Genomic DNA, 230,686 nt, shown 5'->3' on the forward strand with positions numbered 1-230,686 from the left:
CATGAGGACGTAGGAGGTGTGCTGGACGGGGTAGCGGCGCTTCATCGCCGCGCCGAGGCTGGCCGCGCGGCTATCGCCGAAGCGCCGCCCGGTGAGGGCATACGGGATCGCCACGGGGTGCGCGGTGAACTCGTGCGTCATCGTGACGACGCGCGTGCGGGCGAGGAGGTCGGGTCGACTCCAGAGCGGGGACGTCGCGACGCTCCACCTCATCCCCCCGATGGACTGGGAGTTCGTTCCGTTCCCTGAGCCGCCGCAGCCGGAGATCGACGTCCCATTGAACGCGTTGAGCAGGTCACCAGAATACACCTCTTCGCGCGGCTCGACGTGGAACGTTTCCCAGGGAGAGAGCCCTCCGTAGAGGAAGATCTCGAGGATCTTCTTCGGGCCGCCCCACGTGGCCACGTTGGAGTAAGGGGCCCACTCCTCTCCTGAAGGGCCATCGGCCCAGGCAGGTTCACGCGGCAATGCCGCCGCGGCGGCGAGCGCTCCGGCGCCCGTCAACAACTTCCGTCGAGAGATCATTGGGTGCTCCTCCTGGTTCACGACAGGACGCGTGAATGGAAGCTCGGCGTTCGGCTTCCGGCGCGGCAGAGGTGTCTCGCCGCGAAGCTGCAGGCGCGCTTGCGAGCTCCGGCTCGCAAGTGCACCGGCGCATCAGTGCACCCGGTGTGCCATCCCCGAGGTGGCCGTCTCCCTTCCAGGGTCCTTGTGCAGGCTTCAACAAGGCGGCTGTCGCGCAGCGTGGGCGGCGCGCGCTCGGCGGTGCCGGGGGCGCGGTCGCAGCGCGGCTGGCGTGACATGTCACGATCGATTCGTGACATGTCACGGTCGATTCGTGACATGTCACGGTCGATCCGCGAGACGTCACGCCGCGTGCGGAGACAAGCGCTCACCCGGCGCGAGGACGGGCCGTGGACCGGCCCTCCGCGAGCGCCAGTCGACTTCGGGAGGAGCGTGCGGAGAGGGCTGCTGCGCGGCGGCTCACCGCCCGGGCGAGGCGCGCGCCGTCAGCGGAGGTCGAGGCGCGGCGCCACGGCGGGCGCCGCGCCCGACAAGGCTCCTGTCACGAGCGCCGCTCCCGCTCAGGGCTCGAACTTGACGGCGACCGGCGAAGGCTGGGTGCCGACCCCTTGGCCCACGCCGAGCTGCCCCTCGGCGTTCTCGCCCCAGCAGAGGATCTCGCCTGTCGTCTTCAGCGCGCACGTGTGCTGGTAGCCCCCGGCGAGCTGCGCCACGCCGTTGATGGGCACGTCGACCGGCTGCGTGGACAGCCCCTCGTCGCCGTTGCCCAGGAAGGCGACTCCCCACATCTTGAGCGCCCGCGCGTCGCCGGACACCGCGCCGCTCCGCTCGCGGCCCACGTCGATGCGCGTCGCGCGCGGCACGGCGACGAGCGTAGGCTCCGGCACGGGCCCGGAGCGATTGGCGCCCACCGCGCCGTTGTAGTCGTTGCCGAAACAGTAGACCTCGGCGCCCTTGCGCGCGCACGTATGCCGGTCGCCCGCGGCCACCTCGTCGACGCCTGCTGCGAGCGGCGCGAGGACGTTCACGGGAGAGGGCGAGCTCGTCTGTCCGCCGTTGCCGAGCTGTCCATCGAAGTTCCTGCCCCAGCAGAGCACGCCCCCGTCGGAGGCCTTGATGGCGCAGGTGTGATCCTGGCCTGCCGCGACCTGCCGGACATCGCTCCGGACGAGGAGCGGCGTCGCATAGCCCGACTGCTCCGCCGCGCCATTGCCGATCTGGCCTTCCTCGTCGGAGCCCCAGCAGTACAGCTCATCGCCCGTCTTCACGGCGCACGAGTGCGCCGCGCCCAGCGAGATCTGCACGACGTTGATGAGGCTCGCCACCCGCGTCGGTCCGGCGGAATCGAGGTACGAGCCGTTGCCGATCTGCCCGCGCCGGCCGTTTCCCCAGCAGACGACCGTCGTGTCCTCCATCACCGCGCAGGAGTGCCCAGGGGCGATGTTGTCCGTGCGCGAGAATCCGCCGCCCGCGGCCACGTGGATCGCCTTGCCGGGCAGCGACACCCGCGTGGGCCAGGGCAAGGCCGGTTGATCCACCGGCGCTCCGGCCTCCCCGAACGTGTTCCTCCCCCAGCACCAGACGCTGCCGTCCCCGCGCAGCACGCAGGTGTGGGCGAACCCCGCGGAGATCTCGACCGGGTCGTTGCAGAAGGCGCCCTCGGCCGCGTCCACGCACTCCATCGCGCAGCGGCGGCCGCAGGCGCCGCAGTGCTGGGCATCGCGCGCGCTCGTCTCGCAGCCCGGGGCCGCGGCGTCGCAGTCGAGGAAGCCCGCGTCGCACGCGAGGCCGCAGACGCCGTCCTCGCATGTCGGCTCCGCGTTCTCCCCGGCGGGGCATTCCTTCGGCGAGGTGCACGCGACGCCCTGGCCGCCGGCGCCGCCCTGGCCGCCGGCACTGCCCTGGCCGCTGGCCCCACCCTCGCCGCCGGCGCTGCCGTGGCCAGCGCCGCCGCCCTGACCGCCTCCGGCCGACGCGAAGTTCCGCTCGGAGGGCGAGCAGCCGGCGCAGAGCGCGGTTGTGGCGATTGTGAGGAATCCCAGCGCGGTCATCGGCAGGCGAAGCCTGTGCATGATCGAAGCTCCCGGATCGGCAGGTGTCCCGGAGCAGCAAGTTGCTCCTTGGTCAGCTTTTTACGCTGCCGCTCTCCGCGCGGAAAGCCGCACCCGTTGGCGGGCGCGGTGGTCCGGCCCTGCGGGCGTGGACGCGTGGCGCCGGCTCGATGCGCTCGCGGCGCGGGGGCGCGGCGCTCGCCGTGCGCTGCTGGGACCTGCTCCGGCGGCCGACATGAAGTAACCTTTCCCCCAGCGCGGAGCGACGCGGTGCGCCGCGCCCGCGCCACGCCGAGAGCCCCCTTCGAGATGAGATGCAGCGCATGAGCGCCGACGGCCGGGATCCCGGCGCCGCGGCCCCCTTCGACTGGAACCGCGCCGAGCCCGCGCCGGGGGAGCGGCTGCCGCGCCCCGGCGGGCAGCTGTCGCCCTCCGGCTCCGGCGGGCTGCGGCCGCCCCCCGGTGGCTTGCGGCCGCCCCCTGGTGGCCCGCAGCTGCCCCCTGGTGGCCTTCAGCCGCCTCCCGGCGTGCAGCCGCCCCCTGGCGGCCCGCAGCTGCCTCCCGGCGTGCAGCCGCCCCCTGGCGGCCTGGTGGTCGCCGGCGCGTGGGGCGCCACGCCCGCCGAGGGCGAGGTGTGGCTGCCCTTCGACCGGGGAGCCCGGCCCGTCGAGGTGCTCGACGAGACGCTGCGCGACGGCATCCAGGGCGTCTCCACGGTGAACCCGCCGCGCGCGCTCAAAATCGAACTCCTCCACGCGATGGTGAGCGTCGGCGTCGACGTCGTGAACCTCGGCATGCCGGCGACCGGGCCGCGGCAGTTCGACGACGCGTGCCTGCTCGCCCGGGAGATCGTCGCGTCCCGCCTGCCGCTCGGCCTGACCGCGGCCGCGCGCACCCTCGCCGCGGACGTCGAGGAGGTCGCCCGGGTGGCAGAGCGGGCCGGGGCGCCGATCATGGTCTACGCGTTCATCGGCAGCTCGCCGATCCGGCACTTCGTCGAGGGGTGGGGGCCTGACTTCCTGGCCCGCAGCGTCGACGAGGCCGGGCGGGCGGCTGCGGCGGCCGGCCTGCCCTTCTGCCTCGTCGCGGAGGACGCGACCCGCTCGCCGCCCGACATGCTCCGCACGCTCTTCCGCGCCGCCGGCGATGCCGGCGCGGCGCGCCTCTGCCTGTGCGACACGACCGGCCACGTCACCCCGCCGGGCGTCGAGGCGCTCGTCGCGTTCGCCCGGCGCGAGCTGGGCGCGCTCGGGGCGACCGGCATCGAGCTCGACTGGCACGGCCACAACGATCGCGGGCTCGGCCTCGCGGCCGCGCTCTGGGCGGTGGCGAGCGGCGTCGAGCGGGTCCACGCCACGGCGCTCGGCGTCGGGGAGCGGACGGGCAACACCTGCCTCGAGCTGCTCGTCGACAACCTCGGCCGCCTCGGCGCGCGCCCCCCGGTGCCGCGCGAGCGCCTGGCGGCGTACTGCGCGGCCGCGTCGCGCGCGCTCGCCTGGCCCGTCGCGCCGGACCATCCGATCGCGGGGGCGCTCAGCCGCCGGGGGTGAGGTTGCCCCCGCCGACGCGCGCCAGGGCGGCGCGGACGATGGGCGCAGCGGGCGCGAGCGCGTCCGCGAGCTCGCCGACGCGACCCGCCGCGCGCTCGGCGCGGGCCCACGCCGACGAGAAGCCGAGCGTGCCGGGCGGATGGGCCTCGGCGAGGGCGATCGCTTGCCGGAGGTCGTCGCCGACCGCCGCGATGGCGTGGAGATCTGCCACGCTCGCCCCGCGGGCGCGCGCCTCGGCGTAGAGCGCGCGCACGATGCCGAGCAGGTCGCGGGCGGCCTCCAGCGGGAAGGGGTCGTGGCGGATCGAGAGCACGCTGGCTGCAGATCACGGATGCCAGGCGGGGGCGTCAAGCCGCGGGACACGCGTGCGATGCGGTTTGAAAATTGCAGCGGAAGGCCGTCATGAACGACGACAAGGATGAGCTCGCGAAGACCGACATTCCCGGCGACGACGAGGATGCCCCGCTGCCGCCGAACCCGGGGGATCCGGGGCCGGAGCAGCCGGAGCCGCCGTCGCCCGATCCGACGGAGGACCCGCGCTTCCCGCCGCTGGGTGACTTTCCGCGCGGGGTTTGAGCTGAGCGGAGGGCTGCGCCTGGTCGGATGAGGAACGTGCCGTGAGAGGCCCGAGGTGAGGAGTGACGCGGGTCCTCTGCCCTCACCACCACCGGCTAGAATGCTGCCCTCCTGTTGGACAGGCCGTGGGACCCGAGAGAGGGGCTTCGTCGCGCGGGGTGGGGGATCACGACGACACGATCGGCCGGGCTTGCGCGGGCTTCGAGGGGGTCGACCTGGCGACCGCGGGCACTATCCGCGCGATCTCCGGTCGTCCGAACGACTCGGTGGTGCTTTCGGCGGCGCCCTCGGCGCTCAGCGCGTTGCACTCCCATCGCTCCACCCGCCCGGCTCATTCCGCCTTCGTTCGCTATCGCTTCCTCGTTCGCCGCGATGGCGACTGGTAACTCGTCTGCCGACTCGCCGCTCTGCCGCCACGTCCGAACATGCTCCGACGATTTGGCTTCTGTGACCCTCGTCCTTGTCATGGTTGGCATCGTGCGACCGACGAAGCGGCCCGGGAGCAACGGCGCTTCGTGCAGCGCTCGCCCAGGCCAGAGCCGCAAAACCCAGGCCCACGGCGACGGGCGGGCGGTTGCCGCCCGCCCATAAACAAGCCCCGGTTTGCTATCACTACGATGCACAGCGAGGAGTTACGGCGAGACGACCGGACGCGCGGGCCCGGTACCAACCTCGCCAGGCGACGGCGGAGCTTCTCCGACGTATCTGGTCGTGCGGCCACGGTCGGCAGGAGCGGGAATCAGCAGGGTCGACACCGTGGGCGCAAGGTTCCCGTGACGCCCTCTCCCATCACCCAAATTCGGATCCTGGAGCTACGATCTGTGAAGTTCGCAGGTAATTGAGGGGGGAGTGGTCAGCCCATGAAACATGCAGGGGAATCCAATTGAGTAGCGGGAACTGATTGCGTACGAAGGCCATGACGCCGATCCCCATGCTCAGACCACCAAGTATCGCCTGCCGCACGAACCGGCGCTCAAGCTGCCAACCATAGGGCGTCGAGATGTACTGTTTGCCAAACGGTACAAATGATCCCATCGTGCGCGGTGGCATCTTCGGCACGACGTCATGACCATAAACGTGATTGAATAAGTACGGCCCAAACGCCTTGTTGAACGTCTCGGCGAATACCCTCCCACCGACCATCGGAGCTCCGAATGTGTAAACGCCGCGCAGCACCTTCTTGATGGGGTCGAGTTCGCTGCTCGAGTGGATGATCGCCGCCGCAATGATGGCCATCGCTCCACCAAGGCTGTGTCCCGTGATGTAGAGTGCCTTCAGCTTCTTCAAATCCTTTGATTTGAGTGAGGCGGAATCGTCGCTGCACGCTGGTTTTGGTGCACTCAGATTGATGATTTGATCGTCCGTGATATCGGGGCCTCCTTGCTTCCTGTTGGATGTATCGCCCGAAGAGCCATCGGCCGGCGGCCTTGAATCGCCGCCCGGTGCGGATGGGTACATGTCATTCAATTTCTTCTCTATCGAACGACCGACTTTGTCTATGCCTGCAACTTTACTGGAAATATCATTTACCTTCGATTCGATGTTGGATATGGTTTTCTGATCTCTGTTAATGTTCGCGCAGGCTTTTTCTCCTTTTAATGCGGAGTCTAACATGTCAACAATCATTGGCCATAGCGCCCGCACTGATCGATAAAATCCTCCGTGAACAGGACCCATTTCGTTGAATGGATCTGGGTGGCTGTTTACGTTGGTCAGCCAGTTGACTACGTTCCGTGGCTCTGTGCCGCGGAAGCAAAGAATTCCAATCTGCCCGTCCTCGCTCTGGGCGAAGTACGCGGACGAGTCGATGAACAGTGCGTCGTTCTGAAAAGTTATCGAATTGCAGTAATTGTTATCGATTCCGCGCGCTGCTAGCATCCTTGAAAAATTATCGATATCGGAATATGCCCATGCAGAGGCAGAGGCGAGGATATATGCTATTCGGCTGTCGTACATGCCGGCTGGGAGTTCGGCCAATTTGTGTACAATGCTCGGCGCCTCCGCCTCGCCGCTTGTTGCGGTGCCAATTTTTATCTCCAAGGGTTTTGTCTCCAGGTGGATGGGTGATGCGAAGTGGGGCGCTGATAGTATGCGCCTGATAAATTCTGAGGACGAGAATTCTGAAAATACTTTTTCGGCCGATTCTGTATGTATTGTCGATCTCCTGGGGCGAGATCCGCGAGCGCTTTCGAATTTCATTTGTCTGTCTTTCTGTTGTTTGGTTATTTGCTATTGGTGTAGGTGCATGATCGATTTTTCTGATGTGTGAGATTGTCTCGAGCGTGGGTTGGTGACATGTGTCGTCACGTGCTGGGCTGCGTCCGGTAGGTATGTTGATTCTTCTGCGCGTATTGGTGAAGCGCAAGGGTGTCTTGGTCACTGGGCAGGTTGAGTCGAGTTCAAATTTAGTATTGTAAATCGATGAATTCCCTGGTAGTCCGCGCTGTCGTGGTGACCGGCTGTTGACGCTCACGCTGGCTGATGGTCCGTCGAGCAGGCCGCTTGATGGCCATCGCGGGCGTGCGTGGTTGCGGTCAAGGAGAGCGATGGACATCGCTCGGACGTGCGCGCCGCAGCGCGGCTCGCCATGGCCATCGTCGTTCGTGGCCGCTGGCGCTGGCGAAGTGTTCCTTCGCCAGCGCCGAGGGGGCGCTAGTCGTGTCGGTCAGCGTCAGCTGACGTCCGTACCCAGGTCGCCGACGATGCGTGCCATCACGTCACGCTCGACGAGCTTTTTCTTCTGTCGCGCCGCCGTAACCGCGGGGCTGCCCAGCCAGGCGCCTGGGATGCACACGTCGGTCCGGTTCTCGGCCGGGTTGTCGGTGACCACCGCGCCAACGAAGTTGAGCGCCTGCCGCTCTCGCCGCTCGACCCATGCGGCGAAGATGCGCCGAACGCCGAAGAACAGGGTGTCGATCCAGCGAGCAGCTTTGCTCGACCAGCTCGAGCGCGCGCGGCGACGGCGAGCTACGTCCGCACCTCGTTCAGCGGAGGATCTTCCGTAACTGCTTTCGCCCGCGGTGCAGCCGCTTGTTCGTCGTGCCTGGATGGGCACCAAGCTCTGCTGCGATCTCCTCAGCGGTATTGCCCTTGGCGGTGCCCGCGAGCACGGCACGGAGCTCGGGCTTGAGCCGCTCCAGGCAACGAAGCGCAATCCGGGCCTCCACCTGGCCGAAGGGCGACGGTGCATGCCTCGCTATCCCTGGAGCCGCGAATGCCGCAAGCTCCCTGTACCACCGGTACAGGCGCTCCCGGTAATCGAAGATGTGGTGCCAAGTAACAGCGAGGAGCCAGCTCTGAAGAGCCTTCCTTGGCGGCACCTCCGGACGCGGCCGAAATCCTCCGCCTTCCACGCTGCGCCAGGCGGACAGGAAGATCTCCTGCACCACATCCGGCTGGTCGCGAGCGGGTACGCCGAACTGGCGCAAGACGGCTTGGATCATCCTCGAGTGCCGCATGATGGCCTCGAAGGGAACGTGCACTGCCGGGGACGCACCCATCTCGACTCGACGTGACGTGCGCCTATGCTCTGCCACGGCTTCCTTGCGTGTCATGGAAGTGCTCCTTCTCCTGACCCAGTGCAGGGCAGATCTCGGCCTGGCGTCGTTCAAGCACGCCGCCGTCTCCACCACTGGCTATCTGTCGCTGGGGCCGCCCCCGATTCAGCGAAGTTGCAGCAGCAGCGCCTCGCGCTCCCGGGCCAGCTGACCCCGCGGGAATTCCATGGCGTGCATGTCGAGCAGGCGTCGCGCCTCGACGTCAGCCCTGGCGTTGTAGGCTTCGATGGCCTTGCGCGCCTGGAGGATCAGGTCCTTCTCGCGCTCGCTCCCGACCGTGCGTACGGCGCGGACGGGCGGCGAGGAACGCGCAGCTGTTGCGGCCGGTGAAGCAGGCTTGCCGTTCGTCGCGACCAGTGGATGCCCGCCGGGCGCTGCGATGCCCCGCACCACGAGCGAGGCCGTGGCGACCGCACGGCGTGCGTCTGGCTGGTCGAGGGGCGGCGCGGTGTTCTGCTGCCGGGGCGTGGCCGCACCGGCGTGCATCGCTGCCGGCCGTAGCCACGGGGTCGTACTGGCCGAGCTTGACGACCGTGGTGCCGTGGCGACGACAGCGCCTGTCAGCACGACGAGCGCCGCCTGCGCGAAGACCTTCGCTCCGACCTTCTGCAGGTGCAGCGCGGTCGTCCACCACGAGCGACGGAGCAGGCAGAACGCGGCCGGAACGCAGGGCACCTTGTCCCAGCCCCGGAATTCTTGCTGCGCCATCCAGCGCCGCTTCGCCTCGTCCAGCTGCTCGCGTGCCCTGCGGTGCTGGCTCCTCACGGTGTCCAGCTTGAGCCCCAGCTTGGCGGCGATCTCGGCGAGCGACTTCTCCTCGAGCTCGTGCTTGACCAAGAGGTCGCGGTACTTGGGGTCGACCTGCTCGATCAGGTCGCGCATGACGGCTTCCCGCTCCTGTCTCCGGAGCAAGGCTTCCGGGCTCGGTTGGTCCCCGCGGAAGTCGTGCTCGTCGAACGGGGTCAGGACCTCACCCCGACGGCTCGCGTCCCGTAGGTGGCTGCGGGCGAGGTTCAGGGCGATGGTGACGGAGTACGGCGCCGGATCCACGCCCGACTCGAGCCGCCCTCTCGCCTCCCAGTCCCGCAGGAGCGCTTCCTGCGCGAGGTCCTCGGCGTGTCGCGCAGGGACACTGACCCGCCTGACGAGGCGGCGGAAGCGCTCGAAGTGGGGGGGAGTTCGTGCTGGCTTGCCCACAGCTGGTAGCACCCCTGAGCTGGCCGGAAGGGTTCAAGAAAGAGAAGGGTCGGTCAACTTTGGTAGGATAATGTAGGCTTTGTGATGTGCGTACCTGGGCAGTTCCACTGCTCGGAAGGTCGACGAGCTCCTTTGCGTCGTCGGGCCGATCTTTGCCTGGAAAAAGGTCGGCTTCCTGCGAATTGGTCGAGGTTGACGCCGCGCGTCCGGCGCAAGTACGGTCCGCGCATGCGTGACGTTGCGCCTTCGCTGCTGTTCTGTCTGATGATTGGCGCCGCAACCAGCTACACGAGCTCGGCCAGCGCCGAGGACATCTACTCGACCCTGGAGCAAGGCGGCAACTCGACGGAAAAGGACCTTATTCACCGCGCACAGAGGGCCCGCGACGCAGGGCGGTGGACCGAGGCTCATGCCGCCTACAAGGCGGCCTTCGAGGCCGCAGACCCGCCGTCGAGCACGGAGAAGGAGCGCGCGGAGATCGCCGGAGAGCTTGGCCTGTGTGAGCTCGAGCTGCGCAAGTACCGTGACGCTGCCGAGCATCTCGCCTGGAGCCTGGATCAGCGCAACATCCTCCCCCTTCAACTACAGCTTCGGTTCGAGGCCGGGCAGCGTAAGGCAGCGCCGCACGTCGCGACCCTCTACCTGTCCGTCGACCCGCCCGATGCCGAGGTGCTCATCGACGGCAAGCCCATCAGCGCACCAGCGCGGACCTACAGGGTGTTCCTGGACCCCGGACAGCACATGGTGCGGGCCAGGTTGGCGGGCCATGAGGAGGCGTTCGCGTCGTTCGACGCGCAGGCCGGAAAGCCAACGACCCTCTCGCTGCAGGTGCCGCGCGCCGCCGTGTCGGGCGCTCCTGCGACGGAAACCTCGATGCGGAGCTCGGCGCCAGGGGCGCAGGCGTCGTCTTCCGTGGAGCCGTCCTCCACGGCGTCGAAGCTGCGCATCGCTGGCGCGGTCGTGGCAGGGGCAACCATGGCAGCCGGCGGTGGATTGCTGATCTGGAGTGCGTACACGGAGGATGAGCTCCACGACCGAGCTACCGCGCTGCGCGGCGCGGACCAGGATGCGAGCCGATGTGCCGGCCCCAGTGCACCGCGCGCGTGCTCGGAGCTGCGCGACCTGCAAGAGGAGCGGGATCTTATGAAGACAGCCGGATGGGTGACCCTGGCCTCGGGCGGCGCGATCGGTGCGCTGACGCTCTTGTCTCTGCTCGTGGACCGAACCTCACCGTCCAGCGATGGGGTGCGTGTGGTGCCCACGGTGAGCGGGCAGCGCCTGGGGCTTATGATGGCGGGTGTGTGGTGACGAACGTGGAGCTTCGGAGCATGGATATCTCATCGAAAGGTCGACGCGGGGCGGCTGTGGCCACCTTGGTGCCTATCACGCTCGGGTTCGGAATCGCTTTTGTCGTGTACGGGTGTTCCTCCGGTCACGAGGATCCCATCTGTGTCGACGACCCCACGGTGGCGCCTCCGCAAGATGGGTGCGGCCTGTTCGTCAGCGCAAGTCTCGGCGACGACGCGAATCCAGGAACGCGTGCGAAGCCGCTGAAGACACTGCGAAAGGCCCTCGAGCTCGTGGAGGCGGGCGGTCACCCCCACCATGTCTACGCTTGCGCTGAAACCTTCGACGAACGTATCTGGTTCTACGACACCAGCATCTGGGGCGGGTTCGACTGCACGAACGACTGGCAGCACCTCGGTGCCGATGCGAAGACCGTCATCGCCCCGAATCAGCCCGAGCGCGAAGTCGTGACGTTCGGAGGGCGGGAAGTCACGCTCGCGAACCTGCGGATCGTGGCGCCCGATGGTAACGAGATGGACCGAACAGAAGCGTGCTCGATCGGAATCGTCGCTGTGCGCGATGAGGCCGAGCTCAAGCTCGTTGCGAGCGAAGTCATCACAGGACGGGGCGCGATGCCGGGCGGTAATTCGATCGGGATCTACCTCTCCGCTGGCAGCGAGATCGAGGTGATCGACAGCCGCATCGTCGCAGGTGACGGAGCCGACGGTGAGCCCGGAGCTCCGGCGGAGGATGCAGCGGCGGCCGATGGCCGGCCTGGACATGCGGGAGCCGACGCGTGCACGGTCGATGACGTGCCTGCAACCCGAGAGGTCACGACGGAGTGTGACGACGAAACCTCGGTCAGCGGCCAGGGCGGCCCCGGTCTGCCCGATGAGGGCTTCAGCGGAGGTCATGGGGAGCCGCTGCCCGATCCGAACCCGACAGGCGCCGGTACCGGGGGCGTCGGTCAGCAGGGAAGCATGGCGTGCAGCGACGGCCAGCGCGGTCTCGACGGTGCGGCGGGTGTGCACGGTCAGGGGGCAAGGCTTCCTGGCGTTGTGGGATGGGTCCGCTCGCTGGGCAAGGGTCAGGGCGGGACCCTCGGACGCCCGGGTCAGGGAGGCGGAGGTGGCGGCGGTTCGCGCGGCGGTGCGACCGCGTGTGGTGCTGGGCCGGTGGGAGGGGCGTTCGGCGGCTCGGGCGGTTCCGGCGGTTGTGGCGGCAAGCAGGGAACAGCCGGTTTCGCCGGAGGGGTGAGCGCTGGCATCGTCACAAGAGGTTCGAAGGTCACCATCCGCGGATCGACCCTTCAGACCGGCCGCGGTGGTCGGGGCGGCGCGGGAGGGGCGGGACTGCCAGGAGGAAGCGGAGCTCCCGGCGGTGAGGGAGGCGGAGGCGTGCCCGGGGCGCTCGCGGGATGCCGCGGAGGCGATGGCGGCAACGGGGGGCCCGGCGGTGGCGCAGGCGGCGGGCTCGGCGGTCATTCGGTAGCCATCGCGTATCTGGAGACCGCGGAGGTCACGCGCGAGAACGTCCAGGCGACGTTTCTCCTTGGAACTGCTGGGGAGGGAGGGGACGGCGGCGATCCGAATGTCACGGAGAGCAAGGGCGACGATGGCGTGGCGGCCGAGTTCCTGCCGTTTGAGGCCATTGATCCGAACGACCCAGACTCTCATGAGCTGCAGTAGGGGGCGCCATGTGGGATGAGATGACGAGATGGGAATCGGGCTTCCGCGCGCTGGGTGCTCGGCCTTTGCTGTTCGCAGTCGCTTTGTTCAGCGGGAGCGCGGCGCTCGGATGCGGTAGCGAATCGGGTGTGTGGGAACGTTGCGAGGAGACCCTCACATGCGCGACGGTGGACTCCTGCAACGCGGATCCCGGCAACGCCGATCGTCCGGTCGACTGCGAGGGCGTGTATGTGGCAGACGAAGGCGATGATGCTTGGCCTGGCACGCCCAATTCGCCGGTAGAAACGTTTGCGCGGGCGTTCGAGCTTGCCCGCGATCGTGGCATGCGGGTGTATGCATGCGCCGATACGTTCCCTGTCGAAGTCCGTGTCCCGGCAGGAATGGAGGTGTGGGGAGGGCTCGACTGCACCGGACTGCCGAGTCATTGGCCGCTGCATCCATTCGGGGAGCTCACCACGGTTGCGCCAGGTCCGGACCTGATACCGCTCACCGTTGTGGACCAGGCGGCGGAGCCCTCACGGGAGGTCGACGTGACCACGACGCTGACGAGAATCCGTATGATCGCACAAGATGCCACCGTGCCGGGCGGCTCCTCCATCGCCATGCGCGCCCTGCCGGGAGTGACGGTACAGCTGCGCTTGAGCGAGATCGTAGCCGGGGACGGTGCAGATGGAGCTCCTGGCGCGGATGGAAGCGTCGATGCAGCACAAGAGGGGGCACCAGGGCACCCGGGAGCGATGGCGTGCTCTGCCGAAACGGTGGCGGGAGGGGCGCGAGTCACAACCTCGTGTGACGATGGCATCTCGTCGGGGGGGATCGGTGGTATCGGCACAAACGATGAGGGTGGCGACGGGGAAAGTGGTTCCCCTCTGCCGATCACGAATCCGATGAGCCACGGTCTGGGTGGAACTGGGCAAGCCATCCTGTCCTGCACAGAGGGGAGGGGCGGGCTGGCGGGGGATGACGGCGCGAACGGGAACGGCGCATCAGGGCCGGGTCGGGTCACGGACACGGGACTGGAAGGTGGCGCAGGCGAGGATGGTCAGGCAGGGAAGCACGGTTACGGGGGCGGCGGTGGAGGCGGCTCGCGTGGCGGTTCAGCGCACTGCGGCGCAGGAGCGGCACAGGGCGGCGCTTCCGGCGGTTCCGGCGGTGCTGGCGGCTGCGGCGGCAAGCCTGGGAGGGGCGGCGGCCCAGGCGGATCCAGCATCGGGATTCTCTCGTATCACGGCCGCGTCCGCGTAAGTAAAACCAGCATCATCACGGGTCGTGGTGGAAACGGTGGACGAGGCGGGGACGGCCAGTACGGCGGCGTGGGTGGGTACGGTGGCACTGGCGGAGGCAACAGGGCCGGATCGCAGCCAGGCTGCCGTGGCGGCGATGGCGGGAAGGGCGGCAACGGCGGTCGGGGGGGTGGAGGCCACGGAGGACATTCACTCGCCGTGGCACATACCGTCGACCAGGGCCCTGACGTCGAGCCCGACTCTCCGATCAAGTTCGGCCTCCCTGGTGACGGCGGAGGTGCCGGCGATCTGAACGCGAACTCGGGCAAGACGGGTTCCGCAGCCATCTCGATGGGTTTCCAGGACTAGACACGTGACGCTCCGAGGGCGCCGGCCCGACACCGGGCTCCGCCCCACCGCCCGTTCCCGGGGCAAACGCCTCGTCGCCAATGCCGTCCAGCCTGGCCTCGCGGCAGCGCGGCAAGGCGTCGTTGCGAGCCGGCGCGAGCTCGCCCCGCGGAGCGTGGGGACATCGCGGGCCGGTGACCTGGTGCCCAGAATGGCGCACAGGGAACGAGAACGCCATACGGGTGCCCGTCGCAGTCAGGAATCTTCTGACCATCTCCATGCGACGAGCACACGAGTGCGACGCTGGGCGTCCGTCATACCGAGCCGCGCCAGGCGCGCGCCCGCTCCGTCGGAGACGCGCGTAGCCAAGCAATCGACCAAGCGCCAGACCGCACAGTAAATTGATAATCGCAGCAAACGTCCTCGCTGTGACAATACCGATCAGCCGGCCCTGCTGTCCCCACTGTGACGGTCTTCCTGCTGAGATTGATGCTGTCTAAGGCGTCTCATCAGGTGTAACGTCGATGGTGGAGGCGAGCTGTCCACCACCACCGCCGCTCGCCGCCTGACCTTTGCCAGCAGCCAGCATCGGGGGAAATCGATGGAACCTCACGAGACGGTTCTCCAGCCGCACCATGGCGAGCTTGCCGCCCTGCGCGCTCGTGTGTCCAGGCTAGAGCAGATCGAGCGGGACCTGCGTGCCGAGCTCAGCCGTACCAACGCCGTGTTACAGGCAATTCCGTACCTGCTCTGCGTCCACGATCCGGTCGAGCAGCGCAAGCTCTACGAGAACCGCTCGCTGGCCGGCGAGCTCGGATATGCGGCGGACGAAGCGGGCCTCGCGGGCCTCGATGCGTTCGTGACGCTCGCGCACCCCGACGACCAGACCCGGGCTCGCGAGCAGCTCGATCACGCCGGAGAAGGCCAGGCGAGCGACTTGGAGGAGCTCGCGTATCGCCTGCGCAAGGCCGACGGGTCGTGGTGCTGGGTCACGAGGCGCGAGATCGTCCTCGCGCGGGATGGCGCCGGCAAGCCGCGCCAGGTCATGAGCGTAGTCCAGGACATCACAGGTCGAAGGGACATGGAGGTGGAGCAGCGCCGCCAGGCCGAAGAGCTCGGCGTGTCAAAGACATTGATTGACAATGCGCTAGATGGCATCACATTGACGTCCATGAGCGGGCAGGTCGTCTACGCCAACACCGCCTTCAAGGCGATGAGCGGCTTCGGCGACGGCGCGCTCGGCTGCGGGCTGACCGACTTCTACGCACCCGAGAGCTTCCGCCGGCTCTCCAGCGAGGTCTTGCCGACCCTGATGAAGGAAGGCGCGTGGCGCGGCGTCCTCAAGATCCGGCGCCCCGACGGGAGCGAGTGGATGGGGCAGACCAGCGCCTTCGTGGTCATGGGCCCGGCGGGGGAGCCGACGGGCATGGCGGCGTTCTTCAGGGACATCACGGAGCAGCTCCGGTACGAGGAAGAGACGCTCGCCCAGATGCGGGTGATCCAGGCGCAGCAGGCGGCGCTCCGGGAGCTCGGCACGCCGCTCATCCCGATCGCCGACGGCGTGATCGCGATGCCCCTCATCGGGACGATCGATCGGGAGCGCGCGCAGCAGATCCTGGAGACGCTCCTGAACGCCCTCGGCGAGAAGCAAGCCGCGGTGGCGATACTCGATATCACCGGCGTGAAGGCCGTGGACGGAGAGGTGGCGGCCGCGCTGGTCCGCGTCGCGCAGGCGGCGAGGCTGCTCGGCGCCGACGTCGTGCTGTCAGGCGTCCGCCCCGTCGTCGCACAGGCGCTCGTCGATCTTGGCACCGAGCTCAGAGGGCTCGTCACCTGCGGCACCCTGCAAAGTGGTATTGCCTACGCGCTGAAGCGCAAGGCACGCTCGATGACCGTCTGAGCTCCCACGCATCGTCCTCTGCAGTTCAACGGGGGGGTTCGATCATGCGCGCTCACGCGTCACAGGCATCTCTGTCCCACGCACCGGGGGAGCTCCCGCGCGAGCTCCCCGCGCTCGATCTCGCGACCGATCGCCCACGCCCGCCCGCGCCTTCGCCTTCTCGCGCGTCGGCGTCGCGAGAGCTGCCGCCTCGGCTCACCCTGGAGCTCGACCGCGTGCGACGGGGCTCGGGCGCGACGCTCTTCGTCACCCTGCTCTCCGCCTATGCGGCGCTGCTCTATCGCCATACCGTTCAGAGCGAGATCCTGATCGGGACACCCTGGCCTCGCCGCGGCGGCCCGTCGGGCTGGCGCGCGGCACCAGAGCCTCTCCATCCGCTCGTCCTTGGCGCCCGCATCGACGAGGAGCTCGGCTTTCGAGACCTCCTCGCGCAGATCGCCGCGCAGATCGCCTCGGCCGAGGCCCGCCGCCACGTGCCTCTGGACCAGCCGCTCGCAGGGCTCGGGGCGGCGGAGGACACAAGCGATCACCCGACGTTCCAGACCACCTTCGAGCTCGTGCGACCCGGGGATGTCCTGCGGCGCGCCGCGATCAGGGCGGCGACAGCGGCGAGGCGCCCGTGCGCCGGCCCGGCCGCGCCGGTCGATCTGTCGCTGTCCGTCACGGCGCTGGAGCGAGGGCTCGTCGCGACGATGACGTACAGCACCGACGTGTTCGATCCCGGGACGATCGAGCGGATGCTGGACCACCTCGGTCTCCTGCTCGCGGGCGTCGCGGAGGACGCCGAGCGGCCGATCGCCGAGATTCCCCTGCTCACGCCGGAGGAGCGGCGCCGGATGACCGTCGCCTGGAACGCGACGCAGACCGCCTATCCGCGCGACGCGTGTGTTCATGCGCTCTTCGAGGAGCACGTCGCGCGGACGCCCGACGCCATCGCCGTCATCGAGGGCGACAAGGCGCTCACCTACCGCGAGCTGAACCGCCGCGCCAACCGGCTCGCTCATCGGATCTCCGCGCGCCGCGCCGGCCCCGACCTGCGCGTGGCCGTCCTCGTCGAGCGATCGTCGAGCGCGCTCGCCGCCCTGCTCGGCGTCCTCAAGGCCGGCGGCGCCTACGTGCCCCTCGATCCCAGCACGCCGGACGAGCGGCTGCGCTTCATGCTGGAGGACGCGGCGGTGAGCCTCGTCGTCGGGCAACGAGCGCTGCTGACACGGCTCGACTTCCGCGGGGACGTCATGTGCCTCGACGAGGAGGACGGCGCGCCCGGCGACGACAGAAACCCCGCCATCCCTGCTGCCGCGACCGATCTCGCCTACGTGATGTTCACCTCGGGCTCGACCGGCCGGCCCAAGGGCGTGGCCGTCCCGCATCGAGGGGTCGTCCGCCTCGTACGGGACACCGGGTATGTCGCGTTCGGGCCGTCGGATCGCGTGGCGCACGCCTCCAGCCTCTCGTTCGACGCGTCGACGTTCGAGATCTGGGGCGCGCTGCTCAACGGCGCTTGCCTCGTCATCGTGTCTCACGAGACGCTGCTGTCGCCGGAAGCGATGCCCGCGCTCCTCCGGCGAGAAGGCATCTCCGTCCTGTTCCTGACCACGGCGCTCTTCCACCACCTCGCGCGTGTGAGCCCGGACGCCTTCCAGGGGCTCTCCTACCTCGTCGTCGGCGGCGACGTGCTCAATCCGAAGCTGTCCAGAGAGGTGCTCCAGAAAGGCGCCCCGAAGCACCTCGTGAACGGCTACGGTCCGACCGAGAACACGACGTTCTCCACGGCTCACCTCGTGCGCGCGGTCCCCGAGGGCGCTGCCCGCGTGCCGATCGGACGGCCCATCTCGAACACGCGCGCCTATGTCCTGGACCGCCGGCTCCAGCCGGTGCCGGTGGGCGTCCCCGGCGAGCTCTACGTCGCCGGCGACGGGCTGGCCCGAGGCTACCTGAACCGACCCGATCTGACGGCCGCGGCGTTCGTCCAGAACCCCTTGCCCGAGGAGCCGGGAGAGCGCCTGTACAAGACGGGCGATCAGGTCCGTTATCTGGCCGATGGGTCGCTCGATTTCCTTGGGCGGATCGACTGCCAGGTGAAGATCCGTGGCTTCCGCGTCGAGCTCGGCGAAATCGAGGCGGCGCTGTGCGCGTGCCCCTCCGTGCGCGAGGCCGTGGTGGTGCTCCACGAGCACGCGCCCGGCGACATGCGCCTCGTGGCGTACGTCGTCTCGGACTTCGGCCTGGGCGGCCCTCCGTCGCGCCCCGCGGGCTGGGATCGGTGGCAGGGAGCGGAGCCCGGCGTGGACAGCAGCGGCCCCGTGAGCAGCGGCCCTGCGTCCCGCGACCTGTCGAGGAGCCTGCGCCGGTCTCTGCAGGAGAAGCTGCCCGACTACATGATCCCGGCCGCGTTCGTCGTGGTGCCCTCGCTGCCGCTCACCGCGACAGGGAAGGTCGATCGCCGGGCGCTGCCGCCGCCCGACGCCGGCCGGCTGCACACCGGAGCGCCGGAGAGCACCCGCTCTCCGATCGAGCGCCGGGTGGCCGAGATCTGGGCGTCCGTCCTCCATACCGACCGCCCTGAGGTCGATGATGACTTCTTCGAGCTCGGCGGAAACTCCCTCCTTGCGGCGCAGGTGCTCCTCCAGGTGCGCACGGTCTTCCACGTCGACGTGCCCGCGCGCCGGCTGTTCGAGTCACCCACCCTGGCGGGGCTCGCCCGCGCCGTCGAGGAGGCGCGGCGCTGGAAGGCGCGCGGCGCCGCCGCGTCGATGGGCGCGATCGACCTCCGCGCCGAGGCCGTCCTCGCTCCCGACATCCACCCTTGCGGCTCGTTCGTCGACACGGGCGCTCCGCCTCGCCATGTCTTCCTCACCGGCGCCACGGGGTTCCTGGGCGCCTTTCTCGTGCGCGAGCTCCTCACGCAGACGCGCGCCACGATCCATTGCCTGGTCCGCGCTCCCGACGCCGCCGCGGGCCTGGCGAGGATCCGGCGGAGCCTTTCGGCCTATTCGCTCTGGGATCCCGCGGTGAGCGCGAGGATCGTCGCCGTGCCCGGCGACCTGAGGGAGCCGCTGCTCGGGCTCACCCCGGCTCGCTTCGAGGCGCTCGCGCAGCGCGTCGACGCGATCTACCACGCCGGCGCCGAGGTCAATTACATCAAGCCGTACGCGTCCCACAAGGCGGCGAACGTGCTTGGGACACAGGAGGTCCTGCGGCTCGCTTGCCTGGGCCGGACGAAGCCCGTACATCACGTCTCGACGATCGGGGTCATCGGCCAGATCGGCTATTTCACCGGCGCCCAGACCGTGCGGGAGAGCGACGATCTCGATCGCTGGGTGGACCACCTCCACACGGACATGGGGTATTCCCAGAGCAAGTGGGTCGCCGAGAAGCTCGTGTGGATCGCGCGCTCGCGCGGGGTGCCCGTCACCGTCTTCCGCCCCGGGTCCATCCTGGGCCATAGCCAGACGGGCGCCGCCAACGTGACCGACTTCGTGAGCAGGATGATCAAAGGCTGCGTCGAGATGCGCTGTGCCCCCGACCTCCCGGCGCAGAGCAAGGAGCTCGTGACGGTCGACTACGCCAGCCGGGCGATCGTACACCTGTCCTGCCTGCCAGGTTCGCTGGGGAAGGCGTTCCACCTGGTGCCCCCGCCGCCTCGGCGGCTCGATCTGAACGGCTTCTTCGATCTGCTCGTCTCCCGCGGCTATCCGCTCGCGCGGCTGCCTTACGCGCAATGGTGCGAGCAGCTGCTGGCGCTTGTACGGCGATCGGGCGACAGCCCGTTCCTTCCCCTCCTGCCGATGCTGACCGAGAAGGTCCACGGCGACCTGACCCGATGGGAGCTGTACGCGCGGATGCCTGCCTTGGACTGCCAGAACACGATCGACGGGCTGGCCGGCACGGCGATCGCGTGTCCCTCCATGAACGCCCGGCTGCTGGACACGCTCCTGGCGTATTACCTGCGCAGCGGGCACCTGAGCGCCCCGGCGCCGGTCGAGAGCGGCGTGCGCCAGGCCGTGCCGAGGGCCCGCGGCCCGCTGCGATGGCAAGACGTCGCGCGCCTGCCGCGGCGGGGCGCGACCGGCTGAGCGCGCCTCCCCCGCGCGCCACGCGCGCTACTCGCGGAGGCCGCGCGGACTACCCGCGATCCTCTTCCCGACGCACCTTCACCGCGCAGGCCTTGTACGACGGCTGCCGGGAGTACTGGTCGAAGGCCGGGAACGTCAGCTTGTTCGTGATCTCGTAGTGCATCGGCACGAAGATCTCCCCGGGCTTCACCGAGTTCGTGACGAACGCCCGCGCCTTGATCTCCGCGCGGCGGGACGCGATGACGACCCACTCGTTCATCTCGATACCGATCTTCTTCGCGTCGACAGGGCTCAGCTCGACGTAGATCTCCTTCGGATAGAGCCGCTGCAGCACCGCCGACTTCTTGGTCCGCGTCTGCGTGTGCCACTGGCTCGAGCTCCCTCGCCCCGTGAGCAGCGTGAACGGATACTGCTCGTCGGTCGGCTCCGGCAGCTGGCGGGGCGCCTGGAAGGCGAACTTCGCCTTCTGATCCGGGCGGTAGTACTGGCCGTCCTCGAACAGCCGCCGCTCGTTCGTCTCGAAGGTTGCCCCCTCGGGGTAGGGCCACTGGATGCCGCCGCGCTCGTCGAGCATCGTGTAGCCGTCGATGCCCGTGATGTCGCACGGCTGCCCCTTCGAGAGCCGCTTCATGATCTGGAAGACCGCCTCCGGGCTCTTCCACTCCTTGAACAGCTCGCCGCAGCCCCAGTACTGGGCGACCAGCTGGAAGATGTGAAAGTCCGCCAGCGCCTGGCCCGGGGCGCGCGCGACCTTCTTGACGAGCCCGATGCGCCGCTCCGAGTTGATGAACGTGCCCTCCTTCTCGGCCCAGGAGGCCGCCGGGAGGACGAGGTGGGCGCGCTCCGCCGTCTCCGTCGTCGTGTACATGTCCTGCACCACGAGGAACTCCAGGCGGCCGAGGAGCTCGTGCAGATCCTCCTGGTTGATCCAGGAGTGGGCCGGGTTCGTCGCGATGATCCAGAGGCCCTTGATCTTCCCCTTCAAGATGCCTTCGATGATCTGGTCGTAAGCCAGGCTGTTCCGGGTCGGGATGACCTCCTCCGGAACGCCGAGGATCCCCGCGATCTTCTTCCGGTGCTCCTCCTTCGTGAAGTCGTGGCCGGCGAACAGGCCCGTCGTGTTGCTGAACATCCGCGAGCCCATCGCGTTGCACTGGCCCGTGATGGAGTTCGCCCCGGTGCCGGGACGGCCGATGTTGCCCGTCATCAGCGCCAGGTTGATGAGCGACTGCGCGACCCGCACGCCCTCGTGGCTCTGGTTGACGCCCATGGTCCACCAGAACGACACCCGCTTCCCGTTGTGGATCTTCTCCGCGAACGACGCGAGCTGCGCCTCGCTGATCCCCGTCGCCTCGGAGACCCGCGCCGGCGTGAAATCCTCGACGTGCGCCTTGAACGCCTCGAAATCGACGGTGTGCGCCTCGATGTACGCCGGGTCGATCCACCCGCGCTGGATGAGGATGTGGGCGATTCCGTAGAACAGCGTCAGATCCGACTTCGGATTGAGCGCGTAGTGCGCCGTCGCCGCCATCGCCGTCTCGGTCTTGCGCGGATCCACGACGAGGATCTCGGGACGGTTCTTGTTCTTGCAGAGCCGCTCCCACATGATCGGGTGGGCGATGCAGAGGTTCGAGCCGACGAGCACCACGACGTCGGACTCCTCGAAATCGCGGTACGTGTAGGGCGGCGCGTCGAACCCGAACGCCTCCTTGTACGCGACGACCGACGTCGCCATGCATTGCCGGGTGTTGCCGTCCCCGTGCAGCATGCCCATCCCGAACTTCGCGAGCGCCCCGAGGAAGGCCATCTCCTCGGTGACGATCTGCCCGGTGCTGATGAAGGCGACCGACTCCTTGCCGTGCGCGTCCTGGATCGCCTTGAACCGATCGACGAACGTGCGGAGCGCGACGTCCCACTCCACGCGCTCCAGCTTGCCGCGCGCGTTCCTGAGGAGCGGCGTCGTCGCGCGATCGGTCGCGCGGAGCGGCGTGAGCGCCTCCCAGCCCTTCGGGCACGCCATCCCGAGGTTCACGGGATAGTCCGTGTTGGGCGAGAGGTTGATCGCCTCCCCGTCCTTGAGGTGCACGTTCAGCCCGCACCCGGTCGAGCAGAACCCGCACACGACCGTCGTCGTCTGGTCGGGCTTGAGCCGCGCAGGCACCCTCCCGAGGCCGAACTCGCCGGGCGTGAGCAGCAGCTCGCGCGTCAGCGGCCCGTTGCGCTGCAAGAGGAGGTTGTCCGCCTGCTTGGGCGCCGGAGACGGCTTCTTTGGATCGGTGGTCGTCATCAGGAGAGCCCTCCGGGCATCTTGGAGGCGGGCGCCGCTGCGAAGAAGAGATACCGCTCGAGGAACTCGCCCGCGAGGCAGAACAGGAACGCCACGACCGCCATCGCCATCAGAACTTCAGAGCTCACGCCGCTGTTCGGCGCCGAGAAGAGGCTGAGCGCCGGCAGGACGATGCCGCCGAGCGCCCCGCAGGCGAAGCGCCAGCCCGTCGCGCCCTTCAGCTCCCCCGTCATCAGGATCGCGCTCCGCTTGAGCGTCGAGTGGCTCCGCTTCCGGAGGTGCCGGAACATCGACAGCTCCACGAGCAGCTTGAGCGCCGTCACCACGCACAGGAACGCGCTCAGCGCGCGGAAGCCCCGGGTCAGGAGCAGCGCCGCGTGCTCGGCGCTCAGGAGCAGCCCGATCATCAGGACCGTCGAGCTCCCGAGGATGGCCGCCGTCGTCGCGAACTTGAAGCCCGTCAGCGCCCCGCGCCAGTGCTCCCGCTGCGTCGCGGCGTACACCATCACGGAGCAGAAGACCCCGAGGAGCCCGCTCAGCGCGACAGCATACGAGAGCGGCGCCTGCAGGTGCTCGATGGGGGGCAGCGCCGAGAGCACAGGGAGCGCGGAGATCGACGGGAGCGCAGGCAGCCAGAAGGACGCCGCGTACAGCGTCGCGGCCCCGGCGAAGAGCGAGAACCCCAGGATCTCCCGGCTGAGCCACGACGTCTTGAGCCCCAGGAAGGCCCGGAACGCGAACTGCGGCCGGCCCAGGTGAAAGAGGCTCGCCTTCAGCGCGGCGATCCCGAAGACGAGCGCGAACGTGGCGCTGTGGCCGCCGAAATCCCGCGTCGCCTGCGCGCCGAGCAGCTCGTTGAGGGCCAGGCTCACGCAGAACGCGCCCACCGAGAGCTGCGTCAGCACCAGCATCGCGACGAGCGGAGGGTGGGAGTGCTCCCGGCTCACCTGGTAGAAGTCCGCGGGGAGCATGTTGCGCGGCAGCGACTTCTGCGTCTTGTAGGTCGTCGTCGGGATCGTGATCTCCGGCGCCGCCGCCCCCGGCAAGAACAGGCTCGTCTGGCTCTCTTGCACGGCCTGCTGCTGGTCGACCATCGTGATCCGGATGGCGCCGTTCGGGCACGACTGCACGCACGCCGGGGCCTCGTCGTTGGCCAGCCGATCGCTGCACATGTCGCACTTGCGCACGATCCCCCGCTCCGGGTTGAACTTCGGAGCGTCGTAGGGACACATCAGGATGCAGTACTGGCAGCCGATGCACTGGTCATCGAGGTGCTTGACGATGCCGGTGATCGGGTCCTTCTCGTAGGCCTTGACCGGGCACCCCGTCATGCACGCCGGGTCCAGGCAATGGTGGCATGCCGTCGTCACGCTCTGCTGCGCCGGCGCCTGGGGCGTGCCGCCGTGGAGGAGCCCGACCGAGCGCCACACCTCGTTGTCGTCGAGGCCGTTCAGGCTGTGGCAGGCGGTGACGCACGCCTTGCAGGCCGTGCACGCGTCGAGGTCGACCTCGAAGCCGTACTGCTGCCCGGGCTTCGGCTTCTCGAGCGGGATCAGGTCACGGTAGTACTTGGACTGCGCCGGGAGCGCGTGCTCCTCGTGCATCCTGGAGAACTTCTCGACCGCCGTGAGCTTCTGCTGGTCGGCCAGGAGCGAGTCCAGCAGGCTCTTGTTGTTGTCGTGGATCTTCGGCGCCGAGTTGACGATGGGTAAGCGAAAGTGAGTGTCCGAGACCTTAGCAACGCTCATCGAAATTCCCTGTTTACCCGGCGCGGAAGCCCAGCCCCGAGAACTCCAAGAGAGACACCGCGAACGGCGGCGTGCCCGCTGCACGGAAGCGCCTGGCGCTGGCTCGCCAGGTCATCCCGTCAGCTCGCCGCCGCGAGCGGCTCCGCCGCGGCCTGGATCTCGACCCGCCCGTTCCGGACGCGGGTGGGATACACGGGGATGAGCACGTTCGGGTCGTCCAGGCACTGACCCGACCGCAGATCGAAGTTCTGCTTGTAGATCGGAGAGGCGATCTTGGGGACGCCCCCCTTGTCTCCGACGATGCCGCGGGAGAGGACGAACGCCTTGCTGAACGGGTCGAAGTTGCTGATGGCGTAGATCTCCTCGCCCTCGCCGACCCGGACCAGCGCGATCTGGCGCTTCCCGACGAGCGCGCAGACCCCGGTGTTCGGGATGATGTCCTCTACCCCGCAGACGTCGACCCAACCCTGGGCCGTTGTCTCGCTCCGAGGCGCCTTCGAAGTGTGCAGCTCGCTCATGACGGTTTCCCTCAGACAAGGCCACTCGGCCCTGCTGTCAGATCATCTCCTCGACGAGGTTCGACTTCTCCTGCCACGCCGCGGGGCGGTGCTGCGCGCGCTCGCTGACGAACACGATGCTCCGGTCGGGCTCGCCGACGTTCACGAACTGGCGGAACTGCTTGAGCTTCTCGGGGTCGTTGACGGCGGCCTTCCACTCGCACTCGTAGGTGGCGATGAGGTGGGCCATCTCCTTCTCCAGCTCGTCACAGATGCCGAGCGAGTCGTCGATGATGACCTGGCGGAGGTAATCCATGCCGCCCTCGAGGTTGTTGAACCACACCGACGTGCGCTGGAGCCGGTCCGCCGTGCGGATGTAGAACATCAGGAACCGATCGAGGTACTTGATGAGCGTCGCCTCGTCGAGATCCGAGGCGAAGAGCTGGGCGTGCTGGGGCTTCATCCCGCCGTTGCCGCAGAGGTAGAGGTTGTAGCCCTTCTCCGTCGCGATGATGCCGAAGTCCTTGCCCTGCGCCTCGGCGCACTCGCGCGCGCAGCCGGACACCGCGGACTTCAGCTTGTGGGGGCTGCGCAGCCCCTTGTAGCGGTTCTCGACCGCGACCGCGAAGCCCACCGAGTCCTGCACGCCGTAGCGGCACCAGGTGCTGCCGACGCACGACTTCACGGTGCGCAGCGACTTGCCATACGCGTGCCCCGACTCGAAGCCGGCGGCGATGAGCTCGCGCCAGATGTCGGGCAGCTGCTCCAGCCGCGCGCCGAACAGGTCCACGCGCTGGCCGCCGGTGATCTTCGAGTACAGGTTGTACTTCTTCGCGACCACCCCGAGGGCGATCAGCTGATCCGGCGTGATCTCGCCGCCCGCCACGCGCGGGACCACCGAGTAGGTGCCGTCCCGCTGGACGTTGGCCAGGTAGCGATCGTTCGTGTCCTGCAGGGGAAGGTGCTTCTTGCTCAGGATGTGCTCGTTCCACGTCGATGCGAGGATCGACGCCACCGCGGGCTTGCAGATCTCGCAGCCCTTGCCCTGGCCGTGGCGGGTGAGCAGGTCGTCGAACGTCTTGATCTGGTGGATCCGGACGAGGTGATAGAGCTCCTGACGCGAGTGGTTGAAGTGCTCGCAGATGTAGTTGTTGACCGCGACGCCGGCCTTCTTGAGCTCCTTCTTCAGGATGTCGGAGATCAGCGTCGTGCACGATCCGCAGCCCGTGCCGGCCTTGGTGTGCCCCTTGATGCCGGCGACCGTGACGTGTTTGTCGTCGCAGATGGCCGAGCAGATGGCCTTCTTCGTGACGTTCAGGCACGAGCAGATCATGGCGGTGTCGGGCAGCGCGTCGACGCCGAGGCCCGCCGGCTTCGCGCCGTCCCGCGCCGTGACGATGAGGTCCTCCGGGTGCGGCGGGAGGACGATCTTGTTCTGCACGAGCTGGAGCAGCTGGCCGTAGTTCGCGGCGTCGCCGACCAGGATGCCGCCGAGGAGGAGCTTGCCGTCCCCGCTGACGACGAGCTTCTTGTAGACGTTCGACGTCGCGTTCATGAAGCTGAGCACGCGGGCGCCCTGCTGGGTCGCGAACGCGTCGCCGAAGCTCGCGACGTCCACGCCCATCAGCTTGAGCTTCGTGCTCATGTCGAAGCCGCTGAAGGTCTCCTTCCCGCCGGTGATGGCGTCGACCGCGACCTTGGCCATGTGGTAGCCGGGCGCCACCAGGCCGTAGAGCTGGCTGTTGAAGCTGGCGCACTCGCCGATGGCGTAGATGTCCGGGTCCGACGTCTGACAGCGCTCGTTGATGGCGACGCCGCCGCGGTTCCCGAGCGCGAGATCACACGCCCTCGCGAGCTCGTCCCTCGGGCGGATACCGGCCGAGAAGACGATCATGTCGGTCGAGAGCTCGCTCTGGTCGGCGAAGACCATCCTCGCCACGCGGCCGTGCTCCGCGACGATCTCCGTCGTCGACTTGCTCGTGTGCACGTTCACGCCGAGCGACTCGATCTTCGCCCGGAGGATCGCGCCGCCGGCGTCGTCGACCTGGAGGGCCATCAGGCGCGGCGCGAACTCGACGACGTTGACCTGGAGGCCCATGTTCTTGAGCGCGTTGGCCGCCTCCAGCCCGAGCAGGCCGCCGCCGATGACCGTGCCGACCTTCGCGACCTTGGCGTAGGCGTCCATGGCCTCGAGGTCGTCGATGGTGCGGTAGACGAAGCAGCCCTTCGCGTCTTTGCCCTTGATCGGCGGGACGAACGGATACGAGCCGGTGGCGAGGATGAGCTTGTCGTAATAGACCGTCTTCCCCTTCGCCGACGTCACCGCCTTCTTCCGCCGATCGATGGAGACGGCCTTGTCGTTGAGGTGGACCTGAATGCCCGCCTCCTCGTAGAGGCCGGGCTTGACCATCGAGAGATCGTCGGCCGATTTGCCGTTGAAGAAGGCGGACAGGTTCACCCGGTCGTAGGCGAGCCGCGGCTCCTCGCAGAAGGTCGTGATGTTCCACTCGCGCAGGAAGCCACCGAGAACCATGTTCTCGATGAACTTGTGCCCGACCATGCCGTTGCCGATGACGAGGAGGTCCTTCTTCTTGCTCATGAAACCCACCTTTGGACCCGGTGAGTCCTTCTCACCGTCACTGCCGCGCTGCCGTCCGAACCAGGCGTCAGCCACAGTCCCGGACCAAAAACTGTGTACTGTGGGCTCTGTTTCGCAACTGTTTCGCAGGAATAAATTGTCGGCCCGACGGCGCGCTCGGCCTCTTACACAATGGCCTCTGCCACCTCATGCCACCTCTGTTTCATGCATGTTTCGCGGCTTTTGACGGGCACAACAAGGCCCCGAGCGCGTCAGCCCGCGTCAGCGCCGATGAAAGGAAATGGGCGCGGCGTTCAGAACTGGAAGAGCCTGTTTCAGCGATGTATCGCGCGCCTGGCGGGAGGCGCGGCTGCATTGCACTTCTGAAATGGAGCGCGGGCGAATCAGCCGCGCGGGGCGGCTTCGGCGAGCAGGGACAGGAGTTGCTCCGTCGCGACCGGCTTGGTGAGGTGCGCGTCGAAGCCGGCTTCGCGCGAGCGGCGGCGGTCCTGGTCTTGCCCGTAACCGGACAGGGCGGCGATGTAGGCGCGCGTGAGCTCGGGCTCGGCGCGCAGGCGCCGGACGACCTCGTAGCCGTCCATCCCGGGCAGGCCGATATCGAGCAGGACGAGATCGGGCTTCGACGCGCGCGCGGCCTCGAGCGCCGCCGGGCCGTCGTGGGCCATCGAGACGGCGTGGCCGTGGAGCTGGAGGACGCGCCGGAGGCCGTCGGCGGCGTCGACGTTGTCGTCGACGAGGAGGACGTGGAGGGGGCGCGTCCTGGGCCGCGGAGGGGCTGCGCCGGGCGCCGGCGGAGCGGGGGCTTCGGCGGGCGCGCTCGGCGCGCCGGCGAGCGGGAGCCAGACGCTGATGGCCGTCCCCTCGCCGGGGCCCCCGCTCAGCGCCTCGACGCGGCCGCCGTGCAGCTCGGCGAGCCGCTTGACCAGCGTGAGCCCGATCCCGAGGCCGCCCTGGGAGCGGTCCAGCGTGCGCCGGGCCTGCATGAACGGCTCGAAGACGCGCGGGAGCAGATCGGCGGAGATGCCGACGCCTGTGTCGGTCACCCGGATCCGCGCGTCGCCGTCGACCGCGGTGCAGGCGAGCGAGACGCGGCCGCCGGGGTTCGTGTACTTGATCGCGTTGTTGAGGAGGTTCACGACGACCTGCTCGAGCCGGACGCGGTCGCCGTGCACGAAGACGCCCGGATCCACCGACAGGACGAGATCGTGCCCGCGCTGGACGAGCAGCGGGCGGACCGACTCGACAGCTGTCTCGACGACCGAGGCGACGTCGAGCCGCTCCCGCTTCAGCTCGATCTTGCCCCGCGTGATCCTCGAGACGTCGAGGAGATCGTCGACGAGCCGGACGATCGTCTTCACCTGCCGCTCGAGGGTCGCCAGGATCTGCCCGTCGTCGCGATCCACGCGCTCGCCGGCGCTCATCTGCGCGCTCATTTGCAGGAGCTCGAGGCCGGTGGTGATGGGCGCCAGCGGGTTGCGGAGCTCGTGCGACAGCATCGCGATGAACTCGTCCTTGCGCCGGTCCGCCTCGTGGGCCTCGCGGTAGAGCCGGGCGTTCTCGAGGGCGACGCGCCGCTCGCGCTCGACGAAGGCGGCGCGCTCCTCGTGCAGGCGGGCGCGCTCCAGGGCCTGCGCGCACTGGCGCGACACCGCGACCAGGAACTCCCGCTCTTCCTGGTCGAACGGGCGCGGCTCCGCGAAGCTCAGCCCGAGCACGCCGATGGGCCGCTCCTGGACCACGAGCGGGACACAGCAGAGCGACACGGTCGCGCCGGACAGCACGGCGCTCGCGATGCGCGGGTAGCGGGCGGAGCACTCCTCGCGCGAGCGCAGCCAGACGGGCGCGCCGGTCCGCAGCGCGTCGGTGAGCGGGAGGGCGGCGTCGAGGGGCATCTGCCGGAAGCGCTCGACGGTCCCGCGCCCGTAGCCGACCTCCTTGAGGCACTGGAGCCCGTCGCCCGCCGTCACGACGATGGTCCCGGCGTACGCGCCCGCGGCGGCGACGCCGATGTCGACGACGACCTGCGCCACGGCCTCGCTGGTGAGCGCGTCGGCGAGCGCCGCGGTGATCCGCTGGAGGCCGGCCATGCGCTGCGCCGCGCGCTCGGCGGCCCGGCGCGCCTCCTGCTCGGCCAGGAAGCGCCGCCGCGCCTCGGACTCGGCGTCGCGGGCGATGTCGTAGAGGCGCACGCGCTGCAAGGCCACCTCGATGCGCTGCGAGAGCTCCTCGGCGAAGGCGAGATCGGCGGCGTCGCAGGCGCGATCCACCTCTGCGGACGCGAGCGTGAGCGCCGCGAGGACGCACCCGTCGCCGCGGATGGGCACGATCACCGCGGAGCGGCAGCCGAGCTCGCGCAGGGCGGCGAGGTGGTCCGCGCCGGCCAGCGCGGGGTCGGCGAGGTCGGGGAGGAGCCGGCCGTGGCCGCCGTGGAGCACCTCGTGCAACAGCGACGTCCGCGTCCCGGGCTCGGGCAGCGGGCCGCCGAGCCGGGCCAGCCGTGCTGCGAGCTCCGCCTTGGCCGGATCGGCGTGCGCGACGACCCGCGCGTGGACCGAGCCGTCCGGTTCGAGCGTGTGCACGGCGCACAGATCGGCCACCGAGGTGACGGCGAGGGCCGCGACGCGCCGGAAGCCCGCGTCGCGGCCCTGCGCCGGATCGAGCGCGGCCGACGCGTCGGCCAGGAAGCGCCGCGCGTCCTCGGCGCGCTTCTGCTCGCTGACGTCCGAGACGAGCACGAAGAAGCCGCGCACGTCGCCGCTCGCGCCGAGGTGGGGGATGTACTGGATGCGCACATGGCGCCGGCGGCCGTTCCGGTAGCTGAGCCGCGACTCGAAGTCTTGCGGCCGTCCGGCGAGCACCGCGGCGATGTGCGGCTTCACGGCGGCGTAGGCGGCGTCGCCGATCACCTCGCGCACCTGCCGGCCGACGACCGAGCCGCTGTCCTCGCCGAACCAGCGCTCGTAGGCCCGGTTGACGACGCCGTAGCGCTCGTCGCTGTCGATATACGAGATGAGCGCCGGCAGGGCGTCCAGCAAGCGCTGGAGCTGCTCGGCTTCCATCGTCACGCTCGGCTCGCCTGCGCTCATGAGGCCGCTCTCGTGCGCCGTGGCGGGGGCTTCCGGCCTACGCATGTGGGCGTAGGCATATCCGCAATCCTTGCTGGTCGCCACTCGCCGGTTCCCTGCGGTCCGGCTCGAGCGTGCTATGGTCGCCGCCGATGCGGATCCTCGTTGTCGGCGCGGGCGCGGTGGGCGGCTATTTCGGGGCGCGGCTCACGCTCGCCGGGGAAGACGTCACCTTCGTCGCGCGGGGCGCGCACGCCGAGGTCATGCGGTCCCGCGGGCTCATCGTCCGCACGCCGTCCGGCGAGCTGCGCACTCCCCCGCTCCGTGTCGCCCCGCTCGACGGGGCGCGCGGGCCGTTCGATCTCGCGCTCATCGCCGTGAAATCGCCGTCGCTCGCCGCGGTGAGCGCGAAGCTCGCCGGGCTGCTCGCCGCGGACGGCCTCGCCGCGCCCCTCCTGAACGGGCTCGACTCCGAGGACGTTGTCGCGCGCGACGTCGGCGCGCCGCGCGTGATCGCCGCGATCGCGTACATGTCCTCGGGCGTCTCCGGGCCTGGCGAGATCGAGACGCTCGCGCCGACGCGCGCCGGGCTCGCGCCCTACCGGCCCGGGCAGGAGGCGCGGGTCGAGGCCACCGCCGCGCTGCTCGAGCGCGCGGGCATCCCGGTCCGCCGCGGGGCGGACCACCGCGCCATGCTCTGGGAGAAGATGGTCTGGAACGCCCCCTTCAATGCGATCTGCGCGCTGACCGGCCAGCGCGCCGGCGTGGTCGCGGAGCGGATGGAGGACCTCACCCGGGCGGCGATGCTCGAGGTGATCGCGGTCGCGCGGGCGGAAGGGGCGGAGATCTCCGAGGCGACGGCGGACGCGATGCTCGCCCTCACGCGCTCCGAGTTCCCGCTCACCGAGCCCTCGATGCTGCAGGACGTGCGGGCCGGCCGCGCGACGGAGGTCGATATCCTCCAGGGCGCGGTGGTCGAGCGCGCGCGCCGGGCCGGGGTCGACACCCCGGTGCTGCGCACGCTCGCGACCCTCGTCCGCGGCCTGTCGCCGCGGGCGAGCGCGCCCTCCGCGGGCCGATAAACAGACGTCGCGCTCGCGACGGAGAGGGGATGGCGACGGCGGCGCGCGCCGCCCCCTGGGCGCGTGGGAGCCCTGGGAAACGCGTCGTCGCGACCGCCACCGCGGTGTCTCGGGTGCTTCGAGGAAGGAGGGTTGAGCGCGAGGCGCTCATCTCACCTCCTGGAGATCGAGGGGAGATGAGATGAGCGCCTGTCTTGAGACGCAGCGATCAGGCGCCGCCGCTGCCGCCCGCGCCGCCGCTGCCGCCCGCGCCGCCGCTGCCGCCTGCGCCGCCGGCGCCGCTGGTGCTGGCCGCGCTGCTGGTGCTGGCCGCGCTGCTGGTGCTGGCCGCGCTGCTGGTGCTGGCCGCGCTGCCGCTGCCGCCCGCGCCGCCGCTGCCGCCCGTGCCGTCGCTGCCGCCGGCGCCACCCGCGCCACCCGCGCCGCCGGCGCCACCCGCGCCGCCGGCGCCACCCGCGCCGCCGGCGCCGCCCGTGCCCTCGTTGCTCAGCGGGTACAGCGGGTCGAGGCAGAAGAAGCCATCAGGCGTCTCGGCGCACTCGTCCGGTGCCTTGCAATCGCCGTCGTCCTCGCACGGCGTTTTCGTGAAGATGCAGAAGCCGTTGTCCGGGAGGCGGAAGTCCTCGCAGCGGCCGTCCGGCAACAGGCAATCGTCGTGCGCCTTGCACGCCTTGGTGCAAGCGCCGAAGTCGCCGGCGCCGACGACCTCCGCGAACTGGTAGAGGCAGAGACCGTTCTCGAACCCGCCGCAGTCGGACTCGAACACATCGCCGCCGAAGCCGCAGAACTCGGTGCATGCGCCGACGTCGCCGGGGAAGCCCACGCAGTGTCCGGCGCACGGATCCTCGTCGGCGTCCTGGTCGCACGCGGCCCCCATCGGCAGACCCTCGTGGGGCGCGTCGACGCACGCGTTCTGCCTGGGATCGCAGCTGCGGCCGGAGTCGGAGCACTGGGAGTCGGAGCCGCAGTTCGGCATGCAGACCGACACGCCGTCATCCACCTCCTCACAGCGCAGCTCGTCGCGGCCGTGGCACTTGAGCGGGTCGAGCTCCTCGTCGAGGGCCGTTATCACGGGCTCTCCGAGGACGCAGCCCAGGTAACAGATGCCATTGAGGCAGGCGCTGCCCTCGCCTTCACAGTCGCCGTCGTCGGCGCACTCCATCGTGCAGTACCCGCCCGCAGGACCGGCGTCCCCGTCCGACTCGAGGGCGCACACGCCGTCCGGCCCGCAGTCGGCGTCGGCCGTGCAGCGGGTGCCGAGGAACTCGGCCCTGCTCCCGCCCCCGCTGGTGCTCACGGGGCCTCCCGATGATGAGCTCGTGGTCGACGAGGAAGAGCCGCCGCCTGCGCCCCCGTCCGAACCGTCGTCGCCGCAACCGATGAAGCCTGCAGAGAAGGCGACCGAGGTGAGCAGGATCGCCGAAATGCGTTGCACTTTCATTACTATCTCCCGAGCCAGGAGGCCCTGCCCACATCGGGCGCGCCTTCATGTGATTTCGGGACGGTAACGGAATCGGTGCAGCTCCGCCATACCGGACGGGCGGGGGCGCGGTCGATGTCGCGCTCCGCGGAAAGCCCCCGTGGGAGCGGATGGCGCTCCAGGTGAGCCGGGATCAGGACGTCAGTGCGACGACTGATGGTCTATTTTTCAGGTGATACCCGACTGGACCGCTACGCGGATTTTGTGATTTTTTGACACGCACCGCGCGGCCCTCGGGTCGGCGCCGGTGAGCGGCCAGCGATACCGGAGGTCGATCGCGGGCCCTTGTGCCAATCGCCGTCCGCAGGAATGCGGCGCGCTTCCGGAGCGGCTCGACGAGGGTCACCTCCAGGTCCGGCGGCGCCGCCCGGGGGTCATGCCCGCAGGGGAGCGCTGGAGCCGGGCCGGGGGATCCGGCGGCGCGGGGCGGCCCGCCTGCGGCCCGCGGCCACCTGGCCGGCCGGGATCACCGCGCGCGGCGCGGGCGCGGGTGCTCGCGCTGCGCGCCGGCGCCGCCGAGCGGCAGCGCGCGCTGCGCGCCGACGTCGTAGATCAGGTGGCCGGCGCCGTCGGGGCGGGCGGCGGGGTTCAGCGCGTGCGGGGCCTGCGCGCCGGGGCCGAGCAGGTGGACGACCGCGAGCCCGCGCGCGACGAGGGCGTCGGCGATGAGGCGGCGGTGACACCGCCACCAGAGCGTCTCGGCGCACAGGAGGGCCATTCGCCGTCCAGCGCGCGCTTCCGCCTCGAGCTCGGAGAGCGCGCCCTGGAACGCGGCGGTCTCCATGTGATCGGCGTAGGCCCGGAAGCTCGCGTTCTCCCAGGCGACGTGCGGCGAGTCGGCCCGCCCGGTCCGCCGTCCGCCGAGGGCGTCGCCGCGGAAGACGTAGGTCACCCCGAGCCGGGGCAGCGCCTCGGCGAGCGCGGCGCGGCCGAGGTGAGGGGAGCGGCTCGATCCCGGGAACCTCCGGACGTCGACCAGCGTGTCGGCCGGCCCCTCGCCGAGCAGCTCGACGAGCTCCTCCAGGCTGCGGGTGCCGTGGCCGACGGTGAAGACGGTGTCCACGGGGCAGAGCTTTGCGCCCCGGCGGCGCGCGGGCAACGCCGGGAGCGGGGCGCCGGCGCGCGCTACCCGATGGAGCGCAGCAGATGATCGAGCGCCCGGCGCTCCTCCGCGTCGGTGACCGACTTGAGCGCCCGGTTCACCTCGCCGACGGCGGCCGCCGCCAGCAGCGCGACGGCCGCCGGGTCGGGCGCCCCGCGCGCGCGCAGCCACGCGAGCGCTTCGTGCTCGGTGTTGACGACGATGTGGCTCCGGCTCGCGTCGTAACGGATCGGCCGCCCTGAGCGGCCCTCGACGACGGCGCGCACCGGGGACCCCTCGAGGTTCATCCGGACGATGGCCTCGTGGAGCGCGGCAGCGAGCGGGCTCGCGGCCGCCGCCTCCTGCCCCTCGGGCGTGGCGCCGGGCACCGGCGCCGCCTCGCCGCCGAGCAGGCCGAGCACGCTGCGCCACAGCGCGATCGCCCAGGCCCGCGCGCCGCTCGAGTCGGGCGGCGCCTCCGCGGCGGGCGCCTCCGCGCCGCCCGTGGCGGCGGGCGCCTCCGCGCGGCGGGCGCCCGCGGCGGGAGGGCCCGCGCGCGCGGCGGGAAGGCCCGTCCCGGAGGCGGGCCCGATCTCCGCCGCGATCGCCACGGCCGGGGCGGGCGTCGCCGCGAGGGCGCCGAGCTCGCGCAGCGCGCCGGGGGCGGCGCGGTGGCGCAGCACCTCGACAAGCGGCGAGCCGTCGTCGAGCAGCACGAACGGCGGCGAGCCGTCCGGGAAATCGCCGTCCGCGCTCCCCCGGCGATCGGTGATCCACAGGCAGCCGCTCGCCGCGAGCTCGGCGCGGACCGCCGCCGGGCCGACGCTCTCCCCGGCGGAGGTCCGCGCCGCGAGCTTGCCGCCGGAGAGGCGGCCGAGCAGGTGCAAGTTCCACAGGTACGGCGCCGCGGCCGCCTGATCCGAGAGCTCGGCCGCCATGGAGGCCGCGGCCTCCATGGCGAGCTCCGCGATCGCGTCCCAGCGCGCCTCGCGCGGCGGCCACACGAGGAGCCTCCCCTCGACCGGCGCGAGCGGAGCCACGCCGGTCGTCCCGGGGCCCACGCCCGCCCCGCAGCGCAGCGCGAGCGGGGTGAAGCCGTCGCCGTTCTCGCCGAGGATCGCCGCGGAGGGCGCGGCGACGAGCACCTCGGGCGCGCGCGGCCACCGCGCGGGCAGCCACAGCGCGCCGGTCACGAACAGCGGCCGGGGCCAGGTGGTGGCGACGTCGATCCACCGCGTCGCGAGCGCGTCGCCGGGCGGCGCGAGCCGGGCGCGCAGCCACCGCGCGGCGGCGTCGCGCACCGCCTGCCGGAGCCTCGACGCGTCCCCGCGGGCCTTGAGCCCGTCGAAGGCGCGGTTCGGCTCGAGCGCGTCGTCGTTGACGGCCGCGCACAGGGGCCACCCGTCGCCGGCGTCGAGCGCGCAGAGCGGGCGGCGCCCCACGTGCACAGCGATGCCCGCCGCCCCGGCGTGCTCCGGGGCGAGCAGGCCGATCTCGCCGTGCGCGGGCGGCGCGCCCTCCTGCGCGCCGGCCGGCCGCTCGAAGGGCACGATCGCGAAGCACGCCGCGCGCGCGGCCGCGTCGAGGCCGACGGCGGCGAGCGGCGGCGCCGTGAGGCGCTCCTCGGCCGCGCGATCGCGCGCGACAGCGTCGGTGATGTCCGTGACCATCACGGCGGTCGCGAGCTGCAGCCGCTCGGGCCTGCTCAGCGCGAGGACCGGCCGCTCGTAGCGCTGCTTCGGGTAGGGCGGCGGCGTCGAGGTGCTCAGCCACTCGGCGCGCGGGTCGCGCCGGAGGTCGTCGAGCGAGAAGAGGTTCCCCTCGATGTCGTGGAAGAGCGGCGCGCGCGCCGCCTCCGCGACGACGCGCTTGCCCTGGGCCAGCGTCTTCAGGACGGCGCGGCGCGCGTGGCCCCGCGCGAACGGCGGCAGCTCGTCGAAGCGCGGCGCCAGCGCGATCAGGTGGCGGCCGGCGGCCTTCGCGAGGCGCGTCAGGATCGCGCGCGAGGCGTCCCTCGACGGGTCCGCCGCGCCGGCGCGCAGGAGGAGGCGGAGCGGGATCGGCAGCTCCACCTCCACGCGCCGCTCCGCGCCGTCGGGGCCGACGAAGCGGGCGTCCGACACCGGCCCCTCGACGATCTCGATCTCGCCCTCGAGCCCCTGCACGCCGAGCGCGGCGGCGCTCACCCGCAGCAGCGGGTGCGAGGGCGCGCCTGGCAGCGCGAGCGGCGCGCGCGGCGGGCCGGCGGCTCCGCGCGGGCCCTGCTCCTGCTGCGCCTTGCCGGCGGACGCGCGGCGCTCCTGCTCGGCGGCGGCGCGCTGCCGCCGCGCCGGCACCCCGCTCTGCGCCAGGAGCGCGCGCCCGCCGGCCCACCGGATCAGGGCCGCGCGCTCTCGCGGGTCGCTGGCGACGAGGGGGTGCCAGGAGAGCGTCTCGAAGCCGGGTGCCGCGTCGAGCACCGGGATCGGCGCGGGCGCCGGGTGCGTCGCGTCGAGGGTCTCGAGCGAGCACGCGACCTCCTGGCCGCGCGCGTCGAGCATCCCGAGCAGCGGCACGCGCCGGATGCGGGCGGCGAGCTCGCTCGGGGCCGCCTCGAGGGGCGCGCTTCCGAGCGCCCGCGCGCGCGCCTGGAGCGCCTGCACGCTGTCGAGGAGGTAGGCGCTCACGCGGGCGTCGGGCCTGCCGCGCGGATCGCCCCGCAGGCCGAGCCGCGCGCGCGCCGCGGCGTCGCCCTCCAGCGCGGCCACGAGCGCCTCGAGGAGCGCGCGCTCGACCGCGTGGACGGCGGCGTTGTTGCGCGGCGACAGGAGGCCGTCCCAGCCGCTGTTCGGCGCCGCCGCGTCGTCGTCGATCGCGATGGCGGCGGGGCCGAACAGCGGCGCGGCCTCCAGGGTGGCGAGGGGCCGCGACGCGTGGTGCCACACCTCCACCGTCGCGTCGCTCGGCGTGGCGAGGGCGAGGAAGCCGGGGCCGCTGACCTCGAGGACCGGCGCGCCGGCGGGGATCGCCCCGAGCCTCTCCAGGGACGCTGCGAGCGCGCGCCGCCGCGCCGGCCCTCGCGCCGCGAGCTCGTCCTCGGTGAAGAGCCCCGGGCCGTAGGGGACGAGCTCGCGCTCCGGCAGCGCGGCGGCGAGCCAGTCGAGCTCGCGCTGCGAGACGGCGAGCACCCTCCTCCGGTCGGCCGCGCGCCCCCGCGCCCCGGGCGGCGCCGTGCAGAGGCCGCGCGCCGCCCGGGAGAGCGCGGAGAGATCGCTCACGCTCACGAACCACCCCGCCGTGAGCGTGGGCCAGATCCGCGCGTCCAGGAGGCCTCCGAAGCGCTCGGGGGCGAGGCCGTCGTCCGGGAGCGGCGCCGCGCCGCCTCCGTGCCCGGGGCCGCCGTCCCCTGCGCCGAGGCGCGGAGGGGCGCAGAACGCCGCGCCGATCGCGGCGCGCAGCGCGGGCCTCACGCGCGCGAGCTCGCTCTCGGGCGCAGGCGCGGGCGTCGTCGAGCGCGCCCCTTGCCGAGCGTCGCCCGGGCCGAAGAGCCGCTTCGCCTCGCGGTCGGCCGCGGCGATCGCGAGCTTCAGCGCGTGGCGGACGGCGCGCCAGAAGCGCGCGTCGCGCTCGACCCCGTCGTACGCGAACCGCGGCCGCACGCGCCCCTTCCAGGCGAGCGCGATCTCGACGGGCAAGGGGACGGCGGCGGGATCGAGCTCCACGGTCTCGAGGTGCCGCCCGTCGAAGAACACCCGGACCTCCGCGCCGCGCGGGGGCTCGCGGGCGTCGGCGAAGACCGCGAGCTCGCCGCGGAGGCCGGCGAGCGGCCCTTCGTCCACCTGGAAGGCGTCGCGGAACGCGTGCTCCGGGGAGGGCGGCACGACGGGATCGCCGACCGCGTGCAGGAGGAACGCCCTGCGGCGCTCGGCGCCGAGCTTCGCTTGCTCGATCATGGCCTCGGCGTCGGCGAGCTGGAGCCCGGCGAGCGCGCGCTCGACGAGACCCCCCGGGCTCCAGACCACGTCGCCGGCCCAGGGGGCGAGCTCCTTCGGGAGCCTCGCGTCGCCGCGCAGGAGGAAGAGCCGCGGCGCGTCGTGCGCGTCGAGCGCCGCGAGCGACGTCGGCCGCCCGCGCCCGTCGCGGAGCAGCGGGAGCTCGCGCACGGCCCGCGCCTCGGCGGGCAGCTCGGCGCCCGCCCGCGCTGCCCCCGTCGCGACGCAGGCGAAGGCCGCGAGCGCGTCCGCGAGCCGGTCGCGGTCCTCGTCGACGACGAGCGCGCCGTCGGGGACCGCGCCCTCGCCGCAGACGAGCGCGGCGAGGGCCTGGATGGCGTCGAGCAGCGCGCCGGCCGCCGCCTCGCGGAGCCGCGCGCGGAGGGGCGCGTCCTCGCGCACCGCCGAGCGCGACGCGTTGGTGGGCAGCGCGTCCGCGTCGACGACGACGCGGACCGGGAGCTCGACGCCCTGGTAGGGCTCCGAGGGGAACCGCGGGGCGAAGCTCCAGCGCTCGTGGACGAGCAGCACGCCGTGCTCGAGGTAGTCGACGGCGGGGAGGCCGGACGGGAAGGGAGCGGAGATGGGCGCGGCGAGCGGCCGCGAGCGGGGCGCCGAGCTGGCCGGACCTCCTTCGGGCTCGGGGGGCGCGACGATCTCCAGCGCGGCGCGGCGCGCGCCGCGCACGTGGAACGGCACGCGCACGAGCACCGCCAGATCGCCGCTCGGGAGAGCGCGGCGCAGCGGCTCGCCGGCGAGCGCGATCGGGATCGGGAAATCGCCCGTGGCCGCGGCGAGGTGCGCCAGCTCGGGCGGGCTATCGCCCGTGATGGCCCGGCGGAGCACCGACCAGCCGAGCCTCCGCCGCACCTCGATGCGCAGGCCGGCCGCGGGCATTCCGGGCGGCCTCGGGACCTCGTCGCAGGCGGGGCCGGCGGCCGGCGCGGGGGCCTCGGCGGGCGCCTCGATCAGGGCGGGCGTGAAGCGCACGCGCGTGCAGCTCGCGCCGCTGGCCTTGCGGGACGGCCCGGTCGTGAGCAGGTCGACGCGCGCCGGGCGCAGCCCGAGCGCCGCGTTCACGCCGAGCGCCAGCAGGCGGAGCCTCCGGGACGCGGCGTCGGGCGCGGCGTTGAGCACGTGGTCGAGGAGGCGCTCCAGGGCGGGCCCGTCGGGCGGTTCTCCGTCGAAGGTCACGACGACGTCGTCGGCGTCGTAGCGGAGATCGATCTGCGTCGCGCCCCCGGCCGCCGCGGCGCGGACGAGCTCGAGCAGGTAGAGGTCCAGGTCGACGAGCAGGTGCTCCCTGAGCTTCTGGACGGCGCGGCGGGCATCGACGCGGATCGCGCCGCGGGCGACGACCCGGCTCATCGCGGCGACCCCCTCGGCGCGGGGCGCGGGCCGCCTGCGGGCGCCCTCTCGCCGCGCGCCGCCCCCGCGCGCGGCGGCGGGCTTGCCGAGAGGTCGAGGAGCCGGTCGCTGTCCTCGGGATCGAGCGGCCCCTTGGCCTCGACGAGCAGCGCGCGGGCGAGCAGGTTGCCGGCGGTCACCGCGTCGACGGCGGCGCGCCTGCGCGCGAGGGCCACGGAGTCGCTCTCGATGTTGAGGTAGAGGGCGTGTCCTGGCGGGAAGCGCGCCGCGCGGCGCACGACCTCGCGCGCCGCGTGGCAGCTCTGCTCGGGCCCGGCGCGCTCCCCGCTCCCGGGCAGGAGGAACCCGCTGCGCTGGCGGAGGGCGCCCTCGACCTGGCAGAGGCTCACCCGCGCGACCCCGTGCCGGGCGCGCGCGAGCGCGTCGGCGATCACCTGGAGGAGCGCGGCGTCGGCCGCGCGGGCGCGTTTCGGCTCCTCGTGCACCTCGCGGACGAGCAGGTAGGCGGCGTGCGCCTTCTCGACGCGCGCCGCCGGGAAGCACCGCTTCAGCAGCGCCCTTGTCGCGGGGTGGTTGCACAGCACGACGGGCAGCCCGCTGCGGGCCATGGCCGCGGTCAGCGCGTCGGATCGCCTGGCCACGAGCAGCGGCTCGCGTCCCGGCGCGAGCGCCCGGAGCCCCGCGCGGCTCCGGTCGCCTGCGACGGGGCTCGCGAGCGGGAACGGGATCTCGTCCGGATCGAGCGCCGTCGGCGGCGACAGCGCCGCCTCCAGCATCGCCGCGTAGGCGGCGGCGCCCTCGGCCTCGCCGGCGGCTGCCGCGGCCGCGGCCTGCGGGAGGCGGGCGGCGAGCTCGCGCCGGAGCGGACCTTTGACGAGCTCCCGCACGCGCGCGATCGCCTCCCAGAAGGCGTCGTCGCGGCGCACGTTATCGCGGCTCAGGGTGTGCTGGAGGTGGGGGCTCATCACCTTGAACCGCACGCCCGAGAGCCCGCTGAAGAGCTCGTCCGCGGTCTCGAACAGGGTGAGCCCGCGGTTGTAGAAGCCGGCGAAGCTCTGGCCGTGCTCGACGGCGGGGTCCCCGCTCGTGGGCTGCGCGAGGTGCTGAGCGCCGGCGGAGGGGCCGACAACGACGGTGGTCTCTTCCTCGACGGCGGTCACGGAGACGGGCGCTGCGATGGAGAGTGGTGTGTCGATGCGCACGGCGCCCGTCCGGGAGCCCCCCTCGTGGTCTGCGATGCTGAGGGTGATCTCGCGGTCGGCGTGGCGGCACCACCGGCGGAGCGCGGCGTGCGCGCGGCGTGCGTGCTCCACGAACGCTTCCCGGTCGAGCCGCTGGATCAGGGTCACGCGCGTGCCGCTGCCCTGGCGTGGTCCGGCGTCCTCGAGCTCGTAGCTCGTGTCGCTGTGCAGCCGGAGGAGCCATGCCTTTCCGTCGCACCACGTCTCCACGTCGACCTGCTCCGGCTGGAGGGCGAACACCGAGACGAAGCCGACGCCGTATTTCCCGATCTTCGTCGTGTCGTCTTCCTTCGACGAGCTGAAGAGGGTGAGCAGCGGCCCCTCGATGTCCTCGCGGCTCATGCCGCACCCGTCGTCGGTGACCGAGGTAGCGCAGGCGCCGGGCAGCGCCTCGACGCGCACGTCGATCTTCCGCGCGCCGGCGTCCATGCTGTTCTGCACGAGCTCCCGCAGGAAGGCGTAGGGGTCGGCGAACTGCTGCACCATGTCGGCGACCGGGCCCGGGGGCGGCGGCGGGGGCGCGGCGCGGTCCTCGCGAGAGGAGCGGTAGGGTGCCATGCGTCCTGCGAGGTTATCACACGGCGGGAGCCGCGGTTGGAGGGGGGGCCTGCGGGGGCTGGAGGGGTGGAGTCTGTGCGAGCGGAGACCGGTCATATCGCAGGCGCAGGTGCGACAGGTGCAAAGCTTGACGTGGAGAGAGCGGTGGAGACTCTGAGTCAGGGCATGAGGCCGAGTACGAAGAGGGCGTCGGACCAGAGCGGCCAGAGCGTGCGGTAGAAATGGGTCGCGATCATCACGCCGCCGCTCGGGAGGCGGCGAATGGTGAACGGGGCGTGGTCGACGAGGAAGTAGACGTGCTCGCCCGTCAATTCCACCCAGCCGAGGGAGCCGTCGCCGCTGTCGGTGAACCGCTCGCTGCGTGAATGGGCCTGCACCGTCAGGTTGTGGATCTCCTCGGCGCGCGGCTCCGCGGCGCGCCACGCCTCGTCGGGCACATCCGCGGCGGCCACGAGCGCCTCGATCAGGGCGGAGCCCGGCAGGGCCAGCGCCTTGAGGACGGTCTCGCGGGAGAGCGGGATCGAGCGCCCGCTTTTGTCCGTCGGAACCACGCGTGCCCCGGCCGGCGCGGCGTCGACGCGCGCGTGCAGCGCCTCGAGCGACAGGCCCGCGATCCGCGAGACGCTTTCGCCGTCGTGGAGGCTGACCCACGACAGGGCGAGATCGCGCGCGATCTCGCGGGCGTTCGCGTGGTACGCGACGAGCGCCGACAGCGCCGCCGCGAGCGCGTCGACCCGCGACGCCTCATCGCACCAGGCGTAGCAGCGAGGGCCCGGAGTGCTCGTGGCCGGATCACCTTGATGGGCCTATTGAAGCCTTTCAGGGTCGCCTTCTTGCCTTTCTGCGTGTCGAAGAGGTAACCGTCCTGCGCGATGTACCGGGTGCCACCGAACTTTCCGCCCCGCTCCCTGCATGGATCGCGGCGATCACTTCCAGAACTCCCACCATCGCCTGGCGGCTGCCGCCATACGATCCGCCTCCGCGAAGATGACGGAGGGGACGGGCTCGACCTCCGGACCCTCCTCGAAGACCAGCATTTCGTCGTCCAAACGGTACAGCTGAAACACGTTGTACGACTCCCCCGACACGAGCTCGACCACGACCTGAACCGCGTCGACATCCTCCAGTGCGCCGCGAGGCCGCACGCGCACGTCCCGGTAGACGGCGGCCGCTCGGAGGTGCTCTGCCACAGCCTTTTGCCTCAGCCGCGTGATGAGGAGGTTCGATCCTTCGGTGCCGCCCTGCGCCGCGACCCCGATGTCGTACTTCCCGTTGGGCTGGACTGCTATGAATCCGGGTAGGAACGAGCCCTGTTGCAGGAGCGTCCGCCTTGCCAGGTCGAGTGACCGCTCGACGAGCCGCTGGATCTCGAACCGCTTGGCGTGAGGATCTTTGCTCATGGATCGCGTCTCCTATCTCCGATGATGGGTCCACCTGCCTGCGGATCCGATGGCGCCGCGAGTGAGACGGGCAGGTCGTTACATCATCCTGGGATACCCAGCAAGAAGAGGACGCCGGCTCGGCGCGGCGAGAGCACACGGTGCGTCTGGATTAGATTCCCGACCGTGTCTCCGCATGAGCCCCCCGGAAAAACATCGGCACAGGGAGAAAGATCGACGTGGCGGAGCAATGAGACCTAGCGCTGGCCGGGGGAGCTTCAGGGCTCCTCGCGGAGCGCTTCCTGGCGGGCCTTGACCTGAGCGACCAGCGCGCCGACCCTCGCCAGGGTCGCCTTGTACGACTCGGCGTTCTTCTGTGTATCGCGCACGTACGACAGGACCTTGTCGGTGTCCGCGAACCAAGCCTTCAGCCCGGCGGGGCTCTTGACAAGCTCTTCGACGGTCACGCCGCTCGGCCACTTGGCCCACATCGCGATGGGCAGCTCGCCGCCGGCCGCGGCCCGGTTCCAGGCATCGGCCGGGCTCCGGTCCGAGCTGACGCAGTGCTCCTCGCCATCGACCGGTACCGCGCAAAAGCTGCCGAGCGAGTCCGCGTGGGCCGGGGGCACAAAGCGCTCTGGAGCGAACGCGCCGAGCAGCCCTGCGATGACAGCGATTGGGAGGATTTTGATGGGTTTTGTCATGCGGCAGGTATTCTTGCCGAGCGCGTGGTCCGAACGGAAGCAAAAAACGAGCGCGCAGGATTGAGATTCCAGGGCAAGGAGGCCCTGGCACCGCTCACGACATCATGCCGAGCACGGAGAGCGCATCCGTCCAGAGCGGCCAGAGCGTGCGGAAGGGGTGGGTGGCCAGCAGCAGGCCACCGTTCGGCAGGCGCTGCACGTGGTACGGCGAGTGGCGCTCGATGAACCGGACGTGTCTCCACGTGTCGACCTGCACCTCTTAGGACGGCTCGCCCTCCCTGTGCTCGTCGATGATCTCCTGGGCGATCTCTCGCGCGCGAGGCTCGACGGAGCGCCGTGCTTCGTCCGGCACCGCCGAGGCTTCGAGCGCTCCGATCAGCGTGGCCGGCGGCATGGAGAGCGCCGCGAGCACTTGCTCGCGCGTGAGATCCTCGTTGCCTGCGAGGCGGGCACGTGGGACGCGCCGAATGGCGTCCGCGCGGGTCGGGCGCTCGGCCCGCGATCGCGACGCATCGCGGTCGAGGCCCCAGCGCTCGCCGACGCGCTCGACGGCGCTCGCGACCCCGACGCGCGCCGCTCTGGGTGAGGACGCCTGGCTCACTCCCAGCGCTCCGACCACCGCTCTTCACGCGCCGCGATGCGGCGCCCTGTCATGACGTGATACCGAGTAAGAAGAGGGCGTCCGACCAGAGCGGCCAGAGCGTGCGGTAGGGGTGGGTCGCGAGCGTCACACCGCCGCTCGCCAGGCGCCGCACGTGGTAGGGGGCGTGTTGCTCGAGAAACCGGACGTGTTTGCGCGTGGTGAGGTCCACGTCGTGCGCGGGCGCGCCCTCTGCGATTATCTTCATGATCTCGCGGGCATAGGGCTCCACGGCGCACCATTCTTCGTCCGGGAGCGCGGACGCCTCAAGCGCGTCGAGAAGCATTTCCGGTGCAGTGTCAACCGCCCGTAGAACCGCTTCCCGCGATACCTCAGCGCCGCCTTTGACCGCGATGCGCGCCCCGTGCGGAGCAGCGTCGACGCGCGCACGCAGCGCGTCCATCGACAACCCCGCGGCGCGTTCCACCTTGTCGCCGTCGTGCAGGTGCACCCACGAGAGAGCGAGATCACGCACGACCTCTGTGGCCGTCGCGTGGTAGGTCGCGCCGATTTCGATCGGGGCGCCCCAGTGCCCGAGCTTCGTACATCCTCCGGTCGTGACGCGCCTGCTCGCGCCCGGCGCGCATAGGCGGAGCAGAAGATCCTCCACGTCCTCTTGGACAACGAGTGACGCCATCGCCGCCTCAACCTCGACCGATCTCGCGCTAGCGAGCAAGCCGACGGGCAGGCGAAGCGGGAGCAGTTCCTCCTTGTCGAACGGCGACATGGCGAGAGGACCTGAGGCGCCGCGGCGGAGCTGCCCGTCGCCGCAGCAGTGGCCGCTGAAGCCTAGCCCACGTCCGGAGCTCAGCGTCACGCCGAAGGACGCCCAAGCGTAGGCGTCCGTGCCGAACTGGGCATGCAGCGTCGCAGCGACTTCGTCAATAGGAATCTCATTACGCCATGTCGAGAATATCGACAGGCTGCTACAGAACCGCCACGGGTGAACGAGAGCCGAGAGCGCCGCTGCAAATGCGTCGATTCTATCCGACTCGTCACACCACGCGAAGAACGAAGGGGTTGATTCCCTCAAAGCCCGCTGACCGCTTGACTCGCTCATATCTCGATGACCCTGACAAAATGCTTGAAACCCTCTCCGGAAATCTGAACGGTCTGACCTGTGGCCTTGTCGAATAAATAACCATTCTTGATGATCTTGTTGTGATCGTCGAGCGCCACGCCCTTCTTGATGATCATCTCGACTCTTGTGACGTCGCCGGCGAGCCCCTTCTTTTTCAGCGCCTCCAGAGCGTTCGTCAACTGTTTGATCGCTTCCTGGACGTGCGTCCCACTTTTCGCCTCGCTCACTGCCAGTTTGTTCCCTCGGGTCACCGTCACAAAATCGGGCGCCTTCGCGATGTCGCTGTAGGCAGGAGCCGTCCTCGGTATATCCAGCACTGTGCGCACGCCGTCGTCGCCAACGCCGATCAAGGCCCGCCCATCGTCCAGTAGGAACTTGGCCGCTCGGCGCTCGAACGCGTCGATAAACTTGGTGGTGACCGCCCCGCGCAGCGTCTTGTACGATGTGCGCCGGGGCGCGCGCAGCGCTGTCGCGAGGTCCTCGCCCATCTGCGCGATCTCCTCGGCAACCCGAATCGCATCCGGTGTTAGCCCGCCGGCGCGACTGACCGCGCGCCACATCGGCCCGACCGCCCCGAGCCCGAACCCCACCCCCGAGAAGATCCGCTCCTCGGTGCTGAGCTCCTCCCCCGACGGCAAGCACCACGCCTTGCCCGTCACGGCCTCACACAGGTCGAGCGCCGGCCCGACCACCGGCACGAACCCCACCCCGATGCGCGTCGTCGCGTGCACCAGCGTCTGCATCACCTCCGCGTACGCCTCGAAGCCCTCGCCTACGGTCGACATCGCCCCCGCGAACGCGCTGATCGTCTGGTAGAGCTGCGTCTGCTCCAGATCGAGCGCATCGCCGGTCCACTGGTTCAGGCTGTCCTTCATCTGGTCCGCGAGCGCGTCGAACCGCGGCTTCAGCACCGTGTCCACCTGCACCCGCAGGTCCGCCGGCACGGGCGAGTCCTCGAACCAGTCCGACGCATCCATGAACTGCCGCACGAACCCGGTGATCCGGTTCTGCGCCTTCAGGAACGCGTTGGTCTCCGCGAGCGACACGCCCATCCGGTCGCGCAGCGCGATCTCCAGCGCCGCGCTGTTGGCCCGCCACGCCCGCACGTTCGCCACGAAGTCCGCCCGGAAGACCACCACCCGGCCGCTCACGTCCGCCTCCAGCGCCGCGAGCACCGCGTCCGCGTACGCCGCGTAGGGATCCCGCCCCTCCTCGAACGCGCCGTCCACCTCCGCGATGTCCGGCACCTCGACCCACGGCACCTCGCTCTCCCCGAGCGCATACGCTTGCGGATCGTCCGGGTCCCACCCTTCGGCGCGCGCGTCTTCCGTCGCCAGGTCCGCCACCTCGTCGGCCTGCGCGCCGAACTCGTCCATCAGCCGCGCGAGTTCGTCCTCGAGATCGCTTACGCTCTGCTTCAGGTCGTCGACGAGCTGCTCCATTGCCGCGCGCGTCTCCGGCGCGACCGCGTCCTCGTACCGGTCCAGGATCGCCTCGAGGTCGGTCCGCGAGATCTCGTCCAGCGGCCGGCTGACAAGGTCCTTGAGCTCGGTGTCGAGCTGCTGGAGCAGGTCCATCTTCTCGGCCAGCAGGCCCACCGCCCGTGCGTTCGCCACGAGCACCTCGCGCTCCTTGGCGATCTCGGCGAGCAGGATCTCGATGTCGCGCGCGAGCGCCGGGTTGATCTCCGCGAGGCTCAGGTCGACCGTCGTGTCGCCGGAGAACGCCGTTCCGCTTCGCCGCACATCGAAGAGCGGCTTGTTCAACCCGAGCGGCTCCGAGACGAGGTGCACCACCTCGTGCGACTCGGTGCACCAGTCCTCGCCGGCGGAGTTCTTGACATGGAAGCGGAAGTCGTTCGCTCCCATCTGGAGCAGCACCGAGTCGAACTCCGTCTCCGCCCTGTTCGTCTGCGTTCCGTCGGGGAGGGCCACCAGCGCGCCGGGGACCTCGTACGTGGTCAGCGGCGTGTCGTTCACGCTGAAGAAGTTGTGTCCGACGAGGAACGCCCCTTCGCACGAGGAGCTGAGCTCCGTGCGCTCCCAGTCCAGCCTGTACGGCGTACCGGCCCACGCGAACGAGGGCGCCACCAACACCACCGCAGTGATCAGCGCGACGAGCTTCTGCAGCGCCGCGGCGCTCCGACCGCGCCGCGCAACGTCCTTGGAGCCTCTCATGTCCCCTCCGCGCCGCGCACGGCGGCGTCATACGCGATCGCGGCGCCCTTCACGTCCCCCGCGTCGAGCCTCGCCTGAGCCGCGTCGAGCTCCGCCGCGGCCATGCCCTTCTCCCGCAGCGCCGCGAGACCCGCCGCGATCTTCTGCGGCACCCCGGTCCTGAGCTCGCCCTCCGCGGCATCGAACCTTCCTCGAAGCTCCGCGCACCCGGCCTCGCGCCAGGACGACCCCGCCGCCTCGCAGAGCGGTCGCAGCTGCGCCAGCGCCAGGAGCTCCCCGCACCGCTCGGCCAAGAGCGGCAGCCCGAGCTTCTCGCTCACCGGCGGCGCCGCCGACAGCGCCGCGACCTGCGCGCGCGCACGCTGCTCGAAGGCGTCCGACGCCTTGCGCGTCCGCGCCCCGGCGACGGCCTCGCGCGACCCCTCGTCCATCTGCAGCACGCGGAGCGCCTCCCGGCGCAGCGCGATGCCGCCGAGCAGCGCCGACGCGGTCGCGTCGCTCCGGGCGACGCGACCCTTCACGTAACCCAGCATCGCGTTCAGCGAGCGCAGCGCGCCCGACGTCATGTCCGGCAGCACGGCGCCGTGCGTGGCGAGCAGCTCCCTGTGCGGCGCCATCGCCTCATCGAAGGAGGCCGCGAAGACCTGGAGCGTCGCCGACCACCCCAGGATATCCGCGGTGAGCTCGCCGGGCGCGCGGCTCGCCTCGCGCGCCGCCGCGAGCACGGCCTGCTCCACGCCGTCGAGGCCGTCGATGTCCGACCGCGACGCCTGCGCCGAGAGCTCCGCGTATGCCGCCGTCTCCGCCGCCTCGGTCGCGCGGTACGCGGCGAAGCGCGCCGCGACGCCCGCGTATTTCGCTCGCAGCGGGGCGGCCTCGCCCCGGGCCTGGTCGAAGATCGCCTGCACGGCCGCCATGGCCTGCCTGTCGGCCGCGAGCGTGGCGGCGAGCGGCTCCCGCTCGGCGCTGGCCTTGTCGATCATTGCCGCCTTGAAGTTGCCGGCCGCGTCGACCGGCGCCTCCGCGAGCAGCACCCTCTGGCGGTCCCTCGCCTCGTCGAGTAGCCGTGCGAGCTTGCCCGCGAGCGTCGCCCGCAGCGACTCGGCGTTCCTCGCGTCGTCGCGCACGTACGCGATCGCCTCGTCGATGTGGCCGAACCAGACGTCGAGCGAGGTTTCGCTCGCGACGATCTCCTCCGGCGTCTTGTTGTTCGGCCATGTGGCCCACACCTCGATGGGCAGCGCGCCGTCCTTCTCGGCCTGGGCCCACGCGGCGCCCGGCCCCTGATTCTCGCCCACGCAGTGCTCCTCGCCGCCCACCGCCGCCGCGCAGAAGCTCCCGAACGTGTCGTCCCCGAACTTCCACAAGCACCCGGCCGCCGTCGCGCCGAACGCCATGGCGGCCACAGCGACCGCAAGGATCGCCCTCCGTCGCGCCGGTCTGCATATCTCGATCATGCTCATTGACTCCACCCCGCGATTTTTCTCGCTCGCGCACGCTCGTTCGTGCGTTCGCCCGCTGCAAGCGTCCCCACCAGAGCGGTAGGACATTGCTCGGCCCCCGATCGCGCTCCGAGCGCCATTACTTCCGTCCTTGACGCACGCATCGTCGCTCGGGCCTTTCCCGCAGACGCCGGCGCTCATGAGAGCCAGCGCTGCGCGCCGGGAGGCCAGGCTCCTCACCTGCGCGACACCACGGCAGCGCTCGATGAAAGATGAAGGGTAGCGATGAACGGCTGACGCTCGAATCTTGGTCTGCCGGGCCGAAGCAGCGAGCAGCAAAAAAAACGACGCGCGGAGGACGGCGAGAGCTCGACAGTCCTCTTCCAATCTCGGGAGCTCCCATCGTAACTTCGGTTTTCATTGCCGCCGTCCGGCTTTGCCGGCCGGCAGGGAGGAATCCGCATGGAGTATTCGAATGAAGTCCTCGAGGCCACGCCGGAGCGCGTCACCAAGTTCTTGACGGGGATGGGCGCTGTCGCCGCGATTCGCACGTTGATGGCCGAGGCGGGGATGACGGATGAGGATATCGTGGAGGGCCGCGCGCTCCTCCTCGACGTCCTCGCCGCTCCCCGGAAGAGCAGCGCAGCGCCCGATACCGCAGATGCCAGGGCGCAGCGCGCCGCGACCGCGGAGCTCGACCAGTGGGATGAGCCCAACTTCGCTCGTTATGGCGCCGCGCTCCGCCGGCGTTTCCCCGACGTGCACGCTGTTGTCTTCAAGGAACTCGCGCCCTCGACCGGCACCGCCGCCGTCCGGGGAGTGACCACCTTCCTCGCGCGCCTCGACGCCCTCGAGAGCGGCGCTGACCCGGATCGCGCCGGGACGAAGCAGAGCGACAAAAAGGCCGTCGCGTTCCTCGCGACCCGCGGACTCGACAAGGCCGAGCGCAAGCGCCTGCGGGGTCTCGTCGATGTGGCGCTCGGCCCGACCTCTCCGCTGCCCGAGACGACCGAGCTCCCGGAGACCGCGCGCCGGCGAGAGGCGCTCTCCAGGCTGCGCGCGTGGTTCGACGAGTGATCGACCACGGCGCGCGCGGTCGTCAAGAAGCGGGGCTACCTCATCCGCCTTGGCCTCGCGAACCGCAAGGCGCCCCAGCGGAAGCCCGCTGCCGCGCCATCCAAGCCGGGCGAGCCGCTCGACGAGACCGACGCGACCGATCTGGAGTAGTCCAGAACACCAACCAGGGCTCCCGGAGCGCGTCCGAGACCTTCCGGCGCGCTCCGGAAGCTTCCGTCGCGAAAACGAAGCCTTCCGGCGCGGTCCTGAGCACGACATTTCGCGGACTTGCAGCTCCCGTCCTGCTCCCGGCGCCCCTCGGGGCCCGCCGGAGAACGAAATTTCCCGGCAAATTCAGCATCGCGCCCCGCGCCGGAAGCTCCTGGCGCGCGCCCGAAGCCTTCGCGCCGGTGACGGAAGCCTTCGTGCCGGCGACGGAGCCCCTCGTGCGCGCCAGGTAAGCCCTCCAGCACGCCTCCGATGCCTTCATCGGCCCGATCCAGCCTCCGGCGGCGCCCCGCGCCCGCCTGCTCCGGCGTCGTTGTCCTACCCGGCGCTTCCGGATGGAATAGCCCCCGACCACGCCTCGGTATCGACGCGAACCCGCTGCCTTCGTTACGCTTCCTGATCCAGCCCATGACTCGTCCCGAAGATGCTGCCCGGAAGAACATCGACGACGCGCTGACGACTGCCGGCTGGGCCGTGCAGGACAGGCACGCGATGAACCTCGATGCGGCGCATGGCGTCGCTGTCCGGGAGTTCCCGTTGAAGCGCGGTCACGGCTTCGCCGACTACCTGCTCTATGTCGATGGGGAGGCGGTCGGCGTGATCGAGGCGAAGGAGGTCGGCACCACGCTCACCGGTGTGGAGGGGCAGACCGAGAAGTACTCCGCCGGGCTCCCGGACCTCCTCCCAGCGCCGGTGCGGCCGCTGCCGTTTCTTTACCAGTCCACCGGCGTCGAGACGGCCTTCACCAACCGGCTCGACCCCGACCCGCGCAGCCGCTCCGTGTTCCACTTCCACAAGCCCGAGACCCTGAGCCGCTGGATCACCTCGGAGCCTGTCTACCTGCCCCGCGTCGATGGGCTTCCCGATCCGCTCAGCCAGCGTCCCGCGTCCTTCCGTACGCGGCTGCTCACGTTCCCGGACGTGCCCGAAGCGGGCCTGCGGGTCGCGCAGGTGCGCGCGGTGCGCAACCTCGAGGTGTCCCTGCGCGACAACCGGCCGCGGGCGCTCCTCCAGATGGCCACCGGCGCGGGGAAGACCGTGGCGGCGATCACGTCGATCTACCGGCTGATCAAGTTCGGCGACGCGAGCCGGGTGCTGTTCCTCGTCGACCGCGACAACCTCGGTCGCCAGGCGCTCAAGGAGTTCCAGCAGTACGTGGCGCCGGACGACGGCCGCAAGTTCACCGAGCTGTACAACGTGCAGCGGCTGACCTCGAACAAGCTCGATCCGGTCGCGCGCGTCGTGATCACCACCATCCAGCGCTTGTACTGGATGCTGAAGGGCGAGGGGGACCTCCCGCCCGAAGCGGAGGAGCTCGGCCTGGCCAGCCTGAGCGAAATGCTGAGGGAGCCTGTGCCGGTCGCCTACAACCCGGCGCTGCCGATCGAGGCGTTCGACGCGATCTTCGTCGACGAGTGCCACCGCAGCATCTATTCGCTCTGGCGGCAGGTGCTCGAGTACTTCGACACCTTCCTTGTCGGCCTCACGGCGACGCCTGCGAAGCAGACCTTCGCCTTCTTCCGCCAGAACCTCGTCATGGATTATGACCACGAGCGGGCCGTGGCCGACGGGGTGAACGTCGACTACGACGTGTACAAGATCCGCACGCGCATCACGGAGAAGGGCGCCACGGTGGAGGCCGGTCCGGAAGAGATCGTCGGCAGGCGCGACCGCGAGACACGCAGGGTCCGCTGGGAGCTGCTCGACGACGACCTCACGTACGACGCGGCCGCGCTCGATCGCCAGGTGGTCGCGGTCGACCAGATCCGCACGGTGGTCCGCGCGTTCCGCGACCGGCTCTTCACCGAGATCTTCCCGGGCCGGAGCGTCGTGCCGAAGACGCTCATCTTCGCCAAGGACGACAGCCACGCCGACGACATCGTGCAGATCGTCCGGGAGGAGTTCGGCAAGGGCAACGAGTTCTGCGAGAAGATCACCTACAAGACGGGCACCGCGCGGATCGTCGAGAAGCGGCTCGGGCCTGATGGCAAGGAGATCGAGGAGATCACGTACAAATCGAACGGGCTGAAGGCGGAGAACTTGCTCTCGTCCTTCCGCAACAGGCATGACCCGCGCGTCGTCGTCACGGTCGATATGATCGCCACGGGCACGGACGTGAAGCCGCTCGAGATCGTGATGTTCATGCGTGCGGTGAAGAGCCGGAACTTCTTCGAGCAGATGAAGGGGCGCGGCGTGCGCGTCATCAACCCCACGGATCTCCAGGCGGTCACGCCGGACGCGCTCGCGAAAGACCGCTTCGTGCTGGTCGACTGCGTCGGCGTCTGCGAGACGGATCTCATCGACGCGCTCCCGCTCGAGAAGAATCGCACGGTGGGCTTCGAGAAGCTGCTCGAGGCCGTGGCGCAGGGGAGCACGAAGGTCGACGTCCTCTCGTCGCTCGCGGGGAGGCTGGCGCGCCTCGACCGGCGGATCGGCGCGGAGGAGCGGGCCATGCTGGCGAAGCTGGCCGGGGGCCAGAGCCTGGCGGAGCTCAGCGCGAAGCTCGTCGAGGCGATCGATCCCGACGCACAGGCCGAGCGTGCTCGCGTGGTCGCGGGGCTGCCCGCGGGGGCGGCGCCGCCTGCGAGCGTCCTGGAGAAGGTGCGCAAGGAGATGCTGCGCGACGCGGTGCAGCCGCTCCGGGCGAGCCCGGAGCTGCGCAAGGCGCTCACCGACGTCAAGAAGAGTCTGGAGCAGACGATCGACGCGGTCACGAAGGACGAGGTGACCGCGGCGGGCTTCTCGGACGAGGCGAAGGAGCGAGCGAAGGCGCTGACGAGCACGTTCGAGGCGTTCTGCCAGAAGCACCGGGACCAGATCACGGCGCTGCAGATCCTGTATAGCCGGCCGCACAGGCAGCGGCTCAAGCCGGAGGACGTGAAGGCGCTCGCCGATGCCATCAAGGCGCCGCCGCGGCAGTGGACGCCGGAGGTGCTGTGGCGGGCGTACGAGACGCTGGAGCGGGACAAGGTCCGCGGGGCGGGGGCGGGAAGATTGCTGACGGATGTCGTGTCGCTCGTGCGGTTCGCGCTGCACCAGGAGGAAGAGCTCGTGCCCTTCCGCGAGCGGGTTCAGGAGCGGTTCGAGCGGTGGATGACCCAGCAGGCGAACCAGGGGCGGAGGTTCTCGGCGGAGCAGCGGGCGTGGCTGGAGGCGATACGGGATCACATGGCGGCGAACCTGGAGATCTCGGTCGATGATTTTGAGTATGCGCCGTTCGCCGGGATGGGCGGGGTGGGGAAGGCGGCGAGGGTGTTCGGGGCGGAGCTGGAGAAGGTGATGGAAGAGCTGAACGAGGTGCTGGCGGCGTGAGTGAAGATAGAGCGCTTCCGTCTGGATGGGTATTGGCTCCACTTGGAGTCATCACGCAGATTCAAGGTGGTATCCAGAAACAGCCATCCCGCGTTCCCAAGAACCATGCGTTTCCATTTCTTCGAGTTGCAAATGTGCTGCGTGGTCGCCTCGATCTGTCAGATATCCATCGAATAGAGGTGTTTCCTGGCGAGTTGGAGCGGTTCCGGCTTGCTGTTGGGGATCTGCTGGTGGTTGAGGGGAACGGGAGCAAATCAGAGATCGGTCGCACTGCGATCTGGGCCGGCGCGATCGAGTGCTGTGTTCATCAGAATCATATCATACGCGTTCGTCCACCGGCCGGGCTCAGGTCACGGTTTCTCGCTTCTTACCTGAATTCGCCAGATGGTATTTCTCAGCTAATCGACAGGGCGAGTTCCACGAGTGGACTTCACACACTGAGTGTCTCGAAGCTAGCGTCGATCGCTGTTCCCGTTGCCCCCATTGCCGAGCAAGGCCGTATCGTCGCTGCCATCGAGCAGCATCTGTCGGGCATCGACGCCGGGGTGGCCTCCCTTGAACGCGTGCTCGCAAACCTGAAGCGCTACCGCGCCGCCGTCCTCAAGGCTGCATGTGAGGGACGGCTCGTGCCCACCGAGGCCGAGCTCGCGACAAAGGAGGGACGTGAGTACGAACCTGGCGACGTGCTGCTCCGGCGCATCCTCGACGAGCGCCGTGCCCGGTGGGAGGCGGACCAACTCGCGAAGATGAAGGCCAAGGGGCAGGTGCCCCGCGACGATAAGTGGAAGGCGAAGTACGAAGAACCGAAGGGCCCGGAGACGAACATCCTGCCGGAGATACCAAATGGATGGGTGTGGTGCACGGTGGATTCACTCTTGGCCGGAATCGAGGCAGGCTCAAGCTTCAAGTGCGATGAAAGGCCGCCACAAAGTGGAGACATCGGAGTCGCCAAGGTTAGCGCTGTCACTTGGGGCACGTACGATGAGTGCGAGACAAAAACGTGTACAGACCCGGATCGGGTCGATCCGGGTCTGTTCGTTGCTCCAGGAGATTTTCTTTTTAGTCGCGCAAATACGATAGAGCTCGTGGGCGCTTGCGTGATCGCTGAACGGGTGACGAAGAAAATAATGTTGAGCGACAAGATTCTGCGCCTTCGGATCGTGGACGCGGAACCGCGCTGGTTGCTTTATTCGTTGCGGTCACAACACGGGAGGCGCGAGATCGAGCGCCTTGCCACGGGCAACCAGGAGTCGATGCGCAACATAGGACAAGACCGAATCCGACAAATACGAATACCGTTGCCGCCCCATCAGGAGCAGCAACGCATCATCGCTGAGATCGAACGCCTCCTCTCCGTCGCTGACGAGACCGAGCAAACCGTCCGCGCCCAGCTCGCCCGCGCCCAGCGCCTCCGCCAATCCGTCCTCAAGCGCGCCTTCGAAGGCAAGCTCGTCCCGCAGGACCCGAACGACGAGCCGGCGAGCACCTTGCTCGACCGGATCCGCGCTGTACGCGCGGCGGCGCCCGCAACTAACGGCTTTGGCAGGACCTCCCGCAGGGGCCGCGCTAAGGTGGTCCAGGCCGACGAGGGAGGGCTCGACGATGGGTGAACGATCCAGGACCACGAAGCGCGCCGCGTCCGGCAGGCAGCTCGACGGCGCCCGGCACGTGATCCGTTTCACGGGCGAGGAGGTCGCGACGCAGCGTGGCCCTTTCCTGCGCGACTTGCTCGACATCCTCGTCGACGGCGCCCAGCAGGCGACGCGCCTGCGGATCGACGGCCGCAGCACCGCGCCGGGCACGCCTCCGGCCTGGCTGGAGGACGCGGCGGCGTTCGACGTCGAGCAGATCCAGGAGCGAGAGATCATCCTGCGCGCTCCCTCGCTCGCGGACGCGCTGTCGCATCGTTCCCGGCAGCTCGATCTCTTCGCGGCCGCCGATCCGAGCCGCTCCTGCCTCGACTACCTCGAGGACAGCCTCGACGACGCCCTGGCCGGGCGCGAGGACAGCGATCGTTATGATCGGTCTCTCATGGCCACCCTCGAAGGGCTCGGCCGCCTGTTCCGCCACGGCGTGGACAGCATGGAGCTGGTCAACGGCCGGACGCTTCGTATCGACCCGGGAGGCGTCGAGGCGATCCGCGCGCTGCGCCAGCGAACGCCGGAGGACCGACGCGTCGTGATCGGGGGCAAGCTCGACGCGATCCGTCACGGCGATCGCTCCTTCACGCTCGTCCTCACCTCGGGTGAGACCCTGCGAGGCCTCGCCGCCGAGTCGATGGATCCGGCGGACCTCGCGAGGCTCTTCGGCCAGCTGGCGATCGTCTCGGGCATCGCCAAGTTCCGGCCCTCTGGCAAGGTGCTGCGCGTCGAGGCCGAGCGCATCGACCCGGCGACGGGCGACGTGGCGGCCTGGTCGACGATGCCGCGGCCTCTCGACCTGCCGGTGCACCTGCACAGGTTCCATGTGCCGCAGGGGCCCGGCTCCGGCGTCGCAGCCATCCTCGGCGCGATTCCGATGGATGACACCGAGGAGGAATTCCAGGCGGCGCTGGAGGAATTCTTCTCATGACAGTGCCGGAGGGGCCGGTTGTCCTCGACACGGATGTGGTGCCGCAGCTGGCCGCTAACGCCTCGGTCTCGGCTCGCACACCACGTCGAAGGTCACAGCGTAGTGCGGCGGAGCCTGCTGAGGAGCAATGAGCTACATCCTCTTTCTCGACGAGAGCGGCCATGATCACAAGACCATGCCGTACGAGGTGCGCGGCGGCGTGATTCTGCACGCGAGCAAGCTCTGGCCGTTCGTGCAGGGAATGCGCCGGCTGGAGATGACCTCCTTCGGCGCGACGCTCGCCTCGGTCGGCTCGGAGCTGAAGGGGCATCGGCTGCTCGACAAGAACCGCTTCAAGTGGGCCCGGCAGGGGCCGACGATGGACGATGCGGCCAGGCAAAAGCACGCGCGCGCGTTCCTTCAGAAGGGGCCGCAAAAACACCAGCCGACAAGGGACGAGTTCACGGCCTACGGGCAGGCGTGCCTGGCCATGGTGCACGGCACCTTCCAGCTCCTCCGTGATCAGGACGCCAGCATCATCGCCATCGCGATCCCGCGCAACTCGCCGAAGCCGCCAGCCGACCTTTCCGAGATCCTGCGCAAGGATCAGGTGTTTTTACTGGAACGCTACTTCTACTTCCTTCAGGCGCAGAAGGAGACCGGCTTGATCGTGCTCGACCAGACCGAGAAGTCAGATGACCGGCGGCTCGTTCGACGGATCGAGCGGTATTTCGAGGAGACCGTGACTGGCAGGCACCGAGCGGCGTACGTGGTGCCATCACCCTTCTTCGTCTCCTCGGACATGGCATACCCGGTACAAGCGGCCGATATCTGTATCTACTGTATCAACTGGGGATACCGCATGCCTCATCGTGGCATGGATGCTCCCACCCGGGAGGAGATCGCAACGGAGTTCGGCGATTGGATCGACGACCTCGAATTCTGCGGAACGGGGAGATGGCACGGCAAGACGTTCAACGTCGACGGCATCACCTACGTCTCGGACCTCTATGAATCCCGCCGCAAGACGTAAGAACGTGCCTGCGAGGATCACAAAATGAAAAAAGAGGCAATGCGTCGGAGCTGCCGAAGCACCTCCTTGGCCGAGCCTCCGAGGGTCATCATGGAACACCTCCCCCTCCCGCGTCAAGTGAACAAGCGGACCCGTCTGGAGCAGCGCCCCGCCCGCCGAGTCACCCAATGAGCAACCCCTCCGCCCAGATCGTCCAGAAGCTCTGGTCCTACTGCAACGTCCTGCGCGACGACGGCCTCTCCTACGGCGACTACGTCGAGCAGCTCACGTTCCTCCTGTTCCTGAAGATGGCGCACGAGCGCACGCAGCCGCCGTGGAACCACAAGCCGTTCATCCCGGCAGGTCACGACTGGCCCGCGCTGCTCGCCAGGGACGGCGACGCGCTCGAGGTCCAGTACCGCAAGACGCTGGACCACCTCGGCCGGCAGCCGGGCATGCTCGGGCTCATCTTCCGCAAGGCGCAGAACAAGATCCAGGACCCGGCGAAGCTGCGCCGCCTCGTCGCGGACCTCATCGACCGCGAGCAATGGACGACGCTCGACGCCGATGTGAAGGGCGACGCCTACGAGGGGCTGCTCGAGAAGAACGCGCAGGACACGAAGGGCGGCGCGGGGCAGTATTTCACGCCGCGCCCGCTGATCCAGGCCATCGTCGAGGTCATGCGCCCGGGGCCCGACGACACGATCTGCGACCCGGCCTGCGGCACGGGCGGCTTCCTGCTCGCGGCGCACGACCACATCGTCCGGACGCACACGAGCCTCACCCGCGAGCAGAAGAAGCACCTGAAGCTCGGCGCGCTCCGCGGCGTCGAGCTGGTCCCCGGCGTGACCAGGCTCTGCGCGATGAACCTGCTCCTCCACGGCATCGGGCCGAGCGCCGACGAAGGGCAGCCGCCCATCGAGACCCGGGACAGCCTTACCGCCGATCCGGGCTCCCGCTACTCGATGGTCCTGACCAATCCGCCGTTCGGGAAGAAGTCGAGCGTGATGGTCCTCACGGAGGAGGGCGACGAGGCCCGCGAGGCGCTCACGGTCATGCGCGAGGACTTCTGGGCGACGACGAGCAACAAGCAGCTCAATTTCGTCCAGCACGTGAAGACCATCCTCGCGATCCATGGGCGCGCGGCCGTCGTCGTGCCCGACAACGTGCTCTTCGAGGGCGGGGCAGGGGAGACGATCCGCCGCAAGCTGCTCCACGACTGCGACGTTCACACGCTGCTCCGGCTCCCCACGGGCATCTTCTATGCGCAGGGCGTGAAGGCGAACGTGCTCTTCTTCGACAAGAAGCCCGCCAGCGAGAAGCCGTGGACGAAGAAGCTCTGGGTCTACGACCTCCGCACGAACCAGCACTTCACGCTCAAGACCAACCCGCTCGCGCGCGCCGATCTCGACGACTTCGTCGCTTGCTACAAGCCCGGTGAGCTGCACAAGCGGCGGGCGACGTTCTCCGAGAAGCATCCAACCGGGCAGTGGCGAGCCTACGACTATGCGGAGCTCATCGCCCGGGACAAGTGCAGCCTCGATGTCTTCTGGCTGAAGGACGAGAGCCTGGAAGCCTCCGAGAACCTGCCGGCGCCGGACGTGATCGCCGGAGAGATCGTGGAGGACCTGCGGGCCGCCCTCGAGCAGTTCGAGACGGTGGAGGCCGATCTGAGGGCGCGAGCGTCGGCCGGGAGCACCTCGCCGTGAGGACCTCCCTTCGTGACCCCGCCCGGTCCGTCCCGGGGCATCCCCTCTGTGTGACCGCTCGCGACCGCTGAGCTATCCCGCCGCCGTCGCCGTCCTGCACCGTCAACGAGGAGCCGCGGAGAGCCATGAAGGTCCAGCACCTGCACATGAAGCAGTTCCTGCGGACCGGCCGCGGGGGCGAGGTGGACGCCGGCGAGCGCGCGATCGCGGCACCTCGCGGGCTTCTACGCCGCCACGCCTGGTCGGTCGGCTTCAACGGGGCCGCCGCCTGCGCGGCGGAAGGTTGCCGACGTGAGGAAAGGGAAGCGTCCGGACAGGTAGGCCCCTACCGCCGCGCCCCGCGACAGGGCAGGCTGATCTCGGCATCACGCGGCGTCACACTCCCGGTCAAAGCCGCATAGACAAGCGAGTTCATCCATGGAATCCAGCCCGAACAACGATCTCTATGTTGCCGTTATACTCTACGAGACTTGGTCGCCGGACCCATCGTACACACCCATGTACGAAGAGTGCTTCGCGCTGGTGCGCGCCGAAAGTGAGGAGCAGGCACGCGCGCGCGCCGAGCAACACAGCCGTGCGCACGAAACGTGCTTCAACAATCTTCTAGGGCAGGAGATTCACTGGAAGCTGAAGCACGTCGTGGATGTAAGCCGTGTTCTTTCGGACACTCTTGATGACGGCGCGGACATCTACGCGCGGCACTTCAAGAGCTATGAGGCTTACCACGCGTTCGAGCCGTTGCTCGGCGGCAGTGTCGACTGACAGATGAATTGGAAGGGGGTGGAGCGTGCGCAGGGCTGTCGTCGTCGGGATTGTGCTCTCAAGCCTATTTGGGGTTCTTGCGCCGATTCCGCGCTTGTTTGGTTCCTCGCCCGCGCTGGCTCAGACCTGCGACACGAACGAAAACCTCGACGATATTGCGATGTTGTTCATCGGCAGGTGTTGCAAGGGATCCATTCTTCGTGAGTTCCCAGGCCAGCTGCTGTGGACAACGATCCGAGAGATCCGACGTGGAACAACAGCGGACCACAAGAAGGCTTGGAAGCTGCTGAACGACCGTCGTTTCAGGAGGTAGCTCGAGGGCGAAGGCTAGCACTACTGCGGGAAGTTGCCCCGGATCGGCAGAAAAACCGCCAAGGCGCCGAGGCCGCCAAGGAGAGAGAGGACGTGCCGTCCCGGCGTTTCCCCCTTCCATTTCCCAGGTTTCTTGGCGCCCTCGGCGCCTTGGCGGTTCACTTCCCCGTCCAACTTCCCGCAGTAGTGCTAGCGCACCGAAGCATCGGCGATCACCGGTGCGACCAGGACGATCGCAGCCATGGCGGCAAGCGCCCACGACAGGGAGATAGTGTGGTGACCTTATTCAGGAGACCTCCGAGAATCTGCTGGCGCCGGATGTGATCGCCGGAGAGGTCGTGGAGGACCTGCGGTCCGCCCTCGAGCAGCTCGAGACGGTGGAGGTGCACCCGCACCTCTCACCACGTCTCCCGCTCCGGTCCACGCAGGCGGCGCCTCCCCGTCCTCGGCCCACCTCGCCGTAGCTCATTCAGCGGCGAGCCGGCTCACCGTCTTGCCACGCAGCGCTCGCCACGCTAGCGCTAGCGCCCCCACGTCGTGGCGCGTTTCTCCCGGCTCGATCGCATGACGGCCGCCAGGGAGCTCTTCCGCAGCCCGCTCCGTTCAGGATACACTTATCCTTCTCTGCTCTCTGAGGAGTCGTGAGACTGATGGAATCTGCCCCCAGTGTGTTGCTCGGTGAGCTCTTCGCCCGCTCACCCGATCTGCTCTTCATCGCCTCGGCCGACGGAGCGCTGCTCCACGGGAGCGGCGGACTGCGCGAGGCGCTGGGCCCCGGGGTCGAGGGGGGCGCGCGCCTCGCGGATCTCGCGCACCCGGACGACCGCGCCGCGCTCTCGGCGGCCTGGTCGTCGCTCCTTCAGCGGGACGAGCCCGTCTCGTTCAGCGTGCGCCTGCGCGACGGCGGCGGCGCCTACCGGGCGCTGTCGTGCAGCGCCAGCCGGTCGTCCGACCGGAGCGCCGTCCTCGGCTCGCTCCGCCCCGCGCCCGCGCCCGCGGCTGCGCCGCTGGCCGCCGCGACCCCGATGACCGAGGGCGAGCTGAGCACGCTCCGGCTCAAGGCGCGCATCCTCGACGGCCTCGCCGAGCACGTGGATCCCTTGACGATATGGGCGCTCGACGGCGACGGGATCTACCTCTATCACGATGGCAAGGCGGTCGCGAAGGCCGGGTTCACACGGGGGCAGCACGTCGGGCGCAGCATATACGACCTCTATGGGGCCACCCCGGAGGCCGCCGCCGAGATGCGGAAATGGTACGACGGCCAGATACGCCGCGGTCGCAGCGAGGCGCACGGCGCCGACTGGGACACCTGGCTCGTCCCGCTCCCCAGCGAGCCCGGCGGCCGCATCGACGGCGTGCTCGGGGTCTCGCTCGACGTGTCGGACTCCCGGATCGTCGAGAACGAGCTGCGCATCCAGCTCGACCAGATCGCGGCGCAGCAGAAGGTGATCCGCGATCTCTCGACGCCGATCATCGAGGTATGGGACGGCGTGCTCACGCTCCCCATGGTCGGCACGGTCGACAGCGTCCGCACGGCCGAGGTCATGGACAGCCTGCTCGCGCAGATCGTCGAGAAGCGGGCGCGCTTCGCCATCCTCGACCTCACCGGCGTCGAGGTCGTCGACACCCGGGTCGCGAGCCACCTCATCCAGCTCATCACCGCCATCCGCCTCCTCGGCGCGGACGGCATCGTCGCCGGCATCAAGCCGACCGTCGCCCAGACCATGGTCGCGCTGGGCCTCGACCTCACCCAGCTCAACACGCAACGCAACCTGCGCGCCGCGCTCAACTACGCCATCCGGGCCATGACAGGCGCCCAGGGCGCCTCCTCCGCCGCGAGCCCCGCGCCCGGCAAGAAGCCAGCTCCCTGAGCGGCGTCATCGAGGCGGCTCACTCGTCCACGAGATCGAAGACGATGCCTCCCTGCGTCTTGATCCGGTGAGTCGACCGGTTCGCGCTGTTGACCGGAGAGGGCGTCAGCGGGTTGGGCGCGGCGCCCACGATGACCGGCCGATCCGGGTCGCCGTTCACGAAGGCGATGAGCACCTCGGTCCCCGGCTTGAGCGGGAAATGCGTGCCGTAGTTCGCTCCAGCGTGGTTCTGGAGCATGCGCACCGGCCTGGACGACACGCCGCCGGCCGCCCCCGTGTCGAACAGGAACCGGACCATGTACCTGCCCTGATCGTCGATCTGCGCGTCGTTGCCCCCGCCCCCCGGCCCGGCGTCGACGATCCCCGTGACGACGCCGCCGATCCGGGGCGCCTTCGTGACGCGCGGCGGCCGGTACGTGTTCTTGCCCGGGATCGCGCGGAAGGTGTTCACGTAGCGCCGCGGCTCGTCGCCGCCGCCCTGGCCGCCGGCCGCCTGTGACGCGCGGTGCTCCACCTCGACGACGAGCAGATCGAGCGCCTCCAGGCTCGGGTGCCCTTCCAGCACCGATCGCCCGCCCGCGGTGATCGCGCACACCGAGCTCCTGCCCGCATACACGAGCTGCGTCGCCTGCCGCTCCTCGGCCCGGACCTGCGCCAGCGCCTTCCCCTCCGCCGGCGTCTTGTAATGGCCTCCATACTCGACGACGCCGCCCGCATACCCGGTCGAGAGGACGTGCTCCGACGTCAGATCGAGCATCGGTTGCCGGTAGTTGTAGTCGCGGGCCACATACACGCTCGGCACGAGCCGCGATCTCGCCTCGATCTCGAAGACGTCCCGCGTCTCGCCGCGCTCGCGGAAATGCACGGACTCGGCGCCGGCCGCGGGGTTGAACCCGGCGCCGTCGGTGAAGACCATCGTGTCCTGCCCGTCCTGGTGCTCGAAGAAGAAGCTGATCCCGGCGTGCTCGGCCAGGCGGCTGATGAAGGCGAGATCGGTCTCCTGGTACTGCACCGTGAACTCCCGCGGCGGGTACGTGCCCGAGAGCCTGAGCTCCACGTCGCTCCCGCTCAGGCCCACGAGCTCGAGCTTCTGCTTGATGAGGTCCGGCACCGCCTTGTTCATCGAGATCTCGGTGGTCTCGACCAGCGTCAGCCGGAAGGCGCGCGGGACGATGTGCAGCCGGTACGCGCGGTAATCGCGCAGGTTCCCGAGGAGGTCGTGGACCTCCGCGATCATCCCGTGGACGCGCCGCAGCTCGACCCCGTCCTGCTCGAAGACGATCGCGACGCTCTCGCCCGTGAAGGTCTGTCCGTCGACCCCGGCGTCGCTCGGACAGGCCACCTCGACCTCGAACGTGAAGAGCTGAGAGATCGCCTCGCGCCCGGACAGCCTGTTCACCTGGAGGAGGTCGGACGAGAAGCCGGAGAGCTCCAGTCGAATGTCGAGTGAATCGGATCGGGTGGTCATCGTCGCAGCTCCATCCTTCGTGCCGTGGGAGAAGATCTCCTGCCTTGGGGCGCGTCGCGCGCGGGCGCCCCTCGCGCTCGTCGAGGTGGGCTCGGCGAGCTACCGTTCGCGCGAGCTACCGTTTGCGATCGAAGCGTTCGTAAAGGCTCCTCCTCAACGAAGGGGAAGGAGTCGGCAGCGCCGGGCGCTCCGGCGGTGGAGGCGGCGGCCGTCGGGGCGGCGGGGCCGGCGGCGGCTCGTCCGGCTCGGGGGAGCGCGCGCGCGTCGGCGAGGCGCTGAGCACCGGCCTCGGCGGGGGCTCCAGCAGCGCGGGCTCCGGCTCCGGAGGCGGCGCGGCCGGCTCCAGCTCCGGAAGCGGCGCGACCGCGGTCTCCGCCGCTTCCGCGTGAGCCGGTGAGGCCGTGAGCGCGCCATCCTCCGAGGCGCGGGAGGGGCCGGGCGCGCCGGCGGCCGGCGCCCAGTCGTCGTCCAGCGAGAGGGCGAGCGTGCCCGAGCCCGCGCGCTCCTCCGCCGCGACCGGCTCCCGGGCGATCATCGAGGCAGGCAGCGCCGCGCCCGGGGGCGCCGGCTGGAACGGGAGCGCCGGCTGGTCCGTCGCCTCGGCGTCCTGCTCGGGCAGCAGGGCCAGCGTCGTGGCGGGAGACCCCTCCGGGCCTTCTTCCGCCGAGGAAATCGAGAGGGTCCCGGTGTCGAGCCGGGGCCCGTGCGCGCCCGCGGCCGGCCCGGCGACGTCGCCGGGAGCCGACCCGGGGCGGAACGGCGTCGCCGCCGCCGAGGCCAGGGCAGCCGCCGCCACGCCGACGTCCGCGAGGCTCAGCGTGCGCGCCCCGGCGCCCGGATCAGCCTGGGTCTCCCCCAGGCCGCCGTCGTGCTCATGGTCGACGCCGCGCGCGGCGCCCTGCTCCGCCGGCAGCTCGGGCCACTCGAGCGGCTCGCCGGGGAGCTCGACCCCCGCAACGAGGGTGGCCGCCGCGAGCGCGGCCTCGTCGGGGACGACCAGGCTGCCCCGGAAGACGAGGGTGCAGCGCTGCTCGTCGCCGTCGATGCGCAGCGTGTCCGCGTTCAGCTCGAGCGGGTGACCCTCGCTCACGCCGAAGGCCGAGAGGCCGTGGACGCGCGCTCGGCCGCGCGCCTCGGGCAGCCGCGTCCGGAGGCGCGGCAGCGTGGGGTGGAGCCCGTGGAGCTCGATCCACTCGCCGCCGCGCAGGTAACGCGTGCGCTGATCGGGGGGCGCCGCCTGGTAATAGGCCCACTCGAAGGGATCGGGGATCTCGGCGATGGCGGCGTCGAGCGCCTTGCGGGGCGTGGCCCCGAGCAGCCGCCTGCGCGCGGGCCAGGCGCGCGCGATGGGCCCGAAGCCGGCCGCGCGCGCGGGCTGGAGGGGATCGACGATGTTCGCCTCGGGCTCGGACGCGTCGCCCGTCGCCTGCACGCCGAGGAAGTTCTCCTGGTCGTTCTCGCCGCGGAGCGCCCGCTCGTACACGAGCGGCATCCGCTGGAACCCGGCCCTGTCCTTGACCAGAAGCTCCTTGTCGAGGAGAAGCCCGTCCTCATCGGAGATCGCGAGTCGCACGGGCAAGGCGTGCACGGGCGCGCCCGGCGGCGGCGCGTGGGCGTGGCCGGTGAAGAGTACGTCGGCGCGCTCCAGGTGCGGCGCCAGATCGCTCGTGAGCCGGACGCTCCGCCCAGGGTTGTTGCCGTGATGGACCTCCCCCTGGACGACCGGCTGCGGCTCGACCCTGGGCATCTCCGCGTCCGCCGCGAAGGCGAAGGTGGCCTTGACGATGACGGTGATGTGGAGCTCACCCCGGCTGCGCCACGCGACGGCAGTGGCGGCGGCTCCGTTCAGCGGCGTGACCCTCACGGGCCCGGTCGCGCCGTTCGTCCCACGGTTCATCGCGCTCTTCGCCGCGCCCTTCTCCGCACCGTTCGCCATTCCGCGGCGTTATAGCACGGCTCTCGTCACGAACTTGCCGCCGCACTGCCCCCATGCCACCCACGGCGATCATGAAGCCGGCTGGAAACGCTCGTGCGCTGGGATCGGCGCTCGCCCTCCTCGTCATGATTGCCTCGTTCGGCTGCGACACGGTGGCGACGCTCGTCGCGCCCGCGGTGCCGGTGGTCATCGAGAAGGCGACCGCGCCCGGGGAGCCCGCCGCGCCCGAGGATCCCGCCGCGCCCGAGGCGCCCGAGAGCCGGAAGTGCTGCTTCCGGAGCGGCGAGGGCGCCGCGAAGGTGTGCGAGAGCCAGGAGCGCTGCTGCTCCGGCAGGTACGACCGCAGCGCGTGCGAGGACTCGGGCGGTCTCTGGTTCAACAGCGCCGACGGCTGCGCCGGCGCCTGCTGAGCGTCTGGCACGCTCCGCCGGCGTAGGAAAGGGTGTGCGCGAGCTCGACACCGACGCCCTGCTCCGGCTCGTCCAGCGGGCCACGGGCCATGTCCCGTCGTCGATGGTCCCGCTGCGCGGGGGTATGTCGTGCCGGCGCTATCTGCGCGTCGTGACGCCGGCCGGGACGGCGGTCGCGATGTTCGCGCCGAGCACAGGGGCCGACGGCGTCGCGGTCGGCGGCGCTCCCCCGCGGTGGCCGTTCCTCGAGGTGCACGCGCTCCTCCGGGAGCGCGGCGTCCGGGTGCCGGCGCTCCTCGCCGAGGACTGCGAGCACGGCCTGCTCCTCCTGGAGGATCTCGGGGACGCGACGCTCTCGGCCTTCGTCGAGCGCGCGCCCGCCCGCCGCGCCGAGGTCTACGCGCTGGCCGCGCGCGATCTCGCCCGGGCGCAGCGGGCGCTCGCGGCGCTCCCGAGCGGCTCGATCGTCGACTCGTGCGCGCTCGACGAGACGCTCCTGCGCTGGGAGCTCGACCATTTCCGCGCGTGGGCGCTCGACGCGCGCGGGCTCCGGCTGGGCGACGTCGCGCGGGCGGAGCTCGACGCCGTCTCGGAGCGCCTCGCCCGGCGCATCGCCGCGTGGCCGCGGGGCTTCGTTCACCGCGATTACCAGAGCCAGAACCTCATGATCGTGGACGCGGCGGGCGGGGGCCTCGAGATCGCCTGGCTCGACTTCCAGGACGCCCTCCTCGGCCCGCGCGCCTACGATCTCGCGACGCTCCTCAATGACAGCGCCCAGGACCTGGATCGCTCCTTCGTCGAGGCCCGGCTGGACGACTATGCCGCCGCCGCCTCGCTCGACCGGACGGCGCGCGACGCGCTTGGCCGGGAGTTCGAGGTGCTCACGGTCCAGCGCAAGCTGAAGGACGCCGGCCGCTTCGTCTTTCTCGACCGCATCGGCGTGGATCCGACCTACCTGCGCTACGTCGAGCCCGCGCTCGCGAGGGCGCGCGCCGCGCTCGCGAGGATGGGCGACGACGAGGACATGCGGGTGCTGGCGCGGCTCATCGCTCAGGCGTGAGAGAATTGAACGCAAAGGCGCAAAGACGCAAAGACGCAAAAAGACGAGAGGAAAGGGGGCCTCGAATGCCATGCCCTGACTATCTCGTCGTGCTCAATCCCATCTCTTTTTTGCGCCTTTGCGCCTTTGCGTCTTTGCGTCTTTGCGTTTGAATCTGATATGCCCGGTCGTCGGCCGGCCGGATCTCGGCCTCGGCGCGGCTCAGAGCTCCGACTCCTCCAGAAAGCGCTGGAGGAACGTGACGGCGGCTTGCTCTCCAGCCTCCGGGAAGCCCCCGAACATCGCGAACTGGTGCCATACCCAGTCGGCGTTCAGATAGGTATCCTTCTCGCTCGCCTCGAGCGAGGAGCACACGTGATCCCAGCGCGGGTTCGCCCCGGGGAGATAGCCGCTCTTGTCGGGCGGCAGGCTGGTCAGGCGCGCTTCCCTGGAGGGGCCGGGGAGCTTCTGCTGGAGCGCCGCGTTCGCGTCGAGCTGATGGCCGCCGGTCATCCGCAGGCGGCGCGAGGCGTCGCCGCCGAGCCAGCGCACGAGCAAGGCCTCGTTCTTGGCGATGCCGCGGGCGTCGAACGCGAACACCTCGCTCACGCGGTCCTTGTTGGCCGCGAGCGCCTGCCACAGGGCCAGCCCGCCGGCGCTGAAGCCCGCGAGCCCGAGCTTGCCGAGCCGCGGCCCGCCCTGCCCCGTGCCGATCTTCCGCGCGCCGCAGAGGAAGCGGAGCGCTGCCTCGGCGAGGCCCGGCAGGCTCGCTGTCGTGGCGGCGCCGAAGCTCGCCCCGCTCGGCCACGGGTGCAGCATGACCACCGCCCTGCCGCTCGCGGCGAGCGCCTCCTCGAAGCCGCAGCGGACATAGACCCAGCGGGACTGGTCGCGCGGATCGCGCTCGAACACGTCGCGCGCCCAGAACGACGCGCCGGGAGACGGGTCGGGCATGAGCAGGTATCGATTCAGCCCGAACATCTCGTGGCGCTGGTCGACCCGGGTATACGGGTACCCTTCCGGCCGGTAGAACACGAGGGCCGAGATTCCATCGTCCGGCGGCGCCTTGCAGGCCTCCGGGATGCTCGCGAACCAGATCTTCGGATCCCCCGCTGTGGCGCCGAGGGCCACGAGCTCGGTCCCGGACCGGTGCTCGCGCCGGTACTCGTCCGCATACCCGGCGTAGGCCATCCAGAACGGGGTGATATCGACGAAATCCGTCCTGATCTGGGCGAGCGCGAGGCCGGGCGCCGATTGCACGTCGACGAGCGGGTGAGCCTGCCCGAGCGCCGGGTCCGGGGCGGGGCTGAGCGCCGTCCCGCCGCTCGCCACGTCGAACGCCTGGTCGACCGACAGGACCTCTTCCTCCAGGGCGGGGACGTCCTCGAAGGCGTCGAACGCCGCCGAGAAGCGCGCGCTGAGCGCGACGCGCGACGCCCCGGCGGGGATCACGAACTCGCGCCGCCCAGGGCTCGAGCCGGCGAGCGGCAGCGGCGCGTCGTCGGCCGCCGCCTGCACGTCGGCGAGCGCGTCGGGCAGGAGCGGGCTGCCCGCATTGCGCCAGGTGACCCGGAGCCTCAGCGCCATGCGGCGCCCCGGACCGGAGGGCGCGCCCGGCGACAAGGGAGCGCGGCGGCGTGGAGGGGGTCGACCGGGCCATTGCCGGCGAAGGGGAAGCGCTGCGGGGCGGAGGGCACGGGGCGCCCACGGTACCAGAGGGCGCGGGCCGCGGGCGAGCGCGACCGGGCGTGGAGGCCGCGCGGGGAGCCCCGAGAGGCGCGCTTCCCGTGTCGTTCGGCCGATCCTGCGGGCGCGGCGCGCCGCGCCGCCGGGGGCTGTGTCGCCTCCTCGGCTGGCGCGGCGCCAATCGACTGGAGCTCAGCGGTTGCCGTTCGCGCAGTACCCGAACTCGACGGCCGTTCCAGACTTGATCTTGGCGTTCCAGTTCACGCCGGTGAACACGAAGTCGGTGCCTTGCTTGACGGCGTTGGTGTTCCAGAAGTCACGGAGCGTCGCGCCGTTCGAGGGCACGTAGAGCTTCCATGGGGTCTCGCCGCTGTCTTTCTTGGTCAGCTTGACGTTGTTGCAGTAGCCGCCCGTCCAGGTCGAGTTGGGGGTGATGCCGATGGTGATGTCGCCGCCCTCCACGCGCACGCCGGTCCCGGGGTTGCCCCCGCCGCTGCCGCCGCCGCCGGTGCTGCTGCTGCTGCTGCTGCTGCTGCTGCTCGACGAGGACGTGGTGGTGCCGCCGCCGCCACCACCGCTGCCGGAGGTGCTGGAGCTGGAGCTGCTGGAGGTGGTGGTGCTGCTCGAGCTGGAGCTGCTGCTGCCCTTCACCCGGGCGATGAAGCTGTCATAGCCGGCGACGTCGCCCGTCTGGGAGAGCATGACGATCGCGACGCCCATGTCGACGGCCTTGGCGACGTTGCTCTCGTTGAGCCAGGTGGAGTCGACGTTGATCGGGCCGCCGCCGAACGTGTACGCGTCCACGATGACGAGCGGCAGGCCGAGCGCGGTGGTGATATCGCGGTAGGTGAAGTTGTCGATCTTGCCCTCGGTGAACGGGAACTGCTTGCCCGTGAGGCCGACGTACTTGACGACGCTGCGATCCCAGCCGGCGTAGAACCCGCCGGGCGTCGTCGCCCACCGGGTCGCAGACGGGTTGAACCACGGGCTGAAGTCGATGACCACCCTGCACGAGGGGCAGCCCGACTTGATGGCGCCGAGGATCTGGTTCATGAAGCCGTCGGATTCCGTCTTGTCGAACGCGTTCTGCTGATCCTTCTGCGAGAACTGGTACCAGTCCGGCTCGATGTGGATCAGCGGCTCGACCGCCCTGCCCCCGAGGCCCGCGTAGATCTTCTGCGCCGCGTCCTTGTACTTGGTCACCATCGCGCCGATGTTGGCGCGCACGTACGCCGCGCCCCTCTGGCACAGCGGTGCGCCGCTGTTGCCGTCGCAGTCGTTCTCGGACCCGAGCCCCTTCTTCGTCATGTCCGTGGCGATGTAGCCGAAGAAGTAGGGGGTCTTCCCCGCGTTGACGATCTGCGTAAGCTTGTTCTTGTGCGTGCTGGTGAAGCCGCCCGATTGCAACCAGTCCCCGACGGCGACCACATCGACGTTGGCGGGTCCGGACTGGGGCGGCGACCAGCTCTGGCTCCACTGCGGAGCGACGCCGAAGCGCATCTGCGATGCCGCCGCGGCCGCCGCTGCCTCATCGGCGAAAATCTCGTCCTCTTCGGAGGCGCTGGAACCATCGTCCGCGACAACGATGCACCCGCCGACAGCGGCGAGCAGGCACAGAGCTGCCCCAGCACCGAAAAGCGAACCCTTGATCTTCGTCATTGTCAATCTCCAAGTGACCGAGCGGCTCCGCGCCGCATCGGATTTTTCCGCTCCCGAGTGCCAGCATCGGCTTGGCACGGGGCGCTTGTTGAAAGGAAGGTTCGTAGAGCGTTGCAACGGCCGGGCCATCGTCTCTCCAGAGAGGAGAACGCCGGTTCACGGGCACATTCCGACGGTGCCTGTCCGCGAGAGATAGAGAGTGGGCCGATGGAGTGGATCGCCGAACCGGGGCACGGATGATCCACCGCGAACGCCCTGATTTCTCGGTGCGGGACGCTGGCAAGCGGGTAGTCTGCGCCCGATGAACCAGCACCGTGGAGTGGAGCGATGATCGCGCCCGCGCTCATCGAGATCGAGGACGCCGAGGTCTTCCGCGGCGATACGCGCGTCTTCGAGGGGCTGTCGCTGCGCATCGAGCAGGGCGAGAACACCGCGATCCTCGGGCCCAACGGCGCCGGGAAGTCGACCTTGCTGCGGCTTCTCTCACGGGAAATCTATCCGGTCCACCGCGAAGGCTCGCATGTGCGGATACTCGGTCACGAAAGGTGGGAGGTGTCCGCGCTCAGGCGCAGGTTGGGGCTCGTGTCGTACGAGCTGCAGATGGCCTATCCCCGGGGTGTGCGGGGCTCCGATGTGGTGCTCTCCGGCTTCTTCGCGAGCGCCGGGCTGCACGAGCACGAGCCGCCGACCGCCGCGCAGCGCCGGCGCGCCGAGGAGGTGCTCCGCGACCTCGGCGTCGCGCACCTCGGCGACAAGCCCATCGCGGAGATGTCCGCCGGCGAGCAGCGGCGCTGCCTGCTCGCGCGCGCCCTTGTGCACGACCCGGAGGCGCTGGTGTTCGACGAGCCGACGACGAGCCTCGATCTGAAGGCCGCGTTCGAGCTCATCGATCTGCTCAGGCGCCTCGCGCGGCAGGGCAAGACGCTGATCCTGGTGACGCACCATGTGCAGGAGATCCCGCCGGAGATCGGGCGGGTCGTCCTGCTGAGGAGTGGCCGCGTCTTCGCCGATGGCCCGAAGCGCGCGGTGCTGACCGACGACAACCTGTCCCGTCTGTTCGACGTGCCGCTCACCGTGGTCGAGCGCGACGGGTTCTTTCAGGTATTTCCTCGAAGCCTGTGAGGCGCCCGCCCGCGCCGAGTTGTCGCTTCGCTGGGGCGTCGCCGCCCGCCGGCACATGCCGGCGGGCGGCAAGGCCCAGGCGAGCGGCCGGACGACGCACGCGAACGAGGTGGACGGCTTGCGCGGGGCCCGCGGTCCTCGGCCGCCTCGTTCCAAGGCGGCCGAGGTCGTCGCGGACGCTGCAGCGCGTGGATGTGGCAGCAAAGCGTCCGATGGCGTAGAGGGGGCAGGGCGCTGGGTGAAGGCGGCCCACCGCTCCGGAGAGGGAATGCTCGCACGGTTGGAACTCCACCACGTCGGACCGGCCCCGCACCTGGAGCTCGATCTCGCGCCCCGGCTCAATCTGATCACCGGCGACAACGGGCTTGGGAAGACATTCCTCCTCGACGTGGCCTGGTGGGCGCTCACCCGCAGCTGGGCCAGCCATCCGGCCGCCCCGCACCGCGCCCCCGGGCTCAAACCCACCATTTCCTTCCGCTACCACGTGAAGAACGGCGTGGTGGGCCACAGCAGCCAGTACGACTTCAGGGCGCAGGCCTGGCCCATGAAGCGAGGCTTCCCGGCCAACCCGGGCATGGTGCTCTATGCCCGCGTGGACGGGTCGTTCTCGGTCTGGGATCCGGCGCGGAACACCTGGAAGAACGTGCCTTCGCTGAGCGTCGATGCGCCGGATCGACCGCCGGCGTATCATTTCAATCCGAAGGAGGTCTGGGACGGGCTGGAGCCGGACGGCAAGGTGCTCTGCAATGGTCTGATCCGGGACTTGGCCTCTTGGAAGGGGAGAGGCGATGCATCCTTCCTGCACCTGATGCAGGGGCTCGAGGCGCTCTCCCCTTCAGAGCACGAGCGGCTGGAGCTCGGTGAGCTGACCCGCGTGAGCCTCGAGGACGCGCGCGACATGCCGACGTTGAAGACGCTTTACGGGCAAGAAGTACCTGTCGTGTACGTCTCGGCGGCGGTCAAGCGCATCATCGCGATCGCGTACCTGCTCGTGTGGACCTGGCAGGAGCACGTCCAGGCGAGCCGGCTGCTCAATCAGGAAGTCACGAAGCAGATCATCTTCCTGGTCGACGAGCTCGAGGCGCACCTGCACCCGCGCTGGCAACGGACGATCTTGCGCTCGCTGCTGCGGGTGCTCTCCGCGCTCACCGGAGCCGAAGACGTCGAGGTGCAGGTGCTGGCCGTCACCCACTCGCCGCTGCTCCTCGCCTCGCTGGAGCCGCTGTTCGATCCCGAACGGGACGCGCTCTGGAATCTGGATCTGGTCAACGAGCAGGTGGTGCTGCGGCGCGAGGTGTGGCGCCGCCGTGGCGACGCGAACGCCTGGCTCACCTCCGATGTCTTCGATCTGGAGGAGCCCCGCTCGCTCGAGGCAGAGCACGCCATCCGGCGTGCGGAGAGCCTGATGCGACGTGACCACGTCGCCCCGGAGGAATTCGCAGCGGCGCGGGACGAGCTGAGGGCCAGCCTCCCCGACGTTGACCCGTTCTGGGTTCGATGGCGCTTCTGGGCCAGAGAGGCCGGGCTCGATCGATGATTCCTGTGGAGAAGCAGCCGGAGCCGCGGCCACCGGGGTTCGATTTCGACGGTAAGGTCCGATCGCCCGGGCGGAGCGCGCTTGCCGAGCTGACCGGACAGGAGCCCACGATCCGCCGCCGTGGGCCGCGCATCAGGCAGCGCGCCGATCGGATCGAGGATCTCGACCCGGAGGTGCTCCGCAAGTACGCATACTGGACCCGGGCGCTCGAGGCGTTGCACGATGCGTACAGGGGCATCTGCGCGTACTCCTGCTTTTACATCGAACCGGTCACCGGTCCCACCGTCGATCACTTCGTAGCCATCACCCGCACGGAGCTCGCGCAGGCGTACGAGTGGGACAACTACCGGCTCGCGAGCTCATTGATGAACGCCTGCAAGCGCGAGTTCCCGGAGGTCCTCGATCCGTTCCTCGTACAGGACGGCTGGTTCGAGCTCGACATGGACACCCCGGAGGTGAAGCCCGCGGCATCGCTCTCCCCGGAGACCTTGCAGCGCGTTGAAGCGACGATCCGTCGGCTCAAGCTCAACTCCCGCGACTGCAGGAGCGCGCGACGTCGTTATTTCGACCTGTACTGGCAGCCCAAGGCCTCCTCGCGACCCATCCCGCTCTGGTTCCTCGAGGAGCAGGCTCCCTTTCTCGCGCGCGAGATGCGCCGCCAGGGCCGCGTCCGCCCCGAGGATCTCGAGGCGCCGGCGAATCCGGCGACCTGAAGCAGATGCTGCCCCTGCCTTCCCCGACCGGCGCTCGGGTCGTTCTCCGCTACCAGCGCTCCTCGCATCGACGGCGGCCGGTCGGGGCCGTATCGGGCCAGACCGGTTCGACGACGCGGCGCTAGCCGATTTCCACCTTGCTCCACATGTCCCTCCGCATCCGCTCCTTCCTCCGGTCGGTCCGGGTCACGAGCCGGGCGGCGCCCCAGGCGGCGAGCAGCTGGCCCTCCTGGCCGAGTCCGGGCAGCACGCTCCGGCCGACGAGCAGAGTGCGCTCGATCGGCCCGCGGATCGGCTCGCCCGCGAGCCCGAGGTAGCCGGGCGGGTCGACCTCGAGCTGCCGCACCATCGGCTCGGCGCCCGGAGCCGCGCCCTTCAGCGCGGCACGCTCGATGAGACGGCGGCGCTGGCCGTCGTAGAGCCACACCGGCAGCCCGTCGTGCACCGAGTCGACGAGCACGAGGTGGCGCTCGAGGAAGGGGAGCTCGGCCGTGAGCGCGTCGAGCACCGCCTGGCGCGCCTCGAGCAGCGACAGCGGGCCCCGGTCGGGGAGCAGGATCTCCGCCACGAGCAGCGTGTCGGTCGAGGGAGCCGGCAGATCGCAGCGCTGGAGATGGACCACGGGGCGCCCGGGGCCGGTCGGTCGCGTCTGCCGCGGCGAGCTCGGACGGCCCCCGGAGGCGCCGTCGCTCGACACGCGCGGCGGCGCGGGCGAGCGGCCCGCCGACGCGGACGGGAAAGGGAACAGCAGCGCCTCGGGGCCGAGCGGCTCGGGCAAACCCTCGCGGCGCACGATGAGCGACACCACGAAGCGGCCGACCGAGGAGGTGATCCGCGGCCACTCGCGCAGCGCGCGCTTGTGGATGCCCTCGCCGCCCGAGAGGCTCGCGAGCGTCTCGCCGTCCATGTCGGTGATGACGAAGCTGCTGCCGTTCGGGTGATCGTCGCCGTCGAGCACGACCCCCGCGGCGGTGCCCCTTCGGACGTGGACCGACGCGGCGCGCTCGTCGAGCAGGCAGCGGCCGCCGTGGGCGAGGATGCGCTCGACGAGGAACTCCTCGAGCTCCTCCTCGCCGCGCGGGAGCATCATCAGCCCGCGCGTCCACGCCCCGTGCAGGCGCGCGACCGCGAAGGGGGGCGGGAGCGCCGAGAGGTCCGTGGCGAAGAGGACGGACTGCGTGACGATCGAGCGGAACAGGTGGCCGCGCGGGAACTCGACGAGCAGGTCGGCGTCGGGCTCGGCGCGCGCGTAGGGGAGCATGCCGGCGTAACGCGCGGTCTCGCGCCGCTCCCAGAAGGTGCCCGGCGGCCAGAGGGCGTCGTGCGAGAAGGCGTCGTCCGCGGCGCCGTTGACGTGGGCGAGCTCGGCGTAGAGCTCGTCGACGACCCGCCGGAGCTCGGGGAACTCGCGGTCGATCTCGCGGCCGAAGAGGACCATGTCGGGCGGCACGTCGAGGCGCCGGCGCGGCGCGACGGCCTGCAGCATGGGCATGGCCGGGACGATGCGGCGCTTCCAGGTCTGCGACTGGGCGAGCTCGACGAGGAAGCGGCGCCACGCGGGCGAGGGCTCGGCGAGCATCGTGAAGGCGCGCCGGCGGAGGACGTGCTGGTCGAGGCGGTAGGTGGGCGGGCGCTCGCCGTGCCCGACGACCATCACGGTGAAGTCGCGGCGCGCGAGGAGCGCCGCGGCCGTGAGCGCGCCGATGGACCGGCCGAGGACGATGACGTCGTAGTGCTTGTGGATCACGCCCCTTCCCCGACTTCTCCGACTTCCCTGACCTCCCCGGCGCTTCCCTGCGCAGGGCCGCCCTGGGCGAGCCCGAGCGCGGTCTCGACGCCGGCGAGCGTCGCGCGCGCTCGCCCGCCCGGCACGTCAGGCGGCGCGATGTGGAGGCGCCCCTCGGCGATCCACGAGAGCGCGCGGATCAGCAGGGCGTGCTCCTGGACGAGGATGCGCGCGGCGAGCGCGTCGCGGTCGTCCCCGTCGAGCACGGGGACGGCGGCCTGCGCGAGGATGGGCCCGGTGTCGGTGCCGGCGTCGACGAGGTGGACCGTGCAGCCGGTGACGCGCACGCCGTGATCGAGCGCCTGCCGCTGGGCGTCGACACCGGGGAAGGAGGGCAGGAGCGACGGGTGGATGTTCACGACCCGGTGCGGGAAGGCGTCGAGGAAGGTCGTCGTGAGCAGGCGCATGAAGCCCGCGAGGACGACCCAGGTCGCGCCCGCCTCGCGGAGGGCGTCGACGGCGGCGGCGTCGAAGCTGTCGCGATCGGCGAAGTCCCGGTGCGCGATGACGCGCGTGGGGACCCCGGCGCGCTCGGCGCGCGCGAGGCCCTCCACGTCGGGCCGGTTGGACAGGACGAGCCGCACGCGGGCGTCGAGGTGGCCGGCGGCGATCGCGTCCAGGATCGCCTGGAGGTTCGAGCCGCGGCCGGAGATGAGGACGCCGAGATCGAGGGGGGGCATGGGGGGCAGATACTACGGCGGAGGCGGGCGCGGGAGAGATCCGGGGCAGAAGCGGCCGCCCGGGTCTCGGGGGGGCGCATCGAGGGCCGCGAGGCGACCTCCGGGCCGCTCGCGCTGTCATTTGCGGCTGCGCACGCTCGCGCCTCGCCGTGGCCGGGCCCCTCTGGCCGGCCACCTACCAATGCCGCGCCGCTCGGGGTAGGGTGGCGGCGCCACGATGTCGGAACGCCCGCCTGAGCCGACCCTTACCGCCGACGAGGCCGCGAAGCACCGGGCGAGGTCCTACCTCGGGCGGGTGATCTCGAAGCGCTACCGCATCGACGAGGTCATCGCGATGGGCGGCATGGGCGCTGTCTACCGCGGCGAGCACGTGCACATGCACAAGCGCGTCGCGATCAAGATCCTGCACCCCGACACCGAGCGGCTCCCCGAGCTCGTGCAGCGCTTCGAGCGCGAGGCCATCGCCGGCGCCCACATCCAGCACCGGAACGTCGCGACCGCGACCGATTTCGGCGAGGCGGAGGACGGCTCGTTCTTCCTTGTCCTCGAGTACGTGCGCGGCACGACGCTCCACGAGATCATCCGGCGCGGGCCGGTGCCCGCCGCGCGCGCCGCCCTGATCGCCAGGCAGCTCGCGGCCGCGCTCGACGCGACCCACGCGATGGGCATCGTCCACCGCGACGTGAAGCCGCGCAACGTGATGGTCGTCGAGCCGCAGGGCGACCTCGTGAAGCTCATCGACTTCGGCCTCGCGAAGGTGAGCGTCGATCAGCTGCGCCGGTCCACCGCGTCGCCGGAGTCCGCGCGGGCGGGGGCCGACTCGCTCCCGGTCCGGCTCACCACGGCCGGCGTGATCTTCGGGACCATCGCCTACCTCGCCCCGGAGTCGGCGCTGGGGATGGATTTCGTCGACGAGCGCGCGGATCTCTACGCCCTGGGCCTGATCCTCTACGAGATGCTGGCCGGCAAGCACCCGTTCCTGGCCAAGGATCCGGTCGAGCTCTTCAACCAGCAGCGGAGCGCGCCCGTGCCGGCGATCGCCACGCACTCGCCCGGCGTCGAGGCCCCGCCTGCCCTCGAGGCGGTCGTGCGGCTCCTCCTCGAGAAGAATCCGCGCGCCCGCTTCGGGACCGCGGCGGAGCTGATCGCGGCGCTCGACGATGCGTGCTCCGTGTCGGGGATCGCCGTGCACGAGCCGCGGGCGGAGATGGCGTCGAGGGGGGAGATGTCATCGAGGGCGGAGATGGCGTCGGTGCCCGCGATCGCGGACGCGGCCCGCGTGCCGAGCAACCGGCCGCCCGTGCCCAGCGCGCCGTCGCGCGCGACCGACGCGAGCGCCGGCGGCTCGTCGGCGATCCTCCTCGGCGATTCGTGCCTGGTCTCGCTGGAGGACGTCGCGGGCGCGCTGGCGCCCGCCGGCAGCGGCGCGGGCGCGCCGGAGGCAGGGCGAGCGCGCGCGTCGAGCGAGCCGGGGGAGGGGCGCGCGGACAGCGTGGAGCTGGCGGGGATGACGGCGGCCGTGGAGCCGGCGGGGCCAGCGGCGGCCGTGGAGCCGGCGGGGCCAGCGGCGGCCGCGGAGCCGGCGGAGGGCGACGAAGACGACGAGGACGCCCTCAGCCACTCGCGGCCGACGCCGGTGCGCAACACGCCGACCCTCGTCGCCGAGCTGACGCGCGACTCGCGCCCGACGGCGGTGGGCGGCGCGGCGTTCATGGCGCAGGTCGCCTTTGCGCAGGAGGCCGCCAGGGCCGACGCTGCCGCCGCGGCCGACGACTCGAGCGTGCCGGAGGACGCGCGCCCGACGACGGTAGGCGGCGCGGCGCTCATCGCCCAGGCGGCTTTCGCTCGCGAAGCAGCCGGCGGTGGCGCTCCTTCCGAGGCCGATGACCCGCGGCCGCCGCGCGACTCGTGGCAGCTGTTCGATGCGGCGGCGCCGTCGCAGGAGCCGGCGACACCGGAGGAGCGGGCGCTGCCGGTCTCGACGGATCCATCGCCTGGGGAGGCAGCGCGGTCCGTCGAAGCGCCTGTGGCGACGGCGGCAACGGGACTCAGCTCCCTGCGGCTGTCGCTGGACGATCTCTTGTCGTCGCCGGGTCAGCCGGAGCGTCGCCCCGTAGAGCCCTCGGCGAAGAAGCCGTCGCCGTCGGGCGTGGAGGAGCCGTCGTCGCCTGAAGCGGAGCAGGCGCCGTCGAAGCCGCCGTCATCGCCAGCGGCGGAGAGTTCGCCGTCGAAGCCGCCGTCGTCGCGAGCGGCGGAGAGCTCGCCGTCGAAGCCGCCATCGTCGCGAGCGGCGGAGAGTTCGCCATCGAAGCCGCCGTCAGCGGAGCGTGCGTCATCGAAGCCGCCGTCCACGTCCGCTGTGGAGTCGGCGTCCGTCGCGAAGCCGGCGTCGTCGAGGCCGCCGTCGTCGCCTGAAGCGGAGCAGGTGCCATCGAAGCCGCCGTCGTCGCCAGCGGCGGAGAGTGCGCCATCGAAGCCGCCGTCGTCGCCAGCGGCGGAGAGTGCGCCATCGAAGCCGCCGTCGTCGTCTGCGGCGAAGCGTTCGCCATCGAAGCCGCCGTCGTCGCCAGCGGCGGAGAGTTCGCCATCGAAGGCGCTGCCCGCGTCCGCTGCGGAGCCGGCGTCCGTCGCGAAGCCGGCGTCGTCCAAGGCGCCGTCGTCGTCTGCGGCGGAGAGTTCGCCATCGAAACCGCCGTCGTCGCCAGCGGCGGAGAGTGCGCCATCGAAGCTGCCGTCGTCGTCTGCGGCGGAGAGCTCGCCATCGAAGCCGCCGTCGTCGTCTGCGGCAGAGAGTTCGCCGTCGAAGCCGCCGTCGTCGTCTGCGGCGGAGCGTGCGTCATCGGAGCCGCTGGCCGCATCCGCTGTGGAGGCGGCATCCGTCGCCAAGCCGCCGTCGTCGAAGCCGCCGTCCGGGGCCGACGCGGAGCCGGCGCCATCGCCGTCGCCCGCGCCGTCCGTGAAGGCGCAGCCGCCGCAGACCGAGCCGGCTCCCGTGGCGTCCGCGTCCCCGCCGCCGGACGAGCCGCCCGCAGAGGATGAGGCGCCCGTCTCGGAGCCGACGTCCGAGCGGATGAGCGGCTCGCGGCCAGCCTTCGCCCCGACGCTGCTGCGGGAGCTGGAGGCCGCCGAGGCAGAGCGCGTCGCCCGCGAGCGCGAGGAAGAGGCCAAGCGGAAGCTCGCCGAGGAGGCAGAGCGCGCCGCGCGCGAGCGCGAGGAGAAGGCCAGGCGAAAGCGCGAAGCGCGGGAGGCTCGCGCGTCGCGGCTGGGCCCCGAAGGCCTCGGCGGCCGCGTCGGCCGGCTGGCCCCGTACCTGGGCGGCGGCCTCCTCGCGGCGGCCATCATCGCGGCGCTCGCCGGCGGTGGGCGCGCCCCGCCCGAGCCGGAGCCCCAGCTCGGCCCCGCGAGGCCCCCCGCGAGCGCGCTCGCCACGAGCGAGCCGGCCCCGACCGCCGCCGTCCCCGAGACCCCCGCGCCCACGGCGCCGGCGCCCGAGGCCGCTGCGCCGGCGGCGCCCGACGCGCCGGCTGAACCCCCGCCCGATGAAGCGGCCCGGAAGGCGCTCACCGACGCTGTCAGGGCGCGCCGGTGGGTGAAGGCCGCCGACGTGATCCAACAGCTCGCGGAGCGCGATCCGACGGCGCTCCGGGAGCGCGCGCTCGCGATCGCGGCGCGCAACGTCGCCATCGCCATCGCGAAGACGGGCGAGGAGCACGCCGACAAGGTCTTCGACGCGCTCTCGAGCCGCTTCGGGACGGCGGGCATCGACGTGCTCTACGAGATCGTCGAGACCCGCGGTCGCTCCACGCCGGCCACCCGGGCCGCGAAGCTGCTCCGCGATCCGGAGATCGCGGCCCGCGGGACCCCAGCGGTCCGGATCTCCTTCGAGCTGCGCGACGCCACGTGCGGCGAGAAGCTCCCGTTCCTCGAGCGCGCGGTCTCCGATGGCGACCAGCGCACCCTCGTCGTGCTCGAGACGACGGTGAGGCCCTGTTACAAGAAGAGCCGGGCGATCGACGAGGCGATCAAGAACCTGCGATCGCGGCTCGAAGGCGGCTGAGCTCGCGCCGCGCGGCCCGCGCGGCCGCCCGGCGCATCCGGTCCTGCGCGCCGCGCATCGCCCTCGCCGGCGCCGGCCCGCTCATCCGAACAGCACGCGCTCCTCGAACGGCACGTCGCCGACCGACACGACCTCCCCGAGCACCCAGGCCTGCTCGCCGCTCTTCGCGAACGCCTCGATGGCCCGGTCGGCGGCGCCCTTCTCCACGACCGCGACCAGCCCGACGCCGAGGTTGAACGTGCGCCGCATCTCGGCCTCCTCCACGGGGCCGCCGCGCTGGAGCACCTGGAACACCGCCGGCCGCTGGTAGGAGCGGAGGTCGAGCCGCGCGCCCAGCCCGTCCGGCAGCACCCGCGGCAGGTTCCCCGGCAGGCCGCCGCCCGTGATGTGCGACAGCCCCCGGACCGCATCGCCGCAGGCCCCGAGGAGCGCCGTGATCGCGCGGGCGTAGATCCGGGTCGGCGTCAGCAGCGCCTCCCCCACGGTGCCGCCGAGGTCGGCCACGCGGTCGCTCATCGTGAGCCCCATCTCCTTCTCGAGCACGCGCCGCGCGAGCGAGAAGCCGTTCGAGTGCAGCCCGCTCGACGCCACGCCGATGACCGCATCGCCGGCCGCGATCCGCTTGCCGTCGAGGATGCGCGACCGCTCGACGACGCCGACGGCGAACCCGGCGAGGTCGTACTCGCCGTCCGCGTACATGCCCGGCAGCTCGGCCGTCTCGCCGCCGATCAGCGCGCATCCGGCCTGCTTGCAGCCCTCGGCGATGCCGCGGACCACGGCCTCGCCCACGTCGACGTCGAGCTTGCCCGTCGCGAAGTAGTCGAGGAAGAACAGCGGCCGCGCGCCCACGGTCAGCACGTCGTTCACGCACATCGCGACGAGATCGATGCCGACGGTGTCGTGGACGCCCGTCGCGAACGCCACCTTCAGCTTGGTGCCGACCCCGTCCGTGCCGCTGACCAGCACCGGCTCGGACAGCCCGCCCGGCAGCGCGCACAGCCCGGCGAAGCCGCCCACGTCGGCGAGCACCTCGGGGATGCGCGTCGGCTTCGCGAGTCGCTTGATGCGCTCGACGAGCGCGTCCCCTGCATCGATATCGACCCCGGCTTCCCGGTACGTGACGCTCATGGCAGGCGCATCCCACACCTCGGCGGCAAAGGGAAGCGGGCTCGCTCTCCGGCTCCGGCCTCCGGCCTCCGGGCGGCTCCGGGGTCGGCGGGCGGCCGGGCTCCCCGTGCCGCGGGGGCCGCCGCGGGCAGACGCGCGACCGCCTGGCCGGGCGAGCGCTCGTGCTTCCCCCCACCGTACAGCGAAAGCCCGCTCTACCAGCGCACGACGAGCGGCACTTCTGCAGGGAACTGGTGAGATTGCCCTTCGTGACCGTGATCCCACTCCAGCTCGAGAGAGCGGGTCGCCCCACGATCGATCGAGAGCATGCCCTGGTCCACGAACCAGCGCACGCCCGACGAGAGCGGCGGGCTCTCCGCTGGCAGTTGCAGCCGTACACGCGTCAGCGTCCGGCGCGCGCCGCGATGCGATCGCGACTCGATCGGGGTGGTTCGCCTGAGGGTCTGGGGCGCCACGAATATCATGGGCTCCGCCAGGGACCCTCTCGGCGTCACGATGGGCATGCTCATGCCCGTCGGCATGTATTTCGGCTTGTAGTCCCAGGTCTCGAAGGGCCAGTCCCCGGCGCCTCCGGCATCGGTGGTCCTGAAACAGATGCCAAACGGGCATGCGCCTGTCTCGGCCCAATGAATGCGTTCGTGTAGCCCCAGCGGCCGAACGATCTCGGTCTGCAGCTCCTCCAGATCATGGACGCCGAGGACCTCGAAGAACGCGTTCTCGAAGGCCGCGCACGCATTCGCGGTCCCCTGACCCTCATGCACCGCGTGGCGGCTGAAGTTCAGGCCGAACTCGGCGAGCATCCGCTCGACGATGCCGACGTCGGGTGTCGCAAGGAATACATGATCGACTTCCCAGCCCATCGACTGCCTCCGAGTGGAGCCGGCGTCCCGGGCTCGCACGAGACTGTAGCGTGAAAAGCAACGCCAACTCAACAGCACCCTACCTGATCAGGCTGTGCCGCGACCGGGACAGCCGGCGGGTTTGCAAACCGTCGCGCACGCCTGACGTTGCTTCGGGGTATGCTGCCGCGGCCACGCATCGTGGCTCGCACCAAGGAAACCCCATGAGAGTCGGCGTTTCGCTCACCCTCCTTGTCTCCTCTTCCTTCCTCGCCGCCTGCTCCGGCGGCGGCTCATCGGCCGGAGACGGCGGGACCGGAGGCACGGCCGGATCCGGTGGCGCCGCGGGGACAGGCGCTGCCGGCACGGGCGCCGCCGGCGCGACGGGGACGGGCAGCTCGGCAGGCGTCGGCGGCGCGGGCCCGGGCGAGCCGATCGATCTCTGCGCGGGCCTCGTGCAGGACAAGGAAGCGCGCCCGATGACCGAGCTCGCCAGGCCGGCGCTCGGCGAGGCCGTCACCGACGCCGAGTTCGGCACCACGATCCGCCGGATCACGGCGGTCGCGCCGGGCGGCGGGAACGACCCTGTCATCAAGCCGATGTACTCGACCATCTCGGCGTGGAACGCGGACGAGTCGAGGCTCATCCTCTTCTCGGTCGCGGCCGGCGAGCACCAGCTCTACGACGGCAAGACCTACGAGCTCATCGGGGCGCTCGACATCTCGCCGGCGGACATCGAGCAGGTGTACTGGCACACCTCCGATCCCGACGTCCTGTTCTACGTCGACGGCAAGGACTTCATCCGTTACCACGTCGGCGCCGGGACGAAGGAGGTCGTGACGACGTTCGACTTCTGCTCGGGCGGCGCGAGCGCGGGCGGCGACCCGCTGTTCATGTCGTGGGATTCGAACCGCATCGGCCTCACGTGCGACGATCAGGTGTTCCTCTACGATATCGACCAGAATACGGTGCTCGCCAGGAAGGCGCTCGACGAGAACCCCGCCCAGGTCGCGCCGAGCGGGACGCTCGCGTTCCTGAGCGACAGCGGCGGCGTGACCGATCCGCAGCTGAACGTGGTGCGTACGCTGGACCTGCTGGAGCCGTACGGCCACGCGTCGCTGAGCAGGGTGAACGGTCATGACACCTGGAACGGGGCTGTCTACGATCCCGGTCCCGGCGGCAATGACGACATCGGGCTCCTCGTCACATGGGATCTCGCGGAAGGCACCTCGAAGGTGGTCATCGGCCCGGAGACGGGGTGGCCCTATCCCCCGACAGGGCACATCTCGGGGATGGCGTACAAGCAGCCGGGATGGGTGTTCGTGTCGTCGATCGGCGATGCGTCGGGCAGAGGGGTGCTCGACATGGAAAACCTGATCGCCGACACGAGCACGGGCAAGGTCTGCCGGATTGGCCGTCACCGGAGCTGGGGCAAGGAGAACACCCACCTCGTCGAGCCGTACTGGGCCGAGCCGCACACCGTGCCCAGCCCGAGCGGCACGCGCGCCGTGTTCGGGAGCGACTGGGGCAACGGGGATACCGTCGACGCCTACGTGATCGAGCTGCCCAGCTACACGCCGTGAGCACGGGTCGCGACGGGCCGCGCTGGCCTGCCGGAGGTGCTCCCGGTCCTGCCGCTGCTGCCGATCGCGCCCCCGCTCCCGCCGCGACCGGCGCACGCGTCCGAGGGTGAGAAATCCCAGCGGCGCAAGGCAATGAAGACGCCCGAGGGATGTGCGGCGTCGAGCCGGCCGTTCGCCCTTGTCTTGCGCGTCGCGACCGACATTCTAGGCGCCCATGTCCGCCACGCCCGAGCCCGCTCCGCCCCTGGTCCTCGTCGCCGCCGCCGTCATCATCGAGCGTGGCCGCGTCCTGCTCACGCAGCGCAAGGCGGGCGCGCACCTCGAGGGCGCGTGGGAGTTCCCCGGCGGCAAGGTCGAGGCCGACGAGGATCCGCGGGACGCCCTGATCCGCGAGCTGCGCGAGGAGATAGGCGTCGAGGCCCGGGTCGGCGACATCGTCGAGGTGACCTACCACCGCTATCCGAAGAGGCCGGTGCTCCTCCTCTTCTACGCCGCCGCCCTCGCCGAGGGCTCGCCCGCGCCCGCCGCGCTCGACGTCGCCGACGTGCGCTGGGCCGAGGCGGCCGATCTCCGGGACGAGCTCTTCCCGCCCGCCGACGTCGCGGTGCTCGCCAAGGTGCGCGCGCGGCTCGCGGCGACGTAGCCCCTCGTGGAACGGTGTCTCCCGCCTGAAGGCTGGTACACGGGGCTCCGCGAAGCTCGGGTGGCCTCCGGGGATGAGGGGGAGCGAGCCCCGCCGTGGTGGGCTCACAAGGCAGGGGGGCACGCCTCGCCGCGGACGTCGCCGATGAGGCTCGCGAGCCGCTGGGCAGGCAGCTCGCCGACGGCGCGCTCCACCTCCTGCCCGGCGGCGTCGACGCTGAGGAACGTCGGCACGAAGCGCACGCCGTAGCGGGCGGCGAGGGCCTGCCCGCGCGGATCGTCGACCTGGATGCGCAGGACGGTGCCGTCCTCCTTGGCGCAGCGCCCCTCGAGCTCCTTCACGAGCGGCGCCATGCGCTCGCACACCGGGCAGTGCGCGCTCTCGAACTCGAGCAGCCGAGGCATCCCCTCGGGCAGCGCGACGTCGCCGTGCGCCACGGCGCCCTCCGGGGCCGCGCACGCGCCGGCGGGGCCGACCTCGCAGGGCGCGCCCGCGTCCACGGCCGCCGCGGGCGCCGGTGAGAGGGCGTCCAGGCGGCCGTCGGCGACCGCGATCCCGGCGGCCACGAGCAGCGCCCCCGTCACGCGCTGGAGGGCCGGCGTGGCCGGCATCAGGCGGCGCGCGAGCGCGACGGCCGCCGGCCCGACGAAGGCCGCGGCGACGAGCGGCGCGGCGAGGCCCGCGGCGTAAGCGCCGAGCTGGATCGCGCCGGTGAGCGGGCTCGCGCCCGCGCTGGCCGCATAGGTCAACGCCGCGCCGAGCACCGGGCCGACGCACGGCGTCCACCCCGCCGCGAAGGCGATGCCGAAGAGCATGCCCCCCCAGAAGCCGCCCGCGCCCGGGAGGCGGGAGAGGAGCGGGCGCGCCTCGCGCTCGAGCCACGGCAGGCGCAGCACGCCCAGGAGCTTCGCGCCGAAGAGCGCCAGGAGCACGCCGGACGCGACGGTGAACGCGCGCCGGTGGGGCGCGAGGGCCGCGGCGAGCGCCGAGGCGCCGGCGCCGAGCGCGACGAGCACGATGGCGAGGCCGATCGCGAAGCCGACACCGGCGAGGCGCACGCCGCGCCTCGCCGCCGCGGGGTCCGGGCCGCCGAGCGCCCCGGCGCCGCCGAGGGCCGACAGGTAGACAGGGAGCATGGGGAGCACGCAGGGCGACGCGAACGTCAGGAGCCCCGCGCCGAAGAGCGCCAGCAATGAGCCGATCGTCATGGGTCCTCGCGATCGACGGGATCAGCGCCCGAAGAGCGCCGGCGCGAGCGCCGCTGTGTCCACTTCAGCCACCGCGAGCACCGGCTGCTCCACGCTCCTCGCGCAGATCGCGTTGCCGAGCGGCCCCCGGGTGCACCCCACGCCGCGCCCCGCGAGCGCGCGCGCCGCCGTCGCGGCGCCGGACCCGGGCGGCGGCACGAACACCGTGAGCGGCTTGTCCCCGCTCTCGTACATGAGCGCCGCCGTGCGCGTGCCGCCGATCTGGCAGAGGCGCGCCCCGAGCAGCCGGGCGCCGGACACCGCCGGGACGGTCACCTCGTAGCCGAGCTTCCCCTCGAGCCACCCGGCGACGGCGCCCGGATCGGAGGACTCGAAGTCGCACGGGCGCTCGCGCGCGAAGCCGCGCACGTGGTGGCTCACGAGCTCGTCGGCCATCGCCGCGCTCACGCCCCGGCTCGGGCTGCCGACGAGCAGCGCGGCGGCCGCCGCGGCCGCGGCGACGGCGCCCGTGATCGCCCAGGGGCCGCGGCGCCGCGCGCGCGCGTTCCGCGCGGCGGCCTCCGCCCGATCGCGCAGGCGCTCCGGGACCTCCCCGTCCGCCTTCGCGACGAGCGCGCGCCGCACGCCGCCGAGGACCTCCGCTGCGCGCCGGCAGGGCGCGCAGCCGGCGACGTGCGCCTCGATCCGCGCCGCGTCTTCGGGCGTCACCTCGCCGTCGTGCCACGCCGAAATGTTCTCGAACCACTCGCGGTTGCACCCTGCCATGACGTCTCCTCGCATCGTTCGGAGAGGCCCTCGACGAGCGCGAGCCGCGCCCTCGAGAGCCGTGATCGCACCGTGCCCACCGGGCACGCCTGGAGATCGGCGATCTCCTCGTAGGAAAGCTCCTCGACCTCCCGCAGGAGCAGCGCCTCGCGCCACTCCGGGGCCAGGCGCGCGAGCGCGCGCTCGACCTCGTCGGCGAAGCCGCGCTCGAGCAGCTCCGCCTCCAGATTGCCCTGCGGCTCCGGCACCGACTCGGCGCCGCGGCCGCCCTCGATCACCTCGAGCCGCTGCCGTGCGCCGCGCGTCGCGTTGAGCAGCACCGATCGCTCGATGCGGAGCAGCCACGCGCGCATGCGATCCTCGTCGCGCAGGTCGGCGTGACGCTCGATCGCGCGCACGATCGTCGCCTGCGCCAGATCCTCGGCGTCCTGCTCCGAGCGCGTCAGGCGGCGCGCAGCGCGCAGGAGGCACGGGAGCTCGGCGAGGAGCCGATCGACGAACGAGGTGTGGGGAGACGTGGGCATGAGCTGGATCGGGAGCAGGAGGGCCGTGGGCCGCCTCGTTCCCGGACACTCTCAGGACACGGCGAGCCCCGAGAAAAGTTCCTGACCTTGCGGGAGGTGATCCGGCTCACATCGACCGGCGATCCGACCCACATTGACGGGGGCGGATGCTCCCGTTGACGGGGGCGGATGCCGCTCAGCCGGCGATACCGGCTCGCCTGGCCGAGAAGGGCGACAGATCGAGCGGCGGCTCCTCTCCGGCGATCAGCGCCGCCACGATCTTCGCCGTCACCGGGGCGAGCAGGACGCCGTTGCGGAAGTGCCCTGTCGCGAAGATCAGATTCGCGATCTCCCCCTCGCCGAGGATCGGCAGCGCGTCCTTCGGGTGGGGCCGGAGGCCGGCCCACGTCCTGCCGATCGGCGCGTCGCCGAGCGCGGGCGCGAGCCGGAGCGCCGCGGTCAGCAGGTCGCGCACGGCGCGCGACGTCACCGCGGTGACGTAGCCGGCGAACTCCATGGTCGCGCCGACGAGTACGCGCCCGTCGTCGCGCGGCGACAGGTAGCAGCCGGGGCCGTAGACCACCTGCGAGAGCACCGGGGTCGCCGGCGTGAGCTCGACGATCTGCCCGCGCACCGGGCGTACCGCCGAGGGGGCGAGGCCCGACGCGTCGAGCAGGGACGACCAGCTCCCGGCGGCGAGCACCGTCCAGCCGGCCTCGACCTTCGTGCCGTCCTCGAGCTGCGCGCCGCGGGCGTGCTCCCGCTCGACCACGATGCGCCGGACGGTCGCCCCGGTGCTGAACAACACGCCCGCGCGCTCCGCCGCGATGCGCAGCGCGCGCATGAGCGAGGGCGGATCGATGCGCGCCTCGTCGGCGAGCCACGCGCCGCCGGCGACCTCGTCGCAGAGCGCCGGCGCGTGCGCGCGGGCCCCGTCGCCGTCGCAGATCTCCACGGCGAGGCCGGCTTCCCGCTGCCACGCGAGCTCGCGCGCGATCTCCTCGCGTCCTTCGGCGGTGAACGCCACGCGGAGGGCGCCGCTCTGCCGGTACCCGACGTCGATCCCCGTCGCCTCGACGAGCGACGCGGCGAGCTCCGCGTACAGGGCGCGGCTCGCGAGGCAGAGCCGCGCGAGGGGGCCGTCGCCCGTGGCCTCGAGCTGGGGGCCGATGATCCCCGCCGCCGCCCACGAAGCGCCCTCGCTCTGGTTGCGCTCAAGGACGCGGACGGACAGCCCGCGCCGCGCCAGGGCCAGCGCCGAGGCGCACCCGGCCACGCCGCCGCCGATCACCACCACGTCGCTCATCGGCGCGTGCATAGCACGCCGGGCGCCGAGGGGGGCTGTGCGCGGGAGCGCTGCGGGGGCTGGCGCGCGCCGGGAGGAGCGACGCGACGCATTGCCCGTTCACCTCGTCCGCGGCTTCCGTGAGGGGAGGCCGGCCCCGGCCAGCGGCCGCTGCTGCCGCGCGTGGAAGAGGCGCAGCAGCCAGAGGTCACCGTCGGGGTCGGAGGCGTCCACGAGATACCAGACGACGTAGGGGAGCTTGCGCAGGAGGAGCCTGCGGACGACCGCGCGGTCCTCGTCGTCCTTTGCCTCGGCGGGACCGATCCCGGGGAAGCGGGCGAGGAGCTCGATGGCCTCGTCGAGGCCGGTCCGCAGGCGCTCAACCTGCTCGATCCCGCGGTTCTCATTGAGCCAGCGCACCTGATCGCGGAGGTCGCGGGCGAACTCCCGGCGGAAGCGGACGCGGTGGCCCACGCGGCGCCCTGGCCTAGCGGGCGCGGCGACGAGGGGCGTCACGGAGCGCCTCGTGCGCTTCGTCGAAGATGGAGTCGATCTCCTGGCGCGCGGCCTCGTCGTGGTCTCCCGCTTTCATCCGCTCCCAGACCGCCCAGACCTGGGCTCGCTGCCACTCCTCGGCCCGGCTGAGCTGCTCCACGTCGTCGATCTCCTGGACGCGCTCGCTGAGGAGCGCGCGGATCGCGGGCGAGAGCTTGAGGCCGCGCTTCTTCGCCTCGGCCTGGACCCGCTCCCGGAGCTCGGCCGGGAGCATCACGCTGACGGGTCCGCTGTCCTCGCCCGGGCCTCCTCCCGCCGGACCGCGTTCCTCATCCCGGCCACGCTTCGCCGTTCCCGTCCCTCTCATCGGTGCTCCTCGTGGAGACACGATAGTGAAATCCACTATAGCGTGCAACCGGGCGGTCCGGCCGCTGCTGGGGAGACGTCGGAGATCTCGGAAGAGCGCCCAGCGCTGGCCAGCTCCGTCGGCCAGTGATGGCCGGACTTCCGCTCCGCGTCAGGGTCAGGTCGGCGCGGATGAGCATGGATCCCTCGCCCCAGGCCTTCGCCCACGCGTTCCGGCACTCCCCGGCACCGGAAGAGCGTGGGAGAGGCGCTGCCGCCTGCCGGCAGGGGTGAGGGGAAGGCTGCGGACGCCGGGCAGGAGTAGGGGAAGGGCTGCGGAGACCCGGCAGGGGTGAGGGGAAGGGCTGCGGAGACCCGGCAGCTCGGCGCGAGGCGATTCCCATCGCTCGCGGGGCGTCTCGACGTCTTCACGGCGCGATCGTCGAGGGATCGCTCGTCCCGGAGCTGGTCGAGGTGATGGCAGCCGTGCTGATGGAGAATGACCATCGCTGCCGCTCGTCGTTGGGCTACCTCGAGCGTGCCGTGAGTTTTTCGACCTCTGCACGGACACCGCGAACGACATCGAGCCATGCTTCATCCCGATCGGGCCAGCTTTTAACCGGCTTCCCGTCTCTTGGGAGCGCCTGAAACCGCGCAAAAGGCGTGTTGTTCCAATCGGAATGGCGAATGATGATGGGTATAACCCGCGCCTCCCCGCGCGCGTGGCGGTTGACCGCACGGGTCATCTCTATGTCGTAACAGTAGTCGGAAGCAATGAAGTCGGGACTGACGAGGAGCAGTACTATGCTCGACCGATCCAGGTGCTCATCGATGGCTTTTTTCCAATCGTCGCCCGCTCCGATTCGACGATGGTGCCATTGATCGATCAGGTTATCTCGTCGAAGCGAAGCAAGGTGGACTTCGAGTTCATCGCGAAGGCTTTCGTCCTTGTGCGAGTAGGAAATGAATATTTTGATGGTGGAAGTCTTCAGAGCGCCTTGCAGACCCGCGGCTCCGCTTCCTACGGACTGAGCCAGCGGAGACGGTCGTGACCGATAGACTGAACCGCTACGACCTCTACCAGTCTGAAGTAGTCCCTCCTCCTCGAGCTGGTCCTTGATGTCGTCGTAAAATGCTTGGTCCCATCCAAGTTGACGCATCAGGGCTGTGTTGGAGATGGGGCTCCCATCGTTCGGGACGAGGGCGAAGAGCTCCTTCCTGCGGGATTCCATCCAACCCGAGGCGAGCATGACGCTCCCTCCGCGACCCTTCCCGAGCCAGATCAGGCCCTTTTGAAGTAGTTCTCCGCGAACGAGATAATACCTGCTCTCATCCCACTGCAGCTTAGCGCGGAGGGAGCCGTTGCCGATGGCTGAGCCGTTCTCCGGCAACAGCGCCAGCATCGTCTTCTCGTCGCTGTCTATATCTGCGTCTGCTGGGCGGGCCCCCTCCTCGTTGGGCGGGGACTCGTCGGCGTCGAATGAGATATTCTTGATCTGCTTGTTGGCTCGGTGCGAGGAGAGGCTCTCGCGTACCGCTTGCTCGTTCAGGGAGAAGGCGTTTGCTAGCGTAGCGTAGAGATCGTATTGACGAATTGCTCCCACGGTCTCGTCTGCCAGTATGTCGCGAAGATGTTGCTCGCGCTGGTCACGTTCGACCTTGCCCGGCCATGCAAAGTCGAACGCATTGCGAATGTGCTTGCGAGCAGGGGCGCGATCGAGGACGAGCGCAACCACGGGCTCGTCGAGGCCCGTTGCGTGCGCGATCTTGTCGGCCATCCCGTTCGCTCTGGCGCTCGCGACCGTCACGTCGGCGAGCTCGCCTGCGAGGTCAGGCCACTCGTCGACGAACACGCTACGAACCGGCGCGTTGCTGTGGGCGGCATTTACCCGTCGGCGGACAACTAGATGAGGAAGATTTGTGGCTTCGGCGATCTGTGCGAGCAAGTCATCCCCCGATGCTCGCACCTCCTTCATCGTGAGGTCGCCGATTAGTCCCATGTCAGCGGAGATAGCAGCATGCTTTAGCGTACACGTCAAGGAGCGGCACGGCTCAGCATGGAGGGCAACGGGAGACCGTCGGCTCAACTGGCACGACTACGGGAAGTCGGGCCGGAGAGCGAACCTCCATGACACCAAGGGCGCCAAGAGACGAAAAACATGGGAGGGACGATGTGGGGGCAATCCTTCTCCTCTCCTCTTGGCGGCCTTGGCGCCATGGCGGTCTTTCTGCCGACCCAGGGCGACTTCCAGTAGCAGTGCCAGCTTGTCTCGCCCTCGTTGGAGGGCACGTTAGATGGATCGCGCTCGGGCTGCTCAGCCGCGTGGGTACGCCCGAGCCGCCGGCTTTGCCGTGCACGAGCACCTCGAGCGAGTGCGCTTGTCGGCTGGTAGCAAGTCGCCCCGTCTACGCGAGGACGTTCCAGAAAGTAGGACCTCGACGCGCCCATGCTCGCCCGTGCTCTGGAGCGGTACAAGCGCGCGGAGCCTGCTACGGCGATTCCCCTCCACCGGTCTTCTCGGCTGTCGCAGCAGCCCTGGTCGCTGTGGTCTCGTCGGGGGCTGTCGCTGCCTCGGTCGCAGCGCTCTTCGAAGCTTCCGTCTCCGTCGCCTTCGGTGCACCCTCAGACGCCTTCGGCGCCTTGGCTGCCCCGGGCGCCTTGGCCGCCTCCGCCGCCTCGGCCGGCGCCGCCTCCGCCGCCTTGGCCGGCGCTGCCTCCGCCACCTTGGCCGCCGCCGCGCCCTCCGCCGCCTTCGCCGGGGCCGCCTTCGCCTTCTTCTCCTTCGCGGCCTTCGCCTCGAGCGCCCCCGCCGCGATCGGCTCGCGCTTGCCGTGGCCGACCGCGCGCGGATCGCCGTACGGGAACGCCGCGCTTCCGCTCGCGTCGATCGGCTTGCGCGGCGCCTCCGGATCCGTCGCCGGGCTCGGCGGCGGCGCGATCGGCCGCGGCGCGCGCAGCCGGTTGCCTGGGCCGGCCTGGGTCCACACCTGCACGTCGCCGAGCACGCGCGTCCTGTTTGCCATCCGCCGCTGGCCGCGCGCGCCGAGCAGCTTCTCCAGGAACGTCGGGGGCGACGTCGCTCCGGGCTCCCCCTTCACCCAGCACGTGTAATCGCCGATGCCGGTGCCCCGGAACGCCTCGCGGCAGACCGCTATCCCGAGCTCGGCCGCGATGTCGCTGAGGAGACGACCCGGCGCGGCCTCGACCGTCCTGTGCTCGTTGACGAAGGTGACCTTGGGCATCGGTGGGCAGGGAGCGTCCTGCTCCCCTGCCGCGAGCGCGTCAAGAAGCGCGGCGCGCGTCCCTCGCGTCCCTCACGCGGTGCAGCACCCGCGCGATGCCGAACAGGTTCCAGCCCGCGAAGCCCAGGAACAGCGCCACGAGCGCGACTGCCCAGCGCGACGCGCGCGGCGAGCTGCCGTCGATGAGCAGCCAGGCGTCGTCCGTCACGGCCATCCCCGCCTGCTCCTCCACCTCGGCGGCCAGCCGCGCGTGCCGGATGCCCGCGCTCTTGAACGGCACGAGCCGCCCCGCGAACGTGCTCGGCGGAACGAAGCGCGGGCCCTCGAACCCCTCCGGCACCCGGATCTCCACCCACAGCGCCGGGTTGCCCGCCACCGGCGCCAGCCGGAACGAGTCGCCCTCGGCGGCGCGCCCGTACCGGATCGCGCCGCGCGTCCCGAGCAGGCCTCCGGCCCGCACGTAGCGGTTCGCGAGGTCCGCCTGCGGCCGCAGCGACGCGAGCTCTCCCACGTCCGCCGGCTGGCCCGGCGACAGCGCGTAACGCGCCTCCCCGAGGAGCGCGACGGCCATCCACAGCGCGGCGATCGCGGTCGCCGCCATCAGCGCCACCGTGACCGTGCGCTCCTGCTTCGGCGGCGACGGCAGCGCGAGCAGCTCCGGATCGGGCCCCGCCACGTCGAGGCCATCGCCGCCCGGGCCGCGCGGGCCGGACGTCATGGATTCCAGGGTCGAGGTCGGGTCGGTGGGCACGCTCCGTCGAGTATATAGCCGGACCGCCGGCCGCGGTGCACCGCCGTCTCGCCCGTCCTCGGACGAGGGGAGGAGCGGGCTCGGGCGTGGCGGACCTGGGCGCGCAGGACCTCGGGCGCGGCGCGCAGGACACGGGCGAACCACACGCTCCCGGCGCGCGTCTGCGGGCTCAGCACCAGCGCACCGGGTTGCCCGTGGCCACCGAGGCCTCGAAGACCCGGCGCAGGGAGCCGAGGATCTGCTCGAAATCGGCGATGCCCAGCGCGCGCTGCGCCACGTGGAAGGAGCGCGGATACGCGGAGCGGACGCGCCCCCTGTCGTCCTGCATTCGACCGTCGGGCCAGGGAATGCACCTGCCGGGAACGGCGACCCTGGACTCGAGCTCGCGTCCCGTGTCGAGGTCCCGGAGCAGCACGCGGCCGCCCTCGTGGGCCTCGGTGCGCTCGGGCTCCAGCAGGATCTGCTCGACGCGCAGGGCGCGGAACAGCTCGCGGGGCGGCGCTCCGCGGCCCCGCACGAAGAAGCCATTCACGTCGAAGCCGAGGTCGATGTGCTCCGAGCCGCTCATGATGAAGATGCCTTCGTACTGCGGAATGAAGTCATAGAGCTCATCACCGGTCCCGGAATCGACAAGGAAGGCCGAGCGGACGGAGGCGACGAGCTCGACGAACCGCGCGAGCTCTCCCAGCGCGCGCGCTGCACATCCCGTTCGCGTCCAGGCTCATTCGTGCGCCTCTTGCGTGGCTCGCGGCAGCCGGCGGCAACCCCGCCGCGCGAGCGTCCGTCGGCGGGGCGCCGAGTCTAGCCCGTGCCTTCGCCCATCAGGAACCGCGGGACGCGATCGCCGGGCCGGCGCCCGGATGCGCGCCGGGGGCGGCGCGTATCGGCACCCCCCATGCGCCCGCGTTCCTGCCGCCGGCCCGCGGGTCGCTCACCGCCCGCCTCCGGGGGACCGACCGCGGCCCCGCCCACCCTCCTCGCGGGCCGCCCCTGAGCTCGCCGCGCGTTCGCCCGGCCGCGGTGCAGGGGGCCTCGTCGCGCGCTTGCCCGCACGCGGCGCCTTGCCTAGCCTAGCCGCGATGCCCTCGAAGAACGACAGCTCCATCGTGTGCCCGTCGTGCGGCGCGAACAACGCCTCCGTGACGGCGAGCGGGCGCTGCATCGCGTGCGGCGCCAGGATGGGCTCGCTCGCGCCTTTCCGCGACTCCGAGCTCGACCGCAACCGCCGCTACCAGCAGGAGGGCTTCTCGATCCTCTGGTGCCTCATCGCCCTCGTCCTGCAGAGCGTGCTCACCGCGGCCCTCGTCGGCGGCCTCCCCATGATCGTTCAGCAGCTCGACTTCGAGGGGTCGAACGGGATGATCGTCGCCATCCCCGTCTGGTTCATCGGCGGCGTCCTCCTCGGCATGATCTCGCCCGGAAAGACGTTCCTCGAGCCGGTCGTCGCGTCGTTCCTCGTCGCGATCCCGACCGTCTTCTACCTCCTGCACAGCCAGACCGTCCGGACGATGCCGCTGTTCATGTACGTGATCATGGCGCTCATCGGCGTCCTCTTCACGCTGATCGGCTCCTACCTCGGCGAGCGCATCCAGATGGGTCCGCCCGCGAAGCCGGCCGACTGAGGGCGCCCAGCGTGACGACGAGGCCCGGCGCGACGGGCAGCGCAGGGGCGGCCGGCGCAGCAGGGACGGCAAAGGCGGCAAGGGCGGCGGGCGCAGCAGGGACGGCCGTCCGGCGGATCGCTGCAGTGAAGCGGATCGCCGCGGCGCTCGCCGCCGTCGCCCTGGTCCAGCTGGCGACCGGGTGCGGCCGATCGGCCGAGCAGCAGGAGGCGGACGCGCTCCTGCATGCGATCGACGTCCTCCGCGACGCCCCGAGCGAGCCGCGCGAAGCGCGCGAGGCGCTGCTCGCGGAGCTCGAGCGCCAGCCCGCATCGACGCCGCCCGCCGCGAGCGCCAAGGACACGTGCGCGCGGGCCTACCGCCTGCTGCTCGACGCGACGGCCGCCGAGGCGCGCGTCCGCGCCCTGCTCGAGGCGCCCGACGGGGCCGCCGGACCCGGCGCGCTGGCGGATCTCGTCGCGGCGGACGCCAAGGTCAAGGAGAGCGCCGAGGTCATGCCGAGGTGCGCCGAGGCGCTCGCGATCCTCCGACGCTCGGGCCGGCGCGAGATGTGACGGCCCGCGTCGCCCGCGCCCGCGCCGGCGGTGTCCGCGCCCGCCGAGGCGCCCGCGCCGCGCGCCCCCGGGGAGGGGCGCCGGCCGCGCCCGCGCAGCGCGTCGCGCGGCGTTGAAGAGGGCAAGGGGGATCCGCGCTCGCGGTCCCCTGTGCTAAGACCCGCCCTGCCATGTTCGACACGCTGACACGGGGCTTTCGTCAGGCCAGAAACCGCCTCGCCGGGCTCACGGAGCTCACCGCGGGCAACATCGACGTCGCGCTCCGCGAGGTAAGGCTCAGCCTGCTCGAGGCCGACGTCGAGATCGGGGTGGTCAAGGCGTTCCTTGCCCGGGTCAAGGAGGCCGCTGTCGGCCGCACCCTGGAGACACGGGTGAAGCACGCCGGCGAGGTCCACCAGGTCTCGGCGAGCGACCACTTCATCAAGATCTGCCACGACGAGCTCGAGGCGATGATGACCCACGAGGGCGACGAGATCGCCTGGGCCGACAGCGGGCCCACGGGCATCATGATGGTCGGCCTCCAGGGCTCCGGGAAGACGACGAGCTGCGCGAAGCTCTCGCGCTACCTCGAGAAGCAGGGGAAGAAGCCGCTGCTCGTCGCGGCCGACATGCAGCGCCCCGCGGCCGTCGAGCAGCTCAAGGTCCTCGGCGAGTCGCTCAAGATCCCCGTGTTCAACGTGCCGGGCGAGTCGCCGGTCGCCATCTGCGCCGCGGCCCGCGGCGAGGCGAAGCGGCTCGGCCGCGACGTCATCATCTACGACACCGCCGGCCGCCTCGCGATCGACGAGCCGCTCATGCAGGAGCTCGCGCAGATCAAGGACGCGACGAAGCCGGAGAACATCTTCCTCGTCGTCGACGCGATGATCGGCCAGGACGCCGTGAAGACGGCGCGCGGCTTCAACGAGCGGCTGTCGATCGGCGGCGTCGTGCTGACGAAGCTCGACGGCGACGCCCGCGGCGGCGCGGCGCTCAGCATCAAGGAGGTGACGGGCGCGCCCGTGCTCTTCACCGGCCTCGGCGAGACGACGGACAAGTTCGAGCCGTTCCGCGCCGACGGCATGGCGAGCCGCATCCTCGGCATGGGCGACGTCGTCGGCCTCATGCAGGACTTCGAGGAGGTCGTCGACCAGAAGAAGGCCGAGAAGGACGCCGCGCGGATGCTCCAGGGCGACTTCACGCTCGAGGACTTCCTCGATCAGGTGCGGATGATCCAGAAGATGGGATCGCTGAAGGATCTCGTCGACAAGCTGCCCCTCGGCGGCATGTTCCCGGGCGGCCTGCCCCAGGACGTGAACCTCGACGACCGAGAGCTCGTCCGCATCGAGGCGATCATCCAGTCGATGACCCGCCTCGAGAAGAGCGACCCGTACGCGCTGGTCCGCGAGCCGAAGCGGGTGGAGCGCATCGCGAAGGGCTCGGGCTCGAAGCCCGAGGCCGTGAGCGAGCTCGTCCAGAAGTTCCTGTTCATGCGCCAGATGATGAGCGGCCTCGGCCAGAACATGGGCCTCATGGGCAAGATCCCCGGCATGAAGCAGATGGCCATGGCCAAGAACATGCGGGAGATGCAGAAGCAGATGATGGCCGGCGGCGGCCTGCCCGGGATGGGGATGCCGGGCATGGGGATGCCCGGGATGGGGTTCCCGGGCATGGGCTTCCCGGGCATGCCCGGGATGGGGATGCCGGGCATGGGCGGCTTCCCGGGCGCCGGCGCCGGAGGCCCGAACATGACGAAGATGAAGACGCTCAGCGCCAGCGAGCGCAACGCGAAGAAGGCGCAGCGCAAGCGCGAGCGCGACGCCCGCAAGAAGGGGCGCAAGTAGCGGCGGCCGCGTGCGCGGGCCCTGCTGCCGGCGGCGCCGCGTCGACGGCGTGGAAGGAGCGCACGCCCGCGCGCGGACGCTCGCGCTGGTCGCCGTGGCCTTCGCGGCCGCGTGTTCCCGGGGCAGCGGGGGCGAGCAGGAGGCGGCGCCGTCCGGGTCGACGGGTCGCTCGCCGGCGCCGGCGAGCAGCGGCGCCGGCCAGAGCCAGAGACGACCGCCTGCTGTCGTGAAAGAGCTCTCGGTGCGCAAGCTCGCGCCCGGCGCGGCGCTCGTCATCGACGGCCGCCTCGACGAGCCGGCGTGGCAGGCGGCGGCGACGACAGGCCCGTTCGTCAACGTGGGCACGGGCCGCGAGGATCGGTCGCTGCCGACGCAGGGCGAGGCGCGGGTGCTCTGGGACGACGGGTTCCTCTACGTCGGATTCGACGTCAGCGACAGGACGATCACCGGCGGATTCCCCGAGGGGGCGAGGGATCCGCACCTCTGGGAGCGGGATACCGTCGAGGTGATGATCGATCCGGACGGAGACGGCGATAATAAAGACTATTACGAGATTCAGATAAACCCTCAGAATCTCGTCTTCGACTCGCAGTTCGACGACTACAACGCTCCAAGGGGCGGCCCGAGCGGGCCTTTCGGCCATGAGGAGTGGAGCGCGGGGCTCGCTAGCGCGGTTGCGCTGAGGGGGACGCTCGACGACGACTCGGACGAGGACCGGGGGTATGTGGTCGAGGCGAAGATCCCGTGGAGCTCGTTCGCGAAGGCGAAGGTCGCGCCGCCGGCGTCGGGAGACGCGTGGCGGATGAACTTCTACGCCATGCAGAACAACGGCGGGGCGGCGTGGTCTCCCATCCTGGGGGAGGGGAACTTCCACCGGGCGCGGCGGTTCGGTCGGGTCCGGTTCGTCGGGCCGGACGGATGACGTGAGCGCGCCGAGCGCGCCGGGGGCGTCTGCACCGGGCGGGCCCGGCCGTCGTGGCGTTTTCCGCGCCCGTTGAGCCAAAGCCGGCACACCGGGCCGATTCATCGGACTGCAGAGTACGCTGGGACGAGTACGGTGATTCGAGCGGGCAGCTTGAACGGTTCGCGATCAGCCGAGTCCGAGAGGTGGTCAGCACGGCCCATGCGCGTGGAGAGTAATGGGATGGACGCTGGGTGACGCGGTTACATCATCGACTGGAGCCACCACCGCGAGATTGCCTTCGGAGTGTTTCTACAGCGGCAGCGACGGCAGACGGGTCAGGCGCCTTCTCGCCCCATTCTTTCCAGAAATCGCGAGTCGCACTGATCGGTTCAATTCTGGGCCACTTAAGCTTGATGCGAGCAGGCAACAAGATCGCATCGCCCAGCAATAATGCCTCGCCAGCATCGAGAAGCGGCAGACCCTCCAGAACTCCACCGAGAGAGTCTGGCATAAGGCGTCGCACCACGTTTTGATCTTGATCATTAGTCAGGCGAAGAATCAGAAAGTTGTTGCACTGACTAAGAATTGTTCGGCTCACGTCCGACGGGCGTTGGCTGATAACAAGCAGTGATACGCCATACTTGCGTCCTTCTTTAGCTATGCGTTCGAAGGCGTTGAGCGCTTGCCGCTCGATGGCGTCAGCATCGTCCCTCACCGGGAGGTACAGGTGTGCTTCGTCGCACACAAATACAAACGGTGTACGCTTCTCTTGGTCCATCCAGAACTGAACATCATAGAGAAATCTTGCAAAAACGCCTGTTACTATCGGGAGTACATCTGATGGCACCTCGGAAAAATCCACGATTTTGATACCAGGCTTGTTCGATCCGGGAGCTAAGAGCTTTGTGGCCTGTTTGGCCAGCCAATCATACTGAAATGCAGTTGCTGGCGGCTTGAACATGAACCCGTGTCTGCGATCCTCTGTCTTGGCTTCAAGGCGAGATATGAACCGAGTCAAGCGCCCTTCCCACTCGCCTTTTACTTCGCGTCCTCCCGAACCAATCGCCTTCGTCGTGTCGTCCTGCTTAAGTTTTGCAATCAAATTTTCGAGCTTATACGGTACCGGCGAGTCGACGGTGAAGGTTGCCTTTACATCCGATCTATTTTGATCAACAAGCGTCGCCTCTTTCAGTGCGCGTACATGTGTCGTGAATCTCGATGATTGGTTAGGGGCGTTCTGGTCACTACGGTCGAGAATCATCGACAGCATCTCTTCGCGATTGAGTAGCCAGTAAGGAAGAAATAGTGCGTTGTCTGGAGGATTGTCCAGATCGCCGGGTCCAGCGATTTTGAATCCGCTGGCGATCGAGTCCTTCGCAGTCGCGAGAGACGTATACTCGCCATGCATATCAAAGACCACAATATTAACGTGAGCCCGCGCGCTAGCACGCTCAAGGATCAACGAAACAGCGTAGCTCTTGCCTGAGCCCGTGCTCCCAAGTATGGCAGCATGGCGCTGGAAGAACCGATCCCCGTTTGCGATGGCAGAGGCATTGTTATCCAGTACGAAATGCCCAAGATCGAGTCGTTGTCCTTCGTCAAGCTCACTGCCCAATAGGCCCATGAATCGCTGGAGATTTCCGCCTTCGAGCAGAAAGCAGTCTCGGTCAATCTGAGGGAATGAATCTGCCCCCCGCTTAAACCGATTTCGTACCGTTCCTTCGATCGTTCGGTAAGTCCCGAGAAGCACCACGCGCAGAGCGTCATCTGGGACAACTTCTGTGGCTAGCGTAGTTGGAGACATCGGGTCCAATGCGCCAATCTGCTCGCGAAGCTGACGGGTTACACGTTCTGTCATTCCGATCAGAAATTCCTGAGCGGTCGTTCCCTGTATAGCAACAAGGCTGCCGACAGCGGCTCTCGGAAGTAACGCGGCATTCTCAATAGCAACGAGAACACGACTTGTGTCCACAGATGCTACCTTGCCCAGTTTGTTTGCCTCGTTGAAAGAGAGAACCGGCGCATTACTCATGACAAAAGCTCCTCAGCCAAGATTCCCAGATCCCATGATTCGGCGCCTTCATGCTCAAAGCGGCCGTACTTGCTAACGATGGCGACGCCCTTGACGCTGGATGCCCGTGAAATGCAGAAGCAATTCGGCGCCTCCGCCGCAATTTTTTCGATCTTCTCCCCTGCCCAAAGAGTGAGGATGAGCGTTGGAGTTCCGTCCTGAATGCGCTTCACGAGGTGGGTCTGTAGATGGTCATCGTTGAATCCATAGCCCACGATCAACAGTCGGGCGGCGCGCTTGATGTGATCGTTGGCCAAGTCCCGGTGCTTATCAAATGGAGCACTGTACCCGGCCTTGTACTTGTTGAGTCCTGGTGTTATAATTAACCGATCAGAGTCCAGATCAATGCTGCATCGAATTGCTCCGGTACTGCTGCGATACCAGTCAAAGCTTCCATGGGGCTTGAGAACGAGCGCACGCGGATGGTACTCAAGCATTACCATCTTGCCTCTTGTGACGGCTTTGCGACACGCTGCCATTAGGCTGCGCTCGTGATCGAACACACCTGCATACTGGCCAATGGCTGTCGTGTCTACATGATACCCTGCAATTTCACATGCGAGTTCGACGAGGCGATCGTAATTCGGTGTTACAATCGGAAGTCCGGCGTTTGGCCTGTTGATCCGATGTAGGAACTTTGTGAGTCTTAGTACGTGGCTTCCTTTGACCACTGAGTCGATTACGGATCGTTCTTTAGGTAGAAGTAGGTCGGCCGTTTTGCGAGCGATCCATGATTCAAGTGGCTCAGAGGGTGGGTGCTTCAAAAGGGCTGCTTCCAGACCATCGCCCGACTTTAACGCGGCCGCGACCGGCTTCCAGTGGGCTGCGTCGTCACCCGTTAGCTCAAGTGCAGCTGTTGCTAGGTGGTCCGCTAAACGTGGCATCCCTGGGATGCCCTCAGCTGCCGAAAGTCCAGAGCCAATGACGAGAACTAGTCCGTCGGTGAAGTGTTCTTGAACGAACCTTACGAAACGGTTGTAGTCCATCGCTGCCAGCGTGTTGAGTTTAGAACTCTAATCCAGATGTCTGGCAGCTATTGCGCGCTCGATACCTAAGGCTGCCATGTGTCTGTACCGCAATCACCTTACACCGACGGTCGAGGCGTTGTCCAGCCCGACGGGGGTACGTGATGCGGATGTCGCCCGCAGACGTGGTCCGATTTGCCAACTTTTTAACCATTTCTAGCCATCAAAGAGCGATGTGGAGTCGTGTTGAACATTTGACCAGTGTGCGGAGATGTCGTGTGATCTCGTTGATGCCGTTTCGGCAAGGAATTTCTGCCTTAAGCTAGCGGGCCAGATCGCAACCCGCGGAAGTGCCACTGCCGGGGCTGGTTCGTGTGCGCTGGGGGTTGCTGTTGGCACGTTCCAGTCTGTCAGAGCTCCGGGAACGGGGCTGGGCACGACGGGCAAGCCTGGGAAGAACTACAGCAGCTGCACATAGTGCGGAGTGCTTCGCGGCAGAGCCCCGAAGCAAAGCCGGCCCACGCCCCCCTGGCTGCGCTAAGCTCCGCGCCCTGTGCCCGTCCTCACCGCTCACGATCTCCACAAATCCTTCGGTCCCCAGACGATCCTCGACGGCGTCTCGGTCAACACCCGCACGGGCGAGCGCGTGGGCCTCGTCGGCGTCAACGGCTCCGGCAGGAGCACGCTTGCCCGCATCCTCGCCGGGGTCGAGCAGGCCGACAGCGGCACCATCGCGCGCCGCCGCGGCGCCGAGATCGGCGTCCTCTCGCAGGATCCGGTCTTCGAGCCGACCGACACCGCGCGCGACGTGGTGCTCGCCGGGCTCTCGGCGTGGCACGCCGCCAAGGCCCGCCACGACGAGGTGAGCCGGGCGCTCGCGGCCGGCTCGGGGGACGCCGAGGCGCTCCTCGCCGAGCAGGCCGAGGCCGGGGCTGACGTCGAGCGGCTCGGCGGGTGGGACATGAAGGAGTGGAGCGCGGGGCTCGCGAGCGCGGTCGCGCTGAGAGGGACGCTCGACGACGGCTCGGACGAGGACGTGGGGTACGTGGTCGAGGCGAAGATCCCGTGGAGCTCGTTCGCGAAGGCGAAGGCGGCGCCGCCGTCGCCGGGGGACGCGTGGCGGATGAACTTCTATGCCATGCAGGACAACGGCGGGGCGGCGTGGTCGCCGATCCTGGGTGAGGGGAACTTCCACAGGGCGCGGCGCTTCTGGCGGGTCCGGTTCGTCGGGGCCGGGGGCGAGACGGACGGCGCGGGGGGGCCCGCGCGTGATGCCAGCGCGGCGTCCGTGCCGGCGTCCTCGGCGGCGCCGCCGGGCGCGACGAGCGCGGCAGGCGCCAGGCCGGGCGCCGCGGCGGCCTCCGCATCGGCCGGTCCGAAGCTGGACCACCGCGCCAATCCGCCGGACCGCTGAGCTGCGCCTGTAGCGTTCGAGATTGCCCTCCGTGTGGGTTCCCGGAGTCGCGCAGGCTCTCAGCACCTCGTGCGATCGGCGCCAGCGCGCGGGCTCAGATCCGGGCCGTGTGGCTCGCCGTCGGGCGTGACGTCCCCTGCTGCGTGCCCGCCAGGGCGGCATCGCCCATCGTGCCCGCCGTGGCGTTCGAGCGGGTCGTCGGCTCCATCGCTCGCTGGACCCGGATCCTGTTGTGCACGTCCTCGACGCCCCGCGTGCCCTCGGCGACGAGCTCGATTATGCGCTTGTGGTGGCGCTGGGGCACCGTGCCCTCGAGGATGACCTCGTTGTTCTCCACCTGGACCGTGACGTCGCTCACGTCGATGTCGTGGCGCTCCGAGAGCACCTCGCAGATGTCCTCGTGGATGCGCGCGTCGGAGCGCTTGTAGCCCTTCGGTCCGCGGCCGAGCGCTCTGCGTACGCGGTCTCCAATCTCGCCGAGCGCGTGGCCGACGCCCTCCAGCGCCGAGTGGCTGGATTCGCGGTGATCGTGGCGCTCGCCGCCGTACGCGCCGCCGCGCCAGGCCGCATCGGGACCGTAATCAGGGTCCACGACGCGGGTCATGCCGACGTAATAGGCGCCGCCGAGATTGAAGTTGTATGCGCTGCCCACGGCGGGAAGGGGATTGCCGCCGAAGCTGCGACTCTCATCGCGGCCGCCGACGTGATCGCCGCCGCGGTCGTCGTGGGGCCAGCCGCGCTCCTCGTCACCGGGACGATTGTCGCTGCTCGCGAAGCGACCGTCACCGAGAGCGCGACCCACGGGTCCGCGGTGCGTCGTGGGCCCAGCCGTGCGAGCGTGCTCGCGGCCCCAATCGCGGTCGTCGCGCAGCGCGGCCCCGTGATCGTAGATCGGGCCCGCGCTGCGGCGCTCGTCGCGAGGATAGCCGCGCTCGGTGAAATGGCCCCGGTCGTCTCCGTAGCGCCGATCCCAACCGTGCTCATTTCGTCCGTAGCCTGTGTCCCTGTCGAATCGATCTCGCATCCTGCGCCTCCCTTCTTCCTGGCGAGCACTGCGCCTTCAACACGTCTCCGCCGCGCGACATATCGCGCCAGCCTGGTCGCTTGGATCGCGAAGATGGGTCGCGTCGGCGCCCTCTGCCACCGGGGAGAACCCTTCGTCTCGCGCCCGGGCGATCCCGAAAATGACGATTCATCGGATCAGCACAGAAGAGCTTGCCTTGAGCGCCTTTCCGCCTCTCGTCGCAGAACACGGCACACCCACCCTCCCCATCAGGGCCGGGGCGGCGCCACGCCCCTGGGGCCGGAACCCTCCGTTACGGGCTCAGCAAAGCCGGCCCATGCCCTCCCGGCTGCGCCAAGCTCCGCGCCCTGTGCCCGTCCTCACCGCTCACGATCTCCACAAATCCTTCGGTCCCCAGACGATCCTCGGCGGCGTCTCGGTCAACACCCGCACGGGCGAGCGCGTGGGCCTCGTCGGCGTCAACGGCTCCGGCAGGAGCACGCTCGCCCGCATTCTCGCCGGGGTCGAGCAGGCCGACAGCGGCACCATCGCGCGCCGCCGCGGCGCGGAGATCGGCGTCCTCTCGCAGGATCCAGTCTTCGAGCCGACCGACACCGCGCGCGACGTGGTGCTCGCCGGCCTCTCCGCCTGGCACGCCGCGAAGGCCCGCCACGACGAGGTGAGCCGGGCGCTCGCGGCCGGCTCGGGGGACGCCGAGGCGCTGCTCGCCGAGCAGGCCGAGGCCGGGGCCGACGTCGAGCGGCTCGGCGGGTGGGACATGAAGGAGTGGAGCGCGGGGCTCGCGAGCGCGGTCGCGCTGAGAGGGACGCTCGACGACGGCTCGGACGAGGACGTGGGGTACGTGGTCGAGGCGAAGATCCCGTGGAGCTCGTTCGCGAAGGCGAAGGCGGCGCCGCCGTCGCCGGGGGACGCGTGGCGGATGAACTTCTACGCCATGCAGAACAACGGCGGGGCCGCGTGGTCGCCGATCCTGGGCGAGGGGAACTTCCACAGGGCGCGGCGGTTCGGTCGGGTCCGGTTCGTCGGGACCGGGGGCGAGACGGGCGGCGCGGGCGCGGGCGACGCGGGCGCGGCGCCCGTGGCGGCGCCATCGGCGAAGCCGCCCGGCGCGACGGGCGCTGCGGGCGAGAGGCCGGGCGCCGCGGCGCCCTCCGCGCCGGCTGGAGCCAAGCCGGGCTACCGGGCCGATCCGCCGGACCGCTGAGCCGCGCGTCCGGCGCTTCGAGGCTCGCGGCTGCGATTGCGTTCGGCCTCATCGTCCGGGAGCACGCCGTCCTCCGCGAGATCTCCGGTACTACGGGCCTGTCCCGGTGCCTCGCCCAGGCGATCCCGGAGCGAGAGATGGTGCTCGCCGATCCCGAAGGGTCGGTGACCGCGCCCCCTGGTGCCGAAGCGCTGCACCTCCTGGCGCGCCCTTGGCCATCTCGCCCGCGACGTGTTCACGTCCTGGCTGTTCACCACGCGCGAGCGCGCTGTTCTCCGGGAGGAACAGGTGTCTCTTCCAGAGAGACAGGGTGCGCGACGGCCTCGTGCTCAACTCCGGCGATCAGAGGAGCGATGATCCTCGTTTTCGGCGCAAACGCGGGAGCTCGTCGCCGGACGCTCGGTCCGCTCGCCGTGGCCTCATGTTTGCCAGGACCTTCGCCGTACGCTTCGTCTCTCGCCGACAACGTCGCTTCGACGACCCGACTGACACCCGCCAAGGCTGACACGCTTCCGACGCTCCTGGAGGTATCTCATGAGATCTCAATTCATCACGACAGTCGCTTTCGTGGGCCGCATCGACGGTGAGACGCGTTGCGCGTTCTGGGCCGAGGAGCCCACGGAGCACGGCTTCGACCCGTCGCGCCTCGTCAGCGTGGATCTGGCCCTCACCCCTTCGGCCGCCGCGCGCGGCGAGACGAGCTGGGACGCGGTCCAGGTGGACGACAGCACGGTGAGCCTGAGCGGCGCGCTCACCGGCACCACCCTCGGGCCGGGCTGGCCCGAGATGCAGCTCAGCGGCGTGGTGCTGCTCGAGGCGACGATGTGGAGGCGGCTCGCGGCGGCCGCGCACCTGACGTGCCCGCCGGCCGGGGCCACCGGGCACGACTACGAGTACCAGACGGTCGTGTACTGGCCTCACCGGAGCGACCCGCGGGCGGGCCAGCGGTACACAGGCTACCACGCCGAGATCCTGGAGGCGCGCGGCACCCTCGCGAAGGTGGCTGTCTACAGCAGCGGCGGAGCGGCGCGCGGCGCGAAGCCGTCGGTGACCTGGATCGATCTCGCCTCCCCCGAGCAATGCGACGTGGGGCCCGGCAGCCTCACGCAGATTGGCGTCGGCGACGCACCGAAGAAAGGAGCGCTGTTCCTCGCCACGGGCACCGTCACGACCGCTGCCGCCGCCCCGCGTGGGCCGAAGATCCCGCCGTGGGCGAGCGAGAGCGTGAGCCCCAAGATCCCGCCGTGGGAGGGCGAGAGCGCCAGCCCCAAGATCCCGCCGTGGGAGGGCGAGAGCGCCAGCCCCAAGATCCCGCCCGGTCTCGGCGAGGTGTCGCCTTCCGGGGTCGCTGCGGGATACGAGAAGTGAGCGCGATCCCCCCGATCTCGGTGATGGGGCCGGCGGAGGATCCCGTCCTCCGCGGGATCGTCGAGCGGTGCCCGCGCATCGTGCAAGTGGCCTCGCTCGACGCGCTCGCGCTGCACCTGGAGCGCCGCGTGGCGGCGGAAGGCCCCACCACCCTCGATCTGAACGGCCACTCCACCCCGCACAATCTCCTGCGGTTCGCCGGCGTGGTGGTGGATCTGTTCCAGCCCGAGGTGGCGGCGTTCTTCTCCGGGTTGTCGGAGAGCGGGGTCCTCGATCGGCTCCACGTGTCCGGGGTGCGCCTGCTCGGCTGTCACACCGCGCTCGGGCCGGTGGCGCAGCGCACCCTCCGCCGGCTCTCCCGCACCCTGCGCCGGCCCGTCTGGGGCACGGTCACTGGGCTTCTGAAGAGCCACTACGACGCCGAGGGGCTCAATCCCGCCTTTCGCCGCCTGCTGGTCGAAGCAGCGGGCTCGCCCGTGCAAGCCGCCTCGGCCGCTGGGATCCGTATGCGTTGAGCGACGGAGGGGGCATGCTCACGGCCACGGTCGGGCAGGAGCACGGTCGCTCGCGGCGCGAGCCGTCCGTGGAAAGGGAAACAGAGGATGTTCACGAAGCTCGGGCTCCGGAATTTCAAGTCCTGGCGTGGCGCACATGCGTTCGACCTCAGGCCGCTCACGCTGGTGCTCGGCGTCAACTCGGCCGGCAAGACGAGCCTGCTCCAGCCGCTCTTGCTCCTGAAGCAGACCATCGAGTCGCCCGACCGGCTCCTGGCGCTCAACCTGGGCGGGCAGCCCGGTGAGATGCTGGACCTCGGCAGGCTCTCCGACGTCGTCTCCGGGGGCGACGTGCGCGCCGGGCTCGGCTTCCGCCTGACGTTCGGCCCCGTGAGCATCGGGAAGGGGGCCGCGCCGCGCACGCTCGGCTCCGTGGACTACGAGGTGGAGGTCGGCGCCGCCGAGGAGGAGAGTCCCTATGTGGAGCGGCTCTCGTACGCCACCGCCGAGGGCGCCTTTGCCGTCGCGCGCCAGCGAGACGGCGCCTATGCGCTCTCCGCGCCGGGCGGCCCTTTGCCCGACGACCGGCGAGCTCGGCGGACCTACGAGCCCGAGCGCTCCGTCGGCTTCTCGGCCGATGCGGTCGCCGCCCTCGGCGCCGCGGGGGCGGACGCGCAGGATCTCGCGCTCGCGCTGACGCGGGAGCTCCAGCGGCTCGCCTACCTCGGGCCCCACCGGAGCGTGCCCACGCGCCACTACGCCTGGACGGGGCGCTCGATAGGGCAGCTCGGATCGAGCGGCGAGCACGCGATCCCGGCGCTGATCGCGAGCCTCGTCGGCCGCCACGCCGACGGGTCCCAGCGGGGCCGCCTCGTCGAGCAGGTCTCCGCGGGGCTCGCGCGGCTCGGGGTCGCGGACAGGATGGAGATCGAGCGCCAGGCGACGACGTTCTTCCAGGTCATGATCACCTTCCAGGGCCACCGGACGAACCTGCTCGACGTCGGCTTCGGGGTCTCCCAGGTCCTGCCCGTGGTCACCGCGGCGTACTTCGCGCCCGAGGGCTCGACGGTGATCATGTCGGAGCCCGAGCTCCACCTGCACCCGCTGGCGCAATGCGCGCTCGGCGATCTGCTCGTCGAGGCCGTGCGAGAGCGCGGGGTGCAGCTCCTCGTGGAGACGCACTCGGAGCACCTCTTCCGGCGGATCCAGACGCTGATGGCCGAGGAGCGCATCACGCCGGACGAGTGCGCCATGTACTTTGCCCGGTGCAATGGAGGGGATTCGGTGCTCGAGCCGCTCGAGGTGAACGGGTACGGGCGGGTCGCGAACTGGCCCGACAAGTTCTTCGGGGACACGGTGGGCGAGGTCGAGCGACAGATGGAGCGGATGCTCGACCGCATGGAGAAGGACGAGCAACGTGGCTGATCATGTCGTCGACACCAACGTGCTCATCGTCGCGAGCGCCGCCGATCCTGCCTCGCCGTTCAAGGACACCCACGTCCCGACGAGCGAGCGGAGGATCGTCTTCGCGTGGCTCAAGGATTTCCGCGCCGATGACGGGCGCCGCCTGATCATCGACAGGGCCCGCGGCATCCTGCGCGAGTACAGGAAGAAGCTGACGGCCCAGGACTACGGCATCGTCGTGGCGATGGAGAAGCTCCGGACGGCGGCGTTCGTCTCCGTGCAGTACGACGGTGAGTATGCCGTCGTGCCCGAGCGGCTCGCTCGCTTCGACAACTCCGACAAGAAGCTCGTGGCGGCGCACCTCGCGCACCGGGCGGAAGGCGGTCAAAGCACCATCGTGAACGCGTGCGACACCGACTGGCACGAGCACGAAGAGGCGCTCTCCGCAGAAGGGGTGATCGTGGAGCAGCTCCTCCCCGCGTGGTGCCAGAGAGAGTTCTGGCGGAAGAATCCAGAGAAGATGCCTCCCGGCGCGCAATGATGCGCATGCGCTCGTGGTGGCGCCGGGGCACCGTGACCTCGGTGTTCTCCGCCCGGATCGTGACGTCGCTCACCATGGGATCGCGGCGCGTCGTGGGGCGACGCGTCGTCGCTCCTGCGAGGCAAGCTCAAGGTGGGTGTGCTTCCTGAAAGCGAAACGCTACATCAACAGCATTCGTGAGTTCCGCGGCTTCCTGAAAGCGAAACGCTACATCAACAACATTCGTGGGTTCCGCGGCTTCCTGAAAGCGAAACGCTACATCAACAGCATTCTGGCCCGTGATGCTGCATATTTCGCGCGGCGGGGTGCGTCGTCGTGCAATGACACGACGCTCGCTGTCGGCGGCCCCCATGCGAGAGCGCGAACGACCTATTGCGTCGACGCCAAAGATCATCGAGAGTCGTGCAATGCAATTGCATGCCTCGGATCGTGACCAATCCCGACATGCCGGGATCGATCGTCCGTGGGCAGGCTGGATGGAGGTTCATGCGATGACACGGTTCTTCACTCTTGTTGGAGCGATCCTTTTGGTGGCCTGCGGCGATGCGGTGGGGGGCACCGGCGCGGAGAGCGGGACGGGCTCGGCGGGCGGAGGCGAGACGAGCTCGAGCGGCGAGGGGCCGACCACGTCGGGCACCACGACGACCACGACGGGCGCGGGGATCGAGGACCCGACGAGCGGCTCGGGCAGCACGGGCAGCACGGGAGGCTCAGGCGGCGCGACCGGCTCGGGCGGCTCGGGTGGCTCGGGCGACGCGAGCGGCTCCGGCGGTGGGGCGGGCACGGGCGGCGATGATCCGTTCGCGCACGCTCCGGTGTGCAGCAGCGACGAGCGCTGGACGATGGGCGATCACGAATCGCCGCTCATGCATCCAGGCATGGCGTGCCGGACCTGTCACTCGACGAAGGAGCCGCGGGTCGCGACGCGCCTGCCGATCGTCGGCACCGTCTACCCGACCGGGCACGAGCCCGACGACTGCCTCGGGGTCGACGGGGATGCCGAGGACGTGGTCGTCGAGATCACGACCGCCGACGCTCGGGTGATCCAGCTGCCGGTCAACGCGTCAGGCAACTTCCTCTTCGACACCGCCCGAGATCGCACGCCCATCAAGTTCCCGATCACCGCGCGGGTGGTGAAGGGCGACAAGGAGCGCAAGATGCTCACCGCGCAGATGAGCGGCGATTGCAACAGCTGCCACTCCCAGAACGGCGCCGAGGGGGCGCCCGGGCGGATCGTCGCGCCCTGACGCTAGCGCTGCGCCCGCCGTCCGGGAGCACCTTACTCCACCGTCCCATCAGGGCCGGGGCGGGGCCGCGCCCCTCGAGGCCGAACCATCCGGTCCTGGGCCCAGCCCCCGGCCCAGCAAAGCCGGCCCACGCCCCGCCGGCTGCGCTAAGCTCCGCGCCCTGTGCCCGTCCTCACCGCTCACGATCTCCACAAATCCTTCGGTCCGCAGACCATCCTCGACGGCGTCTCGGTCAACATCCGCACGGGCGAGCGCGTGGGCCTCGTCGGCGTCAACGGCTCCGGCAAGAGCACGCTCGCCCGCATCCTCGCCGGGGTCGAGCAGGCCGACAGCGGCACCATCGCGCGGCGCCGCGGCGCGGAGATCGGCGTGCTCTCGCAGGATCCGGTCTTCGAGCCGACCGACACCGCGCGCGACGTGGTGCTCGCCGGGCTCTCCGCGTGGCACGCCGCCAAGGCCCGCCACGACGAGGTGAGCCGGGCGCTCGCGGCCGGCTCGGGGGACGCCGAGGCGCTGCTCGCCGCGCAGGCCGAGGCAGGGGCCGACGTCGAGCGGCTCGGCGGGTGGGACATGATGCATCAGGTCGACTCCATCATCGGCCACGTCGGCGTCACCCGGCCCGACGCGCCCATGAGCGTGCTCAGCGGCGGCGACCGCAGGCGCGTCGCGCTCGCCCGGCTCCTCGTGTCGCGGCCCGCCCTGGCCGTGCTCGACGAGCCCAGCAACCACCTCGACGTCGAGACGGTCGAGTGGCTCGAGCGCTACCTCGTCGAGGAGCACCCCGGCGCGCTCCTCCTCATCACCCACGACCGCTACCTGCTCGACCGCGTCGCGGAGCGCACGCTCGAGATCGACAAGGGCAAGGTCTACAGCTACGACGGCGGCTACGAGGAGTACCTCGAGCAGAAGTCCGAGCGCCTCGCGCTCGAGGCGCGCACCGAGTCGAACCGGCAGAACTTCCTGCGCACCGAGCTCGAGTGGCTCCGGCGGCAGCCGAAGGCGCGCACCGGAAAGCAGAAGGCCCGCATCCAGCGCGCCGAGACGACCAAGAGCGCGCCGCCGCCCAAGGCGGAGCGGACCGCGCAGCTCTCGGTGGAGTCGGTGCGCACCGGCAAGACCATCCTCGAGCTGAAGAAGCTCGGCCTGTCGCTCGACGGCAAATGGCTCGTGCGCGGCCTCGACTTCACGCTGACCAAGGGCGAGCGCGTCGGCATCGTCGGCCGCAACGGCACGGGCAAGACCACGATGCTCCGCGCGATCCTCGGCCAGCTCGGCGCCGAAGGCGACGGCGCGGCCGCCGAGGGGCCCCGCATGGAAGGCGAGGTCGTGCTCGGAAAGAACTCGAGCGTCGCCTACTTCGACCAGCACAGGAGCGGGCTCGACCTCGACAAATCGATCTTCGAGAACATCGCGGGCTCGCACACGCGCGTCGAGGTCGGCGGCCGGTCCATGGACGTGCGCAGCTACCTGGAGCGGTTCCTGTTCGATCCGAACAAGGCGCGGCAGCCGGTGGGGTCGCTCTCCGGCGGCGAGCGGGCGCGGGTCGCCCTGGCGAAGATGCTCACCCAGAGCGTCAACGTCATCATCCTCGACGAGCCCACGAACGATCTCGACGTGATGACCCTCGCCGCGCTCGAGGAGATGCTCATCGAGCTCGAGGGCTCGGCGCTCGTCGTGACCCACGACCGCTGGTTCCTGAACCGTGTGGCGACCTCGATCCTCGCGTTCGAGGGCGACGGCCGGGTCGTGCGCTACGCGGGCAACTACGACGCCTACCGCGAGCAGCGCGCGAACGCCGCGCTCGAGACGGAGGCCGAGGCGCGGGCCGCGAAGGCCCAGGCGGCGGAGGCCCGGCCGGCGGCGGCGCCGGCGAAGGCCGCCGCGAAGGCAGGCGGCGCGCCGAAGCTCACGTTCGCGGAGCGGACGGAGCTCGACGGCATCGTCGGGAAGATCGACGCGGCCGAGCAGAAGGTCGCCGAGCTCGAGGCGAAGCTCGCCGACCCGACGCTCTACGCGAGCCGCGGCGCCGACGTGGCGGGGCTGCTCTCGGAGCTCGAGCGCGCCAAGCAGGACGCGGCGCGCCTGGTCAGCCGCTGGGAGGAGCTCGAGACGAAGCGCGAGGCCGCCGGCAAGGCGTGACCGGGCGCGACGGAGCGCGAGGCCGGCGGCAATCAGTCCAGGGGCGCACGGGCGCAGGGGCGACCTGTCTCGCACGACGACCTTGTCGGCGCGGCGCCGCCCGGCGACCATGGCCGCATGATGACCGTGTTCGAGGTGCACCTCGCCGAGGGATCCGACGGCGCCGGCCTGCTCAGCGACGAGGTCCTGAGCGAGACAGGCGCGCAGGTGATGACGCTCCAGGAGGCCGCGCTGGTCGGCTTCCAGGGCCTCCAGGGGCTCGACGGCTCCGGCAACTTCCGGCTCATCGCCGTGCGCGCGCGCGACGCCGCCTGGATCCACCGCTGCCTGGAGACCCACGGGGCCGTCACCGCGTTCCGGGCTCACCAGGTCGACTGAGCCGCATCGCCCCCGCTGCTCGACCGACCCCCGCGCCGCCCTGGCGCGGCGTCCCCGCGCGCGCCTCGCCCAGAATGCCGCAGATGCCAGTTCGGCTGGCCGACGCAGAGAACATGAAGTCCCGGCAAGCCCGCTGAAGCAGGCGAAGCTCGCCTCAACGAACATCGATGAGATCCGGTGTTCATCACCACGCACGCAACGACTCGCGCGCGCCGGATCCTCACGTCTCCTGCACGCACCGGCGCAAAGCTCCAGGAGTCCGGTCACGGATCAGGAGAGAGGGTTCAACGCAAAGACGCAAAGACGCAAAGACGCAAAAGAAAGAACAAATGTGGCGCAGTTTGCGCCTTTGCGCCTTTGCGCCTTTGCGTTGAAATCTCTCGGCTCGGGAGGCAGATCCCTGGAAGGATTTCTGACCTGCGGTACTAGGCTCGTTCTACTGTGTCTCGTATCACTAGAAAGTTGCTGTGTGGTTGCACCGTCTACCGACGATGGTAACAACACCGCATGTCTCACTCCTCTCTACGTAGTCATACGCTCCTGGCGTTGTTCGCGGTCTCCGCGTTCGCGCCGGGTTGCGGCTCGGATCGGCCGCAAGCGGGCGATACCAGGCCGCCGGGCTCCGAGCCCGGTCAGGCGGCGCCCTTCGAGAACCCCGGCGGGATGTGGATGCCGGAGCAGATGCGGCAGCACAAGGACCAGCTCAAGGCGCTCGGGCTCGAGATCGATCCCGAGTCGCTCGCCGATCCGACGGCGTCCCCGCTCGGCGCTGTGGTGAGCCTGGGCGGCTGCTCGGCCTCGTTCGTCTCGCCCGATGGACTCATCGCCACGAACCATCACTGTTCGACCAGGGCGCTCCAGTACAACTCCACCCCGGAGCAAGACCTCCTGACGAACGGCTACCTGGCGAAATCCCGCGCCGAGGAGCGATGGGCCGGCCCCACCGCGCGCGTGCTCGTGACCCGCGCGTTCCGCGACGTCACCACCGAGGTGCGGCGCGGCATCGAGGCGATCCAGGGCGATCTCGAGCGCTACGAGGAGATCGAGAAGCGCAAGAAGCAGCTCGTGACCGCGTGCGAGGAGGGGCGCCCCGAGATCCGCTGCTCCGTCGCCGAGTATTTCGGCGGCGGCCAGGTCTCGTTGATCGAGCAGCTGGAGATCAAGGACGTTCGCATCGTCTATGTCCCGCAGGAGGCGATCGGCAACTTCGGCGGGGACATCGACAACTGGCGCTGGCCGCGCCACACCGGCGATTTCGCCTTCTTCAGGGCCTATGTCGGCAAGGACAACCGGCCGGCGGCCCACGCCGAGGACAACGTGCCTTACCGTCCGGCGCACCACCTGAAGCTCGCGTCGTCGCCGCTCCGCCAGGGCGACCTGGTGATGGTCGCAGGCTACCCCGGCACGACGAACCGGCTCCGGACCGCGGCAGAGGTCGAGTCCGCTGTCTCATGGCTGTACCCGAAGCGGGTGTCGTTCTACGAGGAGTCGATCGCCCTCCTGGAGGAGCTCGGCAAGAACGACCCGGCCCTGCGGATCAAGGCGGAGCCGACCCTCCAGGGCTACGCCAACTACCTGCTCAAGACGCGCGGCCTGCTCGACGGGCTGGTCCAGGGCGGCCTGGCCAAGGAGAAGGCCAAGCAGGAGGGCGACCTCAAGGCCTGGATCGACGCCGACCCGGAGCGCAAGGCGGCCTACGGCGGCGCGATCGAGCAGATCGCCGCGCTGCACGCCCGGCAGCGGGAGACGCGCGACCATGACGCGGCCGTGTCGGAGATCGCCTCGTCGGCGAGGCTCCTCGACGCCGCGGTCACCCTCGTGCGCATGGCGGAGGAGCGGCCCAAGGCCGACGCCGAGCGCGAGGCCGAGTACCAGCAGCGCAACTGGGAGCGCCTCGAGCAGGCGCAGGCGTCGCTGCAGAAGTCGTACGACCGCACGATCGATCGGAGCACCTTCAAGCTGGCCACGCGGCGCGCGCTGCAGCTCGATCCGAAGGACAGGCCCGCGCTGCTCGAGGCCCTCGCGGGCGGGCAGGCACCGACGGAGGCGGGCATCGCCGCGGCGATCGACGCGCTTTACGAGAAGACGGCGCTCGAGGACGCGGCGACCCGGATCCAGCTGCTCAAGACGGCGACGCTCGAGGAGCTCCAGGCGAGCCGGGATCCGATGATCCGCCTGGCGCTCGAACTCGCGCCGGTCGACAAGGCCATCGAGGCGCGGGACAAGGCCTACGCCGGGGCGATGGCCCTCGTGAAGCCGCGCTTCGTCGAGGCGCTCCGCGCGCACCGGGGCGGCCTCCTGGCGCCCGACGCGAACGGCACGCTCCGCGTCACGTACGGCACCGTGCGGGGGTACCGCCCGGAGGCCGACAAGGCGGTGGTTCGCCCGTTCACCACCCTCAGCGAGGTCGTGAAGAAGAGCACCGGCGAGGCGCCGTTCAACACCCCGGCGACCCTGCTCGAGGCCGCGCGCGAGAAGCGGTTCGGCCCGTACGTCGACAAGGACCTCGGCGAGGTGCCGGTCTGCTTCCTGAGCGATCTCGACATCACGAACGGCAACTCCGGCTCTGCCACGCTGAACGCGCGCGGCGAGCTCGTGGGCCTCGCCTTCGACGGCAACTACGAGGCGATGGCGTCCGACTGGCTGTTCATGCCGTCGATCACCCGGACCATCCACGTCGATCACCGCTACATGGAGTGGGTGATGGACGCGGTGTCGGGCGCGGACGCCGTGCTGAAGGAGATGGGCGGCAAGCCGGCCATCGACTGAGCGCGGCGCGACGCTGACAGCACCATCGCGAGGACGCCGGCGCGGGTCACGTGTCGGCGTCGTCGGACGACACCCGCACCTCTCCCTCGGCCACCGTCCAGAGGATCGACGTGCAGCTCCGCCCGAACGCCCTGTCGTGCGTGACCAGGAGCAGCGCGCCCGGGTAGTCGGCGAGGGCGCGCTCCAGCCGCTCGATCGAGGGCAGGTCGAGGTGGTTGGTCGGCTCGTCCAGCACGAGGGCCCACGCGTGTTGCCCGAGGCCCAGCGCGATCATCAGCTTGCGCGCCTCGCCGGGCGACGGCCGCGCCGACCCGAGCAGCGGCCCCGGCTCCACCCCGAGCGCGGCCACAAGCGACATCACCCGCCCGCGCTCCTCCGGAGGGAGGCGCCGCGCCCTCGCGAGGAGGGCCTGCTGCTCTGCCTCGCCGAGCTCCTGCGGTACATACAGCACCTTGTCCGCCGGCACGCGCGCGCCGGCGAGCAGCGCGTTCACCAGCGTCGTCTTGCCAGCGCCGTTCGGGCCCGCGATCCGGATGCGGTCCTCGCGGCCGACCGAGAGCCGCACGTCCCGCAGCAGCGTCCGCCCCTCGCTCTCGCCGCCGGCGTGGATCCGGGGCGCGTCGAGCACGAAGAGCCACGGCGCGGGCGATCGCTCGTAGTCGACGAACACGCTGCGGCCCACCGCCTTCTCGAGATCGAGCTCTCCCGCCTCGGCCGACACCTTCTCGAGCTTGCGCCGGGTCACGCCGACGTTGCGCGACAGCCGCGCTTCGGCCGAGGACACGCGGAAGTCCGCGAGCAGGCCCCGGGCGTCGCTGTCGCGCGGGCCCTTCATTCGCCGCTTCGTGCTCCGGTCCGCGTCGGCCGAGGCCTGCGCCCGCCGCTCGTCGCCGAGGCGGCGCCGGAGCTGCCGCTCCTCGGCGCGCAGCCGCTGGTGCGCCTCCTCGCGCCCGCGCGCCTCGGCCTCCCAGAGCGCTTTTGCCGCGCTGTACCCCCCGGGATAGAGCCTCGCCGCGGCCCGCTCGACCCGGATCGTGCCGGTGGTCAGCGCGTCGAGGAGCTCGCGATCGTGCGAGACGCACGCCCCGATCCCCTGGAACCCGGCGAGCGCGCCGGCGAGCAGCGCCCGCGCGTCCGCGTCGATGTGGTTCGTCGGCTCGTCGAGCAGGAGCAGGTCCGGCGCCGCGGCGAGCGCCGCGCCGATCTGCCACCGCTTGCGCTCGCCGGGCGACAGCGTGGCCCAGCGCCCGAGCTCCGCCGGATCCAGCAAGAGCTCGCCGCGCAGCCTGCGCGCGGCGCCGTCCTCGGCGTCGGCCAGCGCATGGATGGCCGCGTCGGCGTGCTCCACGGCCTGCGGGCAGACCGCGACGGTCGCGCCCCGCGGATCGAGCCGCAAGCTCCCCGCCTCGGGCGCGAGCTCGCCTGCGAAGAGCCGGAGGAGCGTCGTCTTGCCGGCGCCGTTCGGCCCGACGATCCCGTACCACCCCGGGGTCAGGCACAGATCGACGTCCGCGAGGATCGTGGACGCGTCGGAATAAGAGAAGGAGAGGCGCTGCGCGCGCAACAACGACATACGAGCTCCTGAATCTCGAGGGCCACATGGCCCGGTCACGGGGCGGGCAGGCTGCCTCGCGCGGCCAGGGAGCAGGGATGCCACCTGTCGCGCTCGCGACCTGCGACGGAGACCGATTCAGGAGCTGATCTTCACCGGAGCACTCTCCTCTTGCGTCAGCCGCGTTTTCTAACAGACGGCCGAGTCCCACGCAACCGCCGCTCCGCAATCGCGGTCGTGGTCGTCATGCCCACTCGGCGCGCTCACGCGGCCAGGAAGCCGCCGTCGACCGGGATGGCGCCGCCGGTCACGTAGCCTGCGCCCTCGGAGCACAGCCACAGCGCGGCGCCGGCGATCTCGTCCTCGGTGGCCATCCGCGCCATCGGATGCTGCGCCACCAGCGCCTGGACCAGCTCGGGCGCGAACGCCTCGGCCTGTTGCATGGCGGGCGTGCGGGTGACGCCGGCGCAGAGGGCGTTCACGCGGATCCCGAGCGGCGCCACCTCGAGCGCCACCGAGCGCGTCATCCCGACGACCGCGTGCTTGGACGCGACGTAGGCGTGGTGCGCCGGCTTCCCGGCGACGCCGTAGATGGAGCTCATGTTGACGATGGCGCCCCCGCCCGACGCCAGCATGGCCGGGATCTCGTGCCGCATGGCCAGCCAGATCCCGCGGGCGTTGGTCGCCATGACGTCGTCCCACACGGCCTGATCGGCGCGCTCGAGGCGGGCCATGTCGCCCCCGACGCCCGCGCAGTTCGCCGCGAAATCGAGCCGGTCGAAGCGCCTCATCGTCTCTTCCACGGCGCGCTTCACCGAGGCGTCGTCCCGCACGTCGGTCTGGACGAACAGCGCCGGCGCGCCCTCTCGCTCGAGCGCGGCGCAGGCTCGCTGTCCGGCGTCGCCGTCGCGCGCGGCGATGGCGACGCGCGCCCCTCCTCGCGCGAACGCGCGCGCGGTCGCGAGGCCGATGCCCGAGGTGCCCCCGGTGACGAGGGCGACCCGTCCGTCGAAGTCGTAGGTGATCATGAAGCTCCCTTTCCTGGTGGAATCACGCAGTGCTCGCGCCAAGGCCGCGCTGGATGAACTGGACCGCCTGCTGGGCGAGGCGGCGGCGGCGCTTCGGGCCGAGCTGCTTTCGCAGCGCGTCGGAGGCCAGCACGTCGTGGAGCTCGGCCCCGAGCTCCTGGAGCACCGCCTCGGTGAGCCCGGGGCCGATGACGGCGGCGACCAGCCGGGTCGCCACCTCGAGGCTCGTGTCGGTGGAGCGGACGGCGCCGCTCGCGACGCCGTCCTCGAGCAGGGCCCGGAGCTCCGCGGCGCCGGCCTCGCAGATGGCCTTGTGGAGGCCGCGGACCTCGACCGTCGCGGTCGGGTCGGCGGCCGCGGCGGACAGGCGGGCGAGGCGCGGGTGCTCCACGAGGAACGCCATGCCGCGCTCGATGTGGACCTCCAGGCGAGCCCAGAAGTCGCCCTCCAGGCACGCGGCGCCGAGGAACGCGCGCTTCTGCCGCGGCACCTCCTCGGTCAGGAGCCACCGGTAGAGATCGAGCTTGTCCTCGAAGTACTGATAGAAGCTCCCCTTGGGGATGCGCGCCCGGCGCGCGATCTGCGAGAGCGAGGCCTCGGCGTACGGGCGATCCGCGAACTCGGCGATCGCCTCGCGCACGAGGCGGTCCCGCCGCTCCTCGGGCAACCCAAAGAACGTGCTCTTCGGCATGCGACCGGTCAGTCATATGACCGATCGGTCGCATCGTCAAGGCGGGGCGGGCGTGCGCTCCCGGCCGCTGTTCAGCGGTTCAGCACTGGGCATGCCCTGGGCTCGACTCAGGAAATCCCTGAGCGCGACCCGGGAGTGCCCAGCGCGTGACCCCGATCCCAAACGGGCCTCGCCCCAAACGCGCCTCCAGCGTGGGTCGGCGCGCCTCCGGAGGAGGCGTGGTTCCAGGGAGCGGCCCCCTCTTTCGAGGTCACGAGATCGAGCCGAGCGTGACATCGAGCGACCCGCATCATGGCCGACGACGCGGGGAAGCGTGACAGCGCTCCGCTCGAGCGAGGCGTTCATCTTGCATAGCGGGCCGGCGCACTCTCGTGCGGCCGTGCATTCCTGCAACGCACGTCACATCGATGGCGAAAACCTTCGCCGTCAGCATTCCAGGCCGACGCCGCGGGCGTTCGCGCCGACGCACGCCTGCAGCGTTCTGGTCTCCACGGCTCGCTCCATCCGGAGCGCAGCGCGGGCGGCTCCGGGTCACGCGCTATGCCTTCACGGATGAAACCCGAGTCGACTGCATCTTGCATTGCTGCACAGCCGCTCGCGATAGACGACGTCGATCATCCAGAGATCATTGCGCTCATTGATCGCAACGCATCTCTATCCGAGGACCATCGACGTGTCGCTCGGGGGGCAGTCGATGTTCTCGGCGCCTGCTGGGGCGGCGCGGGCCGCAGGCGCTGAAATGTATTTTTATTCACGCGGCATTCTGCGGCGGCTCGGCCATCGTATTGAAGTGTTGGAAGATTCGTTGTCCGTGGTGTCCCCAGCACGACGAGGTCGTCGTGTGAAGTCCGCAAATAAGAATACAGTTGCGCATTCGTCCGCATGGTATAGGATGCTGTCATCAGATGGAGGAGCACCCACGAACCATCGGACCCCTGCAGCCATGAAGAGAGCCTAGCGGCTCTCTCGCTTGCTCTGGTCTCATGATGCACCGGGAGATGCCCTGGAAGCAGTCCAGGCGCTCGTGAGTCGCATGCTCGCATCCTGGCGAGCGCAGCGACGACCGAGGAGTGCAGCCGTGTCCTGCGGACGCCGAGCGTTGGCTCGGACCGCGCGGCGGCTGTTCAGCGCCCTGCTCGCGGGAGAAGCGCCCAGGTGACCACGCGCTGGAGCATCGCGGAAACGCGGCTTGCGGGTTCCGTTTCGTGCTCCTTTCAGCGCTAGGGGCCAGCTGCCTCAGGGCAGCACCGAATCGACGCCGTCGCGTCGCCCAGCGCGTCATCTGAGGCAGCACCCCACTCCAGGCTTATCGACGTGTGCCGCCATGGCGTTGCGGCTGCGTCTTGCCTTCGCCACAGGAAGAGCGCAATGACTCGACTTAATTTGTTCGCCCCCGAGGTCCGAGAGAACCCGTACCCCTTCTACGCGGCGCTGCGCCGCGAGTCGCCCGTCTGCCAGGTGGACCCCAACGGGATGTGGGTGGTCACCCGGTATGATGACATCGTGGCGGCATGCAAGAACACGCAGGTGTTCTCGTCCGCGGGGCTGCGCATGGCCACCGAGCCTCCTTACCTGAGGCGTCAAAATCCATTGTCCGGATCCATGATCCTCGCGGACCCGCCGCGGCACGGACAACTGCGCAGCCTCAGCAGCCGTGCGTTCACCGCCAACATGGTGAGCACGCTGGAGCACCACATGCGATCCATGGCCGTGCGGCTCACGGACGGCCTGGTGCACCATCGTGTCGTCGAGTTTATCTCCGAGTTCGCGAGCCGCGCGCAGGTCAGCGTCCTCGCCAAGTTGATCGGATTCGATCCAGGGCTAGAGGAGCACTTCAAGCGATGGGCGACTGACCTGGTCATCGTCGGCGTCATCCCTCCGGAGGATCATGGGCGGATCGCCGAGGTGCGCAGGACCATCGATGAGATGGAGCAGTACATGCTGGGCCTGCTGGCGAGCCGCCGGCGTCAGCTGGAGAACGATCTGGTAAGTGAGCTGCTCCGGTCTCGGAGGGACGACGATGGCATCACGGACCAGGACCTCGTGTCCCTCCTCTCGCTGCTCCTCGTGGCAGGGCTCGAAACGTCGACATCGCTGATGACCCATATGGTCTTGATCCTCGCCCAGCGGCCGATGTGGATGGATCGCCTACGCGCGGAGCCCGCGCTCATCCCGCATTTCATCGAGGAGGTCCTGCGTTTCGAGGCGCCTGTGCATGCCACGATGCGACTGACCGTCGCCGAGACGGAGCTCGGCGGTACGCGTCTACCCGCCCACGCCGTGGTCGCGCTGCTCATCAGTTCGGGTCTGCGCGATGAGGCGAGGTTCCAGGATCCGGACCGCTTCAACCCAGAGCGTGGCGATCAGGCCAACCTGGCATTCGGCCATGGTGCGCACTTCTGCCTCGGGGTCTTCCTGGCCCGGGTGCAGGCCCGCATCGTGCTGGAGGAGCTCCTGCGTCGGTGCCACCGCATCGTGCTTCGTACCGACCGCCTCGAGTGGCAAGCGGCTCTCAACACGCGCTCCCCGGTGGCGCTACCCATCGAGGTGATCCCCGTCTCAACTACCGCCGCACGTGAGTCGCCGGTCATCCAGGGCATCTGTTAGGGCCATGCTCTCGTCGCGAGGATGTCTCTACTCTATGGAATCGTCTTGTGGCGGAGTGCGTCATGTCATCTGATCGAACTAGCGTCGTCGTCAGCAAGCGCGACGCTGGTGGTTTCGAATATCCGTTTTCTGCGTCGTGTCACCCCGGGAGAGAGGTCGCGGAGCAAAGGACCCTGGCGTGGGTTCGCCGGTTGCGGCTGGTGCCAGACGGTCGGTCGCTTTCGCGCCTCAAGGCGACGAACTTCTCCCACCTGGCGGCATGGCTCTTACCGTCCGCGAGCACGCAGACGCTCCAGCTGGCATCGGACTTCACGGCCGTGCTGTTCCTCCTGGATGATGCGTACGACGAGGGGCAGCTCAGCACGGACCCGGAATCCGTCGAGTGGCTCAATGAGAAGTACCTGGGTGAGCTCTTCGGGTACACCGAAGCGGACATGAGCGACCCCCTGACGCGAGGGATGCTCGATGTACGTGAGCGCATCCGACGCAGCCATCCGCACTTCTTCCTGAATCGCTGGCTCTCGCACTTTCAGTACTACTACGAGGCCAACCTGTGGGAGGCGAATAACCGAAAGCAGATGAGGGTGCCGCATCTCGAAGAGTATTTGATGATGCGGCGCTACAGCGGCGCTGTCTATACCTACTGTGATCTGCTCGAGCTGCTGCTCGAACGGCCGCTGCCGATCGAGGTCGTCCAGCACCCGTTGATTCAGACGGTTCGAGACATCTGTAATGACATCCTCTGCTGGACGAACGACTACTTCTCGCTCGGGAAGGAGCTGACCAACGGCGAGACGCACAACCTGATCGTCGTCCTACGGAACGAATGCGTGAGCACGCTGGAAGAGGCGATCGACCGGCTCAAGGACATGCACGACCGCCGGGTCGCGGAGTACCAAGGCGTGAAGGAGAAGGTGCTCGCGCTCTGGGCGGACGACGAGATCCGCCTCTACCTGGACGCGGTCGAGGCCATGATCGCCGGGAATCAGCGCTGGGCGCTCGAGGCCGGTCGCTATTCTGGACTAGAAAGTTTGATCGTGCGCGCTGGATGAAGGCAAGACGGCCTGCCGGGCGCGTGCCTTGCGAGGGTCTCGCCCGGTGTCACTGGGCGAGCTGCGAGAAAGGGGGCTCCCTACGCGTGCAATCTCGTCGCCGTCCGACGCATCGCGTAGGCGATACCTGCCTTGAGGTTGGAGCGGGTCTCTATCGAGCCGAGGTCCACGCCGAGCGCGACCAAGCTCTGCGCCACCGCAGGGCGGAGCCCCGTCAAAATAGCCTTGCTTCCGAGCAGTCCCACCGCCTGGGCCAAGCTCATCAGCCTGCTCGCGACGCTCGTGTCCACGCTCTTGACCCCCGTGACATCGACGATCACGACCTTCGCGGAGCTGGACGCGACCCCTTGCATCGCGGTTTCAATCATCTGCGCCGCCCGTCTTTCATCGATGGTCCCGATGATCGGCATCACCATGACCTGATCGGTGATCGGTATGCAGGGCGTCGATAGCTCGAAGAGCCGATCCCGCTGCGTCTGAATAATGGCTTCCTGCATCTGGACGCGCTCTTCCTGCAGCCGGACCCGCTCGCCCAGCTCCACCTGCAGCTGGTCGTTGACGTCGCGGAGCTGCTCGTTGGACAGCCGGAGCTCCTCCGTGCGCGCGGCGACCTCCTGCTCGAGCCTCTCATAGAGCTTTGCGTTCTCGATGGAGATCGCGATCTGCGTGGAGAGGAGCTTCAGGAGATCGAGGCGATTCTGCGTGAATACGCCGCTGGATAGGTTGTTCTCGAGATAGAGCACGCCGACGAGCCGATTCTGACGGATGATCGGAGCGCAGATGACCGACTTCGGACGCATCTCTCGGATGTAAGGGTCGGCAGAGAATCTGGCCTCCTCCGCCGCGTTGTCCAGCAGGATGGCTTTCTGGGTACGCTGCACGTAGCTGATGATCGACAGCGGTGCTCTGCTGAACGAGACGACTGGCGCGGACTTGAGCACGTAAACTTGCTTTGGCTGAAAGGTCCCTTCCACCTCGACGAAGAGGGCATCGTCACGCACCACAGCCAGCATGCCGGACTGCGCGCCGACGTTCTCCAGCACGATCGTCATGAGGTTTTCCAGGAGCCTCTCCAGGACGATCTCGCTCGCCACGGCCTGCGACGCCTTGACCACGCTGAGCAGATCCAGGACCGCGTCATCGTGGGTGGAGGTCACCGTCACCGACGTCGATTGATCTGGCCTTCCCTCGAGCCTCAGATGAGGGAACGCGGCGACGAGGCTCTGGCACTTCGCATCAGCGCCCCACAGCGCATAGCCACGGTAGGCCATCGTCATGTAGTGCTGAGCGATCTCGCCCCGACCCATTCCCCGATAGAACGACGACGCAAGCTCGCACCCTAGCGCCTCTTCCTGGATGTATCCGTGCTGTCGAGCTCCCTCGATCGCGCGATCGTACAGGGCCATCGCCTCGATCATCGAGCGGCCCACGCGGGCCAGCTCCGCGCTCACCAGGTCGTGCTTGTGCTGGCTGTTCTCCGGAGCGTGGCGTGCCCACATCCCGAGCTTCTGCTGATTCGCGTCCACCTTGGCGAGCGCCGCGTCTTGCTCCTCCTTCGTGAGTCGATCGAACGCCGCGAGAACCGAGAGCGAGCTGTAGAGGTTCTGCTCCACGACGGTGGCAAACCCCACCGCATCCTGGTACTCCTCTCCGGCGCGAAGGCACTCGTAGGCGAGCTTTGGCTCGGCGAAATAGTAGAGCATCATGCCCTTCGCGAGGTGCAGGCAGAACAGCGATGTCCTGTTGTGCTCAAGACAAGGGATCATCGACGTTTCATCGAAGCTCTCGCCGACCAGCCGCAGCTTCTCTGCAGACGGATCTCGGAGGCTGCGCACGAGCTGTTTCCAGATTTTTGCATAATACAGCGGATACTGCTGCTTGAGCTTCATCGCTAGCTCGATAGCATGTGTCATTCGCTGCTCGGTCGTTCCCAGATCCTCCCCAGCAAATAAGGAGTATGTGGGGTGCTGGCAGGAGCTGTATCCGGCGTATTCGATGTCTCCTGTCTCCAGCCCGACCTGGACCGCGTGGCGCGCCGGTTCGATGGTCTCCTTCAGGTGCCGCTTCCAGTGATGAATCGCGATGTAATGGAGGGTGTAGATCTTGGGTTCGAGCTCGATCGCCCCGAAGCGATGAGTGAGCTCAATCGCGAGCTGGCCGAGCGCGAACCCGTGATCTATATTGTTCATCACGCTGCACTGAATATGGCCGTAGATCGCAAAGGCGTATGCCGCGGAAGGTGAAATCCCGTGCTGTACGCATATTTCCATCATGGTGAATGCGATCAATGGAACGACGTGGGGCTTTGTCAGGACAGCCGCTGGAAAGGCCGAGACGAGGATCCGGTTCGCCGCGAGCATCCTCCGATCGGCGAGCACCGGCAGCTCGGCCAGCCGAGGTATGTCGATGTCAGCCGGCGGCGCCTCGCAGAGCGGCACCTCCAACATGGCGAGCACAGCCAGGGCGATGTCGAGAGCATCCGCCAGTCGATGCTGCGACATGTGGAATTGAATACGGGTCTCGTAGACCCGGATCTTCTCCAGCACATCCCTGGCTTGCTCTTCAACGATCTTCGCGCACGCCTCCGCGCGGTCGAAGTTGATCGTCAGGTACTCCAGCTCGACGAGATCCGTGTAGATGGCGAGCGACAGCTCGTGGTTCGTCTCCCACGAGTCCTCAGGCAGGAACGCCGCGGCCGCGCGGAGGCACTGCACGCCGGGGCCGTACGCCGTGGAGCGCCTCGCCTTCTGTCCGGCTCTCAGGTTGAGCGTCGCGGCCTCCTCGCGCTCCTGCCTGTCCACGATCCTCTTTGCCCCCATGTTGAGGTGCATCACGATGTCGTAGATCCGGTCCTCGACGGACGCGGGAGAGCTCTCTCCGAGCATGAGCCGCCCCAGCTCCAGGTGGATCCGCTCGTGCTCGCCCTCCGTGAGCAGCTTGTAGGCCGCCTGCTGCACGCGGTCGTGGAGGAACTTGAACGTGACCGCGTCCTCGTCTCCGTCGTCGAGGAAGCGCGCGATCCCGTACTCACCGTCGACGGGCACGACGAGCCCTGCGTCGAGCGCGCCCCAGAGGTCCTCGTCGGTCGCGCGCCGGTTCTTCTGGTGGATGAGGGCGAGCATCCTCAGATCGAACTGGTTGCCGATGCACGAGGCGAGCTTCAAGACCCGCTGCGTCGCCTCGCCCAGGCCCTGTATCCGGCGGACCATCAGGTCGACGACGTTGTCCGCGACCTTCATCCGCTGGATGTCGGCGATGTTCCATCGCCAGGCGCCCGTCTCCGAGCTGAAGCGCAGGTGGCCTTCGCGGCAGACGCTCTCGAGGTACTGGATGGTGAAGAACGGGTTCCCGTGCGTCTTGGCGAAGATGACACCCGAGAGCTCGCGACACTCCTCCCGAGGCGCGTCGAGCGTGTCCGACACGAGCTGGTTGACGTGATCGGGCCCGAGCGGCTGCAGCGTGATCGTGCGCACGCGGGCCTCGCTCTTCCGGAGCGCGCCCAGCATCATCGTCAGCGGGTGCGCGTCGTCGACCTCGTTGTCGCGGTACGACCCGATGAGCAAGAGATGGCGGATGTCCAGATCCTCCAGGAGCACGCTGAGGAGGTTCAAGGACCCCGTGTCGGCCCACTGGAGATCGTCGAGGAACAGCACGAGCGCCCGCGTCTTCAGCGCGATGGCGCCGATGAAGTTGCGGAACGTCAGGTTGAAGCGGTTCCGCGTCTCCATCGAGCCAAGCGCCGGGACGGGCGGCTGCTCGCCGATGATGAGCTCGATCTCCGGGATCACCTCGGCGATGACCCGCCCGTTCGGAGAGACCGCCGCGAGGATCCTGGCCCTCCAGTCGGCAAGCTCATTCCTGCTCTCGGTCAGGATCTGCCGGACGATCTCCCGCAGCGCCGCGAGCACGGCCGCGTACGGGACGTTGCGCGTGAACTGATCGAACTTGCCAGCGGCGAAGTAGCCCGCCTCCTTCGCGATCGGCTTGTGGATCTCGTTGACGACCGCCGACTTGCCCACGCCGGAGTAGCCGGCCACGAGGACGAGCTCCGAGCGGCCACCCTCCGCCGCCTCCGGACCAGACCCGCTGATGTCCCTGAAGGCCGCCATCAACGCGCCGACCTCGCCCTGCCGGCCATACAGCTTCTGCGAGATCTGCAGCCGCGTGGGCTTGTCCCTCCGCCCCGGCACGAAGTCCGCCGCCGGCGCTCCGTGCTCCAGCATGTCGAGGCAGGCCTTCAGATCGGCCTTGAGGCCGAAGGTGCTCTGATACCGATCCTCCGCGGTCTTCGAGAGCAGCTTCATGATGACCCGGGAGAGCGCCTCCGGGATCGCCGGCCGGATCAGGTGCGGCGCGACAGGCGTCTTCGCGATGTGATGGTGCACGAGCTCCAGCGGATCCGTCGTCTCGAACGGGAGGCGCTGGGTCGTGAGCTCGTAGAGCGTGACCCCCAGCGAGTAATAGTCCGAGCGGAAGTCGATCGACCGGTTCATCCGGCCCGTCTGCTCGGGCGAGATGTACTGCAGCGTGCCCTCGCCGACCGACCAGGGGTCGACCACCGCCGCGCGCTCCCCAGGCAGGAGCGAGGCGATGGAGAAGTCCGTGAGCTTCGACGTGCGCACGTCGCTGTCGACGATGATGTTGCTCGGCTTGATGTCCTTGTGGACGATGTTCCGCTCATGGATCGCCCCGAGCGTGTCCGCGAGCTGGAGCGCTATCCTCACCGCCTGCGCGAGCCCGACGCCCTGCCCGTTGCCGTCGATGGTCGCCCGCAGCGAACGACCCGCGAAGTACTCCATGACGAGCGCGGCGTAATCGAGCCGGACCTCGAGCTCGTGGACCCGCACGACCCCATCGAGGTCGAGGTGCTTCGTGATCTCGTACTGGCGCTTCAGGATCGCCACGTTGCGGGTGCCATTGACGCCCTTCCGCGCGACCTTGATGACGCACATCTTGCCCGTGCTCTTCTTCCGGCCGAGATAGACGCTGCTGCGAGCACCGTCGTGCAGCGTCTCGAGCAACTCGTGATTCAACAGCTCCACCATGACGGCGACCCCCCCTGGAGTGACAGGGCTATTTACCCAGCGCGGCGTTCAGTCGGTATCTCGGTCCGTGTCAAGCTGCAGTCCCCCGCTTCACGGCAGCTCCTCGGGGCGCTGAACTCAAGGACGGCGACAGGCGACCGCGCGAGCCGCCGAGGGAGCGAACGTGCTCGGCGGGGCGCATCGCCCTACGCAATCGAAACGGACGGGTTGTGTCAAGGTCGAACCGCCGCGGCGCCGCGCGCGGATCGAGCGCTCCCGGCGGGCTCCGCCGTGGAGACGCCGCGCGTCAGGCCAGCGACGCACGAATTCATCCGACGTTCGGGCCGACGTTCGGGCCGACGCTCGGGAGCGAATGCGACAACAGCGTCGCCTCGCCGCCCGGACGCACGGCGCCCCGTGGCGCAGAGAGCCGTCGGACGTGCATCACGCGATGACGCCTTCACGAGGAGAAGAGCCACCACGAGGAGAGGAGCCTCGGTGCATGGGGCACACGCCCGTGCCGGGAACGGCCAAGGTGCGCCAGATGGAGAGGGATCTCCTTAGGGAAGTCCCTGAGGCGCGCGGCGCCTTCCCTCATCGATAAGCCACGATGTGGGGAGCGCCACACCGCCGGCGCTACTTCCCGGCGGCCGCCTCGGAGCCGGGCCGCCGAGGCTCCCGCGCGCCGGCGAACGCGGCGCCCTCGCGGCCGATCGACGGGGCGTCGGCGATGTGCTCGCGGTCGTCGAGGGTGTGGCCCATTGCGCCGAGCGCGCTCCTCAGCTCGTCGGGGAAGCCGCCCTGTTCGACGAACAGCTTGTCGGGGTAGTCCTGGTGGTGGAAGCGCGGCGCGTTGACCCCCGTGGTCACGTCGAAGCCGAAGTCGACGACGTTCGAGAGGATCTGGAACACCGCAGTGAGGATCGTCGGGCCGCCCGCGGCGCCGAGCACGAGCTCCACGCGCCCGTCCTTCCCGGTCACGATCGTGGGCGACATCGACGAGAGCATGCGCTTGCCGGGCGCGATGGAGTTGGCCTCCCCCTGCACAAGACCGAACTGGTTCGCGGTGCCGGGCACGACGGCGAAGTCATCCATCTCGTTGTTCAGCACGAATCCGGCGCCGGTCACCGTCACCCCCGAGCCGTACCAGCCGTTCAGCGTCGTGGTCAGCGCGACGGCGTTGCCCTGCGCGTCGACCACCGAGAAATGGGTCGTGTGCGGGCCGCGCCCGCCCGAGTCCCTGACCGCCGCGCCCCGGGCGAGCTCGTCGGTCGGCGTCGCGCGGTCCGCCGCAATCGTGGCGCGCTGCTGCTCGGCCCACGCGACCGAGAGCAGCTCCTCCACCGGGTTCTTCACGAAATCGGGATCCCCGAGGACCTCGTTGCGCGCGAGGAACACCCGCCGCATCGCCTCGGCGACCACGTGCACGTGCGACGGCGAGTGCCAGCCGAGCTTGGCGACGTCGAGCCCCTCCAGCTGGTGCGCGATCATCGCGAGGGCGAGGCCGCCCGACGACGGGAGCGGCATCGATGCGACGCGGCGCCCGCGGTACTCGAAGACGATGGGGTCGCGCCACTTCGCCTTGTAGCCCTTGAGGTCCGCGGCCGAGATGATGCCCTTGCCCCGCCGCATCTCGGCGACGAAGAGCTCGGCGGTCTTGCCCTCGTAAAAGCCCGCGGGCCCCTTCTCGGCGATGCGCTCGAGCGTCGCCGCGAGCTCGGGCGATTTCCACGTGGCGCCGATCTCGATGGGCGCGCCGCCCGGGAGGAACAGCGCGACCGACGCCGGGAAGCGCTTGAGCTTGCCCGACGCGGCCTTGACCGTCGTCGCGAAGTTCTCGTCGACCGAGAAGCCCTCCTTCGCGAGCCGGATCGCGGGCGCGACGAGCTCGGCCCAGGTCTTCTTCTTGGAGCCGAGCTTGTCGTACGCTTCCCAGAGCCCCGCCACGCTGCCGGGCACGCCGACCGCGAGGTGGCCGACCCGCGCGCTCTCCGTGGCCTTGCCGTCCTTGCCCCGGTACATGTCGTGGGTCGCCTTGCCCGGCGCCGTCTCGCGGAAGTCGAGCGCGTGCTCCTTGTCGCCGACGCGCGCGACCATGAACCCGCCGCCGCCGAGGTTGCCGGCCGTCGGGTGCACGACGGCCAGCGCGAACGCCGTCGCGACCGCCGCGTCGACGGCGTTGCCGCCCGAGGCGAGGACCTCGGCGCCCACCTTCGTGGCGAGGGCGGCGTCGCTCGTGACCATCGAGGGGCCCCGCACCGGCGGCGCGCCCTCGGGGTAAGGCCACCCGGCGGGGAACCGCGACGCCGGCGTGGCCGGCGCGGCCGGCGCGGGCGCAGGCGCCGAGGCGGGGGCGGCGTTCGGCGACGGGGGCGGGGGCGGCGCGGGCGGAGGGGGCGGGACGGCGGCCTCGCAGCCCGCGAGGAGGACGACGGCGAGCAATCGATGCCAGGCGCGGAGCTTCATCGCGGCGGCTTATAGCCCAGGCCCCGCGCCGCTCGAAGGCCAGAGGCGCGGCCGCGCGAGCGCGGCCGGAGGGTTCTCCACGGTGATCCGTCACAGCTGTTCGGGCTTCTGCTGATCAGCTGTACCGCTCTCTGGCAAACGGGAGAGCGACGCGCCGTACAGGGCGCGTGGAGCATGGGCTCGTACCGAGGCGCCCGGGGACGCCTCCCGGCGCCGCGAAGTGAGCGGTCTTGGTCGTTGGCTTGGGGGCTTCGCCCCGCTTGGGTATGATCGGCCCCGGATGTTTCCGACGGAGCCCGCTCCCGAGACGATTGGGGCCTACAAGATTCTCCGGCACCTGTCCGGTTCTGGGCCCACCAGCGTCTATCTCGGGCGACTGGATGGCCCGCTCGGGTTTCGCCGCGTCTGCGTGCTGAAGCTCGTCCCGAATACCGCCGAGGGTGACCCGCGCTTCGCCGACGAGCTCGCCCGCGAGGCGTCGATCTGCGCGACGATGAACCACCCGGCGATCGTGCGGATGTTCGACTTCTTCGAGCACGCCGGCCGGCTCGTGCTCGTGCTCGAGCACGTCGAGGGCGTGAACCTCAACCGGCTGCACCAGCACCTCGCGGCGCGGCAGCAGAAGCTCGCCGACGCGGCGGTCTACTACCTGGTCCACTGCATCGCCGGGGCGCTCGCGCACGCCCACGGGTCCGTCGACGAGCACGGCAGCCCCACGCCCATCGTCCATCGCAACCTCCACCCGGAGAACATCGTGATCGGGTGGGACGGGCAGGTGCGCCTGACGGGGTTCGGCATCGGCAAGATCCTCGGGCGCACGCCGGACACGATCGCGGGCGTGGTCAAGGGCGCGCCGGGCTACATGGCGCCCGAGCAGGCGCGCGCCGAGCGCGTCACGGTGAAGGCCGATATCTACGGCGTGGGGCTCCTGCTCTGGTCGTTGCTCAGCGGGCGGCGGCCGCCCGCGGACGGCACGCGACCGCAGGCGATCGCCACGATCCGGCCGGAGATCCCGCGCCCGATCGTGACGCTGCTCGACACGGCCCTCGCGCCGGCGCCGGACGATCGGAAGATCACCGTCCACGAGATCGAGCAGGCGCTCGCGAAGGTCGCGCGCCCGGAGAAGGGGAAGGCCGAGCTCGTGACGCGCGTGCAATCGGCGCACGCGACGATCGAGATCGAGGACGCGGATCGCGAGGAGGACCGGCGGCCGACCATCCCGGTCAAGGGCAAGGGAGGTCAGACCGCGAGGCCCGCGGCGGACGCGGCGAAGCGGCTCGCGAAGGATCTCTTTGCCAGGGATCAGGCGGCGAGGGACGGCGGCGCCGCGAGGCTGCGGACCCCCGGCGCGCAGGCGAAGACCGCGCCTCCCTCGGCGGGGGCGTCCGAGGCGCTGATCGGGTCGGCCCGGCAGGACGGCAAGGTGTCGATGGGCGCGCCCGAGCCGATCACGATCCCGGTGCCGGCGGCGTACGAGGCGAGGGGCGACGGCGCGAAGGGCGTCGAGGGACGAAGGCCCGCGCTGCCGGATCGCGAGACGTTCGGGCGCCTGTTCGAGGCGTCGAAGCGCGCGGCGGAGCGCGACGCGGCGGCGGCCGACGAGGGGCCGCCGGAGGGCGGGCCGCCGACGTTGACCGAGGTCGATCCGATATTCGAGGAGGACGGCACGACGATGCCTGGCACGGGCGCGGAGACGCCCCGCTTCGTGCCGACCACGTCGGTGATCCCGGAGGCGATCCGCTTCGGTCCGCCGCCGGCCCTCCCGGCGGATCTCGCGCCCGCGTTCCTGGGTGCGCCGCCCAAGCCGCCTTCCGGCTCGCCGGTGACCCCCTCCGGCGTGACCGTGCCGATGGGCGCGTCGGGCCTGACGCCGCCCGGGGTGACGGTGCCGGTGGACGGCTCATCGGGCCTGACGCCGCCCGGGGGCGTGCCGTACACGAGGCCGAGCGCGGCGGGCCGCGGCGGCTCTCCGGGGGAGTCGTCGCCCCCGGCGGGCGCGTCGTCGCGGCGCCCGCGGCTGCCATGGCAAGCGCCGCGTTCGCTGTCGCCTGTCGGGACGATCGCCGTGTCGGCGATCACGGCGACGGTGGTGGCGGGGCTCTGGATCTACGTGGCGCGGCGGGATCGGCCCGAGCCGGCCGTCGCGGTGGAGCTGGCGCCCGCGATCGTCGAGCCCGTCGCCGCGGCGGCGTCCGCGGCGAGCGAGTCGCCCCCCGTGAAGAAGGCACCGGCCGGGAAGGCGCAGGCGGCGAAGACGCTTTCAGCAAAGGAGGCCGCGGCGGCGAAGGAAGCCGCGGCGAAGGAGGCCGCGGCGGCGAAGGAAGCCGCGGCGAAGGAGGCCGCGGCGGCGAAGGAGGCTGCCGCGAAGGAGGCCGCGGCGGTGAAGGAGGCCGCGGCGAAGGAAGCCGCTGCGGCGAAGGAGGCTGCCGCGAAGGAGGCCGCGGCGGCGAAGGAAGCCGCGGCGAAGGAAGCCGCCGCGGCGAAGGAGGCCGCGAGCCAGGCGCGGCAGGGGGGCAATCCTGCGTCGCTGCCCAAGGATCAGGGCCTGCTCACGGTGGGATTTCCGCAGCCGGGGGGCGTCTACATGACCGGCAAGTACGCGGGGGATGTGAACCAGGCGCTGGCCGTGCGCTGCGGCCGCTTCTTCGTGCGCGTCGGCCGGGCCGGAAAGACGAAGTTCCCCGAGTGGCTCAGCGCGGGTGTGACAGCGCAGGTGCCGTGCCAGGGGGCCACGAGCATCGATATCAAGCCGAGCGCACCGCCGAAGGCGAAGAAGAAGCGGTAGCCCGCTCAGGCGGCGTCGATCGTCCTGAGCAGGGCGTCGAGCTCGAACGGCTTGCTGAGCACCTCGCGCGCGTGCGCCGGCATCGGCTGCTTGATGTTCGACGCCGCGGTCATGATGACGACGGGGATGTCCTCCAGCGCGGGGACAGCGCAGAGCTCGTCGCACACCTTCCAGCCGTTCATCTTCGGCATCATCAGGTCGAGCAGGATCACTCCGGGCCGCTCGCCGTGGAGGAGCCGCTCGAGCGCCTCTCGCCCGCTGAAGAAAGGCGTCGCCTCATAACCGAGGTCGCGCAGCGTCTCGGCCAGGGTCGTCGCCAGATCCACGTCGTCATCGATGATCAGGACAGACTTGCTCATGTAGTGAAGAGGGCGTTCGCTGGTGAATGTGGGCCGACGTCGAGGCCGCTCGGCGCGGAGATGCTGCCTCGCTGCCACAACATTGCATGGGCTCCCATTGCATTTGCTAGTAGGACGCCGCGCGGCCGCAAGGAGAAACGCGGCAGAGCCAGGCACATGCGCTCTCCTTGCGCGCCTGTCCGGCCGCTTCAGCGTGGCGTGCGCGCGTGCGTCGACCCGCGGCGTTGCTCTATGCTGTGGCGCCATGCTTGACACGCGGGAGTTGCCGCTCCTCCGGGCCCTCGCGGGCCGGTACCCGACGACCGAGGCCGCGCTCTCGGAGATCGGCCATCTGCGGGCGATCTTGTCGCTCCCGAAGGGGACGGTGCACGTGGTCAGCGACGTCCACGGCGAGCACAGGAAGCTGAAGCACATCATCAACAACGCCTCGGGGAGCCTGCGGCCGCTTGTCGAGCGGGTCTTCGGCGACCGGCTCACGGCGGCCGAGGAGCGCGAGCTGCTCTCGGCCGTCTACTACCCTCGCGAGAGGTATGCCCGCGTCGCGTCCCGCAGCGAGGGGGCGCGGTGGGCCTTCCTGATCTGGACGCTCGCGCGCGAGGTCGAGGTCATCCGTGCGCTGTCGCAGCGCTACACGCTCCGCCAGGTGGAGGCGGCGTTCCCGGAGGACATGCGGGGCCTGCTCCGCGAGCTCGTGTCGGCGCGCGCCACCCTCGGCGAGGGCGGCTACCTCGACGCGCTCATCGATCCGTTCGTCCAGCACGGCCGCGAGATCGAGATCTTGCGCGCCATGGCGCGCGCCATCCGGAACCTGACGGTCTTCGAGCTCGTGGTGGCCGGCGATCTCGGCGATCGCGGTCCCCGGCTCGACAAGGTGATCGAGTACCTGATGCGCCAGCCGCGCGTGCGGGTCGTGTGGGGCAACCACGACGTGAGCTGGATGGGCGCGAGCCTCGGCCAGGAGGCGCTCATCGCCACGGTCGTCCGGCTCTCGCTGCGGTACGGGCGCCTGTCGCAGCTGGAAGAGGGCTTCGGCATCTCCGTGGCGCCGCTCGATCGGCTCGCGCGCACGGCCTACGCCGACGATCCGGCGGAGCGCTTCGCGGTCCGGGGCGAGGGGCTGCGCGACGCCCTGCTGATGGCGCGGATGCAGAAGGCCGCGGCCGTCCTCCAGTTCAAGCTGGAGGGGCAGCTCTGCCGGCGCCGCCCGGAGTACGCGCTCGAGCACCGCCTGCTGCTCCATCGCATCGACCCGCGCGCGGGCACGGTCGCGATCGACGGCGAGGTGTTCCCGCTGCTCGACGCGCGCTTCCCGACGCTCGACCCCGGCGATCCGTACGCGCTGACGCCGGACGAGGCGGCGTGCGTCGCCCTTCTGAAGGAGTCTTTTCTGAGGAGCCCGGCGCTGTCCCGCCAGATGCGCTGGATGGTGCAGCAGGGGACGACGTGGCTCAGGCGCGACCGGGCGCTCATCTTCCACGGCTGTGTCCCGGTGGACGGGGAGGGCGAGCTCCTTCCTTTCGTGGTGGACGGCGAGGCTCGCCGCGGCAGGGCGCTGTTCGACGCGCTGGAGCGGACGGTGCGCCGGGCCTTCCGGGCGGGCGCGCAGGAGGACGTCGACATGCTCTGGTACCTCTGGACCGGACCGCTCTCGCCCATGTTCGGCAAGGACCGGATGACGACGTTCGAGTCGTATTTCGTCGCCGACGAGAGGACGCACAGGGAGACGAAGAACCCTTATTTCCACATGATCCACGACGCCGCGTTCTGCGGCCGGGTGTGCCGCGAGTTCGGCGTGGACGAGGAGCGCGGGCTCATCGTGAACGGGCACGTGCCGGTCCGGGTCGAGCGGGGGGAGTCGCCGATCAAGGCGTCGCGCCGCGCGGTGACGATCGACGGGGCGTTCTCGGAGGCGTACGGCGACAAGGGGTACACGCTCGTGCTCGAGGCGAGCGGGGCGCGGCTCGCGCAGCACCACCATTTCACGTCGGTCGAGCAGGCCGTGGAGGCGGGGGAGGACATCATCCCCGTGATCTCCGACGTGGAGGTCTACGAGGCCGAGCGCCGGGTGGGAGACACCGAGAAGGGGGAGGAGATCGAGCGGGAGATCGAGATCCTGGAGCGGCTCATCGAGGCGTACCGGGACGGAGCGCTCCTGGAGCAGCCGAGGTGAGGTGAGGCGCGGCGGGGGGCCGCCGCGCCTCGCCGGGTCACGGGAGCTGGCCGTCCGTGATCCAGCGCTCGATCAGGAGCTCCTCTTCCTCGGTGATGCACTGGAGGTTGCCGTCGTCCTCCGCGGTGCCGGTGCAGCCGCGGCCGGGCGGCATGTGTCCCGCGTCGATGCGCACGAGGATGCACTCGCCCTTCGTGAGCCCTGCGCAGTCGGCGTGGGTCGCGTCCAGCTCCGTGGTGTCGTGGTCGGTGATCCTGAGCCCGCCGCGGGGAGGCTCCCGCGTGGTGTGGCAGGGCGCGCAGCGCTGCTCGAGGAGCGGCTGCACGTCCTCGGCCCAGGAAACGAGCTCGGCGGGGCCACCCCCCGCGCCACCCGCGCCGCCCGCGCCGGTGTCGTCGCCGCCCGCGCCGCCGGCGCCGACTGCGACAGCGGAGGACTCGCCGCCAGCGCCGCCAGCGCCGACCGCGACGGCCGAGAGCTCGCCGCCCGCGCTGCCAACGCCGACCGCGACAGCGGAGGATTCGCCGCCAGCGCCGCCAGCGCCGACCGCGACGGCGGAGAGCTCGCCGCCCGCGCTACCAACGCCGACTGCGACAGCGGAGGATTCGCCGCCAGCGCCACCAGCGCCGACCGCGACGGCGGAGAGCTCGCCGCCCGCGCTACCAACGCCGACCGCGACGGTGGAGGACTCGCCGCCTGCGCCGCCGGAGCCGACTGCGACGGTGGAGGACTCGCCGCCGGAGCCGACCGCGACGGTGGAGGACTCGCCGCCTGCGCCGCCGGAGCCAACAGCAACGGAGGTGGTGGCGGCGGTGGAGGACTCGCCGCCCGAGCCGCCGGAACCAGCCGCGGCGCCGGTGGTGGCAGCGGTGGAGGACTCGCCGCCTGAGCTGCTGGAGCTCGCCGCGACGCTGGTGGTGGCAGCGGTGGAGGGCTCGCCGCCCGCACCGCCCGCGCCGGTGGAGGGCTCGCCGCCTGCGCCACCCGTGCCAGGAGCGCCGCCGGTGCCGCCCTCGCCGCCCGTGCCAGGAGCGCCGCCCTCGCCGCCCGTGCCAGGAGCGCCGCCGGTGCCGCCCTCGCCGCCCGTGCCAGGAGCGCCGCCGGTGCCGCCCTCGCCGCCGCTGCCGCTGGTGCTGCCGCCGCCAGTTCCTGCGCGGCTGCTGGTGCTGCCGCCGCCGGCCTCACCGCCTCCGCCGCCTGAGCCAAAGCCGACCTCGTCGTCGCCGCACGCGGCGAGCGCGAGGAGCAGCGTACCGGTGGTCATGAGAAGACGAATGGAAGTACGCGGGATAGAGACCATGCGCGGAGAATAGGCACGTACAGTGTCGCGGGTAAATGCTGCCGCACAGACGACACGATTCTATCATTGCTCCCATGACGGAATATGCTTCCGCTGAATCGGGCCGGCGGACGCTCCGGCCCGCCCGCCGGCCCGCGCTGCAGTGAGGCCATGGCGCTGCCCGCCGGCCCCGCCGGCCGCGACGGTCGTGACGCGCCGGCTGGAGTCCTCATTGCCGGTGGTCGACCGCGCGAGGTGGGCTCGACGATCTGGAGCTCGCGCGCGCCGTGGTGCCGCGGTTGCATCGCAATCCCCGAGGTGCCGCGGCTCATGATAGCTGCTCATCGTCCTCTTCATGATGGAGCGTTGAGCGCCGACCCGCTCGACACCGACGGAATACAGGTAATGTCAACGGCTCTGAGCGCCTCTCGTCGTTGCGCGAACACCAGCTCTCCTCCTTGTCTTCCTCGCGCCGTCTCTCGATCATCGGATCGGAAATGATGGGCTCGACCCCGGTGAGCCCGCATCCATCGATGAGCCCGTCGCGCCCTCGCTCGTGCACAGGTTGTCGCGTTATGCCACGGGTGGATTACCGCGCCGCGCCATCGGTTTGTATATTGCGGCCCGACTCGGGCTATGGTTAACCGGTGGCGTCCCAGGACGCACCGTGTCATCCGGCGCCTGAAGCACGAGGGAGGCCTGGCTCGGGCTCATGGCGACGGCGCGGCGGTGACGCTCACGCGAACGCGCGCTCACGCGAACACGCGGGCGAACCCTCATTCGTGGCGTGAGGGGGGCTTGCGTGCGGGGGGAGTCATGGATTAGAACGTTCCCTCTCTGTCTTATGTTTCTTACACGTCCCGATCGACGCTTTGCTCGACTGTCACGGTTCACCTTAAAGCCCATCCTTCACCTCATCGACAAGAGAGGGGAGCACTCATGCGCCTCACACGGTATGCAACATGGATCATGGCGGCGGCTGTCGTTCTCGCGCCGGCGGCCTGCGGTGACGACACGTCCGACAACGCGACCGGCTCCGGGGCCAGCTCCGGCGCTGGTGCCGGCTCCGGAAGCGGCTCCGGCGCCGGCGCTGGCTCCGGAAGCGGCTCCGGAAGCGGCTCCGGCGCCGGCGCTGGCTCCTCCGGCAGCGGCTCCGGGACCGGAGGCAGCGGCACCGGCGGCAGCGACAGCACCGGCGGCGGCGGCAGCGGCGCCGGGGACGCCGTCGGCCTCCTGCCCTGCGACAATGGCTGGCCCGAGGTGCGGAGCGCGATCGCGCAGGATCCGGCGATCGAGGCGGCCATCACCGAGCTGCTCGGCAAGATGAAGGTGGAGGAGAAGGTCGGCCAGATGGTGCAGGCCGAGATCCAGAAGATCACGCCGGCCGAGGTGAAGCAGTACAACATCGGCTCCGTGCTGAACGGCGGCGGCTCCTGGCCGGGGAAGAACAAGAACGCGACGGCGGCGGACTGGGTGAAGCTCGCCGACGAGTTCTACAACGCCTCGGTCGACACCAGCGGTGGCCGCGTGGCCATCCCGATCATCTGGGGCATCGACGCGGTGCACGGGAACAACAATGTCCGCGGCGCCACGCTCTTCCCCCACAACATCGGCCTCGGCGCGGCGCACGACCCCGAACTGCTCGAGCGCATCGGCGCCGCGACGGCCAAGGAGGTCCTCGCGACCGGGCTCGACTGGACCTTCGCGCCGACGCTCGCGACCGTGCGCGACGACCGCTGGGGCCGCACGTACGAGGGCTACTCCGAAGATCCAGAGATCGTGAACGCCTACGGGGGCCGGATCGTGCAAGGCATCCAGGGCGCCGCGAACAGCCCAGATCTCCTCGGCGCGATGCACGTCATCGCGACGGCCAAACACTTCATCGGTGACGGCGGCACGGACAAGGGTGATGACCAGGGGAACAACCTCGCCTCCGACACCGAGCTGTGCACGATCCACGGGCAGGGCTACCTGTCTGCCATCCCGGCGGGCGCGCAGACGGTCATGGCGTCGTACAACAGCGTCCGCGGCACCAAGATGCACGGGAAGGGCGATCTGCTCACCGGGGTGCTGAAGGACAAGCTCCACTTCGACGGCTTCGTCATCGGCGACTGGAACGGTCATGGGCAGGTGTCGGGCTGCACCAACGCCTCGTGCGCCGCCTCGATCAACGCCGGTGTGGACATGATCATGGTCCCGGACGACTGGAAGGCGTTCTACGAGAACACCCTCAGCCAGGTGAAGGGGGGCCAGATCTCGATGGCGCGGGTCGACGACGCCGTGACGAGGATCTTGCGGGTCAAGATGCGGGCGGGGCTCCTCGGCCCGAAGAAGACCAAGCAGGCGCCGTCGAAGCGGATGTTCGCGGGAGATCAGTCGGTGCTCGGGCAAGCGGAGCACCGGGCCCTCGCGCGCGAGGCGGTCCGGAAGTCGCTCGTCCTCCTCAAGAACGCCGGCGGCGTCCTGCCCCTCGCCGCCTCGGCCAAGGTGCTCGTCGCGGGCAAGTCCGCGGACAGCATCTCGAACCAGTCCGGCGGCTGGTCGCGGACGTGGCAGGGCACCGATCTGACGAACGCCGATTTCCCCGGCGCGACGTCGATCCTCAAGGGGATCCAGGACCTCGTTTCGGCCGGCGGCGGCCAGGCGACGCTGAGCGCCAACGGCTCCGCCGCCAGCTCGGGGAGCTTCGACGCGGCGATCGTGGTGATCGGCGAGACGCCTTATGCCGAGATGTACGGGGATATCCAGCTCGCGACGGACGACACGCCGCACGCGAAGACGCTGGAGCACGCGGTCTTCCACCCCGAGGATCTGCAGGTCCTCCAGGCGATCCGCACGGCCAAGCCGGATCTGCCGATCGTGACGGTCTTCCTTTCGGGCCGTCCGCTCTATGTCAACAAGGAGCTGAACCGCTCGGACGCCTTCGTGGCCGCGTGGCTCCCGGGCTCCGAGGGCGGCGGCGTGGCCGACGTGCTGTTCGGCAAGCAGCAGTTCCAGGGCAAGCTCTCGTACTCCTGGCCTGCGACCGATTGCCAGCGGGTCAACCGCGGGGAAGACGGCGCGCTGTTCCCGTACGGCTTCGGCCTGACGACGGAGAACAAGGAGACGCCTGCGGCGCTCCCGGAGGCGTCCACCGCCGGCGGCTGCAACTGAACCCATCCTCCGCGCCGCTGCCGCTCTCCCCGCTTTCCGCAGCGGCGGCGGCATTCATGAGATAGGCCGAGCGACCCGGCCCGCCGCGCGGCGGGCCGGGTCTTCGTGAGCAGCGTCTCAGCGCGTCACGCGCCGCCGCCTCGCGCGGTCGTGAGCACGACCTTGCCGGTGGTCGCGCGGGACGCGACCGCCGTCATGGCCGCCTTCGCCTCCGCCATCGGCGGCGCAGCGGAGACGAGCGGCTTGATCGCGCCCTGGCCGTAGAGCGCGTAGAGCTCGTCTTGCGCCCTCCGCGTGAGATCGGGCCGGGCGCGGCTGTACGTGCCCCGGTAGAGGCCGATGGCATGGACAGCGGTCGATGGCAAGGCTCAACATCAACAATACCGGGCGGGTCGAAGGTGCATGGGCTCGGCGAGCGGCCTCCCAGCCCCACCGGCTTCGGCATCTTCACGTGGCAGACGGATGCAGTGTGAGAGGGTCAGCCGCCCTCCAAAATCCATCCTTGTGAGATCTGGCCGGGCCAGTGGCCTTGGAACCGTATCAACGCGGTTAGGCCCTCCTGAATTTCGTCGATCTCGTTACTGTAGATGACAATTCCATCGATCAAGAGATCGAGCTCGACCGGCTCCCCGTGTTTCACGCCCATCTCGTCGGCGTGGTGGGCAGAATGAACGGATTTACCCCGTGTGAACGTTCCCGCGATGAGGCGACCTGTCACATGTGCCCCGTCGGCAGTCGTTTCTATAGCGTAAACCTGGAATTTTCCCATGTGCTCTAGAAGCTGACATCATGAGGTATTACTTGATCTGTTCCTCAGCCCCGCCTCGTTGTACGTCGGCTTGACCTCGCTCGCATCCGAGGCGGTCAGGCCATCCGGCGCCGTCACGCTCGTCGGCCGGTTCAGCGCGTCGTACGCCGTCTCCGTGCCGAAGCTCTCGGTCTCCAGCAGCGGCTCGGCGGCGGTCGCGATGGCGGACACATCCGTCAGCGGGGCCAGCACCGCCCAGTCGGCGTCCGCGTGCACGTCGCTGCGCAGCCGGCGCGTGGCCTGCAGCAGGTTGCCCTTGAAGTCGTGCGCCTGGCTCGTCACCACGCCAGCGCCATCATACACCTGGTACGGCCTGCCGCGCAGGTTCAGCGCCGTCGCCAGCTGATCAGCTCGGTGGCCTTCGCCGGCTGGCCGAACACCGAGGCTGGACGAACGCGGGGGAGTACGTGGACCATGGCGTTAGCGGCGCCAAGGCATCGCGGGCCCGAGCCAGACGGTCTTATGAAGGATGCCCATCACGGCGAGCTGAACCTCGTGGCCTGTTGCCGCTTCGACCGCTTCGCCCGGTCCGTCCGCCACCCCGTGATCGCGCTCGACGACTTTCGGGCCAGGTGCATCGACTTCATCTCCATGCACGACGGCATCGACCCGAGCACGGCGGCCGGGAGGTTATCGTTCACCCTCATTGCGGCCGTGGCCGAACTGGAACGGAAGCTGATCCGGGAGAGGAACAAGGTCGGGCTCCAGGCCCCCCAAAAGGCGTGGCGCGAAGCTCATCGAGCCCTCCTGGCTGTCTCACAATCGTCCCCGGTAGTGGCGTGCTCGGGGGGCTCGATGCGCAGTGGCGGCCCGAGGAATCGATGGTGCGACTCGGTGCATGCTCGCCGTGTCTGGACGTTATCCAATAAATATCTCTACGTCATCGTCAGCGCTGTTGATCTTATTGAGCTCATCGATAAGCCGATCGAGGCGCTCAAGGATCGCTTCGCGATGCGGCTCTGACGAGACCCACAAGGCGCGCAGAGCCTCGAGTTCTCGGATGACGTCCGGCAGGTCGCTTCGCTCCACTGGGATTCCGGTCTCGAACAAGGGAACCCATTGGAGTCCGAGCGCCTCGGCCGCCGGCACCCAGAACTCCTTGAAGGTGGCCTGCGCAGCGACCGGGACGAGGCGATTCGACCTGGTGTCACCCTGCCGTGAAGTTGTCATCAGAACAACTGACATGGACCCTCCATCTATTTGCCAAACTTCGCAGTGAACGTCCAGTTAGGAAACTTCGCACGCAGGTTTGCGATCTCCGTATTAACGGCAGTCTGAATGGCCTGATCGGTCGAAGAGATTTGGAAATGGATCGTGCGAATATTCTTGATTTCTTCGAACGGCGGCACATGAGGGGTTCCCTCGGGCGTGGGCCTCGTTCCCACCGCCTCGGTGGTGAGGGCGTTAATTCGCCTCTCTGTCTTGACGAAGATCTGCCTCCTAGCCCACGCCTGCGGCGTACTCTCCAATTTTCCTGTCTTCGGGTTCGGTGTGTAGATCTTGGTTGCGTCTTTGTCCTCGATGAACTTTCCGGGAGCGATCTCGTCAATTTCACCGACCGAAGCGCGATTTTTGTCATATATATCTACGCGCTTGGGGTTCTCAGGGCGGACTTGAGGGTCCTCCGATTTAACCTCAGGGTCCTTCGATGGAGTAGGCGGCGGGGCTCCGGCGTTCCCACCACCGCCCGTGCTCAAGGCGACCAGCGCACCCCCGGCGGCCGCGCCTGCGAGCCCGCGTACCTCTGAGACCGCGACAGCCGCGCCCGGAGCGCCGAGCCGGACGCCAGGGGTGAAGCTTCCCCCCATGCTCGCCCCCAGCGCAGCGAACGGCAGGAGTGCCCTGGACCGCTCCGTGGTAGCCCCCGCAAGTCGCCCGCGGCCGCGAGCTCTTCTGCGTGCTCAAACCTGCGCCGCATCACGACCGCAGGATTTCTATCCTTGGTCGCCTCCCATAGACCCTTCTCCTCTACATCATCATAGAATCTCTGTGTGGCCGCTATGGGATCGAAGTTGGCGATGGCATCGACTGTCTCGAGGATCGCTGTGCCGGTACCAATCGCGGAATCTCCGAGGCCTTTCCGGCCTTCATCGCTGTTCGCGCACCAGGGGTCGCCACGAACAAGGCGTAGGAAAGCGCCTTGGCCGTTTCCCAGGTGCTAGCCTCTTTACCTTCTTTCCCGCTCGGATCCAGCAACCTGACCGGGCTCCCCCTCACGTACGCATAGAGGTTCGGGCCATCGGCTCCTATCCCGCTCGGATCCGCGCTCGTCCACCTCCCCAGCCATGGGGCGTAGTACCTCGCCCCGTGGTAGTACAGCCCCGTCTCCTCGTCCTTCTCCTTGCCCGTATACCTGTATCTCCTCTGCGAGACCTCGATCCCCGATGCCGCCGACCAGTACGCCGTGGTCCCGTACGGGTGGTACTCCTCGTAGCCGATCACAAGCCCCGCCCCGTCGACCTCCAGCGACGCCGACCCGAGGTGGTTGTCGAGCTGGTAGCGCACCCGCGGCGTCACCGTGAGCGGCCCCGAGGTGTCGACCGTCTTGGTCTCCACCATGGCCACCCGCCGCGCGCCATCCATCACGTGCAGCGTCTGCCGTTCCAGCACGAGCCCCGACCCGTTGCGCCTCCGGTACACCTCGTAGCCGCCGAGGTAGATGCGCTCGTCCACGAGCCCGTTGTGCTCCCAGACCTTGCGCACGCGCTGCCCCGCAGCATCGTAGTCGTAATAGACATCGCCGCCGCCGTCGAGATCCGTGCTCCGCACCTGGTCGTTCTCGTCCCAGGTCAGCGCCAAGATGTGCGGCATCGACGTCATGTTGCCGTGCGCGTCATGCGCATAGGTGCGGAACGGCCCGTTCTCCGGGTCCCCGGTCGTGCTCGTCAGCCGGTTGTTCGCCGTCTCCTCGTACGCATACCACCGCGTCCAGCTCCCCGTGCCCGCCTGGTGGACCATCCTCCGCAGGTTGCCCACCGCGTCATAGACATACTGCTCCGTATAGTTCCTCAGCGCCTGCGCGTCGTTCGCGTGCGGCAGCGACTGGATCGGCAGGTCGTTCCGGTCCCGCGGCGCGTCGGCAATCCCGCCCGCGTGCTCCCGACCCGTCGCCTCGATCAGCCGGTAGACCGCGTCGTACACGTACTGCGCGCTCGGTGACACCACGGCGTTGTTGAAGAACACCGTCTGCTGCGCGCTGTCCCCGATCTCCACGATGTTCCCGACCGGGTCGTACACATACGTGAGGTTCTGCAGCACCGCGCTGTCCGAGCTCCGCGTCGTCTTCAGGCGCGAGAGCCGGAACGTCAGCGGGTCATACGTGTACACCGTGAATGTGCCGTTGCCGTACGCGATCCGCTCGCGCTGCCCCTTCGCGTCGTAATCGATGTTGTCGACGAACGTCGTCCACGTCGCCGCGCCTCGAATCCGCGCCTCGATGCGCTCGAGCAGGCCCGCCTCGTTGTACGTGGGCTTGATCTCGCTCGCATCCGAGGCGGTCAGACCATCCGGCGCCGTCACGCTCGTCGGCCGGTTCAGCGCGTCGTACGCCGTCTGCGTGCCGAAGCTCTCGGTCTCCAGCAGCGGCTCGGCGGCGGTCGCGATGGCGGACTCTTCCGTCAGCGCGGCCAGCACCGACCAGTCGGCGTCCGCGTGCACGTCGCTGCGCAGCCGGCGCGACGCCCGCAGCAGATTGCCCTTGAAGTCGTACGCCTGGCTCGTCACCACGCCCGCGCCATCATACACCTGGTACGCCCTGCCGCGCAGGTTCATCGCCGTCGCCTGCGGATGGGCTTCGCCGTAGACGTAACGGCGCGCCAGCCGCTCGCTGCCCACGCCCAGCTGCACGTGCTCGTGCGTCGGCCGGCGCAATCCATCGTACGACGAGCGATAGACGAACCCCCGCGCGTTCCAGGTGCGCAGCCGCTGTCCTGTCGCGCCCGCCAGCATCCACCGCTCGCCGCTGTCGTTGCTGTTCTGATAGAGCAGCTGCCCGCCCAGCCCGAAGCGATGCTGCATCGCCAGGTTGTCGCGCGCGTCGGTGATCGAGAGCGGCTGCCCCTCGATATCCAGCGTGGTCTGCGTGACATACGGCCCCTCAGCACCGTTGTCCGCGACGGCGCGGAACACCCGCCCCAGCGCGTCCAGGTGGCTCACCGCCGGCGTACCGGCGTGCGCCGCCGCCATGTTGGCCGCGCCGCGCTCCGGGTCGCCCGCCGGCAAGGCCTGGCGTGCCGCATACCACGCGCTCTCCAGCACCGTGTCGTTGGGATCATGCGACGTCTGCTTCCACGCATCGAACACCACCCGGGAGACGCAGAAGCGGCCGGACGGCACCTATGCGGTCCGGACGATGCCGCGGAGGGAATGGGAGTCGCTGCTGGAGAAGCGGCGCGCCGAGCACATCGCGAAGACGGCGCCGCCGCCCGCGGCGCCGGGCCCCGGCGGCTCGGCGGGCGCCGGCGCGCCGGGCGCGCCGAGCCACCTCGCCGGGGTCACGGTGATCATCTACGGTGCCTCGTGGTGCAAGCCGTGCCACCAGGCCGCGGACTACCTGCGCTCGAAGGGGATCGCCGCGGTGGTGAAGGACATCGAGGAGGACGCGGGCGCGGCCGCCGAGATGCAGGACAAGCTCGCGAAGAGCCACCAGCGCGGCGGGAGCATCCCGATCATCGACGTGCGGGGGCAGATCCTCGTGGGGTTCAGCCCGGGGGCGATCGACCAGACGCTCGCGCGGGCGGCGGGCGGGACGACGCTCTGAGGGGGCGGCAGTCTGTCGGGCGCGAGAGGTCTCCCGACAACTGTAGCTCGCCGGCAACCCTGCCCAGCCCATCGAAGCGCACCTCGCTCGATCTGCACAGCCCGCTCGATCGCGCCCTGGTCGTCGACCTTCAGCGTGAGCGCGTCGGTGAGCCGCTCACCCCGTGGTCCACGTACGTGTCCACGAGGCTTCCCCCCCGGCGCTTGATGAAGGCGAGGGGCCTATCCCCCTGAGCGAGCCTACGTCAATTCGTGGACGCTCGACGTGCCCTTTTGTAGCGCATAGAAAGCACGACAAACGTCGACAGTGGGTTGCTGACCCGGAGCAACCGTGATTATCACCCGAGCATCGCCTATGCGGACCCACCAAACATCGTCATCCATCTGTTCAAGATGAATCCAATCATCAACGACGAGTTCGTCGAAGACTCCCTCACCTTCAACCTCCACTCGCTCTGATCCGCGATGAGCGAGCACTCTCCACTTGCTTCCGACCATTGGTGTTCTCTCTGATTCATCCATGGGACCGCACTCCTACTTCACCGTATCGCCGAGAATTCGGAGCAGGGACGGAACGTCCTGCCCCACCCGTCCATTCACGGGAATGGCGAGTTGGCCGAATCCTTCACCAATTTGTCGACCGCGGTCTGAGGTCAGCACGCGCGCTCCGATGGATTCGGCGTATTGCCGAATCACCGGATCTTTGATCCCGTTCCGGCCAAAAATCTCCATTGCCGAACGCACGTTGTAGCCGCCTTGGCGAAGAGCCTCGACAACCCCGCGAGCAGCGAGGTTTTCGTCAAGGATGATCGGCACCCCGTGTTCGGCGAATCCGCCGAGTTGGCGAGCACGGGCACCAAGAACGCCGATCAGCTCTCCCCCGCTTCCGGCCTCGGCGGTGTGGGGCTTGGGTACGCGGAGGAAGCCGCCCGCACCACCGGCGGCGCCTGGGAGGAATATCGGCATGCCCCTGAGTCTCGCCAGCGCCCCCCTCAGGGCGGCCGCTCCTGCCCGCTCGACAGCGGCGGCACCACCGGGCGTCAGTGCCAAAGCTGTTCCGGCCGCGACGTTGACAGCGGCCGCCCTTGCCCCTGCCTCGTCAAGGCCGCCTCCGAACCCCCTTTCGAAGCCTCTCTGCGCCGCCTCGGCAAGCTTCGGGTCGGTAAAGGTAGGTAGATCAGGAATCGCGTTCAGCTTCTGTGCAAGCCCTGCTTGCAATTCTTCTACAAATTTGGGGTTCGACTTCAGATTGCGTGGGAGAACGCTAGGATTAAGGCTAGTCAGCGTCTTGAGCGCCTCATCAGCCTCACCGATCGCCTCGCCGAACTTGCCCCCGATCTCGGCGCCGAGGTGTTCCGCTTGCTCCGCCGCCTGTCGTGCTTCTTCGGCTGCTTTTTGTGCAGCAAAGTCCTTTCCGGGTGGAGGTGGCGGGTCAGGCTTCTTCATCCCGGGCGCGGGTGCTGGAACGACCCGCTCGTCCCACCTCCCCGTTGGATCCCGGAGCACAATGGGGTTTCCCGATACGTACGCGTACAGGTTCGGCCCATCCACCAACCCCGCCGGATCGGCCGCCGTCCACCTCCCGAGCCACGGCGCGTAGTACCTCGCCCCGTGATAGTATAGCCCCGTTTCCTCGTCCTTCTCCTTCCCCGTGTACCTGTATCTCCTCTGCGAGACCTCGATCCCCGACGCGGCCGACCAGTACGCCGTCGTCCCATACGGGTGATACTCCTCGTACCCGATAACGAGGCCCGCCCCGTCGACCTCCAGCGACGCCGACCCGAGGTGGTTGTCGAGCTGATACCGCACCCGCGGCGTCACCGTGAACGGCCCCGAGGTGTCGACCGTCTTGGTCTCCACCATCGCCACCCGCCGCGCGCCATCCATCACGTGCAGCGTCTGACGCTCCAGCACCAGCCCTGACCCGTTGCGCCTGCGGTACACCTCGTAGCCGCCGAGGTAGATGCGCTCGTCCACAAGCCCATTGTGCTCCCAGACCTTGCGCACGCGCTGGCCCGCAGCATCGTAGTCGTAATAGACATCGCCGCCGCCGTCGAGATCCGTGCTCCGCACCTGGTCGTTCTCGTCCCAGGTCAGCGCCAAGATGTGCGGCATCGACGTCATGTTGCCGTGCGCGTCATGCGCATAGGTGCGGAACGGCCCGTTCTCCGGGTCCCCGGTCGTGCTCGTCAGCCGGTTGTTCGCCGTCTCCTCGTACGCATACCACCGCGTCCAGCTCCCCGTGCCCGCCTGGTGGACCATCCTCCGCAGGTTGCCCACCGCGTCATAGACATACTGCTCCGTATAGTTCCTCAGCGCCTGCGCGTCGTTCGCGTGCGGCAGCGACTGGATCGTCAGGTCGTTCTGGTCCCGTGGCGCGTCCGACAGCCCGCCCGCATGCTCCCGCCCCGTCGCTTCGATCAGCCGGTAGACCGCGTCGTACACGTACTGCGCGCTCGGCGATACCACGGCATTGTTGAAGAACACCGTCTGCTGCGCGCTGTCCCCGAGCTCCACGATGTTGCCGACCGGATCGTACACATACGTCAGGTTCTGCAGCACAGCGCTGTCCGAGCTCCGCGTCGTCTTCAGGCGCGCGAGCCGAAACGTCAGCGGGTCATACGTGTACACCGTCGAGGTACCGTTGCCGTACTCGACCCGCTCGCGCTGCCCCTTCGCGTCGTAATCGATGTTGTCGACGAACGTCGTCCACGCCACCGCGCCTCGAATCCGCGCCTCCACCCGCTCCAGCAGCCCCGCCTCGTTGTACGTCGGCTTGACCTCGCTCGCATCCGAGGCGGTCAGACCATCCGGAGCGGTCAAGCTGGTCGGGCGGTTCAGCGCATCGTACGCCGTCTGCGTGCCGAAGCTCTCGGTCTCCAGCAGCGGCTCGGCCGCCGTCGCGATGGCGGACACATCCGTCAGCGCCGACAGCACCGACCAGTCGGCGTCCGCGTGCACGTCGCTGCGCAGCCGGCGCGAGGCCTGCAGCAGGTTGCCCTTGAAGTCGTGCGCCTGGCTCGTCACCACGCCAGCGCCATCATACACCTGGTACACCCTGCCGCGCAGGTTCAGCGCCGTCGCCTGCGGATGCGCTTCGCCGTAGACGTAACGGCGCGCCAGCCGCTCGCTGCGCGAGCCCAGCTGCACGTGCTCGTGCGTCGGCCGGCGCAGCGCATCGTACGACGAGCGGTAGACGAACCCACGCCCGTTCCAGGCCCGCAGCCGCTGTCCTGTCGCGCCCGCCACCATCCATCGCTCGCCGCTGTCGTTGCTCTTCTGATAGAGCAGCTGCCCGCCCACCCCGAAGCGATGCTGCATCGCCTGGTTGTCGTGCGCGTCGGTGATTGCGAGCGGCTGCCCCTCGATATCCAGCGTCGTCTGGGTGATGTACTCCCCCTCCGCGCCGTTGTCCGCCACCGCACGGAACACCCGCCCCAGCGCGTCCAGGTGGCTCACCGCCGGCGTCCCGGCGTGCGCGGCGGCCAGGTCGGCCGCGCGGCGCTCCGGATCGCCCGCCGGCAGCGCCTGGCGCGCCGCGTACCATGTGCTCTCCAGCACCGTGTCGTTCGGATCGTGCGACGTCTGCTTCCACGCATCGAACACCACCCGCGAGAACGTGCCGTTCGGCAGGTCGGTCCGGATGAGCCGGCCGAGCGGATCGTACCGCAGGATCGGCGTGACCCCCCACTCCACGAGCTCCGCTTCGTCCTCGTACTCGTTCGTCGCGCTGAAGAACGGCTCGTACTGCTTGACCGGATTGCCCTTGTTGTCCAGCACCGTGCGCCCGGTCCCGACCCAGCGCGACGTCGTGTGCGAAAAGACCAGGTCGCCCTCCGCGTCATGCACGAGCGCGCCGTTCGCGTCGCGCTCGGGCGCGAGCCCCGGCTCCGCCTTCACCTTGCGCAGCACCTCGTTGCCCGAGCCGTCGGAGTAGCTGTACGTGTCCAGCCAGCGCGTGTTGCCCGCGCCGTGCTGCTCGCGGGCGCGGGCGTGCACCACGCTCGGCTTGCCGGTGAGCCGGAATCGCTCCAGATCGTACGCGAACGTCGCCGTCGGGTCGGCGGGCGTGTCGCCCTCGCCGGCCCCCGGCTTGCCCATCACCGCCAGCAGCGTGACCCTCCCCAGCGCGTCGAAGCGCACCTCGCTCACATTACCGTTCGCGTCCGTCAGCTTCAACGGGGCGAGGACGCGGTAGTCGGGGACGGCTTCCACGACATTGCTCAGCGGATCCGTCACCGCCGTCACGAGCAGGCAATACGGGTCGTAGGCGACCTGCGACGCATTGCCGAACGGATCGACGAACGTCGTCGGCAAGTAGAAGTGGGCCGCCGAGGGCAGAGCCCGCCCCGAGGACACCCAGTAGTCCGGATCGTCCGGGAGCTGGAGATAACCCCCCTCCGCGAGCATGCCGCTCGTGACGCGGGTCCCGAACACGGACGTTATCAGTGAAGGCGTGAGGACCTTGGCGAAGCTCTCGTAAACGAGCGCCCTGCCCCCGACCTCGCCGAACGGCAGCGGCCCCGTGAGATCGTCGCTCCAGTACCTCGTGCGCGCATGCTGCAACAGGCGCTTCTGGAAGCCCCCGCTCGGCGTCCCGTCGTACGCGAGCGTCGGCACGTTTTCCGCCGCGGCCGCCGCGTCGAAGGCCGCCTGGAACCCGAGCACCCCCTCAGACCCGAGCGGCAGGCCGTAGAGCTCGTAGGTCCGCGTCTCGGTCGGGACCCCGATCCGATAAGCTCCCTCCTCGTCCGGGACCAGGTGCTTCACCATGTTCTCCGTCAGCGTCGCCTTCCCCTGCCCCTGCTCGGGGAACTCCGCCCACGCCGACCGCCGGCGATACCCGATCTGCGCCGCCCGCAGGACCGCACCGTGATCGTCGACCTTCAGCGTGAGCGCGTGCGTCACGCGCGGATCGCTCTCGCTGCGCTCGTAATGGTACTCGAGCGCCTCGCGCGGATGAGCCAAGAACACCGCGTGCGCATTGCCCACCGCGGGCTGGAGGCGCCGCATCGCGTAGCTGTGCTCCTTGACGACGTACGGACGCGGCTCCTCCGCCGACCCGTCGAGCGCATAGACCTCCTGGCGGAGGGGCCGCCCCTTGAGCGCCCGGCACGCCTCGCGCATCTCGACGGCGCGGAGCCCCTCGGGAAGCAGCGTGTCCGCCAGGCCGACCGCCGCCGCGTCGCCGGCGTAATACTCGCTCTCGTACTGCGCCGAGATCTTCGCCCCCTCGATCCAGGCGCCGGTATGGAACCACGTCTTCGTGAGCACCGGCGGCAGGTGCAGCTCGGGATCGGCGTTGGCCGCGGGCGGCGCGAAGCCCGTCCCGCTGAACGCCGAGAACGACTCGGTGTCCCGCTGCTCCACCACGCCAAAGCCGCGCATCTCCCGTTCCACCCCGTCGTAGTCGCCGTGGTGGTAGGCATACGTCGTCACGAAGCGATGCCGCGAGATCGCGTCGAAGACCTCGACGCGCTCGATGACATGGACCACGAACGGCAGCCTCGTCACCCACGGCCGGCCGGCCGCCCGGTCGGCGAGGTAGAACTTCGTCGACGGCGCATACGTTACCGTCGTCGTCCTTCCGAGGTTGTTCTTCACCGAGGTCAAGAGATACGGCTTCTTGCCGCCGAGCAGATCGATGTACCGCAGCGGCGCCCCCGCGGAGCCTGGCAGCAGGCTCCACCCCACGACGCACCCCGTCCCGGTACCGAGCAGATCGAGCGCGGCGACCGATGAGGCCTGGCCAGCATCCACGAGCGCCGGGACCTGAGCCGGGGCCGCCAGGGCATTGCCCGCCTCGTTCCCGTAGATGCGCACCCCCTCGCGGTGCAGGTACAGGATATCGACTGTCCCCGACCCGTCGACGTCCGCGAGCCGGATCCGGCGCGGGTCGAACTGGTCGGGATGGTCGAACCAAGGCGCCCTCGCCATCTCCACCTTCGCCCCGAACCGGCCGTACCCGAGGTTCGGCCAGTAGCAGACGCTGCCGTTGCGGACGCGGACGAGATCGGTGAGCCCATCGCCGCTCATGTCGGCGAGGAACACCGTCTGCGTGCGGTCGGCGAAGACCAGCGCCGGTCCCTTCTCCCCGTCGCGCGGGGCCTGCAGCGTGATGGGCTTGTCGAATCCACCCTTCGCCAGCGATGGGTACCAGACCAGCACCTCGCCGCGCGCGAGGAGGATATCCTCGTGCCCGTCGCCGTTCAGGTCGATGAGCTGCAGATCGGGATCAGACCAGTCGAGCACCGGCTGCGCGGCGAACGGCCGGAACGGGGCCCATGTGCCTCCCTCGGTGCGGTCGAAATAGCCCGCCACCGGCCGCTCGAAGAAGACCATCTCCTTCTGGCCGTCGCCGTCGAGGTCCATCACTTGCAGACCGCCGCGGCTCAGCGATGGCCGGGTCGGCAAGGGAAGCGCTGGCCCGAGCGAGCCGCCGCCCAGGTTGCGCTTGTAGAGCAGCGCCTCGTCCCGGCGCACGAGCAGCCCGGGAAGCGCCTCGCCGTCGAGGTCGACCCACTGGTGCGCGCCCTCCAGCGCACCGGCGATGTCCGCCCCGCTGGCCCTGTCCAGCTCCTTCACCTCGGTATGGAGCTCCGGCAGCGAGTAACCGAGATCGAGCGGCGGATACGACGACCTCGTGTACGCGAGCGTCTCTGCGTCGCGGAGGTACCCCGCGTGCGTCACCGACGCGAGGCGCGTGAGCACCGGGCTGTCGTCGTACGCGAAATCTGTCGACCTCACCAGGCAAGGCGCGGGCCCGAACTCAGCCATCTTGTGGAACATCAGCACGCGGCGGCACAGCCGGTAGGTGCGAATCTCGAAGCCGGCGCGGTAGGTTGAGAACGCGTCCTGCCTGCAAGGCCAGGGGTTCACCTCCTCGACGGCCGGCGCCGCCGCGTCGTGCTCGCCGTAGTCGAAGACCACCTCGAAGAGCATCGACGAAGCGTCTCCCGCGGCCACGTTTCCGTAGCGGATCCGCTTGAGGTAGCGGTTCGCGATCGCCGACAGCCCCGCGTGCCGGTGCGCCTCGTGCGGCTCGGCGCGCGTCACGCCTGCGAGATCCTCGGCCTTGTACTCGTACGCGATCACGTTGCCCCGGTCGTCGCGCGTCTCCTCCAGGAGCCACGAGAAGACGCGCTGCGGCGCGTTCGGATCGGCGATCCGCGCGCCCTCCGAGCGCCCGAAGATGCTCGTGAGGTTGTCGCGGGTCGTCACCCTCCAGTACATCGCGCCGGTGATCCGGTGGCGACGCCGCTCGACGCGCGCGAACCCCCCTTCGATGCGCGGCCGGTAACGCTCCACGACCTCGTCACCATCGACAAAGCGTTGGAGCGTGCCGTCCTCGCGCAGCGCCGGCACCAGGTCCTCGGCACCGGAGAGCACGAACACGTCCGACTCGTGCGCATCCTCATAGCGCGGCAGCCCTCTCTCGGTCTTGCGGGTGATCTGCGGCACGGACAGGCGCCACCCGACGCCGAAGGGGCCGTTTCCCGCGCCCGAGTCGTACTCGAGCGACAGCTCCGGATGGAACCCGGCGCGAGCAGGGCTCGTGGCGATCGGCACCTGGACCGTGCCGGTGCCCATCGTGGCGCTGACCGAGAATTTCTCGCCGACGCCCCGGAGCGCGCCGCCGCCCTTCGGGAGGGATGGGGCGGGCGGGGCCACGGGCTCCAGCGCGCGCGCCCTGGCCTCCTGCGCGCCTGAGCTTCTGGGCGCAGCGGCTGCGCCGGGCTTTTCCTGCGGATCGCGCTCGGGATCTCGAGGGCTCATGGTCACACGCTCCCCGGAGCTGCCGTGTAGTGGACGATCAGCGCGATGTCGTCGATCTCGGCGGCAGGCGCCGCCGGAGCGGCGCCTGCCGCCGACAGCACCCAGGTCCCTCTCCTCGCGCCAGGACAAGGCTTCTCGCTACGGACCAGACCCGTGCTGCCGGGCGGAAGCTCGAGATCGATCGCAGAGAGGCCCTCGGGGGAAGGCTGCAGCTGCATGTTGAACGAGAGCGTCTTTCCGGGCTTGAGCTTCACGTAGACCTCGACCCGCTCGATCTCGATCTCCTTGCCCCGGAGCTGGAACGGGAAGCGCTCGGGCCCCAGGGCGAGCTCGAGGGTGTGAGCTCCGGCCTCGTCCAGGAAGCCCTGCCAGCCGGCGGAGAACTCCTGGCGCAGGCTGAACATCCGCGCGAGCGGCGTGTCCTCTGCGCCCTCGAGCCATTCGTCGCGCGCGGCGCGCGCCGCGTTGCGCAGCGGGACGCCCCCGTCGCGCGCAGTGTAGCGGAGGTGAATGACCACGTCGGAGAGGGTGTCCATGTCGAACGCCTGATCGTCGTGCGGTATCTCCAGGCGCCACGTGGACTCGGCGCCGGCGCCCTCGAAGGGCAGGTAGCGCTCGTCGCGGAAATTGAGCTCGAACATCCCGCTGTCGTTGTCCGCGTGGCTGGTCGCGATCGACTGGACCGGCGTGAACCCCTGCGCGACGTGCGTCTCCGGCTGAGCCGAGTAGTCGGCCGCGGCGTCCGGGTTGAAGCGCACCTTGCTCGACTCGAGCCTCAGCGTGCAATTGACCGCCGTGTACGGACCGGTCACGCACGGCAAGGTCAGGCTGACGCTCTTGATCCGACGCATGTAGTGGCCCGGGTAGTCCATGTCGAACAGCGCCTCCGGGAGCGTGATGACGCACGAGCCGGTCGACTTGAGGGTCATGAGCGCGACAGGATCGTGCAGGAGCAGCGACACGTGCTTCGTGATCTCGAACTCGCGACGATCGTGCTCCATGTACGCGAGCTCCAGGCGCTTGAGGTCGAGGCTCAGGCGGTCGCCGGCCAGCAAGCCCTGGCGCAGGTTGTCCCAGTGACCGAGCTGGATGTACGACGACGAGCTCACGCCGCGCTCGAAGCGGAACGCCTTCTCGGCGCGCTTGGCCGTGTCGTAGGCCAGCTGGAACGCCTGGCTGTACACCGCGGCGATCTGCCCGGCCATCCAGTCGTAGAGCTCGTCGCGCGTGAACTTGTCGCCCAGGTAGGCCTGCGCCCCGCGGGCGTGCTCGATCTGGAGGTCGTGCGCCGCGAGCTCCTTCTCGCTGATCGCCACGCGCAGCTCGGCGGCGGCGATCTGCCGGTCGATCTGCGCGAGCTCGCGGGCCGCGAGCTCCTCCTGCAGCTTCCACTCGTCCCAGCGCCGCTCGTAGCCGCCCATCGTGGCGCTGGCCGTGGCCGCCTCGCGCAGGAGCGTGACGGCGATGGACGCCGCCTTGGCGCCAGCCTCCGATGACGCGCCCAGCTTGTCGCCGTCCAGCGTCGTGGTGAGGGCGACAGGGCTGGAGATGCCGGCCGTGCCCGCCGTCACGGTGGGCAGCATGTGCGCTGCGGCCGCGCCGGCCATCATCACCTCGGTGATCGCCTGCGTCACCGCGGCCGCCCCGCTCAAGGTCAGATGACCGCCCTCCCACAGGTTCATGTACTCCACGTCGCGGTAGAACGCGTGGCGCTGGCTGACCACCTCGCGCGCCGCGCGCGACGCCGCGAGCCCCTCGCGCGCCTCGTTCACCTGTTGCTCCTTCACCTGCCGCAGGGTGTCGAGCAGCTGCACCTCGTGCCCGGCGCGGAGCGCCGCGAGCGCCTCCGCGTCGCGCTTCTCGCGCGCGGCGAGCAGCGACGCTCCGAGGGACTTGACCTCTGCGCACAGCTCGTTCGCCCGCCGCAGCAGCACCTCGAAGCGGTGGTGCGGCGCCGGGGTGCTGACGTCGTTGATCACGGTCGTGATATCCACCCCAGCCGCCGCCGCCTGCACGAGCAGCGCCGGATCGATGGGCGGCTCGAAGAGCGGCAGCTGCCGCTCGAGCCCCTCGATGTTCATGCAGTGGCGGATCTTGAACAGGCGATCCGCGACCGTGTCCCAGTAGCCAAGGAGCTTGTCGTTCGGCGGCACGCAGAAGTAGAGCATGGTCGGCAGGATCATCGCCTCGACCTCCTCGCCCCCGGCGCCGGCGAGCGGCTTGACGAACGACTCGATCTCGACGGCCGCGTTCGAGAACGCGTCGAGCAGCGGCTCGATCTCGCGGTAGGTCTTGGGAGCGGCGCTCGCGCGCGGCGGGATCATCCGCGGGCGCGGACCGAGCATGTCGGCCGCGAGCACGTAGAGCTGCGTCGCCTCGTTGATCGACTCGATCGTGTCACGGCGGAAGAGGTGGTCGGCCCACCGTATCAGGTTGTTGATGTACTTCATCACGACCGTCTTCTGGTACGCGACGAGCCGCATCCGGGCGATCAGGTGCGGGTTGAAGGGGTCGCGCTGCCACGCGTCGATCTGCCGCGCGAGCTCCTCGGAATGCTCGTTGTCCCCCTCGATCTCCTGGTGCAGCGTCTCGATGGAGTTCGCCTGCATGGCCTCGTAGAACGGGCGGAGCTTCCAGAACCGCGCTGGCACCGGATCCTTCGAGCCGGTGGTCGGATCGAAGATGGTGTGGAACCAGCGCTGCGCCTCCTCGAAGCGCTGATTGTCGCTCAGGCGATCGGCGATGAGCAGCGGCGCGTGGAAGAAGAGCTCCCAGTTGTAGGCGGAGTAAGCGCCGTCCGAGCGGAAGTCGATCTCGTCGATGGGTTCGCCAACCACCGCCTGGGTCGGGTCGTACGTGCCGTTGAAGAAGGAGCGGCTCGTGAGCTGCAGCGGCGGCGAGCTCAGCGACCAGTTGAGCAGACCGTCCAGGACCCCGTGGCGGCGCAGCCGGCCGATCATCTCGCAGACGTAAGGATGCTGGAACGTCTCGAAGCGCAGGTGGTGGCTCGGCAAGATCTGGGGGTTCGGTATGGCCTGTTCGGGGCGATTCGCCCAGCTCTCCACCTCGAGGCGCTCCGTCGAGGTGAGGTTCGAGCCGACGGTCCATACCATCGCGGACATGCCGGGGTGGGCCAGCTGGGGCTGGTGCAATGGCGGCGCGCTCTCGGGCAGGGGCGTGACGAGGAAGCTGCGGGTGCCGTCCTCGTAGAAGAAAGGGGCGTCTGCGAGGAAGTCCTCGTCGGTGGGCGGTACGACGAGCCGGAAGGCGCCCGGTGTTTTCCCGAGCGTGACGAGCACCTCGCCGCCCGTGCCGAGCTCCTTGTTCTTCCCCGGCTTGAGCGCCCCGGCGGGCACATACAGCCGGCCGTTGTTCTCGATCGAGGCCGACTCGACGAGAGCCATGCGGTCCTGCGTCGCCCGGCCAGGATGCCGCCGGAGGAACGTGCGGACCTCAGAGGTGTAGTCGTTCAGCCGCCAGCTCCCGTTGCAGCCGGAGCTCAAGAACTCGCCGCGCAGGTAGCTCACGGTCAAGGTGGGTTCGATGGCGTAGTGCCCGCTCAGCGACTCCAGGCATTCCACCACGAGCTCGGCGGACTGCTGGAGCGGGGCTTGCCGCGAGGCCGCCCGGAAATAGAGCGATGCGCCGAGGGGCTGCGACGGATTCCAATTGATCACGCGGAGCGGCGGCGCGTCCACCACGCGCCGCGCGGTCCACTTCCCATCGTCGTACTCGCTGTACGCGAGCTTGACCTGGACATCGGTGCTGGGCGGAGTTCCGTTCTGGTTGGTGCCCTGATTGTCCCTCGGGACCTCCTCGATCATGGCCCAGAAGAGCAGCAGTCGGTCCTCGTGGATCACCGGGAACAGGTGCTCGCTCTGGATGTCGAGCTCGATCTTCTCCCACGGCGTCCAGCCCGCGTCGCGGACGCGGCGTCGATAGAAATGGCTGTGCGGCGTGCCGCGGGTGCGGGCGAAGACGTGCAGCACGTCGGCGGCGGAGGAGACCCCCAGGACGTTCCTGCGCTTCTGCTCGGGCAGGACCGCAATCACCTCGAGCCGCGCGACCTGATCGAGCTTCTCCAGGTAGCCCCGGAACGCGCGCTCGACGCTGCGCTCGTCGAGGTCGCTCTGCAAGAGCTCGTTCTCGAGCGCCTTGAAGAACGGCGTCTTGTCGTCGCGCAGCTCGGGCTCGATCCAGTTCTCTGGATACAGGAAGACCTTCCGGTTGGCCTCCCACACCCGGTAGCTCTTGAGCCACTTCCACTCGCGGGCCGCCTCGTCGTCGAGGACGACGCCGGGCTCCAGCTGGAGGAAGGCGCGCTGGACGAAGAGCTGGACCGAGCCGATCGCCTGCTTGATGCGCGAGGTGAGCTGGCACGGGCCCATCTCGACGTCGACGAGGAGCTCGGCGAAGAGCTGGTTCGAGGTCGCATAGCCCTGCTTCCAGATCAGGAACTCGACGAGCGCCCCGCGCTGGCGCTCGCGCAGCGCGTCCCGCAGCGGCCGCGCCACGGCGGACCACGCCTCCTCGCTGTACTTCGCCTTGACCGCATTGCGGATGCCAGCGGCCGTCGCACGCGCGCCGGCGGCCGTGTCGTCGGCCACGGCCCAGGGCTGCACCTGCGCGGCGGACATGCCGAGGCGCTTGAGGAGGGCGCTCGCGTCGGCGAGCCGCACCAGCTGCTGATCGAGGCCGAGCCCCGCGAACGCCGCCGTGAACCACCCGCCGGTCCCCGCGAGCGACGAGAGGTCCTCCCGCGGCCAGCCTGTCCGCCCGGCGATCTCGGCGAGCAGATCGAGCGGCTGTCCCGCTGCGTTCACGCCCGCCGCGCGCATGCGGAAGAGGTCGGCCAGGGCGGCTTTGCCGGCGGGCAGCGCGTCGCGCACGCGGAGGAGGGCGGCGAGCCGCATCCAGCCGTCCCGCAGCGACGGCGGCGCCGGAGCGGGCTCGACAGGCACGTCGTTCAGATCGAGCCACGACGGGTCGAGCACCCACTGGATCTCGTCCGCGGTGAGCTTCAGCCGATGGATGACGTCGGCGATCTTCGCGAGGCGCACGAAGGCGCGGCGCCGCTGCGCGTCGGACGGGGTGGGGCCGCCGCCCAGCCCGCCGAGGAAGTCGGCGATCGCCTTGCGGTTCTGATCGACCTCGGCGCGGAGCGTCCCGGTGACGAGCTGCGCGATCATCGGCGCGTCCAGGTCGAGCTCCGCCGCGAGCCGCTGGCGTACGAAGAGCTCCGCCGAGAGCGGCTCGCCGGCGCCCTCGGGCGGCTCCGCCCCGCTCGCGATACGGGCGAGGCCGGCGGTGATGTCCGCGAGCGCGGCCTCGACGCGGGCCGGCTCGGGGGCCAGACCGCTCGCGGGCTGCGCCGCGTGGCGCAGGAGGTAATCGAGCCGGGCCACGCCGAAGCGCGTCGCGGCCACCGCGAGCGCCATCTCGACGAACCGCCGCGTCACGGCCGGATCGGCCGTAGTGAACACGTCGATCCCCGACAGCGCGTGCAGGGCGAGGAGTTCCCGCAGCGGCAGCTTGAGCGCGCGGGCGAGCGAGGCAGCGCGGAAGAGCTTCGACAGGTTGGCGAGGTTCAGCGCGCCTCCGCTCACGAGCGGCGGAACGCCGAGCGCGGCCTGGCTCGCGACATCGTCGGTGAGCAGCGCGAGCTCGGCCGCGCTCAGCCGGAGGGCGGCAAGGACGGCGGGCGCGTGGGCGGCGATCGACGGGCTCGTGTCCGCGAGCTCCGAGCCGCCGCTGTTCAGCTGGAACGCTGGATCGATCGGGTTGACAACCGCCTTGTTCAGGAAGAGCCGCTCGTAGAGCGAGCGCTCCTTCGGTGTGGGCCCCGCGTGCGTCTGGATCGGCCCCCACCAGGCGAGCGCCTCGATGACGGGCAACCGCAGCTCGGCGTGCAGCCAGGCGACGCCCGAGAGCCTGACCAGCAGCTCGTCGGACGTGCCGCCGCCCAGCACCGAGAGCGCTTGATCCACCTCGGGCGCGGACCAGCCGAGCGCGCGGCGCAGGCGGGTGAAGCGGTTCATCCGGTGCAGCGCCTGCTGTTCCAGGGCCGGAATGCGCAGCTCCGATAGCTTGCTGGTCAGCGTGTCGGCTCCCGCCGCCGCGCTGATCTGGAGCAGCGCCCCCGGGTTGACGAAGCGCGTATGGAGCATCTCCGTGAGCTCGTCGTAGGTGATCCCGAGGCGTTGCATCAGCACCGCGACGTGCCGCAGCACCGCCTCCCAGTCGCCCTGGATCGGGCTCTGCGACGCGCCGGTGGGATCGGGGATGGAGTTGCCGTTCTGCGAGAGCCCCCAGTGCGTCCATGGGCTGAAGGGGTCTGGGGAGCCCGCGGGCGGCTCGCCGGCGAGGAGCCTTCGATCCTCACCGGAGAGGCGGATCCGCTCGAGCGCGAGCTGGACGCGGTAATCGGCCGACTCGAAGCCGTCGCCCCGGCGGAGCACCTCCATGAGGTGGACGCGGGGCACGCCCAGATGATCGAGGTAGATGCGCGCCTCCTCCTGCCCCAGGTTGAAGGGGAGCCGCCACGGGTAGCGCTGCGTGGCGAGCGTCTCGTAGGCCGTCTCGTGGACGATCTGCTTCGACGGCGGGGGCGGCTGGGGGTGGGCGGCGAGCTCGGACGCGGCGCCGGTGGTCGCGATGTGATCGGGAAAGGTGACGTCGGGCGAGAGCGAGGTGTTCGCGACGGCATACTCCAGGATCTCGTTCACGATGTCCACGTACGGGACGGTCGTGTCCGCGTTCTCGCACGAGAGCTCCAGGCGGGCGATGTCCGGCCGCCGATCGAACAGCACGTCGCGGGCCGACTTGTGAGCGCCCGGGAGCGTGGTTTCCTGCCGTGTGAAGAGGTTGTACCTCGTCTTCTTCGCTATGGACTCCACCGTGGAGAGCTGGCGCTCGAGGAACTGCAGAAGATCGACGAGGTACGCGGCGGGGCCGTAGACCGAGCGACAGTGGTCGCAGGCAGAGAAATCCAGCGAACCGAAGAGGGTTGGCCAGTCCGGGATGAGCGCGGCGTCGGCCGGTGCGGGCGGTTGTTGGTTCGGCAGCACGTAGGTCGTCAACGCGTTGAACGAGGCGTGGTGGCGCGCGAGGAGAGCGTTGGACGCCGCGGTGATCTTGCGCGCGCTCGCGTAGACGGCGCTCGCGCGCGCCGGCCCGAGCGCAGGACCGGCGAGCTCGACGAAGCGGGCGCGCCCCATGCGGAAGATGCTCTGCGCGGAGTCGAGCCCGTAGCTCATCAGGGTCTTGATCTCGGAGGCAGAGGGGGTGATTTTGTGCAGCCTCTCCATGCCGGCAAGCTGGGCGACCACGCTGGCGCGTTGCGGGCCAGAGGCGATGGCGGTCGGATGGCGGCTGAGATAAGCGCGAAACCGGGTCCTCCCGAGCTCGAAGAGATTCTGATCGGTGAGAAAGTCCACGGCAAGGGCGAGCACGTGGGGCACTGGAATGAGGCGACCCACGAGGGCGGCGCCGGGGAAGGCCTTCTCGAGGGTCCAGGTCAGCACCGAGGCATAGTTCTGTCGCTGCTCCTGCGCCGTGGCGCCGGGCACGGTGGGGGGAACGCCGATGGGCGCGCCGTCGACCGTCTGGTCGAGCACGGCGAGCCAATCGCTCTCGTCGCGCCGCGCGAGGTCGCGCAGCGACTGCACCGCGCCGGACGCAAACTGCTCGTTCAGCTTCTTGACCAGCGGCAGGTGGCCGCGGGTCACCGCCGCGAGCTGAAGAGTTCGTTGCGTGGCGCTGATGGCGCTCTGCGTGAAGAACGGCGTCGAAAAGCGGAGCTCGCTCCAGAAGCTCGCGATGCTGGTCCCCTGGAACCCCACGTAGCTTTCGAGCAGCAGCTGCCGGTTGCTCGACGCGGGTACCACGGTCGCGATCAGCTGATCGAGCGATCCCGCGCCGGGTGTCCGCTCCTCGGACGCGCTCGCCACCACGAGGGGCTTGAGCTTCGCCATCGCGGCGTCGATCTCGGCCGCGGACATCCTGAGAATGACGCGCTCGTCGACCGCCCAGGTGATGGCTTCACGCAGCGCCGGGAGGCCGCGCGAGAGCAGCTCCGATCGAGCGCTGGGGAGGCCCCACCGGCGCAGGCCATAGAAGACCTCGGGTGCGATGGTGGTCCCGCCGGCCATCCTGGACGCCTCAGCGATCATGGCGAGCTCCTCGCGATCCACGCCGGAGCTGCAGGCCAAAAGGGCGAGGCTGTCCTCGTCGAGGTCCGCGAGGTCGAGCATGTCGTGGGCGCGAGCGACAGCTGCCGTGACGCGCGCGTGCTCGGACGGCGCGAAGGAATAGTTGCCCTCGGTCACCACCACGTCGATGACGGCGGTCGCCGGCGCGCGGCAGAGGTGGCCGATGGCCATCTGCACCTCGCTGTCATAGACGTGCACCTCGAGGTCCGCGAGCTGCTTCCCGGGGCGTCCGAGCTCGCTCCGCGTGTAGCCGGCCTGGTAGCACCCGGTGGGGTCCGTGTGGCCCTCCGCGAGGGCTGTCCTCGTTATTCCCGAGGCGGTGACGTTCCGATCGAATACATAGATGATCTTGTCCTGGAGCGGCGCGCCGTTCCGGTCGGTGACCCGCCCGCGCACGATCCAGTGCGCCGGAGACGCGGCGCCCGCGGGCGCCGCCGGGTTGACGGCGATGCGGAGCGCCGCGTCGGTCGAGCGCTCGCGCCACAGCAGGGAGTCCCTCGTATCGACGAGCAGCTGGTTGCCTTGATAGACACGGAAGAACCCCGACGCAGGGCTGGAGCCGAGGAGCGGGCGGAGCGACGCCATGTCGAGCTCGAAGGCGAACGAACCCAAGGAATCGGTCGTGGCAGCGGCGATGATCTGAGCTGGCGTGGTGCTCACCCATGCCTCGATTGTTGCGTTGTTCACGCCGGCCATCGAGTCGTTCCCGGCGAGATTGTTGATGTTGACGACGCGACCGATGAGGGTGAGCTTCTGCTCGTTCTGTTTCGTTGCCATGCGAGCATCTCCGCAGAGGAATTGTTGTATTGGTCCGACGCGCTCGCCGTCCGCTCGCGCGGGTATTGAGCAATTGGAGCAGCTTATGCGGTGGATGGCCGTTTGCTGTGTTGAAAAGCTGCCCGTGTCGACGGGGCGAAGGCATCTTCGTCACGTCCATGCTCTTGCAATCTGATCGCGGTATCTGGACTCCTGGAACCGGTCGTGCCCGCCACGTATCGGTGTGAGGTCGGAACGCCGGAATAAGGACGCCCGTCGCTGTCGTTGGCTGTCGCGAGGAGCAGTCCTGCCTTGCTCGCGTGGGCGGCCGGCGCCGGCGAGACCCACCGTGTCAGAGACGCGCAGGGCAAGGTCTCGTTCTCCTGGCCCGGGAGCGAGCGCCTGCGCGTCAATCGCGACGACGGCCGGGAGGCGCTGTTCCCCTACGGCTTCGCCCTGATCACGGCGGATCAGGACACGATCGGCGAGCTCTCCGAGGCGTCCACCGGCGCCGACTGCAACCGAGCCCTTGCTCTGCGCCGCTGCCGATCCCCCGGGCGGCGGCCCTCATCGCCGGTTCGTGAGCACGACCTTGCCGGTGGTCGCGCGGGACGCGACCGCCGTCATGGCCGCCTTCGCCTCCGCCATCGGCGGCGCGGCGGAGACGAGCGGCTTGATCGCGCCCTGGCCGTAGAGCGCGTAGAGCTCGTCTTGCGCCCTGCGCGTGAGATCGGGCCGGGCGCGGCTGTAGGTGCCCCAGTAGAGGCCGACGACCGAATAGTTCTTCACGAGCAGGTGGTTCGCGCGCGCCGCGGGGATGCGGCCGGAGGCGAAGCCGATCACCACGATGCGTCCCTCGAAGGCGACGCATCTGGTCGATTGATCGAAGACGTCGCCGCCGACGGGGTCGAAGACGATATCGGCGCCCCGGCCCGAGGTCCGCTCCTTCACGACGGCGACGAAGTCCTCGCGCCCGTAGTCGATGGCGACGTCCGCCCCGAGGGCGCGGCAGACCGCCGTCTTCTCCTCGCCGCCGGCGGTCGCGATGACGGTCGCGCCGGCCGCCTTGGCGAGCTGGATCGCCGCGCTGCCGACGCCGCCCGCGCCGGCGTGCACGAGGACCGTGTCGCCCCGCTGGACGCCGGCGCGCCGGTGGAGCGCGAAATAGCCTGTCTGGTAGGTGATGGTCATCGCCGCGGCGTCCTCGAACGGCATCGCGTCCGGGAGCGCATAGGTGGTGCGCGGCCCCGCGATCGCGCGCGTCGCGTACCCCCCCGAGCCGGGGAGCGTCGCGGCCACGCGGGCGCCCGGCGGGAGCGACGGCTCGCGGCTCTCGACGACGACGCCGGCGACCTCGAAGCCGGGGATGAACGGCGGAGTCGGCTTGACCTGGTGCGCGCCCGCCGTGAAGAGCACGTCGGGGAAGTTGATCGCGGCGGCGGCCACCTCGATCCGGACCTCCCCCTCGGCGAGCGGGGGGTCGTCCACCTCTTCCCAGACGAGGATCTCGGGAGGACCGAAGGCGTGTCCGCGCCAGGCATGCATGCCCGCGGACCTTAGCAGAAAGCCCAGTCGACCCGGCGGAAGCCGCCGCGGCGCCGCCTCGCGCGCCGGGATCCCCTGCGGGACCGCCGGCGCGCGCGATCAGCGGACAATCTGGATCGGCAGCTTCGCCGTCACGGATCCCTGCTCCTGCCCGTCGAACGTCACCTCGACATCGTAGGTCCCCGGCGCGAAGAACTCGTCTTCCGGGTTGTCCGTGTCCGAGGGCCCGCTCCACTGCCGTCCCGACCAGGAGATCGTGTGCGTCGCCGCCGTCGCGTCGACCTGCACGGTCGCCGCGTCGTCGGGAGCGCAACACCCGGTGTCGCAGAGGCAGTACTGCTGTGGATCCCCCGCCGTCGACAGCCCGGTGATCTGGTACGTGACGAACGAGCGCGGATCCGCGCTCGGCACGACGCAGTGCCCGCACCCGTCCGAGGCCGCGATCTCGATCGGAGGGACGCTCGAGTCGGTCGTGACCGTGTAGACGAACTCCGCTGGCTCGCCCCTCCAGTAGACGCAGCGGCTGGACTCGATCGATATCGTCACGCCCGGGATCGTGCCCTGGACGTCGCGCACCGCGCACGGCTCGGCCCCCGGCGGCAGCCCTCGGTCGCCGTCGCTGCTGCTGCTCGTGCTGTCACCACCGCTCCCGCCACCCTCCTTGCCGCCGCCGCATCCGGTCGCGCACGCAGCGGACAGCAAGGCTATCGCCAGAGCTCGAAGCATGTCGTTCGCCATTCCTTCACCTCTCCCTCCTCCGCGCCACGCCGCCTGTCTGCGGCGGCGCGCGATCGGCAGCAAGGGAGATGCTCCGCGAAGCGCGCTCGGGCTCCAACGGGACAGGCCGTGCTCGGCCCACCCCGGGTCGTCGAATGTGCCACCCTGGGCCGCTGCCTGCCCGCGGGCGTCGCCTCGGCCGTGCTTCAGGGGTAGATCTCGATCGGCAGCTTCGCCGTCACGGAGCCCTGCCCCTGCCCGTCGAACGTCACCTCGACTTCGTAGCTCCCCGGCGCGAAGGGGTCGCCCTCCGGAGTGCTCGTGTCGGACGGCCCGGTCCACTGCCGCCCCGACCAGCGGATCGTCTGCGTCACCGTGGTCGCGTCGACCTGCACGGTCACCGCCTCGTCGGGAGCGCAGCAGCCCACGTCGCACAGGCAGTAGAGCTGCGGCTGCGGATCAGCACCCCACGAGAGGCCGCTGATCTTGTAGGAGACGAGCGAGAGGGGATCGCTCGTCGGTTCGACGCAGCGCCCGCAGCCGGTGGACGCCGCGAGGTCGATCGGGGGGACGCTCGAGTCGGTCGTGATCGTGTAGACGAACTCCGCCGGCTCTCCCCGGTGGTAGGCGCAGCGGCTCGACGCGATCGATATCTTCACGCCGGGGATCGTGCCCTCGACGTCCCGCACCTCGCACGACGGCTCGTACGACAGATCGCTGCAGCCGTCGCTGCAGCCGCCGCTGCCGTCCTCGCCGCTGTCGTCGATGCCGCCGCCGCCGCTGCTGCTGCTGCTGCTGCCGTTGTGGCCGCCGCTGTCGTCGCCGCCGCTGCCGCCGTTGTGGCCGCCGCTTCCGCCGGTGCCGACCTCGCCGCTGCTGCTGCCGCCGCTGCCGCCGTTGCCGAAGCTGACACCAACGCCGTCATGCACGCTGTTCTTGCATCCCATCAGGCACGCACTGGACAGCAGGGCTGCCGCCAGCACGCGAAGCACGTCGCTCGTCATCGCATCACCTCGTGGCTGCGCCACCGAACCTCGCGCGCGGCGGCGCGGGGCGTGCAGCAAAAGGGATGCCTCGCGCAACAAGCGCAGATCCCGCAGGAGCGCCTCCGGCGCGTGACACACTAGATCTTCGATTGTGCCAATTTGAGCCGTGGTGTGCTGTGAGCTGCTGCGCTCCCAGGGCGCCATTCCCGGCGAGCCAGCTGTTCCGGTCCATCCCGGCGACATCTCGATGCACGAAGCAGCGGCCGCCGGCGCGCCGCCGTCACTCGATCTCGGGGTACCAGCACGCCACGCGGTGGCCGCTGCCGGGGACGAGCTCCTCGAGCGGCGGGATCTCGACGTCGCATTTGCCCTCTTCGGCCTTCCGGCAGCGAGGGTGGAACACGCAGCCGTCGGGCGGGTTGATCGCGCTCCCGGGCGCGCCCGGCAGCAGGCGGCGCGCCCTGCTCCCCCGCTCGATCGACGGCGTCGCCTCGAAGAGCGCGCGCGTGTACGGGTGGTGCCGCCGCCCGGCCACGCCCTGCGTGGGGCCGATCTCCACGATGCGGCCGAGGTACATCACAGCGACGCGGTGGCTCACGTGCTCGACGACGCGGAGGTCGTGCGAGATGAACAGCAGGCCGAGCGACAGCTCGTCCTGGAGCTCCTCCAGCAGGTTGACGATCTGGGCCTGCACCGAGAGGTCGAGCGCGCTCACGGGCTCGTCACAGACGATGAAGTCAGGGCGGACGGCGAGGGCGCGGGCGATCGCGACCCGCTGCCGCTGGCCGCCGGAGAGCTCGTGGGGGAAGCGCTCCATCATGTCCGGCCGCAGGCCGACCTTCTGGAGCGCGCCCTCGACCATCGCGGTCTCCTCGTCGCGGCTCCTCGCGAGGTGGTGGATGACGATGCCCTCGCCGACGATCTCGCGCAGCGTCATGCGCGGGTTGAGCGAGCCGTAGGGGTCCTGGAAGACGATCTGCATCCGCTGCCGCATCGCCCGGAGCGCGCGGCTCGACAGGGCGCTCAGGTCGTGGCCGTCGAAGAGGACCCGGCCGACCGTGGGCTGGATGAGCCGGAGCACGAGGCGCCCGAGGGTGCTCTTGCCGGAGCCCGACTCGCCGACGAGGCCGAGCGTCTCGCCCCGGTGGACGTGGAAGGTCGCCTCGACGACGGCCTGCACGAACGACGGCTTCGCGAAGGCGCCGCGCTGCACCGGGTAGAACTTCGAGAGCCCCTCCGCCTGGACGAGCGGCCGCTCGCCCGGCGCGCTCTCCGCGCCCTCCGGGTGCGCCGCGGCTGCAGGGTGCGGGGGCGGCGCGGCGGGCTCGTCGCGCTGCGTGGGCGGCGGGGATCCGCTGTCGCGCGTCACGGGGCGCCCTCGTTGCCCGCGCGCCCCGCGCGCCCCGGGCCCGCGAGGAGGAAGCAGCGCGCCGCGTGGTGCCCCGCGCCGGGCGGGACGGCGTACAGGTCCGGCGCCTCGGCGCGGCAGCGGTCGAACACGGCGTCGCAGCGGTCCTGGAAGCGGCAGCCGCGCGGCGGATCGCGCAGATCGGGCAGCGCGCCCGGGATCGTCGGCAGGCGGAGCGAGCGCTCGCCGCGCACGCGGTGCGGGCGGATCCCGCGCGCCGGGATGCTCCTGAGCAGCGCGCGCGTGTACGGGTGGGAGGGCGCCGCGAGCACGTCGCGCGCCGGCCCTTGCTCGACGACGACGCCGGCGTAGAGGACGACGATCTCGTCCGCGAGCTCGCCGACGACGGCGAGGTCGTGCGCGATGAGCAGGAGGCTCATCGACGTCTCCGCCTTGAGCCGCTCGAGGAGGTCGAGGATCTGCGCCTGCGTCGTCGTGTCGAGCGCGGTGGTGGGCTCGTCGGCGATGAGCAGCGAGGGCTCCGGCGCGAGGGCCATGGCGATCAGGACGCGCTGGCGCATCCCGCCGGACAGCTCGTGCGGGTAGCTGTTCGCGCGGACCTCGGGCTCGGGGAAGCCGACCTTGCGCAGGAGGTTCACGGCGTAGAGCCGGGCGTCGCCGCGGGACATGGGCCGGTGCAGCCGGACGGCCTCGGCGATCTGGGCGCTGACCGTGTACACGGGGTTCAGCGAGGTCATCGGCTCCTGGAAGATCATGCCGATCTTCCCGCCGCGCACGGCGCGCATCTCGCGCTCGCTCAGCGCGAGGAGGTCCTGGCCGTCGAGCTCGATCGCGCCGCCGTCGATGGACGCGTAGGGCGCGGGCAGGAGCCGCAGGATGCTCAGCGCGGTCACCGTCTTGCCGCAGCCCGACTCGCCGACGAGCGCCACGGTGCGCCCGCGCGGCACCGTGAACGAGACGCGGTCGAGGGCGCGCGTGACGCGGCCGTCGGCGGCGAACGAGACGCGGAGGTCGCTCACCCGGAGCAGCGTGGGCGGCGGAGCCTCCTCGGGCGAGAGGGGCGGCGCGGTGCGGGGCAGCGGGAGGGGGCGGCCGCTCGCCGTCGAGCGCTGGGTGACGGCGGGCTCGTCGTCGTCGAGCAGGCCGCGCGCGAGGGCGCCGTGGGGGACGGCGGAGGCGCTGGGCGCGGGAAGAGCGCCCGCGGTCGGCGTGGCGGGCGCGGGAAGAGCGCCAGCGGTCGACGCCTCGAGCGCGGGCGCGGGAAGAGCGCCCGCGCTCGAGGCGTCGGGCGTTGCCGGGGCGCCGGGCAGGGAAGGCGCGCTGGGCGCGGGCGGCCTCCTCTCGCCGCCGTCGTGGCGGATGAGGGGAAGCGGGAGCGACATCCGCGCGCCGAGGTCGTCGTCCTCGTCGTCCTGGCCGTTGCTCACCGTACGTACACCTCGAGGCGGGGGCCGACGCCCTGGGAGATGCCCATCGAGTAGGCGGCCCCGACGGCGTCGCTCCCCGCCGCGAGGATGGCGATGCCGTGGTCGTCCTTGCGCCGCCTGGCCCAGTCGCGCACGAGCGAGGTGACGTCGATCCGCAGCGGCGTCGCCGGTCGGGGCCGCGCGATGGCGGCGGCCTCCGGGATCGACAGGCGCGGCTGCCGGCCCCACGTCGCCGTCTCGGAGCGCCACGGCTCGAGGATGCGGGCGACCTCCAGCGTGAGCGCGCGCTCGGCGGGAGGCGCCATCGGGGCCGGCTCCAGCACGACGAAGGCGCTCGTGATGTCGGCGCCGACGCCGAAGGTCGGCGAGAACCGGAGCAGCAGGACGACCTCACCGCCCCCGGCGCGCCCGAGCGCGACGGCGTCGGGGACGCCTGGCGCTGCCGCGGCGTCGTCCTCGACGAGGACGGCGAGGTCCTCGGGCGGGAGCAGCACGCGGCGCGCGTCGAGGGGTGCCGGGAGGGCGCTCGCCGGCCGGCAGCGCCCGGCGACGCAGTACCCGGCGCCGCAGACGCCCGCGCCTGCGCACACGCCCGCGTTCTTCGCGGGGCCGCCGCCGCAGCCCAGGAGCGGCGGCGCCGCGACGAGCAGGGCCACGGGCGCGAGGGCGGCGAGCAGACGCACAGCGGGGGCGACCATAGCAGAGGGCGGCCCGGGTAGGGCGGCCCCGGTGGCAGGGGCGGGTGGTGGCGGGCGCGGCGCGCAAGGGGGGTGGCGCATCCGAAGCGGGGGCGCGCGCTCGGGCGTGGAGGGCGGCGGCGCGCCCGGGAGGGGCGGTGGTGGGCGCGCGCAGGCCGCTGCCCGAACGGCGTGGTCGGTGGGGAACGCGGGCGTCTCGAGAGGCGTTGCCGGTCGAGAGCGTCGCGATCCCTGTTGTCGGGCCGCGGCCGCTCTGATGGGATGCCGTGTCGTGCGCGTTCGAGCCATTACCTTCCTGAGGGCGCTGTTGATCGTGGTCGCCGTGCCTGGGGCGCTCGCCGCCTGCGGAAAGAAGGCGCCGCTCGGGTCTCCGTGCCGCGCGGACGACGACTGCGGGGCCGGACTCGCCTGCCACCGCGAGCAATGCCTGCACGAGGGGAGCGCCCGGCGCCTGCGCGACGAAGAGCAGCGCGCCTCGGGCGAGGGCGGAGCGCGGAAGGTCGGCGACCGCATCGAGGTCGAGTGGAAGGGGTCGTACAAGCCCGCGAGCATCACCGGCGTCGTCGCCCCCGGCTCCTACCGGGTCCACTTCGACGGGTACGACGCGCAGTGGGACGAGGTCGTGACCGAGGCGCGCATCAAGGGCGGCGCGCGCTCGGGCTCAGGGCAGCGGACGGCGGTGCCCGCGGCGAGCAGCACGCCGCGCTGAGCGGCGGACGGCGGCGTTCGGAGCACCTGGAGCTGCGGCTGGGGCTGACGGGGCACGAGCGCGATGACGAGCTGGGGCTGATCAACCTGAAAGGCCGGATCTACGATCCGGAGCGGAAGCGTGCGCTGACGCCCGATCCTGTGGTGTAGGCACCGCTGTTCGGTAAGTGCGGCACGAATAGGTGACAGAGAAATGGTGAGACTACGCGGGCATCCGTGCGAGATCTACTGACGAACAAGGGTGAGCTGCAACGCGATATTGGGCGGTCCTGCTGGTTCGTGGTCGCTATGCCGTCCTGGCGACCACCGTCGTCAGAACACCATCGCAGCCAGAATACTGGACCGATTGGCCGGTGCCGGCGAGACTTTGTAGGAGCAGAATCACAGGAGATCCCGCATCCACAAAGCGTAGACAGAGATTGCTCAGCTCGAGCCCAGTAGCATCGAAGAGCAGGTCGAACCCGGACCCATCACGATGCACGCCGGAGGCGAGCCATAAATACCGCGGAAGGCTCGTCGTCAACAGAAGCTCGCGGTCCCGAAGGCCGTTTCGCGTAAGGCATTCGGTCTTGTAATCGTTCACGGTGGTGAGTCGTATGTCCCATTCCAAATCATCAATGGCGCCCGGAGAACCGGATGGCGATCCCGTGGACTGCGAAAGCTCCGCGACCAAGCACTTCAAGTAATTGTCAAATGCGCGAATTTCACTGTAGATGCGCAAGAATGGCACGCGAATCTTGTGATACAGTGGAATCAGCAAGGCGTCCGGGCAAAATACCCGGCTGCCGATCGTGTCGTTGGACGCGCATTGCGAAGTCGAGAGCACGGGACAGGACGCTGGTCTCGCATGCGACCACCCCTTGGTAGTCGTTGCAATAAACTCCATGCGCGCGAAAGGCCCTACGCCATCGTCGTGAGCGTACAACTTTTGAATGCGAGACGAGCGCATCAGGAAACCGTCGCTCTCAGGTTCTGCTCGCTCGTCGCTCAGTCGGTAGCCTGTGATCGCTACGGCGTGCACGCCATGCTGGTCCCCAAGATCGTCGCGCTCCAGAACGTCGCCGTTGAGCAAAAGAGGTATACCCTTCGAAAGGTACGCGCGAATTGAGGCGAAGAAATATTCTGGGTAGGTGTCCATGACCCATAGCGGCTCAAGGTCGCACGACCGAACGGCGTCCGCCATCTGCACGAACATCAGACCGTCCCCTGCCGGGAAGGCTCGACCATCCAATGGGTTCGTGGCGGTGGCTTGCTGCGTAATTTCGGCGGGAGATGGGATTCGATGTTGAAAGAGCCTGCCAGTTCCCTGGAACATGGACCACAGAGCACTCGTCGCGCAGGCCGCCACTGCTCGGTCTTGCTCCTGAAACGGAATGGTGCGAACAGTGAGTGCAATGCCGAACAGGTTCGCCAGCTGCGTCCGAGCTGCCGGAAACTCTCTGCCGTCTTCAGTTGGGTAGGTGGCCAAACAGGTCCGGCCTATCACTCGCTGGGGGATGGGACGTACAACAATGAACCCGAGATAGCCCTGTTGAAGTGAGGGGCACTTTTGAAGGTCCCCCCGCAAGAGCTCTCTAAACTCGGCGGGCTCGATGTCGACTGTGAAGAAATGAAGTCGTCGACAGTACCGGCTGTAAGGCTGGAAGCACCGCACGTAGTATGCTGCGAAGTCCTCAAGGAAATCGTGGTCGACATATCCGTCTTCCACGACAATCGTGCGCGCTTGGAGCTGATTAAAGTACTCTTCGAAGTAGACGGCGTGGAGCTTCGCGTCGATCGACTCGCGGGTATTCTCGGGACCGTAGGCGAGCAACTCCCAGAGTGCGTCAGGCGCGTACTTCAGAACCCGAGGCTCCAACGTCGTCTCAGAGCGTGACACGTTTCTGGAGCAGCTTCGGATCGACTCGGCTGGCATCCTGCCGTTCGCGAATTCGCGAGAGCGTCGCCTCGGTAGCCTTGGCGAGCGCGCGCTTCCCTTCCTCGGAAGCTAGACGCCGCGCCAACTTGCGCGCAGCTTCCTCAATGCGCTGCATTCGCGGGTCGTTGCTCGTCACGTCGGGCCTCTCGCGGGGACTTATACTTCACGCGCTTACCCTTGGCAAGCGTTCAGGTGTTTCCCGTGGTCGCGTGGGGCACGCGTGGCCCGCCCGCAGGATGAGCGATCGCGCGGAGCGCGCGATCTCGGCCACGGCACGGATCGCGCTGACGACCGGACGGCGTCATGTACGGCTCCCACGCGGGCAAGCTCCGAATCGGGTGTTGCGCTGAGCGTCGCGGTGAGCGCCTCGGAGCGCTCCGTGTTCTCGCGCTTCGCATACGCGCCGTTCCTCGGCGTTCTCCTCGCGCTTTCGCTCGTGGTTCGAGCGGCGCGATCCGGCTCGATTTTCCTGCGCGCCCCCGTCGCGGCGGGCGCGCCCGCGCGTCATTTGCTGCCCGCGCGGATGAAATCCACGAACGCGCGAAGCGCGGCGGGCATGTGGCGGCGGCTCGGGTAATAAAGAAAGGGTCCTGAGAAACGCGACCACCAGCGCTCCAGGACCGGCTTCAGGGCGCCGCTCTCGAGGTGCGGGCGCAGCCAGTCCTCGAACCAGTAGAGGAGACCGGTGCCCGCGATCGCGGCGTCCACGAGGAGGTCCGTCGCGCTCCCGAGGCTGCCGACGAGCGGGCCGGTCGGGTCGACCTTCACGACCTCGCCGTCGCGCTCGAATTCCCACGGGCACAGCGCGCCGTTCGGGAAGCGGCCGCGCAGGCATGCGTGATCGAGGAGCTTGCGCGGATGGGTCGGGCGCCCGTGCCGCTCGAGGTAGGCGCCCGACGCCGCGAGCGCCAGGCGCTGCTCGCGCTGGCCGATCGGGACCGCGATCATGTCTTTCTCGAGCGTCTCTTCGTAACGAATGCCTGCGTCGCAGCCCGCGGCGAGGATGTCGACGAGCGTGTCGTCCGCCGTCACCTCGACGCGGATATCGGGATATGCGGCGAGGAACGGCGGCAAGATCCGCGGGAGCACGAGCCGCGCGGCGACGACGGGGACGTTCAACCGGAGCGTGCCGGCTGGCTTTTCGCTCGAGCTCTTCACGACGTCGAGCGCCGCTGCGATCTCGGCGAGCGCAGGACCGAGCCGCTCGAGGAGACGCGCGCCGGCCTCGGTCGGCGCGACGCTGCGGGTCGTCCGATGAAGAAGCCGAACGCCGAGCTCGCCCTCCAGCCGGCGCACCGCCTCGCTCGCGCTCGACGCGCTCGTGCCGCTCGTGCGGCTCGCCTCGCGGAAGCCGCCGGCGCGCGCCACCGCGGCGAAGACCCGGACGTCGTCGAGATCCACTGCCATTGTTCGCCTTTCCGTACGGGCCGTGCTGATTCGGGGCCCTTATCATACACCCCGTCGTGGCCTACCGTCGACAGCCATGACGAATCTAGACAAGGTCGGGACGTTCAAGATGGGCAGTCGCACGGTGAAGCGCTTCGGGTACGGAGCCATGCAGCTCGCCGGGCCGGGCGTGTTCGGACCGCCGAGAGACCGCGGTGCGGCGCTCGCCGTGCTGCGCGAGGCGGTGAAGAGCGGCGTCGATCACATCGACACGAGCGACGTGTACGGGCCGCACGTCACGAATCAGATCATCCGCGAGGCGCTGCACCCGTATCCGAGGGATCTGGTGATCGCCACGAAGGTCGGCGCAAAGCGCGGCCCGCAGGGATCCTGGGAGCCGGCGTTCGCCGCCGAGGACATCACGAGCGCGGTCCACGACAACCTCCGGAACCTCGGCGTCGACGCGCTCGACGTCGTGAACCTGCGCGTCCTGTTCGACGCGCAGGGACCCGCGGAGGGCTCGATCGAGGCGCCGCTCTCCGCGCTCATGAAGCTGCAGCGCGAGGGCAAGGTCCGCCACATCGGCCTCAGCAACGTGACAGCGAAGCAGGTGGAAGAGGGGCGCGCGATGACCGAGATCGTGTGCGTGCAGAACCTGTACAACCTCGCGCACCGGCAGGACGACGCGCTGATCGACAGCCTCGCCGCGGCGGGCATCGCGTACGTGCCGTTCTTCCCGCTCGGCGGCTTCACGCCGCTCCAGTCCTCGACGCTGTCCGACGTCGCGCGCCGGCTCGGCGCGACGCCGATGCAGGTCGCGCTCGCGTGGCTGCTGCGGCGCTCGCCGAATATCCTCCTCATTCCCGGGACGTCGAGCGTCGAGCACCTGCGCGAGAACCTCGCGGCGGCAGATCTCGAGCTGTCCGATGACGCGATGAAGGCGCTCGACCGTATCTAGAACACTCTCAAGGTCGCATTGTCCCGCTCATCTCGGGTGGAAGAAGGGGAGGGGACGCACAACAACTTCGATTGTGCAGACTCGAACCCTGCGACGCCCCCATGGCGCTGCCTTGGCAATGAATGGCCAGGGGATCGCCGGCATCGAAGGCGCCATGCACACGAGAACCACCCAGATTGTCGCGGTGTCGTTCGTCGCTCTCCTCGGCTGCTCCGACGCGGGGGGCGGAAACCTCGGCGGAGGCGGAGCTGGTCCTGAAACGACGACCGGCGCGGAGGGCGGCGCCGGGGGCTCGGGCGGCGAGAGCTCGACGTCGGGCACCGGCGGCGCCGGGGGCTCGGGCGGTGAGAGCTCGACGTCGGGCACCGGCGGCTCGGGTGGCGAGAGCTCGACGTCAGGCACCGGCGGCGCCGGGGGCTCGGGTGGCGAGAGCTCGACGTCAGGCACCGGCGGCGCCGGCGGCGAAGGGGGCAGCGCCGCCCTCGGGCCGTGCGGCACCGCAGGCACCTCGTTCGGCCCTCCGGGGGCCTTTCTCGATCTCGGTCACCAGAAAGGCCTCAGCCGGCTCTTCGTCTCCGGAAGCCGCGTGCTGAGCTGGGATTACGATCGCTGGATGCTCTGGGATACCGACTCCAGCGCTGCGATCGCCGACGGACACGCGCCGGGGGGCTTCGACCCCGGCAGCCCGAACCTCGGGATCCCGCCGTTCGAGCTGCCGGGCGGCGTGGCCCTCCGCGGCAACCTCGTGCTGATCCAGACGGACCCCGAGCACGCCTTCGAGCTGCGCAGCGCCATCGACGGCTCCGTCCTGGCCTCCGTGACCACCGAGTACGACCAGGCGGGGCTCGCGAGCGACGGCAGCTACGCCTGGACGCGCCGCCGGTCCACCAGCACGATCACGCTCTGGAGCACCGCGGGGGTCGAGCGCTGGTCCGCGGCGGTGAACCACCACGGCGAGGTCCACGCGGCGCCGGACGCGCTCCGGATCGCACCGGAGCCTTCTGTTCCGCTGCAAAATAGCATCGCCGTGCTCCCCGCCGACGGCTCGCCTCCCACGGTCACCCCCGAGCTCTCGGGCTCATTCCACTCCTGGTTCCAGGATGGCGAGCGGTTTCTCACCACCGTCGGCACGACGGTGCGCGTGTACTCGAAGGCGGGGATCCAGGAGGGCATCGTCAACCTGCCGTCGACCAAGCAACTCGCGGGGACGCGCGACTATTTCTGGATGCTCGCGGACAACAGAGCGGGCTCTCCGCTCATGGTCTATCGCGTCGGAGGCGGAGCCGTCCCCGTCGCCGAGTACCCTGACCGAGCCGACTTTCGCTACACGTTCGCGCCGACCGAGCGTGCGCTCGCCTTGCTCCACAAGCAAGCGTCGAGGCTCGACATCATCGATCTCGACGGCCCCGAGGTGACCCTGAGCGAACACGTGCCGCCGCTGGTCGCGAACGCCCGCGTCCACATCGACCAGGATCTGCGCCTGGCGGTCTCGAACGTGTACGGCGCGATCTCGTACAAGGGCACCCTCACCGATCCGGAGGGCTCGGGGCTGCTCGGCTGCGGCGCGCTCCACTCGGTCGCAGGCGCTCCCTCGGGGCACGTGGCCCTCGCGACGGGTTCGGGCAAGACGCTCGTCTATGATACGGCGGCGCTCGACGCCGGGCCCTCGGCGGTCGTTCCGTTCCACAGCAACAAGGTGCTGCTCTCGGCGGACGGCGGCCTGCTCGCGGCGCGCGCCGCCCTCGATCCGATGGTCACGGACACATCACTCCGTCTCTTCTCGCTGCCGGACGGCGCGCAGCTCGCCTCGCTCTCGCGCGAGGAGGTGATTCAAGACTTCTCGATGTCCTTCGACGGCAGCACGGTCGGCCGTACCTACCACGTCGACTCGTACAGGACGGAGCGCGTCGTGAGCGACTGGGCGGGCGGCGCGCCGCTCTTCCAGGACACAGGGCACCGGCCGGCGCCGCTCGTCTCCCCCGACGGTCACCACGTCGTCGTCACGGACTCCGCCCCCTCGGAAGGCTGCGGGTTCACGCAGCTCTACGAGGACGGCGCGCTCGTCAACGTGGTGCCCGGCTGCGCGATCGGCTGGCTCGACGACACCCACGTTCTCGTCCAGTCATACACCCGCTTCCTCCAGAGCAACCCCTGGACGTACCAGGCCTCCACGATCTACGACGAGCTCGGCAATCCGGTCGACGCGCCGCCGCTGCCGAGGATCCCTATCCGCACCGACTCCGGGGATGTGCGCGACAACTACGGGATCCAGCCGGTATCGGCGGCGGCGCTCTACTCGCGTTACGACGGCGTCGTCTATGACATCGAGACGGGGGCGGCGCTCGCGACCTTCCCGGGCTTGCGAAGCGCCGTCGCCGGCGCCTTCATGGTCCATCCGTGCGGCCACGGCGTGTGCGCAGAGAGCTACTGAGCCGGCGTGCGGCGCCCGGTTCAACCTCCGCCGGATTCCAGCAAGACGCGAACTCAAAAATCGACATCGGCCCGTGCCCAGACTGGCTCCCTCACGTTCTTCCCAGGGTGAAGGGGCCGGCGACAACGGCGGGCCGCTTCCGGGGCGCCGCGCTGCATGGGCCGGCCGGCTCCCCTCCATCCACACGTTGCGAGCTGCAGGGCTGGACCATGCGCACTACTTATCTCATCGCGTCAATTTTCCTTGCGACCGCGCTCCTCGCGGCCGGCTGCAAGACGGGGACATGCGCGGATGCCGTCGAGCACGCCGAGGCCTGCGGGGTCGACGGCCTCGAGCTCGAGGACGATCTCGTCGGCTGCTCCGATCACGAGGCGTGTCGCGCGTCGTGCGTGCTCGACGCGCCCTGCGACGAGATCAAGGCGTCTTTCGCCGGCGGCACGGACCGGAGCACGGAGGTCTGGCGCTGCTACGAGCAGTGCCCCATCTCTGATTGACGTCTGATTGACGGCCATTCCATCGATCGATGACGGCCCGGGGTGTGGCGAAAAGGGGTGGGGCGAAAAGGCGGGCGCGTCGCCGCAGGCGGCCGACCCGGGCGGCTGATGCCGGTCACCAGCCGGATTTCTCGTCCTCGCCCAGCACGCCGCCGATCAGGCCGGCCGCGCCGCCCACGGCCGCGCCGCCGGCGCCTCCGAGGAGGCCTCCGACGAGCGCTCCCTTGGCCGCGCCTCCGGCGAGCTCGTCCTCCGGGGAGGACTCCCTCGATTCTCCCTTCGCCGCCGGGTCCGCCTGCTCCTGCTGGGTCGTCGCCGGCGTCGGCTGATTCTTCTGCTGCTTTTTCATGTTGATCTTCGAAGCAAGCCTCGTACCAGCAGCGACGGCTGGCCGCCGGAGCGGGGCGCTCTCCGTTCGGCCCGGTGGATCGCGCCTGAGGTCGCCGCCTCGACGGGCAGGCGCGCTTCAGCACATGATCATGTTGCCGCGGTCACTCCACAGCCTGCGGGCAGATCGCGCAATCGTGGCTTGTCATGTCCGAGCTGCCTTGGATTTCCTTCTCCCCGGCGCGGCGCTTGCTCCTGCCTCGTTCCCCAGGCGCTCGACGAGGAGATCCACGAACGCCCGGACCTTGGCGGGCTGGTGGAGGTGGTGAGGGAAGACGACGAAGATCGATATCTCTTGCCCGACATGGCTCAAGAGCACAGGCTCGAGCCGACCGGCTGCCAGATCCGCTGCTACGGCGAAGTACGGCAGCATCGCGAGGCCGAGCCCGTCGACGAGCGCTTGCCTCAGCACGACGACATTGTCCACGACCAGGTTGCCCCTGACCGGCACGGCGAGCGTCTCCGCGCCGGACTCGAAGATCCACTCGCTCGACTGCCCCGAGAGACGGATGCAGTTGTGCTGGACGAGATCGCCGGGCACCTGCGGCGCGCCGTGGCGCGCGAGGTAGCCGGGCGAGGCATAGACCCCACGACGGTAAGACCCGATCTTGCGCGCGACACGCGCCTCATCGAGCTGCCGCGCAAAACGCACCACGACGTCGAAGCCCCCGCCGACGACATCCACGAGGCTGTCGGAGAGGGAGAGCTCGAGGCGGACCTGCGGGAAGCGCGCCGCGAAGTCGCCTAGCAAGGGAGCGATCTTCAGTATACCGAACGAGATGGGCGCCGACACGCGCAAGAGCCCCTCGGGGACCCGGCTCACGCCATGCATCGCGGACGCGGCCTCGTCGGCGGCTGTGAGGATACGCTCGCAGCTCTCGTAGAGCCGCACGCCCTCCTCGGTGAGCGCGAGGCGCCGCGTCGAGCGGTGGAGCAGCCGTACGCCGAGCCGCTCCTCGAGCGCCGCGAGCCGCGCGCTGACGACCGACTTCGAGAGCCCGAGCACGCTCGCCGCGCCCGTGAAGGACTTGCGCTCCACCACGCGCGCAAAGATCGCCATCGAGAGGAGATCGTCCAGGGAGGTGGTCAGCATTGTCCTGTGAGCAGAACAGTTTAACCGGCGGAGGACTCTACCGCAACGACGATGGCCGCTTCATCTTCAGGCCGTCGCCATCGCCATCCACGGCGCCCGCGCGGCGCTGCCGCCTGTCGCGGGCGCTGGCGAGACCTCGCGGCGCGAGGGCGGACGCTCGTTCGCTCATTCGCTCGTTCGCTCATTCGCTCGTTCGCGCGGGCACGACCTTTCACGGTCCTTGACGTCTCACCGAGGGGCGGCAGCCGCCCTGATAGTAAATGCATCTTACCGAAGGAGCTCTCATGAAATCGACCATGGCACTCTCCCGCTCGATCCTCCTGACGGCGCTGGGGCTCAGCGCATCTCTCGTCGCGTGCGGCGGAGACAACACCACGAGCAGCGGCAGCGGCGACAGCGTCTCGACGCCAGAGCTCAATGTTCACGCCGAGCTCGATGCAGCGAAGTTCCAGCTCCCCGAGGGGCTCTGGGTCACCGCCGACAGCAAGACGGCGTATATGGGCTATGCCCTGACCGGCGAGATCGTCGCCGTCTCGCTCGCTGACAACAAGGTGTCTGCCTTCGCCACCGTGCCGGCGCCGCCCGCGAACACGGGCTTCGTCACCGGCATCACCCAGTCTGCTGCCGGCGATCTCTACGTGGCCGCCGCGTCGCTCGACCCGGCGTCGTACGCGCCCGGCATCTACAAGATCCCGGCGGCGGGCGGTCCGGTGACCACGGCCTTCGCCGCCGACGCGGCCATGAACCTGCCCAATGGGCTCGTCTTCGACGAGGAGGGCAACCTCTTCGTCACGGACTCGGCCCTGGGCGCGATCTTCAAGATAAGCCCCGATGGCAAGACGGTGACCAACTGGCTCACCGACCCTTTGCTGAAGGGGGACATCGCCGCGACGAACCCCTGCAAGACGGTCCTCGGCATCCCGTTCGGCGCCAACGGCCTCGCGCTCTCGCGCGGCGCCTTCTACGTGGCCAATACGGACAAGGCGGCGCTCATCAAGATCCCGATCAAGGCCGACGGGACACCGGACGTCGCGGTCGAGTTCTCCACCTCGGATCCGGCGACATGCCTGCCGCTCCAGGGCGCCGACGGCATCACCGTGGACGCCGACGGGAGCATCCTTGTCGCCGGCAATGGGGGCAACGCGGTCGTCCGGGTCGGGACAGACGGCAAAGCGGCCGTGCTCGCCAGGGGCGGCTTGCTCGACGGGCCCGCGAGCGTCGCGCTCGCGACGTTGGGCTCGGAAAAGCACGCCCTCCTCACCAACTTCGGGCTCATCACGCTGCTGTCGATGAAGACCCCGAAGGTGGGCCTGCTCTCCTACGGCCCGCTCCCGTGATCGTCGCGAGCCTGGGCCGAAGACGGCTCGCCAGGCGCCGTCCCCGCGGAGCTTGACCCGGGCGAACGTTCCACGGCTCCCTATGCGCAGGATCCATGCACCGAATTCGTGATCTCGAGGAGCGACCGCACGAGCGGGTCGTTATCGTCCATGGCGCGCCACACCGCGCGGCCAAGGATGACAACATCGAGGTCCCGAACCGGCTTGAACACCACCCCGGCAAGGAGCGTCGGCGCGGCGCTCTCGGGAAACAAGCTGAGACCTTCGCCGCTCGCCACGAGCATGAGGATCACATCGCTGCTGGCCTCCTCGTGGGCCAGCTCGAGCGGTTGACCGTGCGCTCGGAAGGCGGCGATGATGTCGTCCTGGAGGCGCGGGCCCTCCTTGCGCGGGGGCCAGAGGAAGCGCTCCTGCTTCAGGTCCGCGACCCTCAGCGTGCGCCGTGCAGCGAGGCGATGGCTCCTCGACATCACGACGCCGACGCGCTCGCGATACAGCACGCGGAAGCGGAAGAGCGGGTTGTCCTCCGGCGAATGATAGCCGTACCCGACCGAGATCTTGCCATCGCGCAGCGCGGCGACCTGCTCCTCGCTCGGCAGCGGCCGAAGGCGCACCTCGACGCGCGGATGACGCGCGCGGAACGCCTGCACGATCCCCGGCAGAAGGAGGGTGTCCGCCAGGGCGCCGTCGAATCCGACCACGACCCTCCCGATACGGCCTTGCGCCGTCGCGCGGGCGTCCTCGACCGCGAGCGCGGCGCGAGCCAGGGTCGCGCGCGCACCTTCGAGGAAGCTCCGGCCGGCGGCGGACAGCTGCACCCCGCGTCCCGAGGGCACGAAGAGCTCGACGCCGATCTCCGCTTCGAGCTGAGCGATCTGCCGGCTCAAGGGCGACTGCGAGACGTGAAGCTGCTCGGCCGCCCTCCCGAAGTGCTCCGCTTCCGCGACGGCGATGAAGTACCGCAGGTGACGTAGCTCCATGTTTCAGATCTATCAGGTCTGAAACCGTTGCGATCAATGTCATGGTGGTCTCGAACGCGACGGTGCAGGCTGCTCGACATGAGGCGACACGAGAGAGGCCCTGCGGCTCACTCCGAGGCGAACCCGATGATGCAACGTCGCCCCGCCGGCGCGGCGCTCGTCGCCGGGGCGGTGATCTTCTTCCTCGCCGAGCTCATCGCCGCCGCGGCATGGACGGACCCTCCCTACAGCTACACGCATCACTACATCAGCAACCTGGGGGTCCGTGGCCCCCTCGAGGCTCTTGGCCAGTTCATGAACTCGCCGCTCGCGTGGGTCATGAACACCGGGTTCTTCCTCTTCGGGATCCTGTTCTTCCTTGGTGTCGCCGCGCTCGAGGGCCTGCGAGGCTGGCGCCGCTGGGCAGCGCTCCTCCTGGGAGCGCTCGTGGCGCTCGGCGGCGTCTTGCTGGCGCTCAACCCCGGCTCCGGAGAGCCGCCCGACGGCGCGGTCGACTATCACGGCCTGGGCGCCTTCGCGTCCATCGTCGGAGGCAACGTGCTCGCGATCTTTCTTGGTCGCCAGCGCCAGCAGATCGGAGTCACTCCGAGGGCCGGGAGGGCCATGGTCGTCCTCGGCGTGTTCGGGCTCGCCTCGATGGTGGCCTTCCTCGCGGTCGCCAGCTCGGGGGCCAACGTCCTCATCGGCCTCGTCGAGCGCTGCGCCGTCTATCCCATCCTGGTCGGCTTCCTCTGTGCGGGGACGTCGATCTGGAATCGCAGGACCGCTCATGCAGCTTCGCGACCTCTGCCTTCGAGCGCGGCGCACGCGCGGGCAGCGGCGTCGCGCAAAGCGAGCTCTACCTGACCGACGTCGTCGCGCAGGCCGCGAGCGCCGCGAGCCCTCCCACCTTTTGGCTGTAACCGGCGCGGTCGGCAAGTACACTCGCGCGCCATGCCCGTGGTCGCCCTGCTCCTCTTGCCATTTCTCGGGAGCGTGCTCACCGCGCTCCTGCCGACGCGGGCACGGTCCGAGCTCGCGGCCTGCGCAGGGCTCGTGTCGGCCGGCGCGGCGGCCTGGGTCATCAGCCTGTTCCCGCGGGTGCGTGACGGGGGCGTGGTTCGCGAGACGATCTCGTGGGTGCCTTCGCTCGGTCTCGATCTGGTCCTCCGGATCGACGGGTTCGCGTGGATGTTCGCCGTGCTCATCACCGTCATCGGCGCCCTCGTCTGTCTCTACGCGCGCTACTACATGTCCCCCGAGGATCCGGTGGCGCGCCTGTACGCGCTCTTCCTCGCGTTCATGGGCGCGATGCTGGGCGTCGTGATCTCGGGCAACCTCGTCCAGCTCGTCCTCTTCTGGGAGCTCACGAGCCTCGTTTCGTTCCTGCTCATCGGCTACTGGCATCACCGGGTGGACGCGCAGCGGGGCGCGCGCATGGCGCTCACCGTGACCGGCGCCGGCGGGCTCGCGCTCCTCGGAGGCGTGATCGTCCTCGGCCACATCGTCGGCAGTTACGATCTCGATGTGGCCCTCGCCTCGGGCGACAGCGTGCGGGCACACCCGCTTTACCCGGTCGCGCTCGTCCTCATCTTGCTCGGTGCGCTCACCAAGAGCGCTCAGTTCCCGTTTCACTTCTGGCTGCCGCGGGCGATGGCCGCGCCGACGCCGGTGTCCGCTTACCTGCACTCGGCGACCATGGTGAAGGCGGGCGTGTTCCTGCTCGCGCGGCTCTGGCCGGCCCTGTCGGGGACCGAGCTGTGGTTCTGGATCGTCAGCGGCGCGGGCATGACGACGCTCCTGCTCGGCGCGTACATCGCGATGTTCCAGAACGATCTGAAGCGGGTGCTCGCCTACTCGACCGTCAGCCACCTCGGCCTCATCACGCTCCTCTTCGGGCTCAACAGCTCGCTCGCCGCCGTCGCCGGCGTGTTCCACATCATGAACCACGCGACGTTCAAGGCCTCGCTGTTCATGGCCGCGGGCGTCGTCGACCACGAGACCGGGACGCGCGACATCCGTCGCTTGAATGGGCTGATCCGTGCGATGCCCCGCACCGGCACGCTGGCGCTCGTGGCGAGCGGCGCGATGGCCGGCGTGCCGCTGCTCAACGGCTTTCTGTCGAAGGAGATGTTCTTCGCCGAGACGGTGTTCCTGTCCGCGCACCCCTCGGTCGAAGTGGGGCTCCCGGTGCTGGCGACGCTCGCGGCGATCTTCGCGGTCGTGTACTCGCTGCGCTTTGGCTACGACATCTTCTTCGGCCCGCCGTCGACCGATCTCCCTCGCCAGCCGGAGGAAGCCCCGCGGTGGATGCGGACACCGATCGAGCTCCTCGTGCTCAGCTGCCTCATCGTCGGCGTCGCGCCGGCGATCTCCATCGGGCCATCGCTCGCGGCGGCCGCCCGCCCCGTGGTCGGCGGGACGCTCCCGGACTACAGCCTCGCCATCTGGCACGGCTTCAACCCGCCTTTCGTCATGAGCCTCGTCGCCATCTCGGGCGGCGTCGTCGGGTACCTCTGGCTGCGCAGGCATCAGGAGCAGGGGCGGCTCCAGGATACGCCCTTCGTCGCGCGGCTCAACGGAAGGCGGCTGTTCGAGGGCGCGCTGCTCGGGCTCACGCGCCTCTCGCGGAGGGCGCTCCGGCTCCTCGGGACGCGACGACTCCAGACGCAGATGTTCGCGATCATCGCGGTCGCGCTCCTCCTCGCGCTCCTCGCGGCGCAGGGCGTCCCGCTGGAGTGGGGCGACCGGGACAGGCTCCCCGCGTCGCCTGCGTTCGTGATCTTGTGGGGCATCGGCGCGGTCTGCGCGGTCGGCGCCGCCGTGATGGCGAAGTTCCACAGGCTGATCGCGATCACGTTGATGGGCGGCGCAGGCCTCGTCACCTGCCTGACGTTCATGTGGTTCTCGGCGCCCGACCTCGCCCTCACACAGGTCGTCGTGGAGGTCGTCACAACCATCCTGTTCCTGCTCGGGCTGCGCTGGTTGCCGATGCGCATCGAAGGAATCTCGAGGCCCGTCACGGCCCGCGACAGGGTGCGGCGCGCGCGCGATCTGCTGCTCGCGATCGGCGCCGGCGGCGGCCTCGCCGCGCTCTCGTATGCCATGCTGACCCGGCCGGCGCCTCACAGCATCTCACCGTTCTTCCTCAGCCGCGCGCTGCCGGAGGGCGGAGGCGCCAACGTCGTCAACGTCATGCTCGTCGACTTTCGTGCCTTCGACACGCTCGGCGAGATCACGGTCCTCGGCGCGGTCGCGCTCACGGTCTACGCCCTCCTGCGCCGCTTTCGGCCGCCCCCGGAGAGCATCGAGCAGCCCCAGCAGCAGAGAGCTTTGCCGGCCGACATCGTCACCGACCTCATGAAGCCGCGCACGGCCGAGGACGCCGAGCGCGGATACATGATGGTGCCGGCGGTCATCGCGCGCGTGCTCCTGCCGGTCTCCGCCGTCGTCGCGGCGCACTTCCTCCTTCGTGGGCACAACGAGCCAGGCGGCGGCTTCGTGGCCGGCCTCGTCGTCGCGATCGCGATGCTCATGCAGTACATGGTCTCCGGGGCGCTCTGGCTGGAAGCGCGCGCGCGCCTGCGTCCGGCGCGCTGGATCGCCGCTGGACTGCTGCTCGGGGCGACCACGGGCCTCGGCGCGCTCGCCGTCGGTTATCCCTTCCTCACGACCCACACGGCCCATGTCAGCCTGCCGCTGGTCGGCGAAGTCCACCTGCCGAGCGCCACCTTCTTCGACCTCGGCGTGTTCGCGGCCGTCGTGGGGGCGACGCTCCTCACCCTCACGGCGCTCGCCCACCAGTCGCTGCGCGCGCACCGGCGATCGACGCAGGGGCCGGCGTCGTCGACGAGCAGGGGCACGAGCTAGATGGAAGCCCTGCTCGCGCTCGTCATCGGTGTGCTCGGCGGAGCCGGGGTCTGGCTCGTGCTGCGCCCCCGGACCTTCCAGGTGATCATGGGGCTCACGCTGCTCTCGTACGCGGTGAACCTCTTCATCTTCAGCATGGGGAGCATCTTCATCGACAAGCCGCCGATCGTGCGACCTGGAGCGCCTGCCGATCTCCAGCACTACACGGATCCGATGCCGCAGTCCCTCGTGCTCACGGCCATCGTGATCGGCTTCGCGACCACGGCGCTCTTCCTCGTCGTGCTCCTCGCCTCGCGCGGCCTCAGCGGCACCGACCACGTGGATGGAACGAGGGAGGAGCCATGACCGAGCGCTTCCCGCACATCCTCGTCGCGCCCGTCGTGCTGCCGCTGATGACGGCGGCCGTGCTGCTCCTGCTCGGTGAGAAGCGCAAGCGCGCCAAGTCGATCGTCAACGTCGGCGCGGCCCTGGCGGGCCTCCTCGTGGCGCTGGAGATCCTGCGCGGCGCCGACGCCGGCGGTTCGTCCGGCGCCGCTCTCGTGTACCTCATGTCGAACTGGGAGGCCCCTTTCGGGATCGTGCTCGTCGGGGACCGGCTCTCGGCGCTCATGCTGGTGCTGGTGGGTGTGGTGAGCCTCTGCGCCGCCCTGTACGCCGAGGCCGCGTGGGGTCGCGCGGGCGCGTACTTCCATGCGCTCTTCCAGGTTCAATTGATGGGGCTCAACGGCGCCTTCCTCACGGGAGACCTCTTCAACCTCTTCGTGTTCTTCGAGGTGATGCTCGCGGCGTCGTATGGCCTGCATCTTCATGGGTCGGGGTGGCCGCGGGTGCGCTCGGGGCTCCACTACATCGCGGTGAACCTGCTCGCGTCGTCGCTCTTCCTCGTCGGCCTCGCGGTGCTCTACGGCGTCGTGGGCACGCTCTCCATGGCCGACATCGCCGAGAAGCTGGCGCTCGTCCCGGCGCGCGATCGCGGGCTCTTGCATGCAGGCGCGGCGGTCCTCGCCGTGGCGTTCCTCATCAAGGCGGCGATATGGCCCCTCAACGCCTGGCTGGTGCCGGCCTACACGGCCACGAGCGCGCCTGTCGCGGCGCTCTTCGCGCTGATGACCAAGGTGGGCATCTACGTGCTCGTGCGCTCGTGGACGCTGTTCTTCTCCGCGGGCGCTTCAGCGCAGTTCGGGGGGACAACCCTGCTCTACGCAGGGCTCGCGACCCTCGCCTTCGGCGCGATCGGCCTCATCGCGTCCATGTCCCTCGGGCGCATCGCGGGCTTCTCGGTGATCGTGTCGTCGGGGACGCTCCTCGCGGCGCTCGGGACGGGGACCCCCGCGGTGACGTCGGCGGCGCTGTTCTACATGCTGAGCGCCACGCTGGCGGTGAGCGCTCTCTTTCTCCTCGTCGAGCTGGTGGAGCGCATCGGCTCCGATGGACAGCGGCGGGCGCCGGACCTCGACGTGGAGCCGGGCGAGGACACGAACCTCGATGAAGAGGAGGCGCCGCTCGTCGGCCAGGCGTTTCCGGTGTCCATCGCGTTGCTCGGCCTGGCGTTCATGGTCTGCGCGCTGCTCGTCGCGGGGCTGCCGCCGCTCTCGGGCTTCGTCGCGAAGACCTCGTTGCTGACAGCCCTCCTGTCGCCCCGAGGGGACGGCCACGCGAGCGCCGGCGCCCCCGTCTCGCCCGCCGCGTGGATCCTCTTTGGGCTGCTGCTCCTCTCGGGGCTCGCGGCCACCATCTCCCTGGCCAGGGCGGGCATTCGACACTTCTGGTCGACGGCTGGACGGCTCCCGCCCCGCTTGAAGGGCGTCGAGGCCGCCTCCGTCCTCGGCCTCCTTCTCTGCTGCATCTTGCTCACGCCGTACGCTGAGCCCGTCCTGCGCACCACGAGCGCGACGGCCGCGGGGCTGCACTCGCCGAAGGCGTACATCGAGGCCGTCTTGTCGGCGAGGCCTCGTCCGGGGCCGACGCGCTCCGTGGTCGGAGAGGAGGGGGCACCGTGACTTTCCTCGGGAAGATCGTGCCCGCGCCGCTATTGTCCGCCGCTCTGTTCGCGTTGTGGCTGGCGCTGGCGCGCTCCACGAGCGCGGGCCAGATCGTCCTGGGGCTGGGGCTCGCGCTGGCGGTGCCGCTCCTCACATCGACCCTGCGGCTGACGAATGTCCGGGCGCGGCGGCCGCTGGTCGTCGTGCGCTTCATCCTGAGGGTCGGCTATGACGTCTTGCTCTCGAATTTCGAGATCGCCTGGGGCGTTGTCACATGGCAATGGCGGCGACCGCGGTCGAGGTTCGTGATCGTGCCCCTCGATCTGCGTGACCCCGTCGGGCTGGCCGCGTTATCCATGGTGACGACCGTGGTTCCGGGCACCGTGTGGTCGGAGCTCGCGCTCGATCGCCGCGCGCTCTTGCTGCACGTGTGGGATGTCGGTGATGAAGGCGCCTTCGTCGCCCGCTTCAAGGCTCGCTACGAGCAGCCTCTCAGGGAGATCTTCGAATGAGCGCACTCCTGTCTGGCGCGATTGCCTTCGCGCTCGGCTGCTACGCCGTCGCGTCGGTCCTGGTGGTCATCCGGTTGATCCGGGGGCCGCGGGCGCAGGATCGCGTGTTCGCGCTCGACCTGCTCTACTTCCACGCGATGCTGGTCATGCTGGTGCTCGGCATTCGTCACCGGAGCGACACGTACTTCGAGGCCGCGTTGCTGATCGCGCTCTTCAGCTTCGTGAGCTCATCCGCGATGGCGAAGTTCATCCTGCGCGGGGAGGTGATTGAATGAGCCAGCTCCCCCTCTGGGTCGAGGCGGCGGTCGCTGCGCTGCTCGTGCTGAGCGGCCTGTTCGTGGTCATCTCCGCGTTCGGGTTCCTGCGCCTGCCAGACTTCTTCCTGCGCATGCATCCTCCTGCGCTGGCGTACACCTTCGGCAGCTGGTGCGTGGCGCTGGCAGGCATCCTCTACTCCTCGATGATCGAGTCCCGGCCCGTGCTGCACCCGTGGCTCATCGTCATCATGCTCTCCATCACGGTCCCTGTGACCACGCTGCTCCTGGCACGTGTGGCGCTGTTCCGCCGCCGCGCGGCGGGAGCAGCCGACGCTCCGCCTCCGCTCACGCCACACCGCGACCCCTGAGGGCGGTTCGAGGCCGGGGAGTCAGTCCGCGCGCGGCCGAGCAGGCACGATCAGCACGTCGCTGGCGACCTGACGCAGCACGTCTCCAGCGACCGTTCCGAGGAAGGCGTGAGCGACCCCGGAGTAGCCGTGGGTGCCGAGCACCAGGAGGTCGCTGTCTGCCTTCTTGACCGCCTTCTCGATCACGCGCCGGGCGGAGCCGCATCGAACATGCATCTTCCAGGGCGGCGCCTCCGCTGGCCGCACCTTCGGCTGCGCGAGCGAGGCAGCGAGCAGCTCCACGAGCTGCTGTGTAGCTGCTCGCTCGAGCTCGCTGCTCCATGCCTCTGCGTCCTCCTCCGAGAGGCTGCGATAGATGGCTCCGCGATAGGGCGTGTCGAACGCATGGATCACCGTGACACGCGGCCGCGGGGGCGGAATCAGCCGGAGCATCAGCTCGAGCACCTCCGTGGATCCTTGCTCGAGATCGAGGGCGACCGCGGGCCGGCTGTACGCCGCGCGAGGAGCCAGCCGGACCGCCAGGACCGGGAGCTGCCCGCGGCGGATGACACGCTCCGCGGTCGAGCCGAGGAAGGTGTCCCGGAGCGCGCGGCTGCCGCCGCGACCCATGACGATGAGCTCGGCCCCCGTCGAGGTCGCGCAGCCTGCGATCTCCGCGGCCGGGGTGCCGACCTTCACCACCGGTTCGACGTCGACGCCCTCGGGCAGCGCTTTTGCGAGATGCCGCGCTTCGTTCACGAGTGATCTTCTGGCATCCTGCTCGGCGCGTTCCTGGGCCCTGGCGGGGAGGTTGCCGGGAACGACGTGGAGCAGCGTGACGCGAGCTCCATCGGCCAGAGACAGAAGTGCGACTCGGCCGAGGACGCGGTCCGCAATGGCCGTCAGATCGACGGGGACGAGCAGCGAATGGAAGCGCCCGGCCTCGTCCATTTCGGGCTGCCCGTTGCTTGCCCCCGGCTCCTTCAGACTCTCGGTCATCGTGTGGCCTCCTCTCCATGAAGCAGGTCCCTTTTCGGAGAACGCCCTCCACCGCGCCAGGAACAGCCGATCTAGGCGCGACGGCCGCCTCGGGCGAACGCGCCCAGGCCCCTGGCGAGCGCCGTCGTCACGAGCGCCGCGGCGAGGCCAAGGATCCCGAGATCGGCGAGGCCGTGGTTCCGCAGCGCGACCGCCCCGACGATGCAATCGCCCACGAGCAGGACCACGAGCGAGAGGCCGAGGTGAAAGCGGCGCGCGTCGTCGTGTGGCCACCCGGGTTCGGGCTCGGCACTGGCTCCTCCGCACGCCCGGATCCCGGCGGCGATCCCCAGGAGAAGCACCGCATATCCGGCGCCGAGCAGCGCCTCCGGCGCGACGCTCACGACAGGTCGCCCTGCCCCGCGCCCGAGGGCGCTGCCCTCCCGGCGCTGTCCGGGGGCGCCTCGATCTCGGTGAAGAGGTTGTCCTGGGCCTCCGGTCCCGCGAGCTGCGGAACGCGATGGCGGACGCCGCGGTAGGCGAGGAGGAGCAGCGGCAGGGTGCCGCCGACGATGAAGAGCACGTCGCCCGGCAGGCGCATCCACTCCATGAGGCGGTTCGTGGGGTTCGTCAGGTACTGGAGCTCCCGAGCCTCGAAATATCCGTAGCTCACCGCGTGGTGGAGCTGCATGAGCCCGAGCGGGAACAGCGTGGCAAAGACCATCCACGCGAGCCCGACGTTCAGCGACCAGAAGCTGATCTTGGCCGCCCTGTCGGACCACCGCGCGGCGGGCATCAGGTAGCGCAGCGCGAAGAGCGCGAGCCCGGCGGCCAGCATGCCATAGACGCCCATCATCGAGGCGTGCCCGTGGTTGGCGGTCAGCGCGGTGCCGATCTCGTAATAGGACACGATCGGCAAGTTGATCAGGAACCCGAAGATCCCGGCCCCCAGGAAGTTCCAGAACCCCACGGCCACCAGGAACATGATCGCCCAGCGATGCGGGAAGGGCTTCGCCGACTGCCCTCCTTGCGCGATGCCCAGGCGGAGGAAGGTCCACGCCTCGACCGTGAGGAAGGTCAACGGGATCACCTCCGCGGCCGAGAAGAAGGCGCCGAGCGCCATGTGCTCCACGGGCGTGCCGGAGAAGTACAGGTGGTGCATGGTGCCGATCACCCCGCCCGCCGAATAGAGGATGACCTCCAGGTAGATGAGCCGCAGCGCGATCGCCTCGGCCACCACCCCGAGCAGGACGAAGAGATAGGCCACCATGAGCGTGGTGAACAGCTCGAGGAAGTCCTCCACCCAGAGGTGCACCACCCAGAAGCGCCAGAAGTCGGTGCTCGTGAAGTTCGCGCGCGGGTGCGCGAGGAGGCCCACGGCGTAGAAGGCCGGGATGGCCAGCGCGGCGAAGAAGAAGAGCCAGGGCATGTTGCCCCGGTGCTCGACGGCGAGCCGACCCCGGAGCCCGCGGAAGAGCAGCGCCACCCAGGCGAACAGGCCGAGCGTCAGGAGCACCTGCCAGAAGCGGCCCAGATCGAGGTACTCGAACCCCTGGAGCGCGAACCAGATGCTGTCCGACGCGCCGTGGATGCCGAGGAGCTCGCCGAGGAGGCTGCCCACGACAACGATGACGAGCGCCCCGAGCAGGCCATAGGCGAGCCAGCTCTGGCCTCTCGGCTCGCGCCCGCTGATCATGGGCGCGATGAAGATGCCCGCGCCGAGATAGGAGACCGCGACCCAGAAGATGGCGAGCTGCAGGTGCCACGTGCGCACCAGGTTGAAGGGGAAGGCCCCGGCCAGGTTGAACCCGAAGAAGCTGGACAGCTCGGCGCGATAATGCTGCGTGGCGCCTCCGAGGACGGACTGGAGGGCGAACAGCAACGCCATGATCAGGAAGAACCACGCCGTCGCGCGCTGGGCTGGGGTCAGGGCGACCTCGCCCGGCTGGCGGAAGCTGAGCCGGTGCCCTTCCCGCCCGTGCCAGCCGAGGAAGCGCCATCGCCCGAAGGCCGCGAAGAGCAGGCCTGTCCCGCCGAGGAGCGCGATGAGCGAGAGCACGCTCCATACCACCAGCTCGCCCGTGGGCTGGTTCCGGACGAGCGGCTCTGGAGGCCAGTTGTTCGTGTACGAGTAGGCCTCTCCGGGGCGCTCCGCCGCGGCGGTCCAGGCCGTCCAGGCGAAGAACGAGGTGAGCTGCGAGAGCTCGCGCGCGTCCGAGAAGAGGCCGGTGCGCAGGCCGTGCTTGCCGCTGGGCTGGGCGAAGAAGCGCCGATAGTGATCCTTCAGCAGCTCGAAGGCCTCCGCCTGGGCATCGGTGAAGACCAGCGTGCCTGTCGCGGGATCATGGCGGTTCTGGCGAAAATCGCCGACGGTGCGCGCGAGCGCCTCCGCCGAGCCCACGCCGCCGTGGCGAGAGGCGGCGTGGGAGGCGGCCCGGCGGAGGTAGTCGGCGGTGAAATCCGGGCCGAGGTAGGCGCCGTGGCCGAAGACGGATCCGTATTCCATGAGCCCGTTCCGCAGGAACAGCTCCTGACCCGTGAGCACGTCGTCGCCCGTGAACAGAACGCGCCCCGCGGGGTCGACCACCCGGGCGGGGATGGGCGGCTGTGCCGCGTAGGTGCGGTAGGCGAGCAGGCCGAGCACGAAGAACCCGAACAGGAAAACGAGGGCCGTCGCCTGGACCCAGCCGCGCGAGATGAGGAGGTTTCGCCGTTCGGAGGAGCGCGCCATGGAAATGCCGGGAGCAAGCCGAGGAGGGCCCACCCGTTCTCCGAGATGACGGCCGAGGAGGCTGCGTTGCGCATCAGCTCCGTGGGCGGCAAGATCGCCATGACCGCCTAGGGTCCGTACGCAGGTATGAATTTCGCGCTCGAAGAGGTAGCAGCTCGGATGGCGTCCGGACTTCCTAGCCCGACCGCGGGAGGTCGCCCCGAGAGGCGAGCCGCCAAGGCGCCAAGGGCGCCAAGGAGCCAGGGAAAGAAGAGGTGGAATGCCGGGATGGCCCTCCCCCTCTTCACTTGGCGGTCTTGGCGCATTGGCGGTTTTTCTGCTGATTCGAGGCGACTTCCCGCAGTCGTGCTGGCGCCGAGAAGTTGGCCGAATTTTCGCCGCCCCTCGCAGCGAGGTGCGCCTGCATGGTCTTTGGAGGATTCAGCTTCGGGTTGACAGGGGCGATCGACCCTGATGTGCTTCATCATTCGGGGAGCACCGGGCTCGCCGTGCAACCCACCAGGAGAAGGACTCGATATGGGCCAGAAGACCGACCTTGTGCTGGGCGCGACCCTCGACCTCGTCGCCGAGAACGCCGTCTTCAAGAACCAAGACAACCAGAAGACAGCCGCCACCGTCTCGGCCGGCTCCAGCGGCAACGGCGAGGTGACCCTCGCCGGGGGCGCGAGCCGCAACGACGCCGCCGGGCTCCACGTGCTCGATCACAACGGCAACCGGGTGGTCAGCATTCGTAAGGGCGCGGTCACGCCCGCGGACATCGCCGCGACCCGCGTCTTCCTCGATGGGGAGTTCGGCAACGCCATCCTCGGCGGCGGCGGCGCCGACGGCGATCTGGTGTTGAGGAGCGGGACCGGCGGCGCCCTGGTGCACATCTCCGCCGCCGCCGGCGCGGGCGAGGGCAACACCGTGAACCCGGCCAACCACCCCGAGGCGAACATCCGGATCAACGGGTTCGGCATCGTCGAGGTCGCGGGGGCGTCCTCCCTCTGCATGAAGAGCCCGAACGGGGCGACGACGGTCGAGCTGCAGGGCGTCACGGGCCGGGTCGACGCCCGCGATATCCGTCTGGGCGCGGGGCAGGGGCAGATTCAGAGCCTCCTCGACTACATCCGCAAGCTCGAGGAGCGCATCACCCGGCTCGAGGGTGGGCGCTGAGCGATGGCCAGGATGAAATTCGTGGCCTTCGGCGACTCGGTCGTCTGGGGGCAGGGGCTGCGACCCGAGCAGAAGTTCGTTTACAAGGCGGCCCGGGGCATCGCCGCGATCGAAGGGGTGGAGTTCCAGGGCTCCGACCTCACCAACCGCGCCCACAGCGGGGCTTCCATCGACACCAGCCAGGAGTTCCGGGAAGAGTTCAGCCGGGTCTGGGCCTACCTCTGGGACAACGAGGCGGGGCGCCAGAAGTTCCGGCAGGGGGGCATCCTGCCCACCGGGACCTTGCCGCAGGAGCTCTCTGCCCGGTTCCCCACCGTCCTGGAGCAGATGCGCGAATACGCGCCGGGGCCCGATCGCTCGGTCGATGTGGTCTTCGTGGACGGGGGAGGCAACGACCTGAACTTCACCAGGTATCTCCACCCCGAGAGCACCCAGGCCGCCGATCTCGAGGAGGCCGAGCAGATCCTACGGGATCGCTACCGCAGGCTGCTCGGCGAGGCCCTGATGCGCTTCCCCAACGCGACGGTGGTCGCGACGGGATATTACCCCCTCCTCAGCCCCGACACGGACATGGAGAGGATGAAGCGGCTGTTCTACTTCTTCAAGGACGTCGCCGGCTGGCAGCAGTCCGTCAACGACGCTCTCTACAGCGACGCCCAGCCCGCGGTGCTGGCCGCGCTCGGGGTGCTGGGGGTGCTCCTCGTCCCCTACCTCATCTACAAGCAGGCCATGGGCGAGTCCACGCCCAAGTTCCAGGACGTGGAAGCGATGGTCCGCTACTCGAAGGGGCGAGTCTGGCAGATCTACCAGTTCGCCTCGACCATCATGCGCGAGGAGGTGCTGGACGCCCGCTCGGCGCGGCTCCTGTTCTGCGAGCCTTTCATCGGCCGTGAGAACGCGCTGTTCGGTCCCGCGCCGAAGGTCTTCGAGTCGTACGACCCCGACAACATGGCCGATCCCGTGGCCCAGGAGCGTCGGCGCCTCGCGGACGTGGAATACCAGAAGATCGTTCGGCACTTCGGCTTCCCCGGGGCCGTGCCTCCCTACAGCGTCACCGATCCTTGGTTCACGGGGGTCTACGACCACTTCCAGGACACCCTCGATACCTGGCGGCAGATGAGCTTCCTCCACCCGAACGAGGCCGGCGCGGACGCCTACGTCGAGTCGATCCTCCACGCCTACCGGCTCCGGCGATCCGGCTCGCTCCGCGGCACCATCCTCTCCAGGGGAGGGAGCCTCCGGAGGGAGAACCACATCGAGAAGAGCAGTGCGATGAGCATCGCGACGTGGAGGACGCTCTCCAAGATCGATTTTGCCCGGGTGCGCATCACCGGGACGCTGAACCTCTTCCGGTACATGGAGGGCGCGTTCGACCTGAAGCTAAGGCTCCTCCTGAAGCACCCGAAGGGCGAGCGCGGGCCGCTGGATCTCCCCATCCGGACCGATGCAGGCGCGTACTACTCCGACGCTACCGGGAGGAAGTTCTACGACGAGAAGGACTTCCCCCGCAACAGCACGCTCACCCGGAACTACATCCTGCTGATCGACAAGCTGCGCGAGAGCGGCGGAGACACGCTATTTTACTCCGATCTCTCGGCGGTCGAGCTGTGTGGCACGGTGGTGCCCGGCGCGCAGCCCACGTATCTGCCCGAGAAATTCGGGAGCCGTCCTGCGGCCGAGATGAACCGGATGTTCGAGCGCCTGGAGATCTCCATCGACGGGGGCTGGAACGTGGCGGACGTATGGAGCGGCGTGTGGGAGCCGAGCGATGGAAAGGTGGCGCTCAGGTTCCCGGTGACATGAGGCCGCGCGGCCGGCGCCCGACGTTCCCTGGCCCGCTTCTGACGTCACAAACGACCTCCGGCGGTCGAAACCCCAGAGAATCAGCGCTTGGAGGCGGGCTCCGCGTCGAAAGCAACCTGTCGGGCGCCTTCATGACGAGCGGAGGATTCGAGGCGTCGGATCTCACCAGGATGCGCGCGTGAAGTACGTGCCGTGCTCGAGGTCGGCGAGCAGCCCCGCCTTCTCGGGCTTCCAGCCGAACCGCGCCTGCGTGAGCGCGCTCGACGCGGGGGTGTCGAGCGCGAAGAACCCGCCGAGCCAGCCGAAATGCTCCTTGGGGACCGACTCGACAGGCAAACCGAGCTTGCGGCCGATCACGCCGGCGATGTCCCGGGTCGGGATCCCCTCGTCGCCGATCGCGTGGAGTCGCGCGCCGGCCGGCGCCTTCTCGAGCGCGAGGACGAACAGCCGCGCGGCGTCGAGGCGATGCACCGCGGGCCACCGGTTCTCGCCGCCACCGACGTACCCGGAGCGCCCGGTCTTGCGCGCGATCTCGATCAGCATGGGGACGAACCCGTGATCGCCGTCGTCGTGGACCGACGGCGGCAGCCGCAGGGAGGACACGCGCACGCCGCGGCTCGCGAACGAGAGGGCGAGCTGCTCGGAGGCGGCCCGCAGGCCCCCGGCCGACGCGTCGGGCGCCTCGTCCTCGGTGGCGACCCGGCCCGGCGCGAAGCGCGCGATGCCGGAGGCGATCACGAGCGGGCGCCCGGAGCCGGCCAGCGCGCCGCCGAGCGCCTCGATCGCGCCGCGGTCCTTCTCGCAGTTACCGGCGTAGTCGGTGAAGTCGTCGTGGGAGAACGCGCAATGGATCACCCCGTCGCAGGCGGCGGCGCCGCGGCGCAAGCCATCGAGATCGGTGAGCGAGCCGCGGTGGACGTCGACGCCGGCGGCGGCGAGCCGTTCGGCGGACGCGTCCGAGCGCGCGAGGCCGAGCACGCGGTGGCCGGCGCGCGCGAGCTCGGGGACGATGGCAGATCCGATGAAGCCGCTGGCTCCCGTGAGGAAGATACGCATGGGACACCTCTCCTTGGTTCGCGATCCACCATGGCACCGCCGCGGCGCTCGCGAAATACACGGCCGTCTCCAGTTCTTGCCCGATCGTCTACGCGAGGCTACGCTGCCACCGTGGTCCACGGGAGCGACGCGCTGAAGAACGTCATCGCGCGCTGGTGCCCCAGCGACGGCGTGCACGCCTCGCCGGTGCCCGGAATTTCTTGCATCAAAGTCTCGCGCCCTCAGCAACGCGCGAAGCGGCACTGGCGCGCGTCGTTCTGCATCGTCGTCCAGGGCACGAAGGAGATCCTGCTCGAGCGGCAGGTCTTTCGCGAGCGGGAGCCGCACTACATCGTCAGCCCGATCGACCTGCCGGTGACGAGCCGGGTGATGGGCGTTTCGCCGGCGCAGCCGCTCCTCGGCCTGAAGATGGACTTCGATGCGGCCCTGCTGCGCGAGGTGGCGGCGCAGCTCGACCGCGCGCGGCCGGAAGCGCTCGAGAACTTGGGGCGCGTGATCTTCATCGGCAAGGCGAGCGACCGCATGCTCGACGCCGCGGTCCGGCTGGGCGCGCTGCTCGAGACGCCCGAAGACGCGACCGTGCTCGCGCCGCTCGTAAGGAAGGAGCTGATCTTTCACCTGCTGAAGGGCCCCGACGGCGCGGCGATCCGCCAGATCGTGCGCGCGGGCAGCCAGGCGCACCGCATCGCCGAGGCGGTCTATCACCTGCAGGCGTCGCTCGACGAGGACGTCGACATCGCCGCGCTCGCGCGCGCCGCAGGGATGAGCCGGGCGGCGTTCTTCAAGCGGTTCAAGGAGGCCACCGCGATGAGCCCGCTCCAGTACCAGAAGCGCCTGCGCCTGCTCGAGGCGCGCCGCCTGATGGTCGAAGAGGGCGTGGGCGCCGAGGTCTCGGCGTTCCAGGTCGGCTACACGAGCGCCTCGCAGTTCAGCCGCGAGTATTCGCGCATGTTCGGCAACTCGCCGCTGCGCGACGCCCGCGCGCTGCAGCAGAAGGCCGCGGTCGTCCAGGACATGTAGTCCGGCCGCTTCCAGCGGCGTCCTTCGTTTCCGCTCCCACATCCCGCCCCCGTGGCCGCCTCGATCTGAAAGATCGAGCTCGCCCAGAAACCGCTCGGCGCCTTCGCCGTAGGACTGGGCGCCGCTCGACACGAGCGGGGCGGCGCGCCGATCGCCGAGGCATGCAGCCGTATCCGGACACGGGCTCGCCCGTGGACGCCGCACGACGGCCGCAATGCTCGCATGGCGCGCTGCGGTCAGCGCAAACCATCAGAGAATGGAGAGGCAGCTATGAGAAGCTCAATTGGCGCCCTGTTGCTCGTATCCCTCGCGTCGGCCTGTCTGAGCGCCTGCGGGGGTGAACCCGAGAGCCCCGCGGACGGCCGGCGCGCCGTGGGATTCGTGTTCGTGGGGACGAACCATAACAACACGCACGACGCCGGCGAACCTGCCAACCAGGTCACCGTGTACCGCAGGTTCGCCGATGGATCGCTCGAGCTCGCCGATCACGTCGACACCGGCGGCCAGGGGTCCGGGCCCTCGGCGCGCTTCGCCGGCGACGGCCTCGGCTCGTCCCATTCGATGGTGCTCAGCCAGGACCGGGCATTCCTCCTCGTCACGAACGCCGGCAGCGACACGCTCTCCGTGCTCCGCGTCGGAAAGGACACCCTCGAGGTCACCGACGTCCAGCCCACGAGCGATGGCGCCGGCCCGGGCTTCCCGAACAGCGTCACCCAGCACGGCGATCTCGTCTATGCGCTGAACGGCGCCGGCGCGGGGAGCGTCACCGGCTTCCGCCTGAGCGACCAGGGGAAGCTCACGCCGATCCCCGGCTCGACCCGGCCGCTCTCCGCGAACCAGGCCAGCCCGCCGGACACGCTGTTCAACCCGGCGCAGGCGTCCTTCACGCCGAACGGGAGGCAGCTCGTCGTCACGATCAAGGACGGGCCCGCCGCGGGCCTGATCGACGGCGTGACCCCGACCGGCCCGAGCCGTGTGCTCGTGTTCGACGTGCTCGAGGACGGCCAGCTCGCGCAGACGTTCACGCGGACCGACCTCGACAACGACGGCCCGTTCGGGTTCTCGTTCGACGCGGCCGGGCACCTGCTCACGGCCATGTTCGTTGGCGGTGATGATCTCGCCGGCGCGGCCGGATCGTTCCAGATCAACGCGGACGGGACGCTCACCCCGATCACGCGGACCGCGAAGGTGAGCCAGCTCGATCCGTGCTGGCTCGAGAACAACGGGGAGTTCGCGTTCACCGCGAACTACACCTCGGGCACGATCTCGAGCTTCCGTATCGGCGACGACGGCAGCCTGACGGTGCTCGACGAGCAGGCCGGCCTCACCGACGAGCGCGCTGGCACCCCCGGCGCGAGCCAGCAGGGCTCGACGCCGCTCGATCTCGGCATCAGCCCCGACGGCCGGTTCCTCTATGACGTCCTGCCGGGTTCGGGGAGCGTGGGCGCCTGGCGGATCGAGGACGACGGCAGGCTCACCAAGGTCGGCGAATACGGCGGGCTCCCCAGGACCGTCGATGGCGACAGGGCGCCGGAGGAGCGCTTCGGCCCCGGCGGGAGCCCGGCCGGCATCGGCGTCCTCTGAGCCTCACGGGCCCATTCCACCGCATCCATCAACGCTCATCCCAAGGAATCGAGTCATGACCAACGCTGCGAAGAACGATCGACGCGCTGTCTACGTGATGACCAACGCGACCCCGAATGCCATCCAGGTGTTCCACCGCGCGGGCGACGGCACGCTCTCCCCGGGCGCGTCCTACCCGACGGGCGGGAACGGCCACGCCCCGAACCCTCCGCTCGGCTTCCCGATCCTCGAGTCCCAGAGCGCCCTGGTCCTCAGCCGGGACGGGCGCATGCTCTTTGCCGTCAACGCAGGGAGCGACACCATCTCCTCGTTCGTCGTCCGCCGAGGCGGGGAGCTCCAGCGGGTCGGCCTTGTCTCCTCGAACGGCGCTCGCCCGGTCTCCCTCGCGCTGCACGAGGGCGTGCTCTACGTCGCGAACGCGGACAGCAAGAGCATCCAGGGATACCGGGTCGGTCCCACAGGAGAGCTGACGATGCTCGCCGGCGCCTCGCGCTCGCTGAGCGGCTCCGGTATTGCCACCATTGCGTTCAACCGGACGGGTGATGTCCTGGTGATCGCGAGCCGCGGGGACGGCGAGCCGATGGGGAGCCTCGAGACGGTCACCGTCGACGATCACGGGATGCCCGGGCCGGTCCGCCGGCAGGACGTGGTGAAGGCCGGCCAGGCGCCGTTCGGCTTCACGTTCGATCGGCGCGGCCACGTCATCCTCTCGAACCTGTCGCTGACCGGCGACAGCTCGGTCTCGCGCTACAGCGTCGCCCCCACCGGGGAAATGCGGCTCATCGCGGAGCAGCGCATCTTCACGACCGCTGCGTGCTGGGTGGCGACCGCGACCGCCGGCCCCTCGACGTTCGCGTTCATCACGTCGGCGGGCTCGCGCTCTGTCACCGCCCTCCGCGTCGACCGGAGCGGCGGCCTGACGCCGGTGGGGCCGCTGAGCGCGACGGAGCAGGCGGCGTTCACGAGCGGGCTGGCCCTCGATTGCGCCGTGAGCATGGGCGACGACTTCCTCTACGTGCTGAGCCCTGACGGCTTCAGCGTGCCGCCCTTCACGGGCGCGGGCCCAGCCGTCGTGCACGGCTACCGGATCGAGCCGAGCGGCGCGCTGACCTCGCTGGGCCCGCCGGTAGGCCGCTTGCCCCAGGGCGCCACCGGGCTCGCCGCGGTGTAGCCGGGGCGATGCGGCAGGCGCCTCTCACGGACCGCAGGAATCTCGAGAGCCCGGCCGGCGCCCGACAGCGCCGTTCCGGGCTGCGTGCTTCGTGGATGAGCTTGGGGCAGCGAGCGGCGGGTCGGTGGGTGGCGTGGGGTTCGGCGAAGTCCCAGCGCTGTGGCTCGGCGCCGAGACGTGTGTGCCGCGCGGAGGCATCATTCGAGGAGAGGAGCCAAGAGGAGCAAACGCCTTCTCGGGAATCAAGAGATGTCATGCCGCAGCCGGCCCTCCAGACCCGCCGCAAACACCAGGCCAGGACACGACGAGAAGCGCATCTATCGGATATTCCGGCCCATCATGTGACCCCCCGCCCGCTGGCGGCGCGGGAACACCGCCCGCCCCGCCGACCCGCCTCGCACGGCCCTCGCGCCCCGGCGCGCGCCCCGCGAACCCGCGTGCCCCTGTCGGCTGGGGCACGGTATGCTTGTCGCACCATGAAGTACTCTCCCTGCCTGCTCCTCTCGGCGCTTCTCGCTGGCGCCTGCGGAGGTGGCGAGGCACACCCATCGGGTCCGACCATGACCGCAAGCTCCTCTCTGCTCCCCACCGCGGCCAGCGCCGCGCCCGCCCCCGCCGCCGAAAACCCGAGCCGCCCCGCGTACCCGCCCACCCGCGTCGCCCCGGTGACGAACGCCGTGCATGGGGTCGAGATCACCGACCCGTACCGCTGGCTCGAGGACGGCAGCGCGCCCGAGGTGAAGGAGTGGATGAAGGCTCAGGACGCGTTCACGCGCGCCGAGCTCGCCCGGCTCCCCGAGCGGGACGCGATCGCGTCAAGGCTGAAGCAGCTATTCTACATCGACGCGGTCTCCGCGCCGCGCCACCGCCGGGGCCGGTACTTCCTGAGCCGGCGGCACGCGACGAAGGAGAAGTCGGTCGTCTACTGGAAGGAGGGAAAGAGCGGCGAGGAGCGCGTGCTGTTCGACCCGAATACCTGGTCCGAGGACGGCAGCGTCTCGCTGGGCGGATGGGAGGTGTCGTGGGACGGCAAGAACGTCGCCTACAAGATCCAGCAGAACAACTCGGATGAAGCGACTCTTCATGTGATGGATGTCGCGTCCGGCAAGCGCTCCGAGGTGGACGTCATCGAAGGGGCCAAGTACGCGGTTGCGTCGTGGACGCCCTCCGGCGACGGCTTCTACTACGTCTGGCTCCCCACGGACCCGTCCATCCCGATCGCCGAGCGGCCGGGTTACGCCGAGGTGCGCTTCCACCGGCTCGGCCAGGATCCGAAGCAGGATCGCGTGGTCCGCGGCAGGACGGGCGATCCAAGGACGTTCCTTAACGCGTCCCTCTCCAAGGATGGCCGCTTCCTGGTGCTCACCGTCTCTCACGGGTGGACCTCGGCTGACGTCTATTTTCGCGATCTCCGCAGGCCGGGCGGCCAGGCCGCGGACAAGCCGCTCGCGGTCGGGCGCGACGCCCACTACACCGTCGAGGTCTACAAGGACCGGTTCTACGTCCACACCGACGAGGGCGCGCCGCATTACCGCGTCTTCGAGGTCGATCCGGACAGGCCGGATCGCGCCGCATGGAAGGAGATCGTCCCGGAGCGCCCGGACGCGACGCTGGACAGCGTCTCCATCGTGGGTGGGCACCTCGCGCTGAGCTATCTCAAGGACGCTTCGAGCCGGGTCGAGGTGCGCGCGCTCGACGGCAAGCTGGTCCGCGAGGTCCCGCTGCCGGGCATCGGCACCGTCGGCGGCCCTTCCGGGCTGCCCGACGAGGACGAGGCGTATTTCTCGTTCGAGTCCTACACCTCGCCTCACGAGATCCACGCGACCTCGATCAAGACGGGTCGGACCGAGCTCTACGCGCGCATCGAGGTGCCCATCGATCCGTCGCCCTTCAGCGTCGAGCAGGCCTTCTTCCCCTCCAAGGACGGCACGAAGATCTCGATGTTCATCGTCCGCCGCAAGGACATGAAGAAGGACGGGAGCTCCCGCGCGCTGCTCTACGGCTACGGCGGGTTCCAGATGTCGCAGACCCCCGCGTTCACCTCCTCGATGTACCCCTGGCTCGAGCGGGGCGGCGTGTACGCGGTGGCGAACCTGCGCGGCGGCGGCGAGTACGGGGAGGCGTGGCACCGGGACGGGATGCTGCTCAAGAAGCAGAACGTCTTCGACGACTTCATCGCCGCCGCGGAGCACCTGGTCGGCGAGGGGTACACGCGGCCCGAGCGGCTCGCCATCCAGGGCGGCTCGAACGGCGGCCTGCTCGTCGGCGCCGCGCTCACGCAGCGACCCGACCTGTTCGGGGCCGTCCTCTGCGGCGTCCCCCTGCTCGACATGGTGCGATACCACCTGTTCGGCTCCGGCAAGACGTGGATCAGCGAGTATGGCTCCGCCGACGATCCGGAGCAGTTCAAGGCGCTCTACGCCTACTCCCCCTATCACCACGTCCAGTCGGGGAAGCGGTATCCGCCGGTCCTCCTGCTGTCGGCCGACAGCGACGATCGGGTCGACCCCATGCACGCGCGCAAGTTCGCCGCCGCGCTGCAATCCGCGAGCGCGGGCGGTCCCGTCCTGCTCCGCATCGAGCGGAATGCCGGGCACGGCGGCGCGGATCTCATCAAGTCGGCGGTCGCGAAGGGCGCCGACCAGATCTCGTTCGCGCTCTGGGCCACGAGCGCGCAGGCGCCGTCCATCAAGCAGTGAGGCGCGGGACGCGCGCCGCGGGCGGGGCGACGGACAGGCTTGCGGCTCCGCGCCGCGACGGCTAACAACGCGCCGCTGTGCGAACGCTTCACCCCGTAGCCGGGGCTTCCCGCCGCGGGCCTCTGATCTCGCGCCCCCTCGCGGCCGCCGTCTCGGCGCTCGCGGAGGGCCCGCGCGCGCCGCTCGCGGACCTCGCCGATCCTGCGGCGGTGCTGGCCGGGCTCATGGACCTGCACGGGAGCGTCTCGCTCGCGCGCGAGCTCTCGCTCCTCGACCGCCACGCCGCGCCGCCGCCGGCGTCCGGGGGCGCTCGCGCCGAGGTCCGGGCGCTCGCCGCCGATCACCTCGGCGAGCTCGCGGAGGCGCTCGACCAGGTGTTCGCCGCGCCGTTCCACCGGCGGAACAGGCTCCCCGACGCGGCGGCGGTGCACGCGACCCTGGAGCAGACCGGGCTGCTGCCCGCGCGCGCCGCCCGCGACCGCGCGGGGCGCCCGCTCGCGTCCGCGGTGGGGCAGATCTGGGAGCCGTTCGGGGAGCTCACGGGCCGCCTCCTCGGCCGCATCCGGCTCGAGACGCGCGCGCTGCGCGAGGAGCTCGCGCCTTCGCTGCGGGCGCTCGGCCCGGAGGCGGCGCGGCTCGAGCGGCTCGACGCCGCGATCTCCGCCGCGACCCAGAAGCGGCGCGAGCGCGCGCTCGCCGAGCTCGTCCCCGGGCTCTCGCGCGCCTTCGCGCGGGCCTTCCGCGCGGCCGTGGGCGCGCTGCCGGAGGCGGCCGGGCTCGAGGACGTCGCGGGCTGGTTCGGGCAGGAGCAGTGGCTCCTGCGGGAGCTCCAGCGCATGGAGCTCGTGGTCCAGGCGGTGCTCGCGCACGAGGCGGGCCGGCTGCTCTCGCTGGTCGATGGGGCGGCGGCGGCGGGCGCGCCCGCGTAGCTCGCGGGGGGCTTCACGATGCGGCTCGCGACGGCGCGGCAGTGGACGACGCGGATCCTGGTGCTCCTCACCGGCGGGGTCGGCCTCGCCCTCGTGGGGCGGGCGGCGCTCGTCTATCGCGGGGCGGATCCGCTGGCGTACCGCCTCGTGCAGCTCATCGCGCTGGGGCTCGCGCTCGGCACGCTCGAGCTGTTCGTGCGCGCGGGGCGGGCCGCCTCGATCGAGCGCGAGCTCGGCGCGCTGCCGCGGCCGGCGACGCGGGCGGCGATCGAGCAGAGCGGCGCCCCGCTCCGAGCGATGCTCGAGGCGCGGATCGCCGGCGCGGCGCTGCCCCCGGCGAGCACGACGTTCGCGTCGTACCTCGTCGGCCTGCTCGTGATGATCGGGCTGCTCGGCACGTTCCTCGGCCTGTTCGAGACGCTGCGGGGGGCCCGTGAGGCGCTGACGCTGAGCGCCGACGTCGACGCGCTGCGGGAGAGCCTGGCCGCGCCCATGCAGGGCCTCTCGCGCGCGTTCGGCACGTCCGCGGCGGGCGTCGCGGCGTCGGGGATGCTCGGGCTCGCCGGCGTGCTCCTGCGCCGGGCCGAGGCGCGGGCCGCGGTGGCGCTCCAGGTCTACGCGTCGGGCCCGCTCGCGGCGCTCACGGTGGCGGGGCGGCAGCTCGCGGCGCTGGAGGCGCTCGCGCGGCAGGGCGAGGCGCTCCCCGCCGCGGCGGCGTCGCTCCGCGAGGCGACGGGCCGGCTCGAGCGCCTCGAGGAGCGGCTGCTCGCGGTCCAGGTGGAGGGCGCGCGCCAGGCCGCCGCCTCGTTCGCCGCGGCCGCGGCCGAGGTTCGCGGCGACATCGCCGCGGGCCTCCGGCAGACCGCCGACGTCGCGGCGAGCGTGGTCAGGCCGATCCTGGCGGAGGCGGTGGAGCGCGCTGGCGCGGTCGCGGGCGGCGCGCTGCAGGCGGTCGAGCGGCGCCTCGACGAGGAGTCACGCGCGCGGCGCGAGGCGGACGTCGCGTCGGCAGCGAGGCTTGAGGGCCAGGCGGAGCGGCTGTCGTCGGTGGTGGGGGAGGCGATCGAGCGGCTGGAGCGAGCGCACGCGGCGCGCGCAGCGGAAGCGGCGAAGCGGCAGGCGGAGCTGGACGCGGAGCGTGCGGCGCACCTGACGTCGCTGGGCGAGGCGCTGTCGGGCGCGCTGTCGGAGGCGGCGCGAGCGGCGCAGGCGGCGCCGGAGGCGGCGTCGCGGCTGATCGGGGAGGCGTCGGAGCGGCTGTCGGCGCGCGCGGAGGCGGACGCAGCGCGGGACGTGAGGCTGGACGTCCTGCTGGAGAAGCTGTCGGAAGCGACGGCGGGGATGGCCGGGAGCGCGCGGGAGCAGGCGGAGCGCGTGGCTGCGCTTGCGGAGGCGGCGGAGCGCAGCGGCGCGGAGCGCGAGGCGCGCGCGGAGGCACGCGTGGCCGCGCTGGGCGAGGCGGCGCGGGCGCAGCTGGCGGAGCAGGCGGCGCGGCTGCTGGCGTTCGAGGAGCGGCTCGACGGAGCGCGGCGGGAGGCGGCCGACGGGCTCGCCGAGCGGCTCAGCGCCCACGCCCGCGGCCTCGGCGAGAGCCTGGCGCAGCTGGAAGGGGGCGTGGCGTCGCGGCTGGAGCGGATGGAAGAGGGCGTGGCGTCGCGGCTGGAGCAGCTGGAAGGGGGCGTGGCGTCGCGGCTGGAGCGGATGGAAGAGGGCGCTGCGAAGCGGATCGAGCGGCTCGACCAGGAGGCCGCCGCGCGCCGGCGCGAGCTGGAGACGGCGTCGGCGTCGAGGCTGGAAGGCCAGGCGGAGCGGCTGTCGTCGGTGGTGGGGGAGGCGATCGAGCGGCTGGAGCGAGCGCACGCGGCGCGCGCAGCGGAAGCGGCGAAGCGGCAGGCGGAGCTGGACGCGGAGCGTGCGGCGCACCTGACGTCGCTGGGCGAGGCGCTGTCGGGCGCGCTGTCGGAGGCGGCGCGAGCGGCGCAGGCGGCGCCGGAGGCGGCGTCGCGGCTGATCGGGGAGGCGTCGGAGCGGCTGTCGGCGCGCGCGGGGGCGGACGCAGCGCGGGACGCGCGGCTGGACGCGCTGCTGGAGAAGCTGTCGGAGGCGACGGCGGGGATGGCCGGGAGCGCGCGGGAGCAGGCGGAGCGTGTGGCCGCGCTTGCGGAGGCGGCGGAGCGGAGCGGCGCGGAGCGCGAGGCGCGCGCGGAGGCGCGCGTGGCGGCGCTGGGCGAGGCGGCGCGTGCGCAGCTGGCGGAGCAGGCGTCGCGGCTGCTGGCGTTCGAGGAGCGGCTCGACGGAGCGCGGCGGGAGGCGGCCGACGGGCTCGCCGAGCGGCTCAGCGCCCACGCCCGCGGCCTCGGCGAGAGCCTGGCGCAGCTGGAAGGGGGCGTGGCGTCGCGGCTGGAGCGGATGGAAGGGGGCGTGGCGTCGCGGCTGGAGCGGATGGAAGAGGGCGCTGCGAAGCGGCTCGAGCGGCTGGACCAGGAGGCCGCCGCGCGCCGGCGTGAGCTCGAGACGGCGTCGGCGTCGAGGCTGGAAGGCCAGGCGGAGCGGCTGTCGTCGGTGGTGGGGGAGGCGATCGAGCGGCTGGAGCGAGCGCACGCGGCGCGCGCAGCGGAAGCGGCGAAGCGGCAGGCGGAGCTGGATGCAGAGCGTGCGGCGCACCTGACGGCGCTGGGAGAGACGCTGTCGGGCGCGCTGTCGGAGGCGGCGCGAGCGGCGCAGGCGGCGCCGGAGGCGGCGTCGCGGCTGATCGGGGAGGCGTCGGAGCGGCTGTCGGCGCGCGCGGAGGCGGACGCAGCGCGGGACGTGAGGCTGGACGCGCTGCTGGAGAAGCTGTCGGAGGCGACGGCGGGGATGGCCGGGAGCGCGCGGGAGCAGGCGGAGCGGGTGGCCGCGCTTGCGGAGGCGGCGGAGCGCAGCGGCGCGGAGCGCGAGGCGCGGGCGGAGGCGCGCGTGGCGGCGCTGGGCGAGGCGGCGCAGGCGCAGCTGGCGGAGCAGGCGTCGCGGCTGCTGGCGTTCGAGGAGCGGCTCGACGGAGCGCGGCAGGAGGCGGCCGACGGGCTCGCCGAGCGGCTCAGCGCCCACGCCCGCGGCCTCGGCGAGAGCCTCGAGGCAACCGCAGCGGTGGTGCGGGAGGCCTCGGAGCTCGTGCGGGCCGGCGGTGCCGAGATGACATCCGTGGCGGAAATGTTCACCGTTGCGGTTGACCGTTACCGCGACGCGAGCGATCGCTGGCTGAACAGCCTGGGGGCGATCGAGGACGCGATCGAGCGCCGGGAGCACGGCGAGGCGACGGACCTCCTCGGCGCTTACCTCGACCAGACCCGTGAGGTCTTCGATCACTCGCTGCAGTTCCAGCGCGAGCTCTTCTCCGAGCTGCGGGCGCTGAGGAGCAAAACGAGCTGATGCGCCGCGCCTCGCGTGCGTGTGGCCCTGGTCTCTCGCGCCTCGAGATGGTGGGCTCCGCGGATCGTGGCGAGAGCTCACCGCGTTTGCTGACGTCAGCCGCGAGAGCGAGGCGATGTCCCTGACGCCGGCCGAAGACGACGTCCCTGAGCAGGCGGCGGTCTGGCCTGTCTTCGGCGACCTCATGGCCTGTCTCTTCGGCCTCTTCGTGCTCTTTTTCGTCTGGGCGATCTCGTTTCAGGTCGATCTGGCCCGCGATCTCGCCGCCGAGCGCGCCACCCGCGCGACGGAGCGCGCGCGCCTGGAGTCGCTCGAGCGCGCCCTGGCCGGACCGCTGGCCGAGGGAAGGATCACCCTGACGGAGGGGCGCATCGGGATCCGCGGCAGCATCCTGTTCGAGCTCAACTCGGCCGAGCTTCAGCCTGCGGGCGTCGCGCTGCTCCGCGCGCTGGCCGATCCGCTCAAGGCGTACCTCGAGCATCATGACGAGCTCATCATGGTGAGCGGTTTCACGGACGACCGCCCGCTCACGAGCTCGTCCCGCGGTTTTGCCGACAACTGGGAGCTCTCGGCGCAGCGAGCGCTCACGGTGACGCGGGCGCTCGCCGCGGCGGGTGTCCCCGACGCGTCGCTGTTCGCGGCCGGCTTCGGAGAGCGGCACCCGGTGGCGCCCAACGACACGAGCGAGAACCGGGCGAAGAACCGCCGGGTGGAGATCTCGCCGATCCCGCGGCGAGGCGCGCCCTGATGACATCCACGTCGGATTTTTCTCCGACAACGACAACGCCCTCCCAACCCGGGTTGGCCGCGTCCGCTCAACCCGGGTTGGCCGCGCCCCCCCAACCCGGGTTGGCCGCGTGCCCCCAACCTGGGTCGCCCCCGGCCGACGCGCGCCTCGCCGCCCTGCGGGCGGCCGGCGCCCACCGCTTCGACCCCGCGGGCTACCGCCTCGTCGAGGCGCTCCTCGAGCGCGCTCGCGCCCTCGACGGCGGCGCCCGCGCGCGCCTCGCTGCCCGCGCCTCCGCGCGGCTCGCGGCGCTCGACGCCGCCTTCCACCGCGCCCGCGCCGACGCCGAGGCCCACCTCCGCGCCCTCGCCGACGCCGGCCTCCCTCACGACGGCGCCCTGGCCGCGGCGCTCGCGCTCGGCGATTTCCCCGCCGTCGTGAGGGCCGCCCGCCGCCGCCTGCGCGCGCTCGCCGCCGAGCGGAAGACGACCGCCGTCCCCTCGCTCGCGCGCCTCCGCGGCGAGGTGGCCGCGCGCGACGTGCGCCTCCCCGGGCCGCTCGCGCGCGATCTCGCCGAGCTCCCGTGCGACGGCGACGTCGTCGAGCGCCGGGTGAAGCGGCAGGCCCAGGCCCTCAGCAGCGCGCTGTCCACCGCGCTGTTCCACGAGTCGCTGGTGAGCGCGCGCGCCACGCTCGCCGTCGCGCGCGCGGCCGACAACGTGCCGGAGGACGCCGGCCCCTACAACGCCCAGGTGCTCGCCTCCCGGGCGCTCTGCGCCGCAGAGCGGCTCTCGGAGCACTACCTGCGCGCGCTCGTGGCCGGCCTCCAGGACCTCGGCGCCCTGGCCGCCGCGCTCGAGCCGCAGCCCGAGAAGCCAGCGCGGAAAAAAGCCGCCCCTCGGAACACGAGCGACCCCGCCCCTCGCCGACGGCCGGCCCGGTCCGTCCGAAAAAAAGAATCCCTTTTTCGCGGATCGCGTTAGGTAAGTAGTCCCCATGCTTTGCTCGCCAGGCCGATCGCTCGCTTCCCTCGCGCTCTTCCTGCTCGCCAGCTCCTGCTCGTCCTCGCCCGACAAGGTGCAGAGCGGGCCGCTCACGCCGCCGCTCAAGCAGTGCGGCACCGAGGTGGTCAAGCGCGGCGACGGCTACAACGGCGCGGCGCGCGAGTGCATCTGGCAGGCGTACAGGAACCACGACCCGAGCGAGTTCACGACCACGCGGTACACCATCGAAGGTGATCCCGTCACCTACCGCCTCGAGGTCACGCTCACGGGCGTCGTGGTCGTCGTGAACAGCAAGGATCGCTACGCGCTCCGGGGCGTCTTCCGCCACGAGTGCCGCAACCTCGAGCGCATCATGCAGGAGGGCACCGAGGACGAACGGTTCGGCTTCGCGCTGAGCGCGTGCTCCGGCGGCGGCGCCGACCGGTTCGCGGTCCCGTGACGAGGCCGCCGCGCGCCGGCGTCCCCGGCTCGGCCCGGCGGCCCGGTCGGCTCGCTGGCCCGGCGGGAGGCCGCCCCGGAGCCGCGGCAAATCAAGACGTTGGAAACGGAACGGCGACGGGCGCGCAACGTGGGGCGCAATCGCGCACCGTGCCGAGCTCTGCGCGGACGGCCGCGGGCGGGCGCGCCCCGAGGCCTGATCTGGTGGACGCGACCGATCCTTGGCGCGTAGGCTCGCTGGGAGCAGTCGGAGCGGGCGGCAAAGATGAGCAGACGAAGCACCCCGTGTCGCGCGATCGGTCCGAGGAAGGCGCCGGAAGGGTGTGGATGACGCGATGACGGAAGACGCGCGCCCGTCGTCCGGCAGTCCGGCAGAGCGTGCCTGCGAGCACGCTGGAGGGAAGCGCCGTGCAGCGTCACCTCGTTTTTGAAGCCGCCGGGATCAGCCATCCTGGCATGGTCCGAGACACGAACGAGGACAGCTTCGCGATCCTCGAGCACCGGGGGCTGTTCCTCCTGGCCGACGGCATGGGCGGGCGCGCCGCCGGGGAGGTCGCCTCGCGCCTGGCGATCGATACGGTGCGTGATTTCTTCGACGACCCGGACTCCACCTGGCCTATTGCCGTCGGCGTGGGGCCGCCCACGACGCGGGGCTCGGAGGCGCGCTACGTCGATCAGGGGCTCCCCCTGCTCGTCGCGGGCATCCAGCTCGCGAACGGCCGCATCTTCTCCGCCGCGCGCCGCGACCGGGAGAAGCGCGGCATGGGCACCACGATCGCGGCCGTGCTGGCGCGCGACGGCTTCATCGCGGTCGCGCACGTGGGCGATAGCCGCGTATACCGCCTCCGCGATCATCACCTCGAGCAGCTCACGCGCGATCACTCGCTCGTCAACGAGTGCATCCGGCTCGGCCACCTCCTCCCCGAGCAGGCCAGCTCGTTCCCGCTCCAGCACGTGATCACCCGCGCCCTCGGCACCGACGAGGCGGTCGACGTCGAGACGCGGATCGACGCCATCGAGGGAGGGGATGTCCTCCTGCTCTGCTCAGACGGCCTGTCCGGCGTGGTGTCGGCGCAAGATATCGCAAGTATCCTGGCGACCCAGGCCGATCTGGCCGAGATCGCGTCCCGGCTCGTCAAGCGTGCCAACCAGAACGGTGGCCCCGATAACGTCACCTGCGTTGTCGTGCGCTGGCGCGCTTCGCCCGGCGGCCCGACCAGGCGCTGATCCGCGCGCCCGCGCTGCCGCTCCGGCGGCGTGAGGGCGAGAGCATTGCGCTCAGCCCGCCAGTTTTTCCATGGAACACCGCGTGCCAGGAGGTGCCAGAGAGCGTGCCACCGTGTTAATGGCGGTGGGAATCCCAATGGGCGCGCGAACGAACGGATCCACACACCCGCAATCCATCGAATCCCCGTCCGGGCGCGCGGCGCTGAGCAAGCCGGGGAAGGGCGGCTCCTCGGGCGCGCGGCGCGCCGGCCCGGCGGCGACGGAGCTCGATCCTGCGGAGCACCACCGGCCGGCGCTCAAGCTCCTCGACGCGGCGCGCGAGCCGGATTTCATCGAGGTGCTCGGATCGCGGGAGCACAACCTCCGCATCGATCGGCTGGAGGTGCCCAAGCGGAAGCTCGTGGTGTTCACGGGGGTGAGCGGCTCGGGCAAGTCGAGCCTGGCGTTCGACACGCTCTACGCCGAGGGGCAGCGGCGTTACGTCGAGACGCTGAGCTCTTACGCGCGCCAGTTTCTGGGTCAGCTCGAGCGCCCGCAGGTCGAGCACCTGCGCGGCCTGTCGCCGACCATTGCCATCGAGCAGAAGAGCGCGTCGAGCAACCCGCGCTCCACGGTCGGCACGATCACGGAGGTCTACGATTACCTGCGCGTGCTCTATGCGCGCGCCGGCGAGCAGCATTGCCACCTCTGCGGCAAGCCGGTGAAGGCGCAGAGCTCGGAGCAGATCGTCGACGAGCTCCTCGGGATGCCGGAGGGGACGAAGTTCGTGCTGTTCGCGCCGCTCGTGACGCACCGGAAGGGGGAGTTCAAGGACCTGTTCGAGGAGCTCCGGGGCCGCGGCTTCGTGCGGGTCGAGATCGACGGGGCGCAGCACCGGCTCGACGAGCTGCCGAAGCTCGACAAGAAGCTCAAGCACACCATCGCGCTCGTGGTGGACCGGCTGGTCGTGCGGGCGGACGAGCGCCAGCGCATCACGGAGGGGGTCGAGCTCGCGCTCCAGGAGGGGCGCGGCGAGCTCCGGGTCGAGCTCCAGGCCGACGAGGGGGCGTCCGGGAAGCGACGCCGTCCCGACGCCCCGCTGCTGTTCAGCGCCGCGCGCTCCTGCTGCGGCCAGAGCTTCCCCGAGCTCTCGCCGCAGAGCTTCTCGTTCAACAGCCCGCTCGGCATGTGCGGCGCCTGCAACGGCCTCGGCACCCGCCTCGAGATCGATCCGGCCCTCGTGATCCCGGATCCTGCGCTGTCGATCCGGGAGGGCGCCATCGCCCCCTGGGCGTCGGCCATGGCGCGCGGGGAGGGCTGGACGTTCCGCATCATCGACGCCGTGGCCAAGGCGTGCGCTGTCGACCTCGACGTGCCCTGGCGCAAGCTCGGGGCGAAGAAGCAGGAGATGGTGCTCCATGGCCTCTCCGGCAAGCGCATCGCGGTGACGTGGGGGAAAGAGGGGACCGAGACGCACGGCACCTGGGGCATGAAGTTCGAGGGCGTGATCCCCAGCCTGATGCGCCGGTTCCAGCAGTCGTCATCGGAGTCGGCGCGGGACGCTTATCGCAAGTTCATGAGCGAGCGCCCGTGCGACGCCTGCGGGTCCCGGCGGATGCGCCCCGAGTCGCTCGCGGTGCGCGTCGCGGCCAAGGGGATCGCCGACGTCACCGCGATGACGGTGAGGGACGCCTACGAGCATTTCGCCCGGCTCGAGCTGCCGGGCAACCGGCAGAAGATCACGGAGGGGGTGCGGCGCGAGATCACGAGCCGGCTCAGCTTTCTCCTGAACGTGGGGCTCGACTACCTGACGCTCGACCGCTCGGGGCCGACGCTGAGCGGCGGCGAGGCGCAGCGCATCCGGCTGGCGAGCCAGCTCGGCAGCGAGCTTTCCGGGGTGATGTACGTGCTCGACGAGCCGAGCATCGGCCTGCACCAGCGGGACAACCAGCGCCTCATCGAGACGCTGCGGCGCCTGAGGGATCTGGGCAACACGGTGCTCGTGGTGGAGCACGACGAGGAGACGATCCGGGCCGCCGACTACGTCGTGGATTTCGGCCCCGGGGCCGGGCACCTCGGCGGCCGGGTGATGGCCGCGGGGACGCCCGAGGAGATCGCGCGTGACCCCGAGAGCGTGACCGGGGCGTACCTGGCGGGGCGCGCGCGCATCGAGGTGCCCGAGGCGCGGCGCGCGCCGCGCGGGTGGCTGGAGATCCTGGGCGCGGCCGAGCACAACCTGAGGAGCATCGACGTCCGCTTCCCGCTCGGGGTGCTGCTCGCGGTGACCGGGGTGAGCGGCGCCGGCAAGAGCTCGCTGGTGAACGGCATCCTCCTGCCGGCGCTGGGCCGGGCGCTCCACCGCAGCACCGAGCCGGTCGGCGCGCACCGCACGATCCAGGGGCTCGAGGCGCTCGACAAGGTCATCGCGATCGACCAGAAGCCGATCGGCCGCACGCCGCGCTCGAACCCGGGGACGTACACGAAGGCGTTCGACCAGATCCGCGAGATCTTCGCCGAGCTGCCGGAGTCGCGCGCGCGCGGCTACGGCCCGGGGCGGTTCAGCTTCAACGTGAAGGGCGGGCGCTGCGAGGCGTGCAGCGGCGACGGCATGGTGAAGGTGGAGATGCACTTCCTCGCCGACGTCTATGTCCCGTGCGAGGTGTGCGCCGGCAAGCGGTACAGCGCGCAGACGCTCGCGGTGCGGTTCAAGGGCAAGAGCATCGCGGACATCCTCGACACAAGCATCGAGGATTGCCTGCGTCTCTTCGAGCACCACGTCGCGCTGCGCCGCGTCCTCGAGACGCTTGTCGAGGTCGGACTCGGGTACATGAAGATCGGCCAGAGCGCGCCGACGATGAGCGGCGGCGAGGCGCAGCGCGTGAAGCTGAGCCGGGAGCTCGGCAAGAGCCAGACGGGGAGAACGCTCTACGTGCTCGACGAGCCCACGACGGGCCTGCATTTCGAGGACATCCGCAAGCTGCTCGGAGTGCTCCACCGGCTTGTCGACGCGGGGAACACGGTGGTGGTGATCGAGCACAGCCTCGATGTCATCAAGTGCGCGGACTGGGTGATCGATCTCGGGCCCGAGGGCGGCGCCGGAGGCGGACGGGTCATCGCCGAGGGGACGCCGGAGCACGTCGCGAAGGTGAAGGGGTCGTATACAGGGCAGTTCCTTAGCCCCCTTCTCGCCCCCAGGCGTTAACCAAGCCCCGCGCCGCGTTCTCCTACATCCGAACGTGGTCGTGAACGTTTACGTGGTCGTGAACGTGGTCGTGGTCGTGGTCGTCAACGTTAGGCCGTGAACGACCACGACCACGACCACGACCACGTTCACGACCACGACCACGTAAACGTTCACGTTGGTGACCGATGGGGCGGGCTTCGCGCGCTGGGTGCAACCGAACGAACTCGATTGACGCCGATGCCCTCTTCTCCTGTGCGGGCGCCGGCCGCGCGGGGATGGATCATCTGGGGCAGAGTGGGGCAGAGAACGTCTGCGACGGCTCCTTCCGACGCGCCTGAGACAGACGCGTTTGTGATTTGCGTCGCTCGCTGACCATCCATTTCAGACAAGCGCGATATTCATTGGTGTCGCCCATAACGTATGCATTCGATCGGCTTGCACCGCGCTGCAAAAGCGCGTAGCCGGGATCGATGGACACCAACGTGTCCAGGAGTGCGCGAGCACCCGACCAGCACCTTCAGCAAAAAAGCACCATGAGTTCTCGTGCCAGCGGGGCTGTCGTACAGGCCCCTGCGCTCGAGATCCGTTGACGGGAGGGCCCATGCAGATCTCGAAGCATGCTCTATTTCTCGGCGTAGGACTGTGGGTGGGCTCCGCCTCGGCGGCGGCGTGCTCCGCCAGCGGCTCGTCGGCGGGCGACCCTCGGCCTGGGACCACCTCCAGCGGCGGCGGCTCGGGCGGCGACGCCGTCGGGTCGATGAGCTCCAGCGGCTTCGGCGACGACATCGGCGCCGGCACCGGGGGCGGCGACGTCGGCCCCGAGCTGGCCGGCGACCCGAAGACGTGCGCGGAGGCCGCCGCGAGCAAGTCCTATATCGGCTGTGACTTCTGGCCCACGGTCACAGCGAACATCGTCTGGTCGATCTTCGACTACGCGGTCGTCGTCGCGAACGCCGGCGACGAGATCGCCGAGGTCGAGGTGACGCGCGCCGGCGCCGCGGTGGCGCGCGCCGAGGTCAAGCCCAACAGCCTGAGCAAGATCTACCTCCCCTGGGTGCGCGAGCTGAAGGGGCCCGACGCCACCCATTGCACCGGAGGAGACTCGATCACGAGCTCCGTCCGCGTCGACGGCGGCGCTTACCACCTCGTCTCGACAAGGCCGGTCACGGTCTATCAATTCAACGCGCTCGAGTACAAGGGAGAGGGCGGCCCGTCCGGGAAGGACTGGTCGTCCTGCCCTGGCAACGAGCCGTGCGCGGCCAACGACGGAGAGCCCTTCGGCTGCTTCTCCTTCACCAACGACGCGTCGCTGCTCCTGCCGAGCACCGCGATGACAGGCAACTACCGCATCACGGGCCAGCGCGGCTGGGCGCAGGCGGACTTCGGCGGCTACATCGTCATCAGCGGGATCCAGGACGGCACCAGCGTCACCGTGAACGTCGCCCAGGGAGGCTCGGTGGTCGCGGGCGACGGAATCCCCCGGACGAGCGGCGGCGGCAGCTTCACCGTCCAGCTCGACGAGGGGGATGTCGTCGAGGTCCTCGGGCACCCGAGGAGCGACCTCAGCGGCAGCCTCGTCACCGCGACCCGCCCTGTCCAGGTGCTGACAGGCATCCCGTGCGTGCAGGCGCCGGTCGGCCACCAGGCCTGCGACCACATCGAGGAGTCCGTGTTCCCCGCCGAGACGCTGGGCAAGCGGTACTTCGTGACGGTCCCGACGTCGCCGGGCGGCCGCGTCATCGGCCACATCGTGCGCCTCTACGGCAACGTCGATGGCACGGCGCTGACGTACCCGTCCGGCAAGCCGGACGGCGCGCCGGCCACCATCGACGCTGGCCAGGTCGTCGACCTCGACGTGGTGAGGCGGGATTTCGAGGTCGTGGGAGACCACGAGTTCGCGGTCAGCACGTTCATGCTGGGCGCCGAGATCGTCGACGCGGACACCGAGCCTCGCCAGAAGGGCGATCCGTCGCAGAGCCACCCCACCGCGGTCGAGCAATACCGCTCCAAGTACGTCTTCCTCGCGCCGAGCGACTACGATGAGAGCTACGTCGACATCATCCAGCCGCTCGACGCCACGATCACGCTCGACGAGGGCTCCGTCGATGTCGCCCCGACCCCGATCGGCAACGGCTCCGGCTTCGGTGTCGCGCGTGTCCGGCTCGGCCCCGGCAACGGCGGCGCGCACGTGCTGACCGCCTCGGCGCCCGTCGGCATCCAGGTGCTCGGCTACGGCGCCTACACGAGCTACCAGTACCCTGGCGGGCTCAACCTCGTCGTCATCGCGCCCCCGCCGCCCCCGCCCCGCTGACCCCGCGCGCGCCGCGCTGGTTGTCTTTCCCGGTCTCCTGAACTAGCACCCTCGCATGACGGACGAGCCGCGCTCCTCGGCACGTCGCGCCCGCCGCGCCGCGCTCTTCGTCGTCCTGGCCAGCCTCGCCTTCGCCGTGAGCGGCCCGCTCGCCCGCTATGCGCGTCCGGTCCACCCGCTCGCCATCGCCTTCGGCCGGGTCGCCCTCGCCGCCATCGCGCTCTCCCTGCTCGACCTGCGCGCGATCGCCCGCTCGGCTGCCCGCCTCTCGCCGCGCCATGCCGCCGCCGTCCTCTGCGCCGGCCTCCTGCTCGCCGTCCACTTCGCGCTCTTCCTCTGGGGGCTCGACCGCACGTCCCTCGCCGCGGCCCTCTCGCTCGTCTCGCTCGAGCCGCTCGCCGTCGTGCTCTGCGCATGGGCGTTCTTCGGCGTCCGCCCCACGCGCTCCGAGCAGGCGGGAGTGCTGCTCGCCACCGTCGGCGCGCTCGTGGTCGCGCGCTCGGCCGGCGCCGGCGATCACCGGCTCTCGGGCGACCTCCTGGTCGTCGGCGCCACCCTCCTCTACGGTCTCTACGTGTCCTTCGCGCGCGGGCTCCGGGACGCGCTGCCGGCGCGGAGCTACGCCGCCCTCGTCTACGGCAGCGCCGCCGTCTTCCTCGCCGTGGCGCTCCCGTTCGCGCCCGGCGCGCTCGAGGGCATCGCTCCGCCGCCGGCCCACGCCGCCGTCGCCATCGTCGCGCTCGCGCTCGTCCCCACCGTCGTCGGCCACACAGCGGTCCAGATGGCGGCGCGCCGCATGTCCCCGTCCATCGTCGCGCTCGTGTCCCCCGGCGAGACGCTCGGCGGGATCGCCATCGGCGCCCTGTGGCTCCACGCCACCCCGACCGCGCTCGAGATCGCGGGCGCCGCGGTCATCCTCGCCGGCGCCACCGTCGCGATCCTCGGGTCGAGCTCGTCCGCGGCCACGAGCGCAGGCTGACGCGCCCCTCCGGCGCGGCGTGCAGCCGTGACAGCGTGTGTCCGTGCAGCGATCGCGCCGAGCGCTCACCAGCTCTGCTGGGACAGCGTTTGAACAGCGAGGCGAGGAGACAGGCAGTATTTGAAGGTCTCCTCCCCCTCTCCTCGCCTCCCCGTGAATCTCCGACGAATCCAAGGGGATGCCTCAGGAGTTTGCCTGCGCGCGCCGCTCCGGTCGGACTCCGCGCCACGAATACAGGGATTTCGCGGGAGAGCCGCCCGCGCGCGCTTGACGGTCGATGATTCGAAAGAACGCTTCGCCCATGTACGGTGGGCTGTTTCGAAACATCCTGTTCCCTTTCTACGAGACCCGTTTGAGGGGCAGGGAGACCCTGAAAGACCTGGAGCGGATAGAGCGCTCCCAGTGGCGATCGGAGAACGAGATTCGCGATCTCGCCTTCCGGCGGATGCTCGCCGCGCTCCAGTTCGCCGAGCAGCACGTCCCGTTCTACCGGGCGCGCTTCGCCGAGCACGGCGTGCGCGCCGCCTCGGTGAAGGCGCCGGAGGACCTCCTGCGGTTCCCCGTCCTCACGAGGGCCGACCTCCGCGCCCACGGGCAGGACCTCCTCGCCGAGGGCTTCGTCGGCCGGCTGTATGCGAGCGGCACGGGCGGGTCGACGGGCGAGCCGGTGCAGTTCCGCTTCGATCACCGCACCTACGAGCGCCGCATCGCGGCCGCCATGCGGTCCGACGGGTGGGCGGGCGCCCGGCTCGGCGACCGGGAGCTCCACCTGTGGAGCACCGTGCTGGTCAGCGAGACGCTCGCGAAGAAGGCCAAGCGCTCCCTCCACGAGGCCATCCTCCGCAAGAAGATGATCTCCGCCTTCGACCTGTCCGACCGGCGCCTCGCCGCCTTGCTCGACGAGATCGCGCGTTACCGGCCGCAGCTCATCGTCGGGTACGCGAGCGCGCTGTACCACGCGGCGCGCTACGCGCTCTCGGACGGCCGCGCGCTCCCCGCGCCGCGCGGCATCGTCACGAGCGCAGAGCGGCTGTTCGCGCACCAGCGCGAGGCCATCGAGCGCGCGTTCGGCGCGCCGGTGTTCGATCGGTACGGCTGCCGGGAGCTCATGCTGATCGCCGCCGAGTGCGATCGGCACGCCGGCAAGCACATCAACATGGAGAACGTGTTCGTCGAGCTGCTCTGCGACGGGCGCCACGCCCTCCCCGGCGAGCCCGGCGAGGTCGTCGTGACCGACCTCGTCTGCCGCTCGATGCCGCTCATCCGCTACAAGAACCAGGACGTCGCGATCGCCGCCGGCGCGCCGTGCGCGTGCGGCCGCGGGCTGCCGATGCTCGCCTCGGTCGAGGGCCGCGTCCTCGACCTGCTCGTCGGCCCCGACGGCGAGCTGCTCGCCGGGGAGTTCTTCCCGCACCTCATCAAGGACCAGCCGACGATCGCCCGCTACCAGGTCCACCAGGACCGGCGGCGCGCGCTCACGGTCAAGCTCGTCCCGGGCAAGGGCTTCCAGCCCGAGACCGCGCGGCTCATCGAGCGCGTCGTCCGGCAGCACCTGGGCGAGCGCGCGGAGGTCTGTGTCCAGATCGTCGACGACATCCCCCTCACGAGCGGCGGCAAGCACCGGGTCACCCTCTCCGAGGTCCCCGTCCAGCTGGGCCGGGGGCGCGCAGCGTGAGCGTCGCCGGGGTCGCGCGCGCCCCTGTCGCGCCCGACCCCGGCGACGCCCCCCGGCGGCGCGCGGCTGCCGGGAGGCTCGAGCGGCGCCGGCGCCGGCCGCGCCGCGCGCTGCGCTCACGGTCACAGCGCGTTTTCTACAGATCTGCTGGAGCGCCTGGTGCCTGGGGCGCGGCGGCCTGCTCACCCGGCACGCTGCTCGGCGCGTGGCCTCCCCGAAGCGCTGGCGGAGCCGCGCGGTCCGGGGTATTGGGCAGAGCAGTACGATGTCCGACGTGCAGAGACCGCTTCCGCCGAAAAAGGACGTCGCGCTGGCCCTCCTCGAGCGAGAGCCGAGCGTGTTCATCCACCTCGATCCGCGCCGGCCCGGTGTCTCCGTCCCCAAGTGGTTCACGGGGCAGCCGCAGCTGATCCTCCAGGTCGGCATGAACATGGCGATCGCCATCCCCGACCTCAAGGTGGACGACGACGGGATCAGCTGCACCCTGTCGTTCAACCGCGCGCCGTTCTGGTGCCGCTTGCCGTGGCACGCGATCTGGGCGCTCGTGAGCGAGGACCAGCGCGGCATGGTGTGGCCCGAGGACATCCCGGCCGATCTCGCCGCGCAGAAGCAGCAGCGCCCCGCCGTCGCCCCGCCGCAGAAGCCCGCCAAGAGGCCGCGCCCCCGGCTCGCCGCCGTCGCGCCCCCCAGCGGCGACGACGAGCGGAGCGACGAGGCGGCGGACGAGGCGCGGGCGCGCGACAGGGCGCGCCCCCAGCTCGAGCCCGTGCCCGCGGAGGCCGGCGAGCGCCTCGGCGCGGGCGAGGCCCCGGCGCGGGACGCCGGCGCGCCCGTGAGGGCGCTCGCGCCGGTGCCGGCGCCGGCCCTCGCGCCGGTGCGGTCCACCGAGGAGCGCGAAGACGACGAATCGGGTGGCTCCGGTGAGCCCGAGCCCAAGCCTCGCCAAGGGGCGGGCAAGCCGAAGCGGGAACTGCCCCCCTATTTGCGGGTCATCAAGTAACGCTGCTGACGCAACTGCTTGACGGTGCGGCTCGGCCATTCCAACTCTGGCCGGCCATGCCTCGACCGTTGCAGCGCATCCTCACTGCGCTCCTGCTCCTCGGCGTCGTCGTCGCCCTCGAGTTCGGCTTCGAGACCCTCTTGCCGGACGCTGCCTGGCGTCAGCTCGCCCTGTTCGCGATGGTCAACGTCATCGCGGCGCTCTCGCTCAACGTCATCAACGGCATGGCCGGCCAGTTCTCGATCGGCCACGCAGGCTTCGTCGGGATCGGCGCGTACACCGGGGCGGTCGTCGCCGGCAACCTGCACCAGCACCTCGGCGGCGGCGAGCCGCTCTTCGGCAACTCGTTCGTCGTCATGCCCGCGGCGCTGCTCGCGTCCGGGCTCGTCGCGGCCCTCTTCGGCCTCGTGGTCGGCCTGCCGAGCCTCCGGCTGCGGGGCGACTACCTCGCCATCGTGACCCTCGGGTTCGCCGAGATCTTCCGCCTGACGATCGCGACGGCGACGACCGGCGGCCCCGACCAGGGGGCGATCGGCAAGCTCCTCGGGGCGCTCGGCGGCCCGATCGGCTATGCGGGCCCCGACGACACCGGGGTGCCGCAGTACGCCGGCCCGTTCTGGATCTTCGGCGCCGTCGTGCTCGCGACGATCCTCGCCTGGCGGCTGAAGTTCTCCGGCTGGGGCCGCGCGCTGCGCGCGCTCCGCGAGGACGAGATCGCCTCCGCCGCGGTGGGCGTCGATCCGACGCGCTACAAGGTCACGTCGTTCGTCATCTCCGCCGCCGGCGGCGGCATCGCCGGCGCCCTGCTCTCCTCGATGCGCGACGGCAACCCCACCGTCCAGCCGGACCAGTTCACGTTCAACTACTCGTTCGACGCCATCACGATGGTGATCCTCGGCGGCTCGGGCAGCGTCTCCGGGGCGATCCTCGGCGGCGTGTTCGTGACCTTCACGGTGAAGCTCATCGAGCAGCTGCAGGGCCTCGACAGCGTCCTCGCGCTGAAGGCGGCCTACCCCGCGCTCGATCTGAACGCCCTCAGGATGGTGATCTACGCGGCCATCCTCATCGGGTTGATGGTCCTCCGCCCCGAGGGGCTGTTCGGCGAGCGCGAGCTCTTCGGCCGGCGCTGGTCGCGCAGGAAGCGCTTCCCGGTGGGCCCGGCCGAGCCCGTCCCCGCCACGACCGGCGTGGAGGCGGGCGCCGGACACGAGGGCGCGCCGCCCGATGAGCCGCCGCCCGGCATCACCGTCGGCCGCGAGGGCAAGGCGGTTGGGAGGGAGCTCGAGTGAACCTCGATCTGAAGCACGTGACCAAGCGGTTCGGCGGCCTGCGGGCGGTCGGCGACGTCTCCTTCTCCGTGCCCGAGCGCTCGATCTTCGGCCTCATCGGCCCGAACGGCGCCGGCAAGACGACGGTGTTCAACCTGATCACCGGCGTCTACAAGCACGACGAGGGCGCGATCCGCTTCGGCGGGACCGACCTCGCGCCGCTCCGGCCGAGCCAGATCGCGCGCCTCGGCATCGCCCGCACGTTCCAGAACATCCGCCTCTTCGGCCAGCTCACGGTGCTCGAGAACGTGCTCGTCGCCTGCGAGAACCTGCGGAGATCCACGCTCGCCGCCGCCCTGCTCCGCTCGCCGTTTTTCTACAAGGACGAGCAGGAGATGACCGAGCGCGCCCTCTCGCTGCTCTCGGTGTTCAAGCTGGAGGAAATGGCCGACGAGATCTCGACGTCGCTCTCGTACGGCAACCAGCGCCGCCTCGAGATCGCCCGGGCGATGATGCTCAAGCCGAGGCTGCTCCTGCTCGACGAGCCGGCGGCGGGCATGAACTACGGCGAGGCCGAGGGGCTCAAGCAGCAGATCCGCTGGCTGCGCGACACCTTCGACATCACGGTCGTGCTGGTCGAGCACAACATGCAGGTCGTGATGGGGGTGTGCGAGGAGATCCACGTCCTCGATCACGGCGAGACCATCTCGCACGGCACCCCGGAGGTCGTGCGCAGGGACCCGAAGGTCCTCGCCGCGTACCTCGGCGAGGAGATCGACGACGAGGCGGCCGGCGCGGCGGCGGAGGAGCCCGCATGAAGACATCGCATCCGACGCGGCAGCCCCCCTCGGTGGCCCCCGGCGACCCCCTGCTGGTCGTCGACGATCTCGCCGTCAGCTACGGCGGCATCAAGGCGCTCAAGGGCGTCAGCCTCGAGGTGCGGCGCGGCGAGATCGTGGCGATGATCGGCGCGAACGGCGCTGGCAAGACGACCACGCTGAAGACGATCGTCCGCCTCCTGCCGATCGCCTCCGGCCGCGTCCGCTACGACGGCAAGGACCTCGCGTCCGTCTCGACCGAGGACCTCGTCGCGGCCGGCGTCTCGCTCGTCCCGGAGGGGCGCGCGATCTTCTCGAACCTCAGCGTCCGCGAGAACCTCGAGCTCGGCGCGTGGTGCCACAAGCACGGCCCCACCATGGCGGAGACCGTCGACGACGTGGTGAAGCTCTTCCCCCGGCTGGGCGAGCGCATGCACCAGCACGGCGGCACGCTCTCCGGCGGCGAGCAGCAGATGCTCGCGATCGGCCGCGCCATGATGGCGCGCCCCGCCATGCTGCTCCTCGACGAGCCCTCGCTCGGCATCGCGCCGCGGCTCGTCGCGGACATCTTCGAGTCGATCGCCAAGATCGCGGCGTCGGGAACAACCGTACTCCTCGTCGAGCAGAATACCCGACTAGCGCTCAAGTACTCGACGCGCGCCTACGTGCTCCGTACTGGGCAGATCGCCATGAGCGGCGAGTCGAAGGACCTCGCGGCGAACGAAGAGATCCGCGCGGCCTACCTCGGCGGCTGATCCCGCTCCCGCGCCGGTGCTCGCCGGCGCGTCGCGATTCCCCGAGCGGGCCGCAGACGGGCCCTCGCGGAACACGGCGGAACACAGCGGATCAGAAGCGGATCGGAAGAGAAACAGGCAGAGAGCGCTGGTGTTTCAAGCGCGTATCAACGCATCGCGTGATGCGCTGAGGTGCGATTGATATCGCTCTTTGCCGAATATGGAGTATGGTCACTGTGAGCCAGGCCATGAAGACCTGGTTTTCACAGCGGCGGCCAGGGCCGGCTGCTGACGGGGGATACCCATGGAGATTGAGAGCACGACCCGCGTCCTGGTGATCGACGACGACGCCAGCAACTCCCAGCCGCTCGTCCACTTCCTCTCATCCCGGGACTACACGGTGGAGACGTGCTGCGGGCTCGGCCATGCGCGTGACGTGCTTGCCCGCTGGCGTCCTCATGTGATGGTGCTCGTGCCCCGGCAGGAGGCGGAGCTCCACAGCGAGATGGAGGAGCTCCGCCGCATGTCGCCGCGCGTGCCCGTCGTGGTGCTCACGCCCGCGGTCGGCCCCGAGCTCATCCTGGACATGGAGGCCTTTGCGCCCACGGTGCCCGCGTGCCCGTCGCGCGGCCTCGCGTACATCGAGTCTGCGGTGGCCGACGCCTCGGCCATGGGCTGACCGCGGCCGGCCTCGGATCGGGGCCCGCGCTCGCCGCGGGCCGGGTCTCACCCGGGCCAGGCGCCTGCCGCATCGGCCCGCCTCACGCGGACGGCTCGAGCCCGTCCGGCAACCCGTCGAAGAACTCCTCCACCACGGACGCGAGCCAGGCGCGCACCGGTACGGTCGCGCACATGCTCTTCACGATGGGCCAGAGCGCGTCCGCGAGCGCGCCGACGTCGAGCTCGGGCGCGATCCCGAGCCGCCCCAGCGCCTCGCCGAGCGGCTCGCGCGCGTGCGCCGCGACGAACGCCGCGATCGCCTCGCTGGTCCGCGCCCGGACGGGCCGATCCCGGAGCAGCTGCGCGGCGATGTCGGCGCCGAGCTCCTCGGCGATCGCCGAGCTCTTCGCGTCGAGCTGACCGACGAGCGCGCAGATCTCCTGCTCCAGCACCCACGTGGCGACCTGCTTGCGCAGGCCGACGAACTCGGGCGTGTCGCCCTTGGCGACGAGGAGGTCGTGCACCTGGCGCATCGCCGTGCGCGAGAAGCCCTGCAAGAACCGGCGGATCTCCGGCTCGAGCCGCCGCTCGAACTCGCCCCGCATCGCGCCCATCGTCTTGCCGACCCCGCCGAGGCCGAAGGGGGCGACCCGCTTGAGGAGCGCGGGCAGGCCCCACTCGGCGAAGAACGGGTTCACCTTCTCGGAGAACTCCATCAGCGTGTCGTAGAGGACGTCGCGCATCACCGCGTCGAGCGCCGCGCTCTCCAGCACCTCGCGCACGAGCCGCTCCGGCACGATCTTCGGCTGCTCGAGGATGCGGTCGAGCTTGTCGCGGCCGCCCTCCGGCAGGAGCTCCTTCGCGCGCCGCCGCTCGGCGCGCGCCGCCTCGACGAGCGCCGCGAGCGCCGCGGCGGCCGCGGGCCGGACCGCCCGCCGGAGCGGCTCTTCGGCGGCCAGCGCCTCGAGCGCGCGCCCGATCGCCCCCGCGTCGACGAGCTCGCCGAGCGGCGTCGCGAGCAGCGCCGCGAAGCCGGCAGGCAGCCGCTCCCGGAAGTCGCGCGCAGCCGCCTCCGAGACGAGCCGCGCCTCGAGGAACGCGATCTGACGAGCCTTCAGTTCATTAAGTAGCGCGCGATCCATCGGGGAACCGATAGCCCCGACCCCCCGCCGGTGCCAGGCGCAGATGACCCCGGGCCTCTGTCGACACGGCACGCGGCACGCGGCGCCCGGCCCCTGGCCTCCGCTCGGCCCCCGAAATCGCGCAGTACTGTGAATCTGCCCAGCGGGTGAGCACCCTACTCATGGAACGTGGTTTCGGAGCAGCCTTACCAAAAACACCTTACTTGGAGCTCCAGTATCCGGGGACTCCCTGAGTCGGCGCGCCGCTCGCGCACGTGCGTTCGTGCGGCGGACCTGCGGGCAGCGCCGCGCGCCCCGGCGAAGCGGGATTGTCGGTGATTGTCATTTCCCGCGGGGAGCGACTCGGGCCGAAGTCAACTTTGCGGATCTCGCGACAGAGAGTTGCAACGAATTACAAGTGCCTGACAACTTCGGATCCGGCGGATGGTACGCGTTCGTTGTCTGTCGGCGCCTGCAGGGGTGGAGAACGGCGCTCTCGCCCGTTCCCACGGCTGCACGGCAACCCGCCGGCGGTAGGTGCTCGCGATGCTCTCCCTGCTGCTCTGTGTCCTCTACTTCGGCGTGCTGCTCGGCCTCAGCGGCTACGGCCTGCACCGGCTGCACCTCGTGGTCCTCTGTCGCCTGAACCGCGCGAAGATCACCCGCGCGCAGGAGGTCGCGGCCCTGACCGATCGCGACCTCCCGCCGGTGACGATCCAGCTCCCGCTCTTCAACGAGTCGACGGTCGCGGCGCGGCTGCTCGATGCCGTCGCGAAGATGGACTACCCGCGCGACAAGCTGGAGATCCAGGTGCTCGACGACTCGACGGACGAGACGCAGGGCCTCGTCCGCGCGCACGTCGAGCGGCTGCGCGCGCAGGGCCTCGACGCGGTGTACCTGCACCGCGTGGACCGCGTCGGCTACAAGGCGGGGGCGCTCGACGCGGGGCTCAAGATCGCGAAGGGCGAGCTGGTCGCGATCTTCGACGCCGACTTCATCCCGCAGCCGGACTTCGTGCGGTCCATCGTCGGCCACTTCGAGGACCCGACGGTCGGCATGGTGCAGACGCGGTGGGGCCACCTGAACCGCGACGTCTCGATCCTCACGCAGGTGCAGGCGCTCATGCTCGACGGCCACCACCTCGTCGAGAACCGCGCGCGCTTCGGCGCGGGCCTGCTGTTCAACTTCTCCGGCACCGGGGGGATGTGGCGCAAGGACGCCATCCGCGAGGCGGGCGGCTGGCAGCACGACACGCTGACCGAGGACCTCGACCTGTCGTACAGGGCGCAGCTCGCGGGCTACCGCTTCATCTACCGCGAGGATGTCGTCTCGCCCGCGGAGCTCCCCGAGGACATCTCGGCGCTGCGCGCGCAGCAGTACCGCTGGGCCAAGGGCACGGTGCAGACGGCGCGCAAGCTGATGGCGACCGTGCTGAGCGCCAAGCTGTCGCTCGGGCAGCGGATCGAGGCGTTCTTCCACCTCACGCCGCACTTCGCCTACCCGCTGCTCGTGCTGCTGAGCGTCCTCCTGCTGCCGGCGCTCGTGCTGTTCCCCGCGGCCGACACGCTGACGATGATCGCCATCGATCTGCCGCTCTGCACGGCGACGACGGGGTCGCTCGCGGCGTTCTACATGCTGGCCGAGACGGCGCAGGGCCGCTCGCGCTGGGGCGCTGTCAGGCGCCTGCCGATGCTCATCGCGCTCGGGACGGGGCTCGCGCCGTACCTGTCGAAGGCCGTGATCGAGGGGCTCCGCAGCATGTCCGGCGAGTTCGTCCGGACGCCGAAGCAGGGCGACAACAAGGGCCGCTACAAGGTCCGCACGGACCTGCCGATCACCGAGGCGATGCTCGCGGTGCTGTCGTGCGGCGCGGTGGTCGCGTCCGTGGAGACGGGGCACTACTTCGCCACGCCGTTCGCGGTGCTCTTCGCCGTCGGCTACCTCTACGTGGCGTTCCTGGTCGTCCAGGAACAGATCGTGCGCCGCCGCGATGTGACATCGAGCGCGCCGGTCGTCGGCTGGAGCGACGCGCGGCCGAGCGAGGCGGCCGTCGTCGGCGCCTGGTCCCGGCAGTCGACGAAGGAACGCCACCTCGGCGATCTTGCCGTCTGAGCGGATCGTCGCCGCCGAGCCCATCCTGCGCCCGTGGTCGCGCCGGTGAGCCTGCCGCATTCCTGGCCGCCGGATCGAGGGTGCGAGGTGTGGGGCGCTGCTCGCAGGGTCGCAGGTTCGCTCCGAGCGATGCGTTGCTCGGGGGGCTCCACGAAGCGTGCCTGGTGCACATCGGGCGAAGCCTGCGTAACCCCCTAGACCTTACCGACGCACGCTGGCATTCTGCCCTCCAGGCCGGTCGGGGGACCGCACGCGGCTTCCTGAACGGTCTTCAGGGGTTGCGGCGCGTCCCCCCTTCTGCAAGGGCGATGGGGGTGTCATGACGAAAGCCGAAATCGTTCAGGCGGTCTACTCCCGCCTTGGTGGGTTCTCGAAGAAGGAATCTGCCGATCTGGTGGACCTCGTCTTCGAGACCATGAAGGAAACCCTGGGTCGCGGGGAGAAGATCAAGATCTCTGGATTCGGCAACTTCGTGCTGCGCGACAAGCGCCAGCGGCAGGGCCGCAACCCCCAGACCGGCGACCCCATCCTGATCACGGAGCGCCGGGTCCTGAACTTCAAGGCGAGCCAGATCTTGAAGCAGGCCCTCAACCCGCGTGAGACGGCCTCGGCGGCCGAGGAGTAGACCGCTTGGCGGTGCGCGCGCAGCTTCCGGCGAAGCTGTACTACCGGATCGGCGAGGTGGCCGGCATCGTGGGGGTCGAGCCGCACGTGCTCCGGTACTGGGAGACCGAGTTCCGCTCCATCCGCCCGCAGAAGTCGGCGAAGGGGCAGCGGGTCTACAGCCGGCGCGACGTCGAGATGCTCCTCAAGGTCAAGGAGCTGCTCTACTCGCACCGCTTCACGATCGCGGGCGCGCGGCGCAAGCTGCGCGAGGGGGGCGTCGAGCCGCCGGCGCCGGACGCGGGCGCGAGCCACGAGGAGGTGCAGCGGATGCGCACGGCCCTCGTCGAGATCCGGACCGAGGTGCTCGCGCTGATGGATGAGCTCGAGCGCGTCTGAGCTCCACGGCGTGGCGCCGGGCCTCGGGTTGCGCCTTGTGTTGCCGGCCGGGGCGAGCGACGCGCCGGAGGAGGCGCTGCCCGCGATCGACGTCTCCGCGATCGCGGGCGCGAAGGTGACGCTCCTGCGGGGCGTCGAGGCGGACGGGCTCTCGCTGCGCGCGGTGTGCGTGACGGCCCCGTCGCGGCAATGGGTGACCGGCCTGGAGGAGCTCGTGCTCGATCGGGCGTCGGGGCTCGTGCGGGGGGGCCTCGGGATAGCGATCGAGCGGTGGGAAGCAGGGCCGATCCACGCGCAGTCGCAGCGGTTCGAGCAGGCGTTCGAGGGAACCGGGAGGGCTGGCGCGCGCGCGGTGGTGATCCGCGGGCAGCACGTGCTCGGCTTCGCCGGGAGCGAGCACGACGCGGCGCTCTGCAGCCTGGCCTGCCTGGAGCCCGCGCAGGGGACGGACGCTCGGTGCGGCGCGCTGCTCGGCGCGACCACGTTCGAGGGCGTGTTCGTGGCGCCACCTGAGCCGGGGCTGCTCGTGCGGGCGATCTTCCTCGCCGCGGAGCAGCCCCTCGCCATGACCGCGGCGCTCGGAGTGCTCGCGGCGGCGGGGGTGACCGTCCTGCTGGCGCGGCGGCCGCGGCCGCGGCCCTAGGACGGGGAAGAGGGGCTCGTGGAGAGCTGCCCGGCCCTCGGAGAGGGCCTGTCGCGTGGATGCGAGATGTTGAAGAGAGCGGTGTACGCCAGGCGGATGACTCGACCGGGCAGGGGGAGCGATCAGAACGGGATGTCGTCGTCGTTGCCGCCGCCGTAACCGCCGCCGCCGAAATCGTCGGGCGGAGGACCGGGATCCTGCGCGGCCGGCGCGGGGCGACCGCCGCCGCCGCGGTTGTAGCCGCCACCCGCCGGGCGACCGCCGCCGCCACCGCCGCCACCGCTGTAACCGCCGCCGCCACCGCCACCACCGCCGCCGCTGTAGCCACCGCCACCGCCGCTGTAGCCACCGCCGGGATCGGCGCCGAACGCGCCTGCGTCATCGCCGGGAGCGCCGCGACCGCGGCCCCCGCCCGTCAGCAGGACGTTGTTCGCGATCACCTCGGTCTTGTAGCGCTTGTTGCCATCCCGGTCGTCGTAGCTCGACGTGCGGAGCGAGCCCTCGATGAAGATCGAGGAACCCTTGCTGAGGATCTTGCCCAAGGCCTCGGCGCGCTTGCCCCAGATCACGACATTGTGCCAGTCCGTCCGTTCTTTCCGGACCTTGTCGCGGTCCAGGTACGACTCGGTCGTCGCGAGCCGCAGGTTCAAGACGGCCTGACCCCCCTGGGTGAACCGGAGCTCTGGGTCGGCGCCCAGGTTGCCGAGCAGCATTACGCGATTCAAGCCTTCGGCCATCGTCACTCCTTCCCTAGGAGGGGCTCAGCGCACGCTGCGCTGAACGAACGTCGCCTGCTTCACTCCCCCATGGGGGCCGACGCGTCAAGGGCCGTGGCGCGCCGAAAAGCACGCGGCGCGCCCGCGCGGGGGGACCGGCGCGGGCCTCGGCACGGGCGGCGCGGCGTCGCTCGATCGCCGTCCGAATCTCCGTCCGAATCTCCGTCCGAATCTCCGTCCGAATCTCCGCCCGATCGCCGTCCAATTCCGCCAGGTTCCGCGCAATGCCGCGTGATTCCGCTCACCCGCCCGCTCCCGCTCCCGCTTGCGCGAGGAGGTCGGCCAGGAAGAGCCGGGCGATCGTGAAGTAGAGGAGGATCCCCAGGACGTCCACGAGGCTCGCGATGAACGGCGTGGAGCTGGTCGCCGGATCGAGGCCGATGCGCCGGAGCAGGAGGGGGAGCATGGCGCCGACGGTGCAGCCCATGAGGACGATCGCCATCAACGTCGCGCCGATCGTCAGGACGAAGCCGGTGCCGTCGCCCCAGAGCCAGACGCGGAACATGCCGATGACGGAGAGGATAAGGCCGAGCACGACCGCCTGCCCGAGCTCGCGGACGAGGACGCTCGCCCAGTCGCCGACGCGCACGTCGCCGACGGCGAGGCCGCGGATGATGAGCGACGACGACTGCGAGCCGGAGTTGCCGCCCGTGGAGATGAGCAAGGGCACGTAGTAGGCGAGCGTCGCGACGGCCTCGAGGTCGTGCTCGAAACGCCGGAGCACCTCGCCGGTCATGAACTCGCCGACGAACAGCACGGCCAGCCACGGGGCGCGCTTCTGGATGAACGTCCAGAAGCTCGTCTTGAAGTAGCTGTCCTCCATGGGGCCGACCGCGCCGAGCCGCTGCATGTCCTCGGACTGCTCCTCCGTGAGGACGTCCATCACGTCGTCGACGGTGATGACGCCGAGCAGCTTGCGGTCCGCGGAGAGCACGGGCAGCGCGTTGAAATCGTACTTGGCCATGGTCCGCGCGACCTCTTCCTGGTCGGTCTCGGGGCTGACGGCGAAGACGTTCTCGGTCATCACGTCCGCGAGCTTCTCGGACGGCGAGGCGAGCAGCAGATCGCGCAGCGACACGACGCCGATGAGGTGCCCGCGATCGGAGACGATGTACACGTAGTAGATGGTCTCGGCGTCCTCGCCGACGGCGCGGATGCGCTCGATCACGTCGGCGACCGTGAGGTGGATGCCCACCGACACGTAGTCGGTGGTCATGAGGCCGCCGGCGCTGTCCTCGGGCCACTTGGCGAGCTCCTCGACCTCGGCCGCCGCCTCGGGGTCGACCTTCTCCAGCGTCGAGAGCAGCGTGCCGCTGACCTGGTCCGGGAGGGCCTCGATGAGGTCCGTGCGGTCGTCGGCCGCCATCTCGGAGACGATCGGCGCGATGCTCTCGATGCCCATCTGCTCGACGAGCGCCTCCTGGGTCTCGCCGTCGAGGCGCTCGAAGATGGGCGCGGCCTCCTCGGCCCTGAGCGCCATCAGGACCTTCGCGGCTTCGGCGTCGTCCAGCAGGCCGATGAGGTCGGCGAGGTCCTCGTCGTGGATCTCGTCCAGCAGGTCGGAGAGCTGCGCCGGATCCTCGGTGAGCAGCTGCCGTACCTCCGGGACCATGGCGAGGGCGACGCGCAACATGCCCGGGCACTGACCACAACTCGGCCCTGCTGGGAAGCGGCAAACCCCACCGGCGCCGGGCCCGCGACGCACCCAGGTTGAGGGCCAGGTCGGCCCAGCCAGGGCGACCCAGGTTGAGGGGCGGATCGCCTACTGCGTTGGCTGTCGCGCAATCAGGTTGACGTCGCGGCGGCGCGCGGGGCATGGAGGGTACGGGTCTGCGGCGGCGGCATCTCGTTTGCTACGGCACGCCTTCGCGGGGTCGAGCGGGGCCGGCCGGGTCGAATTGACAGCCTTCCGGTCGGGTCCCTAGCATCGGGCTCCCGTCGAGCCGTGGATCGCCTGCGGAAGTCGGTCATGGGCCCGTGGACGGCGGGCCTTTTCGGTGGCTTGACCGCCGCGCAACTGGATCGGTGGTCGAAAGGAAAGTCGAATATGACGCGGATAGAGCGTGAGAGCAGGCGCCCGTGGAGGGGCGCGGTGAGGTTCGCCATGGCGAGCCTGCTGATCGCGGGCACAGGCAGCGCCTTCGGATGTCTGAGCCGCCCCATCGCCGAGAACAAGCCCCGGTCGACGTCGACGATCGTCGAGCGGCTGACGCAGAGCTCGGTCGACAAGATCGACCTCCTCCTGGCAATCGACAACTCGGGCTCGATGGCCGACAAGCAGGCCATCCTGGCCACCGCGATCCCCGACCTCGTCCAGGGTCTCGTCAACCCGCGCTGCATCCACAAGGACGGCATGATGGCGACCACGGTCGCCTCGCCCAACACGCCCTGTCTACCGGACTACAAGCGTGAGTTCGAGCCGGTCAAGGACATCCACATCGGCATCATCAGCTCGAGCCTCGGCGGCCACGGGTCGGCCGCCTGCCAGGGGACGACGAGCGCCTCGAACGTGGACATGGCGCACCTCCTCGCGCGCACCGACGAGAACTCCAACGTCAACGACATCCCGACCTACCTCAACCTGGGCTTCCTGGCCTGGGACCCGGATCAGAAGCTCGACGGCGAGCCGGATAGGCCGGATCCGAACGACGGCGAGGCGGACATCACCGCCGATTCGAACGCCGACCTCAACAACACGTCGCTGGTCGGGCAGCTCACCTCGATGGTCGAAGGCACGGGGCAGACCGGCTGCGGCTTCGAGGCGCAGCTCGAGAGCGTGTACCGCTTCCTCGTCGACCCGGAGCCCTACGAGACGATCGGCATCGACGCGCAAGAGAACATCGTCGTCACCGGCGAGGATGCCGTCCTCAAGAAGCAGCGCGCCGACTTCATGCGGCCGAGCTCGCTCCTCGCGATCATCATGCTCACCGATGAGAACGACTGCTCGATCCGCGAGGAGGGCAAGAACTACCTCGTGGCAGAGACCGGGCCGGGCTTCCGCCTGTGGCGGCCGCGCACCGAGTGCGCCACCAATCCGGGCGACAAGTGCTGCAGGTCGTGCAGCCAGAAACAGGACGGCTGCCCCAAGGACGACTCGTGCACGGGCCCGGACGGCAACGCCGCCAGGCTGACCCCCGCGGAGGACCCGGTCAACTCTCGCTGCTGGGATCAGAAGCGCCGGTTCGGCTTCGACTTCCTCTATCCGATCGACCGCTACCGGCGCGCCTTCACCGAGGCGCAGATCCCGAACCGCAAGGGCGAGCTGGTCCCGAACCCGATCTTCAGCGATCCGAACCCGGAGGACCTCGACTCCAACGTCCGCGATCCCGGGCTCGTCTTCTTCGCCGGTATCGTCGGCGTGCCGTGGCAGGACATCGCGCGTCAGAACGCGCAAGGCCAGCCCGACCTGCTGAACGGCCTCAACCAGGACGGCGAGCCCGTCGGCGGGTTCAAGAACTCCGACGAGCTCAGCGCTCCGGTGGCCGGCGCCGCCAGCACCTGGGAGCTCATCCTCGGCGATCCCGCGAAGTACCAGCCGCCGAAGGATCCCTTCATGGTCGAGTCGATGAAGCCTCGCTCGGGCACGAACCCGATCACCAACGACACGATCGTCGCGCCGACGGAGGCGGGCTGGAACGGCATCAACGGCCGCGAGTACACGATCCCGGAGGGGAGCACGGGGGACCTCCAGTACGCTTGCATCTTCGATCTCCCCCAGAACGCCGTGAAGACCTGCGACGGGGCGGCTCAGAGCTGCGACTGCAGGGCGGTGGGCGGTCAGCCGACCGACAACCCGCTGTGCAGGCCTGACGCGGGGAACGATCAGGAGGATCCGGAGCCCAGGTCGACGACGCAGATCAAGGCGAAGGCCTACCCGGGCCTCCGCGAGCTGCAGCTCATCCGGGAGCTCGGCCCCCAGGGCATCGTCGGCTCGGTGTGCCCGCGCCAGCTCCTCGACGACGGCGCGGCCGACTACGGCTACCGGCCGGCGATCGGCGCCATCATCGACCGCCTGAAGACGGTGCTCGGCGGCCAGTGCCTGCCGCGCACCTTGACGCCGGACGCGGACCAGCAGGTCTCCTGCCTGATCCTCGAGGCGCGCAACTCGCAGGGCCAGTGCAACTGCGCGGATGAGAGGATGCCGGGGCGCCTCGAGGTGACGGGCGCTCATACGGCGGCGAAGGACGAGGTGCTCTCGCTCGACATCGCGAAGGCGTCCGGCTGGGACTGCGTGTGCGAGATCCAGCAGCTCGAGGCCGACGGGGCCACCGCGTGCAGGACCAACGTCGGCGACATCCAGGACGTGCATGGGTGGTGCTACGTCGACCCGTCGATCCGGCTCGGCGATCCCGCCATCGTGGCCGACTGCCCGTCGACCGAGCAGCGCAAGATCCGGTTCACGGGTCAGGGCGAGGCCCAGCAAGGGGCCACGCTGTTCATCACCTGCTCCGGCGAGTAGACGGCGTCAGCCAGCGTCTGTCAGACGTCTGTCAGACGTCTGTCAGACGTCTGATTGAGCCCGGCGCGCGGGGTGCGATCGTGAGGTCGCGCCCCGCGGCGCTTTTGTGGCGCTTCTGGGGCGCTTCTGGGGCGCTTCTGGGGCCACAGAGCGGCGCCGGCGAGCCGGGCCGGCGGAGCGCTCGGGGG

At 70.1% G+C, this 230,686-nt stretch carries 163 protein-coding genes and 1 pseudogene (1 of these 164 only partly in view); 85 read left to right on the forward strand and 79 right to left on the reverse strand.

Annotated elements, in window-relative coordinates; genetic code table 11:
* Together WMF45_RS47095 and WMF45_RS47100 are read right to left on the reverse strand one after the other, a co-directional pair.
* A protein-coding gene (locus tag WMF45_RS47095) for a DUF1501 domain-containing protein (RefSeq protein WP_437713439.1) crosses the window boundary here: on the reverse strand, positions 1–525 show its 5' portion. 921 nt of this gene lie to the left of the window's left edge; the window shows 525 of its 1,446 coding nt (coding positions 1–525); its start codon is at positions 523–525; its stop codon lies beyond the left edge, outside the window.
* A gap of 560 nt (positions 526–1,085) precedes the next feature.
* Positions 1,086–2,597, reverse strand: a complete 1,512-nt coding sequence (locus WMF45_RS47100; protein WP_437713441.1) for a hypothetical protein — start codon at positions 2,595–2,597, stop codon at positions 1,086–1,088.
* Between the two features lie 302 nt (positions 2,598–2,899).
* Between WMF45_RS47100 and WMF45_RS47105 the strand changes: the two genes are divergently transcribed.
* Positions 2,900–4,126 carry a 2-isopropylmalate synthase gene (locus tag WMF45_RS47105; RefSeq protein WP_437713443.1) on the forward strand — a complete coding sequence of 409 codons (1,227 nt, stop codon included), beginning with the start codon at positions 2,900–2,902 and terminating at the stop codon, positions 4,124–4,126.
* Here the strand turns inward: WMF45_RS47105 and WMF45_RS47110 are convergent.
* Complete coding sequence (locus WMF45_RS47110) at positions 4,110–4,439, reverse strand: hypothetical protein (RefSeq protein WP_437713445.1); 330 nt, start codon at positions 4,437–4,439, stop codon at positions 4,110–4,112. The two genes, WMF45_RS47105 and WMF45_RS47110, sit on opposite strands and share 17 nt — an antisense overlap.
* Before the next feature lie 89 nt (positions 4,440–4,528).
* Here WMF45_RS47110 and WMF45_RS47115 point away from each other — a divergent pair, with 89 nt between their 5' ends.
* On the forward strand, positions 4,529–4,702 hold the full coding sequence (locus WMF45_RS47115) for a hypothetical protein (protein ID WP_437547347.1): 174 nt from the start codon (positions 4,529–4,531) through the stop codon (positions 4,700–4,702).
* 789 nt (positions 4,703–5,491) lie between these two features.
* Here the strand turns inward: WMF45_RS47115 and WMF45_RS47120 are convergent.
* The 4 genes from WMF45_RS47120 to WMF45_RS47135 form a co-directional block, all read right to left on the reverse strand.
* Positions 5,492–6,742 (reverse strand): lipase family protein, encoded by a 1,251-nt coding sequence (locus WMF45_RS47120; RefSeq protein ID WP_437713447.1) that lies wholly within the window; start codon positions 6,740–6,742, stop codon positions 5,492–5,494.
* Between the two features lie 631 nt (positions 6,743–7,373).
* Positions 7,374–7,532, reverse strand: coding sequence for a hypothetical protein (locus WMF45_RS47125; protein WP_437713449.1), 159 nt, complete (start codon positions 7,530–7,532; stop codon positions 7,374–7,376).
* A 154-nt stretch (positions 7,533–7,686) separates the two neighbouring features.
* Entirely contained in the window at positions 7,687–8,256 is a 570-nt protein-coding gene (locus tag WMF45_RS47130; RefSeq protein WP_437713451.1) for an RNA polymerase sigma factor, read from the reverse strand.
* 108 nt (positions 8,257–8,364) lie between these two features.
* Positions 8,365–9,468, reverse strand: a complete 1,104-nt coding sequence (locus tag WMF45_RS47135) for a sigma-70 family RNA polymerase sigma factor (RefSeq protein WP_437713453.1) — start codon at positions 9,466–9,468, stop codon at positions 8,365–8,367.
* 216 nt (positions 9,469–9,684) lie between these two features.
* Here WMF45_RS47135 and WMF45_RS47140 point away from each other — a divergent pair, with 216 nt between their 5' ends.
* The 5 genes from WMF45_RS47140 (at position 9,685) to WMF45_RS47160 (ending at position 19,978) form a co-directional block, all read left to right on the forward strand.
* The gene (locus tag WMF45_RS47140) at positions 9,685–10,764 is read left to right on the forward strand and encodes a hypothetical protein (protein WP_437713455.1); all 1,080 of its coding nucleotides are present in this window, start codon (positions 9,685–9,687) and stop codon (positions 10,762–10,764) included.
* Between the two features lie 20 nt (positions 10,765–10,784).
* Positions 10,785–12,431, forward strand: coding sequence for a hypothetical protein (locus WMF45_RS47145; protein WP_437713457.1), 1,647 nt, complete (start codon positions 10,785–10,787; stop codon positions 12,429–12,431).
* Between the two features lie 1,442 nt (positions 12,432–13,873).
* Positions 13,874–14,023 carry a hypothetical protein gene (locus WMF45_RS47150; protein WP_157907319.1) on the forward strand — a complete coding sequence of 50 codons (150 nt, stop codon included), beginning with the start codon at positions 13,874–13,876 and terminating at the stop codon, positions 14,021–14,023.
* 580 nt (positions 14,024–14,603) lie between these two features.
* Entirely contained in the window at positions 14,604–15,902 is a 1,299-nt protein-coding gene (locus WMF45_RS47155; protein ID WP_437713459.1) for a PAS domain S-box protein, read from the forward strand.
* Between the two features lie 44 nt (positions 15,903–15,946).
* Positions 15,947–19,978 (forward strand): amino acid adenylation domain-containing protein, encoded by a 4,032-nt coding sequence (locus WMF45_RS47160; protein ID WP_437713461.1) that lies wholly within the window; start codon positions 15,947–15,949, stop codon positions 19,976–19,978.
* Positions 19,979–20,027: 49 nt separating this feature from the next.
* On the opposite strand, the gene WMF45_RS47165 is transcribed toward WMF45_RS47160, so the two are convergent.
* From WMF45_RS47165 to WMF45_RS47185, 5 genes are all read right to left on the reverse strand, one after another.
* Complete coding sequence (locus WMF45_RS47165; RefSeq protein WP_437713463.1) at positions 20,028–22,265, reverse strand: molybdopterin oxidoreductase family protein; 2,238 nt, start codon at positions 22,263–22,265, stop codon at positions 20,028–20,030.
* Positions 22,265–24,013 (reverse strand): DmsC/YnfH family molybdoenzyme membrane anchor subunit, encoded by a 1,749-nt coding sequence (locus tag WMF45_RS47170; protein WP_437713465.1) that lies wholly within the window; start codon positions 24,011–24,013, stop codon positions 22,265–22,267. Before WMF45_RS47170 ends, WMF45_RS47165 begins: the two co-directional genes overlap by 1 nt.
* Positions 24,014–24,132: 119 nt before the next feature.
* Positions 24,133–24,531 (reverse strand): nitrite reductase small subunit NirD, encoded by a 399-nt coding sequence (nirD, locus tag WMF45_RS47175; RefSeq protein ID WP_437713466.1) that lies wholly within the window; start codon positions 24,529–24,531, stop codon positions 24,133–24,135.
* A 37-nt stretch (positions 24,532–24,568) separates the two neighbouring features.
* Positions 24,569–27,109, reverse strand: a complete 2,541-nt coding sequence (gene nirB, locus WMF45_RS47180) for a nitrite reductase large subunit NirB (RefSeq protein ID WP_437713468.1) — start codon at positions 27,107–27,109, stop codon at positions 24,569–24,571.
* Between the two features lie 383 nt (positions 27,110–27,492).
* The gene (locus WMF45_RS47185) at positions 27,493–30,240 is read right to left on the reverse strand and encodes an ATP-binding protein (protein ID WP_437713470.1); all 2,748 of its coding nucleotides are present in this window, start codon (positions 30,238–30,240) and stop codon (positions 27,493–27,495) included.
* An 86-nt stretch (positions 30,241–30,326) separates the two neighbouring features.
* On the opposite strand from WMF45_RS47185, the gene WMF45_RS47190 reads away from it, so the two are divergent.
* The gene (locus WMF45_RS47190) at positions 30,327–31,256 is read left to right on the forward strand and encodes a ketopantoate reductase family protein (protein ID WP_437713472.1); all 930 of its coding nucleotides are present in this window, start codon (positions 30,327–30,329) and stop codon (positions 31,254–31,256) included.
* A gap of 208 nt (positions 31,257–31,464) precedes the next feature.
* Here the strand turns inward: WMF45_RS47190 and WMF45_RS47195 are convergent, their stop codons facing one another.
* From WMF45_RS47195 to WMF45_RS47250, 12 genes and pseudogenes are all read right to left on the reverse strand, one after another.
* Positions 31,465–32,697 carry a hypothetical protein gene (locus WMF45_RS47195; protein WP_437713474.1) on the reverse strand — a complete coding sequence of 411 codons (1,233 nt, stop codon included), beginning with the start codon at positions 32,695–32,697 and terminating at the stop codon, positions 31,465–31,467.
* 505 nt (positions 32,698–33,202) lie between these two features.
* Complete coding sequence (locus tag WMF45_RS47200) at positions 33,203–33,799, reverse strand: DUF488 domain-containing protein (RefSeq protein ID WP_437713476.1); 597 nt, start codon at positions 33,797–33,799, stop codon at positions 33,203–33,205.
* 62 nt (positions 33,800–33,861) lie between these two features.
* Entirely contained in the window at positions 33,862–39,156 is a 5,295-nt protein-coding gene (locus WMF45_RS47205) for a hypothetical protein (RefSeq protein WP_437713478.1), read from the reverse strand.
* Positions 39,153–40,955 (reverse strand): ATP-binding protein, encoded by a 1,803-nt coding sequence (locus WMF45_RS47210; protein WP_437713480.1) that lies wholly within the window; start codon positions 40,953–40,955, stop codon positions 39,153–39,155. Before WMF45_RS47210 ends, WMF45_RS47205 begins: the two co-directional genes overlap by 4 nt.
* Before the next feature lie 158 nt (positions 40,956–41,113).
* Positions 41,114–41,656: pseudogene (locus WMF45_RS47215) on the reverse strand (hypothetical protein); the annotation flags it as partial.
* Positions 41,657–41,881: 225 nt separating this feature from the next.
* A complete protein-coding gene (locus WMF45_RS47220; protein WP_437713482.1) occupies positions 41,882–42,355 on the reverse strand; it encodes a hypothetical protein in 474 nt (157 codons plus the stop codon).
* 257 nt (positions 42,356–42,612) lie between these two features.
* Positions 42,613–43,038, reverse strand: a complete 426-nt coding sequence (locus tag WMF45_RS47225; RefSeq protein ID WP_437713484.1) for a hypothetical protein — start codon at positions 43,036–43,038, stop codon at positions 42,613–42,615.
* Positions 43,039–43,132: 94 nt separating this feature from the next.
* Positions 43,133–43,294, reverse strand: a complete 162-nt coding sequence (locus WMF45_RS47230; RefSeq protein WP_437713486.1) for a hypothetical protein — start codon at positions 43,292–43,294, stop codon at positions 43,133–43,135.
* A 3-nt stretch (positions 43,295–43,297) separates the two neighbouring features.
* On the reverse strand, positions 43,298–43,639 hold the full coding sequence (locus WMF45_RS47235; RefSeq protein WP_437713488.1) for a hypothetical protein: 342 nt from the start codon (positions 43,637–43,639) through the stop codon (positions 43,298–43,300).
* Positions 43,640–43,688: 49 nt separating this feature from the next.
* Entirely contained in the window at positions 43,689–44,738 is a 1,050-nt protein-coding gene (locus tag WMF45_RS47240; protein WP_437713490.1) for a hypothetical protein, read from the reverse strand.
* On the reverse strand, positions 44,735–46,936 hold the full coding sequence (locus tag WMF45_RS47245; RefSeq protein ID WP_437713492.1) for a hypothetical protein: 2,202 nt from the start codon (positions 46,934–46,936) through the stop codon (positions 44,735–44,737). Before WMF45_RS47245 ends, WMF45_RS47240 begins: the two co-directional genes overlap by 4 nt.
* On the reverse strand, positions 46,933–48,333 hold the full coding sequence (locus WMF45_RS47250; protein ID WP_437713494.1) for a hypothetical protein: 1,401 nt from the start codon (positions 48,331–48,333) through the stop codon (positions 46,933–46,935). The genes WMF45_RS47245 and WMF45_RS47250 overlap by 4 nt, the downstream gene beginning before the upstream one ends.
* 507 nt (positions 48,334–48,840) lie before the next feature.
* Between WMF45_RS47250 and WMF45_RS47255 the strand changes: the two genes are divergently transcribed.
* The 9 genes from WMF45_RS47255 to WMF45_RS47295 all read left to right on the forward strand — a co-directional run bounded on the left by WMF45_RS47255 (position 48,841) and on the right by WMF45_RS47295 (position 61,193).
* Positions 48,841–49,455, forward strand: coding sequence for a hypothetical protein (locus WMF45_RS47255; RefSeq protein ID WP_437713495.1), 615 nt, complete (start codon positions 48,841–48,843; stop codon positions 49,453–49,455).
* A 615-nt stretch (positions 49,456–50,070) separates the two neighbouring features.
* Complete coding sequence (locus WMF45_RS47260) at positions 50,071–52,974, forward strand: type I restriction endonuclease subunit R (protein WP_437713497.1); 2,904 nt, start codon at positions 50,071–50,073, stop codon at positions 52,972–52,974.
* Positions 52,971–54,584 (forward strand): restriction endonuclease subunit S, encoded by a 1,614-nt coding sequence (locus tag WMF45_RS47265; RefSeq protein WP_437713499.1) that lies wholly within the window; start codon positions 52,971–52,973, stop codon positions 54,582–54,584. The genes WMF45_RS47260 and WMF45_RS47265 overlap by 4 nt, the downstream gene beginning before the upstream one ends.
* On the forward strand, positions 54,577–55,545 hold the full coding sequence (locus WMF45_RS47270) for a hypothetical protein (protein ID WP_437713501.1): 969 nt from the start codon (positions 54,577–54,579) through the stop codon (positions 55,543–55,545). Before WMF45_RS47265 ends, WMF45_RS47270 begins: the two co-directional genes overlap by 8 nt.
* A gap of 127 nt (positions 55,546–55,672) precedes the next feature.
* Positions 55,673–56,557: a DUF3800 domain-containing protein gene (locus WMF45_RS47275; RefSeq protein WP_437713503.1), complete on the forward strand. Its 885-nt coding sequence runs from the start codon at positions 55,673–55,675 to the stop codon at positions 56,555–56,557.
* A 167-nt stretch (positions 56,558–56,724) separates the two neighbouring features.
* Complete coding sequence (locus WMF45_RS47280) at positions 56,725–58,245, forward strand: N-6 DNA methylase (protein ID WP_437713505.1); 1,521 nt, start codon at positions 56,725–56,727, stop codon at positions 58,243–58,245.
* A 125-nt stretch (positions 58,246–58,370) separates the two neighbouring features.
* On the forward strand, positions 58,371–58,646 hold the full coding sequence (locus WMF45_RS47285; protein WP_437713507.1) for a hypothetical protein: 276 nt from the start codon (positions 58,371–58,373) through the stop codon (positions 58,644–58,646).
* Positions 58,647–58,662: 16 nt separating this feature from the next.
* Positions 58,663–59,007: a DUF4288 domain-containing protein gene (locus WMF45_RS47290; RefSeq protein WP_437713509.1), complete on the forward strand. Its 345-nt coding sequence runs from the start codon at positions 58,663–58,665 to the stop codon at positions 59,005–59,007.
* A 962-nt stretch (positions 59,008–59,969) separates the two neighbouring features.
* Positions 59,970–61,193: an STAS domain-containing protein gene (locus WMF45_RS47295; protein ID WP_437713511.1), complete on the forward strand. Its 1,224-nt coding sequence runs from the start codon at positions 59,970–59,972 to the stop codon at positions 61,191–61,193.
* Between the two features lie 19 nt (positions 61,194–61,212).
* On the opposite strand, the gene WMF45_RS47300 is transcribed toward WMF45_RS47295, so the two are convergent.
* Together WMF45_RS47300 and WMF45_RS47305 are read right to left on the reverse strand one after the other, a co-directional pair.
* On the reverse strand, positions 61,213–62,661 hold the full coding sequence (locus WMF45_RS47300; protein ID WP_437713513.1) for a type VI secretion system Vgr family protein: 1,449 nt from the start codon (positions 62,659–62,661) through the stop codon (positions 61,213–61,215).
* Between the two features lie 115 nt (positions 62,662–62,776).
* Positions 62,777–64,597, reverse strand: a complete 1,821-nt coding sequence (locus tag WMF45_RS47305; RefSeq protein ID WP_437713515.1) for a DUF2169 family type VI secretion system accessory protein — start codon at positions 64,595–64,597, stop codon at positions 62,777–62,779.
* Between the two features lie 71 nt (positions 64,598–64,668).
* Here WMF45_RS47305 and WMF45_RS47310 point away from each other — a divergent pair, with 71 nt between their 5' ends.
* Complete coding sequence (locus WMF45_RS47310; protein WP_437547384.1) at positions 64,669–65,007, forward strand: hypothetical protein; 339 nt, start codon at positions 64,669–64,671, stop codon at positions 65,005–65,007.
* A 34-nt stretch (positions 65,008–65,041) separates the two neighbouring features.
* On the forward strand, positions 65,042–66,067 hold the full coding sequence (locus tag WMF45_RS47315) for a phosphotransferase (RefSeq protein ID WP_437713517.1): 1,026 nt from the start codon (positions 65,042–65,044) through the stop codon (positions 66,065–66,067).
* 201 nt (positions 66,068–66,268) lie between these two features.
* Here the strand turns inward: WMF45_RS47315 and WMF45_RS47320 are convergent, their stop codons facing one another.
* Both WMF45_RS47320 and WMF45_RS47325 read right to left on the reverse strand, forming a co-directional pair.
* Positions 66,269–67,633, reverse strand: coding sequence for a hypothetical protein (locus WMF45_RS47320; protein WP_437713519.1), 1,365 nt, complete (start codon positions 67,631–67,633; stop codon positions 66,269–66,271).
* A gap of 291 nt (positions 67,634–67,924) precedes the next feature.
* On the reverse strand, positions 67,925–69,391 hold the full coding sequence (locus WMF45_RS47325) for a cellulose binding domain-containing protein (protein ID WP_437713521.1): 1,467 nt from the start codon (positions 69,389–69,391) through the stop codon (positions 67,925–67,927).
* Between the two features lie 327 nt (positions 69,392–69,718).
* Between WMF45_RS47325 and WMF45_RS47330 the strand changes: the two genes are divergently transcribed.
* The 3 genes from WMF45_RS47330 to WMF45_RS47340 all read left to right on the forward strand — a co-directional run bounded on the left by WMF45_RS47330 (position 69,719) and on the right by WMF45_RS47340 (position 72,763).
* Positions 69,719–70,513, forward strand: a complete 795-nt coding sequence (locus WMF45_RS47330) for an ABC transporter ATP-binding protein (protein WP_437713523.1) — start codon at positions 69,719–69,721, stop codon at positions 70,511–70,513.
* Between the two features lie 268 nt (positions 70,514–70,781).
* Positions 70,782–72,050, forward strand: a complete 1,269-nt coding sequence (locus WMF45_RS47335; RefSeq protein ID WP_437713525.1) for an AAA family ATPase — start codon at positions 70,782–70,784, stop codon at positions 72,048–72,050.
* Complete coding sequence (locus WMF45_RS47340) at positions 72,047–72,763, forward strand: hypothetical protein (protein ID WP_437713527.1); 717 nt, start codon at positions 72,047–72,049, stop codon at positions 72,761–72,763. Before WMF45_RS47335 ends, WMF45_RS47340 begins: the two co-directional genes overlap by 4 nt.
* A 121-nt stretch (positions 72,764–72,884) precedes the next feature.
* Here WMF45_RS47340 and WMF45_RS47345 read toward each other — a convergent pair whose 3' ends face one another.
* Together WMF45_RS47345 and purN are read right to left on the reverse strand one after the other, a co-directional pair.
* Positions 72,885–74,510 (reverse strand): NAD(P)-binding protein, encoded by a 1,626-nt coding sequence (locus WMF45_RS47345; RefSeq protein WP_437296318.1) that lies wholly within the window; start codon positions 74,508–74,510, stop codon positions 72,885–72,887.
* Positions 74,507–75,229 carry a phosphoribosylglycinamide formyltransferase gene (gene purN, locus WMF45_RS47350; RefSeq protein ID WP_437713528.1) on the reverse strand — a complete coding sequence of 241 codons (723 nt, stop codon included), beginning with the start codon at positions 75,227–75,229 and terminating at the stop codon, positions 74,507–74,509. Before purN ends, WMF45_RS47345 begins: the two co-directional genes overlap by 4 nt.
* Positions 75,230–75,446: 217 nt before the next feature.
* Here purN and WMF45_RS47355 point away from each other — a divergent pair, with 217 nt between their 5' ends.
* Positions 75,447–79,286 carry a protein kinase domain-containing protein gene (locus WMF45_RS47355; protein ID WP_437713530.1) on the forward strand — a complete coding sequence of 1,280 codons (3,840 nt, stop codon included), beginning with the start codon at positions 75,447–75,449 and terminating at the stop codon, positions 79,284–79,286.
* Between the two features lie 81 nt (positions 79,287–79,367).
* On the opposite strand, the gene purM is transcribed toward WMF45_RS47355, so the two are convergent.
* Positions 79,368–80,414, reverse strand: coding sequence for a phosphoribosylformylglycinamidine cyclo-ligase (purM, locus tag WMF45_RS47360; protein ID WP_437713532.1), 1,047 nt, complete (start codon positions 80,412–80,414; stop codon positions 79,368–79,370).
* 194 nt (positions 80,415–80,608) lie between these two features.
* A complete protein-coding gene (locus tag WMF45_RS47365; RefSeq protein WP_437713534.1) occupies positions 80,609–81,274 on the reverse strand; it encodes a VOC family protein in 666 nt (221 codons plus the stop codon).
* A 203-nt stretch (positions 81,275–81,477) separates the two neighbouring features.
* On the opposite strand from WMF45_RS47365, the gene WMF45_RS47370 reads away from it, so the two are divergent.
* Together WMF45_RS47370 and WMF45_RS47375 are read left to right on the forward strand one after the other, a co-directional pair.
* Positions 81,478–82,836 (forward strand): hypothetical protein, encoded by a 1,359-nt coding sequence (locus tag WMF45_RS47370; RefSeq protein WP_437713536.1) that lies wholly within the window; start codon positions 81,478–81,480, stop codon positions 82,834–82,836.
* 214 nt (positions 82,837–83,050) lie between these two features.
* Positions 83,051–83,479 (forward strand): (deoxy)nucleoside triphosphate pyrophosphohydrolase, encoded by a 429-nt coding sequence (locus WMF45_RS47375; RefSeq protein ID WP_437547399.1) that lies wholly within the window; start codon positions 83,051–83,053, stop codon positions 83,477–83,479.
* A 104-nt stretch (positions 83,480–83,583) separates the two neighbouring features.
* On the opposite strand, the gene WMF45_RS47380 is transcribed toward WMF45_RS47375, so the two are convergent.
* The 10 genes from WMF45_RS47380 to WMF45_RS47425 all read right to left on the reverse strand — a co-directional run bounded on the left by WMF45_RS47380 (position 83,584) and on the right by WMF45_RS47425 (position 92,642).
* Positions 83,584–84,687, reverse strand: a complete 1,104-nt coding sequence (locus WMF45_RS47380) for a cytochrome c biogenesis protein/redoxin (protein ID WP_437713538.1) — start codon at positions 84,685–84,687, stop codon at positions 83,584–83,586.
* 21 nt (positions 84,688–84,708) lie between these two features.
* Complete coding sequence (locus tag WMF45_RS47385) at positions 84,709–85,452, reverse strand: zf-HC2 domain-containing protein (RefSeq protein ID WP_437713540.1); 744 nt, start codon at positions 85,450–85,452, stop codon at positions 84,709–84,711.
* Positions 85,392–85,976 carry an RNA polymerase sigma factor gene (locus WMF45_RS47390; protein WP_437713541.1) on the reverse strand — a complete coding sequence of 195 codons (585 nt, stop codon included), beginning with the start codon at positions 85,974–85,976 and terminating at the stop codon, positions 85,392–85,394. The genes WMF45_RS47385 and WMF45_RS47390 overlap by 61 nt, the downstream gene beginning before the upstream one ends.
* 175 nt (positions 85,977–86,151) lie before the next feature.
* Entirely contained in the window at positions 86,152–87,261 is a 1,110-nt protein-coding gene (gene thiO, locus WMF45_RS47395) for a glycine oxidase ThiO (RefSeq protein ID WP_437713543.1), read from the reverse strand.
* A gap of 99 nt (positions 87,262–87,360) precedes the next feature.
* Positions 87,361–87,714, reverse strand: a complete 354-nt coding sequence (locus WMF45_RS47400; protein WP_437713545.1) for a type II toxin-antitoxin system RelE/ParE family toxin — start codon at positions 87,712–87,714, stop codon at positions 87,361–87,363.
* Between the two features lie 13 nt (positions 87,715–87,727).
* Complete coding sequence (locus WMF45_RS47405) at positions 87,728–88,102, reverse strand: hypothetical protein (RefSeq protein ID WP_437713547.1); 375 nt, start codon at positions 88,100–88,102, stop codon at positions 87,728–87,730.
* A 505-nt stretch (positions 88,103–88,607) separates the two neighbouring features.
* Positions 88,608–90,080: a toll/interleukin-1 receptor domain-containing protein gene (locus WMF45_RS47410; protein ID WP_437713549.1), complete on the reverse strand. Its 1,473-nt coding sequence runs from the start codon at positions 90,078–90,080 to the stop codon at positions 88,608–88,610.
* Between the two features lie 490 nt (positions 90,081–90,570).
* On the reverse strand, positions 90,571–91,323 hold the full coding sequence (locus tag WMF45_RS47415; RefSeq protein ID WP_437713551.1) for a hypothetical protein: 753 nt from the start codon (positions 91,321–91,323) through the stop codon (positions 90,571–90,573).
* Positions 91,324–91,363: 40 nt separating this feature from the next.
* Positions 91,364–92,074, reverse strand: coding sequence for a hypothetical protein (locus WMF45_RS47420; protein WP_437713553.1), 711 nt, complete (start codon positions 92,072–92,074; stop codon positions 91,364–91,366).
* A 169-nt stretch (positions 92,075–92,243) separates the two neighbouring features.
* On the reverse strand, positions 92,244–92,642 hold the full coding sequence (locus WMF45_RS47425) for a hypothetical protein (protein ID WP_437713555.1): 399 nt from the start codon (positions 92,640–92,642) through the stop codon (positions 92,244–92,246).
* Between the two features lie 511 nt (positions 92,643–93,153).
* On the opposite strand from WMF45_RS47425, the gene WMF45_RS47430 reads away from it, so the two are divergent.
* The 4 genes from WMF45_RS47430 to WMF45_RS47445 all read left to right on the forward strand — a co-directional run bounded on the left by WMF45_RS47430 (position 93,154) and on the right by WMF45_RS47445 (position 96,992).
* Complete coding sequence (locus WMF45_RS47430; protein ID WP_437278271.1) at positions 93,154–93,696, forward strand: hypothetical protein; 543 nt, start codon at positions 93,154–93,156, stop codon at positions 93,694–93,696.
* Positions 93,697–93,707: 11 nt separating this feature from the next.
* Positions 93,708–94,250: a hypothetical protein gene (locus WMF45_RS47435; protein ID WP_437713557.1), complete on the forward strand. Its 543-nt coding sequence runs from the start codon at positions 93,708–93,710 to the stop codon at positions 94,248–94,250.
* Between the two features lie 170 nt (positions 94,251–94,420).
* On the forward strand, positions 94,421–96,070 hold the full coding sequence (ffh, locus tag WMF45_RS47440; RefSeq protein ID WP_437713559.1) for a signal recognition particle protein: 1,650 nt from the start codon (positions 94,421–94,423) through the stop codon (positions 96,068–96,070).
* Between the two features lie 10 nt (positions 96,071–96,080).
* On the forward strand, positions 96,081–96,992 hold the full coding sequence (locus WMF45_RS47445; RefSeq protein WP_437713561.1) for a carbohydrate-binding family 9-like protein: 912 nt from the start codon (positions 96,081–96,083) through the stop codon (positions 96,990–96,992).
* 247 nt (positions 96,993–97,239) lie between these two features.
* On the opposite strand, the gene WMF45_RS47450 is transcribed toward WMF45_RS47445, so the two are convergent.
* Together WMF45_RS47450 and WMF45_RS47455 are read right to left on the reverse strand one after the other, a co-directional pair.
* Positions 97,240–99,006, reverse strand: a complete 1,767-nt coding sequence (locus WMF45_RS47450) for an ATP-binding protein (RefSeq protein WP_437713563.1) — start codon at positions 99,004–99,006, stop codon at positions 97,240–97,242.
* Positions 99,003–100,031, reverse strand: a complete 1,029-nt coding sequence (locus tag WMF45_RS47455; RefSeq protein ID WP_437713565.1) for an SIR2 family protein — start codon at positions 100,029–100,031, stop codon at positions 99,003–99,005. Before WMF45_RS47455 ends, WMF45_RS47450 begins: the two co-directional genes overlap by 4 nt.
* A 532-nt stretch (positions 100,032–100,563) precedes the next feature.
* Here WMF45_RS47455 and WMF45_RS47460 point away from each other — a divergent pair.
* Entirely contained in the window at positions 100,564–101,424 is an 861-nt protein-coding gene (locus WMF45_RS47460) for an ATP-binding cassette domain-containing protein (RefSeq protein ID WP_437713567.1), read from the forward strand.
* Positions 101,425–101,518: 94 nt separating this feature from the next.
* Here WMF45_RS47460 and WMF45_RS47465 read toward each other — a convergent pair whose 3' ends face one another.
* Positions 101,519–102,448 (reverse strand): BON domain-containing protein, encoded by a 930-nt coding sequence (locus WMF45_RS47465; protein ID WP_437713569.1) that lies wholly within the window; start codon positions 102,446–102,448, stop codon positions 101,519–101,521.
* A gap of 349 nt (positions 102,449–102,797) precedes the next feature.
* Here WMF45_RS47465 and WMF45_RS47470 point away from each other — a divergent pair, with 349 nt between their 5' ends.
* From WMF45_RS47470 to WMF45_RS47515, 10 genes are all read left to right on the forward strand, one after another.
* The gene (locus tag WMF45_RS47470; protein WP_437713570.1) at positions 102,798–103,652 is read left to right on the forward strand and encodes an ATP-binding cassette domain-containing protein; all 855 of its coding nucleotides are present in this window, start codon (positions 102,798–102,800) and stop codon (positions 103,650–103,652) included.
* Positions 103,653–104,186: 534 nt separating this feature from the next.
* Positions 104,187–105,020 (forward strand): hypothetical protein, encoded by an 834-nt coding sequence (locus WMF45_RS47475; RefSeq protein WP_437713572.1) that lies wholly within the window; start codon positions 104,187–104,189, stop codon positions 105,018–105,020.
* Positions 105,017–105,535 carry a hypothetical protein gene (locus WMF45_RS47480; RefSeq protein ID WP_437713574.1) on the forward strand — a complete coding sequence of 173 codons (519 nt, stop codon included), beginning with the start codon at positions 105,017–105,019 and terminating at the stop codon, positions 105,533–105,535. The genes WMF45_RS47475 and WMF45_RS47480 overlap by 4 nt, the downstream gene beginning before the upstream one ends.
* Positions 105,536–105,622: 87 nt before the next feature.
* Complete coding sequence (locus WMF45_RS47485) at positions 105,623–106,939, forward strand: DUF3696 domain-containing protein (protein WP_437713576.1); 1,317 nt, start codon at positions 105,623–105,625, stop codon at positions 106,937–106,939.
* A complete protein-coding gene (locus tag WMF45_RS47490; RefSeq protein ID WP_437713578.1) occupies positions 106,932–107,459 on the forward strand; it encodes a hypothetical protein in 528 nt (175 codons plus the stop codon). The genes WMF45_RS47485 and WMF45_RS47490 overlap by 8 nt, the downstream gene beginning before the upstream one ends.
* A 136-nt stretch (positions 107,460–107,595) precedes the next feature.
* Positions 107,596–107,892, forward strand: coding sequence for a hypothetical protein (locus WMF45_RS47495; protein ID WP_437713580.1), 297 nt, complete (start codon positions 107,596–107,598; stop codon positions 107,890–107,892).
* A gap of 97 nt (positions 107,893–107,989) precedes the next feature.
* Positions 107,990–108,706: a hypothetical protein gene (locus WMF45_RS47500; protein ID WP_437713582.1), complete on the forward strand. Its 717-nt coding sequence runs from the start codon at positions 107,990–107,992 to the stop codon at positions 108,704–108,706.
* Positions 108,707–108,868: 162 nt separating this feature from the next.
* Complete coding sequence (locus WMF45_RS47505) at positions 108,869–110,845, forward strand: ABC-F family ATP-binding cassette domain-containing protein (protein WP_437713584.1); 1,977 nt, start codon at positions 108,869–108,871, stop codon at positions 110,843–110,845.
* 117 nt (positions 110,846–110,962) lie between these two features.
* Complete coding sequence (locus WMF45_RS47510) at positions 110,963–111,223, forward strand: hypothetical protein (RefSeq protein ID WP_437713586.1); 261 nt, start codon at positions 110,963–110,965, stop codon at positions 111,221–111,223.
* 507 nt (positions 111,224–111,730) lie between these two features.
* On the forward strand, positions 111,731–113,992 hold the full coding sequence (locus WMF45_RS47515) for a S46 family peptidase (protein WP_437713588.1): 2,262 nt from the start codon (positions 111,731–111,733) through the stop codon (positions 113,990–113,992).
* A gap of 46 nt (positions 113,993–114,038) precedes the next feature.
* On the opposite strand, the gene WMF45_RS47520 is transcribed toward WMF45_RS47515, so the two are convergent.
* The 3 genes from WMF45_RS47520 to WMF45_RS47530 form a co-directional block, all read right to left on the reverse strand.
* Positions 114,039–115,565, reverse strand: a complete 1,527-nt coding sequence (locus tag WMF45_RS47520; protein ID WP_437713590.1) for an ATP-binding cassette domain-containing protein — start codon at positions 115,563–115,565, stop codon at positions 114,039–114,041.
* 242 nt (positions 115,566–115,807) lie between these two features.
* Complete coding sequence (locus WMF45_RS47525) at positions 115,808–116,572, reverse strand: SDR family NAD(P)-dependent oxidoreductase (RefSeq protein WP_437713592.1); 765 nt, start codon at positions 116,570–116,572, stop codon at positions 115,808–115,810.
* 22 nt (positions 116,573–116,594) lie between these two features.
* Positions 116,595–117,263, reverse strand: a complete 669-nt coding sequence (locus tag WMF45_RS47530; protein WP_437713594.1) for a TetR/AcrR family transcriptional regulator — start codon at positions 117,261–117,263, stop codon at positions 116,595–116,597.
* Positions 117,264–118,646: 1,383 nt separating this feature from the next.
* Here WMF45_RS47530 and WMF45_RS47535 point away from each other — a divergent pair.
* Both WMF45_RS47535 and WMF45_RS47540 read left to right on the forward strand, forming a co-directional pair.
* The gene (locus WMF45_RS47535; protein WP_437713596.1) at positions 118,647–119,870 is read left to right on the forward strand and encodes a cytochrome P450; all 1,224 of its coding nucleotides are present in this window, start codon (positions 118,647–118,649) and stop codon (positions 119,868–119,870) included.
* A 62-nt stretch (positions 119,871–119,932) separates the two neighbouring features.
* A complete protein-coding gene (locus tag WMF45_RS47540; RefSeq protein WP_437713598.1) occupies positions 119,933–120,922 on the forward strand; it encodes a terpene synthase family protein in 990 nt (329 codons plus the stop codon).
* Between the two features lie 80 nt (positions 120,923–121,002).
* Here the strand turns inward: WMF45_RS47540 and WMF45_RS47545 are convergent, their stop codons facing one another.
* Both WMF45_RS47545 and ggt read right to left on the reverse strand, forming a co-directional pair.
* Entirely contained in the window at positions 121,003–125,967 is a 4,965-nt protein-coding gene (locus WMF45_RS47545; RefSeq protein ID WP_437713600.1) for an AAA family ATPase, read from the reverse strand.
* 615 nt (positions 125,968–126,582) lie between these two features.
* Positions 126,583–128,412 carry a gamma-glutamyltransferase gene (ggt, locus tag WMF45_RS47550; RefSeq protein WP_437713602.1) on the reverse strand — a complete coding sequence of 610 codons (1,830 nt, stop codon included), beginning with the start codon at positions 128,410–128,412 and terminating at the stop codon, positions 126,583–126,585.
* A gap of 280 nt (positions 128,413–128,692) precedes the next feature.
* Between ggt and WMF45_RS47555 the strand changes: the two genes are divergently transcribed.
* Positions 128,693–131,197, forward strand: coding sequence for a protein kinase domain-containing protein (locus WMF45_RS47555; RefSeq protein WP_437713604.1), 2,505 nt, complete (start codon positions 128,693–128,695; stop codon positions 131,195–131,197).
* A gap of 5 nt (positions 131,198–131,202) precedes the next feature.
* Here WMF45_RS47555 and WMF45_RS47560 read toward each other — a convergent pair whose 3' ends face one another.
* Complete coding sequence (locus tag WMF45_RS47560) at positions 131,203–131,556, reverse strand: response regulator (RefSeq protein ID WP_437713606.1); 354 nt, start codon at positions 131,554–131,556, stop codon at positions 131,203–131,205.
* Between the two features lie 244 nt (positions 131,557–131,800).
* Here WMF45_RS47560 and WMF45_RS47565 point away from each other — a divergent pair, with 244 nt between their 5' ends.
* The gene (locus WMF45_RS47565) at positions 131,801–133,726 is read left to right on the forward strand and encodes a fructose-1,6-bisphosphatase (RefSeq protein WP_437713608.1); all 1,926 of its coding nucleotides are present in this window, start codon (positions 131,801–131,803) and stop codon (positions 133,724–133,726) included.
* Between the two features lie 37 nt (positions 133,727–133,763).
* Here the strand turns inward: WMF45_RS47565 and WMF45_RS47570 are convergent, their stop codons facing one another.
* Entirely contained in the window at positions 133,764–134,990 is a 1,227-nt protein-coding gene (locus WMF45_RS47570) for a hypothetical protein (RefSeq protein WP_437713610.1), read from the reverse strand.
* A 954-nt stretch (positions 134,991–135,944) separates the two neighbouring features.
* Between WMF45_RS47570 and WMF45_RS47575 the strand changes: the two genes are divergently transcribed.
* Positions 135,945–138,158 carry a glycoside hydrolase family 3 protein gene (locus WMF45_RS47575; RefSeq protein ID WP_437713611.1) on the forward strand — a complete coding sequence of 738 codons (2,214 nt, stop codon included), beginning with the start codon at positions 135,945–135,947 and terminating at the stop codon, positions 138,156–138,158.
* A 125-nt stretch (positions 138,159–138,283) separates the two neighbouring features.
* Here the strand turns inward: WMF45_RS47575 and WMF45_RS47580 are convergent, their stop codons facing one another.
* The 3 genes from WMF45_RS47580 to WMF45_RS47590 all read right to left on the reverse strand — a co-directional run bounded on the left by WMF45_RS47580 (position 138,284) and on the right by WMF45_RS47590 (position 139,251).
* The gene (locus WMF45_RS47580; RefSeq protein WP_437713613.1) at positions 138,284–138,523 is read right to left on the reverse strand and encodes a zinc-binding dehydrogenase; all 240 of its coding nucleotides are present in this window, start codon (positions 138,521–138,523) and stop codon (positions 138,284–138,286) included.
* Between the two features lie 113 nt (positions 138,524–138,636).
* Entirely contained in the window at positions 138,637–138,927 is a 291-nt protein-coding gene (locus tag WMF45_RS47585; RefSeq protein ID WP_437713615.1) for a hypothetical protein, read from the reverse strand.
* 18 nt (positions 138,928–138,945) lie between these two features.
* Positions 138,946–139,251, reverse strand: coding sequence for a hypothetical protein (locus WMF45_RS47590; protein WP_437713617.1), 306 nt, complete (start codon positions 139,249–139,251; stop codon positions 138,946–138,948).
* A gap of 129 nt (positions 139,252–139,380) precedes the next feature.
* Between WMF45_RS47590 and WMF45_RS47595 the strand changes: the two genes are divergently transcribed.
* On the forward strand, positions 139,381–139,929 hold the full coding sequence (locus WMF45_RS47595; protein WP_437713619.1) for a recombinase family protein: 549 nt from the start codon (positions 139,381–139,383) through the stop codon (positions 139,927–139,929).
* 233 nt (positions 139,930–140,162) lie between these two features.
* Here the strand turns inward: WMF45_RS47595 and WMF45_RS47600 are convergent, their stop codons facing one another.
* Positions 140,163–140,774 carry a hypothetical protein gene (locus WMF45_RS47600; RefSeq protein WP_437713621.1) on the reverse strand — a complete coding sequence of 204 codons (612 nt, stop codon included), beginning with the start codon at positions 140,772–140,774 and terminating at the stop codon, positions 140,163–140,165.
* A gap of 190 nt (positions 140,775–140,964) precedes the next feature.
* Positions 140,965–143,301, reverse strand: a complete 2,337-nt coding sequence (locus WMF45_RS47605) for an RHS repeat-associated core domain-containing protein (protein ID WP_437713623.1) — start codon at positions 143,299–143,301, stop codon at positions 140,965–140,967.
* A 16-nt stretch (positions 143,302–143,317) separates the two neighbouring features.
* Between WMF45_RS47605 and WMF45_RS47610 the strand changes: the two genes are divergently transcribed.
* Positions 143,318–143,725: a glutaredoxin domain-containing protein gene (locus WMF45_RS47610; RefSeq protein ID WP_437713625.1), complete on the forward strand. Its 408-nt coding sequence runs from the start codon at positions 143,318–143,320 to the stop codon at positions 143,723–143,725.
* 239 nt (positions 143,726–143,964) lie between these two features.
* Here the strand turns inward: WMF45_RS47610 and WMF45_RS47615 are convergent, their stop codons facing one another.
* The 9 genes from WMF45_RS47615 to WMF45_RS47655 form a co-directional block, all read right to left on the reverse strand.
* Complete coding sequence (locus WMF45_RS47615; RefSeq protein ID WP_437713627.1) at positions 143,965–144,246, reverse strand: hypothetical protein; 282 nt, start codon at positions 144,244–144,246, stop codon at positions 143,965–143,967.
* A gap of 12 nt (positions 144,247–144,258) precedes the next feature.
* Positions 144,259–151,500 carry a SpvB/TcaC N-terminal domain-containing protein gene (locus tag WMF45_RS47620; protein ID WP_437713629.1) on the reverse strand — a complete coding sequence of 2,414 codons (7,242 nt, stop codon included), beginning with the start codon at positions 151,498–151,500 and terminating at the stop codon, positions 144,259–144,261.
* A 2-nt stretch (positions 151,501–151,502) separates the two neighbouring features.
* Entirely contained in the window at positions 151,503–160,487 is an 8,985-nt protein-coding gene (locus WMF45_RS47625) for a neuraminidase-like domain-containing protein (protein WP_437713631.1), read from the reverse strand.
* Positions 160,488–161,033: 546 nt separating this feature from the next.
* Positions 161,034–162,011 (reverse strand): NADPH:quinone oxidoreductase family protein, encoded by a 978-nt coding sequence (locus tag WMF45_RS47630; RefSeq protein WP_437713633.1) that lies wholly within the window; start codon positions 162,009–162,011, stop codon positions 161,034–161,036.
* A 99-nt stretch (positions 162,012–162,110) separates the two neighbouring features.
* The gene (locus tag WMF45_RS47635) at positions 162,111–162,737 is read right to left on the reverse strand and encodes a hypothetical protein (RefSeq protein WP_437713635.1); all 627 of its coding nucleotides are present in this window, start codon (positions 162,735–162,737) and stop codon (positions 162,111–162,113) included.
* 197 nt (positions 162,738–162,934) lie between these two features.
* Complete coding sequence (locus tag WMF45_RS47640; protein WP_437713637.1) at positions 162,935–163,732, reverse strand: hypothetical protein; 798 nt, start codon at positions 163,730–163,732, stop codon at positions 162,935–162,937.
* Positions 163,733–163,994: 262 nt separating this feature from the next.
* Positions 163,995–165,083: an ABC transporter ATP-binding protein gene (locus tag WMF45_RS47645; RefSeq protein WP_437713639.1), complete on the reverse strand. Its 1,089-nt coding sequence runs from the start codon at positions 165,081–165,083 to the stop codon at positions 163,995–163,997.
* On the reverse strand, positions 165,080–166,510 hold the full coding sequence (locus WMF45_RS47650) for an oligopeptide/dipeptide ABC transporter ATP-binding protein (RefSeq protein ID WP_437713641.1): 1,431 nt from the start codon (positions 166,508–166,510) through the stop codon (positions 165,080–165,082). The genes WMF45_RS47645 and WMF45_RS47650 overlap by 4 nt, the downstream gene beginning before the upstream one ends.
* On the reverse strand, positions 166,507–167,208 hold the full coding sequence (locus tag WMF45_RS47655) for a DNRLRE domain-containing protein (RefSeq protein WP_437713643.1): 702 nt from the start codon (positions 167,206–167,208) through the stop codon (positions 166,507–166,509). The genes WMF45_RS47650 and WMF45_RS47655 overlap by 4 nt, the downstream gene beginning before the upstream one ends.
* Before the next feature lie 271 nt (positions 167,209–167,479).
* On the opposite strand from WMF45_RS47655, the gene WMF45_RS47660 reads away from it, so the two are divergent.
* Positions 167,480–167,917, forward strand: a complete 438-nt coding sequence (locus WMF45_RS47660; protein WP_437713645.1) for a hypothetical protein — start codon at positions 167,480–167,482, stop codon at positions 167,915–167,917.
* Positions 167,918–168,202: 285 nt separating this feature from the next.
* Here the strand turns inward: WMF45_RS47660 and WMF45_RS47665 are convergent, their stop codons facing one another.
* From WMF45_RS47665 to WMF45_RS47675, 3 genes are all read right to left on the reverse strand, one after another.
* The gene (locus WMF45_RS47665) at positions 168,203–169,729 is read right to left on the reverse strand and encodes a hypothetical protein (protein ID WP_437713647.1); all 1,527 of its coding nucleotides are present in this window, start codon (positions 169,727–169,729) and stop codon (positions 168,203–168,205) included.
* Between the two features lie 52 nt (positions 169,730–169,781).
* Entirely contained in the window at positions 169,782–169,970 is a 189-nt protein-coding gene (locus WMF45_RS47670) for a hypothetical protein (RefSeq protein ID WP_437326232.1), read from the reverse strand.
* 368 nt (positions 169,971–170,338) lie between these two features.
* Positions 170,339–171,241, reverse strand: coding sequence for a LysR family transcriptional regulator (locus tag WMF45_RS47675; protein WP_437713649.1), 903 nt, complete (start codon positions 171,239–171,241; stop codon positions 170,339–170,341).
* Positions 171,242–171,317: 76 nt separating this feature from the next.
* On the opposite strand from WMF45_RS47675, the gene WMF45_RS47680 reads away from it, so the two are divergent.
* From WMF45_RS47680 to WMF45_RS47690, 3 genes are all read left to right on the forward strand, one after another.
* A complete protein-coding gene (locus WMF45_RS47680; RefSeq protein WP_437713651.1) occupies positions 171,318–172,178 on the forward strand; it encodes an aldo/keto reductase family oxidoreductase in 861 nt (286 codons plus the stop codon).
* A 154-nt stretch (positions 172,179–172,332) separates the two neighbouring features.
* Positions 172,333–174,609, forward strand: a complete 2,277-nt coding sequence (locus tag WMF45_RS47685) for a hypothetical protein (RefSeq protein WP_437713653.1) — start codon at positions 172,333–172,335, stop codon at positions 174,607–174,609.
* Between the two features lie 209 nt (positions 174,610–174,818).
* Positions 174,819–175,103, forward strand: coding sequence for a hypothetical protein (locus WMF45_RS47690; protein ID WP_437547448.1), 285 nt, complete (start codon positions 174,819–174,821; stop codon positions 175,101–175,103).
* Between the two features lie 115 nt (positions 175,104–175,218).
* Here the strand turns inward: WMF45_RS47690 and WMF45_RS47695 are convergent, their stop codons facing one another.
* The gene (locus tag WMF45_RS47695; protein ID WP_437713654.1) at positions 175,219–175,452 is read right to left on the reverse strand and encodes a hypothetical protein; all 234 of its coding nucleotides are present in this window, start codon (positions 175,450–175,452) and stop codon (positions 175,219–175,221) included.
* 183 nt (positions 175,453–175,635) lie between these two features.
* Complete coding sequence (locus WMF45_RS47700; RefSeq protein ID WP_437713656.1) at positions 175,636–176,583, reverse strand: LysR family transcriptional regulator; 948 nt, start codon at positions 176,581–176,583, stop codon at positions 175,636–175,638.
* 284 nt (positions 176,584–176,867) lie between these two features.
* Here WMF45_RS47700 and WMF45_RS47705 point away from each other — a divergent pair, with 284 nt between their 5' ends.
* A complete protein-coding gene (locus WMF45_RS47705; protein ID WP_437713658.1) occupies positions 176,868–177,920 on the forward strand; it encodes an SMP-30/gluconolactonase/LRE family protein in 1,053 nt (350 codons plus the stop codon).
* Positions 177,921–178,000: 80 nt separating this feature from the next.
* On the opposite strand, the gene WMF45_RS47710 is transcribed toward WMF45_RS47705, so the two are convergent.
* On the reverse strand, positions 178,001–178,900 hold the full coding sequence (locus tag WMF45_RS47710) for a LysR family transcriptional regulator (RefSeq protein WP_437713660.1): 900 nt from the start codon (positions 178,898–178,900) through the stop codon (positions 178,001–178,003).
* A 126-nt stretch (positions 178,901–179,026) separates the two neighbouring features.
* Between WMF45_RS47710 and WMF45_RS47715 the strand changes: the two genes are divergently transcribed.
* The 7 genes from WMF45_RS47715 to WMF45_RS47745 all read left to right on the forward strand — a co-directional run bounded on the left by WMF45_RS47715 (position 179,027) and on the right by WMF45_RS47745 (position 185,868).
* A complete protein-coding gene (locus WMF45_RS47715) occupies positions 179,027–179,746 on the forward strand; it encodes a DUF998 domain-containing protein (RefSeq protein WP_437713662.1) in 720 nt (239 codons plus the stop codon).
* Positions 179,747–179,833: 87 nt separating this feature from the next.
* Positions 179,834–182,749 (forward strand): monovalent cation/H+ antiporter subunit A, encoded by a 2,916-nt coding sequence (locus tag WMF45_RS47720; RefSeq protein ID WP_437713663.1) that lies wholly within the window; start codon positions 179,834–179,836, stop codon positions 182,747–182,749.
* On the forward strand, positions 182,750–183,094 hold the full coding sequence (locus tag WMF45_RS47725) for a Na+/H+ antiporter subunit C (protein ID WP_012241187.1): 345 nt from the start codon (positions 182,750–182,752) through the stop codon (positions 183,092–183,094). It begins immediately after the preceding gene.
* Positions 183,091–184,749, forward strand: a complete 1,659-nt coding sequence (locus tag WMF45_RS47730) for a monovalent cation/H+ antiporter subunit D (RefSeq protein ID WP_437713665.1) — start codon at positions 183,091–183,093, stop codon at positions 184,747–184,749. The genes WMF45_RS47725 and WMF45_RS47730 overlap by 4 nt, the downstream gene beginning before the upstream one ends.
* Positions 184,746–185,243: a Na+/H+ antiporter subunit E gene (locus tag WMF45_RS47735; protein ID WP_437713667.1), complete on the forward strand. Its 498-nt coding sequence runs from the start codon at positions 184,746–184,748 to the stop codon at positions 185,241–185,243. The genes WMF45_RS47730 and WMF45_RS47735 overlap by 4 nt, the downstream gene beginning before the upstream one ends.
* Positions 185,240–185,518, forward strand: coding sequence for a K+/H+ antiporter subunit F (locus tag WMF45_RS47740; protein WP_433927343.1), 279 nt, complete (start codon positions 185,240–185,242; stop codon positions 185,516–185,518). The genes WMF45_RS47735 and WMF45_RS47740 overlap by 4 nt, the downstream gene beginning before the upstream one ends.
* Positions 185,515–185,868, forward strand: coding sequence for a Na+/H+ antiporter subunit G (locus WMF45_RS47745; protein WP_437713669.1), 354 nt, complete (start codon positions 185,515–185,517; stop codon positions 185,866–185,868). Before WMF45_RS47740 ends, WMF45_RS47745 begins: the two co-directional genes overlap by 4 nt.
* 21 nt (positions 185,869–185,889) lie before the next feature.
* Here the strand turns inward: WMF45_RS47745 and WMF45_RS47750 are convergent, their stop codons facing one another.
* The 3 genes from WMF45_RS47750 to WMF45_RS47760 form a co-directional block, all read right to left on the reverse strand.
* On the reverse strand, positions 185,890–186,846 hold the full coding sequence (locus WMF45_RS47750; RefSeq protein WP_437713671.1) for a universal stress protein: 957 nt from the start codon (positions 186,844–186,846) through the stop codon (positions 185,890–185,892).
* Between the two features lie 71 nt (positions 186,847–186,917).
* Positions 186,918–187,229 carry a hypothetical protein gene (locus tag WMF45_RS47755; protein WP_437713673.1) on the reverse strand — a complete coding sequence of 104 codons (312 nt, stop codon included), beginning with the start codon at positions 187,227–187,229 and terminating at the stop codon, positions 186,918–186,920.
* Positions 187,226–189,556: a nitric-oxide reductase large subunit gene (locus tag WMF45_RS47760; protein WP_437713675.1), complete on the reverse strand. Its 2,331-nt coding sequence runs from the start codon at positions 189,554–189,556 to the stop codon at positions 187,226–187,228. Before WMF45_RS47760 ends, WMF45_RS47755 begins: the two co-directional genes overlap by 4 nt.
* A gap of 516 nt (positions 189,557–190,072) precedes the next feature.
* Between WMF45_RS47760 and WMF45_RS47765 the strand changes: the two genes are divergently transcribed.
* Both WMF45_RS47765 and WMF45_RS47770 read left to right on the forward strand, forming a co-directional pair.
* Positions 190,073–190,711, forward strand: coding sequence for a hypothetical protein (locus WMF45_RS47765; protein ID WP_437713677.1), 639 nt, complete (start codon positions 190,073–190,075; stop codon positions 190,709–190,711).
* 3 nt (positions 190,712–190,714) lie between these two features.
* Positions 190,715–192,514, forward strand: coding sequence for an SGNH/GDSL hydrolase family protein (locus tag WMF45_RS47770; RefSeq protein ID WP_437713679.1), 1,800 nt, complete (start codon positions 190,715–190,717; stop codon positions 192,512–192,514).
* Positions 192,515–192,676: 162 nt separating this feature from the next.
* Here the strand turns inward: WMF45_RS47770 and WMF45_RS47775 are convergent, their stop codons facing one another.
* Positions 192,677–193,570: an SDR family oxidoreductase gene (locus WMF45_RS47775; protein ID WP_437713680.1), complete on the reverse strand. Its 894-nt coding sequence runs from the start codon at positions 193,568–193,570 to the stop codon at positions 192,677–192,679.
* Positions 193,571–193,681: 111 nt separating this feature from the next.
* Here WMF45_RS47775 and WMF45_RS47780 point away from each other — a divergent pair, with 111 nt between their 5' ends.
* The 19 genes from WMF45_RS47780 to WMF45_RS47870 all read left to right on the forward strand — a co-directional run bounded on the left by WMF45_RS47780 (position 193,682) and on the right by WMF45_RS47870 (position 220,404).
* Positions 193,682–194,590 (forward strand): AraC family transcriptional regulator, encoded by a 909-nt coding sequence (locus tag WMF45_RS47780; protein ID WP_437713682.1) that lies wholly within the window; start codon positions 193,682–193,684, stop codon positions 194,588–194,590.
* Positions 194,591–194,860: 270 nt separating this feature from the next.
* Complete coding sequence (locus WMF45_RS47785; RefSeq protein WP_437713684.1) at positions 194,861–196,174, forward strand: lactonase family protein; 1,314 nt, start codon at positions 194,861–194,863, stop codon at positions 196,172–196,174.
* A gap of 55 nt (positions 196,175–196,229) precedes the next feature.
* Positions 196,230–197,345 (forward strand): lactonase family protein, encoded by a 1,116-nt coding sequence (locus WMF45_RS47790; RefSeq protein ID WP_437713686.1) that lies wholly within the window; start codon positions 196,230–196,232, stop codon positions 197,343–197,345.
* A 560-nt stretch (positions 197,346–197,905) separates the two neighbouring features.
* A complete protein-coding gene (locus WMF45_RS47795; RefSeq protein WP_437713688.1) occupies positions 197,906–200,044 on the forward strand; it encodes a prolyl oligopeptidase family serine peptidase in 2,139 nt (712 codons plus the stop codon).
* Positions 200,045–200,121: 77 nt separating this feature from the next.
* Positions 200,122–200,973 (forward strand): hypothetical protein, encoded by an 852-nt coding sequence (locus WMF45_RS47800; protein ID WP_437713690.1) that lies wholly within the window; start codon positions 200,122–200,124, stop codon positions 200,971–200,973.
* A gap of 18 nt (positions 200,974–200,991) precedes the next feature.
* Positions 200,992–204,381, forward strand: a complete 3,390-nt coding sequence (locus WMF45_RS47805) for a hypothetical protein (RefSeq protein WP_437713691.1) — start codon at positions 200,992–200,994, stop codon at positions 204,379–204,381.
* Between the two features lie 115 nt (positions 204,382–204,496).
* Positions 204,497–205,129, forward strand: a complete 633-nt coding sequence (locus WMF45_RS47810) for an OmpA family protein (RefSeq protein WP_437713693.1) — start codon at positions 204,497–204,499, stop codon at positions 205,127–205,129.
* A 101-nt stretch (positions 205,130–205,230) separates the two neighbouring features.
* On the forward strand, positions 205,231–206,091 hold the full coding sequence (locus WMF45_RS47815; protein ID WP_437713695.1) for a DUF2894 domain-containing protein: 861 nt from the start codon (positions 205,231–205,233) through the stop codon (positions 206,089–206,091).
* Between the two features lie 13 nt (positions 206,092–206,104).
* The gene (locus tag WMF45_RS47820) at positions 206,105–206,551 is read left to right on the forward strand and encodes a hypothetical protein (protein ID WP_437713697.1); all 447 of its coding nucleotides are present in this window, start codon (positions 206,105–206,107) and stop codon (positions 206,549–206,551) included.
* A 455-nt stretch (positions 206,552–207,006) separates the two neighbouring features.
* Complete coding sequence (locus tag WMF45_RS47825; RefSeq protein ID WP_437713698.1) at positions 207,007–207,777, forward strand: PP2C family protein-serine/threonine phosphatase; 771 nt, start codon at positions 207,007–207,009, stop codon at positions 207,775–207,777.
* 136 nt (positions 207,778–207,913) lie between these two features.
* Complete coding sequence (gene uvrA / locus WMF45_RS47830) at positions 207,914–210,958, forward strand: excinuclease ABC subunit UvrA (RefSeq protein WP_437713700.1); 3,045 nt, start codon at positions 207,914–207,916, stop codon at positions 210,956–210,958.
* A 583-nt stretch (positions 210,959–211,541) separates the two neighbouring features.
* A complete protein-coding gene (locus WMF45_RS47835) occupies positions 211,542–213,251 on the forward strand; it encodes an IgGFc-binding protein (RefSeq protein ID WP_437713702.1) in 1,710 nt (569 codons plus the stop codon).
* Between the two features lie 55 nt (positions 213,252–213,306).
* Positions 213,307–214,230, forward strand: a complete 924-nt coding sequence (locus WMF45_RS47840; protein WP_437713704.1) for a DMT family transporter — start codon at positions 213,307–213,309, stop codon at positions 214,228–214,230.
* A 301-nt stretch (positions 214,231–214,531) separates the two neighbouring features.
* Positions 214,532–215,905: a phenylacetate--CoA ligase family protein gene (locus WMF45_RS47845; RefSeq protein WP_437713706.1), complete on the forward strand. Its 1,374-nt coding sequence runs from the start codon at positions 214,532–214,534 to the stop codon at positions 215,903–215,905.
* A gap of 265 nt (positions 215,906–216,170) precedes the next feature.
* Positions 216,171–216,905, forward strand: coding sequence for a ClpXP protease specificity-enhancing factor SspB (locus WMF45_RS47850; RefSeq protein WP_437713708.1), 735 nt, complete (start codon positions 216,171–216,173; stop codon positions 216,903–216,905).
* A 56-nt stretch (positions 216,906–216,961) separates the two neighbouring features.
* Positions 216,962–218,194 carry a branched-chain amino acid ABC transporter permease gene (locus WMF45_RS47855; RefSeq protein ID WP_437713710.1) on the forward strand — a complete coding sequence of 411 codons (1,233 nt, stop codon included), beginning with the start codon at positions 216,962–216,964 and terminating at the stop codon, positions 218,192–218,194.
* Entirely contained in the window at positions 218,191–218,991 is an 801-nt protein-coding gene (locus tag WMF45_RS47860) for an ABC transporter ATP-binding protein (protein WP_437713711.1), read from the forward strand. Before WMF45_RS47855 ends, WMF45_RS47860 begins: the two co-directional genes overlap by 4 nt.
* Positions 218,988–219,746 (forward strand): ABC transporter ATP-binding protein, encoded by a 759-nt coding sequence (locus WMF45_RS47865; protein WP_437713713.1) that lies wholly within the window; start codon positions 218,988–218,990, stop codon positions 219,744–219,746. The genes WMF45_RS47860 and WMF45_RS47865 overlap by 4 nt, the downstream gene beginning before the upstream one ends.
* Positions 219,747–220,029: 283 nt before the next feature.
* Positions 220,030–220,404 (forward strand): response regulator, encoded by a 375-nt coding sequence (locus tag WMF45_RS47870; RefSeq protein WP_437713715.1) that lies wholly within the window; start codon positions 220,030–220,032, stop codon positions 220,402–220,404.
* An 82-nt stretch (positions 220,405–220,486) separates the two neighbouring features.
* Here the strand turns inward: WMF45_RS47870 and WMF45_RS47875 are convergent, their stop codons facing one another.
* The gene (locus tag WMF45_RS47875) at positions 220,487–221,527 is read right to left on the reverse strand and encodes a hypothetical protein (protein WP_437713717.1); all 1,041 of its coding nucleotides are present in this window, start codon (positions 221,525–221,527) and stop codon (positions 220,487–220,489) included.
* A 525-nt stretch (positions 221,528–222,052) separates the two neighbouring features.
* Here WMF45_RS47875 and WMF45_RS47880 point away from each other — a divergent pair.
* The 4 genes from WMF45_RS47880 (at position 222,053) to WMF45_RS47895 (ending at position 225,263) form a co-directional block, all read left to right on the forward strand.
* Entirely contained in the window at positions 222,053–223,618 is a 1,566-nt protein-coding gene (locus WMF45_RS47880; RefSeq protein ID WP_437713719.1) for a glycosyltransferase family 2 protein, read from the forward strand.
* Between the two features lie 319 nt (positions 223,619–223,937).
* On the forward strand, positions 223,938–224,243 hold the full coding sequence (locus WMF45_RS47885) for an integration host factor subunit alpha (protein ID WP_012241218.1): 306 nt from the start codon (positions 223,938–223,940) through the stop codon (positions 224,241–224,243).
* An 11-nt stretch (positions 224,244–224,254) separates the two neighbouring features.
* The gene (locus WMF45_RS47890) at positions 224,255–224,620 is read left to right on the forward strand and encodes a MerR family transcriptional regulator (RefSeq protein WP_437719659.1); all 366 of its coding nucleotides are present in this window, start codon (positions 224,255–224,257) and stop codon (positions 224,618–224,620) included.
* Positions 224,601–225,263, forward strand: a complete 663-nt coding sequence (locus WMF45_RS47895; RefSeq protein WP_437713720.1) for a hypothetical protein — start codon at positions 224,601–224,603, stop codon at positions 225,261–225,263. Before WMF45_RS47890 ends, WMF45_RS47895 begins: the two co-directional genes overlap by 20 nt.
* Before the next feature lie 122 nt (positions 225,264–225,385).
* Here WMF45_RS47895 and WMF45_RS47900 read toward each other — a convergent pair whose 3' ends face one another.
* Together WMF45_RS47900 and mgtE are read right to left on the reverse strand one after the other, a co-directional pair.
* Positions 225,386–226,000 carry a single-stranded DNA-binding protein gene (locus WMF45_RS47900; RefSeq protein WP_437713722.1) on the reverse strand — a complete coding sequence of 205 codons (615 nt, stop codon included), beginning with the start codon at positions 225,998–226,000 and terminating at the stop codon, positions 225,386–225,388.
* A 280-nt stretch (positions 226,001–226,280) separates the two neighbouring features.
* Positions 226,281–227,672 carry a magnesium transporter gene (mgtE, locus tag WMF45_RS47905; RefSeq protein WP_437713724.1) on the reverse strand — a complete coding sequence of 464 codons (1,392 nt, stop codon included), beginning with the start codon at positions 227,670–227,672 and terminating at the stop codon, positions 226,281–226,283.
* 471 nt (positions 227,673–228,143) lie between these two features.
* Between mgtE and WMF45_RS47910 the strand changes: the two genes are divergently transcribed.
* Positions 228,144–230,498: a hypothetical protein gene (locus WMF45_RS47910; protein WP_437713726.1), complete on the forward strand. Its 2,355-nt coding sequence runs from the start codon at positions 228,144–228,146 to the stop codon at positions 230,496–230,498.
* The last annotated feature ends 188 nt before the right edge of the window (positions 230,499–230,686 follow it).

The organism is Sorangium sp. So ce448 (assembly GCF_051520915.1).
Taxonomy (GTDB): Bacteria; Myxococcota_A; Polyangia; order Polyangiales; family Polyangiaceae; genus Sorangium; species Sorangium cellulosum_B.

Coding starts and splice junctions, on each gene's coding strand:
- WMF45_RS47100 (WP_437713441.1), bottom strand. CDS start 2,597: ATGCACAGGCTTCGCCTGCCGATGACCGCGCTGGGATTCCTCACAATC.
- WMF45_RS47105 (WP_437713443.1), top strand. CDS start 2,900: ATGAGCGCCGACGGCCGGGATCCCGGCGCCGCGGCCCCCTTCGACTGG.
- WMF45_RS47115 (WP_437547347.1), top strand. CDS start 4,529: ATGAACGACGACAAGGATGAGCTCGCGAAGACCGACATTCCCGGCGAC.
- WMF45_RS47130 (WP_437713451.1), bottom strand. CDS start 8,256: ATGACACGCAAGGAAGCCGTGGCAGAGCATAGGCGCACGTCACGTCGA.
- WMF45_RS47140 (WP_437713455.1), top strand. CDS start 9,685: ATGCGTGACGTTGCGCCTTCGCTGCTGTTCTGTCTGATGATTGGCGCC.
- WMF45_RS47145 (WP_437713457.1), top strand. CDS start 10,785: ATGGATATCTCATCGAAAGGTCGACGCGGGGCGGCTGTGGCCACCTTG.
- WMF45_RS47155 (WP_437713459.1), top strand. CDS start 14,604: ATGGAACCTCACGAGACGGTTCTCCAGCCGCACCATGGCGAGCTTGCC.
- WMF45_RS47160 (WP_437713461.1), top strand. CDS start 15,947: ATGCGCGCTCACGCGTCACAGGCATCTCTGTCCCACGCACCGGGGGAG.
- WMF45_RS47165 (WP_437713463.1), bottom strand. CDS start 22,265: ATGACGACCACCGATCCAAAGAAGCCGTCTCCGGCGCCCAAGCAGGCG.
- WMF45_RS47170 (WP_437713465.1), bottom strand. CDS start 24,013: ATGAGCGTTGCTAAGGTCTCGGACACTCACTTTCGCTTACCCATCGTC.
- nirD (WP_437713466.1), bottom strand. CDS start 24,531: ATGAGCGAGCTGCACACTTCGAAGGCGCCTCGGAGCGAGACAACGGCC.
- nirB (WP_437713468.1), bottom strand. CDS start 27,109: ATGAGCAAGAAGAAGGACCTCCTCGTCATCGGCAACGGCATGGTCGGG.
- WMF45_RS47185 (WP_437713470.1), bottom strand. CDS start 30,240: ATGCGTAGGCCGGAAGCCCCCGCCACGGCGCACGAGAGCGGCCTCATG.
- WMF45_RS47190 (WP_437713472.1), top strand. CDS start 30,327: ATGCGGATCCTCGTTGTCGGCGCGGGCGCGGTGGGCGGCTATTTCGGG.
- WMF45_RS47195 (WP_437713474.1), bottom strand. CDS start 32,697: ATGAAAGTGCAACGCATTTCGGCGATCCTGCTCACCTCGGTCGCCTTC.
- WMF45_RS47205 (WP_437713478.1), bottom strand. CDS start 39,156: ATGAGCCGGGTCGTCGCCCGCGGCGCGATCCGCGTCGATGCCCGCCGC.
- WMF45_RS47210 (WP_437713480.1), bottom strand. CDS start 40,955: ATGGCACCCTACCGCTCCTCTCGCGAGGACCGCGCCGCGCCCCCGCCG.
- WMF45_RS47220 (WP_437713482.1), bottom strand. CDS start 42,355: ATGAGCAAAGATCCTCACGCCAAGCGGTTCGAGATCCAGCGGCTCGTC.
- WMF45_RS47225 (WP_437713484.1), bottom strand. CDS start 43,038: ATGACAAAACCCATCAAAATCCTCCCAATCGCTGTCATCGCAGGGCTG.
- WMF45_RS47240 (WP_437713490.1), bottom strand. CDS start 44,738: ATGAGCGAGTCAAGCGGTCAGCGGGCTTTGAGGGAATCAACCCCTTCG.
- WMF45_RS47245 (WP_437713492.1), bottom strand. CDS start 46,936: ATGAGAGGCTCCAAGGACGTTGCGCGGCGCGGTCGGAGCGCCGCGGCG.
- WMF45_RS47250 (WP_437713494.1), bottom strand. CDS start 48,333: ATGGCGTTCGGCGCGACGGCGGCCGGGTGCTTGTGGAAGTTCGGGGAC.
- WMF45_RS47255 (WP_437713495.1), top strand. CDS start 48,841: ATGGAGTATTCGAATGAAGTCCTCGAGGCCACGCCGGAGCGCGTCACC.
- WMF45_RS47260 (WP_437713497.1), top strand. CDS start 50,071: ATGACTCGTCCCGAAGATGCTGCCCGGAAGAACATCGACGACGCGCTG.
- WMF45_RS47270 (WP_437713501.1), top strand. CDS start 54,577: ATGGGTGAACGATCCAGGACCACGAAGCGCGCCGCGTCCGGCAGGCAG.
- WMF45_RS47275 (WP_437713503.1), top strand. CDS start 55,673: ATGAGCTACATCCTCTTTCTCGACGAGAGCGGCCATGATCACAAGACC.
- WMF45_RS47280 (WP_437713505.1), top strand. CDS start 56,725: ATGAGCAACCCCTCCGCCCAGATCGTCCAGAAGCTCTGGTCCTACTGC.
- WMF45_RS47285 (WP_437713507.1), top strand. CDS start 58,371: ATGAAGGTCCAGCACCTGCACATGAAGCAGTTCCTGCGGACCGGCCGC.
- WMF45_RS47290 (WP_437713509.1), top strand. CDS start 58,663: ATGGAATCCAGCCCGAACAACGATCTCTATGTTGCCGTTATACTCTAC.
- WMF45_RS47295 (WP_437713511.1), top strand. CDS start 59,970: ATGGAATCTGCCCCCAGTGTGTTGCTCGGTGAGCTCTTCGCCCGCTCA.
- WMF45_RS47300 (WP_437713513.1), bottom strand. CDS start 62,661: ATGACCACCCGATCCGATTCACTCGACATTCGACTGGAGCTCTCCGGC.
- WMF45_RS47305 (WP_437713515.1), bottom strand. CDS start 64,597: ATGGCGAACGGTGCGGAGAAGGGCGCGGCGAAGAGCGCGATGAACCGT.
- WMF45_RS47310 (WP_437547384.1), top strand. CDS start 64,669: ATGAAGCCGGCTGGAAACGCTCGTGCGCTGGGATCGGCGCTCGCCCTC.
- WMF45_RS47320 (WP_437713519.1), bottom strand. CDS start 67,633: ATGGCGCTGAGGCTCCGGGTCACCTGGCGCAATGCGGGCAGCCCGCTC.
- WMF45_RS47325 (WP_437713521.1), bottom strand. CDS start 69,391: ATGACGAAGATCAAGGGTTCGCTTTTCGGTGCTGGGGCAGCTCTGTGC.
- WMF45_RS47330 (WP_437713523.1), top strand. CDS start 69,719: ATGATCGCGCCCGCGCTCATCGAGATCGAGGACGCCGAGGTCTTCCGC.
- WMF45_RS47335 (WP_437713525.1), top strand. CDS start 70,782: ATGCTCGCACGGTTGGAACTCCACCACGTCGGACCGGCCCCGCACCTG.
- WMF45_RS47340 (WP_437713527.1), top strand. CDS start 72,047: ATGATTCCTGTGGAGAAGCAGCCGGAGCCGCGGCCACCGGGGTTCGAT.
- purN (WP_437713528.1), bottom strand. CDS start 75,229: ATGCCCCCCCTCGATCTCGGCGTCCTCATCTCCGGCCGCGGCTCGAAC.
- WMF45_RS47355 (WP_437713530.1), top strand. CDS start 75,447: ATGTCGGAACGCCCGCCTGAGCCGACCCTTACCGCCGACGAGGCCGCG.
- purM (WP_437713532.1), bottom strand. CDS start 80,414: ATGAGCGTCACGTACCGGGAAGCCGGGGTCGATATCGATGCAGGGGAC.
- WMF45_RS47365 (WP_437713534.1), bottom strand. CDS start 81,274: ATGGGCTGGGAAGTCGATCATGTATTCCTTGCGACACCCGACGTCGGC.
- WMF45_RS47370 (WP_437713536.1), top strand. CDS start 81,478: ATGAGAGTCGGCGTTTCGCTCACCCTCCTTGTCTCCTCTTCCTTCCTC.
- WMF45_RS47375 (WP_437547399.1), top strand. CDS start 83,051: ATGTCCGCCACGCCCGAGCCCGCTCCGCCCCTGGTCCTCGTCGCCGCC.
- WMF45_RS47380 (WP_437713538.1), bottom strand. CDS start 84,687: ATGACGATCGGCTCATTGCTGGCGCTCTTCGGCGCGGGGCTCCTGACG.
- WMF45_RS47385 (WP_437713540.1), bottom strand. CDS start 85,452: ATGGCAGGGTGCAACCGCGAGTGGTTCGAGAACATTTCGGCGTGGCAC.
- WMF45_RS47390 (WP_437713541.1), bottom strand. CDS start 85,976: ATGCCCACGTCTCCCCACACCTCGTTCGTCGATCGGCTCCTCGCCGAG.
- thiO (WP_437713543.1), bottom strand. CDS start 87,261: ATGAGCGACGTGGTGGTGATCGGCGGCGGCGTGGCCGGGTGCGCCTCG.
- WMF45_RS47405 (WP_437713547.1), bottom strand. CDS start 88,102: ATGAGAGGGACGGGAACGGCGAAGCGTGGCCGGGATGAGGAACGCGGT.
- WMF45_RS47410 (WP_437713549.1), bottom strand. CDS start 90,080: ATGGGACTAATCGGCGACCTCACGATGAAGGAGGTGCGAGCATCGGGG.
- WMF45_RS47415 (WP_437713551.1), bottom strand. CDS start 91,323: ATGCCCAAGGTCACCTTCGTCAACGAGCACAGGACGGTCGAGGCCGCG.
- WMF45_RS47425 (WP_437713555.1), bottom strand. CDS start 92,642: ATGAGCGGCTCGGAGCACATCGACCTCGGCTTCGACGTGAATGGCTTC.
- WMF45_RS47430 (WP_437278271.1), top strand. CDS start 93,154: ATGCCCTCGAAGAACGACAGCTCCATCGTGTGCCCGTCGTGCGGCGCG.
- ffh (WP_437713559.1), top strand. CDS start 94,421: ATGTTCGACACGCTGACACGGGGCTTTCGTCAGGCCAGAAACCGCCTC.
- WMF45_RS47450 (WP_437713563.1), bottom strand. CDS start 99,006: ATGAGTAATGCGCCGGTTCTCTCTTTCAACGAGGCAAACAAACTGGGC.
- WMF45_RS47455 (WP_437713565.1), bottom strand. CDS start 100,031: ATGGACTACAACCGTTTCGTAAGGTTCGTTCAAGAACACTTCACCGAC.
- WMF45_RS47465 (WP_437713569.1), bottom strand. CDS start 102,448: ATGCGAGATCGATTCGACAGGGACACAGGCTACGGACGAAATGAGCAC.
- WMF45_RS47475 (WP_437713572.1), top strand. CDS start 104,187: ATGAGATCTCAATTCATCACGACAGTCGCTTTCGTGGGCCGCATCGAC.
- WMF45_RS47485 (WP_437713576.1), top strand. CDS start 105,623: ATGTTCACGAAGCTCGGGCTCCGGAATTTCAAGTCCTGGCGTGGCGCA.
- WMF45_RS47510 (WP_437713586.1), top strand. CDS start 110,963: ATGATGACCGTGTTCGAGGTGCACCTCGCCGAGGGATCCGACGGCGCC.
- WMF45_RS47515 (WP_437713588.1), top strand. CDS start 111,731: ATGTCTCACTCCTCTCTACGTAGTCATACGCTCCTGGCGTTGTTCGCG.
- WMF45_RS47520 (WP_437713590.1), bottom strand. CDS start 115,565: ATGTCGTTGTTGCGCGCGCAGCGCCTCTCCTTCTCTTATTCCGACGCG.
- WMF45_RS47525 (WP_437713592.1), bottom strand. CDS start 116,572: ATGATCACCTACGACTTCGACGGACGGGTCGCCCTCGTCACCGGGGGC.
- WMF45_RS47530 (WP_437713594.1), bottom strand. CDS start 117,263: ATGCCGAAGAGCACGTTCTTTGGGTTGCCCGAGGAGCGGCGGGACCGC.
- WMF45_RS47540 (WP_437713598.1), top strand. CDS start 119,933: ATGTCATCTGATCGAACTAGCGTCGTCGTCAGCAAGCGCGACGCTGGT.
- WMF45_RS47545 (WP_437713600.1), bottom strand. CDS start 125,967: ATGGTGGAGCTGTTGAATCACGAGTTGCTCGAGACGCTGCACGACGGT.
- ggt (WP_437713602.1), bottom strand. CDS start 128,412: ATGAAGCTCCGCGCCTGGCATCGATTGCTCGCCGTCGTCCTCCTCGCG.
- WMF45_RS47555 (WP_437713604.1), top strand. CDS start 128,693: ATGTTTCCGACGGAGCCCGCTCCCGAGACGATTGGGGCCTACAAGATT.
- WMF45_RS47560 (WP_437713606.1), bottom strand. CDS start 131,556: ATGAGCAAGTCTGTCCTGATCATCGATGACGACGTGGATCTGGCGACG.
- WMF45_RS47565 (WP_437713608.1), top strand. CDS start 131,801: ATGCTTGACACGCGGGAGTTGCCGCTCCTCCGGGCCCTCGCGGGCCGG.
- WMF45_RS47570 (WP_437713610.1), bottom strand. CDS start 134,990: ATGACCACCGGTACGCTGCTCCTCGCGCTCGCCGCGTGCGGCGACGAC.
- WMF45_RS47575 (WP_437713611.1), top strand. CDS start 135,945: ATGCGCCTCACACGGTATGCAACATGGATCATGGCGGCGGCTGTCGTT.
- WMF45_RS47585 (WP_437713615.1), bottom strand. CDS start 138,927: ATGGGAAAATTCCAGGTTTACGCTATAGAAACGACTGCCGACGGGGCA.
- WMF45_RS47595 (WP_437713619.1), top strand. CDS start 139,381: ATGGCGTTAGCGGCGCCAAGGCATCGCGGGCCCGAGCCAGACGGTCTT.
- WMF45_RS47600 (WP_437713621.1), bottom strand. CDS start 140,774: ATGGGGGGAAGCTTCACCCCTGGCGTCCGGCTCGGCGCTCCGGGCGCG.
- WMF45_RS47610 (WP_437713625.1), top strand. CDS start 143,318: ATGCCGCGGAGGGAATGGGAGTCGCTGCTGGAGAAGCGGCGCGCCGAG.
- WMF45_RS47615 (WP_437713627.1), bottom strand. CDS start 144,246: ATGGATGAATCAGAGAGAACACCAATGGTCGGAAGCAAGTGGAGAGTG.
- WMF45_RS47620 (WP_437713629.1), bottom strand. CDS start 151,500: ATGAGCCCTCGAGATCCCGAGCGCGATCCGCAGGAAAAGCCCGGCGCA.
- WMF45_RS47625 (WP_437713631.1), bottom strand. CDS start 160,487: ATGGCAACGAAACAGAACGAGCAGAAGCTCACCCTCATCGGTCGCGTC.
- WMF45_RS47630 (WP_437713633.1), bottom strand. CDS start 162,011: ATGCATGCCTGGCGCGGACACGCCTTCGGTCCTCCCGAGATCCTCGTC.
- WMF45_RS47635 (WP_437713635.1), bottom strand. CDS start 162,737: ATGCTTCGAGCTCTGGCGATAGCCTTGCTGTCCGCTGCGTGCGCGACC.
- WMF45_RS47640 (WP_437713637.1), bottom strand. CDS start 163,732: ATGACGAGCGACGTGCTTCGCGTGCTGGCGGCAGCCCTGCTGTCCAGT.
- WMF45_RS47655 (WP_437713643.1), bottom strand. CDS start 167,208: ATGGTCGCCCCCGCTGTGCGTCTGCTCGCCGCCCTCGCGCCCGTGGCC.
- WMF45_RS47675 (WP_437713649.1), bottom strand. CDS start 171,241: ATGGCAGTGGATCTCGACGACGTCCGGGTCTTCGCCGCGGTGGCGCGC.
- WMF45_RS47680 (WP_437713651.1), top strand. CDS start 171,318: ATGACGAATCTAGACAAGGTCGGGACGTTCAAGATGGGCAGTCGCACG.
- WMF45_RS47685 (WP_437713653.1), top strand. CDS start 172,333: ATGCACACGAGAACCACCCAGATTGTCGCGGTGTCGTTCGTCGCTCTC.
- WMF45_RS47690 (WP_437547448.1), top strand. CDS start 174,819: ATGCGCACTACTTATCTCATCGCGTCAATTTTCCTTGCGACCGCGCTC.
- WMF45_RS47695 (WP_437713654.1), bottom strand. CDS start 175,452: ATGAAAAAGCAGCAGAAGAATCAGCCGACGCCGGCGACGACCCAGCAG.
- WMF45_RS47700 (WP_437713656.1), bottom strand. CDS start 176,583: ATGCTGACCACCTCCCTGGACGATCTCCTCTCGATGGCGATCTTTGCG.
- WMF45_RS47705 (WP_437713658.1), top strand. CDS start 176,868: ATGAAATCGACCATGGCACTCTCCCGCTCGATCCTCCTGACGGCGCTG.
- WMF45_RS47710 (WP_437713660.1), bottom strand. CDS start 178,900: ATGGAGCTACGTCACCTGCGGTACTTCATCGCCGTCGCGGAAGCGGAG.
- WMF45_RS47715 (WP_437713662.1), top strand. CDS start 179,027: ATGATGCAACGTCGCCCCGCCGGCGCGGCGCTCGTCGCCGGGGCGGTG.
- WMF45_RS47720 (WP_437713663.1), top strand. CDS start 179,834: ATGCCCGTGGTCGCCCTGCTCCTCTTGCCATTTCTCGGGAGCGTGCTC.
- WMF45_RS47725 (WP_012241187.1), top strand. CDS start 182,750: ATGGAAGCCCTGCTCGCGCTCGTCATCGGTGTGCTCGGCGGAGCCGGG.
- WMF45_RS47730 (WP_437713665.1), top strand. CDS start 183,091: ATGACCGAGCGCTTCCCGCACATCCTCGTCGCGCCCGTCGTGCTGCCG.
- WMF45_RS47740 (WP_433927343.1), top strand. CDS start 185,240: ATGAGCGCACTCCTGTCTGGCGCGATTGCCTTCGCGCTCGGCTGCTAC.
- WMF45_RS47745 (WP_437713669.1), top strand. CDS start 185,515: ATGAGCCAGCTCCCCCTCTGGGTCGAGGCGGCGGTCGCTGCGCTGCTC.
- WMF45_RS47750 (WP_437713671.1), bottom strand. CDS start 186,846: ATGACCGAGAGTCTGAAGGAGCCGGGGGCAAGCAACGGGCAGCCCGAA.
- WMF45_RS47760 (WP_437713675.1), bottom strand. CDS start 189,556: ATGGCGCGCTCCTCCGAACGGCGAAACCTCCTCATCTCGCGCGGCTGG.
- WMF45_RS47765 (WP_437713677.1), top strand. CDS start 190,073: ATGGGCCAGAAGACCGACCTTGTGCTGGGCGCGACCCTCGACCTCGTC.
- WMF45_RS47770 (WP_437713679.1), top strand. CDS start 190,715: ATGGCCAGGATGAAATTCGTGGCCTTCGGCGACTCGGTCGTCTGGGGG.
- WMF45_RS47775 (WP_437713680.1), bottom strand. CDS start 193,570: ATGCGTATCTTCCTCACGGGAGCCAGCGGCTTCATCGGATCTGCCATC.
- WMF45_RS47785 (WP_437713684.1), top strand. CDS start 194,861: ATGAGAAGCTCAATTGGCGCCCTGTTGCTCGTATCCCTCGCGTCGGCC.
- WMF45_RS47790 (WP_437713686.1), top strand. CDS start 196,230: ATGACCAACGCTGCGAAGAACGATCGACGCGCTGTCTACGTGATGACC.
- WMF45_RS47795 (WP_437713688.1), top strand. CDS start 197,906: ATGACCGCAAGCTCCTCTCTGCTCCCCACCGCGGCCAGCGCCGCGCCC.
- WMF45_RS47805 (WP_437713691.1), top strand. CDS start 200,992: ATGCGGCTCGCGACGGCGCGGCAGTGGACGACGCGGATCCTGGTGCTC.
- WMF45_RS47810 (WP_437713693.1), top strand. CDS start 204,497: ATGTCCCTGACGCCGGCCGAAGACGACGTCCCTGAGCAGGCGGCGGTC.
- WMF45_RS47820 (WP_437713697.1), top strand. CDS start 206,105: ATGCTTTGCTCGCCAGGCCGATCGCTCGCTTCCCTCGCGCTCTTCCTG.
- WMF45_RS47825 (WP_437713698.1), top strand. CDS start 207,007: ATGGTCCGAGACACGAACGAGGACAGCTTCGCGATCCTCGAGCACCGG.
- uvrA (WP_437713700.1), top strand. CDS start 207,914: ATGGGCGCGCGAACGAACGGATCCACACACCCGCAATCCATCGAATCC.
- WMF45_RS47835 (WP_437713702.1), top strand. CDS start 211,542: ATGCAGATCTCGAAGCATGCTCTATTTCTCGGCGTAGGACTGTGGGTG.
- WMF45_RS47840 (WP_437713704.1), top strand. CDS start 213,307: ATGACGGACGAGCCGCGCTCCTCGGCACGTCGCGCCCGCCGCGCCGCG.
- WMF45_RS47845 (WP_437713706.1), top strand. CDS start 214,532: ATGTACGGTGGGCTGTTTCGAAACATCCTGTTCCCTTTCTACGAGACC.
- WMF45_RS47850 (WP_437713708.1), top strand. CDS start 216,171: ATGTCCGACGTGCAGAGACCGCTTCCGCCGAAAAAGGACGTCGCGCTG.
- WMF45_RS47855 (WP_437713710.1), top strand. CDS start 216,962: ATGCCTCGACCGTTGCAGCGCATCCTCACTGCGCTCCTGCTCCTCGGC.
- WMF45_RS47865 (WP_437713713.1), top strand. CDS start 218,988: ATGAAGACATCGCATCCGACGCGGCAGCCCCCCTCGGTGGCCCCCGGC.
- WMF45_RS47870 (WP_437713715.1), top strand. CDS start 220,030: ATGGAGATTGAGAGCACGACCCGCGTCCTGGTGATCGACGACGACGCC.
- WMF45_RS47875 (WP_437713717.1), bottom strand. CDS start 221,527: ATGGATCGCGCGCTACTTAATGAACTGAAGGCTCGTCAGATCGCGTTC.
- WMF45_RS47880 (WP_437713719.1), top strand. CDS start 222,053: ATGCTCTCCCTGCTGCTCTGTGTCCTCTACTTCGGCGTGCTGCTCGGC.
- WMF45_RS47885 (WP_012241218.1), top strand. CDS start 223,938: ATGACGAAAGCCGAAATCGTTCAGGCGGTCTACTCCCGCCTTGGTGGG.
- WMF45_RS47895 (WP_437713720.1), top strand. CDS start 224,601: ATGAGCTCGAGCGCGTCTGAGCTCCACGGCGTGGCGCCGGGCCTCGGG.
- WMF45_RS47900 (WP_437713722.1), bottom strand. CDS start 226,000: ATGGCCGAAGGCTTGAATCGCGTAATGCTGCTCGGCAACCTGGGCGCC.
- mgtE (WP_437713724.1), bottom strand. CDS start 227,672: ATGTTGCGCGTCGCCCTCGCCATGGTCCCGGAGGTACGGCAGCTGCTC.
- WMF45_RS47910 (WP_437713726.1), top strand. CDS start 228,144: ATGGCGAGCCTGCTGATCGCGGGCACAGGCAGCGCCTTCGGATGTCTG.